This window comes from Zobellia uliginosa (assembly GCF_018860745.1).
Taxonomy (GTDB): domain Bacteria; phylum Bacteroidota; class Bacteroidia; order Flavobacteriales; family Flavobacteriaceae; genus Zobellia; species Zobellia uliginosa_B.
On sequence record NZ_JAHKPY010000002.1, the window covers coordinates 230687 to 461372 of the forward strand.

Genomic DNA, 230686 nt, shown 5'->3' on the forward strand with positions numbered 1-230686 from the left:
TATACCTGAGTTTAAACTACGTATTTATCAAGATTCTATTTTAAAACGAACCTTTATAGTGCGTGTAGGGCAGGACAAACAACGGTATTTGAAAATGGGGGACCGTATAACGGATTTAAGGACAAAAACAGGTGAAGGCATTATAATCAGACATGCCAAACATCCTGAATTTTATAATCCGGTAAATGGAAAACAGTTTTATACCACCCATCGTGATGATGGAAAACTTACCCAAATGCCGCAAATTCCTTGGATGGAAACCGAAATTAATGGCATTAGAAACGGACAAATGATTCACCCCACTACAAACCCCAAAAGTTTAGGGAAAGCATATTCTAACGGATGCATAGGTACTGCCGAGGGTGATGCTTGGGTAATTTATTACTACGCTCCTTTAGGTACGAAAGTAAGAATACGGTACGACCTCAATACTTATTTTGAGGGCTCTGTAATCTCAGTGCTAAAGGATGTGTATAATGTAGAGAAATAGATACGGTTGTTCTATCTCTTCCTAAACAAAGGCTCTAAGATTTTGGCTAAATAAGCAAAGCCAACAAGGGCCAAAATACCACCTCGGGTATAGCTGCCTTCTAAAAAATAAAACGTAGCGCCAATTAATCCAAAAAGCATAAAAAAATAGTTCGTATAGGTATTACCTTTTAATAGTAGTTCCATAGGGCTAGATTTAAGAATGTAGGTTATTAAGTAAGATATACTACTGTATGCTAGTAGGTTACGAGCTCATTACTAAGTTAATACATATCTTTTACATATGAAAATGAAAATGCTTTTCTAGCCTTGGTTTTTTTCATTTCCGGATGTTGTTCTATAGAAAATCTAGTTGTTAACAGTAGTATAATTTCGTAAAACTTGGTGTACAAACTCTAATTTTTGCAATACGTTTTTAGGCGTTACGAATGGGTATACATCTGGTTGACCCATGCTTCGGTTTAAGCTGTTTACGGCAATGGACAAGGGTACAATAGCTTCAAAAATATCCATAAAATTAGAATGGTTGTAAGCATTTACAACCTTGGTTTCCGTATTGCTGAGCAATCCAAAATTCAGTGCTGTATCCAGCATATCTACCATATGTAAATAGTGCGCCCAAGTTTCTGCCCAATCTTCCCAAGGGTGAGAACTGGCATATTTGCTTATATAGTTTCCTTTCCAACTATAACTGACCTCTTTTTTATAATGCTGTTCTAAAGCCTGACCATAGTCTGCACGATCATCTCCAAAAAGATTCCGGAATGCAGCTAGGTTATTAGGGTTTTCGTAAATAAGTCGGTCCCAATAGTAGTGTCCTACTTCGTGCCTAAAGTGTCCTATAAGCGTACGGTAAGGTTCTTCAAGCTCTTGCCGTACCTGCTCCCTGGAAATAGCATCTGCCTCTGCAAGGTTTATGGTAACAAGACCGTTGGCATGGCCTGTCATCGCAGATTGGTTATCTTTTAGTTTTTCATCTCCCGAAAGAAAATTGAATTCCAAATTATAACTGCCCGGAGTGGAACGGTAGAAAGGCAGTCTCCATCTTTTTAGGGCATATATAAGTCTATGTTTGGCACGTTCTAGATTTTTCCATTCCTTAACATAATCTTGTACGGAAAGGTTGGGAATGGTACGGTTTAGTTTACAAGCCTCACAAAAGGTACCAGTACTATTGGCTTCAATGAGCCAATTGCACACATGGTGTTGGTGGTTATTGCAATACATATAATTTCTTCCCTCTAAATGAAATATAGGAGAAGACTGTTGTGAGCTCGTGGCAAGCATTCGCGAGGAATAGGGCTCGTATCCCAACCATTGTTTACAGGCCACACAGGTGTGGTTTTCAAAGTACACCACATTAGAGCAATGCTGACAAGTAAAATTTTTCATTGAAAACAGATATTAGACTTGGGGACCGGCGTACTAATTATAGTATACAAAGGTCTGCAATAATGTCTTATAATGTATCTCAAAAACAGTATTAAATGCTCTTAAAAGATTGAATAATAACAATGCCCTTAGTATCTAGTCTACAAAAATCTTGTAATTACCGGTATTTTCATCTCGTTCGTACTCAGCATTTTCTATACTAAACTCCGTAGTAACTGTAGTATTACAACAGTCGCTTTTTCTTATTTCAAGGGTTGCAAATAAATTGAAAATAGATTCTGAACCAATTGTAAGATTGTAAGCAACACTTCCCGGTTCCGAGCCAGGATATAAATATATAAGGTTCACCCCATCTTCCTCTTCAAAGACAAATTCCACTTCTTTGCCCTGTTCTTCAAGATTTGTTATGCTTATATCGTTTTCACTATAGGTACCATTGGTAAGTAAATTTTCACCGGAAACCTTGTCTATTAGTTCTAAATAAAAGACAGGTGGGCTTGTGACACAAGCAATATCTCCACAATCATCACAAGATGCTATGGATACAAGGAGAACTAGGCTTAGAATTAATTTTTTCATTGAAATCCTTTTAGATTGATTTAGTAGCGCTTTGCACTATTTCATTTAGAATATTCGCAACTTTATTTTTGATGTAAATTCTATCGATTACTAGAATACTGACGATGAGAATTAAGCTTAGCGCTATATGTTCCATACTTCTATCGACCACTGAAATATAAAATCCCACGAGATAAAATACCAATCCAATACCGCTAGCTACAATAGCAAGGTGTTTGAGGTTGATACTACTTCTAATCTCAATCTTATCGTTTGGCAGCTTAATGAGCTTAATGGTCCCTTGCCGTAAGGTTCTCATTCCCTCTAATTCATTTTGTCCTGAATGGGTAGTGAACCCAACCGGATAAATAAAATCAACGCTATTGGTTTCCTTTTTTGTTTTAAAATTTAGCTTTTGAAGAACCCCGTTCGTAGCTGCAAGGAGTCTTTGGGAATCTATTTGAAAACTATTTAAAATAGTAGCCTCTTGCCGTTGTGTAAGTGTTAGTGGGAAGTTGCTTCTAGTTTTCATGTTCTGCTGAATAGGATTGAATACGAATCTGAAAATTACCTCACTAATATCGTAAAATATATTATACTACAATCATTTAAACATATGATATTTCTTACAGAGTTCTTGTCAAATGCTAAATCATAAGAATATATGTTAAGACGAACAAGTCAAACCTATCCTGATGGGGTATTGGGACTGCAAAAAAAATAGAAAATATGTCATTTTACGAAGACTTTTAAAATGACAATTATGCAGAATTATGACAAAATATCTTAGCGGGATAGACCAAATTGTCAGAAAAAGAATGTAATCCATTTTGGTATTTTTTTTGCTGAGGAAAAAGTGTAATCCAAAGGTTACAAATTTGAAATAATGTTTAATTTAAAATTTTGTTATTATGAGCACTTTAGTTAATGTTCCTAAAAACGGAAGTTTAGCCAAAACAAATTCAAATGTAAACTTCCCAACCTTGTCAACTTGGTTAGATGATGTCTTTGACATTGGTCTACCGTCTGTATTTACCTCTAATTTTAATACAGGAATTACCTTGCCAAAAGTAAACATCAAAGAAACGGCAGATGATTTCATTCTAGAAATGGCAGTTCCAGGCCTAAAGAAATCAGATTTTCAGATAGACTTGGACAATCAAGTGTTATCTATTTCTACAGAAACCACGGAGACGAATGAGCATAAGGAAGATACGTATACCCGTAGGGAATACGGGTACTCCTCTTTCAAAAGGTCCTTTACGTTGCCCGAAACCGTGAACGACGAAAAGGTTAATGCAAGTTATCAAGATGGTATTCTAAGCATTCTTTTACCAAAAAAAGAAGAGGCCAAACGCAAGCCTGCTAGGAATATTGAAATTTCGTAGCTACTTCACCAAATTTTAGAGAAAGATATTGAGGAGGATGCTGGTTTTACCAGTATCCTTCCCAATTATTTCATTCATTCTTTAAAATTATATGTTATGAAGAAAAAGTTTAAACCTGGAGATTGGGTAAAAATCAAAGGAAGCATTACCGCTCGCAAAATGCAAGTTCTTAAATACGTGCCCAAGAAAAATGCCATACTTGGCCTGGTTGATAATGATAGTTATGTAGAATGTGTTTGGTATAAGAATGGGGAAAGAAAATCTGAAGTGTTCCACCAAAATAAACTGATCAGAATAATGGATACTGGTGGTTTTTTCAAGACATTTTCTACAACCCCAAAATTAAGTTTAACATAAAATCTATAGTCATGAAAAAATATATTTTAGTAGGTATGGTTGGCTTGTTATGTTTGAGTTGTAACGGACAAAAGAACGAAATAAAAAAAGCCGATATAAAAGAAAGTGGGGAGAGTGCTGTAGTACAACCTAAAGGAACATGGAAGGTGGATAAGAAATTTGATGAAAACGGGAATTTAATACAGTATGATAGTATATATTCTTGGTCTTCCAATAGCAAAGTAGATAATCTTAGCGCCCTAGATAGGGATAGTTTAATGCAATCTTTTAAATCAAGATTCTTTACGGATTATTCAGGATTTAGAAATGAGGGCTTTGAAGATATTTTTTCTCGAGATTCACTTTTTAGCAAACATTTTTTTAACGATGATTTTTTTGGAAGTGATTTCGGAAAAGACTTCATGGATATAGACAAAACAAGAAAACGAATGATAGAAAGGCAAAAGCAGTTTTTGGAAAAATATAAATCTGAATTCGCTAATACGGAAGATGGAAATTAAAATATGGCTGTTCATATGAAAATGGAAGAGCGCCTAAAAAATAAAACCATTGGGATTGTATTGTCTAGTGGAGGAATTAAAGGGATGGCCCACGTAGGTATTCTCAAGGCACTAATGGAACACCAAATTTATCCGGATGTCATATCTGGAGTAAGTGCTGGTGCCATTGTTGGCGCTTTATACGCTAATGGTATTGCTCCATCAGAAATACTGGTCATTTTTAAAGAAACTCCGTTACTAAAATATAATTTCCTGACCATTAGTAAGGCCGGTTTATTTGACACGAAGGAGTACATAGCATTTTTTAGAAAATATTTCCCTGTAGATATGTTCGAGGCGCTTGAGAAAAAATTGTTCGTAGTAGCCACCGATCTTCAAAATGGCAGTTCTAAGTTTTTTAGTAGCGGAAGTCTTCTTAAAGCCGTTTTGGCCTCTGCGGCTTTACCACCCGTTTTTAATCCCGTATCCATTAATGGGCGTTTATATGCAGATGGTGGCATTATGAACAATTTTCCTATTGAACCGCTCAAAACAAGAACCGATTATATCATAGGAAGCTATACATCTTCTATGAAAGATGTGGGCATAGGAGTGCTTAAGAACCAATTGGAATTAACGCAACGCACCAAGCTTCTAATGTTGCACTCAAATGCTGTAAATAAACTACATTATGCAAATCTTATGCTTATGCCTAAAGAGCTAGATCATTTAGATGTTTTGGACCCAAAAGGAATCTATAAAGCTTATATTATAGGATATGAACATGCATCAAGAATATTGGATAGTTAATTAAGCTACGTTCCAATTTCTGAAATAGGCTTTACTCTTAAACTGATAAACCTTATTACATGCGAAATGAAATCCACATGTAACAAGATATACCTTCAGAAATATATCTATAAAATTATTCTTAAGGCAAACCATAAATGCCTATTACATAATCAGGTGTTTATCATCAGGACCGCTTAAATTATTGCAATAAAGACAACTTCTTTCCCGTTTGTAAGTTCTAATCTTTAAAATTTCAAGATGAAAAAAATCTTAGTATTGCCATTACTCGTATTATTTGTTGGATTTACTTCATGTTCGGATGATGATAGTGAAGATGAAGTTGTAGTAGAAGAAACCGGTGCTATTTTATCCTATGAAGATGTTGAGCTAAAACTAATAGATTCAGATTCTGACGAGTATGGTGTCGCTTTTTCTGTTACTACAGGGGAGACTTACAAACAATCTGAAGTTAGCGAAGAAAATATTGCTGAAATTGATTTGATATCTTTTGCTAACCAGGCTTTTATTGCTTTTAATAGCCCTGATAATGACCGGGATTTTGAAGAGATAGAGGGAGCAAAGACCACACTAATACAAATGGCCAATGTAGAAATGACGGCAGAACAATTTGATTCGATCGAGGATGATACCTTACTTAAAGACCTTACCGTTATTAATGATGATGAATCTCAACCAATCACCTATAGAGACGTAGTTCTTTTTAAAACTGCCGAAAGTAAAATAGGAGCGATTAAGATTAATCTTTTGAACGCCGATAGAATTTCAATTGATGTAAAAGTCATAAAATAGTTCTAAGTAACCCTAATACAAGAAAGGCTATCTAAATTAGATAGCCTTTTTTTTGTTCAAGATTGGCCCTTTTCTAATAAAAGCATCGTATTGGACAGCTTAATAGAAAATAGTTCCAGTATCTCTTTATGTGCTTTCTTGGAATTTAAGTACATTAATTGTAATCAAGCGTTCTTATGGTTTATAACGGTAATGACCAATAATGGTATAGTCAAAAAGGCAATCTGCTAAAACTTGACCTCCACCAATATTGTGCACGATTAAGTTTCGGTTTCCATCTTCTGATTTCTTGCCCACTACAATGCCAATATGGGTTGTGCCGCCTCCCAGATTCCAACAAACTAGATCTCCGGATGCGTAATCCTCTGGGTTGTCGGAAATTGGTTTTTCCGCACCTTGCCGTTTAAAATAGGTCATTAGGTTTGGAACCCTTCTATGGTCAATATTTTTATCCGTAGAGGTAAGGCCCCAATTTTTAGGATAGACACTGAAATTGGCCTTCATATCTTCATGAACTTCTTTCTGAAGATCAATTCCAATTTTTCGATAGGCACGTATAACAACATCTGTACAAACTCCTTTGTTACTAGGCACATCTCCATTGGGGTAATCAATAGAAAAGTAACTGGGGTCATAGATAACGTTCTGTTCTGTCAACTCCAGAGCACCATCAGATAAGTCTATTTGTGCCACCTCCGTTTGCGAAAAACCGAATGTAAAACCCAATAAGAAGACTATTAAAAGTGCTTTTTTCATTTTAAATAATGCTTACAGAACTATAGGTTCTCAGAAAAATTCGACTCTTTATCTTATAAAATTAATAGCGTTATTTTACGATTTCACCTTTTGCATTGATAATAACATCCTTTCCGTCAATCTTAGCATTTGCAGTTTTTTCGTCTGAAAAACTTGAAATAAAGTCAAATTTATAAGGTATGATCAAATTTCCATCTTTATCAATTGCCCCATAGGTACCTCCTTTTTGTGTTTTGTACGGACCGTTTGTAATTACTTCAAATCCTTTACTAACAATGGCTATTTGATTTTTGAACGACGTAACACTTTCAAATTGCGCAGGTATAACTATTTCTCCACATTCGTCTATGAAACCTATTTTACCATCTTTTTTAAAACGGGCGTAACCTTCTTGAAAACTATCAACAAAATTGCCGACTTCTAAGACCGGAATATTTAATTTTTTTCCATCCTTATCAATGTAGTAATTTCCGTTTTCACTATCTCCTACCGCCGCAATACCGCAGTCCGTAAATTCACTAGCTATTCCAAATTGGGGTTGTATTATGATTTCTTCATTTTGTTTATACCCCCAACCATTTTCGGTTTCAAAGGGTATGATTTTTTTGGATTGTGAATTACAACTTGCAAGTAGTAAAAATGCAATGAGTTGAAAAATCTTTTTCATCTTAGACGTTTTAGTTAGACACTACCCAGAATTCCATGGAATGAGCTGTATCAAATAAATTATAAGTTTTAACCAATCCTTTTTCCCACAAATCTACGTGACCGTTTAGACCAGGCATTTGCTCGTGAAATATAATTATTCCTTGTTGATTTTCAATTTCTTTTGCAAAATCCTCTCTACTAGGATTACTTGTGCCTTCCCATTTCATGGTAGGTGCTCCGTACCTATCGTTTAAATATTGACTTACATTAGGGACATTAAAAATATACTTGCCATTTTTTCCCGTTACATAATCTGAAATAGATAAACCGGCCGCTCTCGCATCAGTTTGAGTCACTCTATGAGAAACTGTATCGTTTAAGGAATAGCATAACCGTACACAACATGTATTATGAAAAGAACTATGAATCCAATTTCTTGTGGCTTCACTGGTTTCGGGGCTGTTAGTTTTACTAAAGGCTTGGTCTAATACTGATGATGGATCTGGATATGACATCCACATCGTTTGAAATTCATTGAGTTGTTCCATTATTTAATTTTATGATTAACATGTACGCTATAATCCAGATGAAATGTTCCGAGGTCAGCCAAAAAATCAAGGTATTTTCCTTGTAAGGCCCTATGGGCTTGTTCCTAATTCGTTTACTAACGGCTTTTGGGCAAAACATAAAGTTTTTCAATTACCGGCAATGTAAGTATTTAATAATTAGGAAAGTTATCTCTTCGGTATGGACAAAACAATTCTAAATCGTGTAGAACTAGGGGAGCCGCTATATGCATAGCAGTGTGCTTGGTGCTCTAAGTAATAGCGATACAAAGAAAGCTGTTTTATGGCCAGACGTATTTGCACTAGCTGATAATTATAATATTATTGAAAATGACCCTTCATCAGTAATTAAAATAGGTAATCAGAGTGTTAGCACCTATTTCAATGATTGGCCAAGTACCAAAAAATTAAATACTCTTTCTGCATCTACCAATAATCAATTCCCACTTTTTTTTATTTCTAATGTTAACCCTTTACCTCTGATACCATTAATAAGTGTAAAACCGAAATTCGTAAATATTATGAAAACTACACTGAAAATTTTATTGAGCGGCTTAATGGTAATGGCTCTAGCAATAACATCTTGTAGCAAAGATTCAGCAGATGGAGATATAGGTCCAATGGGCCCAGCAGGAGAACAAGGAGAACAAGGAATTCAAGGTGAGCCAGGTGTAGCAGGAGCAACGGGAGCGCAAGGCGAGCAAGGTCCAAAAGGAGATACAGGCGAAACAGGGGCTGCAAACGTGATGTACAGCGATTGGTTAGATCAAGATTTTAGCTACTATGATGGACCAGATTCCAAAAGCATGAAAGTTGACGAAATTAGACTTACCCAAGAATTTTTAAATAATGGCGGTTTTGTATTAGGCTATTATAGAAGCAGCTCAAATACTGTATATCAATTACCCTTGGTATTTGATCACTCTTCTTTTGCTATACGGAGAGATTTTGTTGCCATCCATTTTTCGGATAGGGGCGAAATACGTTTTGGAGCACACTCCACGGATGATACAGAACTTAGCGAGCATGAATTAACGGGCTCATCTATTGCTAGGCCGCAATACAAGTATGTAATGGTTCCTGGCGGGGTTTCACTTTCTGGGCGTTCTGAACAACCCAACTTTAAAAAAATGAGCTACGAAGAGGTTATGGATTATTTTGGACTGGCGTATTAAGTTATGGCTTTAAGTGTACCTCTAGTTTATAAGAGTTTATAAAGTATAAAAAAACCTACCATTCTTAAAGAATGGTAGGTTCTCTAAAAATAGAGTTCTTTATACTAGTTACCCTTGTTTCAGTTCCAGTAAAACCTCTTTTGCATGTTCGTTTTCAGGGTTTAATTCAATAGATTTCTTGTACATTTCAATGGCTTCTGTTTTCTTGCCGGCCGCCAATAAAGCTTCGCCATAACTATCATATACATTTGCACTATCTGGAAACAAAATAGTAGTCACTTTAAAAACTTCTATAGCCTTATCAAATTCTTCGGTTTGCATAAATGAATAGCCCAAGGTATTCAAATCATGTTCTGAACGGCTGTTTACCCTATCCTCAATAGCTAATGTTATAGCATTGTCTAGCGCCTTTTTTAATATTGTATTTTGTTGGTCTTTAGCTAACGTTTCTGAGTAAGCTTTAACGATAGTATTGATGATCAACGCAGGATTATCTTCAAAAACGGCATGACCACTGCCTTTGGCAATAATCGGAGTTACATTTTTGTTTTTTTCGGCTAGTTCGTCCTGTAGTTTTTTCCATCTAGTTGAAAGCATCTCAGGAAAATATGGAAATGAATTTTCTGGAAAAACGTTGGTAATTGGTGTACTTTCTGGGAACTGCATACCTCTTATAGAACGCATCGTTTCATTATAATTGGCATTCGCATAATAATCACCGGTACCTTTTGGAATAGTACTTATATCCACATTCATATCTCTCATGGCCAGTAATTCCTCATTCCAGAAATCAATGGGCGTGGCATCTATTAAAACAATGGACTTCACCTTTTCAGGATGTTTACGGGTGTACAGTAGATTGTAGAGTCCGCCGTAGGAGTGAGAAACTAGGATGATATCCTTGTCGTACCCCAATTTAGAAAGACCTGTTTCTAATTCTTTAATTCCGTTTTCTATTCCAAAATCCGCATCGTTTTTTAACTTCGTATTTAATTCGCTTGTTCCAATTCCTGACCGGTCATAAGTAATTAGTGTTGTTCCCGTAACGGTATGAATTTTTTCTAGAATGCCATTCCAAACAGAAGCATCATTACCTCCGCCAGCTTCAAAAAGAATGGGCGTTCCTTCTCCTTTTATAATGTTGAAATGCATTTTGTAACCACCCACATCTACTAAGGTGTCTTGGCTTTGAGCATTAATGGAGAGTGGTAATACTAAAACGAATAGGAATTTAAAGTAGAATTTTTTCATTTGTGTTCTGGTTTAAAGTTTAAAAAATTTTCAAAGTGTTCATTACTAATAAGTATTACTGGCGACTAAAATATAAAGCGCTTGATTTTTGAAAAAGAAAGTAGGCCATTTTGTGGCGAAATGACTAGATTTTGGTACTAGTGGATAAATAGTTTTTGACAGAAGAGTAGTAGGATTTAGAAACCGGCACCGAAACCGTAACGCCCTTAAAAGAAATAGCGGCCTTATTAGAGTTTCCTACTAAACATTCTACCTTATCTGGGTTTACAACAAACGATCTATGTACTTTAAGAAGAAAGGCAAAGTCATTTAGAATACTCTTTAATGTACCCCGCATTAAATGTTTGGTGTAATCTCCATCCTTTAAATAATGTATCTCTATATAATTATCTTGAGATTGTATATATAAAAGCTGTTCCAAATTTGTGCTAAACCCAGCTGCACCATTATCTTCTTTTATGCTTAAAATATTTTCCGCATCTGCTAAATATTCTTTGGAGATGGGTGCATATACTTGAATGGGAAACACTACTGTTTTCAAAAAGTGGAAAATAGAAAGAATAACAGGGTAAAAAGGTAAACCCAATACAAGAATATATTCCAATAGAAAACCAAAAGTAACATGCCCATCTTTTACAATAATATAACGGTCATAAAGAAAAATAAGAGTCACACTTACTAACGCAAGAAAAACATCAAAAAGAATAAGTTTTAAATAATTGAATTTTATGGTTTTAAACCACCTTAATAAAATTTCGTACCCCAAAATATAGACTGCCGTACAAATTAACCCAACACCAATATGCACAAGCGTTATATACGGGTGGTCTATTATACTTTTTTCAAACGGCTTAAGGCCTATGAGAATTAAGGAGACAAAGAAGCCTAGAAAGAAAGCGGAATACCAATATTTCTTGCGGTCGCCACTTAAATAAAAGCTTCGTTTATAGTTTTGTTTAAAATTATCCATTCAACATATTAAAATAAAAACCGCTTACAAATATCATATTTTGCTTTTTAACCATCAATTGAAATAAACTCCAAATCTGCACTGGCTAATTGTTCTTTTAAGCATTTTCAAATTTCGGATTTAATTCACTTGTTCCAAATCCAGATCGGTCATATGTAATTAGTGATGTTTCGGTAACGTCATGATTTTTTTCATTAGTGTTCTGATTTAAGGTTTAATTGATCTACGAGATTTAAAGTATTGATTTTTACTCCATAATCGAGTTTAAATAACCCGAGGCCTGCCTCGTAATCAATGTATACTTTTTAGTGCCTCGTGGGCTTGCCTAGAGGTAGTTTACTGCCTCACATGAATTAAGCCAAAGTATAACGTGCTTCAATTAAAAACAGTAATTAGACCTATTTATACTAAAATGTTTCCTCTTTAAGAACAACAATCAGCCTAAAAAATAGTTATCCAAAGGGAGTAGGTTTTTCAAATGTAATGCGAACCTATTGAGTTATGTATTAATGAATTAAAAACCCATTATGGCTAGAACTATGCGTAAATCTTCATACTTCAATACTACAGTATTACTGGTTTTAGCTGTTCTAGCACTGCAACTAGGCTCTTGTTCATCGGATACCGATGCATTCAGTGATCCTAACACTGCAAATACACCTCCAGATGTAACACCAGAGGCTAGTCCGGAAGATACGCCAGAAGATACGCCAGAAGATACGCCAGAAGATACTCCGGAAACACCTGTGGTAAGTATCGACCCCGAAATAACGGAGTTTAGATTTAGTTCCGCAGATAATGAAGGTCTTGTTACGGATATCATGGGCACATTGGATAAGGATAACAAAACAATTCATGTAGAACTGAATCCCTATAGCGTTGCCATCCAGGAATTAACGCCTACCATTACACTGTCCTCGGAAGCAACAGTGAGTCCGGAATCCAATACTGTTCAAGATTTTAGTAGTGAGATTACCTATACGGTAACTGCAGAAAACGGCACCATAGTAACGTATACCATAGTACCGTCTCTAAGCGGAAACATTTGCAAATCCAATCTTCAGGAATCAGGTCCTATTATAGTTAGCGCTAACAACCAACGTATAGAAAATCTATATATTAAAACTTCTAATCAGCATGGTATTGAAATAAACAATTTTTCTGGCGTAGTCATAACTAACTGTATTATTGAATATACAGGTGCCTATACCGGCATTAAATTCGCAAATGCCGATAATCTAACCATAGACAATTGTTCTATTACCTATACCAATGCCCCGTCTAGCGGTCCTTTACCGGATGCTACAAGAAATTGTATAGAAGGTATTCAATCTCAAAATCTAGTGATTACCAATGTAAAAGTTACAGATGGTTCTACGGGTATTAGCTTAAACCAGTGCGATGATTCTATATTGACCTATATTGAAGGGCATAATATGAGAGGTCCGTACCCTAGAGGGCAATTTGTACAATATGATAAATGTATAGGCGGATTACTAGAGAATTTTTCGGTGATTAACGACCGGGATATCGCATGGACGGAAGATAATATTAGTATCTACAAAAGTGCCGGACAACAAATTAAAAAAGGTCTGATTGTAGGTAACAATAGCCCTACTGGTGTAGGCGTATTATTTGAAGACCAGAATACCGAAGGTGCTCGTGGTGGCTTTGGGGGATTGGTTGAAGATGTAGATTTTCTAGAAATGGGTAATGGTGTGGTTTCCTCTGTGGAAGGTTCCAAAAACGTGACTTTTACCAGAATACGTGCCAAGCAGATTATATGTGGTGATTTAGGACAAAATAGGGGCGTACCTACTTCTAATTCATTGATATTTGCGGCATTTGGCACTGCTGAAGGTACGGGTGCTAACAAAATAATAGACTGTATTGTTTACAACTCCTGTAATCCTACCAACATTGTTTGGCCAGAGCATAATTTTGATTTGATAGACTATAGAGACGATATAGATTTTGAACCCAGAGAACCAATTGCGCTTCAGTTTACCTGTTCGTCGGATGATTAAGATTTTGCTGTTACAGGTAACCCTGCTCATTCAGCGAATATTAACCTGGAGTTGAATAACCTCTAATTATTAAAATTCTACTAGTTTACCTGGTAAGATGCTAGTTTCCAAGAAGGAATTAAAATACCTTCTATATGTCTTTGTATCTATAATACTAAAATTAGGCTTGACCAGAGGCGAGTTTATCTCATGTGCTTCATTCTTTTACTTTTCATTATGGGCGCAGATGGACTTAATCTACCTGAAGATAAGAATAGAGTTGCTAGACCAAATACAGGCTTATGGAATATAGGAGTGTATGCAAACTAAGAAAAAGAGGTTTAAACGAGTATTTCTAGAAAGCACATTTTAGTAAACAGAAATCAGTATATTGGCCAATCAATTCGCTATTTGGGTATTCGGGCGATTATTATACACAAGTTCAGAAGCCGTATACTTGTTTCAAACATTATAAATATGAGAAAAGTTACCATTCGTATTACAAATCTTACATTAGGGAATGCACATATAACAAGTTATCCTTATAGACCAAACAGACCTTCTATTTTATATAGAGTTCCTTTATATCGTGTTAGCATTGAGGGTAAAACTTCCGGAAATAATTCGGTGATTGAAGATTTTGAAGCTATACGTTTTGGAGTGCATAGAACAACTACAGAAGGACCTAGTGTCGTGGGATTAGCGGACGCTCAAAGACATACGCTAGCATGGGATTATATAAGTACAATGGACGATGATGCTTGGAGAGTCTATGATGGTTTTTTTATTCACCAAGGTCCCAGTAATCCTATTTCTGGTGGTTATGGTTCAATTGGGTGCATAGAAATTTGTGGTGGTGGTGAATGGGACCGATTTAATGATACAATTAGGAATCTGACAGGAGAGAATAGCTTAACTCAAATAGGCAATAGTCAATTATTGACTGCTGAATATGAAAGTGCCACACGCCCTCCATTAATACTTGTGTAAAGATGAAGCATATACTTAGTATTTTATTTAGTGTTCTCACATTTTGTAGTTGTAAAAGCGCTAACAACCAAAACAAATTGATTCCTGGGCAATCAACTGTGCAAAATGATAGTGTGGCGGAGACTCCCATTAAGGTGTTCAATGTACAATTTGATAGCATTCAGACAGATGCTGCAGAACAATTAGCTCTGCTTAATGAAAGCTTAAGCGGTTTATATAAAGATGCTGCCGCCATAGAGGATGAGGCATATGTAACACGAAGATTAAGCAATTACAAAGCCAAAAGATTTGCGGGAACCTTGGCCCAAGATTTTGAGAATAACGATTTTACAAAGGCAACCCAATTAAACGTTTCTTTTTTAACCCAAAACCAAGAAAATCCAAAGGAAAATATTAAGGTGGAAGAATGGTTTTTTAAAGATGAGAACACCGCTAATTCTTGTTTTCAGAGTCTACAAAATTATAGGGAACGAGAAATACATTTTAAATTCATTAGTTGGATATGGGTACAGCAAGACAATAAATTATTCCTCATATTTTCTACGGATTTTGTGGTGGATTCTAAACCTATGCAAACCATAAAACAACACTTAATTGGTATGTTGAAAAAGCAAGGAGAATATAATCTTATAGAAATGGATTGAGGTTTTCTTAGAATTCAGTGTCCCTAACTATTTCTTTAATACGCGAGGGTATACAAAGCTTATGGATTATTTTGGACTGGATTATTAGGTGGTAGCGTCAGGAATGATTTATAAAATTATTAAAGAATTTTGATAAAAACCCTCTGTTGAGCTCCAGCCAGATATTTCATGAACACTTTGAGTCACATTACTTTCAGAGAGATTATGGGTGTGCACTAGCTCACCATTATAATAGAATTCAACTGAATAGTCTACCTGATAAGGGTCTTGTAATTCCGAACTTAGTACAATAGCGTAATTAAAACGTTTAGAGTCTTCCGTAGTTTTAAAGCTATGAATAGTATCTTCAAATTGCTCTTCAATGAATCCAGAATCGTCATAGTCTATGCCTGTGTTCAGATACGTGACCGGAATGAATCTAGGGATCATATCTTCTCCGTCTCTTACGCCATACGTAATCATACGCAAAGAGTACATTTTATCGTATCCTTCATTAAAAGTTACTACTACCTCAATTTCACCAAATTCCTCCGTAATTGTTTCCGTGTCATCTTCTTTAGAGCAAGAATTAAAAAGGAATATAATTAGAAAATAGAGAGGGATGTTTTTGAATGTGAAGTTCATCTGCTGGTTTTTTGACTAAATCAAATTTATGGTATTAATTAAGAATCCGTTAACTATTTTGAGATTCATTTTTCCATAATAATTTATTAATACCGCTTCTGATCAGTTAAAATTTGGTGCGCAATCTAAGTTGTCATTGTAAGGTTAAATATACTGGTGAACAGCTTTACCTGCACTGGTCATTAACCTATTTTTATCCATTAAAAGGCCTTATTATTACTTGCAAAAACTATATGGAGCACTCGTTACAAATGAGCGCTAGCGGGGGCTATTATCCAATCTGCGTTTTTTAAAATCAGTCCGTTTAAATACCTTATTTCTTTACGAATAATATTCTTTGCATGAACTCATGGTTTCCTTTGCCGGTATTATATTTAAATGATAAAGTAGTGTCGTTTGCGTTACTTGAAGGAATGGCCAATTCTGTGCCGTTATGCGTATTAAACTCAAACTTATGGTGCTTTCCCCCGGTTGTCCATGTTCCGTTGGTATCAAGACCTATTCCAGCTCCTCCGTCAAATTGGTAGGTACCATCAAAATTTAAAGTTAGTTTAAATGCGTCTATTTGTAGTGATTTAACGTCATACTCGTGCAGCACATAATTTCCTGCAAAATCTTCCATTTGGCTTGTATTAACTCCTGGGGGTGCTATTGCATACCACACCAGGACTAGACTTAAAAATATGAACGGTGCAATACCGGTCCAGAGAGCTATTTTTTTCAGTTTTGCGGACTTCCTGGCCCATCCTATACCTAAGATGGTCAGTGCGGCAACAAGAAAAAATGCTGCAAAGCAAATTAGAAAGAGGATCAGTAAGCTTTCTAGCATAGTTCTTATTGAGTTTGCGCACCACGTTTTACGTAGTCTTTAGTTATGTTTTATAACGTACAACTGGCACTAAAAGTACAAGGTAAAGAAAAACCGCATCTAGGGCGGCGCTAAGGTACTCCCTATAGTATTTTTATGGGTTACAACGGTTTAAAAAAAAACCATAAATCTGAATCTAATATCTGGGAGCCTAGCATACGAATGGTAGATTAAATAAGGATATTTACCTACGGTTCTTTACTAGCGACTGATTTTAAATCCTATAATTTGAATTCAGTTTTGTTTTCTTTCGTATCAAAAATGTTGGGGTAATGTTCCTTTACGTTTTTAATCATAAAATCGAACGGAACATCTTCAAAATGACCATAGTCGTCAAGATATTCCATAAAAAGATTTCCATCGTCATTATATGGTTGTAAAAAGGAATTATTCTCTCCATCGAACTCTAAAGGGGCAACATTGCACATTTTGCACATAGATTTATTAAAAGCAGGAGATAGTTTTAACCATTTATCATTTAAAAAAACATTGACCATCCCGTGGGGAGTCAATTCATTTGTGCCAAATTTTTCAGTTAGTCTTTCTACTCCAATGTGATTTTTTACTTTTCCTAAATGAATTCTTGCGGGAATTCCTAATGCGCGAAGACAGGAAATCAATAGTATGGACTTTTCTATGCAATGTCCTTTCACTTTTTTAGCAATCGTACTGGCCTTATAGTTCTCTTTTGATAAACTCAAGTCATATGGGTCGTATCTCCATGAGTCGCGTACGTTTAGGTACAAACGTATAGTCTTTTCTTTATTGGATAGCGTATCTGTCTTGTACTCGGAAATCAGGTTTTGAACTTCCTCGCTGTTGTAATCAAAATAATATGTAGGAGATAAATAATCCATTTTTATATTTTAGATGTTCAGCTAAAGGCCATTATTTTGCTTTTTCTTGCTGAAAAGCTAAATCCATAGGATGGAGCTACCTCATAAATATACACAGACCATTTTGTTTTGGCGCTACGTTCTACTTTACATTTTGGCCGCAATGGTATTATTTTTCAACTTTTTATGTAAACATTCGGGTTGTGTTTCTCCATATAAAACTCAGGGTGTGGTAATTCATTAAAGCCGAATTTTTTATACAGCCATTCTGCCGTATTCGTTAATAAAATCCACCTTCTTAGACCTTGTAGATTTGGGTGTTCCATTATTTCGGAAATCAACCATTTACTTAATCCCTTACCTCTGTATTCTTCTAAAATATAAACGTCTCCTAAATACGCAATGGTGGCATAGTCAGAAATTATACGGGCAAACCCAATCTGTTCGTTTTTGTAATAAAGTCCGAAATTCAATGAATTTTCAATAGATGTTTTAAGCGTATGGATTGGTATTCCATGACTCCAGTCCGTTTCATTTGCCAGAAATTTGTGGATACTATCAATATTCAATTTCTTTTGGTCAGTTGAAATTGTATAGTCGTCTCTCTGGGTTTCTCTAATTTCCAATTCAGTTCTTTTTAATTAATGCCTACAGTTTCATATAAGAAGCGTAGCGTATAGAAAGACGTTGGTATTTCGTATAAACACAACGCCAATATTTTAAAATACGCTAAATATAGCATTTAAAACGCTGACCGGTATTTTTCACATGATAGCTTTACTAGTATGCTAAACAGATTTGCCAATTAATTAAAATTAAGTGCGCAATCTAAGTTCTTGTTGTAGGATTAAATGTATTGGTAAAAATCTGTAACTGCACTGTTCATTAACCCATTCTTATCTATTAAAAGGCCTTATAGGTATTTGTAAAAGCGGTGTAGATCACTCGTTACAAACGAGCGCTAGCGGGGGTTATGTAACGTTTTTTATTTTCCATTTAAGTGTCTATTTCGGTAGGTTTTTAGCAGGTATTTTAATCTTAAAGAATTTATGTCCAGATTATTAATAAATATTTCCTTTTCAATGTGATTTATTTTAAAAGTCAAATACTCTTTAGATATAACTGATGCAGCATAATTGGGTTTTACAATTATTTTATCGTCCTCAATTGAGTTCCAGCTAAATGTTTTTCCGTCGCAAAGGGAAATCCCTTTAGAGGATAAGGTCATTTGTATTAAGTTGTTTTGGATTGTACTAAAAACCTTGAAGATGTCTTTCATATTATACGTTACCAAACAGGCCAGTAAAAATCCAAATATTTTCAAGTCCAAAAATATTAGAATAATGGCAATAGATATCCAGAAAAGAAAAAGTACTATTTGCCAATAATAATAACTTTTAGATAGCCGAACTATCGTTTGGGATGGTGCTTTTTTATTCTCTTCAAATAACCCTGCAAGCATTAGTATTGAGTGAGTTAATTTTTTTTGTAAATGTTACACAACGGTATAATATATGAAAAGTAGGGCAGTTATAAATCACTTACTTTCGGATATATACTGAGCCATATTTTTTGTTCTATTTTTATCTTTTTTCTAAAATACATATTAAAAATATGGCGGGCTTTGCAAACATACAGAAACCTTTGATTTAGTAAAAATCGCCCTATTTTTTAATATACATTGTCAGCCACTGGCTTTATTCCGTAGACTTGCTAGCGTTGGCAGAAGACATAGTCTTTTGCAATTTTTGACGTAGCGTTGGCTGTAGCGAATATGTATATCTTTGAACGTAGGCTTTCATTCTGCTTTATTTTCTATTTTTCTTAAAATTCTCTGCTTGTGAGAAGATTTCCTCATAAACTTCATCTCTCTCAACTGGAGGATATCCAAATTCGTCTAAGAGTAGAATAAGTCCAACTTTTAAAGCTGCTTTAATATCGTCTCGTTTACTCCAATCAGGAAATTTTGCTTGACTGTCTACTAGTTCTTTAACTTTCTTAGCCAATTCAATTAACTTGTCTTCTGGATAAGAGAAATCATATTTGCTACATAATTCTAATAAGATGTCGTAAAATGCTTTTTCCTCAAAGTCGATTCCGAGCTCGTCTCCTGCGTTAAATTCATCACGTACTTGCATAATCATTTCTGTTAATGCTTCTGCTATTTCATCATAGACTTCACTTCGTAAGATATCATTCTCGCTTCTGTCATTGTATCTAGCTACTAACGAGTCCATTTTTTTAGTAAAATCAACGCCTTTTACTTTATTCACTTTCTTCATTTCCCCAATAGCTTTTGCTAATAGTTTTTGAAGAAGCTTAATTTTGGTATTTGGTAATTTTATCTTGTCTATTTTGGCTAGATAATCATCATCAAAAATGTCTTGTTGCGATTCTGTATCTTCTCCTAGTTTAAAAATTTCTTCTACACCGTCACTTTGTAATGCATCTTTTATCATATCACGCACTTTAGCATTCATTTGTGCGGTATCTGGTGCATCTCCTTTAGTCAACTTAAAAACAATAGAGCGAACTGCTAAATAGAAGTGGGTGTAGTCTCTTTCGATTTGCGTTAGTTTTTCACTTCCTGCACAAATATCATAAGCTGCTTTTAGCCTTTTGACCAAGCCCATAAAACGTGTTTCATCTTCTTTGGTAACCTGTGCAAATTCGGCAGCTTGATTTAAAGTATTTAATTGATCTAATGCAGAACCATTAAAGTAATTACTTATATCAAATTTGTGAAAGAACTTAGCTAATAAATCTAGGTGATTACGAACTATAATTAACGATGACGCTATATCTTCAAAATTATCTTGGTCGCCTTTTCCGTATTTTGCTAAAGCCATATTCATAGCCTTTTTAATACCGATATAATCCACAACTAGACCTTTATTTTTACCTGCAAATTTTCTGTTTACTCGAGAAATAGTTTGAATTAAGTTGTGTTGTTGAATAGGTTTGTAAATATAAATACTGTCCAAAAACGGAACATCAAAACCAGTTAACCACATATCTACCACTATGGCGATTTTAAAGTTTGATTTTTCATTTTTAAACTGACGGTCTAACTCTTTTCGATATTCTTTTGTACCTAAAGCTTCATACATTTCTTTAGGGTCATCTTTACCACGTGTCATTATCATTTTAACACGTTCCATTGGTTTTATCTCTCGCTTTTCTTTATCGGTTAATTCTGCTCCATCTTCAGCTTGTTTAATTTCTGCCCATTCAGGTCGTAATGCTATTAGGTTTTTATATAATTCATAGGCAATTGGTCTGCTAGGACAAACAAAAAGTGCCTTGCCTTTAACCGTAGCTCCTTCATCGACTCGGTTTTCATAATGATTTACAAAATCTACAGCTATTTTTTTGAGCACATCAGGGTCGCCCAAAATGGCATTCATATTTGCCGATTGCTTTTTACTTTCTTCTACTTGATATTCATTAGCTCCTGCTTCGGCTGCTTCTTCGTAGTATTCTTCAATTTTTTGAAGTTCGCTATTGTTTAAAATTACTTTTGCGGCTCTACCTTCATATACAATTCTTACGGTGATTTCATCTTTTACAGATTCTGTCATGGTATAAGAGTCTACTACTTTACCAAATACATCCAATGTCGCATCAATTGGTGTTCCTGTAAAGCCAACAAAAGTGGCACTGGGTAACGAATCGTGTAGATATTTAGCAAAACCATAGGTTTTCTTAACCCCTTTTTCTGTAACTTTTATTTTTTGGTCTAAATTGGTTTGACTTCTATGTGCTTCATCAGAAATACAAATAACGTTAGTACGTTCTGTTAGTAATTCTAAATCTTCGGTAAACTTGTGTATGGTGGTTAAAAACACACCTCCGGATTCGCACCCTTGCATAAGTTCTCTTAGGTGACTGCGACTTTCTACACTTACAATACCATTATCTCCAACATAGTTTTTAGCATTGGTAAATTGTGATGATAATTGGTCGTCTAAATCTGTGCGATCTGTGATGAGGACAATGGTTGGATTCTCAAAATATTCGCTTTTCATTAATAAGCGCGTTAAGAACAGCATTGTAAAACTCTTACCACAACCTGTAGCTCCAAAATAAGTTCCACCTTTTCCATCTCCGCCAGAACCGTCTTTATTTTTTTGAGCCAATTTTATATTATCATACAAAGCTCTTGCTGCATAATATTGCGGATAACGACACACAATTTTCTCGTCTTTTTTACTGCTATCAGGTAGGTAAATAAAATTGCGAATAATATCTCGTAAGCGGTTTTTGTGCAACATTCCTTGAACGAGGGTAAACATAGAATCTATACCATCTACATCTTTGGCTACACCTGCAATACGTCTCCAAGCATAGTAAAACTCATAAGGTGCAAAAAAGGAACCTGCTTTGTTATTAACACCATCACTAATAATACAAAATGTATTATAGATAAAAAGTTGTGGAATATCTCTTTTATAACGTGTAGTTAATTGTACATAAGCATTATGGATCGTAGTGTTTTCTTGAATAGCTGTTTTGAATTCAAAAACCACAATAGGTAAACCATTAATATATATAATACCATCTGGAATACGTTTATGTGTGCCTACTATTTCTAATTGATTGACAAATTTATAAATGTTCTTATCACCATAAGTTACTTCAGGTTCTGCAACTTCAATAGTTTCTATTGTTGTGCTTTGAACTTGTTTTTCTAAACCTGAAAAATCTAGTAATTGTACGTAGATATCCTTTTGACTTGGGTCTTCTCTTTTTAATATGAAGCCATCTGAAAGCATACGCATAAATCGTTTATTGCTTTCATATAAATCTGAGCTAGGTAATGTTTTTAATTGCAGTATAATACCGTCTATCTCTGTACTAGAAATGTTCTCTTTGGCATATTTAGAAGCTAAAAACGAACGTAAATCATCTTCAATAATTACTTCATCTTCTGCACGATTTAAAGTATTACCCAAATGGTGTGGATATCCTTCATTTGCCAATAGCTCTGCAAAAACATTTTCTAACTGGGCTTCTGTAAATTTTTGACTCATGCTTTTACTTTTATAGACTTTCGTAATAAGCTTTTAGTTTATTAGACATTAGTTTACGTCTTTCTTCTAAAAACTTATTGTAATCTTGGTGTGTAGCTTCGGTTATAAATGAAGGAATATCATTTGTTTTGATGTTTTCGGATAAAGCAGATTTAGCATCTAATGTGCTAATTTCATTAACACCTTTAATTATTTGGTCTTTAATTTTACCCAGGTACTCCACAGGCGGCATTTTACCCACTTTTATGTTGGTAGCTTGTTCTGTATATACAAAATTAGCTACTTGGTTATAGGCTTTCTGTGGATATCCGTTGTTTATTAAATACTGTTTTGGGAAAATGTGATGTATGTCTCCTCTTTGTTCTATTAAACTAGTTATTGTCATTGATTTCGATAAGAAAGCTACAGCATTACTATTTACTTGAGCTGCTAAATACAATGTATAGGCATTGTTATTTACACTAGAACTTTCTAAATCGTTTATTAAACCAAAATCCCAAAAGCCTTCACCTAAATGAGCTTGCTCCATTTGTAATAAATTAACGGCGTTATTGAGGGATGACCACCCCATATTATTCTATGATGTGGCAATACTACTGTTGTCAAAGCAATAACTGCGTCACGAATTGCAATAATGTCTGCTGTTTCTATATACTTTGCATCTCTATTAGGCAAGGGAATACTAGCAGATAGAAATATATTCTTTATGCCTTTTGTAGCCATAATTCAAAATCTTGTTTTTTTAGTGTTTTTATATCCTTTTTGAAATTGTCATTCAACCATTCTAAATGTTGCAACCATTTATCACGAATTCGCAAATCATCATATATCAATCGTATAGACACTTCATCGTATCCCATCAACTCTTTTTTGATTTCGGCAGATTGACAACTAGTAGATTGTGGGATACCAATAGTAGGAATGTATATTATATGTTCTCCATTCGGTAAATCCTCTGTTAAAATTTTTTCAGGTTGTACAGTTACCTTTCGATTATTCTTTTCTGCAATGTTTCTAAATTCAGTAATTAAATTATCTTGTCTAGCTGCTAAATTTCTTGCGCGTACAGATTCCACTTCAGTAAGCACACCTTCTACCATTGCTTCAATAAAGCGACCAGTACTATCTAACCTGTTATTGACAAAGTCATCTTCAGTTAATTGTATTGGGTAACTGATATAAGAAGATTTATCAATATCCTTTATTTGATGATTTGGCCACACCAGCTGGACAATTCCTATTTGTTTTGCACTTGCTTCTGCAAATTCTTCTTTACACCAATGACTTTCCAAAAAGCCAGGTGTATTTAGCAGTACAATAACATCGCAATCTGTCATACGATGCCACAATTCATCTTGAAAAGGTTCTCCCTTTTGGATTGAATGCGTATCGAGAAATACATCAAAATTATGGGCTTCTAAAGCCTCGTATAATTGAATAGCTACAGCGGTAGATTCTGCTCTACGGTAACTGATAAATACTTTTCTTGTACTTCGTAACAACTCAAAAGCTTCTAAGACAACATTAGTAATTCTATTTACTTCATTTTCTGAATATTTAATAGCATTTTGATTTTCTAAAACGCTTGGAATATCATTTTCAAAACTGTCATAGAAGATTGGAAGTATCATTGTACCATCTTTCAGAAGCCTTTGAGTAACATCTAAATCCTTAAAATCGCTATTAGTGTCTCCAAAATATAATGCAAATGCAGGTTGGTTACCCTTATATTCATCTTCAATAGAAGATGCCGGAATAACTTTAATAAACTCTTCAGGCAATTTGAGATTCCTTAATTCTTCCCTTATCTGGTCAATAATTATTTGCCTTTCAGGAACGTTTGAGCCTAATGTTATTAGTTGATATTTATATTTCATAAGGCTTCATTTTTTGGTGCTACTTGAGTCATTTTTGCTAGTAATAGACTTTGTAGTTCTTGGAGGGTTTGGGATTGTTGAGAGTTTTTATTGTTAAATAATTTAGAGATTTTATTTTCATAAGATTCTAATAAAATTTCTGAAGGAAGTATTATTCTGAAGTTTTGTAAATCACCTTTTGTTATAGCTTGTCTTGTAGAACCTGATTCACTAACGCCTACTAATTGTTTTTTTGATTCTTTTGAACATAAATTGCATAATAGATAATAATTGATTTTAGATTTTGGTCTAATTAGCATAATATGCTGATTAATTCTAGCTGGTAGAATTTCATTCGGGACTAAACAACATCTAGCCACGGACGCACCAGTAATATTAAATAATATATCGTTTGATTTAATAGTTACATTCCTAAGTTTACTGGCTTGTGCATCATCTATAAATGCTAGTTCTTCATATTTAAAATTAAAGTCATAAACATTCATACTTCTGATAAATGATATGCCTGTTTTATGATATCCATCTTTACCACCTTTTGGAGTAGACCCACTAGAGATTTTATCACATACCGAAATAAGATTCTCCACACTCCACCCAACAGGAATCTCCTTATCCAATTCTTCATTATATACCATTTCACCACCAGAAGATTTATAAGGTTTTCCATCTTCGTTTGGAAACTCAAAATCTACAAACCAATGTTTGTATAAGGCTTGTGCAGTAGCTTCTAGATTGGTGTTTATTTTTTCGTTGAGTTGTATGCGGTTGGTAACCGAGTTGTACTCGGCTACAATTTGTTGTTGTTTTTCTATGGTTGGGATGGGTAGTTCAATATCACAAACTTCATCCCAATCAAAAATTTCCCTTACGCTTCCGTGTGATTTATATCGTGCATAGCGGTCAAATTCTGGTCTTCTAAACCACATCATTAAATATTCTGAAAGTAATTTATTCTGGTCTTTTATTTCAAAAACTGAATATGCTTGCGATACAAGTGCATTTTCATATTCTTCTAACATAGCAATCCCTATTTTATCCCCACGTCTCGAAGTATCAGGTATATATACGAATTGTTTTTTTTTGACAATTTTATACTTCTTAAAATCAGTCCCAACTGTATTTGCAATTGAAGGAATAAATACTTTTTTTACACTAACACCTAACAAAGTGGTAACGGCTAACTCTTTATTTCTAATATTTACTGGCTGTATGTAATCGCCTAAACGTTTATAAATCATAGCCTAGAGATTTAAACACGTTTTGTAAATCGGTTTTAGACTGTTCTTCTTGTGCTAATAAGTCTTTCAGTTCAATTTGTAAGCCTTTCATTTTGGTGTCAAAATCAATGTTTTCGTCCCGGTTTACAAATTCTATGTATTTGCTTGGTACTAAAGAGTAGTCCTTTTTAATTACTTCGTCTTTAGTAGCAGCATAGCAGTATTCAGGTATGTTTTCATAATCTACTTCATTAGTCTGCCACGTATGAAAAGTATTAGCAATATCCTCAATTTGGGTATTTGAAAATTGTATGTATTTCTTCTCAAAAGGTTCACCTTGTTGACGCAAGTCCATAAATAATATTTGACTTTCGCGAAAGCGGTACTCACGGGTTTCCGTCCCTTTGTCTACTTTCTTTTCTGTTTTATTTTTATTTAAAATCCAAAGCGTTACAGAAATATCAGTCGTATAAAACATATTTCTGGGCAAAATCACAATAGCTTCTACCAAGTTGTTTTCAATGAGTTTTTTACGAATCTTATATTCTTCACCGCCACCAGATAATGCACCATTTGCCAATATAAAACCAGCCACACCATTGTCGGATAATTTAGATACCATATTCAAAATCCAACCGTAATTGGCATTAGATTTTGGTGGTACCTCATACCCTTGCCAGCGAGGGTCGTCTGTAAGTTCGTCTTTACCACGCCAATCTTTTTGGTTAAAAGGTGGGTTAGCCATTATAAAATCGGCTTTGAGATCTGGGTGTTGGTCTGCTCCAAAGGTATCGGCTGCTTTTTCGCCTAAGTTGGCAGATATACCACGTATGGCGAGATTCATTTTTGCCAGTTTATACGTAGTGTTAGTATATTCTTGCCCATAAACAGAAACCTCTTTTTTGTTTCCGTGGTGGTTTTCTATAAACTTAACAGACTGCACAAACATACCTCCAGAACCACAAGCAGGATCATAAATAATACCTTGGTAAGGTTCTATCATTTCTGCAATGAGGTTTACAATACTCTTAGGTGTATAGAATTCTCCTTTTCCTTTCCCTTCTTTAATAGCAAATTTGGCTAAGAAATACTCATAAACTCGCCCAACTATATCGTTCTGTTTATCGGCAATAGTATTTATCTCACTTATTTGGTCAATAAGCGATGCAAGTTTGGTTTTGTCTAATCCTAATCGTGAAAAATAATTATCTGGCAATGCACCTTTAAGCGCAGGATTGTTCTTTTCAATGTTGTGTAAGGCGGTATCTATTCTTGTAGCATTTGTTCCAACCTCATCATTCTCAACCTTTGCATATTTCTTTATGTATTCCCAACGAGATTTTTCATTTAAGAAAAAGACATTTTTCATATTGTAGAAATCTTTCATTTCTACATACTTTTCTTGTCCTTCTTCAATGAGTTCTTTTTTACGTTCTTCAAATTTATCGCTGGCAAATTTTAAGAAGATTAAACCTAGCACAACGTGTTTGTATTCGCTAGATTCTACGGAGCCTCTAAGCTTGTCACAGGCTTGCCATAGGCTTTCTTCAATCGATTTTTCTTTTACTTGTTTTGCCATTTATTTCTTTTCGTTTTTTTCGTCAGTTAAAAGTTCTTTTGCACTTACATTTAGAATTTCAGCGATTTTATATAAAATCTCTAAACTCGGTTGTCTCTTATTTTGAGCGTAAGAATGTACCATATTGTAACTCTTTCCCAATTGTTCAGCCAACCAGATTTGTTTTATTCCTTTCTGTTCTAAAACCTCTTTTATTCGATTCATTTTGAATTTTTTTAATTCAGTGAACTAATGTACTTAACAATTTTTAAATACTCACTAAATGAGTATAAAAATTATCATTCGGTTTGGGTGAGCGTAGGGTAGAGGCAAGCTCTTTTTATTTTTTGAGGCACGAAAAAAATGAAATGTGCTTGACTGTGCGGTTGGCTTTTTCGCAGCTTGTGGTTAACAATTGTATAAAGCAACTATTCACTTTATATCTCTAATCTCTAGGTAAAAACACACTGATAGCTTTACCCACAAATAAGCTTCTCCTATAGATTCACTCCCTAAATATCACACTAAAAATTAAAACACGTTTACAGAAAAGCGTAAGCTTTCGTGTAAGAAATACACTATTCGACAAGATGTAGGAATTTATCGACGTAGAACACTATTATGGTTACTTTTTTAATGGTAGTCGGTTTTTTGTCAACTCTGTCTAAAAACAGACCTAAGCCCATTTTAAAAATAAAATTGCCGCTCTAGGGCATAGTAGGCTCCAAAGCGGCAATTTAACCTCCGTACCAAAGATTTGGAGGCTTTTTTGTAAGAATAATGGGTGTTACAATTCCGTAAGGGTATAGGTAAAGGTAACGTTGGTCTGTATGTTCTTCCCTTGGGCATCTGCTATAGAAAATGCATTGGTAAAGGTAAAAGCGGTAGCATCTTCCTTAAAGGTAAGCGGTATGTTGCTTACGTTGCAAGAGCCCACCAAACTTAATACGTCTCCGATAAGTTGCCAGGTGCCGCCCAAGGCAACTTTGTTTTCGCAATCCGTTGCTCTATTGCCTTGTCTGTAGACATAGGTGCGGTTGGAGCCAAAAGAGTAATAGGCATCTTTTTGGCAGGCTTCGTATTGCGTAAAAAGGTCTGTGGAGGGGTTATCCGTTTCGTCATCCGTAAGGTCTATTTCTTGATCGGCGGTCATGGCGGTCAGAACCCAATCTCCGGGGAGTTTTTCTTCGGCTTCAGCCAAAGCACCTGTATGGTCTTCGGGGCATTCTATACCATCATCCGTAGAATTACAGGCTATAAACAATTGCGCTAAAAGTAGAGTGGTGCATGCAAAAACAAGTTTTCTTCTCATTTTAAAATATAGGATTTAGGTTCTATGGTTAGATGTAAAAAAGGCAAAAGGGTTGCGAGAGGGTAGGAGTTAAATTTCACGGAAATCGTTAAAAACACAGACCTACCAAAGACAACAGGTTTTTAGATGCATTTTTTTGTCCTCGTTGGTATAGGCTTTAACGGTTCTAAAAAAGGACTTAACTTTAGTGGGTAGTTAGTTGTAACCGCTAAACGAAGAATGGAAATATCACCTAAAACAAAACGAAATATAGGTCGCGTAATACCTTTTGGGGTCATTTGGCTACTGGTGGGTTGGTTTATTCTTTTTATACAGGAAGTTGCAAGCGGTAGTCAGAATGTAGACTCCAATGCGGTCATTAGCCTTACGTCTAAAGTTTTTGTTTTTGCCAGTATTTCCGTGGCCTTGTTAGGGCTTTTGGTTGGTTATGTAGAGATTTTTTGGTTGAACAAGGTGTTTGGTAATCGCAGTCTTGCCAAGGAAATTGCCGCTAAAGTGGGCTTCTATATCCTCTTTTTTTTGGTGGTGATGCTATTACTTTATCCTATTGCCGCCAGTATAGAGTTAGAGGTTTCACCTTTTCACGAAAGGGTCTGGGAAAAATTTGGGAATTGGGTGGTAAGCATGGATTTCTATAGTACCATGGGTTCGTTGTTGTTCAGCTTATTTCTATCATTGTTCTATTCAGAGATCAGTGAGAACCTTGGGTATGGCGTACTGACCAATTTTTTTACCGGAAAGTACCATAAACCGGTAGAGGAGAAGCGCATATTTATGTTCTTGGACATGAAGTCTTCCACAACCATAGCAGAAAACCTAGGGCATATAGCCTATTTTGAATTGCTTAAAACCTACTATGCCGATTTCTCCGATGCCATTATCAACAACTATGGTGAGGTTTACCAGTATATTGGCGATGAAATCGTTATTTCGTGGGCGTATGAAGACGGGATAAGGAACAACAATTGTTTGCGTTGTTTTTTTGATATGAAAGATAGCTTGGCCCGTAAAGCGGAGCGGTACCAGAAAGAGTTTGGGGTTACACCCACTTTTAAAGCGGGTCTGCATTACGGAAAAGTTACTACTGGAGAGATAGGGGCGCTTAAAAAAGAGATTATTTTTACGGGAGATGTACTCAATACCACGGCCCGCATACAAGGGCTTTGCAATATGTACAAAGTAGATGTATTGGTTTCAAAAGCTCTTATGGACAAACTGAACCTTCCGCCCAAGTATCATACGGAAGCATTGGGCAGTACGCCCTTACGGGGAAGAGAGGAAACCGTTGAATTGGTTACGATAAGCCGCGCAAATTAAAAGAAGACCGTTTTATTTTTTCTTAAACAGACCAATTATTTTCTTTACCGCCATAACTAAAAGAAGTACTACAAAACCAACCCCAAGGCCCACTAAAAATTCTTTTACAATATCCGGCAGCTGAGGTAAAAGGTCATGGAAGAAATGAATGTTGTGTACAAAAATACCTCCGGCAACTAAGAGGAGCGCGATAGTACCAATAACGGAAAGACTTTTTATGACCCACGGTAAGGCACCTACCAAGAATCTACCCACATAATCGGAAAAGCTATTCTCCTGTTCATTAAGGTTAATGAGTTTAAGACCAAATTCATCCATCCTAACGATCATGGCAACAATACCGTACACACCAACGGTAGCAATTAAGGCTATTAGTGAAACTACGGGTATCTGAATGGATAAAGGCTCTGCTGCCACGGCGCCCAAAGCAATGATTATAATTTCTACGGATAGGATAAAGTCCGTTACAATAGCAGCTTTTACCCGTTCTTTTTCCAAGGCCAGAATATCCGCTTCGGTCATTTCTTTGTTTAGCGTTTGGTGTTCCTCATCATGGTGGGGTACAAAAACCTCGTATATTTTTTCGGCACCTTCGTACGCTAAATAGAGTCCACCTAAGACCAATGCCACAATAATGGCAGAGGGTAGGAGGTAACTGAGCAAAAAGGCAATGGGCAGAATAATCAGTTTATTGATCATAGACCCTTTGGAGATGGCCCAAAGCACGGGAATCTCCCTTTTGGACATAAAACCAGAGGCTTTCTCCGCATTTACCGCTAAATCATCACCTAGTATACCTGCAGTTTTTTTGGCCGTAATTTTACTCATTGCCGCCACATCATCCATAAGGGTGGCAATATCATCTAATAATGCGAAAAATCCGGAGGCCATAATACAGGGTGCTTTTGGTTAGTTTTTTGTTTTACGCGCTAGAAACCAATTATATATTATTAGGATAACGGCCAGTACCAATAACAAGTGTATGAGCCCACCTAAAATTTTAAAAATCAAAAATCCTAAAATCCATCCAATAATCAATACGATAATGAGAGTATATGTGAGATATTTCATAATTAGCGTTCTTTTTAAGAAGTTCTAGCCCAAAACGGACCTTTTACAGTTGTTTTTTTTAAATCGATATGCAACTGGAACTTATATCTATGGCCTGAAGATACTAGCAGGTTTTTATTCCAATAGCTCTTATCCGTTTCATTTTTAATGGAAAGCATACGAAACAACCTAAAGGGCAAAACTTAAAAAACTGCCCAAGGAATACGGGTATGGCATCCCTTTTTGGCAGTCTTTTTCTCAAAAGAATCCTACTTGTTTATTTGGTGTAAATAAGCGCAGCGTAAGCAGGAATGGTTACTTGGCCGGTAAATCGTTTCTCGTCCGTTGGCTCCTCTACTTTTTCCATGCCTTCTACTTCCAGATCGGTGAAATCTTCATCATAGCCTTTCCATGTGCTGTTGAAACGTAGTTTCCAGTCCGCATCTTCATTTACGCCAATACCGTATTCCTCAAAATCCTTATCGCTAAAATTCAGGATGACCAGCACCGGTTCATTGTCTTCGCCATCCGTACTGCGTATGTATGCCAGAATGTTGTTCTCTTGGTTAAAATGGATAATAGCTACCTGTTGGCCGCGTAGTCCGTTGGTGCGTTCCGCCTTTCCCGTACGTAGCGCTATAAGGTCCGTAGAAAGTTTGCTAATGCCTTTAAGCTTATCCAATTTTCCCCAATCCAAAGCCTCCGTATCCTGGAAATACTCATCTTCAATAAACTCCTGACCTTGGAACAGCATAGGAATTCCGGGAGCGGTAAGGGTGAGTACGATACCTAAAATGGCGCGTTTCTTAGCAAACGGACTCTCCGCATCTCCCGGTTGTATTTCTTCGGGAACCCTGGCTTTTCCATTGGCCACCTCGTCATGGGATTCCGTATAGATTATTCTTCTAAACGCATCACCGCTATAACTATAGGTAAGGGCATTTACTATTTCCTGCAGGTCTCTATCCGTATCATTTATATGGGTAAGCACTTCCCGCACGGGATGCACAAAGTTCATATCCCATTGGGAGCCGTAGCCCAAACCACCATAATCCGTGTCATCCGTAACCATGTCGTGACCTTTTAGATCTTCGGCAATAGTAAGTACGTGTGGATATTTGGATTGTATTTGCATGTTGATATCCCGCATAAGGATATTCCCTTCGTTAATTTCGGTATCCATGCCCAAGCCGCCACCCTCAAATCTAATATATGAGGTAGCATCCATACGCAGACCATCGCATCGGTATTTTTCTATCCAGAACATGGCATTGTCCGCTATGTATTTTCTCACCTCTGGCCTGCCATAATCGGGTCGGGTATCTCCCCAAGGGGTTTCTGAGCGGTAATCGTTATAAAAATAGATACCGCCTTTATCGTTTTCGCTCCAACCATCAAACTGCCACAGGTCTACGTCAGACGGTCCAAAGTGGTTGTACACCACATCCATAATGACCGCAATACCTTGTTTATGGGCCTCTTTTACCAGTTTTGCAAAGCCGTCCGGTCCGCCATAATCCTGTTCAATAGCAAACGGATGCGCGGGATTATAGCCCCAAGAAATACCACCGGCAAACTCAGCAACGGGTAATAATTCTATACAGTTAATACCCAGTTTTTTAAGGTAAGGGAGCTTTTCAATAACATCTATAAAAGTGCCCACCTGATCTGGTTTTTTTCGGTTGAAAGTCCCCACATGCAATTCATAGATAACGAGTTCGTTCCAATTGGCGATCTTAAAATCGTCATCCTCCCAATCAAAATCCAGTTTTCTAGCCACGGAATTCCCATTGCTATTCGTAACCTCTACCGCGTACGGGTCGTTACGTTCATATTCCTTTCCGTCATTTAAAATCAGATATTTATATTCGTCACCCTCCTTACATTTTTCGGTAACACCGGCCCAATAGCCATTTTCTTCGTGCTCTAGCTCTAAATCGTCTCTTTTCCAATCGTTAAAATCGCCTATAACAAAAACTTTATCGGCATTGGGTGCCCAAACCCTAAAAGTAGTGGAAGTATCATCTGTTAAGATGGCTCCCATACCTTCGCTCTTATTTATAATAGTGTCCATAATATGTGTTTTTTTTACAGGCAAAGGAGCCTATATTCCTTATCATAAAAATACGCTTAAAGTAGTTTCGAACGTAAAATTCAGGACCTTATAAATAGCCTTAATCATCTAAAAATTAACGCTATAAAGAAATTTTATTACCAGAAGTGGTGAGCTATTTTCAAAATTGAAAAGGAGTAAATCTGCGGAAGTTATATGAAGCTGTGGGTAATATGAAGAAACGCCTTACAATTAATCCGACACGTGAGTTGCGAAATTCATATTATTAGTTGGCAGATAGCGTTTTTAGGGGCTTTATGGCTGTTTTGTATTAAAGAATTTTAATTTTTTATACCGAAATGATAAATTATACTCAATTATCTCTTTTTGTGAATTCCAAAAAGAATTGGAGGTTATCTTTGAGAATCCCTTTATCACTATATTAAGATATACGGGAACGAAGAATAGCGCGTATGGATTTTGGGCCTCTTATATATATTGATGATGATGAAGATGACCGCATGCTGTTTCAAGAAGCGATTGAAGAGCTGTTCCCTAAGTTACCTGTAGAATCGTACGAAAACGGACCTTCTTTCTTGAAACGCCTTAGTAAGGATATATCTAATTTGCCCAAGCTGATTTTTGTGGATTTGAATATGCCCGTGGTGAGTGGTATGGAATGTTTAAAGCGGATTAGGACAAACACTCATTTTGCTAAAATCCCGGTCATTATGTATTCCACATCCAGCAGTAGGGAAGATCATACCAAATGTTTGGATTTAGGGGCGGATATGTTCGTTACCAAATCCCGGTCTTACGATGAGCTAAAAAAACAGTTGACAGATATTATCAATACCCACCTTTTCTAAATTCATTTAATGCCCGCTTTCAAAACAGGAAGAAGGCTTTGATTTTTAAAAACGGATATAAAAAAAAGCCGGTCGTTAGACCGGCTTTTTGTTGCAATAATATGAGTTTATTTCTTTTCAATATTCTCCATATCCGTGTAGTTGAATTTTTGTCCACCTACAGAAAGGTCAGCCATTAATCCTTTTTTTGGCTTAGCGAATACAACAACACCGTCATTGTAACTTGCGTTGGCCGCAACACCTTTTTCTAAGGCTACAGCAGTAGCTTCGGCAGAAAATTCAAATTTATCTTGTTTAAATCTTTGTAGTGCCTCGGCAGTTTCAAAGAAAATAATTTCGGTTAAAGCTTGCCCGCCAGCTTGTAGCCCAACATCTAACTTTTTTAAATCTGCCATACCTACGGGTTTTCCGTTTTCGTAAAGCACACCGTTACCAGAGGCACCACCAACAATGAGTCCGCCTTCGCCCACATTTGGGAAAACTACGTATCCGGAAGCGTTCTCAAAGAACATATCCAGACCTTCGTTAGACTTCATTAATTTAGTTTTGGCCTTTTCGGCATCTACCATTACTCTTTGGTCATCCATGTCCTGTGCGTATGTACCTAAAGTAAAAAGGAGCATTGCTGCTATTAAAATAGATTTTGTCATTTTCATATCAATAGTATTTATATTAAACTTAATTATGACACAAAAATACAGGGCGATCGTAGAACCTATTAGCGCTAAAAAAATGAATTATGATGCAAAAAAAAGATGTTTTTGAGGTAAAATAAAACGGATTACCGTCAACCGATTTCTTTTTAAATAAAGGACTGAACAAGTACTAAACCAAAATAACGAAATCTCCGGGTAAAACTTCCGAATCACTTTTCTCTCCTAAGGATATTAAGCTCTTTTGAAGCATAATCTTAAGGTCCTCAAAAGAAGTAGGTTTTTGGATGTACTGGTTGGCACCGTCCGTCTGCAACTGATTTACTTCTCTCTGGCGGTAGGAGGTAGAGTAGACGATAACCTTAATAGCATCAAACCTGGCAAAGTTCCTTATATCCGTAAGGCATTCAAAACCGTTCATGAGCGGCATGTTCAAATCCAAGAAAATAGCATCGGGAAGTTCGGACTTGGAGAAAAGTTTGTCCATCAAGTCCACACCATTATCAAACTGTGTTATTTGGGTATCAATATCTAGTTCACTGATTGCCTCAACAAACAGTTCGCGATCATCATTATCATCGTCGGCTAAATAAAGGTTAAGAGTCATAGCAATTGTTTATTTTTTCTAATTGGTCGTCAAATAGCGTGTAAGCTTTTCAAATGATTGAATTATTTAAAAGGTAACTTCAAAAAGGTCTTTTTTATATACGAAAGGTGAAACTGGTTTGGAGCTTAAATTTCTAACTTTTTTTTCAAAAGGAACGTTAGACGAAAATATCATGTTTAATAGAAACAGTAGGCACGGATTAGACGAGATGTTAACTCAAAAGAGATTTATCTTCTGTCATTATGGCGAAATTCATTGTGAATGGCATAAAAAAATACCGTGGACAAGGAGTTGTTTGAATATCATAATGACAATTAATTAGAGTATTTCTACCAGAATCTCATTATATTAATCGTGCTCGTACACGATTGTTATCTGTGTGCGCACACATTTTAAGACTTTTTACTAGGATTTTTGGGTGCAGAAAATTACATTCGTAACTGGTATAAATCTTTTAACGAAATTGAATATCGATTCTTAATCTTAAGATAATGATTAATAGGTGGTAATTAGTATGAAAATTTGTGTAGTTTTTAATTTTCTGCAATTAAATATTTACCAGATTCGCCTACTTCTAGCAATTTATATATCAGTAAAAGAAATAATGCTATTTAAAAATATCTCATAAAGAACAACTTAGAACATTTAAAATGAAGTATTTAAACACAAGTAGACTAAAATCCTTAGGGTATAACAGTTCGCTGTTAGTATTGGCATCAAGCTTTTTTATAAGTTGCGAAGCACAAAAAAAGGATGATTTGCCATGGACGAATCTTTTTGACGGTGAGACTTTAACCGGTTGGACGCAAAAAGGAGGGGAGGCCCAATACGAAGTAAGGAATAACACCATTGTAGGAACGACGGTTAGCAATACACCAAACTCTTTTATGACATCGGATAAAATGTATAGCGATTTTATCCTGGAATTGGACTATAAGGTAGACCCGTCTATGAATTCCGGTATTCAGATTCGTAGTAATAGCTTTCCTTATTATATGAATGGCAGAATTCATGGGTATCAGGTAGAAATAGACCCATCTGATCGTGCATGGAGCGCTGGTATCTATGATGAGGCCCGCAGAGGTTGGTTGCATCCTTTACCTGATGATAATACAAAGGCGAAAGAGGCGTTCAAGCAAAACGATTGGAACCATTACCGCATAGAGGCTATTGGTGATACGCTCAAAACATGGATTAATGGTGTACCAGCTTCACATTTAATAGATACGCAAACCGACAGCGGCTTTATTGGCTTACAAGTACATTCCATAGGAAAGGACAAAACGCCGGGAACCGAAATCGTTTGGAAAAACATTAAAATCATTACAGAAGATATACCAAAATATGCTCAGAAGAGTCCTTTGCCAGCAATTAATATGGCTAATCAGTTAACGAGAAATGAAAAGGACCAAGGTTGGGAATTACTTTGGGATGGTGCTACAACAGAGGGATGGAAAGGTGCCAAGTTAGAAAACTTCCCTGATAAAGGATGGGAAATTAAAGACGGTATCCTAACTGTTTTATCTTCTGGCGGAGCCGAATCAGCTGCAGGTGGTGATATTGTTACGAAAGCAAACTACGCTGATTTTGAGCTCAAAGTCGATTTTAAATTGACCGAAGGTGCAAATAGTGGTATCAAATACTATGTAGATACAGAAATCAACAAAGGTGAAGGGTCTTCAATAGGATTGGAATATCAGATTTTAGATGATGCCAAGCACCCAGATGCTAAAAAAGGAAATCACGAGGGTAGTCGTACGGTTTCTTCGCTTTATGATTTGATCCAAGCAGATCCAAAAAAGCCAATAAAGGCAATAGGAGAGTGGAATACGGCTCACATTATATCCAAAGGAAATCATGTGGAGCATTACTTAAATGGAGCTAAAGTTTTGGAGTATGAGCGTAAAAGTGATGACTTTAGGAAATTAGTATCTGAAAGTAAATATGCTAAATGGCCAAGTTTTGGAGAGTTGGAAAAAGGTCAGATTTTATTACAAGACCATGGCGATAGAGTTAGCTTTAAAAACATTCAAATAAAAACACCAAAAGAAGAGAAATAATGACGAGTAGAAGAAATTTTTTAAAGAAAACGGCAACAGGTTCAATGGCCTTATCGTTTGGAGGCCTTATTTTACCTTCTATGTCCCACGCCAATATTCTAGGCGCGAATGATCATATAAACTGTGCTATAATTGGTGTTCGTAGTAGAGCGAAGGCACATGTAATGGCTATACATAAGCAACAAAATGCTAAGATTATCTATAGTTGTGATGTGGACGATGTTATTCTGGAGGAACATAATTTATGGTGCCAGGAAAATATTGGTTATATCCCTAAAAACGAAAAGGATTTCAGAAAAGTCCTGGAGGATAAGGATGTAGATGCGGTTTTTATTGCTACGCCAGAGCATTGGCACGCACCAATGGCTATCATGGCCTTGCAAGCAGGAAAGCATGTATATGTAGAAAAACCATGTAGCCACAACCCTTATGAGAATGATTTGTTGGTAGCAGCCCACAAAAAGTACGGTAAGAAAGTACAGATGGGTAACCAACAGCGCTCAGCGCAGTCTTCTATTATGGGTGTTAAAGACATTAGAGACGGTGTAATAGGTGAAGTATACAAAGGCGAGGCCTATTACAGTAATAACCGCGGCTCTATTGGAAAAGGTAATGAAATAGCTGCTCCTGGAACATTAGATTGGGAATTGTGGCAAGGACCTGCACCAAGGGAGAAGTATAGGGATAATGTACATCCTTATAACTGGCATTGGTTCAAAACTTGGGGCACCGGAGAAGTGCATAACAACGGTACGCATGAAATTGACCTATGCCGTTGGGCATTGGGTGTGGACCTGCCGGAAAGTGTAACTTCTTTTGGAGGTAAATATACGTATGACGATGATTGGGAATTTGTGGATAACCAACAGGTAACCTATACCTATAAAGATGATAAGTTCATAACATGGACGGGGCATAGCCGTGGAAAAATTTTACCTAAACAACCAGGGCGTGGTGCTACTATTTATGGTAGTAAAGGAATTATTATGCTGGATAGAAACTTCTATAAGTTATACGATTTAGATGGTAATCTTTTAAAAGAAGAAAAAGAAGGAGCGGCTAGTGCAACTACCAACACCATGGGACAGGGACAATTGGATGTAAACCACGTAGGGAATTTCTTCGATGCCATTAGAACGGATAAATCCCTGCATTCGGATATTCAGGATGCGAGCATCTCTACCATGCTGTGCCACTTAGGAAATATGGCACAAGATGCTGGAGAAACCTTGAAAATTGATCAAGCAACAGGTAAAATCCTTAATAATGAAAAAGCGATGGCCAACTGGAAAAGGGAATATGCCCAAGGTTGGGAACCAAAGCTATAGTGTTCAGTAACTTTTAAGTTACTGTTTAATTGATTTTTGTGTTAGTTCTGAGGTGCGTATGGTTCTAGTCATACGCACCTTTTTTATAGTCTTTATTTTAAGGTAAATTATAAAGAGAAGGAAATTTTACTGCCTAATTACTTTTTGACGATGAACTACAGAATTTTCTTGGTTTTTAATAACCAATACATAAATCCCAGAGGATAAACCAGAAGTGTTGACTTTAGATTTTTCGTTGAGATCAATAGTTTCCGTATATGTCAATTCTCCGTTTATACTATAAATTTCAACAGTACATTTGCCTTGTAGCTCGGTCGCTAAATTCACTTCTTGCAGAAAGGGAACTGGGTAAAGAATAGAAGCGTCCTCGTTCCGTTCTGAAGTTGCGGGTTCACCAAAAAGAATTTCTGCTTTAGCGAATGCCTGTTGACCAATTTCATCACCGATTAAACGTCCTGGAATGTCATCTATAGGTGGGTGAATACCTCCCCAAATTCTAGAGAGGCTGGTTTGGTCAGATGCATCTCTATAGGTAGCCCATTGCAAGACGAGGTCATCGGAAGGGCCATTTTCAAACACTAAAAAATCATTCGCTTTAATAGCAAAGGTACCCATGCCTCCTGGGAAAAATTCATCTCCCGTTAATAATGTCATGACTTCCGCAGCAGCCCTAGAAAAGGTAGAATGTCCGGAAACATAACCTGCAAAAGGAGGTGTCACAAAAGTTCCTCTTTGATAGGGCCACCAACGGGTTCCTAAAATCCATCCAACACCGGCTACATCTGTGTCTGGATCACCAATAAAATCTGGTCCGCGCCATGCCTTAATCTTAATTTCGCCTACAGATTCTCTCATAGGTCCGGCTAGGTCGTCGTCTGAATCAATAAGTTCTATCAATCCCGGAATTAACGGTATACCATGCGGGTCAAAACTAGGCAATGCCGGGTTGCTACTTTGTCCTTTGCCACACATATATCTAATGGCGGAAATGGGCCTCACATAATCATAATACCCTTTTATACCCCAAGTGGCAATAGCGGAATCGTGCATTGCCCCACCAAGTGCCAAATAAGATTTCACATCCCATTCCAGGTTATTCATAACCGCTCCTTCTCCCTTAAACTTTTTGATGACCATTGGATGGTCGCTCACATAATTTAAAATTGTAAACCAATGCCCGGGCGGAGTTTCAGAATCGGGACCATCTGCCCAGAATTCAGCAAGAACACGGGTGTAATCCGAACGTTTTACCAGTTGAGGTTCATAAGGCTGATCTGTATAAGGATTAACAGCCCAACCTTGACCTGTATCTCCACCCTCCATAAGGTCATAGAAATTTTGGAAGGCCTCAAATGTGGTAGGGTAGGTGTCTATATCTACATTTCCTAGCCCTGCAGGCGAAATATCGATTTCAGTATCATCTTCAGGGTCTAAATGAGCAGACCATGCTGCAACTAAAGTAAAGTTCCATTTATATGGGTCACTAAGCCCATCGGTCATAGAATTTTCTATTAGTGGCGGATCTTGCGTGTCAAAATACAAATGCGAGTCAAAACCGTTATTTTTAATCTGTAAGTTTGCTTCATCTAAAGCAAAAGGTACCACAGCGCCCCATTCCGGTCCTAGAAAATCCGGTATGGCAATGGGAACGGAATTACCGGCTTGATCTATAAAAAGATCAAAAGAAAGGGGTTGCCAATGATTAGGGTCTATATCCGTTATATCTTGGTATTCGGCAAGAACCAAAGCTGGGTTGGTGGGGCTGTATAGCTGATTGCCGTATTCAAAATCTTCATTAGCACCATCTTGACTACCAAATGCAATCATTTCATAGCCTAGGTAATTTCCTAATGCGGCATAGGAACCGGTACTGTAGTCTACAGTAGTTAACATGGGGTCATATCCAAAGGATAAGAAGAGTTCTTCTATATTTCTTAGCGTAGCAAAAGAGCCGGGCGAAGCAGCAAAACGGTGTGTTAGTAGCCTAAATAAGGCATAACTCATAATTTCTTGCCGGGCAGCATCAACATTATCCGGTTGTAATATACCATCAAATTTACAATCATACCCTCCATATATTTGTCCAAGAAATACCGTTTGTGCAGCCTCATCGAATAGAGCCCAAGCATCATACATTACTACAGAGCTGTGATAAAGATTACGAGCATGCACGGTTGGCCTAGCGTAATCCACGCGGATAGCATCCAAAAGTACTTCATTCCATTGTCTGGCAACGGATTGTTGCGCAGTTCCCGTATACATTAGGCACAAGAGAAATAGGGAGAGTAATTTTTTCATGGGTAGGTTGGTATGCGAAAGGCTTTTAGGTTATCTAAACAGCATATTCAATGGTATCGGCAACATTAAAATAATCTACATTTTCTTTTGTTACCATATTTATGGCAGAATTGTATTTTGGTTTAGGTGTTTTATTAAGAAGTAAATATTCTGTGAGGATTTTTAGTCCCATATAGCCTTGCTCAAAAGGGTTTTGGTCTATTGCAAAATCTATACTTCCTCTTCTAATATACTCAAGATTATCTAAATGGGTATCATAACCAATAGTACGAATATCATTTAGACCTCTATCTTCAAGAAAATTGGCAATCGTAAAAATTGCGCTAGAGGGTACGAATATGCCTTTAATCTGTTTGTCATTTTCCAATTCTTTGGAAAGTGCTTTTTCAATCATTTCCGTATCAAAGTCGTCAATGATAATTTTTTTAATTTCCTTATGGGTCAAATGATCGGAAAAATAATTTAGAAAACCCTTGATGCGTGTTTCAATGGCCATATGCCTTCCCACGTTTTTCTGGGAGGTCAATATAGCTACAGGATCTTTTGGCTTGGTTATCAAATTCATCATCTTACCACACAGGTACCCACTTTGTAGGGCGTCTTGCCCTATATATGTAAGCTTGTCAGGCGTATTCAAATCTATATTTATTAGAACACAGGGAATTTCTTTCTCTTTCAACTTTTCAACGAAAGCTAGAGAAGTATTGTAGAAAAAAGGCGCGAAAACGATTCCGTTAGGTTTTAAGGCTAAAATTTTTTCTAGCGCTTGCTCGTAGGATTTCAAATCATACTGGTCAAAGAAGAACCGATGCGTTTCCACACCATATTTTTGGATTTCCTTTGCAGCGGATTTTAAACCCAGATGCGGACCGTACCAAAATTGATTCTTAGAAACGACAGAGGGTATAAGAGTAGCAATCCTATATTTCTTTTTAAATGCTAAAGTACTTGCAAGTATATTTCTTGTAAATTCATACTTATCAAGTAATTTCTGTACTTTTTCCCTGGTCTTAGGAGATACTCCAGGACGTTTATGAATGACCCTGTCTACCGTGCCTGTGGAAACCTTTGCTTCCTCGGCAATATCTTTAATCGTTTTCAATAAATTTGTTTAAAGTAGTATTCAACTTCAATTTACACCTAGTTTAGTTTGCTGCAAGTTGAATTATTTGTACCTCAAATATAAGGATAATTCTGGTCATTTGAAATAGAAGGGATATTTTTGTGTACGCACACGAAATTAATGAGAGGAAGGTATAAAAAGCCTTCGAGTGGGAGGGATGGATAAATTTTTACCGGATAGTACGTGTATAGGTAAATTGTTTGGTTTAAGAATGTAGAATTTTCTAAATCCATTCCTTTTGTGTCAAGGTTAAATGCGATGAAATCAATCATGGAGATTATCTGTTTGTAACTTGCTGATCAACTTAAAAAATATATAACATGAAAACACAAGCATATTTAGCATTTGATGGAAATTGTCAGGAAGCATTAAGTTTTTATGCAGACTCATTGGGCGCAGAAATCAAGAATAGACAAACCTACGCGGACAAGAAAATTGATGTTCCGGCATCCTATAGGGATCGTTTACAACATGCGGAATTAAAAGGTAAGGGAGTGCATTTTATGGCCTATGACGCTGCACCGGATACACCGCTTACAGAAGGAACAAAAATTCATTTAAGCATTGATTTAAACGATAAGAACGAAGCTCAGGACTTATACGATAAACTTTCAGCGGGAGGTCGTATACACCATGAGCTGAGAGAGCGAGAGTGGAATGCACTTTTTGGGCGCTTTACAGATCGCTACGGTATAAGCTGGATGATTAATTGTGACCTTAATTAGAAGGGGGTTAATAACAATATTTACTTTTAAAAGAGGATATTTTCAATTTAGAATTTTATGGAAAAATGGTTTGAATTTTCTTGGAGTGCACTATTCGCTATAAGTATAACCGCAGTTGGTATTTATGTAGCCGTTATTGTTATGACTCGCCTTTGCGGTAAACGCAGTTTTTCAAAAATGTCTAGTTTTGACTTCGCCATGACGGTTGCAGTGGGTTCTATACTTGCAACAACCATTTTATCTAAAACCGTGAGTCTTTTAGATGGGGTAGTAGGCATTGTAGTGGTCTACCTTTTGCAAATGGGAGCAGCCTTAGCTAGAAGAAATGATGCCATCAAAAATATGATGGATAATAAGCCTTTATTATTGATGGATGGTGAAACTATTTTAGAAGAAAATCTAAAAAAGGGAAGGGTTGCAAAGTCGGATTTACGTGCTAAGCTTCGCGAGGCTAACGTAACAGAATTATCAGAAGTAAAAGCGGTGATTTTTGAAACCACTGGAGACATTTCTGTTTTGCACAAAGAACATGAACGTGATGTAGAGGATTTTTTAATGGAAGACGTTATGCGTTCCTGAGACGGTTCAAACATTACTAAAGGTTTATAAAAGGAATGCCAAGATATAGTCTGGTGTTCCTTTTGATTTTTGATAGAGTTCTTTTTTGAACAAAAAGAGTTCAGTTCAATTTTAGCTTCAGTTTATTTTTGTGATAAGATTTCAGTGGATTTTAATTTTAGAATTGAAATCAATCCTACCCAACCAAATAAACCAAGACCTTTTACCGGATTACTAGTATGAGCTACTATGGTTATAAGTATGCCAATATAAATAGGTTACGACCTGACCGGGGCAGGTAATTTTTAATAAAAACAAAGGAAAATGGATGATTTTGGATATACCTACACAATTATTTCTAAGAGTACCATGGACACTCTTTTTTCAAATATTTCGGATTTACGGATTCTAGGAGATTTATTGAACGATGTTTTTTTTGAATATATAGCTACGGAATCCCAAATGAAAAGACTTGGAGCATGCACACTAGAGAACGAGGATTATATCTGTATAGTAAAGTTGAACCTTGGAAAGAGTGTAGCTTGAACAAGATTTTTTTTTGCGTCCAAATGATTTTTTTTCGAATCAACAGGACGGGAAGTTTAATACTAATTTTAAATATGTCAAACGGTAGGCATTTAAGTTACCGCAAAATAAAAACAATATGAATAGCGATATAAAAGAAATTGAAGACAGTATAAATGATATTATACAAAAGAACGAAGATGCCATAAAAGGGTATGAAAAAGCAGCTGAAAATGCCAATGAAATAGGGCTAAAGAGCTACTTTCAGAACAAATCTATTGAGAGAAGAAATTTTCTAGTGGAATTAAAAAGGGCCGCACCAGCGTTAAAAACCAGAGATGATGTAGATGGTAGCGTAACTGGCGCTATGCACAGAGCTTGGATGGACGTTAAGACATTTTTCTCCGGTGATAATGATGAAGCTATGCTAGAAGAAGCCATACGTGGGGATAATGCAGCAATAGAAGAGTATAACGAGGTATTAGCAGACACGCATTTGCCGTTAGAAGCTGCTTCTATTATTAGAAAACAGCGCGATTGGTTAATGGACGACTTAAAGACCATTAAAACTTTGGAAGACGTTAGGTAATACTATTTTTTTAAAACAGCGAAAGCCCCTGAAAAGGGGCTTTTTTTTGTCTTAGACTTAATCTATTGGTCTATCTCTTTTCCTCTTTAAAATATCGAATTCATTACTTTTAATAACGTAACCAACACGAATCATACTTTTATATTCTTCGTAATCAATAAGGTTCTCTGCATGTCCCGCAAACCATTCTATCATAAAATACTGATTAGAAGGATGCTTAAAAGGACTGTAATGTAATCTAGTTCGTACCATGCCCTTAAAATCATTACTAAGTCCTTTTCTAACCTTAACTTCAAATATGAGTTTATCCTGAATTATATCGTGAGAAAGTTTTATTTCCCCCAAACCAACATAATCAATAAGGTCCGGATTACCGGATTTGTAACCAAAAGGAATCCAACCTCTAACATGTAACATGGTTTTTGGACTTAAAAGTCTTGAATATTGAGCACTTATGCGGTTCCAACTTCTAGAATAGATACTATCACGGCCATTAGACTCATGTTCAAACACTAATGAACCCCAACCATTAATTCTATCTTCGGAATCAAAAAAAGCTTTTTCTACACCTATGGTTGGATTAAAATTAATTTCATCAAAGGGGTATGAATCTTTGTAAATATCCCAGAAAGATTTTTGACTGTAGGTCATGAATACATAGGTGTCCCTAGGTAGTGTGTGGCGACTTATTATCTGTTTAAAGCTAATTTGGTATTTGGCATCTGCAGTAGAACTGTTTATGCCTTTATTGGTAGGAACTCCGGTAACAAAATAGTTGTCGTTATAAATCGAAAACCTAGAAATCAATTGCATGGTATCTCGTACTTCTTGTCTTGTACGTGTCTGCGCGCAAAGATCCGTTATTAAGAATTGGATGCCTATTAAAATCCATATTAAAATTTTAAGTTTCATATGATAGTTCTTTAAAGTTGGATAAAAGGAAGGCGTAAAAATAACCTTTCGCCTTGGCTATTTTTGATGTGAAACGATATAATTTTAGTACAATTAACAGTAGTGCGTAACGCCACTGTTTAAGGTAGTTAAAGCCCTACATTTTATGTTATAAAGAGGCTATAAGCTCTTCTAGGTTATCACTACGCTCTAAGCCCATTTTTTTACGCAGGCGGTGTCTTGTAGTGTGTACGGATTTTGTAGAAATACCCAAAAGGCGAGCCATATCCTTGCTACTTAAATTTAGCTTTATCAAGGCACAAATTTTCTGATCGGTTTGGCTTAAGTTAGGATAAGCACTATTTAATTTCTCATAAAAGTTTTTGTTCACATCCGTAAAGCGAAGTTTAAATTCCTCCCAATTATTGGCATTACCAACGGATATGGATTTTAAAACCCTATTGATTTCGGAAACTTTTACGTTGCCATTCTCGCCCTTTAGCTCAGTTTTCAGCTTTTTTAAGAACTCATCTTTTTCCACCAATTGAAGAGTAGAAGCAGCTAATTCTTTATTCTTGGTCTCCAAAAGTTCATTTGCTTTTTCCATTTCCAGCGCCTTGGTCTTTTCCATTAATATTTTTTCCGCCTTATGTTTGGAGCGAATATATTTAACGTACACGAAACTTATAATAACAGCGAATATGAGCGATGCAGCTAGTATTATACGCTGGAGTAGCAAAATTTTGTCTTGCTGTTCTAGTTTTTCAAGGCGCTGTTGTCTAATTACTTCTTTTTGATGTTGTTTTTCAATTACGTAATCATTTTTGATTTCAAGAAGAGAAACATTACGCTCACTCCTGCCGTCAAAAAATTGACCGTTTAATTGTTTAGCCCTAATGAGTTCATTGAACCCGGACTCATAATCCTCTACTGCTTTATAGTTTTCAGCTAGCTTTTCATGTATATAGGATTTGAAATCCATATGGCTCTGATACTTTTCTGAAATAGCAATAGCCTTCTGATAATATGATATTGCCTTTTCCGGTTGATTGAGCTGTTCATGAATCAATCCCCAATATGCATAGACAAGAACTAAATAGGAAGGTGTATTTTCCTTGAACCAAGGTTCGATTTCTTGTAAAACTTTAATGGCTTCGTCATATTTTTTTTCTTCACGAAGAACATAAGACTCTTCAAACTTTAGGTAGGATAATTTTACCTGATCCTGTTTGGGCGAATTGAATAAATAACAGCTATCTAGATATTTTTTAGCTATTTTAGGCTCGTTCAGACCTCTGTAAGTATAGCAAAATGTATAATAACTGTTAACCAAGTGGTAGGGTTTCATCTTTTTTTGCTCAACTAACTTTTTCATAATATCAAGAGAAATGCGGAGGTGTTTGATAGCCTCTTCTTTTCTTTTGCTAAAACTATACATGGCACCAATTCTACGGTGTATATGAGATCTTACTACCTCGTTGTCACTGCTATCTGCTATACTAAGTGCTTTCCATGCAGTTTCATATGATTTGGCATAGTTGGCACGATGGCCATATTCCTCCGTAAGTAAAATCAATTTATATAAAGCCTTTGTAGTTTTCCCCGATTCTAATAAAGTATCAATCATCTGCTGAAGATTGTTAATAGTACTGTCTCTATTTATTTTGGGGGATTTTTCACTTTGTATAGGGCTGCTTTTGGGAATGGAAGAATCTTGTGCACAAAGAGAAATGCCTAAGAGAAACAAAAAAACAATAAGACCGTTAGTGGGGATAAGTCTTTTTGAAAATAACATGCAGTTCAATAATTTTTAATACTATTCTGGAGCGTATGAATTGGTAAGCTAGAGTTTTAATGGTAAAGTACGATAAAAATTCACAAGGAACCTTTTTTAAATAAGGTAATGTCAATTGTAATTAATTTCTCGCATATTTCAAAATTATTAGGGACACACTATGAATGGGAATGCATAAAGATTCAAAGCTTAAAGTCTTCAGGAAAAGAAGCTTCTAAAAAATTTAGGCATCATATAGAAAGGTTTCGAATTTAAAGATTTTTACTCCAGAACCAAACTATACATAAACTTTACATTGCTATTTATCAACATATGTTGTACAATGTTATTTGCCAAAATCATAATTTTATGAAGCTACGGGCGATTTCTACTGTCCGTGTAATGTTGATGGAAAATTATAGAAAAATGAGAATAATTTATTTAGTGATTGTATTGATAACGGCCTTGAATTTGGGGCACGCACAAGAAAATATTTATGAAGCCGATTGGCAGTCTTTAAAGGCCTATAAAACTCCAGAGTGGTTTCGTGATGCCAAGTTCGGTATCTATTGCCATTGGGGACCTTATTCGGTTCCCGCTTTTGAAAATGAATGGTATTCACACTGGATGTATACTTCACCCAATAACCCTGAATACAAACAGGGTAAACGTTATTATGAGCATCATATAGAGACCTATGGCCCATTAAACGAGTTTGGTTATAAAGATTTTATACCCATGTTCAAAGCCAAAAAGTTCAATGCCGCAGAATGGGCGGATTTATTTGAAAAGGCAGGAGCAAAATTCGCAGGGCCGGTATCCGAACACGCAGATGGATTTGCTATGTGGGACAGTAAGCTTACCAGATGGAATGCTAAAAACATGGGGCCCAAGCGTGATATTATGGGAGAATTGTCTAAAGAAATTAGAAAAAGGGACATGAAATTCATAGCCACATACCACAGGCAGTGGCTTTTTGGATGGTTCCCGACTTGGGATGAATCTACAGATGCATCAGACCCGCAGTATGCAGATTTGTATGGCCCGAAATTGAAAAAAGGAGATTTTCAATATCCATTAAGTACCAAGGAGATTGATGAAGGTTCTAAGCGCTATTACCCAGTGGGTGATGAAAAATTCAATGAAGATTGGTTGGCCCGGCTAAAAGAAATCGTTGATAACTATAATCCGGACTTGGTATGGTTCGATAATAAGATGGATGTGATTGATGAAGCATACCGTAAAGAATTTCTTTCTTATTATTACAACCATGGCGTTAAAAATAATCAGGAGGTAGTAGCAACATATAAGTTTTATGATTTTAAAAAAGGAACCGCCGTTCTAGATGTGGAACGCGCCAGAATGAGTGAAATGAAGGATTTTCCTTGGCTTACAGATGATTCTATTGATTGGAAAGCCTGGAGTGATATTAGCGACCCGGATTACAAGAGTACTAACCGCATTATAGATTTTTTAGTAGATGTGGTAAGTAAAAATGGATGTTTGTTATTGAATATAACTCCAAAGGCCAATGGTGAAATACCTGAACCCGTTAAAGAGCGCTTATTAGAAATAGGAGCGTGGCTCGATCAAAATGGGGAAGCAATTTATGGAACCCGCCCTTGGGAGGTATATGGAGAAGGCCCTGCAAAGGTAACAGAAGGACATTTAAGTGAACGAGAGAATGCTGATAATACATCAGAGGACATACGATTTACGGTAAAAGATGAAACTTTATACGCCATACAGTTAGATTGGCCAAAGTCTAGTGAGACTCTAATAAAAACTTTGGGTACAAACAATAAGATGTTGCAGAGAGATATTAAATCTATAGAACTGCTCGGATACCCCTTAAAATTAAAATATTCTAGAAAAGAAGATGGCCTGCATATTACTCTTCCAAAAGAACCCGTAGGTAAACATGCTTTTGTTTTCAAAATTAGCTTCTAAAGTTAGCCTAACCGTCATATTTTAGAAATGGCTAAAGGGCGCTAACACGTTCTTAAAAAAATTACTTTTACAGATTTAGTATGGTCGGAAATTAATTCAACATATTTAAATTTTTGATCATATGTTACTTCAAAAACCATTTGTTATACTCAAGACACAATGGTGTTATAAGTCTTTTTTACAGTTTTCAGCACCATAAATACATGAATTTTATAGAGAAAAAAAGAACAAATTTCAGTTCGGATACTCTTTTTTATAAACATTGTTTTATGCAAGATTCAAGGATAAAATTTGTTGTGTTGTAAGTGTAAGTCTGCAAATTTTAACACTTATAGAGACGTATTGTTTGTAGTGTAGTAATTTCTTTAAAAGCTTAAAATGGCCAATAACCACGGTAGTTTAAAGGTGTAAAGTTGAAATTTATTTTCATTTTGTCAAGTTTTTGTCAACTGTTATTTTTAGGTATAAATTAACAATATCTCTATTTTGGACCTCAGTTATAAAGCATACATAATTTTAGTACGCTTTTATTGATTATTCTATAAATAAACTTTACTCATTTTAAACCAACTCGAATTATGAAAAGAAAAAAACACTTTCCTAAGAATCATGAACCACCAAATTATTCCTAAGGTGTTTCTCGGCAAAAATTGCTAAAAAAATTACAACGGACATTATATTAATTTCATTTTGAACAAATAACAATTTTCTAAACTCAAAACTTGAAAAATAGTCGTGCGCTTATAGGTTGATAGCTCAATAACCAAACTATAGGAATGTATGATGCCATTATTTGTCTCAGCTCAAATAGTTAAGAAAATATAACAGTATTTGATATTGAAATCAACTTTTAAAATAAGGTTTGACCTACTTTGTTTTAATGTGTCCATATTTAAATCTAACAAGAAAATAATATGAATTTCAAACACATTTTTCATTTTAAATCCCACGCTTACCGAATGGGGTTGTTCTTGGTCTTTTGTTTAAGTACAGGGGCTGCACAATCTCAAACAGTAAGCGGAACGGTATCGGCAGATGACGCGCCTTTACCGGGAGTAAGTGTTGTGGTAAAAGGAACCAACAACGGAACAGTTACAGATTTTGATGGTCTATATACCATAAATGCGGAATCTAATGCGATTTTAGTATTCAGTTATATTGGTTTTAAGGAACGGGAAATAGCGGTTAGTGGCAAGCAAACCGTTAACGTTATCATGCAAGAAGATGTATCTGCATTAGAGGAAGTAGTGGTCATAGGATATGGGGCACAAAAAAAGAAGGAATTGACGGGAGCGGTAGCTCAGGTAAAATCGGAAGAATTATTAAAAACAGCAACATCAGACATTGGTGCTGCGTTACAAGGGCAGATTGCGGGTGTAAACGTAACCTCTAGTTCTGGGGCTCCTGGAGCCGAAGCGAATGTAATGATACGTGGACTTACTTCTATAAATGGAGCTAATAGACCTCTTTATGTAGTAGATGGTATTCCCTTTGATGGTGATCCAAAATTGAGTATCAATGAAATAGAAACCATAGATGTTTTAAAAGATGGGGCTTCTGCTGCTATCTATGGTACTAGAGGTGCCGCAGGTGTAATTTTAATTACTACCAAGAAAGGTAAAGAAGGCCAGATGAAAATAGCTATTGATAGTTATTATGGTTTGCAACATATTACTTCGGCAACGCCACTACTTAATGTTGAGGACAAATTATACGTTCAGTTTTTACAGGGTGCAGCGTTGAACAATAGTAGCTATGGTAACACGTGGACAACGATTGAGCAAAGTCCACATTTCCTTACCAATAATACAGATTTGGTAAACGTTATTCAAAATGATATGGCGCCTGTTCAAAACCATAGCCTAACGCTCTCCGGAGGCAAAGATGGTCTTACCTATAACGTAACGGGTAACTATTTTGACCAAGAAGGTGTCATTATTAATTCTGGTTATGATCGTTTTAATGTTAGGGCTAATACGCAATTTGTAAAAGGAAAATGGAATATAACCACAGGTCTGTCTTTTAGAGTAGAAAATAGAGAGCATGCACCATGGGGCCTTTTGAGAGACGCTATAAAATATACTTCTTACAGTCCAAACATAGATCCAGGTTCTAGTATTTTAGACAACGCAGGGGCAGGAGGTAATGGAGCCACTAACATATCTTACTTAGGATATAGATTTTTACAAGAGGATAACCAAGAGAACAATTATTTTGATGGAAATATAAGTTTGACCTACAGTTTCACGGATAACTTAAAATTTACTTCAAGAATAGCAACGAGTTATGATAACGGAACTAGAATTACCATCAACCCTAAATTTACGGCATACAGGGATGATGGAACAGAAGTAACCTCACAACGATCAAAAGTTAGGAATTTGAGTTCTCTGGCCAAGAAGTTTACTTGGGAGAATATATTGAATTATCAGAAAAGTTTTGGTGATCACAATATCAATTTTACAGGGGTATATTCTTCTGAAAAGTATAATTATTCAGAATTTTTTGCGGAGAAAAGTGATTTGGCTTCCAATGATGTAGTTGTGCTTAACGGGGCAACTTCAGACCCAAATGTGGGTTCAGGTAACAATCAATGGACTCAAGATCGCGAGAGCACTTTAATAGGTATGTTGGCAAGACTGCAATATAATTACAAAGGAAAATACTTGTTAAGCGGAGCGGTTAGAAGAGATGGGTCTTCTCGTTTTAAAGAAGAGCCTTGGGGTGTGTTTCCTTCCGTTTCCGTAGGGTGGAATGTATCGGACGAAAACTTTTGGGACCCATTAAAGAATTCGGTTTCTTCATTTAAGTTAAGGGCAAGTAGGGGAACTACAGGTAACCAAGGTATTGCTGATTATTCGTATACACCAACTATTACATTGGATAATGATTACGTATTGGGCACGGGAACCAATCAAACCTTGCTTTTGGGAGCTAGCCAAACAGGTTTTGCCAATCCAAAAGTACGTTGGGAAACTTCGGTGTCCTTGAATGCCGGTTTTGATATGGGCTTCTTCGATAATAGGTTGACACTTTCGGGAGATATATACGAAACCAAGAAAGAAGATATGTTATTTCCTGTTTTATTACCACCAACTGCTGGGGGAGGGAATAACGCGGAAGTAGTTTTAAATGTAGGCGATATGACCAATAAGGGCGTAGAGTTTGCAATGAACTATCGCCACTCTGGTAAATTATCTTGGAATGCAGGTTTAACCTATACTAGAAATGATAACGTTATTACCAAAATGAGCGGTAGCAACAAAATTATATATTTTGATGATAGTAGTATTTCTGGGCATGATAATGACAATGATTATGTTTCAGCCTTGGCAGAAGGTTATGAAGGTGGTGCTTTCTTTCTTGTAAAGACAGATGGAACCATTAAAACAGAGGAAGAATTGGCCACGTACCAAGCTATTGTTCCAGATGCAAAAATTGGCGATTTAAAGTATGTTGATTTTGATAAAAATGGAACTATAGATATTGGAGACCGTCAGTATATGGGTAGTGGTACTCCCGATTTTGAAATGGGTTTTAACTTTTCCGCCTATTACAAAGCACTTGATTTCTCTATGCAGTGGTACGGATCCTTCGGTGCTGAGATCATTAACGGTAATAAAGCCTTGGCTTATAAGGTGGGTAACCACCAAGACTTGGTATACCAATGGACACCACAAAACAACACGTCAGACATTCCCGTAAACAGAAATGCAACCCATAACAACTTTAGGGGACAGACGGATTATTGGTTGGACGATGGCACTTTCGTAAGGTTACGTAATATTTCCTTAGGGTATACGGTTCCAAGAGATTATACAGAAAAATTGGGAATCACAAAATTTAGAATTTATGTGGCAGCTCAAAATCCACTTACCATAACCAAGTATGATGGTTATGATCCAGAAGTTGGTAACAACGGGCTTAGTACCCGTGGTATTGATCAGGGTACGTATCCGGTAAGTTCACAGATACGAACCGGACTTCAAATTGAATTTTAATGAAATTTAAAATGAAGATGAACAATTCCGATAAAAAAAATGAAAAAATGATAGTTATGAAAACAACGATAACAAAACGGCTACTTTTTATACTGGTACCTATGTTGGCAATTTTGGGCTGTTCAGATGATTTTCTGGAACAGACCAATCCAAATCAAATTTCTACAGAAACTTTTTGGAAGGATAATAAAGATTTAGAGCAAGGGCTTATTGCTACGTACAAAGGTTTTGCCAATTCCAATACAATAAATTTAGTAGGCGAACTAGCAAGAACGGATTTGGCATGGTCCAGTGGATACCAACGCCCCAATAATACAAACGAGTATTACCTACAGGTTTTTAATGATGCATCATCTGTGCCCAATAACAAGTGGAGTGCAAACTATACGGCCATTTTTAGAGCTAATCAAGTTATTGAAGCAGCAGCTGCTTTAGAAGAAACCTATACCACGGAAAAAGAGAAAGAAGATGGGCTGATTATTCTGGCGCAAGCAAGGTTCTTAAGAGGGTACATGTATTTTAATCTCTACAATTCTTATAATGGGGGGGCAGTGCCAATTTATGATTTTGTACCTATAGAAGAAAGTGAGTTTTATCAATCGGTATCACCGGCTGAAGATGTTAAGAAATTTTATTTAGAAGATTTATTGTTTGCTGCAAATAATTTACCTAAAAAATGGGAAGGTAATGATCAAGGAAGGGTAACTGCAGGTGCTGCTATTGCAGTCCTGGGACAGTCCTCCCTATATGAAGGGAACTATGAAGAAGCCTCTGTACTTTTTAAAAATTTGATAGATAATTTTGGATATTCTCTAACCCCGAACATCGGGAGTAATTTCACTACCATGGACGAGTTCAATGAAGAATCTATTCTAGAAGTAGGTTATTCTTTAGAATTTAAGAATGAATTAGGGCCTTGGGACGGTAGAGACGTTGCAAATGCAGCATACGTTAGACAATTTACCGGTGGAGACGGTAAATGGTTTGGAGCGGTAGTTGCCAACTGGTTGATCTTAAAATATAGAAATGAGCCATTAGATTTCTCGGATCCTAGAAATATGGTGATTGATGCAGAAGGAAATGAAAGTTTTAGAAAGTTCAGTTTAAGAACATCATGGTCCGTTGCATTGGTAGATGATAAGGAAATGGGGTATTATCTTAGAGATGAAACCGGGCAGGCCTCAAATTTTAATGTGCGTATGACTGCTTTTTGGAGAAAACACACCAATTGGGATATTACGCGGTCCGAAGAAGAATTATCTCCTGGTAAGGTTAGGTCAGGTGTTAACGAGCGTTTAATTCGTTTAGCTGAAATTTATCTGCAGTACGCAGAATGCCAGATAAAACTGGGTAATATAGACCAAGCCCTGGTCTATATTAATAAAGTACGAAGAAGATCCGGCGTTCAGCTCTTAGGTTTGAATGGTACGGGTGAATTCCCGACCAATGACCATGACAATAAGATGTACGATGAACAAACGTTAATGGAACATTTAATGTATACAGAGTTGCCATTGGAGCTTTCGGCAGAAGGAGATGGTAATCGTAATATTGACCTCAGAAGGTGGGGGGTAAAAGCGCAACGCTTTCAAGAGCTTGCTCAAAAAAGGTACGCTGCCGATCATTATGAACTGTTGGATGAAAAGGGAGAAAAAGTAACCAGATGGGCTTCAATAGTAAAAGAACTTCCCGCAGGAGACCCAGATATTGATGAGAATTGGAACGAATTTCAAGAAGCAGCTGCGAACTACAATCCCGCATTGCATGCCTATTGGCCTTTGCCTAATACAGAAATTATATCAAATCCGCAATTGGGTAATTAATATATAATTCTGATTAAAGCTCCAAATAAAATGCAAAAACAAGAAATTTAAAAAGCATAAAATGAAAAACGTAATAAGAATTTTAGCTGTCTTGGCCCTCCTGTTCGTAGGGTGTGACGATAATGAATACGAGGCTCCTTTTCCTTTTTCGGACGTAGGGTTTTATACGAGCAAGGGTACAGCAGATGATCTTCAGATTAATTTAGACGATTATTTGTCTTTCACGGATCTTTCTCAAGGTGAGGAGTCCCATTCATGGAAAATAGAGAGTACAGATGTCTTTCTTGAAGGACCAATTGATAGAACAGATTCTATATTAGACCGTTTTATAATTGAACCTAGAGTAACTTCTTCTTTTGAAAAAACCGTGCATGTACTTTTCCAGACCTCAGGAATGAAAAAAGTTAGGCTGTATAATACCTTTAATGAAATGGTGACTTTTAAAGGAAATCGCGCAGGAGAAGATTATGAAATGGCTGCGGTCAAAAAAGGAGACCTCTATGTCATTGACACGACCTTTACTGTTAAAGTATATCCAAAACTAGTACCTAAGATAAAGGTTAGAAATGGAGAGGTAACGGTAAACCATGAAGCAAATGATACTATTTATATTGAAGCTGGTAATACTTTGGAATTTACGGATTTATCTACTATTGGTGAGCCAACTGGGCGTTCATGGAATATAGTTAAGGCTTTAAAACCCGGTGAAGAAGTTGCTGACAATCCTATTGTAAATAGCAGTGGTGATTCTCTAGCCAATATAGCTTTTAACAAATTGGGGAGTTTTAGAGCGTCTATGAACCTTTCTCGTTCGGGACAGAACATTCCGGGAGATTTTGCCAACTATGCTATTAATGCACCAATAAGAGTTATACCATCTTCTAAACCTTTTGAACTGACAGGAGATATAAGAGAACAGGAAGATGAGACCATTCAAGTACCTTACAATGGAGAGTTTACCACCTTTGGTGGCCAAGAAGAGTTCTTTACGGTTATGGTGAACGGAGAAGCTTTTGAAATAGCTTCAGTAGGAGTAAATACTGATGATGCCACAAAGCTTGATATTAAGTTAACGGAACCGATCTACAGGCCAGATGTAATTACAGTTTCGTACGCAGGTGGAACTATAGAATCTACGGATACTAGGGAAGCCCTACCATTTACGGATGAACCTGTTATTATGAGCACGGTAAACCTGATCCCTGAGGCAATAGCAGGATTGGAAACTGGGGCAGATAGTTGGGTGCCTTTCTGGAGTAACAAGGGAGTTGCGGAATATTCTACAGAGCAAGCTGCAACGGGAGCCTATAGTTTAAAATTGCAAATTGCTGCAGGTCAAGATAATGCCGAAGCCGGTGCGCCATTTGAAAATCCGATTATTTTTGAAGCTGAGAAAACATATGTCATTTCTTATGATATGTATATTGCACCTGGTGCTGTTGATTCTGATGGAGCTACTTCAGGCCTGTTTTTATTACAAAATTGGGGTTTCCAATTTTGGAATAATTTTGCACATCCAGTTGGTGAGTGGACAACTCACACTGCAGACTATCAGAGTACCACTCCTTTATCTCAATTCTATCTCAGAATTTTGACTAATGCCGCAAAGACTACTGATATGACTGTTTACTATGACAATTTTTCCATTGTAGAGAAAGAGGTAAGACCGTAATCCCCACAGTAATGTTTGTTTAAGTTTAAGGGAGAATTGAAAGATTCTCCCTTTTTATTCAATATCCTTTTATTAATATCAAAGATTAAATATATGTACTTAAGCCACTTTAAGTTGGTCCTATGTTGTGCCTTGTTTTATAGTTGTGGTACTAATTCAAAATTTGACAATTCAACAGAATTACCTGTAGAGACTGAGCAGAACGAAGAAACGGAAGAACAGGAAAGGGAGCCAGAAAACTCACAAGAAGTGACCCAAGAAGTTGACTGGAAAGAAATTCCTGTGCCTGCAAATGCCGGAACGGACATGATTTGGGAGTTTCAAGAAATGTCCGATAATTTTGAATATCAATCTCCGGCCGATAACAAAGGAGATGATTTTTTGGAAAAATGGGATGATTTTTTTCATAACCAATGGGGCGGACCCGGTCTTACGGAATGGAAAAGAGAGCATTCTCAGGTACTAGATGGGCAATTACAAATGTGGGCCACAAGAAAACCAGGTTCGGATAAAATTAATATGGGGTGTATAACCTCAAAAAACCGTGTAATTTATCCTGTTTATATAGAAGCTAAAGCAAAGGTTATGAATTCTACTTTAGCATCAGACGTCTGGTTATTGAGTCCAGATGACACTCAGGAGATAGATATTCTGGAGGCATATGGGGCGGACTATTCAGATAGTGCTCAAAAAGAACAGTCTTATTTTGCAGAAAGAGTACACATTAGTCATCATGTTTTTATAAGGGAACCGTTTCAAGATTATCAGCCCAAAGATGCGGGTACATGGTTTCATGATGGTACGGTTTGGAACAAAGCTTTCCACACCTATGGCGTGTATTGGAAGAACCCATGGTATTTAGAATATTACATAGATGGGGTTTTAGTACGAACAGTATCTGGGAAAGATACTATTGATCCCGAATTTTTTACGAACACGACAGACCCTGGCAATAAGGATTTAGATACCCGGACGGGTCTCAGTAAAGAAATGGATATCATTATTAATACCGAAGACCAAACATGGCGGTCTACGCCCTTATCTGGTTTGCAATCTGAAACCTATACACCTACAGATAAGGAATTGGAACATATTGAAAATAATACGTTTAAGGTAGATTGGATTAGGATTTATAAACCTGTAGAAAAATAATTTAGTTTCTGTTCTTGTTTAAATCGCATTTATAAGGTTGTACAAAACACTTCTTTTATTGACCTTAAACCATGGGTGGTGCTATAAACGTTCAAACTACTGGCCTATGTTTTTTTTTGTGTATTATTTTTAAAAAATGACCGTAATCATGTGTTCTTATTTATATTTTTTATCAACCAAAAACAATCTTCAAAAGGCTTGACCTAGCGCTGATTTTTAGTTAATTTCATAGTGTGATTAGCGTCATTCTTTAAATTGATATAAAGATGGATTATATAGATTATTATAAGGTTTTGGGTATAACCAAAAGTGCTAGTGAAAAAGATATTAAAAAAGCTTACAGGAAAATGGCACGAAAGTATCATCCTGATGTGAACCCTAACGATGCTACCGCAGAAAAAAAGTTCAAGGAAATTAATGAAGCCAATGAGGTTTTAGGAGATCCCGAAAAACGCAAAAAGTATGACCAATACGGGAAAGACTGGATGCATGCCGAGCAGTTTGAAAAAGCAAAAGCGCAACAGAGGAGTTCCAGAGGAAGTACAGGGCAAGGCGCTCGTCAAGATTTTGGTGGAGGTGATTTTTCTGATTTTTTTGAATCCATGTTTGGGGGTAGTGGGGGATTTTCACAAGGCGGTTATTCCGCGGGAGGGGGAAGGCAAACTAGGTTTAGAGGCCAGGACCTAAACGCAGAACTGCGCTTAAACCTACGTGACGCTTATAAAACTCAAAAACAAACGCTAACCGTTAACGGTAAGAATATTAGACTAACCATACCGGCAGGAATCGAAAATGGACAGACCATAAAAATTCCCGGTCATGGTGGTGTTGGTCGTAACGGTGGCCCTAAAGGAGATTTGTATTTGAAATTTATCATAGATAATAATACCTCTTTTAAAAGAGATGGTAACAACTTGTATAAGGACGTAGAAGTAGATTTGTATACTGCAATTCTAGGTGGTGAAATTACCGTGGATACCTTTGACGGTAAAGCAAAACTTAAAATTAAGCCAGAAACCCAAACAGGCACCAAGGTTAAATTAAAAGGTAAAGGTTTTCCTATTTATAAAAAGGAAGGCCAGTACGGAGACCTTTATATAACTTATAACATTCAAACCCCCACCAATCTGTCGGATAAGGAGAAAGAACTATTCAAACAATTAGCATCCTTTAAAAACTAAGATTATGCAACAAGAAGAATATGTATCGGTAACGGAGTTCTGCAATGGTCATAGTATTTCTACAACGGTCATAACTCAACTGAACGAATTTGGCCTTGTTCATATTATTGAACGCAGCAACAGTTTGTACCTTCCTATGGAAGAGCTCCCTAAAACCGAAAAAATGCTCAGACTGCATACTGACCTTAATATAAATTTAGAGGGAGTAGAGGTCATTACGCGTTTATTGGAGCGTATAGAGGAAGCCAATAACGAAATGATCAAACTAAAGAATAAACTAAGTTTGTACGAGTAGATAAAAGTCATCTTTAAAATCTATATTAAAGAAAACATATCAGTTAAATTACAATAGAGATTCATTTGCAGGTTTAATGGTTTTGCGTCTTGCTGCTTGGTATTCTTTTGGAAGCTCTCCATAGACTTTTTTAAAGCATTTTGTGAAGTAGGAAGCAGTGTTAAAACCGGACATATAAAGAATTTCTTTTACGGTAAGATCCGTAGATTCCAATAACTGTTTAGCTCTTTTTAATCTAAAACGTCTAATAAACTCGCCAGTAGAAAGACCGGTAAACTCTTTAAATTTATTATAAACTGCACTACGGCTCATAGCAAGTGCAGCGGTAAGAGATTCTGCATTGAACTCCGCATCCATAATATTCATTTCCAATAACTCAATAACCCGGTTTAAAAATTCTTGGTCTGGTGAAGTAATTTTAATTTCACTGGGAGAAATCGAAACTTCCCGCTGTATATAATTTCTCAAATCTTTACGGTAGCGCATGATGTTATTCAGCTTCACTTCCAAATGTTCTAAATTGAAAGGCTTAGTGAGGTAATCGTCAACACCTATCTTAAGGCCTTGCAATTGGGTGTCATCATCTGTTTTGGCAGTTAGAAAAACAATGGGAATATGATTATACTCTACTTGCTTTTTTACTTCTCTGGCAAACGATATCCCATCCATAGTAGGCATCATTATATCACTTATTATAATATTCGGAGTATGTACTTTTAAAATATCAAGCCCTTGTTGGCCATTTTCGGCTTCCAATATTTCGTATTTTTTATAAAGTCCACTTTTAATAAAGGTCCTTAAATCAGCATTATCTTCTACCACCAAAAGAATTGGTTTCTCATTTGTTGTTATAATTTCATCTTCATCTTCTGTTTTGAAATTCACTTCTTTCAAGTGGTCTAAATTAGGATGTACCATTGCTTTGGTAGATTCAGCCCCAATAATCTTATCGTCTTTATAAAAATCGAATTTTTTGGGAATGAAGAAAATGAAATTGGCTCCTTTCTTAGTTCCCTTTTCAACTATAATCTCGCCATGATGCCGTTGTACCAAGCTTTTTGTGAGTGCAAGACCAATACCCATACCATAGGTATTTCTGTTTTCTGCACTGTCATCATTAAAAAACCGGTCAAATATTTTTTCTAGACTTGCGGAAGAAATACCGTTACCATTATCACGGACTTCGATTTTAACGAATTCTTCTTTTTGATTATTTATCTCTTTGGATATGTTGCTGATAACCACAGATATCTCACCACCATCTGGTGTAAATTTAAAGGCATTGGAAAGCAAGTTGTTCATGACTTTTTCCAAAGCATCGGGGCTGAACCAGGTAATGAGTTCATCTTCTTCACAATTCAATGAAAATTGAATAGAGCGGTTTTTGGCCAAGAAATCAAAAGATTCTTTAATTTCTTTTATGTTTTTTAGAATGTTAAAATAACCCACTTCAAGAACCATTTTTTTCTGTTCTATTTTCTGAAAATCCAGCAATTGGTTAACAAGACGTAATAGCAAAGAAGAGTTCTTTTGCATTAGCCTATATTGGTTTAGGCGCTCTTTGGGCTCAATAATATCATTGTTTTTTTCTAAAAATTGTAGTGGTGCATTTAGTAATGATAGTGGTGTTCTAAACTCATGTGAAACATTGGTGAAAAACTCCATTTTCATTTTGTTGAGTTCATCGGCCTTTTGTTTGGTAAGATGGTCCATCTTCAGCTGATGTTTCTCCTCAATTCTAATTAAGGTAAACTTGCCAAATGTATACAGTAACAAAATTGCCAAGAGCACGTATATGGCATATGCCCAAATTGTTTTCCAAAAAGGAGGGGCAATAATTATTTGCAACCTATCGGGTTGTAAGTTCCAAAATCCATCACTATTGGCGGCTTTAACTTCAAAACTATAAGTACCGGGCTCTAAATTGGTATATGTAACTAAATTTCTATTGACCGGAGCTTCTATCCAATCATCTTGAAAACCTTTTAATCTATACTGAGATTGGTTTTTGTTAGGCGACGAAAAATGTAGTGCAGAGAACCCCAAAGAAATGTTATTCTCATTGTAATTAAGGTTTATCTCCTCAGAAGTTAAAATGGTATGATCTATAATTTCTTTACCATCAATTTTTCTGTTGGGTGAAACCAGTTTATTGTTGAGCAAAAAACGATCTATATGAATCTCAGGAGGTATCGTGTTTTCTTTTATAGTTCGGGGGTAAAAAGCATTAAAACCGTTTACGCCACCAAAAATGAGTTCACCGTCAGATTTTTTCAGGGAGGTCAACTCTTCAAATTCATTACTCTGTAAACCATCTTCAACATCGTAATTTTTAAACGTTTCATTTAAAGGATTAAATTTGGAAATGCCGCTGTTGGTAGATATCCACAGATTTCCCTCATTATCTTCCTCAATACTTTTAATTACGTTGTTGGGTAATCCATCTGCCTCGGTATAGGCCTTAAAGTATTCTTTACCAGTGGTCTTATCGTCAATGAATTTATTTAGGCCACCACCCAATGTTCCTATCCAGATGGTGCCTTTTGAACTTTCAAATATAGGTAAGATGTAATTGTTGCTTATGCTGGTTGAATCATTTTCAATAACAGCATAATATTTAAACTCCGGGTGTTCATCTTGGAGTTGATCGGCAGAAAGTTTGTTCAAGCCCTTTCCTGTACCTACCCAAAGATTCCCTTTGCTATCCTCAATTATAGTGCGGATAATTTTGCTGGAAAAATTGAAGCTATCAGCAAAATTATCCAATTTTTCATATGGAGCTTCTCCGGAACGAAAGAGGCCTTTACTATATGTACCGTACCATACTTGCCCAAATCTATCCGTACACATGCTAAAAACGGTAGAGTTGGTTTTACCGCTAAATTTTATCTTAGGTTTTTTAGAAGGGGCAGTAATGTCTATTTGATATACGCCCTGCGAGCCCGAGTTGCCCAGTTCCAATATTTTTCGATCATCTATTTCAATCTCATTCATACAAAAGGCGGAGTTTACCTTTTCTATGGCCCTAAAATGGGTGAAAGTACCATCGCTTTCTTCTTTTAGCAACATGCCTAATCCGCCTCTGGTTCCAAACCAAAGCGTACCATTGCTATCCTCATAAATAGATTTAACAATATTATGGCCCAATGTTCCTGTACGTAAATCACCCACATAATGGTTAAACTGCTTACCGTTTAAGTCCAACTTATTTATTCCGGTTCCAAAGGTGCCAACCCATAAAATTCCGGTTTTATCTATGAGTAATGATCTTATATAATTAGAGCTTAAGCTTGCTTTATTTTCAAAACTGGTATCGTGGTGTTCTTTTAGAATTAAAGTATCCAGTTTTAATCGGTATTGGTCCAAACCGTTTTTTGTGCCGCTCCAAAGTCTATTTTTAGAGTCGATAGCCATTTTTAGAATAGCTTGTTCTGCTATTTTTTTAAGTTGTAAATCTTCAGGTTTTTTAGATTTAACTTTGGTATAAATACCATTGGAGGTTGCAAAAACCATTTGACCGTTGGTGTTTTGAGCAATCTCTCGTACAGTAATAGTATCTCTGTATACCTGCTTAATTTGGGGAATAGCAGCTTTGTCTTCTGCTTCGGTTTTTAAAAGACCGGAAGGGGTACCTATCCAAACGGCACCTTGCTGATCTTCAAATATGGTAGATGGTATTGTTTTTAAAGTATGATGATTCTCCGTAAAAGGAGAGTTAAAAATTATGTTTTTATAATCGCTTGCATTTCTAGCAACTTGTAAACCCTTGGTTGTACCTATCCAGAGTCTATTTTTTCTATCCACGATTATAGACCTGATAAAATCCGAAGCAAGACCACTAGTATTATTTTTACCCGTCGTTAAAACGTAAAACCTACCGGTGTTTCTTTCGTAAAAATTTATGCCGTACCCAGAGGTGCCAATCCATAGATTACCTAATGAATCTTCTGCAATAGTACTTATAAGGTTACCGCTAATGGCGTACGGATTTTTAGGAGAAGGTTTGAATTTTTTAAAATTACGACCATCATAACGGTTGAGGCCATCATCAGTACCAATCCAAATATAACCGTAACTATCCTGGTGAATAGCAAGAACGTCATTTTGGGAAAGGCCATCATTACTATCTAAATGTTGAAAATAGGTTTCCGTCTGGGCAACGGAAAATAGAGACAACAACAGCATAAATATACTTAGGCAAATCTGTTTCTCAATAGTAACCTTTGGATAGACCTTTTTAGAAATACTATCTAAAAGCAACCTGGGTTTTGATAAAGTACGTTCGGTAAGAATAACTGATATTTTTAAGTGTATATAATCCTAAACATAGTCTTAATTATTACTGTACACAATAAGAATTTGGATTACGAAAAGGTTTGAAGTAATAAGAAACAAATAAAATTAATTGTTGCCCTTATTTTTCCCAGCTTTTTCTCTTTTTGAAACAAAAGTTTTAGTCTTTTAAACATTTGTTTCAATAAGAATGTAAGTTGGGGTCATTGTAATCATAGATTTAAGGTATGTAATTTTCCTTCCAGACTTAATGTACATCCTCATTCCAGCACTTTAAAACGTAACTATATCTATACAAAAGACTTTTGTTATACAATTTTGATAGATAGTTACAGGCTATTAGGAAGATAAACCACACTTTTGAGGAATAGTGCTAATTTGTATTGATGACCAAATATTGATACACAAAGAACCAAGGAATGAAATTAACATATATATTGCCTGTTCTAGTTTTATTGATTAACGTAGCCTGCAAAGGACAACAGCAAACCAATCAAAAACCACCTAATATTGTTTGGATTGTTTCAGAGGATAACTCAAAGCATTATCTTAAATTATTTGACAAAAATGGAATTGAAACACCCAATATAGAGGCTTTGGCTGAACATGGCGTACAATTCAACCGAGTGTTTTCCAATGCACCGGTATGTAGTGTAGCTCGTTCAACTATTATTTCTGGTTGCTATGCTCCACGAACAGGAGCACAGTTTCACAGGCGTTCGGAATTAGTACCTATGCCAGACTCGTTACGTATGTTTCCTGCGTATTTGCGTGATGCTGGCTATTACACGGTTAATAATAGTAAAGAGGATTATAATTTTAAAAAAAGTGATCAGGTGTGGAACGAATCTTCCGCAAAAGGTACTTGGAAAAACCGGCAACAGGACCAACCGTTTTTCTATGTGCATAATATAGGGACCACTCATGAATCTAGACTTCATTTTCCTGAAAGTGATATTATAGATGCGCCAACTACGGCAAATGTAAATGAGTATACGGTACAACCTAATCATCCGAACACAAAACTTTTTCGCTATACCAATGCTCGGTATCGTGATAGAATCAAAGAAATGGACGGTGAGTTGGGAGAAGTTGTAAAGGCCTTAGAGGCAGATGGGCAGTTGGAAAATACATTTATTTTTTATTATGGGGATCACGGCGGAGTATTACCTGGCAGTAAGGGATATTTGTACGAAACCGGACTTCACGTTCCCATGGTTGTTAGGGTTCCGGAGAACTATAAAAATATGATCGACTTGAAGATTGGAAGCCAAACAGATCGTTTTGTGAGCTTTATAGATTTAGCACCAACCGTTCTTAATTTGGCCGGGGTACAAGTACCAAAGCAGATAGATGGTAAACCTGTTTTTGGGAATGGTGTTGATACAAAAAAAATAGATGGTGAAGACGTGGCATATGGTTATGCGGACCGTTTTGATGAAAAGTATGATATGGTACGTTCCGTTCGCAAAGGGAAGTACAAATACATAAGAAGTTATAACCCGTTCAATTTTGATGGGCTTATGAACAACTATCGTTACAAACAAGCCGCTTATAGAGAGTGGAAAGAAATGTACGAAGATGGGAAATTGAATGGAGTGGAATCTAGTTTCTTTAAATCACGTACTCCAGAAATGTTATTTGATGTAGAAAATGACCCGTACGAGACTACAAACTTAGCAGCTGATCCAAATTTCATTTCTTCCCTAGAAGAGATGCGCGATCTTTTAAACGAATGGGTTACAGGAATGCCGGATCTTTCTTTTTACCCTGAGTTTTATTTAGTGGAAAATGCTTTTGATAATCCTGTGCAGTTTGGAAGAACCCATAAAAAGAACATTCAAAACTATATAAAAACAGCTAATTTAATGTTGCAAGATCCAGCAACGGTACAGGCGGATTTAAAAAAACAGCTACGGTCTACGGACCCATGGCAGCGCTACTGGGCATTAATTGTTTGCAGTAGTTTTGGTGAAAAAATAAATGTGCTTACACCCGCTATTAAAGAAATAGCTGAAAATGACGAACAAGGTATTAACAGAGTGAGGGCGGCAGAATATTTGGGATTAATTAAAGCTGTGGACCCAACTACCGTGATGATTGAAGCCTTGTATTCTGCTAAGCATGAAACGGAAGCATTATTGATTTTAAACTCTATTGTTCTTCTAAATTCCCATGATTACGGATATAATTTTGATATAGATGAAAACAAAATCAACTCTGCATTTAGAACTGAAAAATCAGAAGTTCTTCGCCGGATTGAATTTTTGAATTCTGAACTGTAATTAATAACTCCAACTACTACATAATTATTTAGGATGGGAACAATAAATATTTCATACAAAGCAAGGATAACGCACTTTGTCATTTTCCTGTGTTGTATCATTAGTTTAAAGGGAATCGCACAGGAAGACAAAGAATATACCAGCGAAGAAGAAAGGCCAAATATTATATTTCTGCTTTCTGATGACCAAACCAGTGCGGCAACAGGCTGCTATGGTAATGACCAGGTTAAAACACCAAATATGGACCAATTGGCAAAGGATGGTGTTCTCTTTCTCAATCATTACAATACTACTTCCATCTGTATGGCCAGTAGAGCCAATATTTTAACGGGAATGTATGAATACAAGACCGGATGTAATTTTATGCATGGTGACCTTGCCGTAGAAAAATTTGAAAATTCCTATCCCATATTATTGCAAGAAGCCGGTTATTTTACTGGTTTTGCGGGTAAGGTAGGTTTTGTTCTAGATGGTCCGGAGTCAGAAAAAATTGAAGATGGATTACCGGTAGGCTATTTTGATAAATGGGGAGGGGGACCTGGACAAACCATTTATGAGACTGCAAAAAACCCGACTATAAAAGAGTACGCAAAAGAATACCCGCATAGTACCAGGGCATATGGCGCTTGGGCAGAAGATTTTATTAAAGAAGCAAAAAGTTCCGGAAAACCTTTCTGTATGTCCATCAGTTTTAAGGCACCTCATTTACCTTTTACACCAGACCCTTTCTTTGATGAGGTGTATGCTGGGCAGACGTACAAAAAGCCCGATAATTACGGGGCAGAGAATGCTGAACATTTGTCGCCTCAGGCAAAATCAGGCCGTCAGTATAATTCGTATGATTTCTGGAGGGATTCAGAAGCATCCTATCAAGAGGCGATTAGAGCATATAATCAGTTGATACACGGAGTGGATTATGCCATTGGGATGATTCGCAAATCGCTGGCAGAACAAGGTGTGGATAAAAATACCATTATCATTTTTACAAGTGATAATGGGTATAGCTGCGGAGCTCATAATTTTGGGGGCAAAGTACTGCCATATGAGGAAGCTTCTCGTTCTCCATTTATTATCTACGATCCACGCTCACCGGAAAGTCAAAGAGGAGTACAGCGTAAAGTCGTAACCGCCAATATAGATATGGCACCAACTATTCTAACCTATGCAGGCATTGATATTCCTAAAAATATGGATGGGGAAAATTTAGTGCCTTTAGCAGAGAAAGAACAGGGTATTAAGCGGGATCATATTGCATTGACGAACATGTGGGGTAATGATGAAATTCAGGCGCTAACCGTTGTTACGGAAGATTATAAATACATCTATTGGCAATATACGGATGACCGTATGCAGCCAACGGAAGAGCTATTTCATATTTCAAAAGATAAACTTGAAATGCATAATCTGGCACAAGATGGAGCATATAAAGCAGAATTAAATAAAATGCGAAAGCTTTATGACAAACGTTACAAAAGCTTGGTAAAAAATGGAATGAAAACCAATGATTATGCAAAGTATGCTGTTTTATTTGACCGAAAAGCACCAGAGAGTTTAAAGGAACAGTATCGTACACTTAATTATGAGCAATTATTAAAGCTAGAAGGTGGGAAAAGAAAAAACAAGAACATTCATAAAAATTAGAAAATGGGAATTCTAAAAAAGGTATCGTACGTGTGGATAATGAGCTGTAGTCTCTTTAGTACTGTAACAGTAGCTCAAAGTGAAGATAAACCAAACGTTATTATTATTTTGACGGATGATCAAGGGTATGGAGATGTAGCGGCTCATGGAAATAAGGTTATAAAAACACCGTCAATGGATAAAATGTACAATGAGGGAGTACATTTCACCAATTTTCATAGTGGTACTACCTGCGCTCCAAGCCGCTCAGGATTAATGACCGGTGCGGACGGTAACCGGGCAGGGGTGTGGCATACGATTAGTGGTGGAAATTTTCTCCGCGAAAAGTTTGTATTGATGCCAGAAATTTTCGAGGAAAATGGATACGCTACCGGAATGTACGGCAAATGGCATTTAGGAGACGCTTACCCATATCGCCCAGAAGATAGAGGGTTTTCGGAAACTGTGGTACATGGTGGTGGCGGTGTAGGTCAGACGCCAGATTATTGGCAGAACGATTATTTTGACGATACCTACTGGCGTAATGGTACTCCGGAAAAATTTGAGGGGTATTGTACAGATGTCTTTTTCTCTGAGGCTATGGCTTTCATGGAAAGAAAAAAAGACAATCCTTTCTTCGTTTATATTTCTTTGAACGCTCCTCATGGTCCTTTAAATGTGCCCGAGAAGTATTATGAGATGTATAAAAATGAAAGTTCCATCAATGAGGACCAAAAGGCCTATTACGGTATGATTACCAATATTGATGATAACATGGCGCTTTTGGATAAAAAGCTAGATCAGTTAGGCTTGAAAGACAATACCATCTTAATTTTTATGACGGATAATGGAACCTCTACCGGGCATAGAGAAGCTAAGGGAAAAGTACAAGGTTTTAATGCGGGTATGCGCGGACATAAAGGGTCGCAATACGAAGGAGGTCACCGCGTACCTTTCTTTATGAGATGGGAAGATGGAGACCTAACCGGAGGTCGCTCTATAGACCAACTGACCATGAATTTTGATATTCTACCAACACTTATAGATTTATGTGATTTAGGAAAAGTACCAAGCCCGGGATATGATGGTACGAGCCTTGCTCCTATATTAAAAAATGAAACAGAAAAATTACCACACCGTTATACCGTGGTAGATAATAATCGTTTACAGCAACCGGTAAAATGGCGTATGAGCGCAGTTATGGATGATGATTGGAGACTTATAGACGGTAAGGAATTATACAACATTAAAAAAGACCCGGGTCAAGAAAAGGATATTGCCAAAAAGAATATAGAAAAGGTTGCGGAAATGCGTGATGCCTATGAAAATTGGTGGGCATATATTTCTCGTGATTTTTCTCGTTTCGAGGCATACAAAGTGGGGGAGCCGTGTATTAAGGAAACCACGATTACAGTGCATGATTTACATAGTGATGATCCTTTGGCCTGGAACCAAGCTTATATAAGAGACCCTAATTCCGGTAAGAAGCCTGCTTTTGCAGAAGGGTTTTATATGATCGATGTTCTGCAAGATGGATATTATGAAGTTGAATTAAGACGATGGCCCAAAGAATCTAAGTTAGCATTTAACGCAACTCTGCCCCAATTGGGAACAAAGAAAAAATGGTACGTTCCAAGACCTGAAGGTGTAGTACTTCCGTTAAAAAGCGCCAGTATAGATATTGATGCTTTACATTTAGATAGGCCAGTAGATATGAAAAATGATAACGTTACTTTCAATGCCTATTTAGTAAAAGGCAGAAAAAGATTGGAAGCGAATTTTGTTGGAGATGATGATACTCGCTTTGGTGCCTTTTATGTGTATATGAGAAAGGTGGATGCTAAATCTGCTCAAAAAAGGATCAAGTAACTATAAGATAGCTTTGGAGCTTAAAATATAAAAGGACCAGCTGTAAAAACGGTTGGTCCTTTTTGTTTTCAGGACTTCATCTCTGTCATAAAAAAACCGGAGAGCCTTTTAGGCTCTCCGGTTACAAACTAACTCAACAAACAACTTTTCTAAGGTATAAAGGGCCTTAGTACCCATCATTTTGAATAAGCGCCTCCGTTCTATTTATTTCTGATTGCGGTATTGGTAAGTAATACTGTTTTTTGTCAAATGGTCTTGTTTCAATTGTAAATTCTTCAAAAGAAACATTTTCATCAAGATCTTTTGTCCAGCGCAAACCTTTTACGTCAAAACCAAGATTATTCTCATTTAACCAACGCCTTTCGTCAAAGAAGTTATGACCTTCAAAAGCAAGCTCTACACGTCTTTCTCTTTTTATTGCCTCCAATAGTTCGGGGCCACTAGCTGTAATAGCTGGCTGTAAGGCTCTTTCTGAAACTCTACTTACATATTTTCTTGCCGTCTCTTCATCTCCAGCTCTAAAAGAAGCCTCCGCATAATTTAAATAAATTTCCGCAAGTCTATAAATAATATAGGGTCTTCCGGGGCTAGCTTGTTTTACATCCGTACCTAAGGCCTCATTTTGAAATTTACGTATCGCATACCCGGTTGTAGAACCGTGTCTAAAATTTCCTAAGGTTTGTTGGTCTTGTGAAAAGGAATCCAAACCATCTGGTACAATTGTATTATCTACAGAAATAGAATAATCAATAGGTCTTCCTCTGAAAGTCGCCCCTTGATAATTGATGTTGGCATAAAAACGCATTTCGCGGTTCTCGTATGGGTTTGCAGCATCAAAAGAAGGACTATCGGTAGTGTTACCATCTTCCATATTATATATCATGGTGTAGTTGTGCAATGGCGTAGAAAGACTCCATCCATCAAAGCCTCTAGGTGATTGCGCGTTATCAGGTTGGGTGGTTACATCTGTACCGAATCCGAAAATTGTTCCACCAAAAGGTCTAGCGAACAAGATATCTTCATTTGCTGATAAAAACAGCTCTTGGTAAGCCTTAGCATTTGGAGTGCTTATCAAATCTCGATCCCCTACTAAATCAATCACCGCTTTAGCTGCATCCGCGGCATCCTGCCATTTGTTGGCTTTGTCATAAGTGTACAATTCCAAATTAGATGTTTGTGGAGCCATAGATGGGTCGTGCAAATCACTCGCTGCATATAATAACGTTCTTGATTTAAGGGCCAAGGCAGCTAATCTTGTAGCTCTACCAAATTCTCCACTTTCTCTAGTTAAAGGTAAAAGTGGTGCGATATCATCTATTTCGCTAACTATAAAATCTACCATCTCTTGATAACCACTACGCGGGATATTAAAGTCGTCATCTAGCGTTGCTGCAGTGGTCAACAATGGTACCCCTCCATAGAACTTTAGCAATTTTGAATACTGGTTAGCTCTTAAAAAACGCATCTCTGCCTTTAGGGCTTCAATTTGATCAGGATTATTTATTTGCGCCTCGCTACCTTCAACCAAGTCCAAAAATACATTTGCCTGTCTTACATAGGTCCAAAGGTCCTGCCACTTCTGGCCTAATTGACCTACATTAGAAGAAGTCCACCCATTAATTACGTTAAAGCGATCTTGGGCCTGTGTTGCTGCGTTAAAGTTCATTCTAGCTTCAAGGGATGCTATCTCAACATTCATGTAACGAGCCCAAAATTGGGAGCCAGCCCCAAATGACTCCGTACTGTTATAAGTTGTAAGTAATAACAGTTCAACTTGTTCTGGTGTACTCAATACCAAATCACTGGCAAAAGAGTCCCTTACATCTATATCCAAGCTTTCTTCACAACTGCTAAAGGTTATAAAGAACGCCATCAGCATTGTAATGCTTATTCTTTTTATTGCTTTATTATTTCTCATAATTCTTTTTTTAGAAACTAAAATTAACACCCAAAGTATATGTTTTTAGGGGGGTATATTGTGCTCCTCTAAAATTGTTGTACCCTGTAGCTTCAGGGTCAAGGCCCAAGTCCCAGATATCTGAGAAGAAAGTGGCTAGGTTAAATCCTCTGGCAAACAAACGAATGTCCGCAAATTTGATAACATCGCTTTTTAAAGTGTATGAAAGTTCTACTTCTTTAAGGCGTACAAAAGAGGCGTCAAAATAGTAAATGTCAGCAAAACCAGAAGTTCCGTCTATTTGACCTCCACTGATAGCATCTCCTTGCGCAAACGCTCTTGGGTAGATTGAGTTTGTATTGTTCGGTGTCCATCTTTCATTGAATACAAATTCTGGTTTTGCACCTGACTGATCAAAGAATACCAACGTTTCTGCTTCAGCTTGCCCTTGAAACAAAAAATTGAAACCAAAGGCTTTGTAATTGAAGCCCCCATATATACCGTATTGTACTTGTGGAATGTTTGAAGTTGATGTTCTGATAAAATCGTTTCCATCAACTACACCATCATCATTTACGTCTACGTAAATTGGTTCTCCCGGTACAGTGCCCTCTCTTTTAATAGCAGTGGCATCAACCTGAGCTTGGTCTTTAAAGATTCCATTGGTCGGGAAAACATTATTATAGGAGTCTATTGGTTTACCAGCTTGCTTTTGGGAATCTAGGATATTTTCTCCCTCAGGTAATGAAATCACTTCGTTACGAGCATTTGTAAAATTCATTCCCAAATTATAGGAGAAGTTATCGTTTACTTGATCATTCCAAGCCAATTCAAATTCGTAACCCCAACTTCTGGTCTCACCTATGTTTTCAGCCGGAATTTGACTATTCTGTAATCCTATAAACCCAGGAATAGCCCCTGATCTATTCACTAAAATATCTGATCTATCTTGTTCGTAGTAGTTGAAATCACCTGATAACTTATTATCGAACAATGTAAAGTTCAAACCAATGTTCCATAGCTTAGCCGTCTCCCAAGTAACATCGGTATTTGCTAGCCTAGCAAGATTATAGGTGTTGGAAAAATTTTCACCACCTTCTCCTAATACATAATAATTTGGAAATCTCGTGCCTAATGGATTATTTGTGTTATTTGTATTTGTTCCAAGATCAAATAAGGAAAGGAATTGGTTAGCGCCAATACGATCATTACCCATTTCTGACCAAGAAGCCCTAAGTTTTAAACCGTCTATCCAACTAACGTTCTCTAAGAAACTCTCTTTATCAATTGCCCACGAGACCGCAGCACTTGGAAATGTCCCATAACGATTGCCTTCGCCAAATCTACTGGATCCATCGTATCGCATTGTAAAGTCCACAAAATACTTTTTGTTAAAATCGTAGGATAGGGATCCAAAGAAATCCTGTCTTTTGAACTCGGAGCTAGTTCCTCCGGAGGATTGTCTATCATCATTGTTACCTTGAAACAATTCTCCTCTGCTAGCATCAGGAAATCCACCAACTTTTGATGCAAAGAAATTATTTGAATCATTATTCAACCTTTCCATGCCTACGAAGGTGCTTATAGAGTGATTGCCGAAAGTGTTATCATAATGTAAACGAGCATTATAAATTTGTTCATCGAATTTGCTAAAACGCTCGGTCAGGATACGTTCTGTTCCTTGCTGATTAGATCCAATTCTTGGTTCAAAAGTTCCATCATCCGATTGTGCGTAAAATGTCCAAGGAGAATACCAAGTTTTTCTATTGGTCTCTATTTTTCTAAACCCTGTAAATCCTTTTATACTTAACCCTTTTAATAACTTGCTCAGCTTCCAATCTACTGTAAAACGACCTGTAGTGGTATTTGTAAAGATATCATCAAACCCAGAGGCATTACTAGAGGTTAAAATAGGATTTCCTTCATCGCCTCCTCGTGCAGGAAGACCATTGGGATATCTTGCAATTTCATTTGGCGGTAAACCAAAAATTAGTTTATAAATATTATTGGCATCCACACCTGGCGCAGTCCTTTTACCAAAACGTGTAGCTAAATCTACTCCTAATTTGAAGCTATCCGTTAAATTTACATCAATATTAGAACGAAGTTGGTATTGCTTAAAACCTAAAGAACCTGATTTATATAAACCTTTTTGATCTATAAAATCACCACTAACGAAATACTTAGCTTTTTCGCTACCTCCAGAAACAGAAAGAGATGTTCTAGATTCAGGAGAAGTCTTTGCTAATACCTCATCGGCCCAATCAGTATTTGGAAAACCTGCAACATCCTGAGGTGTAAATAATGGGTCGGCATCTGCACCATTAACTCTTGCATTTATTTCATTCTCATAGGTTGCAAACTGGTTTACATCCATCAATTCTGGCCGTTTGGTAAAAGATGAAACGTTGTACGCATGAGAGAAATTGATTTTAGGCTTGCCGGATTCACCTCTTTTTGTAGTTACCAGGATAACTCCGTTCGCTGCTCTAGAGCCATAAATTGCGGCAGCGCCATCTTTAAGTACGGTAAGTGATGCAATATCTTGTGGTGCCAATTGAGAGAACGAATCTGAAGGAACCCCGTCAATTAAGATTAGTGGAGTATTATTTCCTAAAGTAGATTTACCTCTTATTAAAATCGTGGTAGCATCATCATCTGTATCACCACCCCCACCATTGCCTGCACCCGGTACACCGCCACGGTCACTAATAATTAGACCTGAAGCTCTACCTGCTAATGATTTGGCAACATCCTTACTTGATGATTGCTCAATTGCCTTGCTACTAATAGTACTTACTGATCCGGTTACTTCTCCTTTTTTCTTAGTAGAATACCCTAAAACAACTACTTCGTCTAATAGAGCAGCATCCTCTTCTAAGGTCACGTTAATTTCTGTTTGGCTACCTACTTGTATTTCTTTCGAGGAAAACCCAATGTAGGAGTATACAAGTGTGGTTTGATCATCATCTACTTCAATACTGTAATTACCATCAAAATCCGTGGAAGTACCATTGGTAGTCCCCTTAACCAGAATGGTTACACCTGGCAATGGACCCATTGCATCTGATACCGTACCGGTTATGGTACGTTGAACGGGATTGATAGTGAGGTCGTTTTCTAAAGTCGATTCCGTAAAAATCGAAGACGCGTGAGATTGAATCGGAATCGTTAATGCTAAGATTATCGCGAACCTTAGTACACGTAATCCATTGATGCGGTTGCCTGGGCAACGGGCATCAGTTAACCATTTAATTTTCATAAATTTGAATTAGTTAGAGTTAAACATGCCCCAGAGTCAATGGGGTATTACTTTACTTCATGCACAGCATGAATTTCTAAAAGGGGAATGTTAGCGCATTCTCCTTTTTTTGTCAGTTGTTTCGTGAGTTTAATTGTTGGGTCATAATAGGTTGATTGATGTACGATATTGATAATATTCAATTAATTTTTACAAAAGAACCACAAAAAGAGAGGGTTATATTTGCGAAATTTAACTACCGATTGCACTATTTTACCATTTTTAAGATTTTGTTGGGTAAATGACGTCAAAATTGAGTTTACGCCAGGAGGGTAGTAGCTTGTATAACGAACCTTATGTTAAGAGATCAATAAGTCAGGTAGTGGATATACAACGGTTACAGGCAAGTTAATTCCTAGCAGTAGCCTATATTGCAGTTATAGTCAAATTAACCAGTGATCAACCTAGAGTTGCCCTACTTTATGAAAGAATGGTATTGTGAAGATAGGGGAGCGGCCCCTTCATGTTATAGTAATAAGTTATAAGGTAGAGAATACAGATTGGAGCTGTTCCGTTTTAATAGGCTTTACAAAGTAATCGGAAATTGAATGTATTTTCCTAGCTCTTTCTATATCTAAGGGGTCCAAGGAAGAAGAAATCATATAAATCGTTATTTTCTTGCTCAGCTGATTTTCAATTTTCAGAAATTCTTTCATGAATTGAAAACCGTCCATAACGGGCATATCAATATCTAAAAAGATAACATCCGGTAATTCAGAGTCTATTTTAAGATTTTTTAAAATAAATTCCATTGCAACTTCTCCATCTTCAAAATCCATGGTATTGGCCGCCAAATGCATGGTTTCCATTTTTTTTACAACTGTATAACGGTAGATGTAGTCATCATCTATAATACAGATCTTTGGGGTATTCTTCATGCGTAATATTAAAAATTTATAGTAAACGTAGTACCTACATCTACTTTACTGGTGGCGTAAATTGTGCCACCCATTGCTTCTATTTGAGATTTGGTGAGGAATAATCCAACACCTTTGGCATCTGGATGCCTATGAAAAACTTTATTTAGCCCAAATAATTTATGGCCGTGCTGTTCTAAATCTATGCCTAGGCCGTTATCTCTAAATTCCAGCATTATTTTACCCTCCTGTTTAAAAGATTCAATTTCAATTTCTGGCTTTCGTTCTTTAGATTTATACTTTATGGAATTACCTATTAAATTTAAAAAAATGCTATCTAAATATATCTTGTGATATTCAATTATTGGACATTTAGAGAAATCGGTTTTAATGCTTACTCCTGATTTTAATATTTCTCCGGCTAAAACATCTTTAACGCTATTGAATATATCTTCAAACCTAATTTCTTGAATATCTTCTTCGGAATGAGGACCTTTACTTTTTAACGCTTCAATTAGTGTATTTAGTGTTAGGGAGAGGTGATTTATTACGGTTTCGAATTTTTCAAATAAACTTTCTCGTATAGCATGACTATCTGTAGTTTTATAAATCTCCAAGAGCGAGTTTAGATTGCTTACAGGAGCTCGCAGATTATGAGATGTGATGTGGGTGAAATCTGCTAATTGCCTATTTTGTTCTGTTAGTCTATGAGCTAATAATTCTAGGTTCTCTTTTGATTTTAGAATTTTACGAGCGGCTTCTTTTTGTTTTGTAATATCCCGTATACCAAGAGATACAACAAGTTCATCTTCCCATTCTACAGGACCCATAGTTATTGATATTGGTATTTTTTGTCCATTTTTACGTAGACCAACAAGTTCTTCTATAACACCGATCTGTCTTGTAGTGGCAACATTGGAGAATTTAGCAGCTTTTATGGGAGCTAATAGGTTAGGGATAAAATTTTCTACGGATTGTTTTAACAATTCTTCTGGCTCATATTGAAACAAGGTCTCGGTCTGTTTGTTTATGAGTTGAATGTACCCTTGTTCATTTACGATAATTATGGCATCCGGAGCGGATTCTAATAAGCCTCTTAGCTTTTTTTCCGCCATGGTGATTTCCGTAATATCTTGACCCGTTCCCATGAGTTCCAAGACTTCACCTTTTGAATTTGTTAGCACAACACCTGCAAGATGAATCGTGCGTATTTTGCCTTTTGTGGTAATCATACGGGTGGTGAAACTTGTGAATTTTTTATCTTTCAGTGCTAATTCTATGTTTTCACTAACCATTTGTTGATCGTCAGGATGTACGAAATTAAGAAATGAACTAAAAGAGAGATTTTCGGTTTCATCCATCTCCAGTATAGTAAATAAGCTTTTTGACCATTTAGCAATGTCATCGAAAGGATTCCATTGCCAATGGCCCATTACGGTTAATCGTTCTGCAAAATTAAGTAGTTCGTTTTTGGCAAGAAGTTCATTCTGGTACTGCTTTATTTCAGAAATATCTGTTGATACCGCAATATAACCAATGTTGTTTCCTAGTTCATTTTTTACGGCAGATACCGTACCCATAACAGATAGCGTTGATCCATCCTTACACACATAGGTCCACTCTCTCGTGTCATTTACATCTTCGTTGGTCAGGTCCTTGTAATGACTAAAACCCTCTGGATTTTTTCCGTATTGTAGTGCAAGATCCTGTCTAAAGGTGTTGACTTCATCTATTAAAAGAAAGCCAAGAGGAGTTTCTTTACCTTCCATTTCGGATGCGGTGTACCCTAAAAGTAATTCGGCACCTTTATTAAAATGATTTATAACACCATTGCTATCAGTTGAGAAAATGGCGGTTGATTCTGAATTATAAACAGCTCTTAACTGAGCGTATGCTTTGTTAAGCTGATTTCTAGAAGATTTGGCCTCACTAATATCTTGAATGATACCAAAAACCCGGGTTAGGTTTCCATCGATTATTTCAGGTTTTCCAACCACACGGACCCATTTGTAGTTATCTTTTGCTGTGATCAACTTCGCTTCAAAGTCAAAGGAAAATCCTTTATCAAGAGCATCATTTATGATCTTTGTGACCCTAGGCCTACTCTGATGCTCCTCGTAATAATTTAAAGCATCTTCTATAGTGGGTATATAGTTCTCTGAAACTTCATGTATTTTGCGAACCATTGTGCTCCAGTAGACTTTACGCGTATTAATGTTGGCTTCCCAAGTCCCTATTTTTGCCGTTTCTTTTGTTTGTGCAAATATTTCTTTTGTTCTGGCCTTTTTAAATTCTTCTTCTTTGCTAGGCGTAATATCTATAGTATGAATAAAAAGACCTCCAACTTCATTTTTGGTAATGTACCAAGGTTGAATATTTACAGAATGCCATTTTAAAGTACCATCTTTAAATTTAAAAGGTATTTCATCAAATACATTTAATTCCTTATTGATACATTCTTGGTAAAGTTGTTTTGAATCCTCAGTTATTTCTGGAAATATATCATAATGACATTGTCCTATAAGTTCCACTCCGTAAAGGCTATATTCATTAATCCAGTAGTCAGACACAGCTAAATAGCACATCTCCCTGTCGAACATGGCAATAGCGGAAGGCGCCTGTTCAATAAAAATCTTGTGGTAAGGTATCTTGCTTTTTTTTTTGGTAGTTTTTCCCAAAGCTTTTATTTAATAGGAATATACCTTCAAGTTAGTGATAATTTACGAATTAATTGTAGGTTGTCCTACGGTTTATGAGATATAATAAATTCATTTTGTTTCATGTAAAATTTTGGTACTTATGTATTGGTTGAATTCCATTCTGTTTATAATGTAAAAACAATTTTGGTTTTTGTAGATGTATCCTTTTAAAGTAATTTTACTTCAAGAATAAATGCGTTTATAATTATTTCCTGTATATGGCTACCGTTAAAGACAAATTAAAGGAACGAATAAAGGAGTTGACCTGTCTGTACGAGGTAACTTCAATTATTGCAAATTCCGACTTTGATCAATTGGAAAAATCGTTGGAGGCTATTGTTTATTCTCTTAAAAATGCATGGCAATTTGATCAAGTAACCCAAGTACATTTAAGTTTGGATGAATTTACTATTGAGACAGAAGGTTATAGGAATACTATGACTTTAATGCGTTCTGATATTAAAATTTTTAATCAGATAAGTGGTGTTATAAAAGTAGGGTATCCAGAGGATAGATATTTCTATGCCGATTTTCTGGAAGAGGAAAAAGACCTTCTTAATAATGTTACCATAGCTATTGGAAATCTTTTGGAAAGGAAACAAATACGAGAAAGTGAAGCCAAGGTAAAGCGCCAAATTGAACGTGCGGACAGGCTTCATATTCTTGGTGAAATTACCGCAGGTATAGCCCATGAACTCAATACACCCTTGGCTAATATTTTGGGATTTACAGAACTGCTAAAAGAAAGAATCAATGATACAGGGGCGTTAAGGGATCTAGATAAAATTGTGGAAAATGCGATTTTCAGCAGGGAAATCGTTAAGAAGCTAATGTTCTTCGCGTGCGAAATGCCACAAGAAATGCAACCGGTAGAACTCAACCCAATTATAAATAGTACACTAAAATTATTAACTCCATCCTTTAGAGCAAAGGAGATTAAGCTGAAGAAAAAATTTAGTGCATCAAATATTCGTTTACGGGCAGATAAAGTACAGTTTACGCAGGTGCTATTTAATTTGGTCATGAACGCTATTTATTATTCTCCGGTTAAAGGAACGGTAGGTGTTTCTATCAATGAAAAAGGTAAGAAAATTCAAATTTGTATTTCGGATGAAGGAGAAGGAATAGACCCAAAAATAGAGGATAAGATTTTTGAGCCATTTTTTACGACCAAACCTCTAGGAGAAGGCTCAGGTCTTGGCTTAAGTGTAGTACACGGTATTATTAGCAGTCATAAGGGTACTATTGAGCATAGACCCAACAAACCAAATGGTACGGTTTTCGTTCTGGATTTCCCTAAATTGTAAGTATGCTTAAAAGAGAGAACATTTTACTGGTAGATGATGATATTAATATTCTGGAGCTTTTACAGCGCCATCTTCAATCTATGGATTATCATACCTATAAGGCAGTTTCCGTAAAAGAAGCGCTCTATGTTCTTAAAGATACGTTTATAGATTTGCTTATAACTGATATTCAGATGCCTGAAGTAGACGGTTTGCAATTATTGAAATTTACTGATGAGCATTATCCTGAGATTCCAAAGTTGGTGATTACCGGCTATCCTTCGGTAGATGGGGCTTTGGAGGTGATTAAATCAGGAGCAACGGACTACTTGACAAAACCTTTTACAAAAGAAGAACTTAAGCAGTCGGTTTTAAAGGCTTTTGAGCATGGCGAAGGTCGAAAAAAAGTGAAACCGAATAAAACAAATGATAATAAGTCGGTACACAATGAAATGATAGGCGAGTCTGAAGCCTTTCAAAAAATAACCGATGTTATCGAAAGGGTAAAAAATAACAAAGCTACCGTTCTGGTAAAAGGAGAAAGTGGAACGGGAAAAGAACTTGTAGCCCGTGCCATTCATTACTCGGGTAAGTTTTCCCGATCACCTTTTATAGCTGTTAATTGTGGTGCAATTCCCGAAAATTTATTGGAGGCAGAGCTTTTTGGTTATTTAAAGGGCGCTTTTACGGGAGCTAACGAAAACCGGACTGGTTTCTTTCAAGCTGCAGAAGGCGGTACGTTGTTTTTAGATGAAATAGGAACTGCGCCACTAACCGTACAGACCAAATTATTGAGGGCCTTACAGGAAAAGGAAATCACAAAAGTAGGCGCCCGAAAAAGTGAAAAGGTAGATATACGTATAATAGCGGCTACCAATGCTAATTTACTGAAGGATATAAAAGAGAACAGGTTTAGAGAAGATCTCTATTACAGACTTACGGTGGTAGAGATAGACGTACCTCCATTACGGGAACGTAAAACGGATATTCCTCTTTTAGTAGATAAGTTTTTGTTCAAATATGGAGTAGAATATAAAGACCGACTATTAAAAATAGCACCCGATGCGTTAGCCGTTTTAAAACGATATAACTGGCCCGGTAACATTAGAGAACTGGAAAATATAGTACAGCGTGCTGTGATTATGTGCGACGGTACCATAACTCTAAAGGACTTGCCGGAAGCGTTGAAATTTAGAATAGAATTTCCCGAAGGAGATTTTAAACCATTACGGGAAATGGAAAAAGAATACGTACAACGGGTGCTAATTTATACTAAAGGCAACAAAACAAAAGCGGCAGAAATTCTTCAGATAGACCGCAAAACTTTACGTGAAAAGTTAAAATAATGAGCTGAGGAAAAAACACTCGACTGGGTAAATTTTCCCCACTTTTATTTTCTTCAATAAAAAAATACAATCTTTTTTAGATACTGAAAATCAGTAGATTATAATTATCTGCAAACTTTTTTTTTCATAAGGCATACATTTTGTCTTTAGATGAGACATCCATAATAGATGGATAATTGAAAAGTAAAGCAGATGAAGTACGGTAGTCTAGTATTGGAGAAAAAGGATTTTAGGTTAATTAAAAAATACCTGAAACAAAATCTCTTTATAGAAGATTATTCGCATAAAGATGCGCTAGATACGCTTGAGGACAATTTAAGGACGGCTTTAGTCTTCCCGCAGGAAGATATGCCCTATGATATTGTTGGTTTTAACTCAGTGGTTACTGTTTCTAGCATTTCAAATTTTGAATATACTTTTCAATTGGTTTCGCCTCTTAACAATGACCCCAAGAACGGGAAGATATCCGTTACCAGTACAATGGGTTCTTTGGTAATTGGAAGGTCCGAAGATGATATTATAATCTACGGCCCCCCGGCGGACAGTGTTTCCTTAAAAATAAGAAAGGTAACAAATCATGTAACGGAAAAAGTTCAGGTTTAAAATAATGTTCAATTTAAATATAGACTAGATGATAAAGAAATTTGCATTCGCCTTATTGTTTTCGGCAAGCTTATTACACGCACAGGATGGAGTAAAGACTAGTGTTTCCAATGTTCAAATTGGTGATGTACTTGAAATAGGAGCACCAAAAAGTGTCAATTACAAACATATAAATTTTCCAAGAGCCAATTTCATTATAAAAAGAGGTGGCTTGGCAAATTATAAAGCGCTAAAAGGAAATAGAGTAGTTGTAACCTCCATAGAGAGTAAAAAAGACGGTTCAACAGAAATAAACATAAAACCAAAGAACGGAGGTCGCTTTTTTGGAAGTCACGCCATCGTTTCTGCGGATGTAAGCAATGCACTGGCATCTGGTGAATTGCTAATGAATTAGTTTGATAGTGGTTATTAGATCTACCCGATTGTCCGCACCTGAGTTTTGTTGAATTCTCAGGAATATCGGGTAGATTTCATACTTGAAATTTCTAACGAATCATAAAATGAATGGGTATAACAGAAGTATTTGCAGTACATGTAGATACGTTGCGCATTGTGTGATTTCTACAAATAAATATGCTATTAGTTCCTGTAGTGAATATATACATCTGTTTGATGAAGGACCAATAGCCAACGCGTATTCGGTAAAAGTTAAAAAGTTACCAAAGCGCCTAACAAAAAAACGCAAGGCCGCAAAGGCTCTATTTTAAGTATAATTCTATGATTGTAAAAACTCCTGAGCATAAAAAGGCTTTAAAGCAAGGTATGCTCTCAAACGTCATGCGACAATTTGATAATGCCGCGGACATCATTGGTTTAAACTCTAATATCAGAAAGATATTAGAAGTCACCAATAATGAATTGGTCGTTCATTTTCCTGTGAGAATGGATGATGGTAAGGTTGAAATATTTACGGGCTATAGAGTACAGCATAATAATTCTCTTGGGCCATACAAAGGCGGTTTGCGCTATCACCCAACAGTAGATATAGATGCTGCAAGGGCTTTGGCCATGTGGATGACCTGGAAAACTTCATTGGCAGGTTTGCCTTATGGGGGTGCTAAAGGCGGAATACAGTTAGATACAACCAAGTATTCAGATGAGGAACTGCAACGTATTACCAGAAGGTTTACGTACGCTTTAGGTGATAATATTGGACCTGAATTGGATATTCCCGCTCCGGATGTTAACACCAATCCGCAGACCATGGCCTGGATTTTAGATACTTATATGTCTACCAAATCTCCTGCAGAGAGGTCTACCAATTTACATGTGGTAACCGGTAAGCCTATTGGCGCTGGAGGTTCGCAAGGTCGGGACAGGGCAACCGGCTATGGTGTTTTTCTAAACATAAAGTTTTGGGCAGAAAGTAAGACCATAAATTTAAAAGATAAGCGTTTCATTGTCCAAGGTTTTGGAAATGTGGGGTATTGGGCGGCTCATTTCCTTGAGAAAGAAGGGGCTTCAATGGTTGCAGTTCAAGATGCTTATGGTAGTATTATAAATGAAGACGGTATCTCAGTAGATGATTTATTGGCGTATACCAGAGCGAATAAAGGCAGTATTACGGGCTTTTCTGGAGCGGAGACTTTAAATAGTTCTGATTTCTTTGGTTTGGATTGCGATATATGCATTCCAGCAGCTTTGGGTAACGTGATTACCGCAGCAAATGCTTCTAAAGTAAAGGCTTATTTAATTGCGGAAGGTGCAAATGGACCTACAGACGTTGAGGCAGAAGAAGTTTTACTGAAAAGAGGAGTTACTATTTTGCCGGATATTCTATGTAATTCCGGAGGGGTAATAGGAAGTTATTTTGAATGGCTTCAGAATCGTAACGGAGAAATTTGGCAGTTAGAGGAGGTTCTGGAAAAGCTGGAGAAAAAGCTTAAGGAATCCTTTACAAAGGTAATGGAGACTTCAATTAATAGAGAGATTGATATGAGAACGGCTGCTTTTATCATTGCAATTCAGAGACTAGAAGAAACGTATGTACAAAGGGGAATTTTCCCATAAATACAAGTAAAATGAAATACGGTGGCTTGGTTATAGAAAAGAAAGAATATGTTTTGTTGAAGAGGTTTATGAACATTTCGGGCTATTATAAGGATAAAACTTTGCGTAAATCAGTAGAGAAGTTGGTGGGTGAATTAGAATCGGCTCAAATATATGATGAGGCAGATATGCCCGAAGATGTAATCCGGTTTAATACTACTATTAACATTACTTCTGAGAATGGGTGGACAAAGAAGTTTAAACTGGTACTTCCCACAGAGAGTGATGTAAACAGCAGTAAAATATCCATCTTAACCCCAATGGGAGCAGCGGTGATTGGTTATGCGCAAGGAGATACTTTAATTTGGGATTTTCCTGCCGGTGAGCAACGTCTGCGCATAGAACTTGTAGAACAAGAACATAAGTATATAGATATAGATAGTATCTAATTATTTAAGATAGCAAATTAGAGCTCTCTTATTGGCACTGTAAATTCATGGCAATTTTTTTACACTTTTGAAGTCCAATAGGGGAGCAAGCTATCTAAATTTTAAACACACAGGCTGAGGCAATTTTGCTTCATGACCCGTAAAGGACAAAAGTCCAGAGGTCGCATCCCTTTTAAATACAGTTATATTTCCCGTTTTTCTGTTCGCTACGAGCAGAAAATTATTATCCGGTGATAGTGAGAAGTTTCTAGGCCAATCACCCTGAACGGACTCGGTACCCAACAAATTCAATTTGCCTTCATCCGAGACGGAAAAGGTTGCAATACTATTGTGCCCTCTATTACTCGCGTACAGAAATTTACCATCATTGCTCAAGTGAATATCGGCACAGGCGTTATTACCATCGTAATCTTCCGGTAAAGTACTTTTCTTATCAATTCTGGTAAAAGTTCCCGTTTCGGTATCCACATCGGCAGAAACTACGGAACTTCCTAATTCATTTATAATATACACCCTGTTTTTTGTTAGATGAAAAATAAGATGACGAGGGCCGTCCCCAGGATCCAATTGTAAGGCTATACGCTCCTTTCCTAGCTTACCATCACTATCAATAGGGTAGGCGAGTATTTTATCGATTCCTAAATCTACCGCATATAAAAAATCACCTGCTTTACTGAATTTTACACAGTGCGCATGGGCCGATTTTTGATTTTTATGAGGTCCTGTTCCCACATGTTGTTTGGCTTCCGGTTGATCTATAATATTTCCTTTTTCATCCACAGGGTACATAACAATACCTCCGGAACCATAATTGGCAGCGGCAAGAAGGTCTTCCTTAGGACTTAACTCAATGTAGCAAGCACCATCGCCTTCACTGGAAAAATTTGAGGTTTTGATTAATTGGGTTCCGTCTTCGTTCCACTCAAATGCCGATACACTTCCCGGTTTTGTTCCGTTGGAAGAATAAACACGCTTGCCATCTTTGGAGAGGTACAAATACCCAGAATTGTCTTCTTTTACCAAATGTTCTGAACTTGATAATTCTCCGGTCTTAGGATTAAAATCTAATTGATAGATACCTTGCTCGTCACCGCTTGCATGCGTCCCGACGAGTAGTTTTAAACTTGTATTTTCAATCTCTTGTTCAGCATTGTCCATAACCGTTTTTTTAGGCTCGTTTTTACATGAAAGTAACGTTGTTACGAGAATAAAAAATACTAGATAATTTGAGAAATGTTTCATGTTAAAAATGACGTTAAATTAGTGCTGAACGTTCAGGGTCAAAGATTGTTCAAATCCTAAGAACCCGTAAGATAGTTCTAAAATATTTACATCTGTATTTTTGGGAATTTTAAACTTGGCAGTAAAAATTCCAGTGTTTATACCTGTTTCGGTAAGCGCTATATTTTCAGTTTGTTCCCCTGTTTTTAATAGAACCCAGCCTTTATCTTTAGTGTTTCTATCCACATTAAGAGCTGCTTTCAACAGGATATTCACCGTCTGACCGGGTTTTACCTCGCTAATTTCTGTTGTACTTTCAGAATCAAGAACTTTTAGACTATGACTGCCCAAAGTAGAAAAGGTTAGCGTAGCTTGCCATCCACGGTTGGAGATTCCCCAACCTTCTGTTGCGTAGGCATTTTTACCAAAAACCCGACCTTCATTTTTACCTTCAATCGTTTCTACGGTTTCGGCTATAGGAAATTGACTATCCAATGGAGAACCATCTAAAGTTCCTCTTACTTTGCCCAATTCCCCAAACCCATTCGGATGTGATTGTGGCCACCCTTTTTCAACGCCTGGCCAATAACCACCAATTTTTACTCGATCATCACTTTTATTGCTGAGATGCGTACCCACAGGGTTTACACCAAAAACAAAGTCGGTTTGTGCCCAGCCTAGCGCTCTAAGTTCCGGGTCATTTAATAGATGTGCAACGGCAAACATAGAACCACCAAGAGCAGGAGCCCCACCCAATTCCTTGGTTTTTGGGTGCGCCCATTCGGATTCGCTATGCGTACGGTATTTCCAGAAATTGTTGGTTTTTTGTTTCATGTGAAGCGCCCAGGCTTCTAGTTTTTCTTTGGTCTCTTTTGGTGCTTTTTCAGGAGCCAATAATAAAAAGAAAGATAATGCTTGTGGGGTAATATGTTCCGCATTTCTAATCCACCACATATGTCTGGGATTTTCAAAATCCCAATTCTTTATTATATCCGAAGCACCGGCTTGTGCCCATTTTAGAAATTTTTCCGGTGAACCGTCTTTTTCATGTCTTTCACATTCATACATTAAAAGATTACGAAAAACCGATTGCCCGTAGGCATTGCCCATTTCATTGAATTCCTGAAAACCTTGGTCTACCCATTTAGTACTATACGTCCAAAACCGGACCACCTTATGCCGGTCATAGGCTTCCCAATTGTCCAAGCAGGCTTTTCGGTATTTCTGATAGGTTTCTTCGTCTAGATACGGTTTTAGAAAAGAATGGTACGCAGCGCAAACTGCTGCCAGTTGATCTAAAGTATTCCAATAATCATAGGTCATTCTGGGTTGTCCTTGGTAGCCTAAAGTACCATGGCGTTTTTTTACGGGACCGTTATAATCTACATACTTGTACGCAAATTCGGCATGCCAAAGAATCAGTTCAATGAGGTCGGCTACTTTTTTATCGCCCAATTCAGATTTCCAGTTGTCAAAAAGCGCTGGGTTACTGGCATATTGTAGAATTTCAAAAATAGTCTCTAATCCGTAGGCACCACCATCCCGCGTAGGCCCTCCACCGTAGACCGCAGCCATATCATAGGTGCTTAAATCTGAAAATCCTCTGGCATCTACAAAAAAGTCATAGGCTAATTTTGAGGATGTTGTTTCTAGAAGATGATCGGCTATTAGAAAAGGAACGGAGCTTCCGTGTCCATCCGCTGTAATTATAAATTCATCGGCAATTCCGTCCGGATTAAAATCTGAAAACCAACCTTCGTTGTTCAGAATTTCTCCTTCAAAAACAATTTTTGAAGTGGCGGTGTTTGTAATTTTAAAAGAAGTACCATCTTCGGCCCCATAGCAAACAAAGCGTTTGGATTCGTTTAGGTTATAGCCTAATTGATTGACATAGGGTTCAAACTTTCTGGTTTCATTTGTTTCCTGGGCATTGCAAAACATAGAAGCCAATATTAAGGCTGCTAATACTATTTTTTTCATTCTATCTTCAGTTTGTATAACGGAGTTATTTTACTGGGTGACCGCATACTGAGTACGCAGCTCGCTAAGTTCTTTTTTCATTTCAGAAATCTTTTTTTCGGTGGCCGAAGTACCATAAATATTGTTCATTTCCGAAGGGTCGTTTTTTAAGTCATAAAACTCCCACTCTTCCCCGTTGGGAACATCCTCGCCATAAAACCGAATGAGTTTGTAGCGTTTATTTGCAACCCCTTCGTGACGACGTACCGCGTGTGCGCCAGGGTATTCATAATAGTGGTAATACATAGATTTTCGCCAATCTTCTGGCGCTTTTCCTTTTAGTAGTGGCACAACACTTTTACCTTGCATATCGTCAGGTATAGGAGCATCGGCAAGGTCAAGAAAGGTTTCTGCAAAATCTATATTCTGAACCAAATCGGTATTAACGCTTCCCGGTTTAATGTTCCCGGGCCATTTTACGATAAGCGGTGTACGGAAAGATTCTTCATACATAAAACGCTTATCGAACCAGCCGTGTTCACCCATATAAAAACCCTGATCAGAAGAATAGATTACGATGGTGTTTTCATCAAGCCCTTGTTCTTTAAGTGAAGCCATTATTTCACCAACGCTTTCATCAACGGACCAAATGCAACGTAGATAGTCTTTCATGTAAGTTTGGTATTTCCATTTTACAAGGTCTTTGCCTTCAAGATTATCGGCTTTAAACTTGGCAAAACGTTCTTTATACCGTGGGTCGTTGGCATAGCGCTCACCTTCTGCCTTTAAATCTGAATCAATTTTCATACTAGTGGCAATATCCATTTCTTGTTTGTGTGCAGCTGTAGTACGTGTGCTGTAATCATCAAAGAAATTGTCCGGTTCGGGAATCTCTACATCTTCGTATTTGTTCATATAACGCTCCGCAGGATCCCAATTACGGTGCGGCGCTTTGTGGTGAACCATCATCATAAAAGGCTTATCTTGATCGCGTTCGTTTTCTAGCCAATTCAGGGCTCGGTCCGTAATAACATCGGTTACATATTCACCTTTGTAATTGGTGTCGCCTTCTTCGGTGATGAAGTCTGGATTGTAGTATTTTCCTTGTCCCGGTAAAACTTCCCAATAATCAAAACCTTGCATTTTTCCGGGCAAATGAATTTTTCCGATCATAGCGGTTTGATATCCGTTCTGACGGAGTATTTTTTGAAACTGCTGTTGGTCATGGTCAAAAATGGTTTTCTTGGTATTGTCCAACTTTTTATGGAGATGGCTCATTTTTCCGGTCAATAAAGTAGCTCTACTAGGGGCACATATAGAATTTTCAACATAAGCTTTATCAAATCGCATTCCTTGGGCAGCCAATTTATCAATGTTTGGGGTAGGGTTTAAAGTTTGAAGTCTACCGCCATACGCACCAATGGTTTGATAGGAATGGTCATCGGAAAAAATCCAAACAATATTAGGTTTCTTTTCTTGTGCGATTGAGAGTAGTGGAAGCAGTGAAGCCACTAAAAAGAAGAATTTGTTGAGTTTCATATGGAGTTGTTTTGAGTTTAAGTGATTTGTTATAGTTTCCCGATTTCTCGGTTCTCAGTACCTTTTTCGATACCAACGTTAAGGTCGCCTAGTTCTTTTCTAGCTTTATTGACCTCAAGCATCAGTTCTTTTACTTTTTCTGGGTAATAAGCAATTACGTTGAACCTTTCGCCTGGGTCACGCATCATATCGTAAAGTTCAGGTTCTTCAACAACAGTTTTAATGCGTTTACCTCCATTACCGTTATTACCGGGTTCTGTGTTATAGCTGGCGTAAGTATGGGGTAATACAAGTTTCCAATTGCCTTTTCGTACTCCGTTTAGGTTGTTCTTCCCGTGATAATATAATATGGTGTTACGGGGCGTTTCGGAAAATTTTCCTTTCCAGAGAGATGAAATATCTACGCCATCTATCTTATGGTTGGATAATTTTCCGTTTGTAATGGCCGCGAACGTAGGAAGTAAATCTACGGCACAGGCCAATTTGTGCGTAACCGTTCCTTCTGGAGTATTGCCTGGCCACCGAATGATAAAAGGCACACGTTGTCCGCCTTCCCAACTGGTGGTTTTCCCCTCGCGTAATCCACCGGAAGACCCAGCATGATTTCCGAAATTTAGCCAAGGCCCATTATCCGTGGTAAAAATAAAGATGGTATTATCGGCAATTCCGTTTGTTTTAAGGGCCTTATCGATTTCACCAACGGACCAATCAATTTCCATCATCACATCGCCGTAAAGTCCTTGCTCGCTTTTTCCCCTAAACTTATCTGAAACGCCCAGCGGTATATGGGCCATGGTGTGCGGTACATATAGAAAAAAGGGCTCGTCTGCATTTCGATTTATAAAATCGACAGCTTTTTCAGTGTAAATCGTAGTTAGTTGGTCTTAATCCTGTAAATTCTTGATGTAGGATGTAGCTTTGTTTCCTTCAATTAAAGGTAAGTCCGGAAAGTTAGCTCTGTTCATCTTATCGGAAAGATTTTCACCGGTAACATTATCTTGTGGCCACATGTCATTAGAGTAGGGCAGGCCAACAAATTCGTCAAACCCATGTTGTAGAGGTAAGAATTCTTTTTGCCAGCCCAAATGCCATTTGCCAAAACATGCCGTTTTATAGTCTTGCTTTTTGAACATTTCTGCAATGGTAAGTTCGTCTTTGTTCAGTCCAATGTCATGTTTTGGAAAAAGTGCTCCTGAAAACCCTATTCTATTGGGGTAACAACCGGTTAAAAGACCTGCTCGCGATGCACTGCAAACGGGTTGCGCGGCATAATAATTGGTAAATCGTGTGCCTTTAGCGGACAGATGGTCAATATTTGGGGTTTCAAAACCCGTGGCACCATACGCACCAACATCCCCATAGCCTTCGTCATCAATAAAAACGAGAACTACGTTAGGTGGACGATTATTTTGATTTTGTCCAAAGCAGAGATTGCTAGGGAGTAGGGCGATTAAAACGAGTAAAATAGACGAGTATTTCATGTAAACAGTGGTTTGGTTGTCATTGAACTATAAAAAGGACTTTTTTGAACGAGCAAGAGGATAGATAGCTCCTTGATCCTCAAAAAAGTCCTTTGCTAAATGTAAGGTATTTATTAAGCTTTTACCACTGTTTAACAACCTACTCATGGACTGTTATAATTTCAAAGGGAAACTATATTATCGTCCTTCGGGATTTCTATTTTCATTAGGTTTTTGTGCAAAATAAACTTCAGGGTCATGATACACTCCTGTTTTTTTATACGATGGAATATCAACGTCAAGACTCAGGTCGCAATCAAAACGTGCCATGATGGAATATGCTTTTTTAGAACTTTTTCCAGCATTGGTAAAATGAGAAAGTCCCCAAGTAACTCCTCTTCCGTCACCGGAATCTGTAAACGCATCAGCGGCAAAAGGTGCTGCTGCCGTTGGAGCTAGGGACACAACCGAAGCAATTTCAAAATTGACACCATCTTTGGCATATTGCATGGTGTACCTTTCATTACCATCTTTTATGGCCAATGTGGCTACACCTTCCTTAAACGGGAAATAAGTGGTCTCGTGTCCGGAAGTCATAACTGGGTTTAAAGGGTGTTTTTCAAAAGGACCTAAAGGGTCTTCTGCAATTACAAGACCATGGCCCACCGCATATTTATCGCGGATATCTGGCCATTTGTTATAAGCCGCTTTATAGTACAAGTGAATTTTTCCTTTGTAGACAATAGGTTGCGGGTCATGCGTAGCATCTTGGTCCCACTCTCCTTTTTTACCAAAAGGAATTACGGCATCCTTGCCATGTGTCCAAGGACCAGCGGGAGAATCTGCATATGAAACCGAAACGGGACACCAGTCTCCTCGTAAACCACTTGGTTCATTAAAAGCTTGATAGTATAAATAGTATTTTCCTTTCCAAATTAAAATATCGGGAGTAGCTACCGAACGCCAGCCGGGATTAGGTTTTTCAGGTCTTTTAATAGCGATACCTTCTTCTTTCCATGTAGTTCCGTCTTTACTCGTAGCATACCAAATATCGCAAAGGTCCCAATCCGTAGAGGGAATTTCATCTGTAGCCTCTTTAGCACGGTTCCAACCAATAGGTGGCACTTTAGTGTCTCTTTTGGTATAGTACATGTAGTATTTGCCATCTACCAAAATGGGTCTTGAAGGGTCACGACGCGATACGGTTCCATCACCACCATTGTAGTCAAAACCTTTTAAACGTGTGTATTTAAATTGAGAAAAAAGTTCGTTGTCCTGTACTCGTGGAGCTGGATAATCAAACATACGTTCGGCCGAAGCACTCAGTGGCATATCGGGTTTTTCCGCAGGTAGTTTATGTGGAAATACTTGATGTTCCGTTGAAGCGGTTTCTTCGGAAGCGGCAGGAGTTTTTTCTGATTTAGAATCTGAACAGGCAATGAAAGACCCCGCCAGTAAAAAACTCAAAAAATAGTGTTTGTACAGAGGTTTGAGCTGCATAATATGTGGTTTAGAGTTTGAAATGAGCTTGTAGTTTGTAAGTGTTTAGTTATTTGTTTTTTCGATTTTTAAAGGGATCTGAATATTGAACGATTCGCGAACCCCATTGGCATCAAGAGTATCGGCAGCACATAGCAGTGCAACCGGTTCTCCATTTTCTCTAAAAACTTGTGGCCGTTCTAGATGTGTAAATTGTTGTTCACGGCCATTTTTCCATTCTACAATGCGCTTAGAGATTTCAAAATTTTTGGCTTTATTCCATTGAATACCATCTTCAGAATCATAATGTACCAAAGAGAATTCACGTTTTTTGCCTTCATGTTTTATACGTTTTACAATGGCTCTGAATTTACCATCTTGGTACCAGATATAAGGGTCTTCCGCAGGGAAACGTTCACCTTCGAATGTAAAGACAGGGTCAGGATATTTTTTGAAGGGACCTGTGGGCGAATCCGCAATAGCTACCATATGTACTACAGGACCACCGCCTGGTAATGGGTCCTTTTTACCAACAGCCTTATAGACCATTAATATTTTTCCATCTGGCATTTGACAAACGGATGGGTTTGAAGTCATCAGAGCGTCATAAGCATCGTCATTAGGGGAAACATCTAAAACGGGTTTGTCAAAACGTTTCCATGGTCCGTTGGGCGAATCGGCAACAGCTACGCCTATACGTTGGTTGTTACGGTGTACCCAGTTAATTTTAGGTTTGCCGGGAACACTTACAATTTTCTTATCTCCTGTATTACCCATATAATACAGATAATATTTTCCGTTGAACTTATGCACAGTTGGGTTATGGGTCGTAGAACCATCCCAAAATTCTGCACCACGGTCCGGTAAGGCAAAGTCTTTATGCTCAAATGGACCAAAGGGCGATTCTGATACCGCATGGGCGATTACGGAATAGTTTACCCATTCCCAACCAATATTTTTAGGCCATTGGGAGTAAAACATGTGGTAAAGTCCGTCTTCGCCTTTTACCATAGAACCGCCCCAAATACTTAGACTGTCATTCCTGAATATGGACTCTGGTGAAACTTTTCCGAATTCTATTTTGTAGTCGGGAACTGCTTCGTTCACAGTAATATTTGAGTTTGCCAAGTTCTCAGCTTCCGAGTTTGATTTCTTTTCCGATTTGCACGAAAAGAGAAATGAAACTGTGGCAAAGGCAAGAATTACATTTAATTTTTTCATATTTCTATTTGTCAAAATTTATCAATGAATAAACGTGTGTTGGTTTAGACCAATCGCTCTGTCCATTTTTTGTCTTTTTCATAATGCTGATAAAATGCGGAGCGTCCCCTTCATAGGCAATAACCGTCATACCTCTGGTTATAGTGGTGCTTTTATACTGAAAATAAGTTTCTCTTAACCCATATTTTACGGTATATTCCACATCATTAGATGCTCCGGAATAGCCCACAATAAGTTTGTCACCAACAACAAATGCATCCCAGATAACTGGCGGTAATACTTTACCATTAGGTTTGGCTATCCGCATTTCGGAAGGCTTGCTTTCACCTTTTTCATTCGTGGCGATAACTTTAAAGGAGTATTCTTTTCCGTTTTCTAAATTGTTCAGTTCTATGAAATTGGTTGTCGTCTCTTTTGATTTTACAATTTCCCCTTTATTATTTTGATGGGTAACATGGTAGGTATCTACATTAAAAACAGGATTAAAATGAATTCTAACGGAAGCATCACCATTTTCTATTGTTGAAATTGAGGGGCTTCCAGGAACGGACAGGGCAATACGTTTTTTCTTTCGGGTATAACCGTTAGGGGAAAGAACGCTAACATGTACACTTGTTACGTCGGTGAGATATGGTTTCCAATTCATACTGATTTTACTTTCAGTATCTCCTGGTTGTAAGGTGGGAAGTTTTACGGTATTCTTAGCTAAGGTGTCTCCTTTGGTATTGTGAAGCGACCAGACTAAACTGTGGTTTCTTAGGGTATAACTAGGGTAATTTTCCGAGTTCTTGGTCGTAATCGTAATTTGTGCGTAGCCTTTTTTAATATCCAAGTCCAATACTTCTAATTGCTCAACAGGACTATGCTCATTTTCTATTCTGTTGTATAACTTCCGCTTTTGACGCCAAGCATTTACAAGTCCCCATACTCGATTTTCCTCGGGTGATGTTGCTGCGTAACCACTTCGGTAGTCATTGAATGTCCACAGCGAAGCTCCAATTACAAAAGGGTTTTTGTTTTGTAAACTTGAGTTCCATTCTGATATTTCAGGAATATCACCGTCCAAGGAGGTGGTAGCCATTGGTTTTATACCATATTCAGAAATAAAAATAGGTTTATCGGGCCATTTGGAACGTAGGGTTTTAAACACTTCTTCCGGTTTACCTTGAAACGGATACAGGTTGTGCATAATCATATCTACCAGCGAATTCGGGTCGTTCTCGGGAGTTGCCGTATCACGCCATCCGCTGTTACTTACACAGGTTACCAGACGGTAGGGGTCAAGCTCGTTCTTGACGTAATCAATGGTCAGTTTAGCATAATCGTAGTGATCTTTTAATTCGTTGCCAACACTCCAGCCAATAATACTAGGGTGGTTCACATCGCGGTCAATCATCTCTTTAAGCCATTGTTTTGCCAACGGATAATCTGGAGCCGTAAACTCAGGGTTGGTAAGTTCTCTTACATTGACTTCCTCAAAAAGTAGAATCCCTTTTTCATCACAGCGCTCAATCAACTTTTTATTCTGCGTGCCATGCATGATTCGCATAAAATTGGCACCCGCATTTTTCATTAGGTCTACATCTTTATTGATTAAATATTGCGGTTCTGAAGAACCCCAATATCTATGGTCACTTACACGGTTAAAACCTCCTAAGCGTACAGGTTCGCCGTTTAAAATTAATTGGGAATCGGTCAATTCTACTTTTCTGATACCAAAACGGTCTTTTTTCATAGCTAAAGTTTGGCCGTTTTCGGTAACCGTTGTCGTTAAGTGATACAAGTTTGGTGTATCAAAATGCCATAACTTTACTGCACTTGCCGGCAACGTACTTGCTAATTGAATTTCTTTTGTGCTATTTGCCGGTATGGTAATCGTGTATTGTAAATCAGTAGTTTGGGGTGCTTCGTCAATTTGGGAAGCAAGCATAACCGTACGCTTCTTTGCGGATGAATTTTTGACCCGAACTTTTAACTTTAGATTAGCCGAGCCTTTTTTTAGGTCGGGTTCGGCATGTATGTACTGATAACTGATGCGTACATTATTGTTTTTTACCAAATGCACATCACGAATGATTCCGCCCCAATTCCATGTAGCACCGACTAGTGCACTATTATCGGCTTCTACAGCGATTACGTTTGGACCGTTAAAATTGAGTTCGTCGGTCACGTCAAATTCAAACGGAGTAAAGCCGCCTTGATGACTACCTATCAACTCTCCGTTCAAGAATATTTTTGCAAGGTGATATACGGCATCAAACTTGACCCTAATACGTTCTTCTGAGCTCTTTTTCCAGTTTGGAGGGAGGTTAAAGGTTTTGCGGTACCAACCTATTCCCGTGTAATTGGAATATTCGTTTAGCATTCCCCAATGTCCCGGTACACTTAGGTTTTTCCAATTGGAATCGTCAAAATCAGATTTAAATATGGTTGCTTTTTCTTCTTTGGAAGTTTCCATTTTCTCGGAAGAAACCGGGCGGAACATAACGGCATCTGCAACTACGGTATTGGGTGTTATTGCGGTCACTTCAATATAATTAGTATCGGTTTTATCAAAAGTGAATACACCTAAACTTAACCATTGATCACATCGGTTTCGTTGGTTAAAATAAGAAGAGGTGAGACCACCACCATGATTTACGTTTACTTGGGCAGTAAGATGCGAAGCGAAAGGAAACCGTACAAACGCCTCGTAAAACTCAGATTGGTGTAAAGCTGGAGTGTACCTCACATAATTGTTCTCGGACTCATCTTTTCCAAAACTACGCTGTAGGTAGTTTTTGCCATAGAAAGTAGAACCTCGGTCGCCTTCTGTCTTCAATATCCAATCTCCTTTTACCTTTACATGTTCTTTACTGGAATTGTCAATTATAATATCTTCGGGAGTTTCGGAAACAGTAATGTAATTGGAACCTTCGCCGTAAATGGTATGGAATTTCCAATCACCGCTTAATAAAAGGGCTTCTTCTCCAGCGGCAACATGTTCTGACTTTTGAGCATGACAGGACCAGAGACTTAAAATTAAAATACTGGTTAGGAGAGGTTTGAGCTGCATTTGGTCAAAATATTTTAATAATTTTTCTTAACGAAAGGATGTTTTACTTTTTCTTTTGGTTTTCTGAAAACCCACGGCTTCCATGCTTCGTAGCGTTCTTTCCATTCCTCCAAAGTACGGGTGGGGTATTTGGATGAAAGTCCACCTTTTCTAAATTCTTGGGAAACGCCTTTGTCATTAATAGACCTCCTCCAAACATAAAGTTCTTCCAACATTTTATCCTTAAGGTCTCCATAGTCAGGGTCGGAAGCAATATTGTTCAGTTCATAAGGGTCAGCTACAATATCATAAAGCTCAAACTCTGTTTTGGTAGGAGCAAAGAATTTGGCCTGATCTTCGTTAAGTTTTCCTTCCAAATTCATAACATTCATTTCTGCCAGCATAGGATACATATCTTCCTTGTAACCACTGTATTGCAAATAGGCTCGCTCAGGCATTAGGTTATGAATCAATTTATATTTATTTGAACGGATAGCCCGCATAGCATCATGGGTTCCTCCCATACGACCGCGTGCCGCGAAAATGTACTTCCTGTTTTTGGATTCCTCTTTAAATAGATTCTTTCCTTGTAAAGGATGCTCAGGTTTTGCGCCGGCTATATCTAAGATGGTAGCAGTAATATCAATGGTTTGAACCATATCTTTGTTCACTTGGTTAGGAGCAACGTGCCCGGGCCATTTTATGATAAGAGGAACCTGTAAACCTGGGTCGTACAAAAATTGCTTGCCACGAAAATGGCATCTGCCGTTGTCTCCAATTAAGAAAATCAAAGTGTTATCCGTCAAACCTTCTTTATCAAGTCGGTGTAGTATATCGCCAATTTCTCTGTCGCAAACTTGCATTTGTTCAAGGCCATTCGCCCAATCGCGTCGAGCAAAAGGTGTATCAACATAATAGGGGGGAAGCTCTATTTTTGATGGGTCTATGGGGTTTTTAGGATCACGGTTCCAAGCTCTATGTGTTCCTCCCAAGGTAATCTGAGCGAAAAAGGGTTGCCCTTTTTTACGCTCCTTCCAATCCTTACCCATAAAACCTAAGTCGCCGCTAAAATTGGCATCGGTCTTATCATAGATTGAAAGAGATGTAAAATAACCCGCTTCTTTGAGAAGCAAAGGCATAGGTTTAATGTCAAAAGGCAATGGTTTCTTTTCTTCTTTTGCCGTTCTGTGTTGTTCTGCCCCAATATAATTTTGATGATACCCCGTAAGCATTGCAGAACGGGAGGTTGAACAAACGGGAGAAGTGCAGAAAGCATTGGTATAGCGCACACCTTCTGAAGCTAGTTTGTCGGTTACGGGTGTTTCTATTCCCTTTGTTCCGAAACAACTTAAATCAGGACTCCAGTCTTCTAGCATTATCCAAATAATATTGGGGCGTTCGGAAGAATCGCTTTGCGATATCGCTGTAAAAGGCAGAAGTATAAGCGCCAGATGTAGTATTTTAATCAGTTTCATATGAGATGATGCTATATTGATATTTACTTTTTAAGTTCTTTTATGGGAGACCAATCCGTTGCATCGGATTTTATTTTGGCAAAGAAAGGTTCGTTGTGTGGCCATTCAATTTTAACGGCTCCTTTTAGGTTTGTGGTCTTTTCTTTATTGAGATTTTCTTTATTGTTTCCATATTTAAAAGTGAAAATAGAGTCTTTTTCAGAAACAGTGTATCCAACACTTATGCTTTCTTTTTTTCTTCTTAAATATTCTATGATTGGCGATTCGGTAGACCTAATTTTTGATTTTTTTGTTTCTGTTGAGTAAGCCGTTTTTACTTCTATTTCCATTGGGTTCCAAATACCAACATCTATTTGGGTAGCATTTTCATCATTTTGAAAACTGAATTTTAAATCTTCATCACCGGGTTTTATAGAAGGAAGGTCAATTTCTTCGGTTTTTACGGATTTACCATTGGCATCAAAAAGCTCATATTTTAAGGTGTAGCTATCTAAAGTAAAAGCGGGAATGTCTTGTTTGTTTCTTGGACTTAGCACAATCTCAAGCTTCTTATTGTCTATAGTGGCTTTTAGACTTTTGACCGGAGCATAAATATCTTGAATCTGCTTGTAGGCGGTCTTTTTACTTCGCCATACATTAACCACGCCCCAAGCTCTATTTTCAGAAGGAGGAGTAGCTTTATAATCGCTGCGATAATCATTATACGTCCATAAAGACGAACCCACCACGTAAGGTAATGTTCTAATTTTGTCCAGTTCGCTTATAAGTCGGTTCGTGAATTCAGCATCGGAAGTGAGTCCGATTTGGTTATCGCCTATTTCGGAAATGAAAATAGGTTTTCCAGGAAATTTTTCATGAGCTCTACCCACTTTTTCATAGGTTTCCCCATAGGAGTTCATGCATAATAAATCTAGTTTTTCGTAAGGTTCATTCCCTGGTTTAGCTAAGGGTAAATGCGATGTAAAACTGACCACCGTTTTTAGTCTTGTGGAATCTAAACTGGCCACATGATCAATCATATCGTTTACATATTCATATTGCCCCTGTGTCATGGTCATATCTTGCCAATCACCATCAGGGTCGCCTATTTCGTTGCCCACACTCCAACCCACAACACTTGCGTGGTTGAAATCGCGAGCAATCATTTCATCTAGCCATTTTTTCGTTCTTGGATTATCTGGAATTGCGTTTGGAGCACCACGACCCCAAACCGGAATTTCTTCAATAAGCATGTACCCAATACTATCACAGAATTTTAAGAGGTTTTCAGCAGAAGGTGCATGCATAATTCTTGAAAAGTTACCACCCAGTTTTTTGATATCTAAAATGTCGTTTTTTATCAACTCATCGGGTTCTGTGTTCCCGTACAGACGATGGTCATGCACTCGGTTAAAACCGTTTAATCGTACAGGCTCGTTGTTAAGATAAAGTTGTTCGCCAATGGCTTCCATTTTGCGAATACCGAACTTATCTTTTACTCTGTCAATTTCTTGGTTATCTGCTGTAACATTACTTTTCAGTTCATAAAGGTTTGGACGGTCAAAATGCCATAGTTCAACCTCTTTCAACTCTTTTGAGGATTTTAATGTCTTTGTAACGGTCTTATTTGCAGGCGCCTGTATTTTAAGTGTTTTATTATGCCACTGCTGCCCATTAGGGTTGTTGATTTTGGTATTTATTTCAAGGTTTTGCACCTCATTGGAATTGTTCTCGATTTTATACGAAATGGCAAAGTCAACTTTGTCAGAAGTAAAATCGGGCACAGCGGTAATGTGTTGCCATACAAAACGTACATTATTGTTTGCGAGTAGCGAAACATCTCTGCTGATACCGCCCCATGCCCACCAAGCGCCTCTTTTAAACGTATTGTCGGCCATGATCAAAAGAGAGTTGGGTTTATCTGTCCGTACTTGGTCTGTTATATTAAATTCAAAGGGGGTATAGCCTCCTTCGTGCTCACCTAATAATTTGCCGTTCAACCATACTTTGGATGTTTCGTAAACAGCATCGAATTTTAATCGGATTTGTTTGTCGGTCCAGTTCTCGGGAACGGTAAAATCTCTTTGGTAATAGCCTTTACCCTTAAAATGGGCATATTCATTTTCAATATCCCAATTACCAGGAACGGTAAGAGTGTCCCATTGTGTATAATCTGCTGTTAGTAGGTCTTGATCACTCTCATCGCTGGAGGCAAAAAAATGCCAGTTCCCATTCAGGGATAGAATTTTGTTTTCAGAAGACGTTTCCGAATTTTTCTCTGTACAGGCGCTTAGAAAGGCAATGGTAAAAAGTGCAATGGAAGCAAAATTTCTCATGGGTACTTTTTATTTTTTGATAAATTTTATGACGGCACCACCATGTTCCGCTAAGTGAACCGTAAGTGTTTTTTCCTTGGAGACCGTTTCCGATGATTTTTTAAAGGAAACGGCCGTGTTCCATTGGCGCAGGTTAGCTTCGTTATTGAGTCCTTCTAAATTGATGCGTTTGGCTTTGGTGTCATCCGTAAATATTTCAGCAGTATACTCACCATCGCCTAAAAAGCTACAGTCAATTTGTAGTTCGTGGGCCAGGCCACTACGTAGAACGCCCAAATACCAATTGTTGTCCGTACGTCTGGCTATGGCCGCTAATTCACCAATTTTACTTTGGGGCAAGACAAAGGTCTCATCCCAGACCGAAGGTACGGTCTTAATAAAATCCAACGCGGGTTGAATGCTCTTGGTTTTAAGTAGAAACTGAGTATTCTCCGCAATACAGTTAAAAGGGGAGTAGAAAGTAACCAATGTGGCCAATTGATGAGCCCATGTGGTTTCCCCCGGTTCTGTAAACCCTAATGGCGTGTAATCTCCGTGTCCGGTTACGTATCTTGTAAACGGCAATGCCGCATTGTGGGAAGCCGCCAAAGGACCTTCTTTCATATGGTTGACCTCCAAACCTCGTATACCTTCACGTGTAACTTCGTTCGGGTAGGTTCTGTATTCGCCGGAACTTTGTTGGCAGCCGTGAAAATTGACCATCAATTGTCTTTCTGCCGCTTTTCTTAATAAGGCTTCATCAAACGATATGATACTTTTACTCTGGCCGTTCATAAAATCCACTTTTACTCCAACGGCACCAGTTTGCTTCACGCTATCTAAAAAATGGCCCATTATGGCATAATCGTTTTTTGGGAAGTTAATTTCCTTGGAGTGTTTCCATACAAAAATACCAACACCTTTTTCCTCCGCATAGTCACAAAGTTTGGTAACCGACTCCCATTTGTTTGCCCATCTTTCCCAGCCTTCATCTACCATGGAATAGGCAAAATTTAATGCTTGGGCATCATCTACCATATCACGCTCTTCTTTATAGTTCACATATTTCCCGGACCACCAGTGCCAAACGGATTTTCCGGGAATTATCCAGTCTGTATTTTTAAAAATTTCAGGATCAGGAGCAGGGTTTAACGATGCCACCATGGTGTTGTTCGCTAAATCATTAAGGTTATCTGCCAAAAGAATACAGCGCCATGGGGTGGTAACTTTTCCGTTGATAGCGAAACCATTATCGCCTTCCTCAAAATTAGCTTTGAACGTGTTGTTACCAATGGCTTCTAGTCGCATACCGCTGTAGTTATAGAGAGCAGCTTCTGCTAGCAAGGCATAACCACCTTGTGGAAGCTCACAAGTTAGTGTTAACCCTTGTATAGGTCCCATTTTAGAAACGGTAGGCATTTCAGAAATATCGGCGGAGAGCCATTCGCCGGCGTGCGATTTTAATTTCCAGTCGCTATCGCGTTCAAAATACCAGACTTTGGTTTCGCTGGGCAATTTAAAACTACTTTCTTCACCCTTTACATTTTGAGTACCACTACCAGATACAATATACCGGTAGGCTATACCTTCATTAGAAAGCTGAAATTCTAAATTCCATTGGCTTCCATCTGCTTCTGAAATTATGTACGTGTATTGATTTCCTGTATAGGAAGCTTCGCTCTTAATTCCGTTTAACGGATATTCTGTTTTTATTTTTTTTTGTTCTTCAAGTATTATTTCTGCATTTTTCCCCAGTTGCCTTTCATCAATAAAAATACCTAATAGGGAAGTATCAAGAACAATCTTTTGGTCTTTATGAACCTGAAAAGCAAGTTGTCCGTTGGTTGCCGTAAATAGGGAAACGGTTGTATTGCCCCTTGTCATTGAGGTAGTCGTTTCTTTCTGAGAATTATTATTTCTACAGGCCGAAATCAACATAACGAGACCAATGACAAGGCTAAACTGGAATTTTACTTTTTTCATACTACTGATGTTTTTTATGCGAAAATGGAAATTTTAAAAACCGAAACAGGTATATGTTCTTCATTTTGAATAAATTCGAAAAGAAGTTTTTCTGTGGAAATGGATTCTTCCAATTCAATAGTATTTATGGCTTGGTAATTTCCTGTTACTTCCTTAAGAATAGAACCTGAAGCATCTTTTATGCGGTAATCGGATACTACAAAAGGAATGACCTCCTCGGGGTGGCCCATCAATGTAGTTTCTAAGGCATGGTCATAATCGCAGTCAAAAAAGAGCTTAATGGTTTTAATAGCTACTTTTTCATTCCAGTTCAGCGAAATGCTAGGAGATTTGTCCTCTATATTCGCTACCCAAGCATTGGTGTTTCCATTTGAAGTAGGACGTACTTCGCTATTTTTTAGATTATCGGTCTTAAAAACTGATAGTGATTTTGATAGTTTAAGAGCTATGTTTTTTCCTTCCGGGCGACGTTGAGGCGTCCAAAATTCAAAACTATCTACATTAATTTCAGCAGGTGGGTCTTGTCTCCCGTAGTTAGAAACAGCTTTGTTTATTTTGTTCTCTACAGTCATTAAACCGGTAACACGATCATTTGAAAGACGAACCTTAATATTTTCATTTTTCATAAGACAGAAAAATGAATAATGGTCTAGGATTTGCGTTTTAGTAGTTGAAAAAGTGACGGTCTGTTTCCCTTTTTTAAGCTCAACTTCTTGTTTGTCAATAATAATATCAGGAGTGAAATGCTTACATGCCGAACTGCTTTTAAGTTGTAGTTCCAAAACGGTTTCCTCTACAGCCTCAACTTCAATTTCAAGGGTTATATTTTCGTTGGCTTTTAAAGGTAGCATCTGTGCAAGACCAAAGGTTAAGGTCTGCCAATCATCCGCGGCAGCGAAACCATTGAATTCCAAAGTGGAACTAGCATGAATAGTTGCGTTAGTTATTAAGTCCGCAGTATCTTCCAACGAAAGTCTAGGAATACTCTGCCCATCTCTATTCAGTGCCAATTGCAATTTTTCTATCTTATCTTTAGATGCAATATCTCTGGGAAGTAATCCTTCTTCTTTACATAGAACCGCCGCTTTGCCTACCGCCTGCGCACCATGGGCACACGTAAGCATAACACGAGAGGAACCAAAGGCAACGTGACTGGCACTGATGATTCTACCTGCTAAAAAAAGATTATCTATGTTCTTGGAATAATAGCAACGATAGGGGATAGAATATACTCCCTTGCCGTGCCATTGTGTGCAGGAGTTATGTTCACTGTAGATACCATCTGCAGGGTGAAGGTCCATTGCCCAGCCGCCAAATGAAATCGCATCGTAATAATCGCGTTGTTCTACAATATCTTTTTGGGTCAGCATAAAATCGCCCTCAAACCGACGACTTTCTCGCTTTCCGGGAATTGTACCTACCCATTCTAGCGTAAGATTATCCGCTTCCGGATATTTTCCGCTGTTCTTTACGTAATCCCAAATGCCATAAACAACTTTCCAAAGCTCAAATTTAATGTCTTCGGACTGATGAACGGTGTCAAGCCGACCGCCATGCTCAACCCACCATAATTTACAACCATGGTCTCCGAGTTGATAATTTTTTATTCGAGGAAGGTTTTCTGCATTTTTTATAGCAAAAGAAGGTGCTGTATATGATATTGGTTTGCCTACATCTTTGGTGTAAAAATAAAGAGAATGCCCTAAAAGGTTCCCATAATCTTTAATATTAGGAGCAAAACCTTCATCAAACTCTTCCTTAGTTTCAGCACCCATTCTAAAAGAGGCGCCCGCCATAAAAGCAACAATACCATCTCCGGAGGCATCACAAAATAATGGCGATGAAGCGATATATGTAGTGGAGTTCTGACTACAAAAAGCGGTCACATTTTTCACTTTTTCATCACTGCCTTTTTCAACCTCATACACTGCTGTATTCAACAGTAAGGTAATATTTTTCTCTTCATATACTTTCTCAAGCAAAACCGTATCAAAAATTAACGGGTTTCCTTCTTTATTACGTTTTAGGTTTTCTAATAGGATCTCATTGATTAATCCACCTTCACGGCTCCAACGGTTGTTGTTTCCCATGTGGGAAGTGGCACCTAAGCTCCATAAACGAACCTCGGAAGACGCATTGCCGCCAAGTACAGGTCGGTCTTGTATAAGAACAACTTTTAGGTTTGAGCGGGCCGCCGTAATTGCAGCACAGACGCCTGATAGACCACCACCTACAACCACCAAGTCTGCTTCTAGGGGTACGGTCTTTGTTTTTCTGGTTTGGGAACTATATGCTTCTAAAATCATAAAATGCGATTTGTACTTTAGTAATTAGATTTGGATTTTATATGCCTCAATTGGATTGTGCCATTTGGTCAGGGTCTTTTTTAGTGGCTTTAAAAATGATATAACTACCTAAAAGCATTACTAAAAATCCCATGCTACCCACTAATATGGCACCAGTTTCGGCTATGAACGACAGTATTAAAATCATTAGGCCGGTGAGCGCTACGCCTATACCTATGACCCGAGTACCTTTTTTGTTTCCAGAAGCAGCATCATCTTCCGCTTCCGATGTTTTTTGAGTAACTTTAAGTTGGTAATTGTCATATTCTACCATTGTGGTATTTTGTGTACGGGCATATATTTCAAATGCCGCTAGTAGAACGATGGGAATACCCATTCCAAATCCCATTTCCTGAGCCCTGTCAAATGAAAAATTTAGAAGGGCAGGGGCCAAGAATTTGAAAAAAGCATTAATTGTTAAGGTGATAACCGTAACCATCAGAGCGCTTTTACCTGTTTGATGTCTACTGAATAAAGCCCACATAGGAGGTAGGAACATAGCACCTCCAGTTATGGCCGCTAGACTCATAACTACTTCTACGATACCGCCCATATAAGGAACCAATAATGCTATTATAATGGTAAGAACGCCAAGAAATATGGTGGCCATTCTACCTACCTTTACAAGTCTATCTCCGTCTGCATTAGGTCTAAAGTGCTTATAAACGTCATTTGCCAAAACTCCTGCAGAAATGTTCAGGGTAGTATTTACCGAGCTGGAAGTAGCGAAAATCATTCCGCCCAACATTAGGCCCAACATTCCTACCGGCAACACTTCTTTGCACATTAGGAGGTAGGCGCCTTCATCTGCCAAGCCGCCCAATTCCGGATTAAGAACTCTATAGATCATTGGCGGCAACATCCAAACTAAAGGACTTACCAAATAGAGTCCGCCAAAAAGCCATCCTACTTTTTTTGCATCTTTCGGCGTGCCTACACTAGTATAACGTTGTACATAGGCCCAGTTCCCTGCAATGAAGAAAAGGTTGTACAATCCAAAGGCAATCATAAAGCCCCAAGTGTATTCCTCGTTCACCAAAGCGAAAAAGTTTTCGGGTGCTTGTGAAATGAAATTATTCATCCCTCCAATTTTATCCAGTGAAAGCGGAACGACGATTAAAACAGCAGCTGTTAGGACAACGAATTGGAGTACATCCGTAACAATTACTGCCCATAGTCCGCCAACAGCGGTGTATATTAATATTAAAATACCTAAGACGATAATGCTCGTGTTAATAGGGAAACCAGTTGATACTTCCACAATTTTAGCCACTGGGTACAAAAAGGCGCCCGTGGTAAAAATGGATATCAGCAGAAATAAGTAGGTGTATATTTTTTGAGTGCTGTAACCTAAACGATCCGTAATAAATTCTGCTGCAGTCAGAGCTTTTGTTTGTTGCCATTTAGGTGCAATGAAAAAACCGATTAGAACACCGGCTATGCACATGGTCGTTTGTATGGTAATGGCAACCCAACCACTTGAATAGGCAATGGAGCCCCAGACTACGAATGTTCCTGCAGAAAAGAAACTCATAAAGAGGGAGAGACCACTCATCCACCAAGGTAGGGCACCGCCTGCGGCAAAGAATGATTTCATGTTTTTACCCGACTTTGAGAAGCTTAACCCACATACAAAGACAAGTAAAGTGAAAATTAAAATAACCGCTATATCTATTGTGCCCATTCTTACTGTTAAATTTACTATTAATGAGTCAGCTAATTAAGAAATAGGAGGCAAACTTGTACCTCCTATTACATAAAACTAACAAAAACTAACTCACTTTTTAATAACCCGGGTTTTGGGTAACAACTTTTTCTGTGGCATCAATTTCCGCCTGTGGTATAGGCCATAAGTAATGCTTGCCTGCATCAAAAGTTCTTTCTTCCAATTCTCTATAATCTAGGTTGCCTAACTCCACCCTTGGTTGTGTTGGTGCTCCGGTATAATCTATATGACCGTCATCATCAATATTAGGTACAAAACCTAAATCTCCTATTTTGCTGAATCCGTTTGCGGGGCCGCCCAAAAGAGTGGTGTTCAATACTTTTTCGGCAATTCTCCATCGCTTAATATCAAACAATCTTAAACCTTCATCTGCAAACTCTACTTTACGTTCCCTTCTAACAATTTTTCTAAGCTCTGCCTGATTGGTAGTGGATACAGCAGGAAAAGGAACGGCACTATTGGCATAAGCTCTTTCACGCACGGAATTAAGAGCGTTTAAAACGCTGCCGTCTATGGAACCAGCTTCAATTTTAGCTTCTGCATAGTTTAAAAGTACTTCGGCATACCGAATTAAATAAATGGTCTGTTCTGATTGTAATGGGCTAGGTCCACCGGATAAGGAGCCCAATAACCTTGGTGCATCCGAGAATTTTTTCCAGAAATAACCACTAAAAGCGGTAAAACGGTTAGCTCCACCGGTGACATATTCCGTACCGTCATAAGGATCAACTATGGTACGTCCCGCTGGATTGGCCGAATTTGGATTGAATACACGCTCTACTTTAACACCGTCTTCTATTCGCCATGTAGCAATACTATCACTATGCTGTTGAATAATATGGCCCGTCCAAACTCTGTTGGGCAAGGCAATTGTTGCCGCCAATCTTGGATCGCGATTCTCGAACGGATTAATAGGGTTGTATTCCGGATCTTCGTCAATAGGTAATCCGTTTATGGTTTCATAACTGTCTACCGTTTGTTGCGCAGGTACCAATTGGCACCATCCACCAAACCTACTACCTTGTCTTTGAGACAGGCCGTGGGTTTTTGTTCCGTTAATATAGGAAAGGTCAAATAAGACTTCGGAAGAACCTACACCGGCATCTGTAAATAGCCCCTCGTAATCCGGGTACAATGAAGGAGTATCGGGCGAGTTCATTACTTTAAGGGCGGCACTTTCCGCCAATTCGTAGTCTTCATTATAAAGAGCAATACGCGAGATTAGTGCGTTTGCGGCGTTTGCCGATGCACGACCTCTCTCAGTTGCCGGTTGGGTAGGCGGGAGTATGGCAGCAGCCTCCTGTAAATCGGATATAATGCTTGCTACAATTTCAGCCTTTGGGGTCCTGGCAACTATTTCCAGTTCTTCTAGCGAGGTTACCTCGGTTCTAAAGGGAACATCTCCATAAAGTTCCGTTAGATAACTATAGAAAAGAGAACGTAGAAAAAGGGCTTCTGCCTTAATTTGCTCAAAACGATTAGGGTCTGATGCGTCTGCCGCCTTGTCCATATTGGTCAATAGGTTGTTGGCGCGTTGCACTCCTGTATAGAAATTATTCCAAAAACCATTTACAAGACTTTCAGTAGAGGTAAGCCCCCCCGTTGTTGCCACAATAGTTCCCCCCACATTACCGCGATTAAATGCGTAGTCTGTAGTGTGATCTAATAATTGAGGGAAAGGAACCGCGTTCACATAATTTATTTGTTCGTATATACCTGTCAAGGCTACCTCTAGCTGCGCTTCTGTTCTAAAGAAGGTAGCATCGGTAGGACTTCCGGGATCTTCTAGATTAAGGACATTGTCTTCGCATGACCCAAAAACAAGTAGGCCGATACTTAAGATGATTATGTATTTTATATTTTTCATTTTATAGAAATTATACGATTAGAAAGTTACGTTAAGCCCCATGGTAAATACCTTGGTTACAGGGTAAAATGACCCAGTTGAGAATTGCGGGGTTAATGGGTCTATGCCATCTGGCATATTATCCCAAGTTGCCAAGTTCTGACCTGATAGGTAGATTCTAGCATTAGCGATATTGAATTTATCTGTAAAATCTCGCGGTAGTTTATAACCTAAAGTCACATTTCTTAACCTCACATAAGAGGCATCGTGCATCCAGGTTTCGTTGACTCTCCAGTTTGAGTGAGAACTACCTGGGGTTAAACGAGGATATTCTGCATTTGTATTATCAGGAGTCCAGTAATCACCTTGCCATTCTTGGATTTTACCGGCATTGTAAAACGCCCAACCTGCATCACCTTCCAACACTACATCACGTCCTCCAGCTCCTAATAAAGAAATAGAAAGGTCTAGGCCTTTATAGGCTGAAAAAAGTTCGAGACCCCAGTTTTCAGTAGTAATGTTGCTACCTATAATGGTACGGTCATCATTGGTGATGGCACCATCAGGAATACCATCCGGCCCAGAAATATCTGCATATTTAATATCACCGGCCTGAATAGCTCCAAAACCTGGACTTGGTAATGCGCTGTTCAGATTTCCGTCTGTGTCAAAATCACTCTCTTGATACAATCCTTCTACCTTTAGACCATATATAGCACCTATTTCCTCACCAACTTTGTTTATCGTGTTTCCAGGAGGTAATTGGTCCAAACCACCTAAATCTTTGATTTCATTATCAAAACCGGAATAGTTAAGGTTGATGCCATATCTAAAATCCTCACCGATCATATCGTTCCATCCAATTGAAATGTCATAACCTGTATTCCAAACTTCACCGGCATTTTGAACTGGAGCATCAAGGCCTACAGAAGTAGGTATGGTAACACCTAATAAAATATCTTTGGTCTTACGTACATAGTATTCACCGGTAAACGAAAGTCTACTGTTTAAAAATTTTGCATCGACACCAATATTCTGGGTCTCACCCGTTTCCCATTGTAATTGTGAATTCGCCAGTACCGTCTGTGCACCACCTACAACGGGCGTACCACCAATTACAGCATTGGCGTTACCCAGACCAAATAGTGACGTATAAGGGAAATTAACCTCCTGTGCCACCGCAGAGCCATCAGCTCCTTGTACAGTGTCTCCATTGTTATCAGTTTGATTTGCCGAAAAGATAAATTGATTCCCTAATTGACCCCAAGAAGCCCTAAACTTAAGGAAGTTCAACGTTTCGCTATCTTTTAAGAAGTTTTCTTCCGATACTACCCATCCCAAAGAGAATGAAGGAAATGTTGCCGAACGATAACCTTTCGCAAAACGAGAGGATGCATCCTTTCTAACATTGGCCTCTAAAAGATACTTGTCTTTGTAAGAATAATTGAATCTACCAAAAAGCGACTCTAATCCGTTAAGTGTAGAGCTACCGCTGTTCAATTGTGTATCCGGTAAACCATTATCCAGGCCGCGGAATTCATCCAGAACAAACCCTCTTCTGCTAGCCGTCCAGATTTCTGAATTGAATTTTAAAAATTCGTAACCTCCTAAGACAGATACGTTGTGGTCTCCAAATTCTTTTCCCCAATTGGCTACGGCATTAAAGTTATCTTGAAAAGTTGTAAAAGTCTCCTTAAATAAAGAACTCTCGCCAACTCCACCTCCAACTGTAGTTATGGCAGGCCCACCAGAACCTTCGTAATAGGTATAACCTGCTCTAAAGTCGTCTCTGTCCCTATCAAAAAATTGTGGGGCATAGGTAGCCGAAACGGAAAAATTGTTGAAAGGGCGGTAAGTTACCTTTGCCAAGGCCCTGAAATAATTGGATATGGTTTCATCCTTAGCACTAGAATTTGCAAGTGCAATTGGGTTACTGCCTCCAAAACCGGAACCATAGGTTCCATCATCGTTAAATGCGATAAATAGTGGCTGTAATCGGTATGCAGACCGCGTAAGGTTTTGTAGTCTAGCTGGCTGGCTCTTTACTTCTCTTCTAAAATTCAGGTCAAAGGCAACATCCAATTTTTTGCTAAGCGCATAATCTATGTTGAACCTACCATTGTATCGCTGAAAATCAAAATTTGCTATGTTACCTTCTTGGTCCGTAAAAGAGATAGAACTAGCGGTCTTCAGTTTTTCTGAACCACCACGAATGGACAAGCTGTGGTACTGTTGTATTGCAGCAGAACTAAAAAGAAGGTCTACCCAATCCGTATCGGGTAGGGCTTCAGTACCCACACCATTACCAGAACGGTATTGGTTTAAGGTTTCTTCCGAGAATGCACCTGGCTCAGCGCTATTAAAGGCTTCCATATATCCCAAAGCGTCCATGAACTTTAAGTTTTGCGCTACGCTTTGTATACCTACGTAGGTATTATAAGTTGTTGATATTTCACCTTCTTTACCTCTTTTGGTTGTAATGAGAATTACACCGTTAGCGGCACGAGACCCGTAAATTGCCGAAGCCGAAGCATCCTTAAGAACAGATATGGATTCAATATCACTAGGGTCCAATCCGTTAATGTCATCTGGAATACCATCTACTAAAATAAGGGGATTATTTTTAGCTCCATTTCCTAGTGTACCTACACCACGAATACGGATTGCGGCACCATCTGCACCGGGTTGACCACTAGATTGCGTAGCCGTAAGACCGGGCACAAGTCCGGCTAGGGCCTGTGATGCTTGGGCAACGGGCTGTTTTGCAATTTCATCTGCCTTTACGGTTTCGACAGAACCTGTTAAGTTTACAGCCTTTTGAGTTCCGTAACCTACCACGACCACTTCGTCCAGCAGAGATGCTTCTTCAGACATGGTAGCGTTGATTGTAGTTTGATTATTTACTGATTTTTCAATGGTTCCGTAACCAATTGAACTGAATACCAGAGTGGCATCTTCAGCTACTTCAATGGAAAAATTGCCATCAAAGTCGGCTACAATTCCATTTGTTGTTCCTTTTTCTACAATGTTGACCCCGGGTATGGGAACACCTTGTTCATCGTTTACGGTACCCGAAACCGTAATTTGGGCCGATATTTGGCTAAATCCAAATACCGTAAAGAGAAAGCATACAATTGCTTGTTTCATAAGAGTAGTTTTAGTTGAAAATTGAGAGTTATACAACACTAACCAATACAAAGTCTAGTCTGGTCTAGTCTGTTTAACAAATAAATAACATTATTCTAAATCTGCCAAATATTTAATTGTTAAATGTTTAAAATTGTACACGAATAATTTACATAATCACACATTTAGCGTCATATGTAAGTGCTTTCTTTATAAATACTACTGACTATGAGCTAATTATAAATGAGTTTAATGGTTGTCAAATCCTTTTGAGGGGTAGTGGAGAGGTGATTTTTTCACTTTTCTTAACCTGATTTCTAAAAAGTTGTTGGTAAATCCGGTATTTTTAGTTTTATTAGTTTTGCACGAATACTTTCCCTCTTAGAAAAGAAAATGGTAAAACTTAGTATCGAAAAAAATTCAAAGAAGCCCAAATACCTTCTGCTGGCAGACAGTATTACGTCTCAAATTGAACAAAAGCAACTGGTTCTAAATCAGCGTCTACCTTCTGTAAACAAACTTTCGGCACATTTTAATTTTAGTCGAGAAACCGTATTTAAAGCACTCAACCACCTTAGTGAGAAGGGTATTGTTAGAGCTGTGGACAAAATAGGTTACTTTGTAAACGACCTTTCCGTCGAAACGGAATTCAAGGTGTTTTTTATGTTGGATAAGTTTACCCCTTTTAAAGAGGACTTGTATAACTCGTTAATTGCTCGGTTAGGTGATAAGGTAAAGGTTCGCCTTTATTTTCATCATCAGAACGAAGAGATATTTGCTCCGCTAATTTTGGACAACCTCAAAAACTACACACATTTTGTTATCACTACTTATATAAAGGATTCTAAAACGGTAAAGAAGGTGCTGAACAAGGTTCCACCTGAAAAATTGATAATTTTAGATAAATACGAGCCGAATATTGATGGGGACTGTGGCATGGTTTTTCAAGATTTTGAAAATGACATTTTCAATTTGCTGTCAGAGAATCTGGATAGGGTAAAAAAGTATAACAAATTGATGCTATTGAATCCATTAAATGCGCCTCACGGAGATTTTGTTCAGAAAGGCTTTGAGCGATTTTGTACTGAATTTTCTTTTGAAAGCGATGTTCAAAATGGCTTTTCTACGGATTATTTTGAGAAAGGTTGTCTCTACATCACTATTGATGCTTATGATAGAGATATGGTAGAGATTATAAAAATGTGTCGCAAAGTGGGTTGGAAATTAGGTAATGAAATCGGTCTTATTAGCTATAACGATACGAGTACGAAGGAAATTTTAGATGGAGGAATCTCCGTTATCAGTACCGATTTTAAGAAAATGGGAGAAGAAGCCGCTAAAATGATTTTAGAAGGACGAAGAGAGCGGAAAGGAAATGAGAGCCAACTGATTCTTAGAAGCTCTTTCTAGAAATAGAATTTACCCTAAACTCACATAAACTTTTTTTCGCTGAACGGCATAATACCAGAACAGTAAAGAAAAACCAATGGTAAGGACTGTACCGCCTATGTAGGCAATGTTGTTCTCTAGTTCAAAGCCTTCTGGTGCAATAAGTATATATGTAGTACATACCATGGTCATAAATATGGCCGGAATTAGGGTTATCCAATACAATTTGTTTTCATAAATAAGATATGCGGTGATCGTCCATAGAACTACTGTTGCTAGGGTTTGATTACTCCAGGCGAAATACCTCCAAATTATTCCAAAATCAATTTGAGTGAGAACAAAGGCGATTATAAATAGGGGAATACTGATGTAAAGCCTGTTTTTAATCTGTTTCTGGTCGGTTTTGATAATATCCGATAAAATTAATCGTGCCGAACGAAATGCGGTATCTCCTGATGTAATTGGGGCAGCAACAATTCCCAATAATGCTAAAACACCTCCTATTTTACCGAGCATGTTCAACGATATTTCATTCGCAGCCCATGCTGCGTTATTCCCATTGGCCAACATGGCATCGTTAAGACCTCCCACATTACCAAAAAACGTCATGGCTGCAGCGGCCCATATTAGAGCTACAACACCTTCGGTAATCATGGTTCCAAAGAAAATTTTTCGCCCTAACTTTTCATTTTGCATACATCGGGCCATTAAAGGAGATTGCGTAGCATGAAAACCTGAAATAGCACCACAGGCAATCGTCACGAAAAGAATTGGAAAGAGTGGTGTAGCTTCAGGGTCAGACGTCATATTTACTAAATTAGCCGGCACCAATTCCGGAATATGATAGTCTCCAAAAAAGAGGGCAATGACCAACCCAAGGGCCATTAAAAGCATGGCAACCCCAAAAATAGGATACAGTTTTCCTATCATTTTGTCTATTGGGAGTAGGGTGGATAGCATGTAATATGCTAGAATTATACCTACCCAAATCCAAAGATTCCACATATTTCCGGTCATGCCATCTATAATTTTTGCCGGTCCCATTAGAAAAACGGTCCCCACAAAAATTAGTAATATCACCGTGAAAAAACGCATAATATGTTTCATCTGAGGCCCCAGATAGATACCCACTATTTCGCTAATACTCAATCCGTCATGTCTAACGGAGAGCATACCGGAAAAATAATCGTGAACGGCTCCGGCAAAGATACTTCCCAAGACAATCCACAGAAAAGCGGCAGGTCCGAACATGGCTCCCGCAATGGCACCAAAAATGGGTCCTAGTCCCGCAATATTCAAAAATTGAATAAGAAATATACGCCAAGCCGGTAGGGGCATAAAATCAATATCATCCCGTAAACGAATTGCAGGGGTTTCCTTTTCCGTGTCGATTCCGAAAATACGTTCTACCACTTTGCCATAGGTATAATAACCAAGTATGAGTACAAGAACAGAAATAATGAAGGAAATCATAAGGTGTAGATTTTAAACGGCAGATTAGCTATTATCCTCTAAAAATTGAACTACAAGATAAGAATTCTTCTCTTTGCTAGAGTCGGCAAAGCCACGTAGATTCTTGAGAATTTCGGAGGAAATTTGCGATTTATTTTCTAAGTGTGATAAAAAATCTCGTATCTGATTTTTAGTGAGCATACTTAACTGTCCGGAAATGGAGGTAATCGTAGCTTCCGATGCAGTATTTATGTGTTGCAATAACAAGCTTCGAGTGTTGATGTCGATATAGGGTAAAGCATCCCAAAAGGGTTGCATCTTATTCGGTTCTTTTGAAAAGGATTCCGCTAAATTTTTAATGATAAACGAACGTACCAGTGGAATACCCGACTTAAAAAGCGTTGATATTCTTGAAAAATTGGTGTCATATTGATTTTTGGTCAGGTTTTCAAGAGCGTACATTTGATAGTTAATGTTCTCATTGTTCAACATGCGAACCAACATTCCTTCAGTTTGTTGTGCAACGGTAAATGCTTTTATTTGGTCTTTAATATCACCATGCACCAGGTGCCAGGCTACATAACAGGAGTAAAGGGCACCGGAAACAACGGATTCTTTTACCTCTTTTATAGTGGCACCGGACAAAGCATCTACACCTTCTATTGTTGAAGGCTTCGGTTTTGTGACCAGCTCATCTATAGCCCTTCTTTTTAAAATGGAATTGTGGTCTTTCAGCAGTTCATGCAGCTTCCAGTAGTCCGAGAACAAAAAATCGTCATGGTCATGTTTGGTCAACGGCTCTTCGCTAGATCGGTCAAAACCTGCGTAGTCGCCCAAAAGCGTCCAATACAAAGTAATATGCATCAGTCTACAATCGCCATCGGCACAAACTGGCGTAATAATATTTGAGGAATACAGCACCGGTGCATCCGAATTATCTCGGAAAATATTTACTTTTTGAGCACCTACGGAATCCACAACAATTTCCATTGGGGTTTCTGATCTATTTAGAATAGTGCCTTGTTTCCAATTCAACACAAAAAACTCAGGACTTTTATCTAATACTGTTTTTTCCGAACTATTAGGAAAAGCAACAGCCGACCCAAACTGAGCTTCACAAAGATGGGTTAGAAGTAAAAAGATGCTAAATGCAAGTCTTCTCATTTTTTTGACGTAGGAATCTTTTCGTATTTCTGTTCTTCTATTAAATCTAGATATTCCTGTAAATAACCTGTGTAAATTTCACGTGGCATAACCTCGTATTTTTTACAAAGGGAAGCCGCATAACCAACGGCAGCACCCATTTGCCCGGTAGTAAGCATAACACGTGGCCCACCGAGCCCTGCGTGGGAGCAGCTGAAATTACGACCGGCCATAAAAAGGTTGCTAATGTTTTTAGAATACAGGCTTCTGTACGGAATGTAATATTGCGGCCCTCTATAAAATAAGGCTTCCGAAATGAAATCTGGATTTTTCTCGTCCTCTAAAACCGTTTGATAATGCACATCTACCGCTCTTTTTTCAATAACGACGCCATCAGGAAATTCTTTTCCGACTTTAGCATCGTTGAAAGTGAAAATATGGTCTCCTACCAATCTTCTGGATTCGCGTTTTCCTACCAAGTACGAAACCCACTCCAATTTTCGGTTTTTGTTTACCTCGTCTTTTTTGGCATTGGAAAATGAACCATAAATAGCACGTAGCATGTGGTCGCGTATTTCTTCGGCATCATCAATTTGGCTCAGGTCGTTTCTACTGAACTCCCATTGCCATTCGCCATTAACTTCTGCATAATCCTTTGATACCGGCATGGCCCAAGGTACTTCTGGAAAACTCTGCGGACTATCCGTGTCTTTAGATCCCCAAAGAACGGAAGAACCCATAACGGCATTATCCGCTTCTTTTGGACTCCATAATTCACCGTGCTCTTCCCAATACTCGCCGTAGGTATCTACACTTTCACGACCATATGAAAATTCGGCGCCAGCCCAAAAACCTATCCAACCATCACCCGTAGAGTCTACAAAATAGGGTGCTGTAAACCGTTTTCTTTCCCCTGTAAACGTTTGTCTGGCATCTACATATTTTACACTATTTTCTTCCGAAATAGCATCATAAGCACGCCAGTTTAGGAATAAATCTATATTATCATAGCTCTTAACGTTTTCGTCCCTTTTTTGTTGGTCCAATTTAGATTCTGCCGAACCGTTAGGATAGTGCTTGGTGTCTATTTTTTTAAGGATACGCTCAAAATTGCCATAAATACCTTCGGTATGAACACGTATTTCTTCACTGGCGTTACCCCCTAAAACTGGGCGATCATGAATCAATGCCACCTTTAAACCTTGTTCTGCACCGGCTATTGCTGCAGCGCAGCCTGCCAATCCTCCGCCTACAACCACTAAATCATAGGTTTTTAATTCCTCTGGTGCATTTGGTTCCGCAGCTAGTTCTTGACGCCAAGACGCTAACTTTTTTGGAGATGATGGAGGTGTTGTTTTTTTGGTAGAAAAATAAATAGCATCACAGCGGCCGTTAAAACCTGTAAGGTCAACTAACTCTATATGTGTTTCGTTTTTCTTATTGATTTTTGTTTCGCCTGCATATTGCCAGCCCCAACCGGAACGTGTGCCCAATACCGTATCTAGTACGGCCTCGTTCACTTTTAACTGAAATTTTCCAGGAGCTTCCCATTCACCCGGAACCCAGTTCATAGTGCGCACCCAAATATGGTATGTACCGGATTTATTGAAATTAACTTTTGTTGAAGCATTTTTTACCGGTTTTCCCATGCCATGTGCATTCAGATAAGAAGAACCCATTTGCTCAACGAATTGTGGGTCTACAAGCCAGCCACCTGGATTATCAAAGCTTTCGGCTTCAACGAGTACGTCTTGAGCGAACAAAGAAATTGAACTAACGAGGAGCAGGGTAACAATCAGTAACTTTTTCATAAGTGGCATAAAATAGAAATAGTGAAAATAAAACTAGTATGGTCTAGTATGGTTTCGGTAAATATATAAAATTATTTTTAATCTAATAATCTAGCATGAAATAAGTGATGTTAATATTAATTGCAGGGTAAATATGAAGATTTGATATAAAGGTGATTTTCAATTTATATAATAAAGCTAGAATAAATAGATATAAAAAATCCCCGAAGTCATGCCCCGGGGATTTCTTAATGGATGAAATTAGATTATCTAATGCCACTCACTTAGCACAAAACTGTTAAGCCAAACTGCTTTTTGGTCTGTTCCTTTAAAAATGAATTGAACGTTGTTTTTTCCATCGGATTCAAAATATATCTCGGTGGGTTGAAACGGCGAAGTTTGCATGGTCTCGCCTTCGGTAACGGTAATGTTCGATAGGGTAGAGGTTCCATTGGCATCTGAAATGGTCACATCCAGCTCTTTGGTATACGGAATTTTGTAAATTCTATAAGTAGCCATTTTTTCTTGGTTGGGGTCCATACTATCTGTATTGGTTCTTGGTGCATGATGAACCGTATTCAGTTTATATTTTCCTTTTTTCAAACCAGAAAGTTTTAAGGTCAGCCCCTCTTTTGAAACCCCTAAAACACCTTCGCCATGGGCAAAACCATATTTACCTATGACGTTTATTTCGCCCAACCAGCGTGTAGAGCTGGCATCGCCATTACTTTGAACAGTAGCGGAAAAACCACCAAGTTCTTCAAATTGTTTGGTAGAGGCAGCATTATCTTTTCCATTCCACGGAATCCAATCAAACTGCACCAATTGTTCTTCTCCGCCTAAATCTACCCGAATGCTCTCAAAATCATAAATAGGTTCGGCAGTAGAAGCAATCATGTCAAAATTGGCTTTTTCGGTAGTAACTGTTTCAGTTGCTGATTTAAGTCCCTTTGCCTTTGCTGTGATGGTTATCTGCCCAGGAGAGTTTCCTGCACGAATCAAAACAGGAGCTACTCCATATTCCGTTTGCATAGGGTTTGAGCCAATACCTTCCTTGTCTCCAATTATTTCGGCATCGCCCTTTACCGAGAATTCTACAGCTATATCTGCATCACCAAGCAAGATGCCATTTTTGTCCACTATTTTGGCATATGCCACCAGAATATCAGAACCATCGGCAACGAACTTACGTCCTTCCATATCTGGCTCTAGGATGATTCTATAAGCTTCTTCCGGAGTTTTTGTAGTTTTGGAAACCACAATTTTACCATCTAACAATCCGTTGGCGGTCAATGTTCCTTTTTCATATTTTGAAATGGAAAATACAAATGGTGCGTGTTTTAAATATTTGTACTTATCCGCTCGCGAAGGATGTTCCTCGGCAATTGTTTTACCGTTTACTTTAAGCTGTACTTTTTCCGAATTACTAAAAATCACCACTTCTTTTGTGTCTTCATTCCAATCGGATGCAATATGTAAGTAGGGGTAATCCGTTAGTTCGGCAGGATACCAAGCCAAATTTTCCTCAGGTCTTGGATAGCGAAAAGCCGTCATAAAACCACCTCGACTTCTATCTTTTGGCGTGTCGGTAGGATGAAAAGTATAATAGGCATGTGCGGTCCATGATATTAGACCCAATTTCATGGGACTGTTCATATATTCATTAATAGCCTCAGGACCACGACGCCCTTCCATTGCCAACATGGGTTCATCACCACTCCAATAATAAGGACCGTATACCATTTGGCCATAAATATCTGTTAAACCAGAAGTTTGCCAACCCGTCCAACGGCTACTTTGCGAAGCGGTATATCTAAAAGGGTCTTCTTGTTTGATTACATTATGAGCCCTTGGAACATAACCCCTGTGATTGATACCAGCTCCCCAGACAAAAACGGAAGTGTGGTTTCTATGGTTTCTGACCATAGTTCTTGCTGCTTTTTCGAAATTATCGAACCAAGCCTCATTTCCGATAGACATCCATGTTGGGGCTTCTTCATATACCAGCATTCCTAATTCATCACAGGCTTCCAACAACGAATTGTCATGCGGATAATGTGCCGTACGAATGACGTTCATACCCAATTTTTTTAATTGAAGAATATCTTTGTAATGCAGTGAATTGGGCATGGCATCCCCAATAAAACCATAGTGCTGGTGTAAATTGGTCCCAATGAGCTTTAGAGGTTTTCCGTTGAGAACAATACCGTCATGATTGTTCATTTCAATCTTACGGAATCCGGTTTTTACCTCTATCTGATCTACTACTTTATCGGCTTCTAAAACCAACGTATTTACACGGTATAGGTTAGGTTCATCTATAGACCAAAGCTTCAAGTTGTCTTCAATACTTCCTATTGCATTAAATTGGACATCTGCACCGGAAGCAATGGTTTTTGTCTGCTCCAATTTTAAAACCACCAAACCTTTTTCATCAACAACCCTATTTATAACGGTAGTTATTCTAGGTTGATTATTTTCGTTCCGAACTGTAGTTTTAATATTAATCGTTGCATTCATATTCACCGGATCTACGGTGGGGGTGGTAATGTATTGGCCTGCGTTTTCAGCTTCCCAATTAAAGGTGATATGTAACGGATTGGTTTCTACTAAATACACATCGCGATACAGACCGGCGAACTTAATATAGTCCATAGGGCCTGGGTCCGGCGGCACGTCTTCGCGCTTGCGGTTATCGGCTAAAACGGTAACTAAATTTTTTGCACCTCGATTTACAAAATCTGTAATATCAAAATGAAAAGGAGTGTACCCACCAACGGCATGCTGACCAATGTGTTTGCCATTTACCCATACATCCGTTACTTGGTGAACGCCTTCAAATTCAAGAAACACTTTGCTTTGGGAGTTGTCCGAAACCTCAATTTGTTTTCGGTACCACCCAACTTTTCGCATAAAAGTATCTTGGTACTTATCATCTTGAACCCCGTTGAGGTCCATAGTAGTAAGTTCCAATCCGTGAGGCACGTTAACTGTTTCCCACTTGGAATCATCCGTATCCAATTTAAAAAAATCGGCATCTGAATCACCCAAATGGAATTTCCATCCTTGGTTGATATTTAGTTTGGAACGATCTGTTTTTTCAAAGCCTTCTGGTAAAGTTTTTTGTTGTGCATGAGCTGCTAGATGAAATAGCAGTATAAAAAGCATTGTTTTTACTATTTGTAAAGTACGCATTAACTATAATTTTATTAAATTTATTTTTCGTTTTCCAGTTCTTCAATCGTCCAATAATCTTCACGGTCTTTTATACTTCTTCTCACATTACCAACCTTCCAAGCAGGAACGCCACTTTCGTTGTTTAGGTGCATTCGTATGTAGGTGACGACGCTAGCAATGTATTCATCGTCCTGTTGTTTCATGCCCGCCATAACACCAGAGTACTCTTTGCCGTCAACAGGTCCCGTAAGTCCATTCAGAAGAATTTTTACAGGAATATCCCATTTCTTGGCAGTTACCCGCGGAGATCCAACTAGTGATGGCGCCATACCTTCAATACCATCACCGTTTTTACCATGACAGGCTGCACATAAATTTTTAAAATTTGTATACCCATCTATAATTCTTTTACGGGTATAGGTATTTTGTAGCACGTGTTTTTTCTTGATTTGCTCAATTTCCAAAGGTGTTTCTTTTAGACTCTCTTCACCTATAACCGCAATAGCGTCGTTTGATGGGTTTGAAGAAATGATTTTGGAAATGGTTTCGTTTCCGGCTTTGTTTTTTGTAGACCTTAGCGATAACACCAGTTGTTGCAACACTTCTGGATTTGTATCGTTTTTCAACGCCTGTACAGCTTCAATAACTTCTGTATCACCTGATTTTAGATATGGTTCGGCTACCCGAAGCGCTGCCATACGTACCCGGGCATCATCATCTCGCAGTGCTGACAGAATAAGAGATTTGTCAATGGCATCAAGACCATCTAAAGCCCAAATAGCATGTAGCCTACCCAAAGCATAATCCGTATCGCCTAACATAGAACCTAGGAAAGGTTCGCCACCAGTTACTATTTTTTTTAAATCTGATACAATGGATTTGTCTTGTCTAAGTACCAAGAGCTTTTGAGCGGTAAGACGGTACCAACCGTTAGGGTGATGCAGATAATCCAATAATTGGGCCTTTGATTTGTTCAAGAGATTTTCCTGCTTGGCGGGAGCAATTTCATTATGCACTATTCTGTAAATTCTACCTTTACCAATATTCTTGTCAAAACCTTTTCGTTCTACCACAGGACGTAGAAAACTACCCTTTCTGACCCAGTTGCCCTCTTGAATGATTCCGCGGTACATGTCCACAACATACAGACAGCCGTCAGGTCCGGTTTGAGTGTCAACTGGTCTAAAGTTGGTATCTGTGGATGCCAGAAACTCTGTTTCACCATACGGATTGGAAAGTACTTTTTTTCCGTTCACTAGGTTCACTTTTGCTCTACGAATCAAGCGCCCTACAGGTTCAGGGATAAAAAGGTCACCATACATGGGTAATTTATCGCCTAAAAAAATAGACTGTCCACAACTTGCTGTAAAATGATTGAGCGTACCGTCTTCACGAAGTCTACGCAGGCCGCCCTGAACATCTGGCGTGCCAATTATAGGCCATACTTTTTCAAAACCTTCTTCCCATTTGCCTTCCATTTCTAGATTTCCATAATAGGGATGTTGTTGATAGCCCAATGCAGGGGTTTCGCCACCGGCACTGGAATAATACAGTTGACCAACTTCATCTTGTGTCATTCCCCATTGTCCTGAAGGTGCATCCATTAAGGTATCAACCTCCATTTCACCCTTTGTAAATCTATAGCGCAAAGAGCCATTGGATTGATAAAGGTAATTATCCAGCCCCCAAATCATTGTGGCGGATTGGTGTTCTAGGTTTGCATTATCACGTTTATTATTTTCTAGGATGAGCTTCTTTTCATCGGCAACATTGTCGCCATCCGTATCCCTGTAGGTGTAAAGACTGCGGTTGTATGTCTCGCCAATAATCACCCTGTCGTCTAACGGAAGTAGAATTCTCGGCAGAATTAAGCTGTCCACAAAAACGGTGCTTTTGTCCATTTTTCCATCACCATCAGTATCTTCAAGAACGGAAACCCTACTCCAAGGTTCATTTTCATCGGTTCCGTCAATATCTTGCATGTATGTCAGCATTTCAGCAACGTAAAGTTTGCCGTCAGGACCCCAAGCAATTGTTACGGGTTCATTGATCATGGGTTCACTGGCTACCAACTCCATGTGATAACCCTCGGGAAGATGCATGGTTTTCATACTCTCTTCTGGAGACATAAAAACAACTGGTGGGTCCTTTACGAGTGTTGGTTTGGTATAAATAACATCTGCATAGACCGGTTTTTCTTTTTTACAACTGCCAAGGGTGAATAGTACAAGGGCAGAAGTAAAGAAAAGACTTTTTTGTATAGTAGAACGATTTGTTAAATGGTAAAATAATTGGTTCATATTCGGTTTTTTGGCGTTTGTTTGTTGTTCGTTTTTGGTTAAAACGGTGATGTTAGTTTGCAAGAGTGATTGTCCGTAAAAATAATCATAGCACCTTATCGAAATTGTTACAAATGATCATATGCCTATATCATATGTGCTTTTTGATGATTTTTAATTCATCTGATGAGTGGAATTTCCGATTTCTACTTCGGCAATAATGGCATTTATACCGTTCCATTTTAAAATTTCAATTTTGATATATCGGGCTTTGGAGGCCTTAAAATCAATGCTTCTATATTTTGAATTCGTTGGCCATGAATCCGTAGATACCAGCAGGAATTCTTTATTATCATTGCTGATGTAGGTCTTACACTCTAAAATATTTCCTTCCGAAAGGGCCGTTTCCGGAGCTGGTTTGCTCTTGTGGTTGGGCACTAAGATGACGATGTCTATATTTTTGGGACGGCCCAAATCAAAAGTAAGGGTCTGAATTGAAGAAGCATCGGAAACCCAGTGTTCAAAATCGGTTTTGTATTGGGTAGCATCTATTATATGGGAAGCCTTGCCACTGGATGCAGTCGCCGTTACAATAGGCGCCGAGAAAATGAGATGTTTTTTTGATGGGAGGTCTATTCTGGATTCATTGGGAGACCATTTTTTACCAATGTCGCTTAAAAGCGAGATAAACGCAGGATCTAAAAGACCCTCTCTGTTGGGCATGCAATTGAGCATAAAATTACAATACCTGCTTTCTAGCGTTTCCAATTTTGAAACTAGCTTTTCGGCACTTTCTTCTTTCAACATACCGTTTGGGGTTTCAGGACCCCAGAACCATCCGTTTCCTTTAAAGCTGTAATGCCCTAATGCCGAAGCCATTTGGTTGTCCTCATCGGGAAAAGCTCCAAAGGGACCTTCAAAATAAGGAATATCCAATTGATAAGGGGCCTGTAAATGCGTATGGTCCGTCAATAAACAATCGGGCTGTATCTTTCTAATCAATTCACGAATTTCAGTGAAGGGTACTTCATGATGGCCCATCCGCCAAAACCAGCCGTCTACAACTAAATAATCTATTTTACCATAGTTGGTCAGCAGTTCGGTAATCTGGGTTTTTATAAAGTCCATTTCTGGAGGTCCGATTTTATCTTTATCGATACCATGTGTGCTGTCCCAAATGGAATAATAGAGGCCTACTTTCAGTCCTTTTTTCCTGAAAGACTCAACATATTGCTTTACGATGTCCTTTTTGTATGGAGTAGAAGCAACATCATAATCGGTAACCTCACTATCCCATAAACAAAAGCCCTCGTGGTGTTTTGTGGTCAGTAGGCCAAATTTCATTTTAGCGGAAACGGCAGCATCTGCCCACTGGTCCGTATTCAGGTTCTTTGGGTTGAAAGTAGAAATATCATAGTTTTTTTCGCCCCAACTTGCCCCGTAAGACATGATGTTGTAACATATGAACATACCAAAGCGCATATTAACAAAATCTTGCAATAGTTCGCCATATTGTTTTGATGTTGTTTCAGGTGTTTGGGCGCTGACTTGCAAACAACAGAGCAGTGCTAATAAAGTGGTGCGAATTATTCTCATGAACAACTTTATTTAAGTGTTATTTTGAAAACGTTGGCCGATTCGTCAAGCACCACGCCCTTTAATTTTAAAAGAAGTCCGTTTGCATTATGGTCAAATTGAACAGGTTTACCCGTACCCAAATGAACGATTTTTTGAATATCACCTTTACGAAGTTTAAAACTTGAGTTCAAGGATTTAATCAAAAGGTCACCATCAGGTTTACCCAAGCAAGAGGCATAAAGATTATTTCCGTTTACAGTAAACCGGATGTCTTCTTTTGTGTATTGTACCTGTGCAAAATGATTGTTGTGATGGTAGGTATAATTGCCTTCGTCAATATCAGTAGGGCCTTCACCATAAATAAACCAAGGAGCGGTATTATAAACAGCTTCGCCGTTCTTTTCCAACCAATTACCCATCTGCGTTAGATTCTTGATTACTTCGGCTGGAAAAGTACCATCTGACTTTGGAGGGATATTTAGTAAAAGGACTCCATTTTTACTAATAACATCCATTAACATATCTACCAATTCATTGGTAGAACGCAAAGGAATGTCTTCTCTATAAAACCAACCATGGGTTGGAAAATCTGGCGGTACGGTCATATCCATATCGGTCATCCAAACGTCATAAGCGGTTTCGGTAAGAATACCATTTTCTAAATCTCGCATGCCTACGGAAGGCGGAATATCATTGGATTTATAAACAAATTCAACTTCTTTTTTTCGCTCTAAAGACTTATTGAAAAAGTAAGAAATAAACTCCCTTTGGTACTTATTTTCAAATACGGGAGATGGTAAAGTTCCTTCACCAATAAACTTGCTTTTGCGAGTCACTTTTTTATTGTGAGAGCCTTTGGTACCGCCAAAACTGGCATCCACCCAAAAAATATCGGGATCATACTTATTTACTCCCTCTTTAGCAAAATCAATCCATTCATCACCTTCAATAGAATGATAGGAAACCAGGGTTTTCATATTTCGTTTGCGGACGGCTTTAAAAACTTCGCCTACGATATCTATTTTAGGTCCAACTTTAGCCGTGTTGTAATCTGATATGTCACTGTCCCAGTGTTTTAAATCACTACCATGCCAACCGATGACCCCACCAAATTTGGCTCCCGCAGTTTCGAACAGTTTTGCCCATTCATCCGCATTAAAATTTTCGCCTTTGAATTGTTTGAGCAATTGTTCATCCGTCCAATCTTCTTTTCCTTTTTCATAACTGATGGTCTGAATGCCCCAGTGGCAGTATATTCCAAATTTAGCGTCAACCAGCCATTCTGGGGTGTGGTGGTTTCTTAAGGAGTTCCAAGCTGGTTCATAATTCTTTTCCTGAGCTTGTAAACAAGAGGGCGGAGATAACAAAATGGCCATTAAAATGAAGACTGTTTTTTTCATAATCGTTGTTTTATTTTGGTAAGTGGTTCTGATACGTATAAGATTATTTTAAGCTAGGTAAGAGCTTGTTTATTAGTTTTTAAAAAAGAGTCGTCCCTCCATTGTTGAGCAAGTCCAAGTAAGTTTTTTGCATTTCTTGAATACGTTCTGCTTGCCCGGGCTCATTAATTAAGTTTTTGTTTTTCTTCTCTTGAATGTTATCCTTCAAATTATATAATTCAATTGCCTTTAGTCCTTCTAGGTTTTTCTTGCTATTCACAATCATGATCAGTTTAAAATTACCTTCGCGAATGGCATGAAAAGGACCCTGAACATCTTGAGACCTGTGCATGAGGTATTTGTGTAATGGTTCTGTGGATTGTTGTTGAAAGATGGGAAGAAGATTAGCGGAATCTAACACTTTACTATCATCAATCGGAACGTTTACAATTGCCGATAAGGTGGCAACCATATCTTGACCTATAATGGGCACATGGGATTCTGAATTTTCGGTAATTTTTCCGGGCCAAACCGCTACGAAAGGAACACGGTGACCTCCTTCATAAATTGATGCTTTTTTACCTGCGAACCCATTACTGGAATCATGCCCTGCGTCTTTTAACGCTTTGTCATGATTAAGGCCTCCATTATCAGAAGTAAATACAAAAAGGGTATTTTTATACGCCCCGGTTTTTTTAAGAGCTTTTATCATCATACCCACTTGGGCATCTAGTTCGGCAATCATATCCCCATGATTTCCAGGAGTAGAACCTTTTATTTTTTTTCCGTCTAAACTTTCAGATGGACTATGGGGCACATGAACAGCCTGGCTGCAGTAGTACATAAAAAATGGATTTTTAGCACTGTTTTTGCCTTGCTGTTCAATATAGTTTACAGCTTTGTTTGCTAAAATTGGCCCAGCTAAGGAAGGGTTCCAATTAGAATCGCCTATACCATCTCTTCCGCGATTTCTGTTTCCTTCGTCATATTCGGTTTGTTCAAAAGGAATATGAACTAATTCCGAATCAGTTTTAAGTTTCATCCACTTCCCATTTTCATAATAGACATAAGGTTTGTTTTGAATGCCTTGCGGAAGCTCTATAGAATAATCAAATCCGAATTTTTGAGCACCTCCTTCGGTTTTTGAATAATCCTCGGGAGCACCGTTCCAAACGCCTCCTAATCCCCATTTTCCGAAGAACGCGGTGGTGTATCCGCCTGTTTTAGCAATTCGGGATAGCGTTGTAAAGTCGTCGGTAATACCGTCATTTCTCAACGGAGACCAAACGCCCCAAGGGCTATTTGTGTTTCTATAGGCGTAGTTGCCCGTCATCATAGAATATCTGGTAGGTGCGCATAAAGAAGAAGGGGAGTGGGCGTCCGAAAAGCGCATGCCATTGGCTATAAGCGCATCTATATTAGGTGTGGGCACCAAAGGCTCTTTTCCCGTTCTCTGTTTGTGATAAAAACCAATATCGCCAACACCAATATCATCGGCCATTAGGATTACAATATTAGGCTGGTCTTGAGCGGTTAGATTGATACTGAAGCCGGTAATTAGAACTAGGAAATAAATGTTTTTTAAAATTGATATTGATTTCATTTTTTGTTGTTTTAGCGTTCTATTCTTTGAGTTATTGGTTGAGACTGTTTTGTTATTTATTCGTGCCTAAATAATCTTTGGTAGTTGGCGTCCAAACACGGTTATACGCTTTGGTTTCTCTGTGGTCATAAAAGTTGGCCTCGCTCTCAATATCTAGAGATTTAGCAAGTGTATTAAGGGTTTCGGGGTCTGTTTTAGGCCAAATACCTGTTTCTACACGTTGTTTTACAGTTTCAATGGCAGCAAGCCATTCGGACAAGCTAAAACTACAATGTCCCCATCTGTTGACATAAGCGAGACGAAAAAAATCTGAGTATCCTTTAGCCAATACAAGTTCTTTGTATCCTTGGGCCATTGTTGGATATACTAAGCCGTCTCCGCTTGTGTTTATGCGTAGCAACGGAACTTTTGGCTCTCCCAAATGGGTACGGCCAGGTGCGCTCCACCATTTTACGGCATTAGGGTCGGCCTTAACACGCTCAAACGAATTGATTTTTTTTAATTCCTTTTTAAGGTCAATTTTCGCTTCTTTATATAATTTTTGAACAGCTGCTTTATACAATGCGTCGCCATTTGAGAATGAAACTTGATAGTCTACGCCAGTATTCCATCGTAGTTGACCGGGAGCAGATTGCTCTAGCATACTGGTGCCAAAAGTTTGTTTTGAAGGAAGTAGTTTCAAGAGACTTTGATACATACTTTCTTGCAAGTCATTTGCATTGTTGGCATCTGGTTCTGGAATCGGTGCTTTTCCCGGACCACCCCAAGCGGGCCATTGCCCAATGGTTATGGCAAGAGCAATGCGAGCACGACCTTCAGGTGTTTGCTGTGCATTTTTTATAGCCTTCTCCCAATCTGAAGCAATTTTAGATATTTCTGGATCTGTAAGCGGAAGGTTTACAATAGGAAGCTCCGGTGCAATAAGTGCTTTTAATACGAACAATCCATCTAGATGGGTGTTGGCCATCCATGGACTGGTAGAGGCGCAACCTGCAATGGCGCCATCTATCCGGTCTGGATGCATTTCTGCCATGGCTAAAGTGACGGTTCCTCCTCCGGAGCACCCCAATTGTATAGTCTGTTTTGGCTTTCCAAATACCGACTCAAAAATATCCAAAACTGATATGAGGTCGTGAATTTCATGAGCGGGATCGTAATTGTTTAATCGGCCGGGTCTACGGGCCGTTCCTGATAAGGCATATCCGTTTTTTAATAAGAACAAGTTTCTAGGGGAGTCGGCAGATTGTCGATAATCTAAGTCATTTAAAAGGGTGCCGTTCCAGTTTTTTGGGACCCTAATTAAGTATTTTGTTCCCCTGATGGGAATACTATCTTTTACCTCGGTATAATCGCCTTGAGAATTGGTTTGAATAGGCGCATTGGACAAGTCTGGCATGTGCCAATTTTGAGAAGCTTGAGAAGGCTTTTCTTGGGCGTGGGTGATTTTTGGCATTAGAAGCATTTCCATCAGAATAATAACTAATGCAACTAGATATTTAATATTTGGAAATATTTTAGCTTGTGTAATAATTAGCGGTTGAATTTCATCCTCATACCCGAATTGATGTGTTCTTTGTTTTTTCATACTATATTTTTTGAGGTTCTTTTATTGTCTCTCCTCAATCGGTTTTAAATATTCTGTTTCTAAACCTTCAAAATAATAAGGGTAGTTGTCCCAAGGGGATTCTCCACGCATTCTGGGGTCGTTTGTTTTCTTTAAATAGGCGAACAAATCTGCTTTCAGTTCGCTACAAAGAGTAGCATAAGTCACATCTGAAGCAAGGTTTTGTAATTGATAGGGGTCTTCTTTTACATTGTAGAGTTCTACTTCAGGTCGTTTTTTGAAAGAGAGGTCTGAATAAAATTTTACTGATTCCTCATCTTTATTAGCAATTAAATACTCCCGGCTAGGCCCCGCATCAAAATCACCATAATAGCCTTGATGTACGGATTTATAATCAGGATTTCCGGCGGGCCATCTGTCCGATTCAAAATTTATCATATATAGCCAATCTCCTTTGCGAATGGTACGTATAGGGTAGGGCATTCCCCCGGGGCGACAATAGGCATGGCGTTCTAAAGCAGTGAATACGCGGTCTCTAGTTGGGTCTACTTGGCCACTTTTGTTTGCTAGTAAAATATCTAAAAAACTATTCCCGGTTATGTCTTTGGGAATATCAATACCAACGGCATCCAGTAGGGTGGGTGCAAAATCAGTGAAACTTATAAAATCATCTACAGTAGCTCCTCCTTTAATTTGATTGCCCCAATAGATGGCCAAAGGCATATGAGTTCCATAATCGTAACAAGTGGCCTTTGCTCTAGGGAAAGGCATTCCGTTATCCGCAGTTACAATAATAATGGTGTTCTCTAATTCGCCCGCATCTTCCAACGCTTTGATCATGCGCCCCAAATGTGAATCGAACCACTCAATTTCTTTATAATAATCAGCAATGTCATTACGCACCAAGTCATTATCTGGTAGAAAACCGGGAACTTCTATTTTTGAAATGTCCTTGCCAGCCCTTGCACCACTTCCTGCGTCATAAGCACGGTGAGCTTCGTGCGATCCAAACCAAAAAAAGAAAGGTTTGTTTTCTTCTTTTTGAGAAAGAAAGACATTGAAGTTTTCTGCATAATCTTTATTAGACATGTTTTTTGGAGCATCCATTTTAATGTCATTAAATTCTGGGGCTAATGGAAGTGTCTGGTAGGGCTCTTTTTTATTGGCGGGCATATATCCTTTGCCAGAATGCCCTGTACTGTATCCGTTTTGAGATAATAGGGTTGAAAAGGTGGTATATTTTTTAGGCAATCCACCAAACAATAATCCACCTTCTTCTAGTTCCCAAATATTACGCCCGGTTAATATTGCCGCACGTGATGGAGCACAGGAAGAAACGTTGGTATAGGCGTTGTTGAATACAACGCCATTTTTGGCTACACGGTCAATATTAGGGGTGTACAATTCTGCGGTTCCTTGATAAGACGTATGTTTAAAGGATTGGTCATCAGCAATACAAAAAAGAATATTTGGCTTTTTATCCGATTGGGTTTGAAAGCCGAAAACAGGATGTAATAGTGTAATGAAAAACAAAAGTAAACTCGCATTTAATATTGGAATTCGCTTTTTATATGTTGAGTTCATAAGATGTGTTTTAAAATTGGTATTGGCCTTCATTTTTTCATGTATAGGTTATTTCTTTGACCGTGACACTTTTACCCGTTTTGCCCATTCATGCCATCTATCTATCATAGTGTTGAGTTTTTTAGGATAATTAGTGGCTAAATCATTCAATTCTATAGGGTCTTCTTTTAAATTGTACAGTTCCCATTTTTTGCCGTCTTTATCCTTGGACCAAGCTATTTTCCAATCCCCTTTTCTATAAGCTTTATTTGTACCATGTTCTACGAACCATTCATCTCTATTTAAACTCTTATCATGTAGTACAGGCATTAGACTTAGCCCTTCCAAGGGTTTGATTTTATTTCCGTTAAAATTCAAAGGATACTTAGATTGACTAACATCTATAAGGGTTGGCATTACATCTATAATACTGGCAACATCCTTTTTTATATTATTCTTCTTTTTTAAACCTGCTGGCCAATGCATAATAAATGGGGTTGCAACGCCTCCTTCATGACCTGACTTTTTATACTTCCGATAAGGGGTATTACTTAAGTTTGCCCATGAAGGACCATAGCTTTGGTAGGTTGTAGCAGGTCCTGGCATATGATTCGGAATATTTCCAGGAGTTACTTTTTTTCCTTCTAATGTTACTGATATTTCTCGTCCAGTCACCCAATTTTCAACCCCTTCCAAGGTCTCGGCACAACCGCCATTGTCAGATAAAAATAGAATTAGTGTGTTGTCTAATTTTCCCTCTTGTTCAAGTTTATCAATAATTCTTCCTATGCCTTGGTCCATATTATCAATTTGGGCGGCATAGGTTTTCATACGCTGCAATTCCCACTCTTTGTTTTCAACATTTTTCCAAGCAGAAGCGCGTGGGTCACGTGGACTCAACTTTGTGTTTTTCGGTACAATGCCGGTTTTTTTCATTCGCTCCAATCGTTCTTTTCGTAGCACATCCCATCCTTGGTCAAAAACGCCATCGTATTTTTTAATGTCTTTTTGTAAAGCATGTAAAGGCCAATGTGGTGCTGTGTAGGCCACATAAAAGAAGAAGGGTGAATGCGGTTTTTCCTTAAGATGTCTATCTATGAAAGTAACTGTAGAATCAGAAATAGCATCCGTGTAATAAAAACCGTCTTCTGGTTTGAGTTCTATGGGGTCGTTATTATCACTAAGGGTATATGGGTCAAAATAACTACCAACTCCTTTAATGGTTCCAAAAAAGGTATCAAAACCCCTCTGTTTTGGCCAGTTATGTGCATCATCGTTAGTATTGGAGTCCGCAACATGCCATTTTCCGGTCATATAGGTTGCGTATCCATTGGATTGTAATACTTCTCCAATAGTTACCGCATTCTCACTTAAATCTCCATGTCCGTAACCCACCATGCCACCAACTCCTGCTTGATGCGGATAAAGTCCGGTTAATAGTGCAGCCCTTGTTGGACAACACCGGGCATTGTTATAAAACTGGTTAAAACGCACACCGTTTTTGGCGAGTCGGTCTAAATTGGGTGTTTGTATTTCACCCCCGTAACAGCCAATATCGGAAAAACCCATATCGTCCGCCATAATTACTATGATGTTAGGTTTATCATTTTGAGTTTGTTGCGCAGATAAATAGGAGTTGATACTACATATTAGGGCAAAATTGAAGAATAGATTTGTTCTCATTTATTTCTTGAATTTATTGTAGTTATAGCGTTCCTGTGCTAAATATTTACCTTCTGAAGAAATGGGCCAGTGGTCTGTGCGGAAACAAGCCACCGGTAAATCATTCTGGTCATATAGATTGGCATCAGGCATATCTGCCCAAGCGTAGCGGACGGCCAATGGTTCTGTAATTTTATCCGAACGGACTTCAATTTTATCCTTTCCAATAATCTTAGCTTCTGCCCAAACAAATTTTTGATCTTCTCCTGCAATTGAAAACCCTTTCACTTTGTTAGTGTTGAAGGTGTACAGGCCTTTATCTATATGGTCAAAGGATATAATTATTTTATCACCTTTAATTTCCATTGACTTGTACTGAGGGGTCCGTCCTTCTAAGTCATAATCATAGGTTTGATCCAAGGCTAATCTGGCCAATCGGTTACCAATGGTTTGTTTATTGCGGTAATGAATATTATTTCTTTCCCCTAAATCCATGGAAACTACTTCACCAGTATGGGGTAGCAAAAGCGTCTTGGATTGTCCTTCGCGCAATTGTGCCCAAGAACTGGTTGTGGGTTCTTTATCCTCTTCCTTCATACTGGCTATCTGAATCCAATAAAAAGGAAAATCGCCTTGCTTCCAAAGATCTCTCCATGAATTGATGAGAATAGGAAATAGCTCGCTATACTGATTTCCGCGTCCCAGATTACTTTCGCCTTGGCACCATATGGCTCCTTTTATTCCATAACCAATTATTGGGTTTATAACACCATTAAAACCATTTGAAGGTCTGTTCTGTGCCGTGCGGATATCTCTGGGAGGACGCATTCTTTGACCAGGTTTTCCCGCAGCTTCCCAAGCATTGTATTCTTTGGTATAGTCGATAATCATCTGATCTGTAAAAACGCTAATTCTCCAGTCCCAATCTTTCAAAAATTCGGGGTGTTCGTAGTTTTCTTCTATGGCTTCTCGCGGAATCCAAGTTGCTAATGATGAAGCGCCCCATGATGCATTGATTAGACCAATAGGTACATCTAATGCCTTATGCAACTTGCGACCAAAGAAATATCCTGCTGCTGAAAATTTTGGGATGGTTTTTGGGGAGCAGGCTACCCAAGTAGTATCTTTTATTTCCGATTGTTTCTCAGGTGAACCAACTAAAGGAATACTGAACAGTCTTATTTCTGGATAATCTGCCGCTAGTAATTCTAATTCAGCATCGTTAGAGTTTTCTACGCTCCATTGCATATTAGATTGACCGGTGCAAATCCAAACCTCACCAATTAAAATATCTTCAAAAGTAATTTTGTTTTTACCTTGGACTGTCAAAGAATACGGTCCTCCTGCTTTTAGAGCATCTAGTTTTACACGCCAATCTCCATTTTTATTGGTGACTGTTTGGTATGAATTTCCTGCAATAGATACTGTGATTTTTTCACCAACCGCTGCCGTTCCCCAAATTGGGTTTTGTTGGTTGCGTTGCAGGACCATATGGCTACCAAAAATATGAGCAACTTTAACTTGTGCTTGCAGTAGGCAGGTACTTAGATGAAAAATACAGATTAAGAGGATACTTCTGCTCATGTTTAGTTTTGTTATTTTTTACCGAGAATAGCTAATTTTAAATGTATTAATATTAGTGACGGAAAATGTTCAATATATAGCGCCACTTTATTTTATACATATATGGATCAGTAGAATAGCCCTAGCTTTAGTGTTACTTTTTTAGGTTTTCTAATTCCATATCGTTGGTCTTTATCATAGCAATAAGCTCCCGTGCTTTTCTTGGATTTGAATTGATTAAATTATTTTCATCTTGCCGTCATTTTTAATCCAACGTCTTAATTTTAATCGACTTAAATTCTACTCCTTGACCTTCTGCTTGAAGACCAATAAAGCCACTTGATATTGCTGTGCCATCAACTAGCATAGCTGTATCGGAACCTATTATAGCAAGACCTCCAATTATAGGATTGGAGTATTGCAAAACAGTATCTCCTTCCACTATATGCGTTATATTAGATTGCTTATCTACAATTAGCTCGCCCTTCACCCATTGATTCCATTTGTACGTTTTGGAGCTAGACTGTGTTACATGCTGCGTAAGTAATTCACCATCTTTATGAATGTGCGTTCCCGGGCTGCAAGAATTTCCCGTATGCCTTGTTTCCCCCTCTGTTTCTTCGGCTAAAAATTGAAACTCTACGGCTACAGGCCATTTCTGGTCTTTTAAAATGATTTTTGGGTCTTGCGAATGAAACATAATACCACTGTTACGGTAGGCATGTATAGGAGCCTCGTCCATCCATTGTTCTGTAAAACGATATTCGAATTTAAGATGGTATGCTGAAAATGGTTTATGATAAAACAAATGTCCAAAGCGTTCCCCAAATTCAGTATAGCCATCATAATTTACTTGGATTACACTGTCGACCACTCGAAAGGTATTTGCATAATTATCTCCTAATTCATGATGGTTAAACTTAACGACCCATCCGTCCAAATTTTCTCCATTGAAAAGAACTTGCCAATTTTCCTTATCCGTTTTTTGGTTTTTGAGCTGTTGGCATTGGCAAAAAGTAAGCACTATAGCAAAGCAAAAAATCATTTTATTTAATCTCATGAATTTATTTTTTTTCATTAATTTTTGATTATTTCATATCAACCTACTTAGACTCTTCAGTGCTTTTCCTTTCCAGCAGGTATCACTCGCGCAAACTAAATGAGTGTATTATTTTTTTGAAATACCCATTTCTAAATCAGTATCAAAATGCTGCATTCGTTTTAAAAGTTTTTTTGCTTTTTTAGTATTCAAATCAATTACATTTTTAGACTCGGATTTATCATCTTTTAAATTGAATAATTTAATTTTAAGGTCTGCCTCAGAAAGTTTATGCCAAGAGGTTTTTCTATACCCCTTAATTAAATACTTCCAATCTCCAATACGAATACCGTCAATTTTTGTTGAATTAGAACCATAGAAAATCATTTCTTTTCTAGGTGATTTTTTGGTTTTTCCGCTGAAAAAATGTGACATATCGTAACCATCAAACACTCTATTTTTAGGTAAAGGAATACCCGCATAATTAGCTATGGTGGGGAAAATATCAAGTGATGAAACTATCTCATCGCTAACCGTACCAGCTTTTATATTATCTGGAGCCCAGATAATTGCCGGAACACGTTGTCCGCCTTCATACGTATCGAATTTTCTTCCCTTGAGTGGTTTAGCAGAACCGTGACGGTTTGGTCCGTTATCAGAAGTGAAAATCACCATTGTATTTTCATCTAAACCATTCTCTTTTAGTGTTTTTAAAATTTCACCCACACTCCAGTCAATTTCTTGAAGGGCATCATAATATGGGGTAGTTCCACTACTTCCTTTGAACTTGTCACCAACAAAAACTGGCACGTGCGGAAATGAATGAGCGAAGTATAGAAAGAACGGTTTTTCTTTATTCTGCTCGATAAAAGAAACGGCTTCTTTGGTATACCGTTCGGTAAGTGTTGTTTGATTGGTAGGGTATTCAATAATCTCATTTCCCCGCATTAATGGAGGTTTGTTTTTAAGGTCTTCTTCGGGCACCTTAGTTAGGTTTTTTTCTACTCTACTGATATCCGAAGCCATATGTTCATACGTGTAGTTATCGTTTAATACAACATCTTTTGAAATGTCAATACCTGGAGCAATAGACATGTTATTGCTGTACGGAATACCGTAATACGAATCAAAGCCTTGATTTAAGGGTAAATACTTTTTATCATGCCCCAAATGCCACTTGCCTACCAATGCGGTTTTATAGTTCTTTTCTTTTAAAAGCTCTGCAATGGTTACTTCATCCGGAGGAAGTCCGCCTTCATTCGGTTTAGGGAACAATACACCCGGCACGCCTGCACGTTTGGGCATTCTTCCCGTTAATAAAGCAGCTCTGGAAGGAGAGCAGACAGATGAAGCCACATAAAAACTAGTGAGCTTTAGACCCTCTTTGGCCATACGGTCAATATTTGTGGTCTGTAAATTACTCGAACCAAAACAGCTCAAATCTTCATACCCTTGGTCATCTGTGAAGATGATAATGACATTTTTAGACTGAGCTTCTATCTGTGCTGAAGAAAATAAGAACAGAAAAAAGAAAACTATTTTAAATGTATTCATGCTATTTTTTGGTTTAAGGCCATCTCTTTTTTGAAATGTGTGTAATGCTTAATCTTTGTTTGATGAAAGTTTTGAAAAGGCTATAATCAACTTACCCTCCTTTGTTTTTCCAAGTAGTTTTCCTGCAAAATTGAGAGCTGTAATGCCATTTCCGGCACCATCAAATTCAACAATTAGGTCTTTTCCTTTTTTCTTGGTTTTAGAAATTTTAGAACCTCTTCCAAAATCAACTTCCTCAGAAGCACCAAATCTCAAAGAAGCAAGGTCAATATCTTTTTGCGCGTCAAAACCTGCTTCTGAAAGTATTAGAATTTTAATTTTTTTAGTGGTCGAGCCTATCTTCTTTTTATTTAGTAGCTGAATGCGTTTATGAACAGTTAGTGGAAGGATACTATTTTTTGAGCTGTGCTTATCTCGCGCTAAATCGTCTGCTTTTGGTACATCTATAACAGCCAATGAAAGATGTGTAGCTCTTCCATACTGGTCCTGTAATACATGGGGCCGCTCTAATTTGTACCAATGGGTTCTAGAACCATCTTCATAGGAAGTATTGTCTGGTGTGTAAGCCGTACCGGGGTTGAATTTCCAATGGATGCCATCAGGTGAACGTAGGTAAATTGCACGATAGTCCCAGAATGCGTTAATCATCATATGATACTGTACTTCATCCTTCCAAAGAACCGGGTCTTCGTAATTGGAGTTTCTATATTTTTCTGGAATAATTTGGTTGTATCTAATCTGATCGGTTAGAACGGTATACGGCCCCAGAGGATCGGCTGTTTCACTGCGCATCATCTCTCCGGCCTTTGTCACAAATAGAAATCGACCATCTTCTAACTGAACTCCTGATAGGTTACGATAATACCGATATGATAGTTTTTCATCTTCATTTGTGCTTTTCCAATCTACCGTCATAATCCCTAGACGCTTCCATGGGCCGTTCATGGTTTTAGAGGTGAACAAGGTAGCTTCCCAGTCTACGAGGGAGTAGAGCATATATGTACCGTCGTTCAATAAAATTATATCGGGATTATGGCCCAGCCCATTGTGAAAGTCATATGCTGTTTCTTCTTTCACTTTATAGGGTCCCGTTGGAGCTTCAGAGACCACATGCGCTACTGTTGAATTGGGCCACTCCCAATGACCTTTGGTTGCGTTTGCTGGCCACCTAGTTACCAACATATGGTATTTGTTGTCCATATCTTTAACGGGTCTTCCCCCCCAATAGCTCCATTCTGGGTCTTCAATTCCGTTATCTGCATCACGCGGTAAAACAGCATCCGTACCCCATAGGTCTGACCTAAGTTTATTATGAATGGGCATCGGCTGAATAAGGTCGCTAAATGAAGTACCCGAGACTGCTTTTACCTTTGCTTTTATCATTTTTGAGCCCCTACTCTTATTGCCGGAATAATCGTGAGCGAAAACTATATATGAATTAGTTACGTCCTTTTTTGGTGTAAAGTCTATATATTCAGTGTCATTTATGTCATGTGCTATTTGTCTTAGATTCTTGCCTTCTGCATCACCTCTATAGATTGAATAGTTGGCCACGTCAATATCAACACTTTTGTTCCACTCCAACTTAATTTCAGTATGAAGGGCTTCAATTTTTAGGGCGGTTGGAGGAGCAGGTGATGCATTATCAATTTTCTTGAGATGTACTTTGTTAGAGCCTGTAGACTCAGAAGTATCAAGGCGAGTAACTACGTAATTATAAGCAATACCGTTGATGAGGTTAGTGTCGGTAAAACTAAAATTTTGGGTAGTCGTGAGTTTTTGATACGCTCCATTTTTTCCCTTACTTCGGTGGACTGAAAATTTAGTGTCTGAATTCGCTTTATCATCTTTCCAATCCAATTGAATACCTTCATCAACGGTTTTTCCTGACAGCGTAGGACCTCTTTTCTTGGGAGTTTGCAGGTTCAGGTTTACATAATCTAGATAAACCTTAACGTCTTCACTTGAGTAAAATGAAACCCGTACACTTGGGGCGCCTGCTAGGGCATCTTCTTTTGTTACGGTATAATTTCCTGAGAAGTGTTCAATCGTTTTGTCTGAGCCAATGAGCTTTACTTTTTCGACTAAAAGTCGCTCTTGTTCACCAAAGAAGAGATGCAATGAAACCGTACCGTTGCTGATATATTCTAGATCGGCACCCATACTCCAATGTAATACATCACCGTCCTTTAAGTTGCGGTAATTCGAGTTGGTGTTTAGTGGTTTCGAATGGATATAAGCATAGTCAAAAGAACTAAAGTACTTTCCTTGAACCAAGCCCATGGAATGTCCTTCTTTTTGAGGTTGGTTAGAGGGCGTCCAGAAAGGAGACTGTAACCCAAGACGCCAAGAACCGGCATTTATCAAATTAAAATCACCATCATTTACATTAGGGTAGGGGGCGTTATCCCCAAGAAGAACGGTTTGGGCCGATACACCCAGATTCCAAAAAATAAAGAAAATAATAGAACATAACTTAAATGTAATTGCTAGATTTTCTTTTTTTAGATGGTAATTTAGATGTATCATTTTCTGAGTGACTACAGTATTGTTATATGACTTAATAGAGAAATTTTAAAGGCGCTCGATTTTTAAAACATAAGCGAAATCGCATGGTTTTTCTTTTGGAAATTGAACAACGAGACCTTCGGGTTTTTGTTCCCATCTGACACGATCTTTACTTCCCAACATTGAAATACTTTGAATGTCTCCAGGATAGAGCTTTCCCTTACTGCCTAATGTTCTAATGGTAATTTGTTCCCCTGGCCATTCCATACAGATGGCGTACAAGTTTTTTCCGTTTTGGGTAAACCGAATATCTTCCGAAGTGTATTTTGGTATCAATTCCCCATGGTTTTTTCCCTGTCCGTGATGGCCGGGATTGGTTACTTCCGTGGGGCCTTCTCCGTAAAATATCCATGGCATGGTGTTATAAATGGCTTCTCCATTAATTTTTAGCCATTGCCCCATGGCATAAAGTTCCTTTTTAGTTTCATCGGCAAAGCTACCATCGGCCTTTGGAGGCACATTTAAAAGCATTCTACCATTTTTGCTGGTCATGTCAATGAGCATATCAATCAATGTACCGGCCTCTTTTACCTTGTTGGCAGGATTATAGAACCAAGGACTGGGCCATACAAAGTGACGTTGCATATTGATATCTGCCATCCATGGGTCATATTGCATTCCCTGCAGGTTCCCATCTTCTATATCGCGAATTCCTATTCCTGGTGGAATATCATGGGTTTTATAAAAGACTTCTACTTCTTTGCCTAATTCAAGTCCCTTGTTGAAATAATCACTGATTAATTTTTGTTGATAGCTTTCCGGTACACTGATTAATTCGTTATCCCCGGCCGGTAAAAGTCGGCCTCGATCTGTGTACTTTTTTAATTCGCCTTTTACGGTTCCCCCAAAGCCGGTATCGAACCAGATCATATCCGGTTCGTACGTATCTATAGCTTCAGAAATGCGGTCAAACCAAGCTTTGAAAATAACCTCCGCCAATCGGCCTTCATTGGCATTAGCGTACTTTGAATTGTCTTCATAGGGGTTGAGGTAAGTTGAGTCTTCTTTGGATAGTTGGCCCCACATACGGCTCCAAAAATCACCGGTGTGAAAAGATGAGATTATGGGCATATTTCGCTTGCGAAGTTCTTTGGCAAGGCTGCCATAGATATCTTCTTTTGGACCTTTGTTTACGGAGTTCCAATCAGTAATATCACTATCCCAATTTACAATTCCGCTTCCGTGCCATGCTACGGGTCCACCAAATTGAGCACCTGAAGCTTGCATTAAGTCCACCCATTTCTCAGCATCAAAATTTTCGCCTTTCCATTCTTCAATCGCTTCCAGAACGGTCATTTCTTTATTTTTTGAAGCTACTTGAACGGTTTGAGGTCCCCAATGAAAATAAATACCGAATTTCATTCCGTATACCCAATCTGGAGTATTGTGTTTTTGTAAAGATGTCCAATCTGCCTCGTACGGTGTAACTGTGGTTTGAGCAAAACTCAAGGCAGTAATTAAGCACAGTGCAATACTGGTATATAGTTTCATGTAGATGGGTTTGGTTTGATTTTTCATTTTTTTGGTGTTAAATTTCGAACAATAAGAATGGCATCGGCCTCATAACGCCATGGGCGGTAATCCCAAAAACCAAGTTCTTTCATTTCGTATTTTACTTCAGGGGTAAACTCTCCTGTAAGGGTATTGAACCACTGCTGGGTTGCATTTTCGTAATCGAATTCTCTTGAAACCTGGACTTTAGCCGAGGTATAATGATTTTCTTTTGGAGTGTACATCATAATGATGCCATCTTTTTTATTGGTGAGATTATAACCACTGGCATTATATCTAGGGGTAGCTTCAAAATTCTCGAAAGGAGCCGTGTCAAAGAGTTTACGCATATGGGTAAAGTACTCAAAATGAGGTTTTTGAAAATCTTCTGGCTGCTCAAACGGATTATGAATAAGGGCGTTCCAAGAAGCACCTTGCCAGTAATAGGTGGTGTAGCCGCCAGCAAAAAGACACATGTAATTTCTGCGTAAACAAACTTCCGCATTGGCGTAGGCTCCTGGGAAAACTACATAAGGAGATTCTTCATAACCGCCATGTTCAATATTAAAAATAGGCTTGTTGGGAAAGTCGTTTCGGGCATTCAGCATGTTTTGATACAAGGTATGTTGCCAGTTTTGCATTGAAATAAAATCGACTTCATCCGCATGGTTTCTACAGAATCCGTAATCATGAACGGAAACCAATCGGTCATAGGAATCTAGGTTTCTTGTGCGTTCAATACGTTCGGAAATATAGGCTGCCGTGGCCCGTGTTTTGTGAAGTGCTTCTTTTGAAACATCCCAAACTATATTCGGAAATGCTTGATATCGTTTAATTACATAATCGTAATATCTATTATCCGCTTCCGATTCCATTTCTGGCCAAGACACTAGTTTGTTCCAAACGTAAATCATGAGGTGACTGACGATTTCTTGATCATGCATTTCTGAAATCACCTTATCAAAATGCTTAAAAAATTCTATGTTTAGGGAACTGTAATCCGGTTTGGAGTTCGAGCCTAAAAACGGAAAAATATCTTCACGACCGCCATATTCATGTTCAGGATGTTCCGCCAGACGCTTGTCTTTTGGCCAAGAAACGTCATAGGAATAGACATTCATGACAACTTGGTTGAAACGGTATTCATTTAAGAGCGATAATAGATGTTTTGTTTTTTCAATATCACTTTGTCCATAATCAAGAGCGAATAACCAATCGCATTCAAAAGCTAAATTGAAATAATGCGAACCGTCTTCATAAAATAAATGCTGTGGATTGTTTTCATTGAGAATAATTCCCCCGTGACGGTCTGTTTTTTGATTTTTAGTGATCGTAATCTTTCCCCTTTTTCCATCCAGAGCTTTTAACTCTGATGAGATAACAAACGATTGTTCTCCCGTATTAGCGCTAGAATAGCGTAAGACCCAAGTATCATTTCCATTATAGAAAAGAGGAATTTGTTGCGCTTCTGTACCGTCGGTAACTTCAGCAGTGGCAGCAATTTCAAAAGGAGCCTTTACTTTTTTATTTATGGAAAAGATTAAATCAATAACTTCCCATTGCTGACATTCTATGACTGTCCCAGCTTTTGGATTTTCAAATGTTTTGGACTGTGAACTACTTATAAATGGAAGCAAAACAGCAAAGCAGAATGTATAAAGCGTTTTTAAGTGTGTTTTCATTATGTTCTCGTTTTAACAATTATTCTGCCCAACCCTCTGTTGCTCCGTTTAGGTAGGCTACAAACCAACCACTGCCCCAAGCGGCGCACCAGAGTACATCTTTGTTGTAGGGGTCTGGTTTAATGTCTACTATCTTATCTGGTTGGCCTAAACCTTTATTGATTTTTTTCCAGCTGTCTCCTCCATTTTGACTCAAGTAAATACCTGGATTCATGAAGTCGCTGGACATGCTCACTTGTTGACCTGCAGCACTGATTACGATTACTTCTGAATCAACGGGAGAAGTTTCTGCTTGCCAGACAAAAGGAGCTTTAAAAATTTGTTGCCAAGTTGTACCCTTGTCTGTACTGCGCCAAACTCCGCCTTCTTCATAAGTACCACCACGTTGCCCAGTAGAAATTAGTATATCCTTGGTGTTGCGGTCAATAAATACATTGTTAACCGATTTTATAACAGAAGGGATATTGACTTTTTTCCAATTACTACCCTTATCCTTGGATATATAGAGCCCGCCATTTTTGTCGTTCGATGCGGAATAAAGGGTTTCGGGCTGATCGGGATGCATCGCGATACGACGCACACTCGCATTTTTATGAAAACCGGTATTGCTCAATTTCCAAGAGAGGCCGCTATCAAAAGAGTGATAGAAACCATAACCCCCTTTGGTAAGTTTTTCCGGTTTCCCTCCACCTATTTCCGAAATTTTTCTTGAGGTTGAACAGAAATACATGTTATTAGGATTTTTAGGGTCGATTAGAAGGGAGTTCTGAGGTGCCAGACCTTGCCATGAGTTATTGTCCGTTTCAAAAATGGTGGCGATATTCGCCCAAGTTTTTCCGCCATCGGTAGTTTTGCGCAATTTACCACGGTGTTCTTGTCTCCATGATAATATAAAAATAGTGTTGGGGTCATTTGGGTGAACTGCTACAGTAGAGATTGAATGGGCGCCGTGATTGCCGCTATGATCATGAACTTGACCTTCTATTTGTTCCACAGCAACAGCTTGCTTGTCTGGCCACTCGTCTAAATCCGTAGTTTGCCATAATCCATGTTCGCCACTACAGAGTATGCGTCTATCTTTAATACCCGTTTCTAAAAGCATAAACCTACCAGGAAGATTACTATCACCTCTACCAATCCATTTGTTACTGCCTTTAGAAGTTTCAAAATCATCTACTTGCTTCCATGTCTTGCCTTTATCAGTTGTTTTTAGGGTTTGCTGATCTATACCGATGTAAACATTTCCTTTGGAATCAATAGACATCATCCGGTTGCCGGAAGAACCTGAAGTACCATCCATATAGGTCTGTAGGTGGGCAAATTCGATATTGGTTCCTGTAGGATTGTTCCTTTTTTTCCAATATTCTAAATCATTATTACCTATCCAATAAGGGCCATATCTGGCACATGTAATCCATGTTTTTCCACCATTTAAGCTTCGCCATACATCACCTGGACCAAAAGTGAAATCGTGTTTACGGTTGTAGGTTACATAGATTTCGTCCTTGTTCAAAGGGTTAATTACCAATCTATTGAAAACCGGAAGCGTTTTTGTGGGCAAGGCGGTGAATTTTTTCTTTGACTCTGATTTTGATATGCCGAACCAGTATCCCATGGTTTTATGGAAACGGTCAACTTCGGCATTGGAGTGGAGGGCGGTCATGTCAAAATAGAGATTACCGGTAATGTTACTCCAGCTTTTACCGCCATCGGTACTTTTAAATACGCCCCCTTTGGATGTTACCGTATTCTCTTTTTCTTCATAAACCGTTTGGTCTACCAAATACAGGACAAACTCATTGGTTTTTTGATTGTAGTATGAGGTCAGGTCACGGGGAAGGTTATTAGGGAGATCATTACCTCCTTTTGTCCATGAAAGTCCGCCATCGTAACTAAGCATCAATCCATAATTGGTTACCATTACAATATCCAAGTTGTTATTGGGATTTACAATGATTTTACCTACATCTGTTTTTTCGGGAAGGCCTTTGGTGATTTTATTCCAAGTCTTTCCCTTGTCCATAGATTTATAGATAGAACCGTAAGCTGCATATTTAAAAAAGATGCCGTTGGGATTCGCCGCGGATCTATGGTTGCTCTTTACGTTCCAAAAATCGCCTGCACCTGCATACCAGATACTGTCTTTGGTTGGGTCTACGGAAAGTTCACTTAAACGTGTACCTTGTTGTTCATAATACCAACCTTTTTCAAATGATTTAGGGTCGTTAGGGTCAATGTTTACGTCTTTATGGCTTCCGCCTAGTTCTATCGTTTTTTTCCAGCTTCGGCCTCGGTCAACAGTTTCAAAAACCCAACCGTTCCAATCGATTGCCATACCGTAATCGGGGTTTTGAAGAGAGAATTCAATATCCAAAACTCGTTTCATATCGTGGCCCAATCCATCAGGGTCTTTTAGAGATTGCCATGATTTTCCGTTGTCCCAGGAGCCATAGCTCACATGCATATCTGGACTCATGAACATTACAGTTTCGTCAGTAGGGTGATTCCAGAATTCTTCGCAATAACCAGACATTCCCGGACCAAAGTTTTTCCATTCAATGGAAGGGTCGGATTTAATTTTCTTCGTTTTAATTTCTTGAAAAAAGTCTGATTTTCCTTGGGCCTGTAGATTATGCCCCAAGAAAATAGTTAGGAGAAATAGTATTATTTTTTTCATAGCTCAGTGTTCTAAGTTGTGCCTATTTATGATGTTGTTATTTTTTAATCCATTCCAATTTATCTATACTAACCCCTCTGTACGGCCACTCTACACTAGAGATATACCATTGGTCATCTTCGCCTTGAAAAATCTCTGGGGCATGAGCATTTAAAACCGCAATTTCTTTTTCTTGGTCCGCGCCAAAATCATTCAGGTCATTGGAGTTGTAGACATAGGCTCTATGGGTATAAGCACCTTGTATATCTTTGCCATCCCAGCCACCTTCCCATGCGCAAACAAAAAGGTAAAAGGTATTGTTGTGGAATAGTAGGGTGGGCGATTCAGGATCAAACTTGTTAGTCTTAAGAATGATTTTAGGTTCGCTCCAGTTAACCAAATCTTTAGAGGTTACCATTCGAACACTTTTTATAGAACAATACGTCAGATAATATGTGCCTTTGTATAGTAGTAAATTAGGGTCACGGGCACCATCTGGGTCAGAGAAGAGTTCTCCTTTTGGTTCCCAATCATATAGATTATCGGAAACAGCCAAGCGCATTGGGCTATGGCCGTAAACCATCTGAAAGAGTCCGTCTTTTCTAACAATATAAGGTGCGTGGTTCGCGGCTATTTCTCCCGGACGGTCTTTTGGAGTTAATATTTTGGGGAGATCGTTATAGTGGTGCTCCTTTACAGTTTCTTTAAAATCTGTTGCTTCTGATACGGCATGAAAAGAACCATGCTCGCCCTCGTGTATGCCTTTATTGAGCGGTTTTGTTTCTACCAATGGGTGGGTTATCCCAAAGATATGCCACTTGCCATCATCGCCCTTTACAAAAGTATGGTCGTTCGGTACCCATTCATCATACCATTTACCTTCTTTTAGGTTAGGCGTGTCAGGGGCGAAAAAATAATCGCCATCAGGTTTATAGATTCGTATATATTCATTGGCTTGTTGTGGTACTAATACACTCTCTTGAGCTATAAGTCCGGTTTGAAGGAGTAAAAAGAATACAGTTAAAAATTGAAAGGTTCTTGTTTTCATTTGGTATAGTGTTGCTGGTGAGTTTGTAAGTATCGGTAAATCCTTTGGTACTAAAGTTCGTTTAAGTCTATGTTCAATACGTGTTTGGAAATACGGTTTAAGTCAGCTTTATCCCCTTCAAAATGATAGGTTTTGTGCAAGTGTTGAATAGCTTCTTGCGGTTTTAATTCTCGGGTACTTGAAGATGACTCTAGTTCATAAAATGGACCGAGTTGATTACCGTTTTCTAATGGGCCATCATTATAAGAATTTACAACATCACCTTCATAGGGATGCTCTTGTTCGGCCCAAACGGAATTTACATAAGTGGTATCTCCTTTAAAACTATACTTTACAATCGTTAGGATATTCTTTTTGGAATCATAACTACCAATGTAAGGAATGATGTTCTGTGGCGGAAGGCCTAGCTTAAACCTATAAGCACCATTACCTTTGTAAAGTACATGTTTGTCCGTTATGTTCAAACGCTCTGGGGGTACTGTACCAAAGTACGAACTGTTCAGAGCCAATTTGTTTTTGTAAGGCAGTATAACGGTAGTGTTTTCGGAAGGGATAAACATTCCCAAAATCCAAATAGATAATAGTCCGGTTTCTTTAGACCATGCTTGTGTTCCCGTATTTACGATTTCATTTGTCGATTGATAGCCTACAAAGTCAATTTGTTTTAAGTCGATATTCAGGTCTTTTTCTATTTCTTTTTGGCTGAAAACAGAGACCTTTCTATTTACCTCAATATCAAATTTGAAATCTTGGTAGTTTACCAAATTCATTTTTTTTTGAAAAGTGACAGTGCTTTCGTTTTTTGCTATAACATCAAAAGACTCCGTATCTAGTTCTTTGGGTGTGAACCAATTTTCAAAAGAAAATTCGGTTCCTTTTTTAAAGAATATGGAGTACTGACCACCTTCCGGGCCAATCCAAAAGCGTTCTTCCCCACCAAACGGGTTAATATGTTCTTCAAACTTTCCAGAGGCCAATAAATCATAATGCATCCACCCGTAACTATTGCCTTTTAGACCATTAGAGGTACTGGTCATTACTCTTCCTTGTAAAGAGGGGGATACTAAAAGCTGGCTTTTTCCATGATTTTCTGTTAAGGTGATTACTTCTTGGTGTTCTTTTAGAAAACTCAAATCTTCCCCAAAAGTGTTTTGAGCTTGAAGATTTGCAGCAAAAGCAAATAAAAGTCCGGTAAAGCATACTAATTTTTGGTAGTTGGTCATTGCATTTACAGTTTTTAGTTACCGTTTAGTTTTTTAGTTTCGTTCATTGCACGCTCACGCTGTTTGGCATTCAGACCATGCTCTAATAAATACTCGAACTTAGGAGTGTTATGGTGGCGTTTCATTTGCTGGTCATTAACATCTAGGCTAAGGTCACAATCAAAACGTATTAAGACTACATGGTTTTTTTTCCAGTCGCGAGTAGGGTTGGCAAAATGTGAAATTCCCCAAGTAATACCACGGCCGTCTTTGGTATCTGTAAAAGCATCGGCAACGAAAGGTCCTCCGGCATCTGGCATCATTTCTACCATAGAAGCGATTTCAAAATTCACCCAATCTTCGGCATATTGTATGGTATTGGCCTCATTACCATCTCTAATGGCAAAAGCAGCAACCCCTTTTTTGAAAGGAAATAAAGTAGTCTCATGACCTGAATTCATTATAGGGTTCAAAGGATGTTTTGTAAACGGACCTAACGGATCATCTGCAATGGCAAGACCGTGCATACGTACATTGTTCTTACCGTTAACTTTACCAAAATCTGATTTGTAGTATAGGTATATCTTACCGTTGTGCACTATAGGGTAGGGGTCATGAATTGAAAACTGGTCCCAAGAACCAGGTGCGCCGTTAGGTATTACTTTTTTCTTAAAAGGTGTCCAGGGACCGTTTGGAGAATCGGCATAAGAAACTGCGACCGGACAATTGTCTCCGCCACTTTTTCCGGGTGCTTCGGAAAAGGCTTGGTAGTACAAATAGTATTTCCCTTTCCACTTCAAAATATCGGTAGTTGTAACCGAACGCCAACCTACTTGTGGTTTTGGAGGCCTAGGAACCGCAACACCTTGCTCTTCCCAAGTAAATCCGTCTTTTGATGTCGCGTAGAAAATATCGGCTAAATCCCAATCTGCAGAGGGAATAGTGTCATTAGATTCTTCAACCCTTGGAATGCCTACTGGAGCTACAGGGGTTTCACGGTGGGTGTACCATATATAATATTGGCCATTTTCAAAAATTACTTTGGAAGGGTCACGGCGAGAAATAGTACCGTCATTACCGTTGTAATCAAAGCCTTTAAGCTCTGTATATTTAAACTGGGTGTACAACTCATTGCTTTCCTGACGAGGGCCTAAATAATTATCATAATTACGGTTTAATGCGGCACTTAAGGGTCTATCCGGTTTTTCTTCAGGGAGTTCAAAAGGGAAAGCTTTCTCCTGACTGTAGGAAGTAAGAAAGCTGCTCAGGGTCAATAGTGTAAAAATAATTCGTTTCATAAGGTTGTTCTTTCGTTCAAAGGGGTGTTCAATATGCCCCTGTAATATTGTGCTGGTTGTTACTCCGTATTTATAGTTTAATGGGTTTGTTGGGTTTTGGGTGTTGTGTAACATACCAACCGCTACCTCGGGTAGAGGTATAAAATTTACCGGGATTATAGTTGTCTATGGCAATATCATTAATACGGTCACTCTGCCCGTTTCCTTTATTGATTTTAGTCCAAGTTGTGCCACCGTCTTGTGAAAGATAAGTGCCGGCATTTTTTGAGTCTATGGAGACGTTACTCAAAGTGGATACAAGAATTGTATTGGGGTTGTAATACGCCGTTTCAATACGGTTAGTCCAAGGGTAATCAAAAATACGTTTCCAGGTACGTAGGTTATCATCGCTCACCCAAACCCCTCCGTCATTTGTTTTTCCTCTTTTGGTTCCGGCGGTAATATAGGCTTTTCCGTCTCTGGAAAAATGAATGTCATTTATACCTTGATTGCCAGATATGTTCTCGGAAGATGTAACCTTTACCCAGGAAGTACCATTATTAACGGATTTAAAAAGACCTCCGTTTTTATTCTGTATGGTGGTGTAAAGGGTGTTGGGGTCTTGAGGGTCGAAAGCTATTTTGGTGGCATCTCGTGAATCGGGCAGACCTGTATTGGCTTCTTGCCAGGTTTTGCCGCCATCATGGCTTTTATGAACCCCAAATCCGGTTACGGAATTGCCCACCCATTCCATATCAATAGAATTTTTAGGAACCACAAAATACATATTATCCGGATTTTTAGGGTCTATGATAAGATGATTTTGATGTACGCTCTGGTCTCCACTATGCGCCTTTATCTCCCATTTAGGAATGGCAATACCGTGTTCTTTCCATGTTTTTCCATTATCAACGGATTTTAATAATTTACCTTTTGCAGCCTGTCTAAAGAACAGAGCATAATGAACCAAGGTATCTTTTGGATGTATGGCATACCAACTGAGTGATGTTTCATGGTCTAGAAAATTATGGGATTCTGCACCTTGAGCTCCGGGACGAACCTGAGACCCTTCTTCGTTAGTTATCCACAAACTGTTTTCTCCGGACATACAGAATACCTTGTTCTTTATGTTAGGGTGTTGGTAAAAACCATGACCCGGTAGATTGCTATTTCCGGCACCTACATAACTTTCTGTACCGGGAGTGGTATACTCATCATCAATATCTACCCAAGTTTCGCCTTTATCATAACTCATAAGCGATATTTTTGCCATTTGGGTATGAAGTGCGCTACCATCTGCATTCCACCTTACAAAATTGGAGCCTTTTCGTTCGTAGAAATCTCTATCTACCCAATCTTTTAAATAGCGAAGTGATATGTTGGTTTCCATAGGATTGCCTCTTTCTTCCCAATACTTATAATCTTTGGAACCCGTTTTCCATGCTTTTCCATTTCGCAAGGCGATATGCCAATTTTTGCCACCGTCTTTACTACGCCATATTTGACCGGGTTTAAAATTGTTCCGCGACGCGTTAGAGTATTCATTGTTGAGGTAAATATTATCTGGATCATTAGGGTCTACCGCAATAGTATTGAAGCGAATGGTAATAGCAGAAGGCATTTCATGGAACTTTTTCCTGAAATCATTGTCTTTCATATCAAAAACATAGGAAGCACAGTGTATGTAGCTCTTTTTGATATCAGCGTTTTTCTGAAACTGTCTCATGTCTAAAGGCAAATTGCCTTTTAATTTCTCCCAACTTTCGCCACGATCCGTACTTTTGAAAATACCACCTTTATCATCTGTCAGTGTATTGCCCACTGCTTTCCACATAGGATTGCTGATAACGTAGAGCGTAAGAACATCTGTTTTTTTGTTGTAATGATGCGTCATAGCGCGCATTACATCGTAATCAAATCCTTTTGTTTTTTGGGACCAATTTTTCCCTCCATTCGTGCTTTTGTAAAAACCATAATTTGTACTGGCGTAGATGGTATTAGAATCTTTTGGGTCTACAATTAATGTTTCAAATTGGGTTTTTGGATGCAGTCCTTTGTTTAGTAGTACCCAGTTTTCACCCTTGTCCGTACTTTTCCAAAGTTTGTTTAAACTAGGTTCATGTTCTTTAGAGCCGTGGGGTTTGCTATTGGGAAACAACATTCTGCCTAAATGCCTCATTTCGCCCCCGCCGGCATACCAAATATTATCGTCTTTGGGGTCTACGGTAACACAAGAGACGTATTTGCCGTTAAAAATAGGGTGGTTTAGATTTTGCCAAGATTCCCCACGGTCATGAGTGATAAATATACCTTTGTTTTTGTCGTCACTAGAAAATCCGAAATCTGGATTTTGACGAGAAAAATCAATACTAAAAAGTTGCATGGGCCCACGTTCCCCTTGCTTATACCCCGAAGCATCTTCGTCTAACATGGTATTATACGTTTTGCCTTTGTTAAAAGAGACGTACGAATTTCCCATATTGGGGCTTATATAAAGGGCATTGGGGTCTGTAGGATGCCAAAAAGCGCATTTATTGTTTCCGCTCATTCCAGGGCCAAATTGTTGCCAAACTACGGTAGAATCAGAAGCTACTTTTTCAGTCTTTAGGCGTTTGAAAAAAGCTTTGTTTTCTTGTGCTGTTTGCCCGCTTGCAGCCATTACCATTAGAAAAAAGACTAAAGGAACTATATTATGAACGATGCTTTTTGGGCTCATACTTTTGTTTCTGGTTAAAAAAAATTTAAAACTTGTTATTCGGTAAAATTGATGTACAGCGTACTCTCATCTAAGGTACTTTTGTTGTCACCATTTGTAGGGCGAATTACAGCTGATACTTTGTATGGTGTATTCACGGATAAATCAATTTCGGTTTTAATAACAGATGTGATGTTGGCGTATCCCGCGTAAGCGATAAACTTTGAATCGGCTATTTTTTCACCTTCATTATCAAATAATTTTAAGTGTATTTCTCGGTCTTGATTTGCTTTATAAGCGAGAGGGACTTGGATTGCATTGGATTTTTTCTGTGAAATCACCGCACTTTGGAATACAACATTTTCGGTGTAAAGTTTTGGTGTGGTATTTTCTTCGGGATTTTTATCATTGGCATCTACTAACTTATAGGCTCTGACCCAATCGTAGTACACTGTATTTCTGCTTGGGTCGTTTAATTCTTCGGTAGTAGGAATTTCTATCCACGGAAAAGGATAGGTTTCACTCACCAATCGCATGAACATAGGTTGGTCAAAAGGCTTATCTTTTACTTTGTCATAAAACTTTTGGTGTTTGGGTGCCCGGTTGTTATAGTAGTAGCTGGCCGTATTTTCGTTTTGCCACCAACCTCCATATATATTAAAATCTTCGGAGGTAAGTTTACTGTCTTCAAATTTTACTTGTGGGGCTCGGTAATCATGTTTTTCGCCATCGCAGTCCGTATACCAGAAATGAGAATTGGAGTGCATTCCACTGGCAAAGTAACTTCCATTAAAATTCCCTTCACGCCCAATAGATTCATGAATATCCCACTCTAAACCGTATTTGTCACAATCGTTCGGTCCTTTAAAATTGTTGCTGCTCGAGAACCAAAATGTTGTGGACATGGTTGTAGCGGCAGCTTTAACCCGACATTCGTAATAACCAAATTGAGTCGATTTTTTCGAAACCACGGCGGCCCCTCCAACGTTAAAAGTTATATCTCTACCGTAGGCATGAACTATGGTATCCTTCTCAAGTTTTTTACTTGTCATTTTCAGAAAACCATCACCCACGGAAACCTGTGATGCCATAAAAAGTCCCGGTGGACGTCCAATCCAAGTGGGGTGGTGGTCGTACCATTTGGTAGTGTCCAGTTCTGTACCGTTAAATTCATCTGAAAAATCAGGGTTCAAAACCCAACGCTTACCCATAGGCGGTTTTGGGGGTCCTTGGTGAGTTTCTTCATTGGTATTAGGTATTTCTTGAGCAAATAGGCTACCGCTTACAAATGCAAAAAATATAATGGCGTGTTTAAAAATCATCTTATTTCGTTTAGGTTATTATTTTTTGGAGAGCAAAAGTTAGATGCTCACGCTTATTTTCTTGTTATTTTTCTTTTGCGCTTCAACTTCATAAAAGCGCTGAAGTTTTTCTCCTTCCCCAACTTCAATGGTGTAAGCACCTTGTTGGAGTACCTTAGGTTTATATTCAGCACCTTTTATTCGGAGAGAGGTTATTACTTCACCTGTATAAAAGTCCTTTACGGTGACTACTTGATTGGGTTTTGAAATCTTTAAACCGGGTAATTCATAACCATTTTTAATCTTAAAATTATCCGTTTGTTTAAAAGTGATCGGCCAATCGCTATACGGTTTTGCTTCGTCTGCGAACATATCCGTATTTCTTGGCCAGCATTCGTAAGTGATTTCCCTTTTAGGTTTGTTAAAACGAATAATGCCATAGCCTGAAGCTCTTCCGTTCAATAGATTTTCTGTGGGAGTATTGTCTTCATGGGTAGGGTTGGCAATGGCATGAACTGTAATTTTATTTTTAAATCCGTCCAAATATTCACCTGTATAATCCGCTGAACCGGGTTTTCTGTTTTTTCCGGGTTTTTCAGGTTTCCAATAACGTAACCAAAAGTTAGATGAAGCAGGTACTGCAAATGAATAGCCGGCATTGTTCCAATCTTCAATTCCATGATGAACTACGGAACCTAGATGTTGGTCTCCCGCAATCATACAGGAAAAACTTTTTCTAATGATACCGAGTGCTTTGTTTCTTCCCGATTGCGGCCAGCCGTTGGAATCTACACTATAGCGTTGTCTTTTTTGGAGGGTAGGGGAATGGGTGGAAACACTGGCAAAAATGGTTTGGGAGAGTACCGCTTTCATTTCCGCATTTTCCCAATCTGTGGTCCAATCTTCTAGAAAGTCCAGTTGGCGTTCACCAAGTAAAGTGGCCTCGGGCACGTTCATTTCGCGTGTATCTGTAAAACCTCTTTTCTTCAATACGCGGTCCGGCCCCGATTTAAATTTTCTGTCTTCTATGATTGCAAAACTGATTCCGCCCCATTTTAAATCGGTATAATAGACACCTATGCCCTGTTCAATAGGAGTAGGGTCATAGGGGTCCGGTAGGTGGCTGGTCTGAGCTCGCTCTACTTCCTGTATATACGAAACAGGCATGTAATACCCGCCCTTTGTACCGTCTCTGTTTTCGGATTTTATTCCGCCATCGCCCCAAAAATTACCTTGACCTATATCGTGGTCATCGGGAATGGTAATAGTTGGCGTATTCCTGATGATATCTCCAAAAACCTCCCCGAATTTTAACCAATAGCTGTAATGCTGACTATGGTCATACACTTGGTCTCCCGCAAAGAAAAGCACATCCGGTTTTAATTTGTTTAAATTATTTATGATGTCGTCTGCTGGGCCTTGACCGCCATGCCTTTTGTAAATGGACCAACAGGAAAAGGCGGCCATAATTACTTCTTCCTTATTTACGGGATTTTGTTGAATGGTGCCTGTGTAAAACGACTTTTTATTATATGCCACCCGGTATTCTTTGTTTAGGGTGTCGTCCCAGTCATCTATCCGGAAAAGAGCTGTGTAGCCAGGATAGTTAATCCGTGACTCTTGAACGGTCTTCCATTCATTATTCTCTTTAATCTGTAGCTCTGCGGAAAATGGTTCATAATCTTTTATAGGATAGAACTGAGCGGTAAGTTTTAAGGTATTCTCATGAACGGTATATAAGGCAAAGCATATTTTGTCTTTCGGAGACGGAGTTTTTGAGGTAGATTTTAATATCTTTTTCTGTGCCTGTACACTAATTGTTAAACATATAGCAAAGCTTAAAATAAATGATTTTAAAATGGTTTTCATCTTTCAATAGTTTAGTCTCAACCGCTTATTTTATTTTTTTAAGTGGGTTAATTTTTCCTATACCATTTGTAGGAGCATCATGTTGGGTTTCATGAAGATTAAAAGTAGGAATAGTTTTTAATAGCTTATCGCGTTCTTTTCTATGTGCTACAGAAACTTGGCTCCAATCCTTTATTTTAGGAAAGCTAATAAGGTCATCAGGAGTTTCGCTCACATCATACCAAACATTGTTTCCATCTTTAAGGACGAGGTTTCCTCCAACAATTTGGGTTTCTTTATGATAGCCGTAAACCCACTCCCGATGTGTTGTTTGATACGTAGTCAAAAAAGGGATTAAACTTTTACCATTGATTTCATAGCTATCAGGTATTTCTACATGGGCAACATCAGCAATGGTAGGAAGCATATCCGACATATTTGCGAGCACATCTTGCATTCCTTTTTTGGTTAGGTTCATACCGGGAGCATAGATTATAAGTGGAACATGGGTTCCTTTCTGAGAAACGGGACTTGATTTTCCGTAACCACTAGTACCATTGTCCGCACAGAAAATGAAAATAGTGTTGTTCTCAATACCTAGCTCTTTAAGTTTGTTCATGTACTGCCAAACCTGATAATCTAGATAATTAACGTGGTTATGAATACCACTTTCTGTTACAGTTTCGTGTGTGTCATATACGCCATTATCTCCCGTAACATTAGGTGTAACACGAGTATATTTATTACCGTCCCAACTAATTTTTGGAGTGCCTGGCCATTTGTTTCCGGAGTCTGGGTTGAGAAAGTCCCAAGCATCATGGCCCAAATGACTGGTATGGTATACAAAGAAAGGTTCTTTTTCTTTTTGTTTCCTTTCCATAAACTCAAAGATGTAATCCAATTCTACATCAGGACCAAAAGTGTTTAGCCCAAAATCTTTCTCGGCTTCCTTTGTATTTGGCCACCAAACCAATTTTTTGTTGGTTCCAGGGTAGTTCATGAGCTGTACATGTGGTTTCCAGTACCAACCAGATTGCACGTAACTTTTTTTATGAATTTCCTTATTCGTATCTGCATTAAAGATTTTCTTTTGTCCATCTACTTTTCGGGTTTCAAGTCTAAAATCTGTGGTGTGGATAGCTGTATTGTAAGAGCCTTCACCAGGAGTAAAACATCCTTCATCAAACTGGAATCCTTCAATCTCCATTTGTGTTTTTCCTGCCCAAAATGTAGCATAGCCACCTGCTTTGGCCACATTGGCGATGGAATGAGGTGAACTGTCATATAAGTTCCAAACGCCTTTGCCATTGGGAGCTTTACCTTTGTCTTTATTATGCCACCATTTGTGTAAATGCGCATACCTGCCGGTCATCATCATAGCCCTACTTGGTCCGCAAACCGTAGCTGCCCAGGCGGTTTTAATATAACAACCTTCTTCAGCAAGTTCGTTCAATATAGGTGTTTCTGCACGGTATTGCATATCTGAGGTATCACCTCCTTTTGGAGGGCTCCAAACCGAAGAGCCGTAAATGGGCAGTTCACGGGCACTAATATCATCGGCATATAAAAGAATGATATTAGGTTTTTCTTGGGCTATTCCTAATGAGGTTGTCATCAGGCTTCCTAGTAAAACCCATAAGACTTTATGATTTGAAATTTTCATGTTCTAGTTTGAATTCGTTTTAAAGTAGTCTGGATTCAATAAAATTCCCAAAATCCGTATTTTTCACCTTCAATATTTTTTTTAGTATCACCCAATTCCTTGGCTTTCTCTTTCATTTCCTTTTGCATGGTTTTCACCTGTTCTGCATATTTTGGAAAAAAGGAAAGGTCATATACCTCCCAAGGGTCATTTTTAATATTGAACAGTTGGGTAACCCGTGAGCCTCTTGTGGTTTCACCATCCTTTTTAGTATAATCCTTGGCACGTACATATTCAATTAATTTATAATCACCTTTTCTGTAGGCTCTTTGAAATTGTTTGTACGCGTGATAGGTGTAATCGCGAACACCAGTTTTTTCTTTGTTGATGACGGGAAGCAAGCTTGTTCCCGTTACCGAACTTGGTGCGTCAACCCCAATAAAATCTAAAATGGTTGGGAAAATGTCAAAATTGTAGGCCAGTGCATCCCGCTTACTACCTTTGTCTTTGATAAGATTTCCAGAAAAAACGAAGGGAATATGGACTCCGTCTTCATCATAAATATTCTGTTTTCCCATTAAGCCGTGGTTTCCAACAGCCAGACCACTATCACCAGCAAAAACAATTAACGTATTTTCATAGGCACCGCTTTCTTTCAATGACGCAATGACTTTACCTATTTGGTCATCTAGATGCGTAATAATCGCATAGTAATCGGAAAGTTGTTCTTTCGCTACATCGGGTGTTCTGGGCCACACGGCCAATTCTTCGTCTCTTAAAAACATATGCCCATTATCAAAAGGGTGTTGTGCAAGATAGGAAGGGGGGAGGATGATATCCTCAATTGGGTACATGTCTTTGTATTTCTGTGGTGCCTGTCTTGGATCATGAGGCGCGTGAAATGCCAAATACATGAAGAAGGGATCCTTCTTTTTATAATTCATAATAAACTCGGAAGCACTTTCTGCATAGATTTCAGAGGTATGTGGACCGTTTTTTTCTGTGCCAGTAGGACCTCTTTTATCCTCTTTGGTTACCGGTCTACGGACCACTTTTCCATCGGTATCATACACTAGTAGGTATCCTTCTTCTTTTTTGTAATCACCGTCTTTTTTCCAGTCCCAAGAAGGCATACGAAAGTGATCGACCAAGTAAATACCTCTGGACATTATACGATCTCCTGAATCAAAAGAGCGGGCTAAGGCAGCATTATCTTGATGCCATTTCCCAACAATGTGGGCGTTGTACCCGTTTCCTTGCAAGGCTTCGCCAATAGTTTTATGTTCAGGAGGAATCGTTTGACCCTGTCCCTGTAATTCAAATACATTTCTACCGGTTAACAACATAGCTCTACTGGGAACGCAGGTAGCACCGGAAAAAGCACCCATTAGATAACCGTTGGAAAATGAAACTCCATCGGCAATCAAGGCATCCATATTTGGTGTTTTTACTTGCATGTTACCCAAAGAATGTACACCTGAAAAGCGATGGTCATCCGTATAGATTACGAGTATATTGGGCTGGTCCTTCTTTTTCGCTTTACGTTTTTGAGCGCTAACAGGAAGTACCAATAGCGTACTAAAAACAACTAAAATGCAAAGTGAAAATCGATTTTTGTAATTCATAAGGTTACTCAGATTGAATTGTATTTGTGTCAACAAAAACTTGGGCTTCTCTTTCATCCACACTGTTTAAGGAAAACACGATATTATTTGTTTGAAGGCTATCTATATGCCTACCATACACCCCATAGACAGGAAGCACATTAAAAAAGCTGAACTCAGGATATCTGGTAATATCTTCTCCAACCTTGGCCATTGAATGTTCTGCCGTGCCTCCGCCTGGTAGTTCCAGCTCAATATTTTCTAAAGTTATTTTACCAACTTTATGGTCTGGAGTTCCCGTAATTAATATTCCAGATGGTGGTTTTACCCTTGAGCTATCCAAAACCCGGGCATTACCTGTAACATTTTTGATAACTACATTGGTAATAGAGCCAACCTCTTGTTTTTCGGCATCGCGGTAGGTGCGTAGGCGTTCTCCAAGACGAATGAAAATAGGCATATCTACTCTGTCCATTTGGATGCCGTCTATAGTCACATCGTGAATGTTGGCACCATCAACACTTAAGATTTTTATTCCGCCACCTTTGGTATCATAAATTCGGCAGTTTTTAATATCTATGTTGTACATATCTCCCATAGACTCGGTTCCGAACTTGATCGAACCCCAATCGCTTCTGAGCTTGCAATCGCTAACTTGTACGTTATAGGTAGGTTTTGGGCTCGTAGTTTTAATGCAAATAGCATCATCGCCCGTGTTAATGTCGCAATTTTTAATAACAGCGTCGTAACTGGAATCTAAATCAATGCCATCGTTATTCTTATGGGCGTGGCTGTAAATGGAAACGTTGTCAACCAAAATAGCATTGGATTGAAAGAAATGGCAAGTCCATGCAGCTGGTTGGCGTAAATGAACATCTTGTACTCTAATTTGAGAAGAATTTACAAACCGTAAAAGAAAAGGCCTATTTGAGCCAAAACCTTCGGTTTCTGTAATGTTCAGCTCCTTAATTTTCGCCTTTATATTTTTGGATAGAAAAGCTTCTCCGTTTCCATCAATAGTTCCCTTACCGGTTACGGCAATATTTGTGGCATTTTTTGCGCCAATAAGGCAATTGCCACGTTGTTGCCCAGTAGCATCTTCAAACGTATCTATACTCTGGTAATCCAACGGATTTGAACTTCCGATCAATTTTGCATCTTTAGCTATATGTAGGGTTACGTTGTCTTTTAGGAGAAGTGTACCTGAAATGTAATCGCCGTCTTTAATAGTAACAGTGCCACCACCAGCAAGATTACAGGCATCAATAGCTTGTTGAATGCTTTTGGTATTTATTGTCTTACCATCGCCTATGGCACCATGATCGACAACGTTGTAACTGTCTGACTTTGAATTACAGCTTACCAATAGAATAAAGGTAATTAGGAGGCTTGTATAATGTAGTTTGATTCTCATTTTAGTTGCTCTGGATTTGGTTCTTTGAGATGATTTTTTTGTTTAGGAAAATTCTATTGATTTCGCTATTTGTAACGTTTTTTAGAACAATTGGGGCTCTTTTGTCTTCATTTATAGTCTTAATGCTGAAATTTTCAACAACCAATCCATCTATATGCCGAGCATAAAGTCCAGAAGCGGGTAGGGTACCCACTAAACTGAATTCTGGCCACCAGCCATTAAGTACTTCTTGGGTGTATTCTTTGATGTTCGTTTTTTGCGCATCTGCAGCAGTACCTCCACCAGAAACTACAAATTGAACATCCTTAATAGTGATATCTTCAATTTGATGCTCTGGAAAACCGGTTAAAAAGAAAGCAGAGTTTTTATCAAGCTTGGAATTGTCTACCACAATATTGCTAAAGCCAAAGTTGTGCATGCTCTTAAGTGGCTCAAATTGACCCTCAGGCGTATCTACCGATGCAATTTGTTGGGCGAAAGTCATGAAAATTGGGCGTGGTACGTTTTCCATTACCAAATTACTGAAGACCATATTTTTCATTTCGCCTCCTTCGCATTGTTGAATCTTAAGTCCCGAATCCTGTATGTCCTTAAAAGTACAGTTCGTAACGGTAACCGATTCTATATTTCCGCGAGATAGGAGTCCTATGCGCATTCCGCCCCATTTGGTGCTAAAATGGCAATTGCTGACTGTGATATTCTTGCAAGGTTTGTCCGGTCTTGAAGCTTGCAGGCAAATACTATCATCACTATTATCAAAATTACTATTGTTCACGCGCACGTTTGTACATCCATCAAAATCCAGCCCGTCTCCGTTATTGTTTACGCGACTTATGATGTTGATTCCGCTCACCGAAATATTATCACAGTAGAGCCAAGCAGAGGTCCATGCCGCAGGATTGATTAAGGTAATATCATTTAAATGGATGTCTTTTACGTTTACAAACCGAATCATCATAGGTCTGCCTCCTTTTTTCTTAGTGAAGTTTTCTTTGTGCCCGTTCCCGTCAATAGTTCCATACCCTTCAATGGCGATGGAACGTGCGTCTTTGGCAAAAATCAAGCAACGGTCCATGTGAGGTTCGTTCTTGTACATATTCTTATGGGTGTCCGTGGCATAATCCTCATAATTAGGACTCCCAAGAAGCGTTGCTCCATTTTCAACGTGTAGGGTGACAAAATCCTTAAGGTAGATAGTGCCGATTACAACGGTTTTTCCTGAGGGAATAATCACCTTTCCTCCGCCGTTTTTTGTACAGGCATCAATGGCTTTCTGAACCGCTTTGGTGTCTATGGTGGTGCCATCGGCCTTTGCCCCGTAATCTAACACGTTAAAGTCTGTGGCATATGACTGTAAATGAAAAAGTAAGCCGATTATAAAAGGGATTAGGATTTTGATTTTCATTTAAGTTTTTATTTTGAACTAATGGTTATTGTATTAGTTTTTAATCCGTTAGAAGTAGCGGAAATTTTGATGTTTCCGGCAGCCTCGGTAGATTTCACTACGAGTAAACATTTTCCGTTAAATGCTTTGATCTTAGTATCTTGAAACGACTCTAAAGAAGCTGGGTTTCCATTACCTACAGCGGCAAGACTTCCTGCTCCTTCTATGGTGAATTGTACTTGGTTATCAGCATTAGGAATAAGGTTTCCATCCGCATCTGTTATATCAACTTCAATAAAAGAAAGGTCTTTTCCGTCTGCGGTTATTTCCGTACGGTCTGCTGTTAAGCGTATTTTTGATGCTTTTTTAGCTGTTTTAATTATTTTTTCAGTAACAGCTTTTCCGTCTTTATAACCAATTACTTTTAAGCTTCCCGGTTGGTAAGGAACATTCCAACTCAACCTGTATTTTGAAGTATACATTCCTTTTTCAAATCCACGAAATTCCGCTGGGATATCTGTAGTATCAACTCCTTTTACTTTTTTGCCCAATGACTTTCCGTTCACGATCAATTCTACTTCATCGCAATTCGTATAGGCATAAACTGGAATTTCTTCACCTTCTTTTCCTTCCCAGTTCCAATGTGGCAGTAAGTGAACCATAGGCTCTGTAGTCCATTGACTTTGGTAGAGGTAGTATCTGTCTTTTGGAAAGCCACATAAATCTACTGGAGCAAAATAAGAGGCGTGTACAGGCCAGTCAGCATTCCAATATCCATCCGTAGAATTATCGCGACCACCGTAAGGGGTGGGTTCACCAAGATAATCGAAGCCCGTCCACATGAATTCACCTAAAAATGTAGGATTTTCTGCCTGCACATCAAACTCAACATCTGGAGGATATGCCCATGGTGGGCCAACAGTAACATCATAACTAGAAACTTCCAAGGTTTCTTTCTTGTGATCATGTGTAATAGGTAGGGCATAGGTACCTCGGCTACTAGTCTGAGATGAGGTTTCAGAACCGTAAACAATCATATCAGGGTTTTCTCTAATCACTTCCCCGTAATCAAAAGGCTTATAGTTTAAACCTACAATATCTATCTGATAGGCTAATTTGTTTTTGAATGCTCCCGGGTAATTATTGAAACCTGCGGTAGTTGGTCTGGTATGATCTTCATCATGGCAGATGTCATTCAGCATTTTGGCCACTTTCCAACCGTCTTTTTCGCGTTGCTCTATAATTTCGTTTCCGATACTCCACATGACTACGGAAGGATGGTTACGGTCTCTTTTTATCATATCCCTTAAATCGCGCTCATGCCATTCATCAAAAAACTTGTTATACCCGTTTATGACCTTTGGTATTTTCCATTCATCAAAAGCTTCGTCCAATACTACAATACCTAATTTATCACAGATTTGAAGCATTTCGGGCGATGGTGGGTTATGACTTGTACGCAAGGCATTCACGCCCATACTTTGCATAATCTCCATTTGGCGTTCGGTAGCCCTGTAATTTACAGCACCTCCTAAAGGTCCTAGGTCATGGTGCATACATACACCCTTGAATTCAACTGGTTCTTCATTCAATAGAAATCCTTCTTTGGCATCAAAAGAAATACTACGAATACCCAGTGTGCTTTTAAACTCATCTATAACTATATTCCCTTTTTTCACTTGCGTGACAACGTCATATAAATATGGATTCTCAACTCCCCATCGTTTGGGATTGTTAACTATTATTTCATCTATAATAACTTTCTCCGAAGATTTCTCTAGTCCTATTTTCTGACTGCTGGAGGCTATTACGTTATTGAGTCCGTCAATTATTTTGGTTTCTAGCGTTACCGAAGCTTTCTTTTTATCCGCATTCTTTACCGTAGTCTCAATTTTTACGGTAGCCTTTTCATCGGATACTTCTGGCGTAGTAATATAGGTTCCCCAAAGCGGAATGTGGACGGGGTTATTTACTTTTAAATAGGTGTTTCTATAGATGCCCGCACCAGAGTACCATCTGGAAGCTAAATCTTCCGGAGCAACCCTAACTGCAATTACGTTATCTTCTCCAAATTTGATGTATGGCGTTAAATCCAGCTCAAAACCTATGTAACCAAAGGGGCGTTCGCCAATATACTCTCCATTTATGTACACACGACTATTATTCATTACACCATCAAATAAAACAGCTATTTGCTGAGCTGCATATTTCTTATCTATGGTAAAATGCTTACGGTACCAAGCAGTTCCATGAACCGGTAAACCACCTGTGCGAGCATTGTATTTTTTATCAAAAGGACCTTCAATGGCCCAATCGTGCGGTAAATTCAGTTTGCGCCAAGCTGCATCTTTAAAAGTGGATTTTTCAGCTCCAGAAGGGTCGCCCTTTTGAAAGAGCCAACCGCTATTAAAGGATACATCACCATGTGTAGCTTCAGAATTCAGTTGTGCAAAAGAAAAACTGAATTGTAGTAAAAGGATAAATAGAAAGCTTTTTTTCAACATCATATTTGTGTTAATAATTGTAGAGGTGAAAGTCTAAAATAATTTTCAAGCAAAAGACCACGAACGGTTGAAAGAATAGAACAGATGGTTTTTTTAGAGAAGCTTGAATAAGTGAATCTAAAATTTAGGGCGTCACAGAGTAAACATTGAGATTTATGAGAGATTAAGGTTTGTCAATGTATTGTCTAGTTTTTAGGTTTGTCATAAACCAATAGCAGCATGTAGGTTGCTTGAAAAAGCACGAGTAAATGTTCATTTGTTATAACCTTTAGCACATTCGTGGCTCGCAGATGGGGCATAAAATTAGAATTTAGCAACTTCTAATAGGGCGAAATAAAATCGTATCGTCAATAACAACCACACTATGAATTTTAAACATTTAGCGGCACTCTCAGTCGCCATTATCTGTATAGCTTCTTGCGGCAGTTCAGATAAGAAAAATCAAAAAGTTACAGCACAATCAAGTGCTGCCGATACGACTAAGGTCTTTCAGCCTAATTGGGAATCCATCAAAAAAAACTATAAAGACCCTAAATGGTTTACTGATGATAAGTTCGGAATATTTATTCACTGGGGCGCCTATTCGGTTCCTGCTTTTGGTTCGGAATGGTATCCTCGCCAGATGTATATGGATACCGCAACCTTTTCAGCTACTTTAAAGAAGGGAAAGAAAGGGCCAAACGCAACATATACTCACCACAAAAAGACTTGGGGAGACCAAAAGGAATTTGGATACAAAGATTTTATACCCATGTTCAAGGCTGAAAAATTTGATGCTAAGGAATGGATCGACCTATTTAAAAAATCTGGAGCTAAATATGTAGTTCCTGTAGCGGATCACCATGATGGTTTTGCGATGTACAAGTCAAATACCACACGTTGGAATTCATTTGATATGGGTCCAAAAAGAGATGTATTGGGCGAACTTTTTAAGGAAGGTAGAGAACAAGGTTTAAAAATGGGGGCTTCTTCGCATTTTGCCTTTAACTGGTCTTTTTATAATAAGAAAGATAAGTTTGATACGGTAGATCCGGAGTATGCCGATTTATATTCTAGCAAAGGAAAGGATTTAACGCAGCCTGTTTCGGAGGAATTTAAAGAGCGATGGTGGAAAAGAACAATTGATTTAGTGGACACCTACCAACCAGATATTCTTTATTTTGATTTTTATGTTGATATTGAAGATTTTGCAGACTTAAGACCTAAACTGGCCGCTTACTACTATAATAAGGGCCGCGAGTGGGGTAAAGAAGTTTTGATCAATGATAAGAATTTTGGTCATGAGGCATTTCCTGAAGGAACTGTGATATATGATCTTGAAAGAGGAAAACTTCCAGGTATTAGAAAATTGCCTTGGCAAACGGATACTTCTATAGGTAAGAATTCTTGGTCTCATGTTACCAACTGGGATTCTAAAACTGCCAATCAACTGATTGATGATTTAGTAGATATCGTCTCTAAAAACGGAAATTTACTACTTAACGTAGGCCCAAAAGCCGATGGAACTATTCCTGATGACCAAAAAGAGATTCTATTGCAAATAGGAGATTGGCTTGCTACAAATGGAGATGCCATCTACGATACAAGATATTGGAAAACTTTTGGAGAAGGCCCTACAGAGGTTAAAAAGGGACATCATTCCGAAGGGAAAAACAAGGAGTTTACCGGACAAGATATCAGGTTTACCCAAAAAGGGGATAAGCTCTACGCCATTATGTTGGCTTGGCCAAAGAATGGTAACATTGATATAGAGTCTTTAGGAAGCGCCAATGCATTTGCGGAAGGTGTAGACATCAAAGCAGTGAAATTATTGGGTAGTGATGCTAAAATTGATTTTGAGCAAACTAAAGAAGCACTATCGATTAAGAAATTAGGTAAAAAATCGGGTGAGTATGCCCATGTATTAGAGATATCTATTTAAGATTAAGCTCTACTTTAAGATTGTTTTTTTGTGTTAGTTTAAGTGCATCAATCGTTCATAGTTGGTGCACTTTTTTTATGTTCACACCGTAGATTAGGGTATGGTCGGCGACTTTCTTCCTTGCATTCTAAGCAAAGAAACAGCCCTGTTTATATGAATATGAACAGGGCTGTTTTAGTAGGTGTACTCAGTAAAGGTATTTTATTTCTTTGCTCTGTAGTTTTTGAGTACGCTGCTAATATCTAGAGTGTCTTCCATATCTTTTTGGAGTTTCATCAACTCTGCGAACATAGTATCTACTTTTTCCTGGTATTCTGGGTTTGCAGCTAAATCGTTCATTTCTTTTGGATCTGCTTTCAGATCATAAAGTAAAACCACATCCATTTTTGGATATAGAATCAACTTATAACCATCTTTACGAATCATACGTTGTAAGTCTATATAACCGTTGTAGATAGCATCATAGTGGCTTTCTTTCCTATCACCGTTTACAAGGTCTAAGACGCTATTAAAGAATACATATTCAGGTTTCTTAACACCGGCTAATTCTAAACTTGTGGCCATGGCATCCTGCAAATAGATATCCGTATCAATTTTTTTGTCTTTAGGGATTTTTGGTCCCACAATCATCCAAGGAGCCCGTATACTATGGTCAAATTGACTTTGTTTCCCAATTAAGCCATGTTTCCCGACCGCTAAACCGTGATCAGCCGTGAAGATGATATAGGTATTATCCATTTTGCCTGTTTTTTCCAATCCCTCTATAATTTTTCCAATCTGGAAATCTAAGTGAGTTATAAGGGCATAGTATTCTTTGGTATGTACTTTAACGGCAAATTCTGTTCTAGGAAAGGGCGCCAGTGCCTCATCTCTAAGACTAGGTCCGTTGCCCATGCCATCTTTGTAAGGGTAGAGGGGAAGGAAGCTTTCAGGAATGGTTATATCATCTAAAGAATACATATCTACAAACTCTTTTGGCGCCTGTCTTGGATCATGTGGAGCATTAAAAGCCAGGTACATAAAGAAAGGATTTTTACTTGTTTTGGTTTGGTCTATAAACCCAAGGGCATCGTCTCTTAAAACTTCGCTCCAGTGTTTGCCACCTTGCCAAAATCCACCGTGCTTCATATTGGTTGGCGTCCACGTAGTGTCATTTTCGTTCTGCGGCCTGTTGTAGCCAATAGGCATAATATCGGCAGGTTTAAGTCCGTTTTCTTTCAATGTTGAGAATTTAGAGCCAGTTAGCTCTTTTGCCCATGCATCACCAGGCATTCCAGGTCGCGTATGAACCACGTTTTGAAAAACATTCTGGGCCTTGGCATCAACATGCCATTTTCCGGTCATATACGTGTCGTATCCGGCACCTTCCATGAGTTTACCCCAAGTTTTGTCAAACTCTTTACCGTTATTCCAGTTTTCACGAAACTCATTTACCTCCCATAATTTTCTACCAGAAATAATCATGGCCCGGGATGCTGCACAAATAGCACCGTTCCATCCACCCATATTAAAGGCATGCGTAAAAGTGGTTCCATTATGGACTAATTTGTCCAAGTTTGGGGTCTTGATTTCTTTATTTCCCAATGCGTTTATAGCATTATACGTCATATCATCGGCAAAAATGAAAACTACATTGGGTTTTGAAGGTGGTACTTCTTTCTTTTCGGCTTTGCAAGAGAATAGCAATACCGAGATAAGGGCAAGCGTTAAATTTTTCAAAGGATTAATTTTTGGAGTTATATTGTTTGTGATGAATAATGTCATTGTAAATATACTAAATCATGACTTAAAGTGTATTTTGGATACTTATTAGCCATGTGGACATAACAAAATGGTGTATTATCAGAATAGTGTTCATTGAACCTTTTCAACATTTTTTAGGTGTCAGCAGATTCTTTCTTCTTGCTAATTTGTTTTACGTATTCGCTAGGTACCATCCCAAATTGTTTTTTAAAGCATTTAGAGAAGTAAGAAGCCGTGCTAAACCCTGTTTTGTACATGATTTCTTTTACGGAATAATTACTTTTATTAAAGAACTGCACTGCTCGTTTTAGACGAATACTCCTAATAAATTCACTTGAGGACAGACCTGTAAGTTCTTTAAATTTTAGGTAAAGTGTACTTCGGCTAAGCCCCATTTCTTTTACGAGCATTTCTACATTAAAATCGGTGTTCATCATATGTTTCTCAACGATTTCTATAGCTTGGCTCAGGAATTTTTCGTCCATCGAGGTCACAGCAATTTCGCTGGGCTGAACTGTTATTTTTCGATTGAAACGTTTTCTTAGGTGCTCTCTTCGCTTAATTATATTTGAAAGCTTGAGTTTTAAAAGTTCAAAATCAAAAGGCTTTCGTAAATATTCATCAACACCCAATTCAAGGCTTTTTAACTCAATTTCTTGAGAAGATTTTGCAGTTAGAATTATTATGGGAATATGGCTTGTTTCTGGCTGACTCTTTAAGTTGCGGGAAAACTCAATACCATCCATTATAGGCATTACTATATCACAAATAACAATGTTGGGTATAACCTTTTTAGCTATTTCTAGTCCTTTCTTACCGTTTTCAGCTTGGTAAATGGTATAAATGTTCCCTAAAATTTTACTTATGAATGTACGAATATCTGGATTATCATCTACCACTAATAGAACAGGTAGTTTAGGTCTTGTTTTGGACATGCCTTCATCAATGAGGTCGTCATTTAGACCAATAGCAAAAGACTCTGTTTCAGAAGAACGCACTAGAAAATCATTATCTGAAACATCCTTACAACTAATTTCATCTATATTGGTGTATGCTTCTTTGTCTTGTGGTAAGCGCACTATGAACTTGGTACCCTTGTCCGGTTTACTAAAAACTTGAATACGCCCCTGGTGGAGCTCTACCAGGTTTTTGGTAAACGAAAGCCCAATACCAATGCCTTCAGGGTTAATTTTATGGTTCTTTTCGCCTTCTTTAGCCGAATTGAAACGTTCAAATATTTTAGACATTTTTGCTTTTGGCATGCCAATTCCCGAATCTTTTACTTTAATGACTACTTCGCTCTTTCCGTCAACAATATCTTCTGATATTTTTACTTTGATTTGACCTCCGGCTTCGGTGAATTTGAAAGCGTTGGAAAGCAGGTTGTTCATTATTTTTTCTAAGGCTTCATGGTCAAACCAAGTGATTATAGAGACCGTAGAGGAATCTACTTCAAAATTAATTGACTGTTTGTGCGCCATAAATTGGAAGGGTTCAGCAACTTCACGTATAAACGCTGTTATATCGCTATTTCTCATAACGAGCCTCATCTTTCCTTGGGTAATCTTTCTGAAATCTAACAGCTGGGTCACTAAGCGCAATAAATAATTGGTATTTTTTTGCATTAGCCCTAATTGCTCTTTAAGCGATTTCTGATCAAGAGTAGATACATTTTTTTGGACATATTCTAGAGGTCCTTTTATGAGTGTTAAAGGTGTCCTGAATTCATGTGAAATATTGGTAAAAAACTCCAATTTCATACGCTGTAATTCTTCAGACCTTTCACGTTCAACAGATTCCAGTTCCAATTGGTGCTTTTCCGAAGTTCTAATAAAAGTATACCTCCAGAACAACCATAGTAGCCCTAAAAACAACAAACCATAGCAAACGTATGCAACATAGGTAAGGTACCATGGCGGAATAATATGTATGCTCAAGGTAGTAGGTTTCGAATTCCATATGCCATCATTATTGCTTGCCTTTACTTTAAAAACATAGTCACCGGGTTTTAAATTGGTATAAGTGGCATATCTTTTCTTGGAGGTTGTCTCTGTCCAATCGGTATCAAAACCTTCTAGTTTGTAGGCATATTGATTTTTAGCAGGTGCAGCGTAGTGTAGTGCCGCAAATTCAAAAGAAAAGTTAGTGTTACCGTACTTTAATTCAATTTTCTTGCTTTTGCTGATGTTCTTTTCTAAAACAACTTTGCCATTTATTTCCTCACCTATTTCAACGGATTTATTAGAAATTAGCAAATCCGTGATTACAGTTTTAGCCGGATATTTGTTTTCTTGAATTTCATCTGGATAAAAAGCATTGAAACCATTAATACCTCCAAACAACATTTCTCCATCCGCTCTTTTTAGACAAGCAAGCTCTTGGAATTCATTGTTTTGTAGGCCGTCACTTGAATTGTAGTTTTTGAATATTTCCTTTTCTGGGTCAAAACTGGAAAGCCCTTTGTTAGTTGATAACCAAAGGTTTTGATTGCCATCCTCAAGAATACCTTTTATAACATTGTTAGGTAAGCCATTTAATGTGGAGTAGTGCTCAAAAGTTGCTGGATTTTCATCTGTGCCAGGTATGTATTTATTTAAGCCACCACCAAATGTTCCTGCCCATATGACCCCGGATAGGCTTTCGTACAATGAAAGAACGTAATTGTGACTAATGGATTTTGGATTAGTAGGGTCATGTTTGAATACCTTGAATTTTGGCCTTTTCTTATACTTTTCTTTGGAGGTAAGTACACAAAGTCCGTCACCGGTAGCTAACCATATGTTTCCATTGTGGTCTTCCAGTATGTTTCTGATAATATTACTGGAAACGGAATTAGTTTTTCCGGGGTAATGACCAAAAGATTGTTTTATAAAATGACCTACAGTATCGGTTTTTATCCAGCGGTGTATACCGGTATTATAGGTGCCTACCCACAAATTTTCATTTGAGTCCGACAAAAGGCTGAAAACGCCATTGTTTAAATCTGTTTTTGTTAAGTTGGCCTCTGTAATCTTATTTGGATTGGAGATATCTAAAAAGTAGAGTCCGGGAAACCCTTCGGTACCAATCATTAAAATTGGTTTTTCTCCAATCTTAGTTTCTTCTATGGCAAAAATCTTTGAAAGCGAATTAAAATGTTCAAAGTGTTTGTATGAGCCATTGTCATTGTCTTTTGTGAGCATATTTAGTCCACCACCTTCGGTGCCGACCCATAATGTACTATTACTGTCCTCATAAATAGACCTAATTTTGTCATAGCTCAAACTATTTGGGTCAGAAGTATTTCTAACGTTTTTAAACTGTTTTCTTTTTGGGTCAAAAATATTTATACCACCCCCGTTTGTCCCTATCCAGATGATACCCGTATCGTCCATAAACAAAGACCTTACAATATTTTTACTTAAACTTGAAGGGTCTTTTGAATCATACTGGAACTGCCTTAAAAATACCGGTGGTTTGTTATCCGTAAAATTTTCAAAGTAGAAAAGACCACGGTCTGATCCTGCCCAAATATGATTGTCCTTATCAAGAAGAATATTGCCAAATGTACCTTTATGAAACTGTTCGAAACCTGTTTGTGACCCTAAAGTTTGATAATAAAGCCCTCTACTAGTGGCAATAAAAAGACGCCCTGTTGCATCTTCGGCAATACTTCTAATAGTTGTTTTGGGCAAGCCTATTTCTTTGGTAACATTGGCAAAAAAGTCTTTGCCCTTACCATCTTTCCTTAGTTTATAAAGTCCGCCTTTACCTCCCACATAAAGTCCGCCTTTTTTATCTTCATATATAGAACTTATAAAAGAACCGTCATATTTAGGAATAGGAGAACTAATTTCAGAGTTGAAATGTTCAAATTCAATTCCCTCAGATATAGTATTAAGATCTAATCTGTCAAGACCATTTTTATTTCCTACCCATAGCCTTTTCTTACTATCGATAAATACCTTGGTAATATGATTACTTGAAATGGTTGTTGGATCGTCTTTATCGTGTACGTATTGGGTGAATTTACCTGTAGTTACATTAAAGAAGTTTAGTCCGTTTCCGGTGGTTCCAATCCACAGATTGCCTTCATCATCTGCTGCAATGTCAAAAATAAGGTTGCTACTTATACTGTCAGGCTCATTATCATCAAGATTGTATACCGTGAATTCATAACCGTCATATTTGTTGATTCCATCATGGGTTCCAAACCACATGAACCCTAATTTGTCCTGATAAATAGTATTTACATCACTTTGTGATAGACCATCTTTTGTGGAGATATGTTGAAACGAAATTTGATTTTGCCCAAATACATTGGTTAAAATACCCAAGCATAGGAGAGAAGACAAATAAAATGATTTTATTTTTTTTGGTACTACGATCATTTAGTAAAATGAATTAGTGATTGCGATTTGGTTTGGGGGTTACATTTATTCTATATAAAGCGTATACTGAAATAGTCTAGCTCATTTAAGATAACAATGTAAGATAAAACTAAGATTTGAAGCAGAGTAAATGGTTTTGATAATAAAACATATGATTAATAAGGTATGTTTTTGAATTGATAAAGCCCTGTTAAAGGGAGGTTACTATAAACTCTCGGTTCTTGTACTTTTTAAATTACGAATAGCCCTTCTTTTTACAATGTCATTTTATGGGTCATACGGCCTGTATGCCTTTGCTAACATAATATTAACGTTTGTATAGCTTAGATTTTCTATCAGATTGCATGTACGCCTCACTACCAGGTATTGGATTATGTCTTTTTTTATTGAAATGTCTCCTTCTTAAAAACTTGTTGGTTAACCATATACGGCACATCCAGTTTTCCTCATTAATCATTTGGCCTAAGGATCAAATCATATGTCATTACCTGATTGAAATAAAAAACGAACATTTGTTTAACTAAACTTTAACAACGAGAATGTATGAAAAACAAACTGCTATTAATCAGAAAATCTAGGCTGAAGCTCATGACGCTCATGTTGGGGCTGTGCTTTGGTTTTGCTAGTGCGCAGGAGCTTTCCGTTACGGGAACGGTCTCTGCGGACGGCGCGCCATTACCAGGAGTAAGCGTGGTAGTGAAAGGAACACAAACGGGTGCTGTTACGGATTTTGACGGTCTGTATACCATCAAAGCCAAGTCTACAGATGTACTTATCTTTAGTTACATTGGTTTTGCAACCAAAGAAATTGCCATTAAAGGTAAAACAAGTTTAAATATTAGTTTGGAGGAAGATGCCTCTGAACTAGATGAGGTTATTGTAGTAGGGTATGGTACCCAGCGCAAAAAGGAACTTACAGGCGCCGTAGTACAGGTGAAATCTGAAGAATTGGCCAAGACCACCACGTCAGATATTGGTACTGCATTGCAGGGCCAGATTGCGGGTGTAAATATTACCGCCAGTTCTGGGCAACCAGGCGAGGAGGCTAACATTCTTATTCGTGGTTTCAGTTCCCTATTAGACGGGCAAAATGGCCCACTTTATGTGGTTGATGGTATTCCTTATAATAGTGACCCACAATTAAGCATCAGTGAAATTGAATCTATAGATGTATTGAAAGATGCGGCTTCTGCTTCAATTTATGGTACACGTGGTGCTGGCGGTGTAATCCTAATTACTACCAAACAGGGTAAAGTTGGGAAGATGGATATTCGTGTAAACTCTGAGTATGGGGTGCAGGATATTACATCGGGAACGCCGCTTATGTCTTCGTACCAACTTACGTATATGGATATGCTACGTGGAGCGCAGTCCAGCGGTAAAGTGCAAGGTGGTGTAAATGCGGAAATTCACAGAAATAGATCTTGGTTCACTAATGATACGGCACTAGAAGATTTAATTCTGAATGATTTGGCACCTATTCAAAACCATTCTATTAATGTATCAGGTGGTAAAGATGGGTTGACGTATAACTTCAACGCCAGTTTTTATGATCAGTCAGGTATTATGATCAATTCGGATTATAGTCGATTTAATATTAGGTCCAACACACAGTTTACAAAAGGAAATTGGAAAATAGCAACAGGACTAACTTTTAAAAGAGATGAGAAAACACTGCCAAATTACGGAGTTTTCAATAAAATATTGGAATACAAGCCTTTTCAACCAGATATAGAATTAGGACAAACGGAGCTTACAGATGTTACCGAAGATGATGTTGACGAGCCAGGTGGAATAGGACCTATTAGAGCCCTTGGTGGAGTGGCTAGAAACTTAAACACTAAAGAAGTAAGGGACGGAACCAGTAATGGCGCTAATATTCAGATTGATTTTGATGCAACACCATCCTTAAAATTTACGGCTAGGGGAGGTGCCAACTTTTCCCATGACAAAGGAGTGCGTATCATTCCAAGACTAGATGTATATAATACTGCTGGAGATTTGATACCACCAAACCCATGGGATATTTCTTTAATACAAACGGCTGTTACGGACAATAACAAATTAACTTTCGAAGGAATGATGAACTACCATAAAAAGTTTGGTAAACATGACCTAAACCTGTTATTGGTAAATTCCTTAGAGCAGACTGAAAATGAATATTTCAGAGCAGAGAAGAGAGATAATGCAGATGCGGCGGTTACGGTTTTTGATGGCTATACCACAGGTGATTTGATTACATCGGATGGAAGGGATTATACAAGAACACTTATCGGTTATCTAGGAAGAATTCAGTATAACTACGATGGGAAGTATATTTTTAGTGGGAGCATAAGAAGAGATGGTTCATCTCAATTTAGCCCACAAAACAGATGGGGTTGGTTTCCTAGTGCCTCTTTAGGTTGGAATGTTTCCGATGAAGCTTTTTGGGAGCCAATTAAAGAAACCGTCAATTCATTCAAGATAAGAGTGGGTTACGGTACTACAGGTAATGATAGATTTGCTTCTTATAGTAACCAGGCAGTTGTTGATCTAGGGCAAGATTATGTATTTGGAAGTGCCGATGTAGACCCCAGTTTAAACTCTACCACAGAAACACCTGCCTTGGGAACTACCCAAGAAAGGTATGCCAATGAAAATGTAAAATGGGAAACTTCCAAAGAGCGAAACCTAGGGGTTGATCTGGCCTTCTTTAACGGCAAGCTTACTTTCTCTAATGATGTGTACGTAAGTGAAAAGAAAGATTTGTTGTTCGGAGTTGTAAACCCTCCTTCAACAGGTGTTTTTGGATCAAACAGAAGTAGTATCCTAAATATTGGTGATATGAGAAATACCGGTCATGAAATGGCTCTTAAATTCAATCACTACGGTAAAAAAGGATTCAATTGGAACATGGGTTTAACCTATGCAAAAAACGTGAACTTGGTAACCAAAACAAGTCCTAATAATCCTGTTATATTCTTGGATAACAGTTATATCTCGCAAAGAGGTCCTAGAGAATTGGTAAGTGTTATACGCGAAGGTTATGAGGCGGCTGCCTTTTTCTTGCGTGAGACGGATGGAATTATCAAAACAGAAGAGGAACTTGAAGCTTACAAAGAAATTGATCCTGCAGCTTCTTTGGGACAATTAAGATATGTAGACCAACTTACCGTAGATACAGATGATGATGGTATTCCAGATGCCGGTGATGGTAAGATAGATCAGGATGATAAAGTATACAAGGGTAGTGGTTCAGAAGACTTTAATATGGGCTTCAATTTTGGAGCCAATTATAAAGGAGTGGATTTTTCTATGAACTGGTACGGTTCTCAAGGAGCAGAAGTAATGAACGGTAGTAAGGCGTATGCCTACCAATCGGGTACCCATGCAGATATTTATTACTCATGGACGGTTGTTAATCCACTATCGGATATTCCATATTATGATGGTTCTCCCAATACTAATTCGTATAGAGATGCTTCGGATTATTTCCTGGAAGATGGTTCTTTTATTAGACTCAGGAATATTAGCCTAGGGTATTCGTTACCGTCAAAACTTACGGATAAAATGAAGATAGGAAAGCTTAGGATTTATGTTCAAGCTCAAAATTTAATAACCATTACCAACTATTCAGGTTTTGACCCAGAGGTAGGTAACAATGGGTTTAGTAGTAGAGGTATTGACCAAGGTACATATCCTGTAACATCACAATATAAAGTGGGCCTACAATTACAATTCTAACACAACGAAAGATGAAAAAAACACATAAAATAAAAATGAGAACAGCGAATAGCCTCTGTAGGAGAGCTATGGCGTTGTGCATGCTAGTATTAGTTTCTCAGGCATGTAGCGATGATTTTTTGGATCAGACAAATCCAAATTCCTTGACCACTAAAAGTTTCTGGAAGAATAATTCACAACTTAATCAAGGGTTGAACTCGGTCTATAGCGCATTAAAAAATAATGATGTATTGGGTATTCAAAATGAATCTGTACGTACAGATTTAGCGGTACCAAGTGGTTACAGACAGGCAACTAGACCAGATGAGATGTATTTTCAGGATTTTACAGCAAATACCAAGTACGTAGAGAACAAATGGAATGCACTTTACTTAGGTGTGTTTAGAGCCAACCAGGTCATAGAAAATTATGAGCGCTTGGCTGTAGATTATACCACAGAGGTAGCTGCGGAAGAAGGGTCACGGGTGTATGCACAAGCAAGAGCTTTAAGAGGGTATTTCTATTATGTATTGAACACAAGTTTCAATAGTGGTAATATTCCATTGGTAAGTTCGGTTCCAAAAGATTTTGAAGAATTTCAAAAGGCATTGTCTTCTTCGGAAGCCGTGCAAGCTTTTTACCGTGATGATTTACAATATGGTATAGACAATTTGCCAAGTACATATGCAGATTGGGAGTCTTATGGCAGCAATAATTTAGGACGTATTACTGCGGGCGCATGTGAAGCATTAATGGGAAAAAGTTTCTTGGCAGAGAATGATTTTCAAAATGCCGAAGGTTACTTTAAAAATGTAATAGAGAATTATAATTATGCATTAGCAGAAGATATTGCAACTACGGTAACGGGAATAGCGGAGTTTAACTCGGAATCTATTTTTGAAATTAATTATACCACCAATGTTAATCTTGAAACTACAGGTGAAGAGTCCTTGGCTCAAAACATCACCTATATTGTTTTTAACGCTAATATTCAACCAAGTTCATGGTTGGCAATGAAGTACCGAGCAGATAAGATTGATCCTGCAGACCCTGCAAATATTAATGTGGGAGCAGATGTATATAATGAAAACGGAGAAATTATAGGTACTGAAGACCGTATGCGTTTGTACAGCAAAAGAATGGGGGATTGTATGGGGCAAGTAGATGACCCGGATTCGCCAATGTATGGAGCAATAAACGGTGAGTACGGTAATGCAACGGGGGTTGCTCCTTTTGCTAGGAACCGTGTTAATATGTTCAAGAAATTCTTGCATTGGAACACTATAGGTGGTGGTGCAGGAGAAGATAGGTCTACACTGATGAATAACCGTTCTGGAATAAACATTCCGGTCATTCGTTTGGCGGATGTGTACTTAATGTATGCGGAATGTATGCTAGAATCGGGAAATCTACCCGAAGGATTAAAGTATATCAACAGGGTTAGAAAGCGTTCACACTTAGTTTTACTAGGAAAGGCTTCCGAAGCTGGGGCGGAGTTCAATAACTTGGAGACTACTTACATGGATGACATAGATTTTGATTCTTCCAACGGGCAACAGCCAGTTACTGTACAGAACTTGATGGAGCATTTACGTTTTACGGAAAGACCTTTGGAATTATCCTTAGAAGGAGACCGTGCTACAGATTTAAGACGTTGGGGAAAGTTTAAAGAGCAACTGGAACATTTAGCTTCAATAAAATACGATTACTGGCATTATGAGAAAAACCTTAATGGTAAACATGGTACTAGATACAAGTGCTTTTTAACTGTTTCGGGAGAAGAGCCTACCACTTATGAGGGTAAAAAAGTCTTTAATCAACCTCCAGAAGTTCAAGATGCAGTTGTGGGAGCTCAGAAGTTCAATGAAAGCTTGCACGCTTATTTGCCCATGCCTCAAAGTGAAATTGATTCTAACCTTAATTGGGACGAGTTTGTTCAATAAATCAAACCTAAATAAAAGAAAATGAGAGATATAAAATATAGTATTAGGTTTCTTTTTTTACTGCTGATAATAGTTGGCTGTGAAGATGATGACGAGTACGTAGCACCAAATACCTTTGTAGATGCCGCATTCACTACAACATGGGGTACAGCGGTTGATAAGGATATAGATATAAACAATTATGGGTCTTTTATGGACCTGTCCAATGGAACCACTAAACATGAGTGGACCATACCGGAAGGAACATTTTTTCTAAAGGGACCTCTACCTACTAAAGCAGATAGTTTTGAGTCGAGCATAATTGAAGGTGCGGGTATGGTATCAGATGAACGAACGGTACATGTACTGTTTACCAAAGGCGATTCACTTACTCCCATAAAACTGCATAATGAATATGAGGAGTATACGGAGTTTGTTTTACCTACTGGGTGGGATGTTGAAACTAACTCATCAATCTTTGACACCTTAAGAACCGTACAAAAAGGTGCGGCTTGGGTTTTAGATTATACTATTATGGTTGATGTCTACGATACTATTGTGGCAGATATGGAGATTAGGACTTTAGGAGGGAATAAAATCGACTTTAAAACTCAGGAAGTAATCGATGTAAAGTTTGGTGATGAACTGATTTTTGAAGATTTAAGTCGGTCCAATAATACCTCTAGACCAACCACTACGGTATGGACAATTCATACGATTGAAGAAAATGAAGAGGATGAGGAAAACATCATAAATGTTAACGAGGAAAAAACGATTGATACGCTTAATTTCAATAAGCGAATTGGGAAGTTTGAAGGTCGTCTGATTTCCAAGAGGGATAGAACCGAAACTGTTCAAGCAGACGAAGAGAGGTATGATATTCCCGTAGTATTTAATGTTACCGCTTTGGACGAAGCCTTGGAACAATCGGGAGATGTGTTTGAATTGGCGGACAATACCATTGAAGTTCCTTTAAGCTCAAAATTGATAGCGCTAACGGAAGATGTATCTGCCAACTTTATGGTAGAGGTTAATGGTGTGGCTAGGTCAGTTGCATCAGTAGCTCAAAACCCTGATAATTTGGATGTACTTGTACTAACGTTGGATACCCAATTGGAAGGTACTGATGCGACCAATACGGTTACTGTATCTTATGATGGTGGCAGTTCTACATTACAGTCCGTAGATGAACGTGTACTTGAAGCTTTTAGCAGCGTGCCTGTTGAGGTATATGTACCCATTTTGGTCAATAGGGTAGGGACAATTCAAAAAGTAACGGAAGACGATGCTATTTTGGTGTCTTTTGATCAAGAGTTGGATCCTGCATCCATAACGGCTTCTGCGGATGCTACAATGGGCTTTTCGGCCATGGTAAACGGTGTTGCTGCAATAGTGAGTTCGGTTGAAGCTGATGCTGCTGATGCGTCTACCTTAAGAATAATGCTTGGAGAAGAACTATACAGAGATGATGAGATTACGATTTCATATGCGGGTCCAGGTGATATTGTTTCTGTTGGTGCCGGCGAGCTTGTAGATTTTGGTCCAGATGCCGTTGTGGCAAATGAAGATAATATTTTAGGTGAGGTTGGTATGTTCGAAAATGCAATAGATACAGATTGGATGAATACCGGTTCTAATGGAACCGGAGCTGCTGAAATTGTTGCTGCACCAACACCTGATGTAGTTTCAGGAGTAGCGCCTTCTGGAAATGTTTTGCGTTTGTCGGCTCCCGATGGAAATAAACCCAACACGGTAACCAGCGGAACTTTTGCCTTTGAAGCTGGGGTGGTTTATAGGGTAAAGTTTAAAAGGTATTTGGGCAGCACCACAAATACCGCGTTCGCAAAACATTATTTTGGCGATCAGCAAGTTAATGATCAATGGAACGATGTAGATGATGAGTTGGGTACATGGCAATTGGTAGAATTTACCTTTACTGCCGCTGCAAGCTCAAACGGAACGGTACGTATTCAACCTGTACCAGCAGGAATAAGTGATGTTTATTATGACGATTATACCATTCAAGTAGATGATAATCGCCCTTAATTAAGAGTGTTAGTAGTGTTTTGATTGTTTAGTAAAGCCGCCTCAAACTGGTAAATTGAGGCGGTTTTTTATGTAAATAGAATTGTTATCGAGAAATTTTGTCCTTAATAAATGTGTCTGGTATAGTGTACAGTTCAACCTTTAAAAGAATAGCACGGCTAATAAATGGATAAAAAAAGGAATTTGCGCAGGTATGCACGCAGTATGCGACCCAAAATTGAATAAGCTAAACTAACTATGGGGCTAACATTTATAACATTAGCTATTATATTTATTTTAGTTTTTGGTTTTTTCCACTATTGAACAATCAATGCTCATTCAGTTACCCCAAAATGAAAAATAGTAGTTTCATCGTACTTTTCACCAGGAAGCAATAGCGTAGAAGGGAAGTTCTCATGATTGGGCGTATCCGGGAAATGTTGAGTTTCCAAACAAAATGCCATATGGTTGGCATATTTTATATTGTTTTTCCCTGTTAAGGCATCTCCTATGGCATTGCCGGAATAAAATTGAACCCCTGGTTGCGTAGTTGAAATAGTCAGTGTACGACCTGATTTAGGTTCTACTACCTCTATTACTTCTTTTAATTCCCCAACCGGTTTATTAAAAATGTAATTGTAATGATACCCGTTAAAGTTCAGCTTGTGAATGTTATTGCCTATTGGAGTGGGGGTGGTTAAATCCCAATCTGTGCCTTTTACAGTGCTTAATTTCCCTGTAGGAATAATTTCTTCGTCGATTTCAGTGTATTTGTCAGCATCTATTTTTAGGATATGGTCGTAGATTTTGTCTTTCATGCCATTAAGGTTAAAATAGCTGTGCTGGGTCATATTCACATGCGTAGCTTTATCCGTTGTAGCTTCATAATGCACTTGAATAGCATTGTCATCAGTCAGAGTATACGTGACGTAACTCTCTAAATTACCAGGATATCCCATGGTATTATCTGCTGAGATATGTTGCAATCTAATAGAAGGCCCCAGTTTGTTAGCTACAATTTTTGAATCCCAGACCACACGGTCAAATTCGTTACCACCGTGTAGACAGTGTACATCGCTATTTTTTGAGAGTTCGTAGGTAGTTCCATCAATCGTAAATTTACCGTTTCTAATACGGTTAGCAACCCTTCCTATGGTGGCTCCAAAGCAAGGGTGCTCCGCAGTGTACTGTTCTAAAGTGTCAAAACCGAGCACTACATCCTCAAATACACCATTTTTGTCAGGTACCATAATAGAGGTAATAGTACCTCCAAAATTGGTGAGTTTTACTACCATGCCATTCGCATTTACCAAAGTGTATAAAATTACGTTTTCATCATTTGCGGTCCCCCAGTCTTTACTGGTTACACCTGCATGCTTTTGAGCATTTATTTGTGCAAATGCACAAAAACAAATCAGTAAAAAAGAACCTTCTATTCCTTTAATCCCTTTCATGATTTTATGATTTTTTAAACTGATGGTAATTTGTTATAATGAGTTATTATTTCGGTTCTATTATAACACCGCGCTCTCCTTCGCTATCCGAAGTATACCTAAGAACTTTAGGAAATCCGGTACCTCTAGCATTGGTGATTTCTGTTTTCCAGACTTTTCTCAACTCTTCTAATTTACTCTTGTTAGAAGCATCAGAAGCTAAATTAGTGGTTTCTTTTGGGTCTTTTTTCAGGTTGAACAATTCTTCATAAACCGCTGGTTCACCGTTTAAAGGTCCGTCTGCATAATCACGATATACGGCAATGTCCGGATCGTGAACCTTATAAAGCATTGCACTGGTATTTATACCCATGGCTTTAGCTGTCGCTATCTTTTTTAAGGCCGAAAAATTCTCGTTCTTATAATACCGAATGTATTTCCATTCGTGGTCTTGAACAGACTCGCATCTAGGATTACCAAACTGGGTAGACCATAAATTCTCGGTATATAGAAAAGGGCGAACTTCTTCTTCCTCTCCGGCTAAAAGGTGCGTTAGGTTTTTACCTTGGTACGTATCTGGAATAGCCACGCCTGCCATAGTCATCATGGTGGGTGCAATATCTATACTTTGTACCAAAGCATCAGAAGTTTTCCCCCTTTTTGATTTCTTTGTGTTTGGATCAAAGATTATCATAGGTACATGCGTAGTTTCTTCGTAACACAAAGCCTTTCCACCAAGACCGAACTGGCCCATGAAAAGTCCGTGGTCAGAAGTAAAAACAATAACCGTATTTTTATCTAATTTTTGGTCCTTCAAAGTTTGTCTAAGCTCTCCTAGAAGACGGTCTATTCCTGTCATAGCTTCCATTTGCCTTATGTAACGCTCTCTAAAACCTTCTGGGGTATCTACATAATCATAACCCACCTGTCGGTCTTCCGCGTGATGTATATCGGCAGGTAATTTTGGTGTTTTTATATCTTTTCTTGCGATATAATTTTCTGGTAACGGAATATTCTGGTCGCGATAAAGCGTTTTGTAAATCTCATCGTCAGAATCACGCATTTGCATAGAACCTGTTCCCGCTCCGTGAGGAAGGTTAAAACACACGGAAAGCATAAAAGGCTTATCCGTAGGTCTATTGTCTATGAATTTTATGGCCCCACCTAATTTCTGCTCATTGGATAAAAAATCTTGAATTCCTTCACCAACCACTTCTACTTGGGTGTCGTTTTTAGCATCTTTAAAAATACTGTGACGGTCTTTTGGATAGAAGCCCAGATGACCATGGCCTGCGTACCAGTAATCAAAGCTCTTTTCCATGAGTCCGCTATCATAACCACCCTCTCCAACAGGAACATGGTTTTTCCCTACCCAACCGGTGTAATACCCATTTTCACGCATAACCATAGGATAGGTGTTGTTCCAACCTTCATTGGACATACTGGTGCCGGAATTAAAGTTTATACCGTGTTTTCTCTCAAACTGACTCGTTAAAATACTAGCTCTACTTGGTGTGCAAATAGCGGTAGTTATATGGGCATTGGTGAACAAAACCCCATCACTAGCCAATTTATCCAGGTTTGGCGTTTTTACAATGGTATTGCCCGTACAGCCCATGAGGCCGTACTGCTGGTCATCCGTTAATATAAAGATGAAATTTGGCTGCTCTTGTGCCCAACCGGATACGGTTGCTGCGGCGTAAATGCAGAGCATAATGACCAAATTTTTCACCAATTTTAATTGAAAGTCCTGTTTCATATTATATTTCCTAAATTATAAATATCTTTTTATTTTCCTGTTGGACCTTGGGCTTTTTTGCGCATGCCCTGTAAAGCTTTTTCTTCTTTAAGAACATTTTCACGGTGCGGGTCTAACCAACCAGGAACTAGGTTTTTAGCATCCCAAGCCGTGTATGCTTTTTCTAGTTCAGCAATTTTTTCAGGATGCTTATCTGCTATATCTGTTCGTTCCCAAGGGTCGCTTTTTAGATTGAAAAGCAACGTTTTGTTCTTGTATGAACTCTTATAAAGTTTGTAATCACCTATTCTAACGGCATATTCAAATCCGCCAACGGAACGCCAGAACAATTTTTCATGTGGTGTTTCTGTTTTTCCATCTAAAATATAGGGTAGGAGAGTGGTGCCGTCTAATTGTGTTTCTTTCGTAACATCACCGCCAGCGGCTTCTAGAAAAGTTGGGAAAAGGTCCAATGAGCTAATAGGTTTCTCATAATGTTGACCCGCTTTTAATTTCTCTGGCCAAGTGATGAAAAAAGGAACTTTTATTCCACCTTCAAACAACATGCCTTTGTGCCCTCTGTACGGTCGGTTGTCAGCATGTTCCGTACGTCCTCCGTTATCGCTTAAAAATACTAAAATTGTGTTTTCTTTCATACCATTTGCAACTAGTGTAGAGTCTATTCTCCCAACGTTTGCATCAACAGCATTTACCATGGCGGCATAGATACTGCGCCCACCATATTCAATATGTTTTGTATTTTCTAAATATTGTTGGGTAGCATGGTCAGGAGCGTGTGGTGCGTTGTATGCCAAGTACATGAAAAATGGTTTATCATCTTTCTTGGTAATAAAATCGATGGCCTCATTTGTGAAATCATCGGTTAAATACCGTAATTCATTTTGAGGAACCGGTTTACCATTTCTAACAATGGTTTTAATAGGACCATCGGGTACGCCCCAATAGTTCATTCCACCACCGGCAAAACCGAACCAATGGTCAAAACCTTGTTGAGTAGGGTGAAGGCTAGAATGATCGCCCAAGTGCCATTTTCCAATAGCGCTCGTGCGATATCCCCGTTCTTTTAAGGCTTCAGGAATCATTTTTTCAGAAAGTGGAGTGCCAACCGTATCATCATTTTCCGCCTTGTATGGCATATTACAATCGTGACCAAAACGAGCCTGGTAACGACCGGTTAAAAGTCCCGCACGTGAAGGACTGCAGTACGGATGTGAAACATACCCGTTATCGAAAATCACCCCTTGGGAGGCTAATTTGTCCAAATTTGGGGTGGGAATATCCGTTGCTCCGTTAAAGCCAACATCTGCCCAACCTTGGTCATCCGTTAGGACAACGATAATATTTGGCTTTTTTTCTTGTGCTACACTGGGTAGCGCTGTTAGTAAACCTAAGGCAAGAGTGAATAAAAGTTTAGTGTTCTTCATTATATAAGTTCTAATTATTTTAAAGTGATTTTGTAAACCAGAGCGGCTTCAGCTTCAGCAGGCATTTTTCTTGGAGAAGTAACCGTAAGACCTTCTTCTGTTTTCTCCCATTTTATTTTTTGTCTACTTCCTAAAACAGAAACAGATTTAACGTTCATATCCTTGGCTTTGTTGGCAAAAGCTGTTAGTACCGTTTGTTTGTTTTCGCCTGGCCAACCTAATTGTATAGCGTACACCGTTTTGTTGTTTTTGGTATACCGAATATCTTTTGAATTCAAGTCGTATAAGCCTGCTTTTATAGCGCCGTAAGCATTCCATTCATCCTCTGGGTTACGCTTCATTTCCGTTGGTCCTTGACCATATGCTACAAAAGGACGTGTATTATAAATTGCTTCGCCATATAATTTTAACCAAGCGCCGATCCCTTCCATAGCTATAGCTTGTTCTTCTGGAATAATACCTTCTGCCATGGGAGCTGCAGCTAAAATCATTACGCCGTTTTTACTCACTACTTCGGCCAAAATCCGAATGGCTTTTTTAGGGTCTAAAGCAGTACGTTTATCTTTGTTATAACCCCAAGAACTACCCAACTGAAAATCGGTTACCCAGACTTCTGGGGCGATATCTATAACCGTAGCTCTTTCTAAATTTACAACAGCTAAATCCGTTGGAAAAAATGACCCTTTGGTGTTAACCACCACTTCTTTATTCTGCTCTTTTGCTTTGTTGAAATAGTTGGCCAGAAATTGTTTGCGGTAATCCTCTTGAATATACCCTTGGGCAAAATCCATCCAAATATAATCCGGAGCATAAGAGTTTATTACTTCATTCAATTTTCCTAGCCATATGTCGCATTCTTCTTTATATGTAGTATTTCCGTAGAGAATGCGGTACTCTTCTTCCTGGGGGACTTCAGGGTTTTCATAAGTAACCGAATGCGTGCTTACCGGACGAAGAAAACTGTTCTCTTTTTTTGGATAAAAATGCATGTGAAAACCATGGTGAAAAGTGGTCATGAATTTCAAATTGCGCTTTTTTACTTCGTCACCAATTTGTTTTACTACATCAATTTTAGGGCCTTTATCAAAGGAGTTCCACGGATTTACGTCACTTTCCCAAAGCGAAAATCCGTCATGGTGTTCAGCAATGGTTCCAATGAATTTAGCACCCATGTTCTCGAACATATCAACCCAACGCTCCGCAGAAAATTTTTCAGCTTTCCATTGCGGGATAAAATCGTGATAATCTACATCTCTTCCGTAAGTTTTGGTATGGTAGTCATAGACATCTTTGCCCCAACTTTTTTGTCGGTCACTTTCATACATAAAACGCCCGTACCATTCATTTCCATTAGCAGGAACATTGTATACGCCCCAGTGGAAATATACGCCTAACTTGGCATCTGCAAACCATTCAGGGGTTGCATTATGTTGTTTGAGGTTTTCCCATTCTGGCTCAAATTTTTCTTGAGCGGAGGTTACAGCCATAAGGCCTAATACTAAAAGAAGGGTAATCTTGTTTTTCATTTATATAGAGTGTGCTTATTTTAATTCTTGTATTTTGATGTTCCTGTAGGTGATTTCAGAGCCTTCTGCTTGTAGTGCAATGTTTCCTTTTTCTAATGGAGTACCATCTGCATTTAGGAAGTCTTTCAGTTCGTTTACCAGTTGGCCGTTTTCAAAGAACTTGGCACTTTTTGAGCCTCTTACTTCTACGCGAACTTTGTTCCAGCCATCAACTTCATGATTAGCATATTTGTCTCCTTCTATATAGTCTTTTTCACCACTGGAATCCAATAATTCTGTAGAGCCGTCTTTCTGAAACCAAGTAACCTTTGGACCTTTTATGACCCATAAGTCCCCCGTATCGCCTTCTTGAATTTGGCATTCCAAACAAGTGGGCCAGATTACCTTTTTACCCTGCACATGAAAAACAATTCCGGCATCACGCTTGGCCTCATTTCTGGGAGCGAATTTTCGTTTTCCCCATTTGTATTCCAGTTCTAGATTAAAATGACTGTACGCTTTGGTAGTTGTAATCATACCAAAAGGTGCTTTCTTCCCTTTCCAGGCATATAGGACCTCAATTTTATTCGATTTAATTTCAAATAACTTTTGCCCTTCAGGAAGGTTGTTGGGGGTAAAAGTATAGGTCTTATCTAATTCTCCTTTAGGAAAAGGATTTTCCCATTTTGGAGAAGTTTTTTTTGCAGCGGATTTTTGAGAAGAAAAAAGAAAAAACGCTCCAAAATATAATAGTAAGGTTACAATTGGAGTAGTTCTCATTTTCATTTGGTCTGTTGTTCTAATTGAGGAGGTAAATTCTAAATTTTAAACTTATACCAACACAACAGACATTCTTTAAACTACCACAAATGTTTTATATGAATAGATTTAGACAAATAAACTTAGTGTTATTGCCCAAATAGGAAGGATTACCTAAAAACAAAGTGTTTTAGTCGTAAATGCGAATAACTTCTCCGTTGCCTTTTCCGTTCACACTTCGTACGTACCCGTTTACCACTTTTTTCATGGGAATAGGGTTATGTCCCGGAAAATAATCTTTGTATTTTTCATACGCATCTTCTACCATGCCAGAAGAAACTACATTAACCCGGATACCATTTTCTGTCTCCAGAGCTACAGCTTTTACAAAACTATGAATACCACCATTAACCATTGCGGCACTGGTAGTCATAGCTACAGGGTCATCTGCAAGAATACCGGTAGATAGTGTAATGGAGCCCTTTGGATTAAGTGCCTTTTGACCTATTCGAACAAGATTTACTTGCCCCATGAGTTTATTGTTCAAGCCAATATGGAAATCTGCTTCCGTGAGCTCATTAAAATTGGCCCATTTAGCTTCACCGGCAATACAAATAATAGCATCTAGTTTACCGGTCTGCTCAAACATTTTAGATATAGAGGAGCTGTCTACTATATCCACAATAAAATCTCCATTGGTTCTACCAGCAATAAGTACTTCATTATCTTCAGAAAAGTGAGCGCTTACTTTTTTCCCGATAGTACCGTGTCCGCCAATAATTAAGATTCTCATAGCCCTTTTGTTTAAAGTAGTTGTGTTTAATAGATTGAAAAATTTTATAGTTTAGGGAAATGTTGAACCGGACCGTTGCCTTTGCCCAAAATTTTGTCTTTGCCTTGTTCTATGGCCATATTTAAATAGGAGCAGGCTTTTGTTACAGCTTCTTCTAAGCAACACCCCAAACTTAGTTGAGCCGCAATGGCTGAGGACAAAGTGCAGCCAGTACCATGGGTATTTTTTGTTTCTATCTTTTTATTATGAATGGAAATGCTTTTCTGGGTATCATATAAAAATAGCGTATCCTTCATTCGCTCGGAATCTTCTAAATGTCCTCCTTTTAATAAAACAGAGGTTTTGAATGTATTCCCTATTTCTCTTGCGGCCTCATCAAGCTTCTGCGAATCTATTTTTCTATCGATTAAAATCTCAGCTTCAGGAATATTAGGCGTAATAAGATAGGCATCGCTTAAAAAATGTTTCAAATTCCCTAGTGCAGTCTTATTTAAAAGTCTATCTCCAGAGGTAGCAACCATTACAGGATCTAGAACTATATTCTTAATAGGGTATTCCCTAAGGGTGTTCTGTACCAATTCTATAACATCTGCAGAGTGGAGCATTCCTATTTTAATAGCGCCAAAGTCAATATCCTCAAGAACCGCAATTAATTGTTTGCGTATATGGGTAACAGGAATGGGGTGAATATCAAAAACACCCTGCGTGTTTTGAGCAGTAGTAGCTGTAATGACAGATGCGGCAAAGGCGCCATTGGCACTAATACTTTTAATATCGGCCTGGATACCGGCACAACCTCCAGAATCGCTTCCGGCAATGGTAAGAACACTAGGATATCTTGTAATCATAACTACAAAGAATACAATTGTGGGAATATAAGAGAATCAAAAGTATAGAATTATTTTAAAAGGAGGTGGGGAGACATGGCTATTATCGCATTAAAAATTCTTACATTTTATTAAAAACTTCATTTATTGCCCAGCCTGACTTTTACACTTGCTCACGGACTTTTGTACTGTTAAATAATGTTGTGATTTAAGGACTAAAAGTTAGTGTTATAAAGCCAGTTACTACAACGTTATAGTTATTTCTCTTTATTCGTTAAAAATACATGCTCTTGAAAGTACTGATTTTATTGGTATAATCGATAAAGTGCTTAATTCTTCCGTTATTTTATATACAAAAAAGGTGCTTTCACATACAATAATCACTTAGCTCACAACAAATACTGTTTTTTTTTCCCTGCTAACGATATATTTGATAACATTAACTATTTATATGTAGTCTTTTACCTACTTTTAAGGTAAACCTGCATTTTTAACACTAACCACCGCACTATGAATTTTTCCATTAAAACCAGTGTTCTTGCATTGATCGCTATTTTATTTTATGCTATCAATTCAAATGCACAAATCGATAGTAACCGATACACGGTTCTATTGACACCTCAAAATTTGGCTACCTGTGGAGGAGTCAACAATTCTCTTGAAGAAGTCCTTATTAGAGGTCAGAATGCTACTTGTCATGACTTCAGTATTACTTTTGACCTTCCGCCCGGTGTGGAATATGTCTCAGGAACTGCAAGTATAACTTCGCAAACAGATTCATTTGGTGCTCCAATTACTTCAAATCAATACTCAATAGGGGAGGGTGGTACACCTTCTGACCCTATATTTACCATTTTGCGGCCTAGTGATGCAAATTGGGATGTTGGTGATGAAGTAGTCTTTACTTTTGAACGTAGTGCAAATTGTGATGCGGTGGCGCATTCTAACTCTGGTGGGTTATTCAAAGATGCACATACTATTAATTTTCAAGATGCCGGTGGAGCCAACTCAGATTCAGATACGGAAGTAACCGTATCGTCTTATCCGTTATTGGCCGCTTCTTTAAATATATCTGCTATACCAACTGTTGATGCAAACGTTGGCGAATCGTATACTAGGGATATTACCTTGGCACAGGGTGGTAATGGTTGTACGGAAACGTTTACCTATTATGTAGATTTAGGAGAGGATGTTGATGATATTTACACACTATCTTATAATGGTACACTTTTAACTCCTGTTAACACAACGGGTCAGGTATTAACTTATAATATAGATTTAAACGTAGCTCCTTTTGCAGGGACTGTTGGCAATAATGATAATTGCTTTGATAATGGCGAAGTAATTGTTTTTCAAGAAGCCTTTAGGGTAGATGACTGTTTAGATACCGCTATAGTACATAATACCTATTGGGGTTGTAATGCTGGAGAAACGTGCCAAGCGGCCGAGCCACAAACGGGTTCTTTAAATTTTGGTGCCAATGTACCAGATATAGCTATATCAAAAGTTGGTACGACTACACCAGATTTATGTGGTGCAGTTACCTATACGATTAGAATAGAAAATACGAACACCGCTGTAGGTTCAATGGCTTTGGACTTAGGTGTTAATATTGGTAACGGTGCTAATGCTACACCAGTTGGAACTGCTTCTAACAATCCACTTTGGGATTTTGATTATTTTGATACTAGAAGCGTTTCCAATTTCAGGTTTGCATCGGGTATATCTTTTACTCCAGAAGATAGACCGAGTACAGTATATACTGCAAGAGGGTCTGGTAATACCGTATCTATTCCGCCAAACTTTTTTGCTTCTGATCCAGATGGAGCTGGAGGTTTTGATGATTTGGATAACGATGGTTGGTATGATGATTTACCACCAGGAGAAGCTACAGAGTTTTCTTTTGACTTTGAGGTATCGCCAAGAGACAATTGTGGTGTAGCTAGATTTGATTATATGGGTTGGGAGCATACCTATATAGATACCTATTTCAAAGATCAATGTAAGAGCGATCGTATTCCAGAACGTATCGATATTGGATATTTCAATATTATTAGGGATTATACAGATGTTACGGAGGTGGAAGCACCAACGGATATTGTAAATAATGAAGATTTTATAGTGAGCGTTGCCCCTGCATTTTATGCAGGCGGAGCAAGTTTGCCCACCATAGACGGTACGGCTATGTTTTCCAATGATGCCTCATCGGTTTGGAGCGTAACACTTACCGTACCAACAGGTATGGCGCTGCAAACACCTTTACCAGCAGGTTTTACACAAAGTGGTAATGAAGTAACCTATACTACAACAGACTTAAAAGCTGGAGCAAATAAAGAATGGGTAGATTTTCCATTAACATTTACTTGTGGTCCAAATGGTAATCAAGCTATTCCTTATAAGACAAACTATACGGCAACTAGTGGTGCCGGTGAGTGTTGGTCACAAGATATTCACTGTGGTACGGTAAATATATACACGCATTGCCCAGGTGGTTGTGTAGGTCCTGCAATTGAAGGTTTTAAAGCAAGAAGACTTACTGCAGGTTGGACAGATGATACTATGACCACTAAAGTTGTTTTAGATGATAATACAGATGGTATCAAGAAATATTTAGCAGGTGATCAAATGAAGATTACCACTACTGCTTCTATAAATAGTATTTCGTTAGATAACCTTTATTTTGATTTAACTTATGATACAGCTAGTTTAGCTGCTGGTGGTTCGGATATCATTACATTGGTAGATACTAAAATTACTATTAATGATAATAGTGCTGGCACTTCAAATTCTGGTGTAATTAACGCAGCACCGGTTTTAACTACCAATGGCTCTACAGAGCATATGTTAAGTTTTGATTTGAGCGATGAAAAAGATTTAATTAGCGCAGCATACTTATTTGAAGGAGACGCTACAAATAGAGATATTGTTGAAGTTGAATTGACTTTTGAGTTTAGTAAAGATTTTCAAGATATAGCTTACTTTGAATTAACCAATTTGAGAGGTGAATTCTTTGCCTTTACGGATTACCCTGCCAATACACCACCCAATAGAGTAGGGTGCGACACTTGGGGAGATCGAGCCTATTATTCTAGGCCTAGAATTTACGGGTCTAATTTAGCTCATGCTACTAATGGCTGTACACCGTCTAACGGAACGATATATTTTAGACATAATATGGCTCCAGATGATATGCATGGTGATGAATATAGACCGCTTACCAATTGGACATCTACAGTAGTAGATATTCCGGAAGGGGCTAGATTTACAGGAAATGTAACTTCAATACAGTTTCAAGGGGCTTATTCAACTACTACTGGCGAGTTCATTGCTACAGAAAGTGGTGATCAAATAATCATTACTCCTGGTCCTAATTTTAGAAATAGAGATCAAGGAGGTTCAATTATACCTAGATTTTATGTAGAATTTATGGGTACTTGTGAGTCACCTGCGTCAGCGCAATATGACTTTACCGTTAATTATGATGATTTTGCATATGCCACGCCAGTACCGTCAAGCTTTACATATAGGAATACGTTTAGTTATACACAACCTACTTTTATAGTGCAATCACCATTGCCAACGATAAACGGAGATGCCTATACAGTAGATTTTGATACGAATATCAGTAACACTAGCCCAGAAGATGTTAATTATAACTGGTTACAGGTTACTTCACCAGTAGGTATAAACATCACAAGCGCATTCAGTGTATCCGGTGGTGTAGAAACACCTGTTAATTTTTATCAATCCGGAGATAAAACATGGATCGAGGCCGGTTCTGTCGCTGCAGGTACTACTAAATCTATGCGCTTCAAAGCAGATTTTGATGAGTGTGAAAATTTGACCGTACTTGTGGAACACGGATGGGATTGTTCAGGTTACCCAGGCTATCCAGATGCAAGTATAGATACTTCGGATTTTCTAGGAGTGGGTGCCACTTGTTATCAGAATTCTACTTCTATTACATTAGAGCCTAAAGGATCTCAAGTACAGGTAGCTATTACTGATCAACCTAGTGCACCACAAGATTTATGTACACCATTTAATATTGAAGTTGATGTTATTAGTGCCCAATTGGGAGATCTGATAAATCCTTCATTACAGTTCGCTATTCCTGGTGGAGATGGTGGTATTACCATAGTAAGTACTAATGTTACTTATCCTAAAGGTTCTACGATTTCGGGTGATACTCAGCCGGTAACCGTAACCATAGAAAATGGTTTAGCTAAAGTAAATTTATTGGAACATACTAACATAGCTGCTCTAAATGGTATTGCCGGTAATCCTGCAACTAATACAATAGATGAAAGAACAGCACATGTTAATCTTGAAATTCAATTGCAGTGCGATTTTATATCCAATTCTGAATTTACCTTTAAGGTTTACGGAGAAGAGCCGTGTGGTAATATTGCCGCGGGTAATGGGTCTAGGGTCGTATCTAATCCAGTACAGGCCGTTGGAGCTGTAGCGCCTTACAATGCTTTAAGTACTATAAACCTACCTGGTTTTGGTGCACCTGTTCAAGGTTGTGGTGTTACGGATAATATTAATGTAGTTACTACAATTACTGGGGGTACCACAGGAGGTTCTGATTTTGGTAAGGTAACTTTAAGATCAGGTATAGAATATGTACCTTCTTCTTTTGCCAGTGCAGACGGAGCCACATTCAATAGTATAGCAACAGTGGGAGACCACGAAGAGCTGATATTAAACTATCCGGCCGGTGTTACTGCTGGGTCCACTATAACCTTTGACTTTGATTTTATAACTACCAACGAGGGTATTTGTGATGATGAGGCAGAAGTTCAGATAGTAAACTATGTAGAGGTTTCTGGCGTAACTTGTTCCTTAGCTAGTTGTGCAGATTTCCAAGTAGCTACAGGTTCATCTTATGAGATAATGCCTTTGGAAAAACCAATTTTGGTTGGAACGGCAAACGATAGTTTCTTTTCTGTAGATACCAGTAATAATTATGAATACCACTTATCTCTAGATATCGAAAATACTGCGCTTGTAGATGCAGATGCTGGTTATGCCTATAGTGTATACTGTGCAGATGTAGATGGAGAAATTGATGGTGCAGCTATCTCAACAGGTACAATAGCTGATGCAATTCCTAATTCGTCTACAATTATAGACGAAATTGTATTCACTACTGTTGGTGCCGCTTGTTCAGGTACGAACTTTATAGTAGAGTTTTTACCTTCTAGTACAAACTGTCAGTGCGAGGCTATTCTAATACCAGTTTCTGTAGCTTCAGGAGCGCCATTGGATTTAGATGATGATAATGATGGTATTCCTGATGTTATTGAAGTTTATAATGGTGATGCAGATGGTGACGGAACTTTAGACTATGAAGATCCGGATTTCTGTGCCGCTACCTTTGATGGGGTTAACGGATGGGATTGTGCAACAATGGGCTTACCTGATCCAGATGATGATTTAGACGGTGATGGTACTCCAAATTATTATGATGCTGATTTCCCTACTTGTGGAGGATTAAATGCTAACGGAGTATGTATCAACTTTGATACAGATGGTGATGGTGTTCCAAATCAATTAGACCTAGATTCTGACAATGACGGTATTACTGATATTGTTGAGACAGGTTCTGGTAATATGGATGCAGATGGCGATGGCGTTATAGATATTCTTACGGATATAGATAATGATGGTCTTGCAGATGTAGTTGACAATAATACTACGGACGGACCAGAAGGTAGTGCGCCTTGTACACCACAAAATGGTTGTGTACAAATAAACTCGACTTCAAATGTTTTTGATACGGATGGAGATGGCACCACGGATGATAGTGGAGATTTTGATGGCGACGGATTGATCAATGCTTATGATTTAGATAGTGACAATGACGGTATTTTAGATACGGTTGAAGCACAAACTACAAGTGGCTTTATTGCTCCAGGAGCTATCGATCCATTAACAGGTATACCTGCAGTTGGTTCGGATACAGATGGTATCGACCCAATTGATACTGATGGTGACGGTAATCCAGATTACTTGGATTTAGATGCCGATAACGATGGTATTACAGATACTTTAGAAGCCGGTGGCGAAGATGCTGATGGCGATGGTGCAGTAGATGGTTTTGTAGATGCTGATGGTAACGGTGTTGCCGATAGCGTAGATACGACTCCTTTGCCAGATGAAGATTCTGATAACGACGGCATTTTAGACCGATTGGATTTAGATTCTGATAACGACGGAATTACAGATACTACCGAAGCTGGTGGTATGGATGGTGACGGTGATGGTATCATTGACACGTTCATGACCGATACGGATAATGACGGACTTGCCGATAGTGTAGATCCGGTTGGTCCTGCTAGTCCTGGAACACCAATTCCAAATCCAGATACGGATAACGATGGCTTAGATGATAGATTGGATCTAGATTCAGAGAACGATGGTATTCCTGATGTTCTTGAAGCTGGTGGTTCTGACCCGGATAACGATGGTAGAATCGGTACTGGTACAATTGCAGATGATGACGGTGACGGACTTTCAGATATCGTCGATCCAAATGATAATACCACAGGTACGCTAGACGATGGCCCAGGTACACCTTTACCAATTGATAATTTTGACGGAGATAGCGTGCCTAATCACTTAGACATAGATTCAGATAATGATGGTATTACAGATACTACAGAAGCTGGTGGTCTTGATGTTAATGGTGATGGTATTGTAGATGGTTTTGATGATACCGCTACAACAGACGGTTGGGATGATGCTACAGCTGCTTCTCCGCTTCCAATTCCTAACTCAGATACCACAGGTGGTCCAGATTACTTAGATATAGATGCAGATGATGATGGAATTCCAGATAATGTAGAAGCACAAACAACTGCTGGGTATATTCCGCCTGCAGATGCTGAAGCTGCTAACGGATTAGATACAAATTACCCTGTTGGATTAACTCCAGAAGATACAGATGGTGATTTAATTCCAGATTACTTGGATGCAGATTCTGATGCCGATGGTGTTAGTGATGTAGAGGAAGCAGGTCAAGGAATAATAACAGATCCTTTAGCAGATGCTGATGGAGATGGCTTAAATGACGCTTTTGATGATACTACAACTGTTTATGATGCAAACAATGATCTAGATACTGGTGCAATTGCAACAGATAATTTAGATGATTTAGATCCTGCTGAGGTTGATTTTAGATCCATATTAGATTCTGATAATGATGGTATTATGGATACGGTTGATCTTGATGATGATAATGACGGAATCTTAGATACCGATGAAACAGGAGATACAGATGGTGATGGTATTCCAGATAGTATTGACTTAGATTCTGATAATGATGGTATTCCAGATTCAATAGAAGCTGGTGGCACTGATGATGATGGTGACGGTCATATAGACTACCCAACCCCTGGTGACCCAACGTCTATGACAGATACGAATAATGACGGACTTGCAGATGAAATTGCAGCGACTCCTTTACCAGATGAAGATTCTGATGGTGACGGTATCGAAGATAGAATAGATTTAGATTCTGATAACGATGGTATTCCGGATGTAACAGAAGCTGGTGGTCCAGATGCGGACAATGACGGTGTTATAGATACTTTCGCTACGGATACAGACCGTGATGGCTTGGCAGATAGTGTTGATCCTGAAGATGCAACTACTCCAGGTACCCCTTTAGAAAGTCCTGATACCGATGGTGACGGATTTGATGATAGAATAGATACAGACTCTGATAATGATGGTATTCCAGATGTAACGGAAGCAGGTGGTTCTGACCCGGATAACGATGGTGTTATCGGAACAGGAACTATTGCTGATACAGATGGTGACGGACTTTCAGATATCGTAGATACAGATGATAATACAACGCCTACGGCTATAGATGGTCCTGGTACAGCTTTACCAATAGATAATTTTGATGGTGATGCTAATCCTAACCACTTAGATATAGATGCCGATAATGATGGTATTCTAGATGTAGTTGAAAATGGTACGGGTGCTTTAGATACCAATAATGATGGTGCTATTGACAGTACTGATGATGTATTCTTAGATGCAAATGATAATGGTCAAGCCGATGCTACAGAAGGTACGGCCCCATTAAATACAGATACTACAGGTGGTGCAAACTATATTGATATAGATGCAGATGATGATGGTATTCCAGATAATGTAGAAGCACAAACAACTGCTGCTTATGTTGAGCCAGATGATGCTTTTGACGCTGAAGGTTTAGATACCCAATATCCAAATGGTATTACACCAGAAGATACGGACGGTGATTTAATTCCTGATTACTTGGATCCTGATTCTGACGATGATGGTACGCCAGATATTATTGAAGCCGGACAAGGAACTATGACTGATCCTTTAGCCGATGCTGATAATGACGGATTGAACGATGCCTTTGATGATACACCGGGTACAGATGTAAACAATGATTTAGATACAGGTGCAATCACTACGGATAACGAAGATGATCTAGATACTGCTGAGGTTGATTTCAGATCTATATTAGACCGTGACCAAGATGGCATTATGGATATCGTTGATTTGGATGATGACAATGATGGTATCTCGGATTTAGATGAGTCGAACGGGGTTGACCCAAGTACCGATGATGATAATGACGGTATCGTAAATTATTTAGATGATGACCCAGCTGACCCATTGGTTGGTGATGTGAACGGAACTGTAGAGCCGGCATTCGATTTTGACGGTGACGGTGTTCCAAACCATTTTGATATCGATGCGGATAATGACGGAATCTTTGATGTATACGAAGCTGGTAATGATGCTTTAGATACGAATAATGACGGTGTTATCGATAGTGTTGATGCTGGTTTTCTAGATGCCAATAATGATGGTCAAGCAGATAGTTCAGAAGGTACTATTCCTTTAACTACAGATACAACGGGCAATGCAGATTTCTTGGATATTGATGCAGATGATGATGGTATTCCAGATAATGTAGAAGCACAACCAACAGATGGGTATATCGAACCAGCAGATGCTTTCAGCAGAGATGGCGTAGATACAAATTACCCTAATGGTCTCAGACCGGAAGATACGGATGGTGATTTAGTTCCTGATTATATAGATTTAGATTCTGACGGTGATGGTACTACAGATGTAGTGGAAGCTGGTCAAGGTGCAATTACAAATCCTTTAGCTGATGCTGATGGAGATGGGTTGAACGATGCCTTTGATGATACTCCGGGTAACGATGTGAACAATGATTTGGACACAGGTGCGATTACAACGGATAACGAAGATGATTTAGATACTGCTGAGGTTGATTTTAGATCTATACTAGATCGCGACCAAGATGGTATTATGGATATTGTTGATTTGGATGATGATAATGATGGTATTCCAGATGTAGAAGAGTGTAGCGGTATGGGAAGTGTATCATTGATTCCTGATGGTGACTTTGGAGTAGCGGATATTGCTGCCGATACCTATTATAACGGTGCTGGAAATGGCGCTGGTAATCCGGATAATTATAATACGTATACCAAACCAATGCCTGCCAGTATTATGACAACATATACTAATGGTGAGCCAAGACCTGCAGATGGTAGCTATGCATTGGTCACGAACTCAATGGGTCTTTCGTATGTTGCAGGTGAGCCTATTCCTAACTTCTGGTTAGATATAGAAGACTACACCACAGATGCTCCGGGAGAATTAGGATATTTTGCATTGTTCAATGCAGATGGTACGGCAGGTCGTTTCTACGAACAAACTATAACAGGTTTAACGGTAGGAGAAACTTATGAGTTTAAAACGGCTATTATCAACTTATTCAACCCTGGATATGCAGATAACGGTACGGAAGTATTCTTAGGTAACACGCCTATAGCACCAAACGTTAAAATGTTAGTGCTTAACGGTGGAGGAACTGTAGCAGAGTATGATTCGGGAGATATTCCTAACGATGGAGAGTGGAAAGAAGTTTCTTTAATCTTCACGGCAACGGATACTAGTATGACTTTCGCTATTGATAATAATACTGGTGGAGGTGTCGGAAACGATTTTGGTATAGATGGTATTTCTTTGACGCAATCATGCGATTTTGATGGTGATGGTATACCAAACCCATTCGATCTTGATTCTGATAATGATGGTATTCTTGATATTGTAGAAGCAGGAGGAACCGATACGGATAATGACGGTCGTGTTGATGGCTTTACAGATGCTAATGATGATGGTCTGGATGATGATACAGCAGCAGATCCACTACCGATACCAAATACAGATACGGCAGGTAATCCTAACTTCTTGGATATAGATGCTGATGACGATGGTATTCCAGATAATGTAGAAGCACAACCTACTGATGCGTATACTGTACCAGCAGATGCTTTTGATTTCAATGGCGTAGATACGAATTATCCAACAGGTTTAATTCCTGAAGATACAGACGGAGATTTAACTCCGGATTATTTAGACTTGGATTCTGAGGATGATGGTATATCGGATATGCTGGAAGCTGGTCAAGGTACGTTAACAGATCCTTTAGCAGATGCTGATGGAGACGGACTTAACGATGCTTATGATGATACACCAGGTAATGATGTAAACAATGATTTGGATACGGGTGCCGATGGTACGGATAACGAAGATGATACAGATATTACTGAAGTGGATTTCAGATCGGTATTGGATCATGACCAAGATGGTATTCCAGATACGGTAGATTTGGATGACGATAACGATGGTATCTCAGATTTAGATGAGGCCAACGGAATCGATCCAAGTGCGGATGATGACAATGATGGTGTTCCAAACCATTCCGATGACGATCCAAACGATCCATTGGTTGGTGATGTAAACGGAACAACGGAACCAGCATTCGATTTTGACGGTGACGGAATCCCTAACCACTTTGATATTGATGCCGATAATGATGGTATCGTAGATGTAGTGGAAGCTGGTAACGGAGATCTTGATACAAACAATGACGGTGTTATTGATAGTAATGATGACGGATTTGCCGATGCGACCGGTAACGGTCAAGCAGATAGTTCAGAAGGAACAGTTCCACCAAATACAGATGGTTCAGGTGAAGCTAACTTCTTGGATATAGATGCAGATGATGATGGTATTCCAGATAATGTAGAAGCACAACCTACTGATGCGTATACCGTACCAGCAGATGCTTTTGACTTAACAGGGTTGGATACCAATTATCCAGGTGGAATTGAGCCAGAAGATACGGATATGGATGGTATTCCCGATTATATCGATACAGACTCAGATGCAGATGGTATTTCAGATATGTTGGAAGCTGGTCAAGGTACTCTTGTAGATCCTTTAGCCGATGCTGATGCAGATGGTCTTAACGATGCTTTTGATGATACCCCTGGTATTATTGTAAACAACGACTTAGTTACAGGAGCAATCGCTACGGATAACGAAGATGATGCAGATGTTACTGAAGTTGACTTTAGGTCAATGCTAGATACTGACCAAGATGGTATTCCAGATACGGTAGATCTTGATGATGATAATGATGGTATCTCAGATTTAGATGAGGCTAACGGAATCGACCCAAGTGCGGATGATGATAACGATGGTGTTCCAAACCATTCCGATGATGATCCAAACGATCCATCAATTGGCGATGTAAACGGAACAACTGAACCAGCGTTCGATTTTGACGGTGACGGAATTCCGAATCACTTTGATATTGATGCTGATAATGATGGTATCGTAGATGTAGTGGAAGCTGGTAACGGAGATCTTGATACGAACAATGACGGTGTTATTGATAGTAATGATGACGGATTTGCCGATACAACCGGAAACGGTCAAGCAGATAGTTCGGAAGGAACAGTTCCTCCAAATACAGATGGTTCAGGTGAAGCTAACTTCTTGGATATAGATGCTGATGATGATGGTATTCCAGATAATGTAGAAGCACAACCTACTGATGCGTATACCGTACCAGCAGATGCTTTTGACGCAACCGGATTGGATACGAATTATCCGGGTGGTATAGACCCAGCAGATACGGATATGGATGGTATTCCTGATTATATCGATACCGACTCAGATGCAGATGGTGTTGAAGATGCCTTAGAAGCAGGTCAAGGTACAATGACTGATCCATTGGCCGATGCTGACGGAGATGGTCTTAACGATGCCTATGATGATACACCAGGTCTAGATGTAAACAATGATTTGGATACAGGTGCCATCGCAACGGATAACGAAGATGATGCCGATTTAACTCAGGTAGATTTTAGAGATATCCTAGACTATGATAAAGATGGTATTCCTGATACAATAGATCTTGATGACGATAATGATGGTATAGCTGATTTAGTGGAGACCAACGGAATCGACCCAAGTGCAGATGATGACAATGATGGTGTTCCTAACCATTTAGATGATGACCCTAACGATCCATTAGTTGGGGATGTAAACGGAACAACGGAACCAGCGTTCGATTTTGACGGTGACGGAATTCCTAATCACTTTGATATCGATTCGGATAATGATGGTATTACAGATGTAGTGGAAGCCGGTAACGGTGCACTTGATACAAATGCAGATGGCGTTATTGATGCCGATGATACTGGTTTTGCCGACGCAAATACAGATGGTCAAGCTGATAGTTCAGAAGGAACGGTTCCTCCGAATACAGATGAAACTGGTGAAGCTAACTACTTGGATATTGATGCGGATGACGATGGTATTCCAGATAACGTAGAAGCACAGCCTACCTTAGCGTATGTTGTTCCTGCCGATGCTTTTGATGAACAAGGGTTGGATACCAACTACCCAGGTGGACTGGTTCCAGAAGATACCGACGGAGACGGAACTCCAGATTACTTAGACCTTGATTCTGAAGATGACGGTGTTCTAGATATTGATGAAGCGGGCCAAGGTACCTTTACAGGTGTTGATTCTGATGCTGATGGATTGGATGACGGCTTTGACGATACACCAGGTCTAGATGTAAATAATGATTTGGATACAGGTGCCGATGGTACGGATAATGATGACGATGATACTACACCAGAAGTAAACTTTAGAGAAATAGGTGATAGCGATGGCGATGGTGTACTGGATACGCAAGAAGAAGCAGACGGGACGGATAAGAATGACCCATGTGATTACGTAATTGAGAATGTTACTTTAGCTTTCTCAGGTGATTACTTAGTTGCTGATTGTGATGGAGATGGTGTAATCAATGGTCAGGAGATCGACGATGATACCAATCCAGAAGATCCTTGTGATTATATTGAGCGTAGCATAACCTTGGAACAAGGTGGAGATTACTTAATTTCTGATTGTGATGAAGATGGTCTGACCACTTCTCAAGAAGAGGCTATAGGAACCGATCCGGATGTTGCGGATACGGATGGAGATACAATTCTAGACGGACAGGAAATTGAAGACGGAACGGACCCTCTTAATCCTTGTGATTCCTTGAACGGTGTACCTACGTTAGAAGCTGGTTGTGATCCAGAATTAGTAGAGACAGGTATTTCTGTTATCAACGAAGTCATTACTCCAGATGGAGACGGTACAAACGATGAGTTCTTAATAGATAATATTGAGTCTTACCCTAATAACACGGTTCAGATTTATAACCGATGGGGAATCATAGTTTATGAAATGAACGGTTACGATAATGTTACGAACACCTTTAGAGGAGTTTCTAACGGAAGAGTTACTATTCAAACAGATTCGAAACTACCGGTTGGTGTATACTTCTATGTGATCAAATATGAGAACAAAGGAGATAACCTAAACAAGGCAGGCTACTTATACATCAACAGATAAATTTCCCTCAAAAAACCAAATAACCATGAAAAAAGTAATAATAACATTTCTGTCCCTGTTTGCCGGCCTTGTCTCGGTATATGCCCAGCAGGACGCTCAGTATACGCAGTACATGTACAACACGATATCGGTGAATCCAGCGTATGCGGGTTCCCGTGGGGTGTTCAGTATAGCGGCGCTGCACCGTTCGCAGTGGGTGGGCCTAGACGGCGCCCCTACGACGCAGACGCTCAATTTCCACACGCCGGTATCCAATAGGATAGGTCTAGGCCTTTCCATCGTCAATGACGAAATCGGTAACGGCACGAACCAGGACACCTACGTTGATGCGGCCTTCTCGTACACGGTAAAGACCTCTGACGAAGGTAAGCTTTCGTTCGGGCTAAAGGCCGGAGGCCATTTGCTTAACGTGGATTTCACGAAGTTGAGGAACTACGGAGCGGAGAGCAACCTGCCGAACATAGACAACAAGTTCTCGCCGAACATCGGAGCGGGGGTGTACTACCACACGGACCATTTCTATGCGGGGCTATCGGTACCCAACTTCCTCCAGACGGAGCATTTTGACAATTCGAACACGAACGCGAGTTCGTTCCTTGCCGAGGAGCGTATGAACTTCTACTTCATCACGGGGTATGTCTTCGATGTGAACGATAGGTTGAAGTTCAAGCCTGCGGGTCTTGTCAAGGCAGTAAGGGGAGCACCTTTGCAGATAGACCTGAGCGCGAATTTCCTTTTGAACGACAAATTCTCATTGGGAGCGGCCTACAGATGGGACGCCGCGGTGAGCGCACTTTTCGGTTTTCAGATAACGGACCAGTTCATGGTAGGCCTTGCCTACGATAGGGAGACCACCGATCTGGGAGCGACGAGGTTCAACGACGGGTCTTTCGAGATTTTCCTCAGGTACGAGTTCCTGAACAGGTACAAACGCGTAATTACCCCAAGATTCTTCTAATAGACAAACGGACAAGACATGAAAAAAACAAGATATATATTCTGTGGTCTGGCATTGATGGCCATGGTATCACAAGCGCAGGAAAAAAAGATAAAAAAAGCAGATACGAAGTTCACGAACTATTCCTATGCCTCCGCAATACAGTCCTATGAGGACCTTGTAGAGGACGGCTATACGGAAGAGGAAATTTTCAAGAATTTGGGCAACGCTAACTACCTTAACGCGAACTACGGGGAGGCTTCCAATTGGTACGGCCAATTGTTTCAATTGGGGATAACGGATATAGACCCGGAATACATGTACCGTTATGCACAAACGTTGAAGTCCTTGGAAAAGTACGATGCATCGGATGTTTGGATGAACAAGTTCAAGTCTGCGATGTCCAACGACCAACGTGCGCTAGCATTTGGAAACAATGAGGATTACCTGGAGAAGATAGAAGAGCGTTCGGGGAGGTACGAACTGAAGAACCTGGGGCTGAACTCCAAGGTATCGGATTTTGCGCCTTCTTTCTACGGAAAGGATTTGGTCTTTTCAACGGCACGTGACAGCGGGCTGATATCGAAGAACATCCATAGATGGAACAACGGTGCTTTTTTAAACTTGTACAAGGCCACCGGCGACGACCAGGGGAACTTCACGGCGTTGGACAAACTGGACAGGAAACTGAACAAGAAAACCCATGAATCCTCTACGGCCTTCACTAAGGACGGGCAGACCATGTATTTTACGCGCAACAATTCCGTGAACGGTAAATTCTCAAGGGACGAGGAAGGGATAAGCAGACTGAAGATATTCAGGGCCGACCTTATAGGGGAAGAGTGGGGCAATATTGTGGAACTACCCTTTAACGGAGACAGTTATTCGGTAGCACACCCTACCTTGAACAACGACGAGACAAAACTGTATTTCGCCTCTGATATGCCGGGAACGGCCGGGGAGTCGGATATTTTTTCTGTAGAGATAAACGATGACGGTACGTTCGGTGCACCACAGAACCTTGGTCCACAGATCAATACAGAGGCCAGGGAGACCTTTCCTTTTGTAACAGAATCGGACATTTTATATTTCTCCTCGGACGGGCATCCCGGCCTTGGCGGTCTTGACGTGTTCGGAACGGACCTGAACGACGATAGCGGCAAGGTGCTTAACGTGGGAAGACCCTTGAACGGTGAGGAGGACGACTTCTCGTATATCGTGAACGAAGGGACCAGAAAGGGTTTTTTCGCCTCGAACCGAAAAGGGGGGCAAGGGAACGACGATATCTATAGTTTTTTGGAAAAGGAACCTTTGGACTTTACCTGCCATACTAATATAACAGGAGTGGTCAAGGATGAGGAGACAGGAGCTTTACTGGCAAATGCAAACATCAAGGTATATGACACCAAGAAGAATCTAGTGGCCAGCTCCGAAACGGATGCCAACGGTGCATTTGCCTTGGAAGGAGATTGTGCGGATGGCAAGTACAAGGTGGTAGCATCAAAAACGGATTATGATGAGGGTAACAAGATATTCGCTACAGTGAACGCCAAAGATGCTACAGGCATAGAAGTGGTTCTGGCACAGACGGACAAATCAGCCCCTATCGGGACGGACCTTGCGAAGTACCTGAACATCGAACCGATTTATTTCGATTTCGACAAGCATTTCATCAGGGAGGATGCCCGTGTTAGTCTTAACAAGGTAATAGCCTATCTTAACGAGTATCCTAAGGTGAAGATTCAGGTAGGTTCGCATACGGATTCTCGTGCGAACGATGCGTACAATATGCGATTGTCCGCCAACAGGGCAAAGGCTACCGCGGAATATTTAGTGGAACAGGGCGTCGCCAAGAGCCGTATTTCCTTTGAAGGATTCGGTGAAACGCAATTGACGAACGATTGTAGCAACGGGGTACCGTGTACCAAAGAGCAGCATCAATTGAACAGGCGTTCGGAGTTTATCGTCGTGAAATAGGGCGGAACGAAAGGAAAAGGAAACAGACCATTAACTACATAGTGAAAAAGGGAAGGAGCAAGTCTCCTTCTCTTTTTTTTGTGCGATAAATTGGGCTTTAGGTTTTTAAATATTTCCCACATTTAAGAAGAGGGTGAAAAAAAATAGGCTACCCTCTTAAACTTAAATAATCACTGAAAAAGAAAAATAGTATTGTTCCAAAACCTTTTGTTTTAAAGGGTTAATCGACAAAATACACTATCATAATTAATTTTGATATACAAAAAATGCACTTTCCCATACATTTTGCATATGCCTCACAACAATAACTACTTATAATTTTTATCTGATAGTATATTTAAGAACATTAACTATATTTATGTAGTATTAGGACTACAAAAAATATAATTTAATAATTAGTAGGACCATCAGATAATCAACAATAAAAGAGTATACATTGAATACGCATCAATTAGGAAAGGTAGACTTTAATAACATTTCTACAGTTCAATTTGAAAAAGGTGCCAGCTTTTTAGAATTGTTAATAGGTATAAAATTACTTTTTAGAAATTCTTTTTACCATTTAAAGTCACTTATGGTTCATTTAGCTATACAAAACAAGGTATACGTCTTATTTGAACGGTTTTGCAAGTATGAAATAACGTTTTTTACCTATAGATTTTTTTGATAAAAGTGGGGAATATGACCAACATTTATTGCTTAAAAACACTGAGTCAATACATCAGTAGCTAAAACCACCTGTTTTCCGTGTGCAGATTACGCCTTTAATAGAATCCGATGAAGATAAAGCCCTCAAACTTAAAAAATAGAATACTATCCGTGGTGGTATTTCTATTTGTCACACTCAGTTCTTACGCTCAATTAAGTGATTTGCATTATATGCCGCCACTTACCGAGACAAACCAAAATTATATTATTGATCAATACGTATACCTATCTACTCCAGAAACGATACCATTTGATGTTAATATTTACGTAGGTACCTCTATTACTCCACTTGCAACGGTTTCCGTTTCAAACACAGTACCTTACACGTATATATTACCGACAAAAGAGAATGGAATAACATTACTGCCTAATGCTGAAGTTGGTTTAGTAAGTAGTACGGCAGGTTTACGTTTAGAGGCGCCTGGTGGTCAAAAATTTTATGCAAACTATAGAGGAAATAGTAACTCACAAGGTGTTTCTTTGACATCAAAAGGTAGAGCGGCATTGGGAACGCATTTCAAATGGGGCGGAATTCCTTTTCTACATGATCGACATATTTTTAATGCGGCCTTAGGGATTATGGCTACAGAAGATAATACGACAGTTACAGTTTCAGACTATGATCCTGATTGTGTTTTTCGACTAGGAAATGATAATACAGGCTTAACCGATGACACGATTACTATTACTTTAAATAAAGGAGAATCTTATGTATTGGAAGTTGAAGGAAATAATGGTGACGCCAATAGGTATGGGTGGTTAGGTGCAGATATTATATCAGATAAGGATATAGCAATTAGTGTTGGTCATATTTTACTTGGTGTTCTTCCTAACGTTAATATTCAAGATGGAGGAACAGATCAACCAGTGCCTATTGATATTATTGGTCGTGAATATGTTTTTATTAGAGGTGGTGGTACAGATGCTTTAGAATTTCCTATAATAATAGGAACAGCTAGTGGTACAGATATTTTTGTTAATGGGGCAACAACTCCCATTGCAACTATAAATGACGGGGAATATTTTTTAGTTCCTGGGTCAAATTATTCTGGCGGTACAGCGGGTAACAATATGACCGTTACTACATCAAAAAATGTGTATGCCTACCAATGTTTGGCTGGTAGTAATTCTGGAGCAACAATTGGAATGAATTTTATAGCTCCTGTAAATTGTTTGCTTCCAGATAATGTGAATAATATTAGTACCATTGAAGATTTAGCTGGTAAAACGATATCTGGTGGGTTAACCATTTTGGCATCAAATAGTACACCTGATGCTAATATTGTTGTAACTGCTGATGGTGTTCCGGTAACACTGCCTGCTGCTATACCAGCTACGGGATTACCTTGGAAAAGTTTTTATATCCCTGGTTTAACCGGTAATATTTATGTACAATCTTCAGGAGCAATTGCTGTTGGAGTTGTCGGTTTTAGTGGTGCACTAGGAACTGGCGGATACTTTTCCGGTTTTGATACAGTACCCGTAGTAGATTACTCCATTTCAGGTTCGGGATGTTTAGGAAGTACTATTACGCTTACAGAAAATTTTGATACTTACCAATGGTTTAACGATGGAGTTGCCATACCTGGAGCTAATAGCGGAAGTTACACTCCTACTGAAATTGGTGAACATTATGTAAATGTATCTAAAAGTGGATGTGATTATAATTCTAATGTAATTCAGGTATTTTACTGTAATCCAGACATTTTCATCAGCAAATCTTCAGACAAGACAACAATATCAGAAGGAGAAACGGTAACTTTTACAATTACTGTAGAAAGCCTTGGATTAGATGATACAACTGGTTTAGTTATTACTGATGAATTACCAACAGGTTTAACATTAATTAGTGCAACTCCAAGCAAAGGTAATTGGTCTGCTCCAAATTGGAATGTAGGTGATATGGTCAAAGGTGAAAAGCAATCATTAGTTATTGTCGCTTCTGCCGATGATATAGATGCTCCGTTCCCGACAAAAAGTATTACCAATACAATTTCTAACACACAAGATCAAACAGATTCCAATTCATCTACGGATGACACAAGTGAAATAATTACTATAGAAAATTTGGATGATGACAATGATGGCATTCCGGATACTTCTGATCTTTGTGAAGGATTTGATGATAGTGTCGATATTGATAATGATGGTGTGCCGGATGGTTGCGATTTGGATGATGACAATGATGGTATTTTAGATTCGGATGAATGTGCTGCTCCACCTGCATCGGTTATTGGTACACAAGACACTTCAATTAGCTGGATCGATTTTCAATGGAATAGAATAATTGGGAGTACCTACTGGTCGGGTAGAAGTGGTAGCGATAATGAATGGGGCTTGATAGGTACCTTCGATCTGGGGAACTTAAATGCGAATTTGGCAGGTGTTATGGTTACCATAACTTCGGTTTCAAATGAACCGGATGATGCCAGACTTTACATGGGTGCATCTTCAGGAAGTTTATTGGGTGGTCATGCAGGCTTTATCTTAGAATTTTCAGAACCAGTTGATATTAGGCGAGAAGCACTTGCAGGTGTTGCATTTAGTACAGGTGAAATAGAAACATACCTTTCTAATAGTCAAATAGATTATATAAATGCTGATACTCCGGCTAATGTTTTGGTAACAACTGATGATGGTTCTGGTTATGCAAGTTTAGAAGCAAATGGTAGTGGAGGCTCAAGTCCAATAGTGGCTGAGAGTTATGGAACTACCTATTTTTATATGGATTGGGATGATAATATCGTTCCTAGTACGCAACAATTTAGAATGGAAATTGGTGAATTTCCAAGAATATCCACTACAGATACTGATGGTGATGGTATTGTAGATTGCAAAGATTTAGATAGTGACAATGATGGTTGCCCAGATGCTTTAGAAGGCGATGCCAGCTATGATTATGATGATTTAGATGGCGATCTTAGATTAACGGTAGCTATAGGTGCCAATGGTATACCTAGTGGTACTGCTCAAGGTAGAGGTACTTCATTAGATAAGTTGGCAAGATCAAGTGCGTGTTCAGAATGTCTTCCAAATCATCCGTTGTTTACAGATGCTGATGCAGATGGTGTTGGTGATGCTTGTGACGAAGATGATGATAACGACGGTATTTTAGATGTAGATGAGTCCAACAGTGGTTGTGGTGTTTCCTCAACCAATATTCATTTTACAGATGCATCTTACAACGAAATTGCCGCGAATAGTAATGATGGTGATTTGGTAGCGTATATCAAAGATTTTGATAGTAACGTATCTGCCGTGGTAACCACAACGATCCAATCAGGAAGTTTTGCTGCCAACACTCCCAATTATACAGATGGCGGTATACAAGTGGATATGCAATCGCGTAATTCAAATTCTGCCGTTTCGGGAACTTCAACGGAGATTGTGTTTTCTGAACTTATATTGTCTTCGGAATTCAATGTAAGAAGTTTGGCCAGAAATGCTTCGGGATCTTATAATGAAAGTCAGAATATCAGATTTTTCAATAATGGAGTTCAAGTACAGTTCAATGCAGATATTTATGCAACCACTGGTACTGTTGGTACTGGCGCATCTTATGATCCTGTAACTGGTGATGCCATTGCCGCAATTATCGGCGGAGGAGCCCAAGAAGCCAACTTTAGATTTAATATCGATAGACCGATAGACAAAATTGTAATCACCCAGATGGATGCGGCTAATGCAGATAATATTGGGTGGAGAGTTAATATTTTATGTCCTTATAATTTAGATACTGATAATGATGGTATTTATGATCATTTAGATTTGGACAGTGATAATGATGGTTGTCCAGATGCTCTAGACGGTGCGGCAAGCTATGATTATGATGATATTGACGGTAGTTTTAGATTAACCGCAACTGCAGATGCCGCGGGAATTCCTGGTGGAGCTTCTCAGGGTATCGGTACATCCATAGATAATTTACAACAATCAGATGCATGTTCTGAATGTTCATCAAATCATCCATTATATAATGATGCGGATGGCGATGGTATAGGTGATGCGTGTGACGAAGATAATGATAATGATGGTATAGCGAATGACTTAGAATGTACACCGGCAAAAGGTTCGGTTTTAACGGGGGATGATACGCTATTGCTAACAGGAGAATATAATAATGGTAATGGGGTAAGTCAACAGTTTACTATTACATCTACTGAATATAATATTTTAGACAAAACCGGTGCTGCCGATAATGGTTTACAAGTAAGATGGAATCAAGGTACGGATCCAACCGTTGAAATGATACTTACTTTACAAGAGCCTGTAAATGCAGTACAAAATGCAATTCGTGTTTCTTCTTTTGAGCCTAACAGTGCTGTTGGTGGCATTCAAAATGCAGATAAAACGGTAACCATTACATGGCCAGGTGGTGGCACCGCTGTGCTTTCTGATCCTCTTGGAGAAACAGATTTAGGTAATGGTGCAGTTATAACTTCTGGTACTCCTTTTCAAGTAGCGCCAGATGCAGCGGGACTTTCTAGATTGGTGCCAGATTCGCAATGGTCTTTATTGATCGATACCAGTACTGGAATAACTTTCCCGATGGATATAGGTTATTTTGCTGATGGTACTATAAATTCTAGTGCAAACCACGTAAATGAAGGTTTTGCCTTTAGATCGGTTTTAGATTGTGATAATGATAATGATGGGGTAGCAAATTCCCTTGATTTAGATAGTGATAATGACGGAATTTATGATGTTTTAGAATCAGGAGGTACAGATGCAGATGCCAATGGTATTGCAGATGGTGCCATTAGTACGGATGGTATTCCTGATACAGCAGGTACAGGTACAATTCCAACGGAAACAACAGCGGGTACTCCAGATTTTCTTAATGTAGATAGTGATGGTGATACTTGTTCAGATGCGAACGAAGCATACGAAAGTAATACTGCCGATAACGGTGATGGTTCAGAATATAATGATGCAGATACTGCAACGGTAAGTGATGGTTCAGGAAAGATATTAGCTAACGGATTAGTGGCTGCAGCAGCCTATACTACAGGTGCTGTAAGTGCGGTAATTACTGAAGATTTAGATTTAGACGGAGATGGTTTAGTCGGTATTTGTGATTTAGACGATGATGGTGATGGTGATCCGGATGTAACGGATACTGATCCTTTAAATCCTTGTGTATATAGTACAAATCAAGTCGTAGCGAATGTAGAAGCAAGTTGGAATGATTTGGATTGTGATGGTGATGGCGAAACCAACGGATTTGAAGTAACCAATGGTACAGATCCTTCAGACCCTTGTGAGGTTACCGTACCAACGGTTCGTGCTCCAAGCGACGAGAATTATGCAGTTTGGGCTGCCGAAGATTGTGATGGAGATAATGTTGATAATGGTACGGAAGTTACTAATGGTACCGATCCATTTAATACAGATACAGATGGCGATGGTGTTCAAGATGACGTTGACAGCGATGCGCTAGACCCTTGTGATCCAGTACAAGCTGCAGGTTATACTGGTTATGATGCTAGCAATGCTATTTGGGCAGCGGCGGATTGTGATGGCGACGGCGTTTTAAATGGTACGGAAGCGACCAATGGTACCGATCCTTATAGCACGGATACCGATGGTGATGGTGTACCGGATAATACAGATACAAATGCGCTAGACCCTTGTGACCCAGTACAAGCTGCCGGTTACACAGGTTATGATGCCAGCAATGCTATTTGGGCAGCGGCAGATTGTGATGGTGATGGAGTTTTAAATGGTACAGAAGTGACCAATGGTACCGATCCTTATAATACCGATACCGATGGCGACGGTGTTCCGGATAATACAGATACTGATCCATTAGACCCTTGTGATCCAGTACAAGTAGCAGGGTATACAGGTTATGATGCCAGCAATACTATTTGGGCAGCGGCAGATTGTGACAGTGATGGCGTTTTGAATAGTACGGAAAACACAAATGGTACTGACCCGTATAGTTCAGATACGGATGGTGACGGAGTTCCGGATAATACAGATACAGATCCTTTAGCCCCTTGTGATCCGGTTCAAGCAGCAGGGTATACCGGTTATGACGTCGGTAATGCTATTTGGGCAGCGGCAGATTGTGACGGTGACGGAGTTATAAATGGTACGGAAGCTACGAATGGTACGGATCCTTATAATACGGATACGGATGGTGATGGTGTTCCGGATAATACGGATTCCGATGCAATAGACCCTTGTGATCCAGTACAAGCTCCTGGTTATACGGGTTATGATGCCAGTAATGCTATTTGGGCAGCTGCAGATTGTGATGGCGACGGAGTAATCAATAGTACAGAAGCGACCAACGGAACAGACCCTTATAGTTCAGATACAGATGGCGATGGAGTTCCCGATAATATAGATGCAGACCCATTAGATCCTTGTGACCCAGTACAAGCTGCCGGTTACACAGGTTATGATGCCAGCAATGCTATTTGGGCAGCGGCAGATTGTGATGGTGACAATGTTACCAATGGTACAGAAGATACTTTTGGTACTGATCCATATAATATAGATACAGATGGTGACGGAGTTCAGGATGATGTAGACAATGATCCGTTAGATCCTTGTGACCCGGCACAAGCTCCAGGTTATTCAAGTTATGATGCCAGCAATGCTATTTGGGCAGCGGCAGATTGTGATAATGACGGCGTAACTAATGGTACAGAAGTGACTAATAGTACGGACCCATATAGTACTGATACAGATGGTGACGGAGTTCCAGATGATATTGACTCAGACCCGTTAGACCCTTGTGATCCAGTTCAAGCAGCTGGTTACATAGGTTACGATGCTACAAACCCAATTTGGGCGGCAGCAGATTGTGATGGTGATTCTATTATAAATGGTACGGAAGTTACCAATGGCACAGATCCTTATAATCCAGATTCTGATGGTGATGGTATTGATGACGGTCAAGAAGATACGGACGGTACAGATCCATTAAATGATTGTGATTCTATAGGTGGTATTCCTTTACCAACAAGTGATTGTGATGGTGACGGTGTGCAAAATTCATTAGATGCATGTGAAGGTTTTGATGATGCTATAAATGCCGATGGTGATGCTCTTCCAGATGCCTGTGATGACGATGACGATAATGATGGTATTCCAGATGCTGTTGAAGGAACTGGTGATTTTGATGGTGATGGCATTTCGGATAGTTTAGATTTAGACAGTGATAACGATGGTATTCCAGATCTTGTTGAAACAGGTAATGGAAGTCTAGATACCAATGGTAATGGATATATAGATAGCTCTGAAAGTGGAGTAGGTACTAACGGTATTCCAGATATTTTAGAAGATGGAGGTGTTGATGGTGCAGGCGTAACAGCAGCTCCTGTAAATTCTGATGGTACTGCTGGTCCAGATTATTTAGATATCGATTCTGATAATGATGGTATCAGAGATTTAGTGGAAGGGCAAACAGATGCTGCCTTAGTTCAATTAACAGGTAATGATGCTGATAATGATGGTATAGATGATGCTTTTGATATAGATAGTGGCGGAAGCTTAACAACTATACCGGAAGATACAGATTTAGATGGTCGTCCAGACTACTTGGATTTAGATAGTGATGCCGATGGGATCATTGATAATATAGAATGGCAATCAACGTCTGGTCACCTTTTTCCATCTTCAGATTCTGATGGAAATGGTTTAGCTGATAATTATGAAGTTGCCCCTGCAGGTTCAGGAGTATCAATTAATGAACCTGAAAATTCAGATGGTCAAGATATGCCAGATTTTAGAGATACAGATGCTGATAATGATGGTTTGGATGATACTACAGAAGTGTATGATTATAATGATGACTTAACTGCAGATGTTGTGCCTTCTGGAACAGATGCTGATAATGACGGACTTGATGATGCTTACGATTTAAGTATTTCGGGACCAAACGGTATCGCAGATGCAAACGGAGCAACGAATAATGGTCAAGATGTTACAACTTTCTTAAATACTCAAGATCCCTTTACAAGTGAGGTCGATTTTAGAGATGCAAATGTGCATTTAGACCCAATTGATACAGATGGTGATGGGGTTGACAATCTTGTTGATATTGATAATGACAATGATGGCATTTTAGATTACGTAGAGTCTTTAGGTTTCCAACCAACAGATACGCAAGGAGATGCATGTGGTATACCGGCAGGTTCATTTATTGGCGGCACCTATATACCTGCTACAGGTTCTGGTGCAGGTACTCTAAATGCAGAATATAGATTCTCAACAGTAGTTACATCATCTTTAGGTGTTTTAGATGCCATTGTTACAATTACTGATATTGATAATGCAACCTTAACTTCTATAGATGCATTTCCGGCAGGAAGTAGTAATGAGGCTTGGCAGCCTACCTTTGACGTTGGCGATGGTACTAGTGCTGCTGGTGAAGAGGGTAGTATATCATTTAATATACGTTTGGTAGCTACTGGTACTGATTTTCAAGTCAATCTAATTCGTTTTGGTGGTGTCATTTATGATATTGATGGTGCAAATACGAAAGAGAGTGTTACACTTACACGACCAGGTCTATATGCTGTAGATAGTAATTCATTACTTACGGTATCAGAAAATCTAGCTACGGGTACGGCAACGTTCGAAGGTCCTGCCGAAACTTGGCCGGGAGTTGATTTTGGTCCTAGGTTAGCAGCATACTTTAATTATTATGAAACTACAAACCTTAACTTAACCTTTACCGGTCAGTTACAGACAGGTTTTGCTACACAAGATTATTTAGGATCTATTTTATTCCAAACTTGTGATATCAATGGATTATTCACTCCTACGAATACAACTTCAGGAAATAGTCTTACAGGAACGGCATCTGGTGGTGGTTCTTCACCAAAGTATACGATATACCAAGGCATAGATAGTGACAATGATGGTATTGAAGATCATTTGGATATTGATTCTGATAATGATGGTATTCCAGATAATGTAGAGGCGCAACTTACTTCATCATACATTCCTAGAGGAACGGTTGATAGCGATACCGATGGGTTGGGAAATCCATATGAAGGTACAGGTAACGAAGGTTTAACGGCTATTGATACAGACCTTGATGGAATTCCGGATTATTTAGATTTAGATTCAGATGAAGATGGTTTAAACGATAGGGTTGAAGCTGGTTTCACTTTGGCATCAAACAATTTAGATAATGATGGTGATGGTCTTTTAAATGATTATGATGATGTTAACACACCAGATGCTCTTTATGATACCAATGATGATCAAGACAATGGAGCTTCGGATTTACCCAACATAGCAAAAACAACAACGCCAGAAGTCGATTACCGTGAAGTTGGTATTGATGATAATGATTTAGACGGAATTGCAGATTCTATTGATTTAGATGATGATAATGATGGTATTTTAGATACGGATGAAACATCCGGAACTGATCCTAGTGCCGATGATGATTCAGATGGAATACTAAATTATAGAGATACGGATTTAGGTGCTGATGTCAACGCTGATGGTATTGTGGATATTTTCGATGCCGACGGCGATGGTGTTCCGAATCACTTTGATTTAGATGCCGATAATGATGGTATTTATGATGTGGTAGAATCTGGTAGTGACCAAGCGTTTACAGCTGGTGTAGTAGATGGTGCGGTAGGTACAGATGGTATTCCCAATACAGTACAGGCAAGTGGTCAGCAAAATAGTGGAACTATAAATTATACGGTTTCCGATTCTGAAGCTACACCTGATGGAATCTTTGATTTCTTAGAGTTGGATGCTGATGGCGATGCATGTAATGATGTTATTGAAGCTGGATTCACAGATTCTAACGGAGACGGAATCTTGGGTGATGGTGCTACCGTTGTTGATGCAAATGGTATCGTTACCGGTACCGGTACTACTGTTGTAGACGGATATACAACTCCTAATAATGAAGATAGTGCAACGGATACTGAATTCGATTTTCAACAACCAGGTGTGGTACCAACTATAGCCGCTGCGGCAGAACAACCTCAAGATGTAATAACAAATGGAAGCGCTCCAGAGACATTTACGGCAACTGCTACAGGTACGGATTTACTGTATCAATGGCAAGTAGATGACCAATTGGGTGGTGGCTTTGTTGATATAGATGATGCCAACGCAACCGATATTTATTCTGGTAGTAGTACGGAGACACTTACATTAACAGGTGTAACACCAACAGAAGACGGTTATGAATATAGAGCGATAATTACAGAGACTAGTTTTGTATGTTCTCCTTTAACTTCAGCTAGTGCTTTGCTTACGGTAGATGTTACTCCGCCTGCTATTCCTACTGTTGATAGTCAAATTACAAATGATACAACTCCTGTGCTTACAGGAACTGCAGAAGCGAATTCTACGGTAACGGTAGTAGTTGATGGTGCAACATATACAACTATTGCAGATGCTTCAGGCAACTGGACAATTAATACGGAAACGGCAACTCCGGATAGTGGAATATTTACACCAAATGTAAATGGTACTAATGAAGTGGAGGTAACGAGTACAGATGCTGCTGGAAATAGTACAGATGATGTTACAACTTTAGAGTTGACCATTGATACTACAAACCCTGCGATACCTACTGTAGAGAGTCAAGTTACAAATGATACGACACCCGTTCTTACAGGAACTGCAGAAGCGAATTCTACGGTAACAGTAGAGGTTGGTGGTGCAATATTTACAACTGTGGCAGATGCTTCGGGCAACTGGACTTTAGATACTGAAACCGTTGTTCCGGATAGTGGAACTTTTGCCCCAAATGTAAACGGTACAAATGAAGTTGTGGTAACGAGTACAGATGCAGCAGGTAATAGTACAGTTGATGTTACAACTTTAGAGTTGACCATAGATACCACGGCTCCAATAGCTCCAACAGTAGAAATTACTGAAGACACCAATAATGATGCTTTAATTAGTGATTCTGAACTTACTGGACCTATTAATGCAGTAGTAACGCTACCTGCAGATGCTGTTGCTGGTGATACGGTAACTATTACAGATGGTAATGGAAATTCACAAGACGTAGTGCTTACTGCAACTGATATTAGTAATGGGGATATAACCGTTATAATCGCCAACCCTGGTGAAAATGGAACTATAGTAGTAACAGCGAATATTACAGATGTTGCCGGTAATACAAGTGCAGATAGTGCTACAGATACTGCAGTACTTGATACAACTGCTCCATTGGCACCAACAGTGGTTATTATAGAAGATGTTAACGATGACGGATTAATAAATGAAGATGAACTTGTAGGTGATATCGATGCAAGAGTAACGCTACCTGCTGATGCAGTTGCGGGCGATACCGTTACCGTTACCGATGGTAATGGCAATTCACAAGATGTGATTTTGAGCGCAACTGATATTACAAACGGATTTGTTGATGTAATAATCGCAAACCCTGGTGATACAGCTACAATTGTGGTAACTGCGAACCTTACAGATGTTGCCGGTAATGTTGGTCCTGATAGTGCTACAGATACGGCAGTACTTGATCTTACAGATCCATTAGCTCCTACAATAGAAATTACCGAAGATGTAAATGATGATGAATTAATCAATGGAGATGAATTAGTAGGTGATTTAGATGCTGTGGTAACACTTCCTGCTGGTGCAGTTGCAGGTGATACGGTTACGGTAACCGATGGCAATGGAAATTCTCTTGATATAATACTTACGGCAACAGATGTTGTAACGGGTACTATAGATGTGGTGATTGTCAACCCCGGTGAAAACGGTACTATTGTTTTAACTGCTAACCTAACGGATATTGCGGGTAATGTTGGTCCTGATAGTGCTACTGATACTGCAGTACTTGATACAACCGCTCCATTAGCGCCGACAGTGGTTATTACTGAAGATGTTAACGATGACGGATTAATAAATGAAGATGAACTTGTAGGTGATATTGATGCCCGTATAACGCTACCTGCCGATGCAGTTGCAGGCGATACCGTGACCATTACGGATGGTAATGGAAACTCCCAAGATGTAGTGCTTACGGCAGCAAATATATCTGATGGATATGTAGATGTTGTTATTGCCAATCCCGGTGATATGGGTACTATTGTGGTAACTGCTAATATAACAGATATTGCGGGTAATGTTGGTCCTGATAGTGCCACGGATACTGCAGCACTAGATCTTACCGATCCTGGTGCGCCTACGGTAATTATTGCAGATGATAGTAATGATGATGAGTTAATTAACGAAGATGAATTAAATGGTGATATTCAAGCCGTAGTATCACTGCCAAGTAATATTGCTGCAGGTGATACGGTGACCATAACAGATGGTAATGGAAACTCTCAAGATGTAATACTTACGGCAGCTGAAGCTACCAATGGATTTATTATTGTTGTAATTCCTAATCCGGGAGATGGTAGTACAATTAATGTCACTGCCAACGTAACAGACGTAGCCGGTAATGTGGGTCCTGATAGTAATACAGATAATGCATTATTTGATCTTACCGATCCTAGTGCACCAACGGTAGAGATTACCGAAGACACAAACAATGACGGTATCATTAGTGAAACTGAATTAACGGGCGATATAGATGCTCGTGTTACTTTAGTGGGACCAACTTTTGAAGGAGACATGGTTACGGTTACCGATGGTAATAGTAACTCACAAGATGTGGTATTGACCGCAGCAGATGTAGCTAACGGTTTTATTGATGTTATAATCGCTAATCCTGGTGATGGAAACACTATAGTTGTAACCGCTAACCTTACGGATGTTGCAGGTAATGTGGGACCTGATAGTGCTACAGATACGGCATTGATGGATATTTCGGCTCCAAGTGCGCCACTAGTGGAAATTGCTGAAGATGTAAACAATGACGGTTTAATCGGTGCAAGTGAATTGTCTGGGGATATCGATGCGGTAATTATACTACCTGTTGATGCGGAGGCTGGTGATACGGTAACCATTACAGATGGTAATGGAAACTCGCAAGATGTGATTCTGACTGCGACAGATATAGCAACTGGTTCTATAGAAGTTGTCATTGTCAATCCTGGTGAAGCAGGTACCATAGTATTGGGAGCATTTATTACAGATGTTGCCGGTAATGTTGGTGATGATAGTGTTACTGATACAGCTGTACTTGATACAACTGCTCCAACTGCTCCAACGGTAGAAATAACTGAAGACACCAACAATGATGGTTTGATCAGTGAAGATGAATTAACGAGTGATATTGATGCTGTAGTTACACTTCCTGCGGATGCAGTTGAAGGAGACACAGTAACGATTACTGACGGAAATGGAAATTCACAAGATGTAGTTTTGACTGCAACTGACATCACAAACGGATTTATCGATGTAATAATCGCTAATCCTGGAGATGCAGGAACTATAGTTATAACAGCAAATATTACGGATGTAGCCGGTAATGTGGGTCCTGATAGTGCTACGGATACTGCGGTATTGGACCTAACAGATCCATTGGCTCCTACAGTAGAAATTACAGAAGATACTAATAATGATGGTTTGATAAGTGAAGATGAATTAACGGGTGATATTGATGCTCGTGTTTCACTTCCTGCTGATGCTGTAGCGGGTGACACAGTAACGATTACTGACGGAAATGGAAATGCACAAGATGTAGTTTTGACTGCAACTGACATCACAAACGGATTTATCGATGTAGTAATCGCTAATCCTGGAGATGCAGGCACTATAGATGTAACTGCAAATATTACGGATGTTGCAGGTAACGGTGGTCCTGATAGTGCTACGGATACTGCGGTATTGGACCTTACAGATCCATTAGCTCCGACAGTAGAAATTACAGAAGATACTAATAATGATGGTTTGATCAGTGAAGATGAACTAGTCGGTGACATAGATGCTCGTGTTTCACTTCCAGCGGATGCAGTAGTTGGAGATACGGTTACAATAACAGATGGCAATGGTAACTCACAAGATGTTGTGTTGAACGCGGCTGATATTACAAACGGATTTATCGATGTAGTAATTGCTAATCCTGGAGATATGGGTACAATAGATGTAATTGCAAATATTACAGATGTTGCCGGCAACGTGGGTCCTGATAGTGCTACTGATTCTGCTGTACTTGACCTTACAGATCCTACGGTCGATAGTTATTCAACTATAGATATTACTCCGGTATTAACGGGACAAGGTAATGCGAACGAAACGTTAGTGATTGAGTTGGATACGGATGGAGATAACATTCCTGATGTTACCTATACGGTTACTACCGATACCAATGGCGATTGGAATTTAGATACGGAAACGGCAACACCCGATTCTGGTAGCTTCCCAATTCTTGTAGATCAAGATGTAATTAATATTACAGCTACAGATCCTTCTGGAAATTCAGGAACAGGAGCGGTAACCGTTTCAGTCGATACGGATAATGACGGTATTAATGATAACGAAGAAGTTTCGTTAGGTACTGATCCGAATAATCCTGATACCGATGGTGACGGAATCAATGACGGACAGGAAGTCAATGTAGATAATACAGATCCATTAGATGATTGTAGTTCTGTAAATGGATATCCATTAGCAGATAGCGATTGTGACGAAGACGGGTTAACAACTGATGAAGAAGTAGCCTTAGGTACGGATATCGATAATCCGGATAGTGATAATGATGGACTTTTAGACGGAGAGGAAGTTATTTTAGATACGAATCCTAATGATTCTGATTCTGATGATGATGGTATTTTAGATGGTCAAGAAGTATTGGACGACACTAATCCATTAGACGATTGTGACCATGTAGGTGGTACGGCGTTGCCAGATAGCGATTGTGATAGCGATGGATTAACGACTGCTCAGGAAGATGCGATCGGAACCGATTCCTATGATACCGATACCGATGGCGATACCATACCTGATGGGCAAGAAATAATAGATGGGACGGATCCATTGAATCCTTGTGACTCGTTAAACGGAGTTCCAACTCTTGATGCAGGTTGTAATCCTGAGGTTGTAGATTCCGGTATTGCAGTGTCTAATGAGATTATCACTCCAGATGGAGACGGTACAAATGATTCTTTCTTGATTGAGAATATAGAGTCCTATCCGAACAATACAGTACAGATCTATAACCGTTGGGGTGTAGTCGTTTACGAAATGTCAGGATATGACAATACTACAAATTTATTCAATGGTACTTCCGAAGGTAGAACTACAATCAGTAAAGAGTCAGAACTACCTGTGGGCGTGTATTTCTATGTGATTAAATATGAGAACAAAGGGATAAACTTAACTAAATCAGGTTACCTGTATATTAATAGATAAAACAAGTTCCCAAAAACCGAATAATCATGAAAAAGTTTTTTGCTTTACTCTTGTTGATCTTTGCTGGCAGTACTTTGCTACATGCCCAGCAGGACGCTCAGTATACGCAGTACATGTACAACACGATATCGGTGAATCCAGCGTATGCGGGTTCCCGCGGGGTGTTCAGTATAGCGGCGCTGCACCGTTCTCAGTGGGTGGGCCTAGACGGCGCCCCTACGACGCAGACGCTCAATTTCCACACGCCGGTATCCAATAGGATAGGTCTAGGCCTTTCCATCGTCAATGACGAAATCGGTAACGGCACGAACCAGGACACCTACGTTGATGCGGCCTTCTCGTACACGGTAAAAACGTCTGACGAAGGTAAGCTTTCGTTCGGGCTAAAGGCCGGAGGCCATTTGCTTAACGTGGATTTCACGAAGTTGAGGAACTACGGTGCGGAGAGCAACCTGCCGAACATAGACAACAAGTTCTCGCCGAACATCGGAGCGGGGGTGTACTACCACACGGACCATTTCTATGCGGGGCTATCGGTACCCAACTTCCTCCAGACGGAGCATTTTGACAATTCGAACACGAACGCGAGTTCGTTTCTTGCCGAGGAGCGTATGAACTTCTACTTCATCACGGGGTATGTCTTCGATGTGAACGACCGTTTGAAGTTCAAGCCTGCTGGGCTTGTAAAGGTGGTCAAGGGAGCACCTTTGCAGATAGACCTGAGCGCGAACTTCCTTTTGAACGACAAGTTCTCCTTGGGAGCGGCCTACAGATGGGACGCCGCGGTGAGCGCACTGTTCGGTTTCCAGATAACGGACCAGTTCATGGTAGGCCTTGCCTACGATAGGGAGACCACGGACCTGGGAGCGACGAGGTTCAACGACGGGTCTTTCGAGATTTTCCTCAGGTTCGAGTTCCTAAACAGGTACAAACGCGTAATCACCCCAAGATTCTTCTAATAGACAAGCAGTCAAGACATGAAAAAATAAAATATATTTTCTGTGGCTGGCCGAAATGAATATGGTCTCATAGGCTAAAAGGCACAAATGGCCCTCTATCGGCATGGATCTCGCTAATTATCTGAACATCAAATCTATTTATTTTTACAAGTACTTTATCTGGGAGGATGCCCGTAGCAGTATCCAGAAGGTACTAGTGTTTACCAAAAAACAAACTTCTTGAGTTTTTTTAGTTCTATAACAGTTTCGTTCTTTACATTTGCAAAGTAAGCTTTAGGGGTGTTCCAATAAATTAGGAACTGAGACATACCCTTTGAACCTGATGCGGTTAGTACCGTCGAAGGGAAAAGTTGAATAACACCTCGAAATGGGTGTTTACAGCCTTTTCATTAGAATACTCTATTTTTTCTATAGGAGTGTTTTCTTTTCAAAGACCTTTTCTAGACTTCTATTCTTACAGCATAAAATCTATACTGTATGATAACTATTCACATGAACCAAAAGCGGTTAGAGGTCAACTCTAATACCACCATTTATCAATTTTTAAAACAAATTGATTCTTCTGTAAATGGTGTTGCGGTAGCTATAAACGAACAAATTGTATCCAAAAATAATTGGCAAACTCAAGAGTTAAAAGACCAAGATCAAGTATTGGTCATTCAGGCAGCTCAAGGTGGGTAATTGAAATACAATTTTAGCGCAAAGCAAAAAATCAATTGAATTTAGAAAACTATATAAACGAGTCAAAAGCAACTAGCTTGAAACTCCTAGTCAGAAAAAAATGAAAAGTAAAGACACTGCCCCAAAACAAAACCATATTACCAGACAGCCCTTTCCGAATTCAAAAAAAATCTATGTAAGCGGTAAGATTTATCCGGAGATTAATGTCGCTATGCGAGAAATAGCATTGAGCGATACCAAGGATTCTTTAACAGGAAAGTTAAAACCAAACGAATCTATCACGGTTTACGATACTTCAGGACCATATACCGATCCAGAAAAGAAAATTGACGTACATAGCGGAATCGAAAGAATAAAGGAGCAGTGGATTGTAGGGCGAGGAGATGTTGAGCAGCTAGACAGTTTTTCTTCGGAGTATTGTAACGAGCGTTTAAACGATAACAGTCTAGATCATATGCGTTTTTCACTCTTAAAAAAGCCGTTGCGTGCTAAGAAGGGGAAGAATGTAACACAACTACATTATGCCAAACAGGGTATAATTACCCCTGAAATGGAATACATTGCCATTCGTGAAAATCAGCGAATAGATGAAATGACGGAGATTACCAAGCAGCATAAAGGCGAGCATTTTGGTGCAGCAATTCCAGATAAAATTACACCGGAATTTGTGAGGGAAGAAGTGGCTCGTGGACGTGCAGTAATTCCATCAAACATCAACCACCCAGAAGCGGAACCCATGATTTTGGGTCGTAATTTCTTAGTGAAAATTAATGCCAATATTGGCAACTCGGCTACTACGTCCTCAATAGAGCAGGAAGTAGAAAAGGCAGTTTGGGCTTGTCGTTGGGGAGCAGATAATATAATGGACCTTTCAACTGGTCAAAATATTCACGAAACACGAGAATGGATTATTCGTAATTCACCGGTTCCCGTGGGTACCGTACCTATCTACCAAGCATTGGAAAAGGTTAATGGTGTTGCAGAAGACCTTACGTGGGAGATTTTTAGGGATACTTTAATTGAACAAGCAGAACAAGGTGTAGACTATTTCACTATTCATGCAGGCGTTTTGTTACGTTACGTGCCCATGACGGCGAAACGCGTTACGGGTATTGTTTCCCGCGGCGGGTCTATCATGGCAAAGTGGTGTTTGGCGCATCATAAGGAAAGCTTTTTGTATACTCATTTTGAAGATATTTGCGAGATTCTAAAGCAGTACGATGTTGCTTTTTCATTAGGAGATGGTCTACGACCAGGTTCGGTTGCGGATGCCAATGACGAAGCTCAGTTTGCTGAATTGGAAACTTTAGGTGAATTGACAAAGATTGCTAGGAAGCATGAAGTACAATGTTTTATAGAAGGTCCAGGTCACGTGCCCATGCACATGATTAAAGAGAATATGGAAAGACAAATTGAGGTTTGTGACGAAGCTCCATTTTACACTTTAGGCCCTTTAACTACCGATATTGCGCCAGGGTATGATCATATTACTTCAGGTATTGGTGCGGCTATGATTGGTTGGTTTGGTTGTGCTATGTTGTGTTATGTGACGCCTAAAGAACATTTAGGTTTGCCAAATAAGGATGATGTGCGTACAGGTGTGGTTACCTATAAATTAGCTGCCCATGCCGCGGATTTGGCAAAAGGACATCCAGGTGCACAGCATAGGGATAATGCATTGAGCAAAGCCCGATTCGAGTTCCGCTGGGAGGATCAGTTTAACTTGGGGCTAGACCCGGAATTAGCGCGCGAATATCATGATGAGACTTTACCAGCGGATGGTGCTAAAATTGCTCATTTTTGTTCTATGTGCGGACCTAAATTCTGTTCAATGAAAATATCTCAGGAAGTTCGTGATTTTGCGGCTGCTAATGATATTGTAGATAATGAAGTCATTCAAAAAGGGTTGGATGAAAAATCGCAAGAATTCAAGGATAAAGGATCAGAAGTATATTTGTAGTCCATAGTTTTATAGTATGATTATATTGATATCACCTGAAGAAGATACATCAAATGAAATAGACATACTTAATCGTTTGTTTAAGGAAGGGTTGGAATATTATCATTTAAGAAAACCTAATAAAGATCAGCAACAATATTGCGACTATTTGCATTTAATAGAAGAGAAGTATCACAATAAGATAGTGGTGCATCATCATCATAAACTGGTAAATACCTTTAACTTAAAAGGTATTCATTTTCAGGAACAGAAAAGGCGGGATAATATTGACAATCCAGGTCAGTATTTTTGTAACCTTAGTATGTATGGAAAAACCATTAGCTCTTCTTTTCATGAACCAGAAGAGTTAGAAGCTTGCGATTTTGAATTCGATTACCACTTATTGAGTCCGGTATTTTCATCCATTTCAAAGAAAGGATATGAGGGTAGGGGATTTAATGTAAACCATATTGATAAAAAAATTATTGGTATGGGTGGGGTAACCAAAAACAACTTGTCCGAAATTCAAAAATTAGGGTTTCAAGGCGTAGGAGTTTTAGGAGGAATCTGGAACAGTAAGACGCCTATTGAAAATTTTAAGGTGATGCAAGAATTTTATAGAAATAAGAGAAGATGAATATACCGAAACTACATTACATATCTCAAGGAAAGACACCTGAAGAACATCTGGAAAACATTCAGAAAGCCTGTACTTCGGGTGCTGAACTCGTGCAATTACGACTAAAGAACGTAAAGAAAAGTGTGGTGCTTAAAACTGCTGAAAAGGCACGTGAAATAACGGCTCATTTTCAAACACGGTTGATAATCAATGATCACTATCAAATCGCAAAAGAAGTAAAGGCTGACGGAGTGCATCTGGGTAAAACCGATGCTGACCCAGTTGTTGCTCGAAAACATCTTGGTGATTACTATATAATCGGAGGTACGGCAAATACACTAGATGATTGCTTGGCTTTGGTGAAAAAGGGTGTTAATTATATTGGTTTGGGGCCTTTCCGTTTTACGACAACAAAGGAAAATTTGAGTCCTATTATCCCACTTATCGGTTATCAAAGTATTGTAGAAGAATTGAAAAGTGATATGCCCATTATCGCCATTGGTGGAATTACCTTAGATGATGTACCGGAAATTTTAAAAACCGGAGTTTATGGAATTGCAGCATCAGGTGAAATCACTAAAGATTTTAATAAAATAAACACTTTTCATAAACTTTTAAAAGCACCTTCTACGAACGAACAGCTGTGGAATAGAGAAACAAATTTTTAGATATGGCAGATGCACTTCAAATAGCGGATAAGACTTTCAATTCAAGACTATTTACGGGTACGGGCAAGTTTTCGAGTTCCCAAAAAATGCGGGAAGCTATCTTGGCTTCGGAAAGTGAATTGGTTACCGTTGCGCTTAAAAGAGTAGAGGTAGAGAACAAGTCAGATGATATGCTACAAAGCTTAAATGCGGAACATATTAATCTTTTGCCAAATACTTCGGGAGTACGAACAGCTAAGGAAGCTATTTTTGCGGCACAATTGGCACGTGAGGCTTTAGAAACCAATTGGATGAAATTAGAAATTCATCCTGACCCAAGATATCTATTGCCAGACCCTATTGAAACCCTAAAAGCTGCCGAAGAATTGGTGAAACTAGGTTTTGTAGTGATGCCTTATATTCATGCAGACCCGGTATTGTGCAAACGTTTGGAAGATGTGGGTGTACAATGTGTAATGCCTTTGGGTGCGCCTATAGGGAGTAATAAAGGTTTAAAAACAGATGATTTTCTTAAGATAATTATTGAACAAAGTAATGTGCCAGTTATTGTAGATGCCGGTATTGGTGCGCCGTCTCATTCCGCTTATGCCATGGAATTGGGTGCGGATGCAGTTTTGGTGAACACGGCCATAGCAGTTTCCCAAAGTCCGGTTGAAATGGGAATAGCGTTTAAAATGGCGGTAGAGGCAGGTCGGATGGCCTACCGAGCTAAACTGGCACCAATGAAAGAAGTGGCAGAAGCAAGTAGTCCGTTGACTTCATTTTTAAACTAGCTCAGATTTATGTCCTTTAGAGAAACATTTGAAACATACGATTGGAATACGCTAGAGCGGGAAATTTATGCCGTGACGGAGGCTGATGTCGCATCGGTTTTAAAAAAGGACCTTATTTCTTTGGATGATTTTAAAACATTGATTTCTCCCGCAGCAAAACCTTTCTTAGAAGAAATGGCGCAACGCAGCCATGAGCTGACCAAGAAGCGTTTTGGGAATACCATACAGATGTATCTGCCCATGTATCTGTCCAACGAATGTCAGAACATTTGTACCTATTGCGGATTTAGTATGACCAACAAAATTCCTCGGAAAACCTTGAGCGATACGGAGATTTTAAAAGAAGTTGCGCATATAAAGGAATTGGGTTATGACCATATTTTATTGGTTACCGGTGAAGCTAATAGAAAAGTGGGCGTCGCTTATATAAAACATGCCATTGAGTTGATAAAAACGCATTTTTCTAATATCAGTATGGAGGTGCAGCCCATGGACCAAGAAGAATATGAAGAGTTGATGGAGGCTGGATTGTATGCTGTTTTGGTATATCAAGAAACGTATCATGAAGCTACTTACAAAGTCCACCATCCCAAAGGTAAAAAGTCGAATTTTCATTACCGATTAGATACCCCAGACCGATTAGGAAAAGCCGAAATTCATAAAATAGGTTTAGGTGCTTTGTTCGGTTTGGAGGACTGGCGGGTTGATAGTTTTTATACGGCCTTGCACTTAAAATATATGGAGAAGACCTACTGGAAAACGAAATACAGTATTTCATTTCCGCGATTGAGACCGCATCAAGGTGATGTACAGCCCAAAGTAGAAATGACAGATTCTGATTTAGTTCAACTAATTTGTGCATACCGGCTTTTAGATGAAGATGTAGAACTTTCCATGTCTACAAGGGAAAGTGAAACTTTCCGGAACAATATTATAAAACTGGGAATTACATCTATCAGTGCGGAATCTAAAACCAATCCGGGTGGTTATACAGCGGAACCGGAATCTTTAGAACAGTTTGAGATTTCTGATGAACGCTCTACAGCGGAAATTAAAGAAATGATAAAGAAACAAGGGTATGAACCTGTTTTTAAAGATTGGGAAATTTTTGCTTGATTTTGAGTACTATCGACTTAAAGAGTACCAAATATTTTGGTAAATCGTTCCGGTAAATTATCGATTATGTATACCTGCTCTTCTGTAAAAGGGTGTGTAAAATCCAGTGAATAGGCGTGTAAGTAGAGTCCTTTTCCCGTTAAGATAAGACCTTCTTTACCATACATCTGGTCTCCTAGAATAGGGTTGCCAATAGAAGCCAAATGTTTTCGTAACTGATGACGCCGTCCCGTTTTTGGGTCAAGTTTTACCAAGTTTAAAAAACCATACTTTTCCGAAGTCACTGATTGAATAACTTCAAAAAAACTTTCTGAAGGTTTCCCATCAATTGGAGCATTGATTTTTCCGTGCGGGGGCATTTCTCCAATAGTAACTGCATAGTAGACTTTCTGAATTTTTTTATTCTCAAAAAGTTGATTGAGATTACGAATGGCACTTCCTGTTTTTCCCGTTAACAATACACCTGTTGTGGCATAGTCCAACCTGTGTACAGGTTGTGGTTTGGTTACGTCAGTTAAAGCACTTGGTTGTAAGTTTTGAGGTAAAGCATGAGCTATGGTTTTAAAACCATTACCACTTACTAGAATCCCGGCAGGTTTGTGGAGTATAGCAAGATGTTCGTCCTCATACAGAACCTGCAATGGAAATACTAACTTTTTACTGGAACTTATTTCTTTCGGAATAGCTAATGTAATGGTTTCACCGCCGCGTATATAGGTAGCTGTCGTTGCAATTATATTGTCTACTTCCACATATTTTTTTTTGATAACTTTCTTTAATGCCGATTTGGTGGGAACGGACATAAAAATTCCAACTCCATACTCTTGAAGTCGGATTGGAGATGAAAGTGGCGGAACGATATGGCTTTTGATAGCCATTTTTTAACAGGATAAGTGAAATGTAAAGCTACTTAATTTTAGTAAGCATTCTTTCTTTAAGGAAATAAATCTACTCTTGTCTAATATATGGTTGACCAATCAAGCTCGTGTAAATCGGAATAACCCCACTCACCAAATCGTCCAAAGGGGAGAACTCCATTTTCTTTGAGTTTATCAATACTTTTAAGAGTGCTAGGTTCTGTTACAAGTTCTAAAGGATAACTCATGGGTACAAAGAGTTCTTGAGCAAATTCTAGTTCCTTTATGCTAGGAACCAATTCTTGAACTCTTTTCCTTATTTTTTCAATGGGTATTTGACCCTGTTTATCACTTCTTAATTGGGCGAGTAAAAAGTCATTTTTTATAGAGAAAATACGAAGAATATCAGAATTGAAATCGCAATCGTAGACTACTTGATTTTCGTCAAAACCGTCTTTATACTTAAAAAAATAAAAGTATGCGCTAGCGTAGTCGGTATTATGGTTATGCTTTAATCCGCAAAGGTCTAGCAAATAATGAAATGGTATAGTAGAAACCAATTTTTCATATTTAATAATACAGTCATTGGTATGCACCTCTTTTTTTTCAATATCTATTTTCTGAAGATTAGCAAAATTCAATACTTCAGGATTTAACTTGTTAATAGCATATTTAAAAATTGATTTTCCGTTTACATAACCTATTCTGGTATTACCGCTTTTGGATATGTAGTGTCTTTTAATTTTATCCTGAACTTGACTGAAAGGTTTCGAAAGCATAGAATCGCCCCATTGTTTCAGTCCAAGGCATAATCTCTGGTCAATACCTTGATTAGAGAGCATGAAAGATGCTAGTGAGCCCTGTTCTATAGTGTGGTCTTTATAATTAAAATTAGTCAGTTCGGAAAAACTAACCGAAATAGGCTTTTGTTTTGGTACATCATCGAATAAATCTGAATTGTAAAGCTCAGATTCTTCAACAGGAAAAATGGGTAGTGGGCTAAAACGGGTGCCTTCGTGTTCTATTGAAAAGATTGGTGTAGAATTCTCATTCCTAAGTATCAGAATATCTTCGTGATTGTTTGTTTTAAGTAATTTGTGATAGGCAATTAAAGAAGCATAACCATATCCTAATAAACAATTTTTAACGTGCACCGTTTTGGTATTCATGCAAAATGACTTTTTAATCGTTTAAAGCTTAATTTTTCGCTTCAAATATCAAGGTATTTATTTTATGTGCCCAATCTTTTGTAGTTAGGGCGAAGATAGTGTCATTAATTAAAATTGAAACGTTCAAATTAAAATAATCGATTAAAGTCCAAATGTATCGACCGAATTATGTTTTGTAAGAGTTTTAGATTTTAATTAGTATATGTTTTACACTTTAAATTTGCTCCTTATATTTGATGATTACAAAATCTGATGTAGTAAAATACTTATTATTATTATGAGGTATAAAACAATAGCTTTAATATAGTTTTAGAAAGTTAAGCAGTTCTAGCTAGCGGGAGTTTTATATCTATGCGCTTTGAGAAAAATAGCAGCTAAAAATTCGTATCAAATAGCTATGGCGAACACTTGGACAAATAAGATTAATGAAGTTACGAATCAGTTTTATTAAATCAGCAATTTATCTTCTAGCCGTGATTTTCTTTTGATCGTATTTTCTTTTAACCTTTATAAAATGGTAACGGACATCATCGTAAAATAAGCTACTTAGCAGAATAACAGCTGCTACTAGTAAAGTATTGAGTTTAAGATTTGCTCTGGAATAAAGAAATCCGCCTATTAATCCTCCACTAAAAAAGAATAGAATAATATAAATACGAAGTTTAATGGTGGACTTTAATTTTGCTCGGTTCGGGTGCAATCTTGGAAAAAATAGTTGGGATAATTCTATACCCAGATCGGTAAATAGTCCAGTTAAGTGGGTAGTTCTGACAACTGCATTAGATATTTTCGTAACATATGAGTTTTGAAGTCCCATGGCAAAAAGTAATGAACAAGCAATTATATCAGGATATTCAATAGCAATTAAATTACTTGTTAAGGCTATTGAGACTAAAATGACGCATTCTATTATCGTGGGAATAACAAATACGTTCAGTTTTTTATTAGCTTTAAATTTTTCTATCAGAAAGCTTGAAAGAAACGAACCGAAAAGAAAAGAAAAGAGATAGAGAAAATAAATAGTTCCTTTCCAGAACTTAAAATTTGCAACGTCATAAATGAACAGCGCAAAATGGCCTGTGACATTGGTAGTCAATTGTGTAATTGATAAAAATCCTGTTACATTAACGATGCCCGCTACTAAAGACAATACTGTAGCAATTTGCAGATTGTGCGTTAATGTCCTGCTTTTGCCTTGATGTCTGAACATTCACTCTTCATTTATCTAATTGCATAATACAAAGTTCTAACTTTTTTTAAGTCAAACACTTATTTTGATCTGTTATTTGCCAACCAAATCGTAAAGTCAGGACTGTCAATAGGCAGGGATAGTATATCTTAACGTACAATAATAAGCAGAAAGATTTCTTTTCTTAGTAGCAAAGGCGGTACGTATCTATCTGTTGATAATCATAATTTAAATGTAATGAAATTAGAAAAATCGGTAAGAGCAACCGGTTATACGAATTAATTAGACATTATTTTTCGAAAATACAATAGTCGATAAGCTCCAGCAAACATGTTGATTTACGAAATATAGAATCAGTTATTTTAGCATATTTGATAAGAGAGACTTTTTTTTAGATCATCTTAAAATCCAACAATAATTCTCCTTCAATTGAAGCTTGTAGATGGTCGCCTTTGAAGGTTTGTCCTGCTCCTGATGCGGGTGTGCCGGTAAATATCATATCTCCAGGATTTAGGGTCATAAAAGTGGATACAAAGCTAATTATCTCGCCAAAATTATAAATAATGAAATTGGTATTTCCTACCTGTTTTTGCTCTCCGTTTATTACCAAATCAAAATTGATATTGTTTAAGTCCGGAAAATCGGAAATAGGTTTAAAACTAGAAATCGGGGAGGCTCCATCAAATCCTTTGGCAAGTGCCCATGGTTGTTTTTTCTCTCTGCTTGCGGTAAGAACATCTTTTGCCGTGTAGTCAATACCAATGGCCATTTCGGAGATATATGAGTTTGCGTCTTCTAAGGCAATATCTTTTCCTTGTTTTCCGATTTTAACAACCAATTCTACTTCGTAAAAGAGCTGGTTTGTTATTGACGGAAAAACAATGTCTTTATTATCTGTAACTAAAGATGAATCTGGTTTTGTGAATATTAATTGCGTATCATTCTTTAGTCCGCTTATTTCAGATTTTTTGTTTACATAATTCTTTCCGATGCCTATAACTTTCATATTATTTAATTTTCCAGTGTTTGATTGATTATTAAAGCGCTAAAAATAGAGTTTTACGGGGTTTAGGTACTGTTTTAATTTAATTATTTATTCTTAAGGAATTTTTTCATAGACCTTTTTACCTCCAACAAAAGTTTGTAACACCATTACATCTTTAATTTTTTTTGGATCAAGAGTAGTCAAATCTTCACTTAGAACAACAAAATCTGCTAGTTTACCTTTTGCCAGAGTTCCTTTAATATTTTCGTCAAAAGAGCTGTATGCAGCATCTTTTGTGTAGGCTTTTAGTGCCTGCGATGCTGTAATCTTTTCCTTCGGAACCCATCCTTCAGGGTATTTTCCATCTAAGGTTTGTCGTGTAGTTGCAGCGTAGATACCAAGAATAGGAGAGGCAGGAGCTACGGGCCAGTCACTGCTAAAAACTACAGTTGCATTGGCATCTAACAGTGATTTAAAAGCATAAGTAGTCTTAATACGTTCCAGACCGATTAGTACCTCGGCCCATCTACCATCATCAATGGAATGGTAAGGTTGCATGCTGGCAATTACATTTAGTTTAGAAAACCTGTTTATATCTGTTGGACTCAAATGCTGGGCATGTTCAATTCTTAATCGTCTGTCTTTTTCGCCGTTCTTATGGATAATTTTTTCATAGCTATTTAACAAGGAGTTATTTGCCCTATCACCAATGGCATGAACAGTAATCTGAAAACCTTTTTCATCGGCCTCCATAATCCAATTGTTTAAGCTATCCTGATTAACAATTAAAAGGCCTTTACTATCTTTTGCATCTGAATAAGGTTCAATGAATGCAGCGGTATGCGAGCCTAAAGAACCATCAACAAAACCCTTGAGCAACCCATTTTTCAACCATTTTGACTTACTGGTATTTTTGGCCACGGATTTCCATTTTTTAAGAGGGTCAGCGGTGTAAACTCTAATTTTTAATTGATTATTGGTATACATATCATCCATTACCTCAAAACCTCCTAGACTATCTACATCATGAATGGTGGTAACTCCTTGTGAAAGTAAATACTCCTGGGCTTGGTTAATGGCATTTTCTTTTTCTTCTTTAGATAGGGAAGGTATTTTATTTAAAACCAGATACATGGCTTCGCTTTTTAAAATACCTGTTGGTTCTCCATTGGGGTCTTTAACTATTTCTCCATTTCCTACATTTGGTGTGTTTCTATCAATACCGGCAATTTTTAATGCTGCGGAATTAGCCAAAATCATATGACCGTCCATTCTATAGATAGCAACAGGATTTTCATGGGTGAACTTATCAATCCACTTTTTAGTGGGCAGTTCGCCACCCCATAGGGTATGGTCCCAATTTCCTTCTACAATCCATTGGTCTGGTTTTATTTTTTTTGTGAACGAAGCTATTCTGTCAATAAATTCTTTTTTTGTTTTGGCATCTCTCAATTGCACGCTTAAAAGGCTGTTGCCACCCATTAATAAATGTACATGAGTATCAATAAAT

Annotated in this window: 143 protein-coding genes, 1 pseudogene and 1 riboswitch (2 of these 145 cut by a window edge); of the genes and pseudogenes, 50 read left to right on the forward strand and 94 right to left on the reverse strand. The window is 38.5% G+C overall.

Features of this window, described 5'->3' with window-relative positions; genetic code table 11:
• Window positions 1–490, forward strand: the 3' end of a protein-coding gene (locus KO521_RS01715; protein ID WP_215938179.1) for a L,D-transpeptidase. It extends 497 nt beyond the left edge of the window; the window shows 490 of its 987 coding nt (coding positions 498–987); its start codon lies off the left edge, out of view; its stop codon occupies window positions 488–490.
• 11 nt (window positions 491–501) lie between these two features.
• Here the strand turns inward: KO521_RS01715 and KO521_RS01720 are convergent, their stop codons facing one another.
• From KO521_RS01720 to KO521_RS01735, 4 genes are all read right to left on the reverse strand, one after another.
• Complete coding sequence (locus KO521_RS01720; protein ID WP_215938180.1) at window positions 502–675, reverse strand: hypothetical protein; 174 nt, start codon at window positions 673–675, stop codon at window positions 502–504.
• A gap of 162 nt (window positions 676–837) precedes the next feature.
• Complete coding sequence (locus KO521_RS01725) at window positions 838–1881, reverse strand: zinc-binding metallopeptidase family protein (protein ID WP_215938181.1); 1044 nt, start codon at window positions 1879–1881, stop codon at window positions 838–840.
• 135 nt (window positions 1882–2016) lie between these two features.
• Window positions 2017–2460, reverse strand: coding sequence for a hypothetical protein (locus tag KO521_RS01730; RefSeq protein ID WP_215938182.1), 444 nt, complete (start codon window positions 2458–2460; stop codon window positions 2017–2019).
• A 10-nt stretch (window positions 2461–2470) separates the two neighbouring features.
• On the reverse strand, window positions 2471–2971 hold the full coding sequence (locus KO521_RS01735; protein WP_215938183.1) for a hypothetical protein: 501 nt from the start codon (window positions 2969–2971) through the stop codon (window positions 2471–2473).
• A gap of 379 nt (window positions 2972–3350) precedes the next feature.
• Between KO521_RS01735 and KO521_RS01740 the strand changes: the two genes are divergently transcribed.
• The 5 genes from KO521_RS01740 to KO521_RS01760 all read left to right on the forward strand — a co-directional run bounded on the left by KO521_RS01740 (window position 3351) and on the right by KO521_RS01760 (window position 6265).
• Window positions 3351–3827: an Hsp20/alpha crystallin family protein gene (locus KO521_RS01740; RefSeq protein ID WP_215938184.1), complete on the forward strand. Its 477-nt coding sequence runs from the start codon at window positions 3351–3353 to the stop codon at window positions 3825–3827.
• A gap of 96 nt (window positions 3828–3923) precedes the next feature.
• Window positions 3924–4184, forward strand: a complete 261-nt coding sequence (locus KO521_RS01745; RefSeq protein WP_215938185.1) for a hypothetical protein — start codon at window positions 3924–3926, stop codon at window positions 4182–4184.
• A gap of 11 nt (window positions 4185–4195) precedes the next feature.
• Window positions 4196–4684, forward strand: a complete 489-nt coding sequence (locus tag KO521_RS01750) for a hypothetical protein (protein WP_215938186.1) — start codon at window positions 4196–4198, stop codon at window positions 4682–4684.
• A 3-nt stretch (window positions 4685–4687) separates the two neighbouring features.
• Window positions 4688–5473, forward strand: a complete 786-nt coding sequence (locus KO521_RS01755) for a patatin-like phospholipase family protein (protein ID WP_252729813.1) — start codon at window positions 4688–4690, stop codon at window positions 5471–5473.
• A gap of 240 nt (window positions 5474–5713) precedes the next feature.
• Window positions 5714–6265 carry a hypothetical protein gene (locus tag KO521_RS01760; RefSeq protein ID WP_215938187.1) on the forward strand — a complete coding sequence of 184 codons (552 nt, stop codon included), beginning with the start codon at window positions 5714–5716 and terminating at the stop codon, window positions 6263–6265.
• 174 nt (window positions 6266–6439) lie between these two features.
• On the opposite strand, the gene KO521_RS01765 is transcribed toward KO521_RS01760, so the two are convergent.
• From KO521_RS01765 to KO521_RS01775, 3 genes are all read right to left on the reverse strand, one after another.
• Window positions 6440–7021, reverse strand: a complete 582-nt coding sequence (locus KO521_RS01765) for a DUF1287 domain-containing protein (protein ID WP_215938188.1) — start codon at window positions 7019–7021, stop codon at window positions 6440–6442.
• A 70-nt stretch (window positions 7022–7091) separates the two neighbouring features.
• Window positions 7092–7688 (reverse strand): WG repeat-containing protein, encoded by a 597-nt coding sequence (locus tag KO521_RS01770; protein WP_215938189.1) that lies wholly within the window; start codon window positions 7686–7688, stop codon window positions 7092–7094.
• 10 nt (window positions 7689–7698) lie between these two features.
• The gene (locus tag KO521_RS01775; RefSeq protein WP_215938190.1) at window positions 7699–8217 is read right to left on the reverse strand and encodes a T6SS effector amidase Tae4 family protein; all 519 of its coding nucleotides are present in this window, start codon (window positions 8215–8217) and stop codon (window positions 7699–7701) included.
• A gap of 245 nt (window positions 8218–8462) precedes the next feature.
• On the opposite strand from KO521_RS01775, the gene KO521_RS20520 reads away from it, so the two are divergent.
• Window positions 8463–9410, forward strand: a complete 948-nt coding sequence (locus KO521_RS20520; RefSeq protein WP_215938191.1) for a collagen-like protein — start codon at window positions 8463–8465, stop codon at window positions 9408–9410.
• 108 nt (window positions 9411–9518) lie between these two features.
• On the opposite strand, the gene KO521_RS01785 is transcribed toward KO521_RS20520, so the two are convergent.
• Together KO521_RS01785 and KO521_RS01790 are read right to left on the reverse strand one after the other, a co-directional pair.
• Complete coding sequence (locus KO521_RS01785; protein ID WP_215938192.1) at window positions 9519–10661, reverse strand: alpha/beta fold hydrolase; 1143 nt, start codon at window positions 10659–10661, stop codon at window positions 9519–9521.
• Between the two features lie 124 nt (window positions 10662–10785).
• The gene (locus tag KO521_RS01790; protein ID WP_215938193.1) at window positions 10786–11631 is read right to left on the reverse strand and encodes a LytTR family DNA-binding domain-containing protein; all 846 of its coding nucleotides are present in this window, start codon (window positions 11629–11631) and stop codon (window positions 10786–10788) included.
• A 527-nt stretch (window positions 11632–12158) separates the two neighbouring features.
• On the opposite strand from KO521_RS01790, the gene KO521_RS01795 reads away from it, so the two are divergent.
• The 3 genes from KO521_RS01795 (at window position 12159) to KO521_RS01805 (ending at window position 15271) form a co-directional block, all read left to right on the forward strand.
• Complete coding sequence (locus tag KO521_RS01795) at window positions 12159–13658, forward strand: right-handed parallel beta-helix repeat-containing protein (protein WP_215938194.1); 1500 nt, start codon at window positions 12159–12161, stop codon at window positions 13656–13658.
• Between the two features lie 456 nt (window positions 13659–14114).
• Complete coding sequence (locus KO521_RS01800) at window positions 14115–14627, forward strand: hypothetical protein (protein ID WP_215938195.1); 513 nt, start codon at window positions 14115–14117, stop codon at window positions 14625–14627.
• 2 nt (window positions 14628–14629) lie between these two features.
• Window positions 14630–15271, forward strand: coding sequence for a hypothetical protein (locus KO521_RS01805; protein ID WP_215938196.1), 642 nt, complete (start codon window positions 14630–14632; stop codon window positions 15269–15271).
• Between the two features lie 108 nt (window positions 15272–15379).
• Here KO521_RS01805 and KO521_RS01810 read toward each other — a convergent pair whose 3' ends face one another.
• The 13 genes from KO521_RS01810 to KO521_RS01870 all read right to left on the reverse strand — a co-directional run bounded on the left by KO521_RS01810 (window position 15380) and on the right by KO521_RS01870 (window position 28596).
• Window positions 15380–15895, reverse strand: coding sequence for a hypothetical protein (locus tag KO521_RS01810; RefSeq protein WP_215938197.1), 516 nt, complete (start codon window positions 15893–15895; stop codon window positions 15380–15382).
• 313 nt (window positions 15896–16208) lie between these two features.
• A complete protein-coding gene (locus tag KO521_RS01815; RefSeq protein WP_215938198.1) occupies window positions 16209–16724 on the reverse strand; it encodes a hypothetical protein in 516 nt (171 codons plus the stop codon).
• A 260-nt stretch (window positions 16725–16984) separates the two neighbouring features.
• Complete coding sequence (locus tag KO521_RS01820) at window positions 16985–17620, reverse strand: transglutaminase-like domain-containing protein (protein WP_215938199.1); 636 nt, start codon at window positions 17618–17620, stop codon at window positions 16985–16987.
• A gap of 155 nt (window positions 17621–17775) precedes the next feature.
• Complete coding sequence (locus KO521_RS01825) at window positions 17776–18225, reverse strand: GNAT family N-acetyltransferase (protein WP_215938200.1); 450 nt, start codon at window positions 18223–18225, stop codon at window positions 17776–17778.
• A gap of 359 nt (window positions 18226–18584) precedes the next feature.
• The gene (locus KO521_RS01830) at window positions 18585–19061 is read right to left on the reverse strand and encodes a hypothetical protein (protein ID WP_215938201.1); all 477 of its coding nucleotides are present in this window, start codon (window positions 19059–19061) and stop codon (window positions 18585–18587) included.
• Window positions 19062–19407: 346 nt separating this feature from the next.
• Window positions 19408–22632, reverse strand: a complete 3225-nt coding sequence (locus KO521_RS01835) for a type I restriction endonuclease subunit R (RefSeq protein ID WP_215938202.1) — start codon at window positions 22630–22632, stop codon at window positions 19408–19410.
• 10 nt (window positions 22633–22642) lie between these two features.
• The gene (locus KO521_RS01840) at window positions 22643–23161 is read right to left on the reverse strand and encodes a hypothetical protein (RefSeq protein ID WP_215938203.1); all 519 of its coding nucleotides are present in this window, start codon (window positions 23159–23161) and stop codon (window positions 22643–22645) included.
• Complete coding sequence (locus KO521_RS20525; RefSeq protein ID WP_289846346.1) at window positions 23143–23355, reverse strand: hypothetical protein; 213 nt, start codon at window positions 23353–23355, stop codon at window positions 23143–23145. Before KO521_RS20525 ends, KO521_RS01840 begins: the two co-directional genes overlap by 19 nt.
• Complete coding sequence (locus tag KO521_RS01850) at window positions 23337–24509, reverse strand: toll/interleukin-1 receptor domain-containing protein (protein ID WP_215938204.1); 1173 nt, start codon at window positions 24507–24509, stop codon at window positions 23337–23339. Before KO521_RS01850 ends, KO521_RS20525 begins: the two co-directional genes overlap by 19 nt.
• Window positions 24506–25747 carry a restriction endonuclease subunit S gene (locus tag KO521_RS01855; protein ID WP_215938205.1) on the reverse strand — a complete coding sequence of 414 codons (1242 nt, stop codon included), beginning with the start codon at window positions 25745–25747 and terminating at the stop codon, window positions 24506–24508. Before KO521_RS01855 ends, KO521_RS01850 begins: the two co-directional genes overlap by 4 nt.
• Window positions 25737–27305 (reverse strand): type I restriction-modification system subunit M, encoded by a 1569-nt coding sequence (locus tag KO521_RS01860; RefSeq protein WP_215938206.1) that lies wholly within the window; start codon window positions 27303–27305, stop codon window positions 25737–25739. The genes KO521_RS01855 and KO521_RS01860 overlap by 11 nt, the downstream gene beginning before the upstream one ends.
• Window positions 27306–27509: a helix-turn-helix domain-containing protein gene (locus KO521_RS01865; RefSeq protein WP_215938207.1), complete on the reverse strand. Its 204-nt coding sequence runs from the start codon at window positions 27507–27509 to the stop codon at window positions 27306–27308. It abuts the gene before it with no gap.
• A gap of 562 nt (window positions 27510–28071) precedes the next feature.
• Window positions 28072–28596 (reverse strand): DUF5004 domain-containing protein, encoded by a 525-nt coding sequence (locus KO521_RS01870; RefSeq protein ID WP_215938208.1) that lies wholly within the window; start codon window positions 28594–28596, stop codon window positions 28072–28074.
• A gap of 219 nt (window positions 28597–28815) precedes the next feature.
• On the opposite strand from KO521_RS01870, the gene KO521_RS01875 reads away from it, so the two are divergent.
• Window positions 28816–29913 (forward strand): adenylate/guanylate cyclase domain-containing protein, encoded by a 1098-nt coding sequence (locus KO521_RS01875; protein ID WP_215938209.1) that lies wholly within the window; start codon window positions 28816–28818, stop codon window positions 29911–29913.
• A 12-nt stretch (window positions 29914–29925) separates the two neighbouring features.
• On the opposite strand, the gene KO521_RS01880 is transcribed toward KO521_RS01875, so the two are convergent.
• From KO521_RS01880 to KO521_RS01890, 3 genes are all read right to left on the reverse strand, one after another.
• The gene (locus KO521_RS01880; RefSeq protein WP_215938210.1) at window positions 29926–30804 is read right to left on the reverse strand and encodes a DUF808 domain-containing protein; all 879 of its coding nucleotides are present in this window, start codon (window positions 30802–30804) and stop codon (window positions 29926–29928) included.
• An 18-nt stretch (window positions 30805–30822) separates the two neighbouring features.
• Entirely contained in the window at window positions 30823–30984 is a 162-nt protein-coding gene (locus tag KO521_RS01885; protein ID WP_215938211.1) for a lmo0937 family membrane protein, read from the reverse strand.
• 256 nt (window positions 30985–31240) lie between these two features.
• Entirely contained in the window at window positions 31241–33037 is a 1797-nt protein-coding gene (locus KO521_RS01890; protein WP_215938212.1) for an alpha-amylase family glycosyl hydrolase, read from the reverse strand.
• Between the two features lie 452 nt (window positions 33038–33489).
• On the opposite strand from KO521_RS01890, the gene KO521_RS01895 reads away from it, so the two are divergent.
• A complete protein-coding gene (locus KO521_RS01895) occupies window positions 33490–33885 on the forward strand; it encodes a response regulator (RefSeq protein ID WP_215938213.1) in 396 nt (131 codons plus the stop codon).
• 107 nt (window positions 33886–33992) lie between these two features.
• Here the strand turns inward: KO521_RS01895 and KO521_RS01900 are convergent, their stop codons facing one another.
• Together KO521_RS01900 and KO521_RS01905 are read right to left on the reverse strand one after the other, a co-directional pair.
• A complete protein-coding gene (locus KO521_RS01900) occupies window positions 33993–34541 on the reverse strand; it encodes a YSC84-related protein (protein ID WP_215938214.1) in 549 nt (182 codons plus the stop codon).
• A gap of 169 nt (window positions 34542–34710) precedes the next feature.
• On the reverse strand, window positions 34711–35145 hold the full coding sequence (locus tag KO521_RS01905) for a response regulator (RefSeq protein ID WP_215938215.1): 435 nt from the start codon (window positions 35143–35145) through the stop codon (window positions 34711–34713).
• 650 nt (window positions 35146–35795) lie between these two features.
• Here KO521_RS01905 and KO521_RS01910 point away from each other — a divergent pair.
• Complete coding sequence (locus tag KO521_RS01910) at window positions 35796–37205, forward strand: 3-keto-disaccharide hydrolase (RefSeq protein WP_215938216.1); 1410 nt, start codon at window positions 35796–35798, stop codon at window positions 37203–37205.
• Complete coding sequence (locus KO521_RS01915; RefSeq protein WP_215938217.1) at window positions 37205–38533, forward strand: Gfo/Idh/MocA family protein; 1329 nt, start codon at window positions 37205–37207, stop codon at window positions 38531–38533. Before KO521_RS01910 ends, KO521_RS01915 begins: the two co-directional genes overlap by 1 nt.
• A 126-nt stretch (window positions 38534–38659) precedes the next feature.
• On the opposite strand, the gene KO521_RS01920 is transcribed toward KO521_RS01915, so the two are convergent.
• Together KO521_RS01920 and KO521_RS01925 are read right to left on the reverse strand one after the other, a co-directional pair.
• Window positions 38660–40831, reverse strand: a complete 2172-nt coding sequence (locus KO521_RS01920; protein WP_215938218.1) for a vanadium-dependent haloperoxidase — start codon at window positions 40829–40831, stop codon at window positions 38660–38662.
• Window positions 40832–40865: 34 nt separating this feature from the next.
• Window positions 40866–41933: a LacI family DNA-binding transcriptional regulator gene (locus KO521_RS01925; protein ID WP_215938219.1), complete on the reverse strand. Its 1068-nt coding sequence runs from the start codon at window positions 41931–41933 to the stop codon at window positions 40866–40868.
• A 341-nt stretch (window positions 41934–42274) separates the two neighbouring features.
• Here KO521_RS01925 and KO521_RS01930 point away from each other — a divergent pair, with 341 nt between their 5' ends.
• The 4 genes from KO521_RS01930 to KO521_RS01945 all read left to right on the forward strand — a co-directional run bounded on the left by KO521_RS01930 (window position 42275) and on the right by KO521_RS01945 (window position 44351).
• Window positions 42275–42679: a VOC family protein gene (locus tag KO521_RS01930; protein WP_215938220.1), complete on the forward strand. Its 405-nt coding sequence runs from the start codon at window positions 42275–42277 to the stop codon at window positions 42677–42679.
• Window positions 42680–42736: 57 nt separating this feature from the next.
• Window positions 42737–43258 carry a DUF421 domain-containing protein gene (locus KO521_RS01935; RefSeq protein ID WP_215938221.1) on the forward strand — a complete coding sequence of 174 codons (522 nt, stop codon included), beginning with the start codon at window positions 42737–42739 and terminating at the stop codon, window positions 43256–43258.
• A gap of 303 nt (window positions 43259–43561) precedes the next feature.
• Window positions 43562–43783, forward strand: coding sequence for a hypothetical protein (locus KO521_RS01940; RefSeq protein WP_215938222.1), 222 nt, complete (start codon window positions 43562–43564; stop codon window positions 43781–43783).
• A 118-nt stretch (window positions 43784–43901) separates the two neighbouring features.
• Window positions 43902–44351 carry a ferritin-like domain-containing protein gene (locus KO521_RS01945; protein WP_215938223.1) on the forward strand — a complete coding sequence of 150 codons (450 nt, stop codon included), beginning with the start codon at window positions 43902–43904 and terminating at the stop codon, window positions 44349–44351.
• Window positions 44352–44408: 57 nt separating this feature from the next.
• Here KO521_RS01945 and KO521_RS01950 read toward each other — a convergent pair whose 3' ends face one another.
• Together KO521_RS01950 and KO521_RS01955 are read right to left on the reverse strand one after the other, a co-directional pair.
• A complete protein-coding gene (locus KO521_RS01950) occupies window positions 44409–45263 on the reverse strand; it encodes a phospholipase A (RefSeq protein ID WP_215938224.1) in 855 nt (284 codons plus the stop codon).
• Between the two features lie 148 nt (window positions 45264–45411).
• Window positions 45412–47037, reverse strand: coding sequence for a tetratricopeptide repeat protein (locus tag KO521_RS01955; protein WP_215938225.1), 1626 nt, complete (start codon window positions 47035–47037; stop codon window positions 45412–45414).
• Window positions 47038–47385: 348 nt separating this feature from the next.
• Between KO521_RS01955 and KO521_RS01960 the strand changes: the two genes are divergently transcribed.
• From KO521_RS01960 to KO521_RS01990, 7 genes are all read left to right on the forward strand, one after another.
• Window positions 47386–48966 carry an alpha-L-fucosidase gene (locus tag KO521_RS01960; RefSeq protein ID WP_252729814.1) on the forward strand — a complete coding sequence of 527 codons (1581 nt, stop codon included), beginning with the start codon at window positions 47386–47388 and terminating at the stop codon, window positions 48964–48966.
• A 914-nt stretch (window positions 48967–49880) separates the two neighbouring features.
• Window positions 49881–52967: a SusC/RagA family TonB-linked outer membrane protein gene (locus KO521_RS01965; protein ID WP_215938226.1), complete on the forward strand. Its 3087-nt coding sequence runs from the start codon at window positions 49881–49883 to the stop codon at window positions 52965–52967.
• 56 nt (window positions 52968–53023) lie between these two features.
• On the forward strand, window positions 53024–54790 hold the full coding sequence (locus tag KO521_RS01970; protein WP_215938227.1) for a RagB/SusD family nutrient uptake outer membrane protein: 1767 nt from the start codon (window positions 53024–53026) through the stop codon (window positions 54788–54790).
• Between the two features lie 61 nt (window positions 54791–54851).
• Entirely contained in the window at window positions 54852–56462 is a 1611-nt protein-coding gene (locus KO521_RS01975) for a hypothetical protein (protein ID WP_215938228.1), read from the forward strand.
• A 93-nt stretch (window positions 56463–56555) separates the two neighbouring features.
• Window positions 56556–57614, forward strand: coding sequence for a family 16 glycosylhydrolase (locus tag KO521_RS01980; RefSeq protein WP_215938229.1), 1059 nt, complete (start codon window positions 56556–56558; stop codon window positions 57612–57614).
• Window positions 57615–57880: 266 nt separating this feature from the next.
• On the forward strand, window positions 57881–58795 hold the full coding sequence (locus KO521_RS01985) for a DnaJ C-terminal domain-containing protein (protein WP_215938230.1): 915 nt from the start codon (window positions 57881–57883) through the stop codon (window positions 58793–58795).
• A 4-nt stretch (window positions 58796–58799) separates the two neighbouring features.
• Window positions 58800–59090 carry a chaperone modulator CbpM gene (locus tag KO521_RS01990; RefSeq protein ID WP_215938231.1) on the forward strand — a complete coding sequence of 97 codons (291 nt, stop codon included), beginning with the start codon at window positions 58800–58802 and terminating at the stop codon, window positions 59088–59090.
• A 48-nt stretch (window positions 59091–59138) separates the two neighbouring features.
• On the opposite strand, the gene KO521_RS01995 is transcribed toward KO521_RS01990, so the two are convergent.
• The gene (locus KO521_RS01995) at window positions 59139–63350 is read right to left on the reverse strand and encodes a hybrid sensor histidine kinase/response regulator transcription factor (protein WP_215938232.1); all 4212 of its coding nucleotides are present in this window, start codon (window positions 63348–63350) and stop codon (window positions 59139–59141) included.
• A 452-nt stretch (window positions 63351–63802) separates the two neighbouring features.
• On the opposite strand from KO521_RS01995, the gene KO521_RS02000 reads away from it, so the two are divergent.
• From KO521_RS02000 to KO521_RS02010, 3 genes are read left to right on the forward strand one after another with little or no spacing between them, the layout of a single operon-like run.
• On the forward strand, window positions 63803–65668 hold the full coding sequence (locus KO521_RS02000; protein ID WP_215938233.1) for a sulfatase family protein: 1866 nt from the start codon (window positions 63803–63805) through the stop codon (window positions 65666–65668).
• 33 nt (window positions 65669–65701) lie between these two features.
• Window positions 65702–67309, forward strand: coding sequence for a sulfatase family protein (locus KO521_RS02005; RefSeq protein WP_215938234.1), 1608 nt, complete (start codon window positions 65702–65704; stop codon window positions 67307–67309).
• A 3-nt stretch (window positions 67310–67312) separates the two neighbouring features.
• A complete protein-coding gene (locus KO521_RS02010; protein WP_215938235.1) occupies window positions 67313–69157 on the forward strand; it encodes an arylsulfatase in 1845 nt (614 codons plus the stop codon).
• A 166-nt stretch (window positions 69158–69323) separates the two neighbouring features.
• Here the strand turns inward: KO521_RS02010 and KO521_RS02015 are convergent, their stop codons facing one another.
• From KO521_RS02015 to KO521_RS02030, 4 genes are all read right to left on the reverse strand, one after another.
• On the reverse strand, window positions 69324–71075 hold the full coding sequence (locus KO521_RS02015) for a RagB/SusD family nutrient uptake outer membrane protein (protein WP_252729815.1): 1752 nt from the start codon (window positions 71073–71075) through the stop codon (window positions 69324–69326).
• Window positions 71076–71085: 10 nt separating this feature from the next.
• Window positions 71086–74316 (reverse strand): SusC/RagA family TonB-linked outer membrane protein, encoded by a 3231-nt coding sequence (locus KO521_RS02020; protein WP_215938236.1) that lies wholly within the window; start codon window positions 74314–74316, stop codon window positions 71086–71088.
• Between the two features lie 518 nt (window positions 74317–74834).
• A complete protein-coding gene (locus tag KO521_RS02025) occupies window positions 74835–75233 on the reverse strand; it encodes a response regulator (RefSeq protein WP_215938237.1) in 399 nt (132 codons plus the stop codon).
• Between the two features lie 8 nt (window positions 75234–75241).
• Window positions 75242–77890 (reverse strand): PAS domain-containing sensor histidine kinase, encoded by a 2649-nt coding sequence (locus KO521_RS02030; protein ID WP_215938238.1) that lies wholly within the window; start codon window positions 77888–77890, stop codon window positions 75242–75244.
• Window positions 77891–78129: 239 nt separating this feature from the next.
• On the opposite strand from KO521_RS02030, the gene KO521_RS02035 reads away from it, so the two are divergent.
• From KO521_RS02035 to KO521_RS02060, 6 genes are all read left to right on the forward strand, one after another.
• Entirely contained in the window at window positions 78130–79218 is a 1089-nt protein-coding gene (locus tag KO521_RS02035) for a sensor histidine kinase (protein WP_215938239.1), read from the forward strand.
• A gap of 2 nt (window positions 79219–79220) precedes the next feature.
• The gene (locus KO521_RS02040) at window positions 79221–80543 is read left to right on the forward strand and encodes a sigma-54-dependent transcriptional regulator (protein ID WP_215938240.1); all 1323 of its coding nucleotides are present in this window, start codon (window positions 79221–79223) and stop codon (window positions 80541–80543) included.
• Window positions 80544–80735: 192 nt separating this feature from the next.
• On the forward strand, window positions 80736–81146 hold the full coding sequence (locus tag KO521_RS02045) for a GreA/GreB family elongation factor (RefSeq protein ID WP_215938241.1): 411 nt from the start codon (window positions 80736–80738) through the stop codon (window positions 81144–81146).
• 28 nt (window positions 81147–81174) lie between these two features.
• Entirely contained in the window at window positions 81175–81540 is a 366-nt protein-coding gene (locus KO521_RS02050; RefSeq protein ID WP_215938242.1) for a hypothetical protein, read from the forward strand.
• A gap of 323 nt (window positions 81541–81863) precedes the next feature.
• Window positions 81864–83156, forward strand: coding sequence for a Glu/Leu/Phe/Val family dehydrogenase (locus KO521_RS02055; RefSeq protein WP_215938243.1), 1293 nt, complete (start codon window positions 81864–81866; stop codon window positions 83154–83156).
• Between the two features lie 11 nt (window positions 83157–83167).
• Window positions 83168–83584 (forward strand): GreA/GreB family elongation factor, encoded by a 417-nt coding sequence (locus KO521_RS02060; protein WP_215938244.1) that lies wholly within the window; start codon window positions 83168–83170, stop codon window positions 83582–83584.
• A 90-nt stretch (window positions 83585–83674) separates the two neighbouring features.
• On the opposite strand, the gene KO521_RS02065 is transcribed toward KO521_RS02060, so the two are convergent.
• From KO521_RS02065 to KO521_RS02135, 15 genes and pseudogenes are all read right to left on the reverse strand, one after another.
• Window positions 83675–84742: a lactonase family protein gene (locus tag KO521_RS02065; RefSeq protein WP_215938245.1), complete on the reverse strand. Its 1068-nt coding sequence runs from the start codon at window positions 84740–84742 to the stop codon at window positions 83675–83677.
• A 102-nt stretch (window positions 84743–84844) separates the two neighbouring features.
• Window positions 84845–86785, reverse strand: coding sequence for a cellulase N-terminal Ig-like domain-containing protein (locus KO521_RS20660; protein WP_215938246.1), 1941 nt, complete (start codon window positions 86783–86785; stop codon window positions 84845–84847).
• A gap of 30 nt (window positions 86786–86815) precedes the next feature.
• Window positions 86816–88303 (reverse strand): sulfatase family protein, encoded by a 1488-nt coding sequence (locus KO521_RS02075; protein WP_215938247.1) that lies wholly within the window; start codon window positions 88301–88303, stop codon window positions 86816–86818.
• Window positions 88304–88332: 29 nt separating this feature from the next.
• The gene (locus tag KO521_RS20595) at window positions 88333–88746 is read right to left on the reverse strand and encodes a hypothetical protein (RefSeq protein ID WP_354668190.1); all 414 of its coding nucleotides are present in this window, start codon (window positions 88744–88746) and stop codon (window positions 88333–88335) included.
• A gap of 6 nt (window positions 88747–88752) precedes the next feature.
• A pseudogene (locus KO521_RS20390) lies at window positions 88753–89784 on the reverse strand (sulfatase family protein); the annotation flags it as partial.
• A gap of 177 nt (window positions 89785–89961) precedes the next feature.
• Entirely contained in the window at window positions 89962–91263 is a 1302-nt protein-coding gene (locus KO521_RS02090; protein ID WP_215938250.1) for a glycoside hydrolase family 117 protein, read from the reverse strand.
• A gap of 45 nt (window positions 91264–91308) precedes the next feature.
• Window positions 91309–92463, reverse strand: a complete 1155-nt coding sequence (locus KO521_RS02095) for a glycoside hydrolase family protein (RefSeq protein WP_252729816.1) — start codon at window positions 92461–92463, stop codon at window positions 91309–91311.
• A gap of 4 nt (window positions 92464–92467) precedes the next feature.
• Entirely contained in the window at window positions 92468–95518 is a 3051-nt protein-coding gene (locus tag KO521_RS02100) for a glycoside hydrolase family 2 TIM barrel-domain containing protein (protein ID WP_215938251.1), read from the reverse strand.
• Window positions 95519–95532: 14 nt separating this feature from the next.
• Entirely contained in the window at window positions 95533–96972 is a 1440-nt protein-coding gene (locus KO521_RS02105; protein WP_215938252.1) for a sulfatase family protein, read from the reverse strand.
• A 23-nt stretch (window positions 96973–96995) separates the two neighbouring features.
• Entirely contained in the window at window positions 96996–99287 is a 2292-nt protein-coding gene (locus KO521_RS02110) for a glycoside hydrolase family 2 protein (protein ID WP_215938253.1), read from the reverse strand.
• 9 nt (window positions 99288–99296) lie between these two features.
• On the reverse strand, window positions 99297–101249 hold the full coding sequence (locus tag KO521_RS02115; RefSeq protein ID WP_215938254.1) for a glycoside hydrolase family 97 protein: 1953 nt from the start codon (window positions 101247–101249) through the stop codon (window positions 99297–99299).
• Window positions 101250–101263: 14 nt separating this feature from the next.
• A complete protein-coding gene (locus KO521_RS02120) occupies window positions 101264–103555 on the reverse strand; it encodes an FAD-dependent oxidoreductase (RefSeq protein ID WP_215938255.1) in 2292 nt (763 codons plus the stop codon).
• 46 nt (window positions 103556–103601) lie between these two features.
• Window positions 103602–105191 carry a sodium:solute symporter family protein gene (locus tag KO521_RS02125; protein WP_252729817.1) on the reverse strand — a complete coding sequence of 530 codons (1590 nt, stop codon included), beginning with the start codon at window positions 105189–105191 and terminating at the stop codon, window positions 103602–103604.
• 187 nt (window positions 105192–105378) lie between these two features.
• Window positions 105379–107187 (reverse strand): RagB/SusD family nutrient uptake outer membrane protein, encoded by a 1809-nt coding sequence (locus KO521_RS02130; protein WP_215938257.1) that lies wholly within the window; start codon window positions 107185–107187, stop codon window positions 105379–105381.
• 18 nt (window positions 107188–107205) lie between these two features.
• Window positions 107206–110313: a SusC/RagA family TonB-linked outer membrane protein gene (locus KO521_RS02135; RefSeq protein WP_215938258.1), complete on the reverse strand. Its 3108-nt coding sequence runs from the start codon at window positions 110311–110313 to the stop codon at window positions 107206–107208.
• A 372-nt stretch (window positions 110314–110685) separates the two neighbouring features.
• Here KO521_RS02135 and KO521_RS02140 point away from each other — a divergent pair, with 372 nt between their 5' ends.
• Entirely contained in the window at window positions 110686–111702 is a 1017-nt protein-coding gene (locus KO521_RS02140; protein WP_215938259.1) for a GntR family transcriptional regulator, read from the forward strand.
• A 9-nt stretch (window positions 111703–111711) separates the two neighbouring features.
• On the opposite strand, the gene KO521_RS02145 is transcribed toward KO521_RS02140, so the two are convergent.
• The 29 genes from KO521_RS02145 to galB all read right to left on the reverse strand — a co-directional run bounded on the left by KO521_RS02145 (window position 111712) and on the right by galB (window position 161346).
• A complete protein-coding gene (locus KO521_RS02145; protein WP_215938260.1) occupies window positions 111712–113154 on the reverse strand; it encodes a carbon starvation CstA family protein in 1443 nt (480 codons plus the stop codon).
• A 24-nt stretch (window positions 113155–113178) separates the two neighbouring features.
• The gene (locus KO521_RS02150) at window positions 113179–114297 is read right to left on the reverse strand and encodes a hypothetical protein (RefSeq protein WP_215938261.1); all 1119 of its coding nucleotides are present in this window, start codon (window positions 114295–114297) and stop codon (window positions 113179–113181) included.
• On the reverse strand, window positions 114294–116087 hold the full coding sequence (locus KO521_RS02155) for an FAD-dependent oxidoreductase (protein ID WP_215938262.1): 1794 nt from the start codon (window positions 116085–116087) through the stop codon (window positions 114294–114296). The genes KO521_RS02150 and KO521_RS02155 overlap by 4 nt, the downstream gene beginning before the upstream one ends.
• Before the next feature lie 249 nt (window positions 116088–116336).
• Entirely contained in the window at window positions 116337–119261 is a 2925-nt protein-coding gene (locus KO521_RS02160; protein ID WP_252729818.1) for a glycoside hydrolase family 2 protein, read from the reverse strand.
• Window positions 119262–119281: 20 nt separating this feature from the next.
• Entirely contained in the window at window positions 119282–121543 is a 2262-nt protein-coding gene (locus KO521_RS02165) for a DUF7133 domain-containing protein (protein ID WP_215938263.1), read from the reverse strand.
• A gap of 153 nt (window positions 121544–121696) precedes the next feature.
• Complete coding sequence (locus KO521_RS02170; protein WP_215938264.1) at window positions 121697–123118, reverse strand: alpha-L-fucosidase; 1422 nt, start codon at window positions 123116–123118, stop codon at window positions 121697–121699.
• 8 nt (window positions 123119–123126) lie between these two features.
• Window positions 123127–124500: an alpha-L-fucosidase gene (locus KO521_RS02175; RefSeq protein ID WP_215938265.1), complete on the reverse strand. Its 1374-nt coding sequence runs from the start codon at window positions 124498–124500 to the stop codon at window positions 123127–123129.
• Window positions 124501–124579: 79 nt separating this feature from the next.
• Complete coding sequence (locus KO521_RS02180) at window positions 124580–126082, reverse strand: sulfatase family protein (RefSeq protein WP_215938266.1); 1503 nt, start codon at window positions 126080–126082, stop codon at window positions 124580–124582.
• 52 nt (window positions 126083–126134) lie between these two features.
• The gene (locus KO521_RS02185; protein ID WP_215938267.1) at window positions 126135–127667 is read right to left on the reverse strand and encodes an alpha/beta hydrolase; all 1533 of its coding nucleotides are present in this window, start codon (window positions 127665–127667) and stop codon (window positions 126135–126137) included.
• A gap of 21 nt (window positions 127668–127688) precedes the next feature.
• Window positions 127689–129230, reverse strand: a complete 1542-nt coding sequence (locus KO521_RS02190; RefSeq protein ID WP_215938268.1) for a sulfatase family protein — start codon at window positions 129228–129230, stop codon at window positions 127689–127691.
• A 48-nt stretch (window positions 129231–129278) separates the two neighbouring features.
• Window positions 129279–130892: an arylsulfatase gene (locus KO521_RS02195; RefSeq protein WP_215938269.1), complete on the reverse strand. Its 1614-nt coding sequence runs from the start codon at window positions 130890–130892 to the stop codon at window positions 129279–129281.
• Window positions 130893–132455, reverse strand: a complete 1563-nt coding sequence (locus tag KO521_RS02200; RefSeq protein ID WP_215938270.1) for a sialate O-acetylesterase — start codon at window positions 132453–132455, stop codon at window positions 130893–130895.
• A 244-nt stretch (window positions 132456–132699) separates the two neighbouring features.
• The gene (locus KO521_RS02205; protein ID WP_252729819.1) at window positions 132700–133494 is read right to left on the reverse strand and encodes a 3-keto-disaccharide hydrolase; all 795 of its coding nucleotides are present in this window, start codon (window positions 133492–133494) and stop codon (window positions 132700–132702) included.
• Between the two features lie 108 nt (window positions 133495–133602).
• Complete coding sequence (locus KO521_RS02210) at window positions 133603–135027, reverse strand: sulfatase family protein (RefSeq protein ID WP_215938271.1); 1425 nt, start codon at window positions 135025–135027, stop codon at window positions 133603–133605.
• Window positions 135028–135075: 48 nt separating this feature from the next.
• A complete protein-coding gene (locus tag KO521_RS02215) occupies window positions 135076–137556 on the reverse strand; it encodes a hypothetical protein (protein ID WP_215938272.1) in 2481 nt (826 codons plus the stop codon).
• A gap of 45 nt (window positions 137557–137601) precedes the next feature.
• Entirely contained in the window at window positions 137602–139086 is a 1485-nt protein-coding gene (locus tag KO521_RS02220; RefSeq protein WP_215938273.1) for an alpha-L-fucosidase, read from the reverse strand.
• A gap of 23 nt (window positions 139087–139109) precedes the next feature.
• The gene (locus KO521_RS02225; RefSeq protein ID WP_215938274.1) at window positions 139110–140768 is read right to left on the reverse strand and encodes an apiosidase-like domain-containing protein; all 1659 of its coding nucleotides are present in this window, start codon (window positions 140766–140768) and stop codon (window positions 139110–139112) included.
• 19 nt (window positions 140769–140787) lie between these two features.
• Complete coding sequence (locus tag KO521_RS02230) at window positions 140788–143445, reverse strand: VPS10 domain-containing protein (RefSeq protein ID WP_215938275.1); 2658 nt, start codon at window positions 143443–143445, stop codon at window positions 140788–140790.
• A 37-nt stretch (window positions 143446–143482) separates the two neighbouring features.
• Window positions 143483–144472 (reverse strand): family 43 glycosylhydrolase, encoded by a 990-nt coding sequence (locus KO521_RS02235; RefSeq protein WP_215938276.1) that lies wholly within the window; start codon window positions 144470–144472, stop codon window positions 143483–143485.
• A gap of 50 nt (window positions 144473–144522) precedes the next feature.
• Window positions 144523–145695, reverse strand: a complete 1173-nt coding sequence (locus KO521_RS02240) for a DUF6786 family protein (RefSeq protein ID WP_215938277.1) — start codon at window positions 145693–145695, stop codon at window positions 144523–144525.
• A gap of 14 nt (window positions 145696–145709) precedes the next feature.
• A complete protein-coding gene (locus tag KO521_RS02245; protein WP_215938278.1) occupies window positions 145710–146972 on the reverse strand; it encodes a glycoside hydrolase family 117 protein in 1263 nt (420 codons plus the stop codon).
• A gap of 70 nt (window positions 146973–147042) precedes the next feature.
• On the reverse strand, window positions 147043–149667 hold the full coding sequence (locus KO521_RS02250) for a VPS10 domain-containing protein (protein ID WP_215938279.1): 2625 nt from the start codon (window positions 149665–149667) through the stop codon (window positions 147043–147045).
• Window positions 149668–149702: 35 nt separating this feature from the next.
• Window positions 149703–150968, reverse strand: coding sequence for a family 16 glycosylhydrolase (locus tag KO521_RS02255; RefSeq protein ID WP_215938280.1), 1266 nt, complete (start codon window positions 150966–150968; stop codon window positions 149703–149705).
• A 39-nt stretch (window positions 150969–151007) separates the two neighbouring features.
• Entirely contained in the window at window positions 151008–152816 is a 1809-nt protein-coding gene (locus tag KO521_RS02260; protein WP_215938281.1) for an alkaline phosphatase D family protein, read from the reverse strand.
• Window positions 152817–152841: 25 nt separating this feature from the next.
• On the reverse strand, window positions 152842–154458 hold the full coding sequence (locus KO521_RS02265) for a sulfatase-like hydrolase/transferase (protein WP_252729820.1): 1617 nt from the start codon (window positions 154456–154458) through the stop codon (window positions 152842–152844).
• Between the two features lie 35 nt (window positions 154459–154493).
• Window positions 154494–156062 carry a sulfatase-like hydrolase/transferase gene (locus tag KO521_RS02270; RefSeq protein WP_215938282.1) on the reverse strand — a complete coding sequence of 523 codons (1569 nt, stop codon included), beginning with the start codon at window positions 156060–156062 and terminating at the stop codon, window positions 154494–154496.
• A gap of 4 nt (window positions 156063–156066) precedes the next feature.
• Window positions 156067–157455 (reverse strand): glycoside hydrolase family 28 protein, encoded by a 1389-nt coding sequence (locus tag KO521_RS02275; protein ID WP_215938283.1) that lies wholly within the window; start codon window positions 157453–157455, stop codon window positions 156067–156069.
• A 1-nt stretch (window position 157456) separates the two neighbouring features.
• Window positions 157457–158860, reverse strand: a complete 1404-nt coding sequence (locus tag KO521_RS02280) for a glycoside hydrolase family 28 protein (protein WP_215938284.1) — start codon at window positions 158858–158860, stop codon at window positions 157457–157459.
• An 8-nt stretch (window positions 158861–158868) separates the two neighbouring features.
• Complete coding sequence (galB, locus tag KO521_RS02285) at window positions 158869–161346, reverse strand: beta-galactosidase GalB (RefSeq protein WP_252729821.1); 2478 nt, start codon at window positions 161344–161346, stop codon at window positions 158869–158871.
• Between the two features lie 361 nt (window positions 161347–161707).
• Here galB and KO521_RS02290 point away from each other — a divergent pair, with 361 nt between their 5' ends.
• Window positions 161708–163264 carry an alpha-L-fucosidase gene (locus KO521_RS02290; RefSeq protein ID WP_215938285.1) on the forward strand — a complete coding sequence of 519 codons (1557 nt, stop codon included), beginning with the start codon at window positions 161708–161710 and terminating at the stop codon, window positions 163262–163264.
• 201 nt (window positions 163265–163465) lie between these two features.
• On the opposite strand, the gene KO521_RS02295 is transcribed toward KO521_RS02290, so the two are convergent.
• Together KO521_RS02295 and KO521_RS02300 are read right to left on the reverse strand one after the other, a co-directional pair.
• Window positions 163466–164983 (reverse strand): sulfatase-like hydrolase/transferase, encoded by a 1518-nt coding sequence (locus KO521_RS02295; protein WP_252729822.1) that lies wholly within the window; start codon window positions 164981–164983, stop codon window positions 163466–163468.
• 158 nt (window positions 164984–165141) lie between these two features.
• Window positions 165142–169341 (reverse strand): two-component regulator propeller domain-containing protein, encoded by a 4200-nt coding sequence (locus KO521_RS02300; RefSeq protein WP_252729823.1) that lies wholly within the window; start codon window positions 169339–169341, stop codon window positions 165142–165144.
• A 579-nt stretch (window positions 169342–169920) separates the two neighbouring features.
• Here KO521_RS02300 and KO521_RS02305 point away from each other — a divergent pair.
• The 3 genes from KO521_RS02305 to KO521_RS02315 are packed head-to-tail and all read left to right on the forward strand — an operon-like array spanning window position 169921 to window position 177047.
• Window positions 169921–173100: a SusC/RagA family TonB-linked outer membrane protein gene (locus KO521_RS02305; protein ID WP_215938288.1), complete on the forward strand. Its 3180-nt coding sequence runs from the start codon at window positions 169921–169923 to the stop codon at window positions 173098–173100.
• 11 nt (window positions 173101–173111) lie between these two features.
• On the forward strand, window positions 173112–175022 hold the full coding sequence (locus KO521_RS02310) for a RagB/SusD family nutrient uptake outer membrane protein (protein WP_215938289.1): 1911 nt from the start codon (window positions 173112–173114) through the stop codon (window positions 175020–175022).
• Between the two features lie 21 nt (window positions 175023–175043).
• Window positions 175044–177047, forward strand: coding sequence for a hypothetical protein (locus KO521_RS02315; protein WP_215938290.1), 2004 nt, complete (start codon window positions 175044–175046; stop codon window positions 177045–177047).
• 314 nt (window positions 177048–177361) lie between these two features.
• On the opposite strand, the gene KO521_RS02320 is transcribed toward KO521_RS02315, so the two are convergent.
• The 7 genes from KO521_RS02320 to thiD all read right to left on the reverse strand — a co-directional run bounded on the left by KO521_RS02320 (window position 177362) and on the right by thiD (window position 185547).
• Complete coding sequence (locus KO521_RS02320) at window positions 177362–178480, reverse strand: aldose epimerase family protein (RefSeq protein ID WP_215938291.1); 1119 nt, start codon at window positions 178478–178480, stop codon at window positions 177362–177364.
• A gap of 46 nt (window positions 178481–178526) precedes the next feature.
• Entirely contained in the window at window positions 178527–180173 is a 1647-nt protein-coding gene (locus tag KO521_RS02325) for a sulfatase-like hydrolase/transferase (RefSeq protein ID WP_215938292.1), read from the reverse strand.
• Window positions 180174–180247: 74 nt separating this feature from the next.
• Complete coding sequence (locus tag KO521_RS02330) at window positions 180248–181642, reverse strand: sulfatase-like hydrolase/transferase (protein ID WP_215938293.1); 1395 nt, start codon at window positions 181640–181642, stop codon at window positions 180248–180250.
• 14 nt (window positions 181643–181656) lie between these two features.
• Window positions 181657–183168: an alpha-L-fucosidase gene (locus KO521_RS02335; RefSeq protein ID WP_215938294.1), complete on the reverse strand. Its 1512-nt coding sequence runs from the start codon at window positions 183166–183168 to the stop codon at window positions 181657–181659.
• A gap of 15 nt (window positions 183169–183183) precedes the next feature.
• Window positions 183184–183933, reverse strand: a complete 750-nt coding sequence (locus KO521_RS02340; RefSeq protein WP_215938295.1) for a 3-keto-disaccharide hydrolase — start codon at window positions 183931–183933, stop codon at window positions 183184–183186.
• Between the two features lie 163 nt (window positions 183934–184096).
• Window positions 184097–184699, reverse strand: a complete 603-nt coding sequence (locus KO521_RS02345) for a short chain dehydrogenase (RefSeq protein ID WP_215938296.1) — start codon at window positions 184697–184699, stop codon at window positions 184097–184099.
• Window positions 184700–184743: 44 nt separating this feature from the next.
• Window positions 184744–185547 carry a bifunctional hydroxymethylpyrimidine kinase/phosphomethylpyrimidine kinase gene (gene thiD / locus KO521_RS02350; RefSeq protein WP_215938297.1) on the reverse strand — a complete coding sequence of 268 codons (804 nt, stop codon included), beginning with the start codon at window positions 185545–185547 and terminating at the stop codon, window positions 184744–184746.
• 489 nt (window positions 185548–186036) lie between these two features.
• Between thiD and KO521_RS02355 the strand changes: the two genes are divergently transcribed.
• The 11 genes from KO521_RS02355 to thiH all read left to right on the forward strand — a co-directional run bounded on the left by KO521_RS02355 (window position 186037) and on the right by thiH (window position 224976).
• Entirely contained in the window at window positions 186037–199326 is a 13290-nt protein-coding gene (locus tag KO521_RS02355; protein WP_215938298.1) for a gliding motility-associated C-terminal domain-containing protein, read from the forward strand.
• Between the two features lie 25 nt (window positions 199327–199351).
• Complete coding sequence (locus KO521_RS02360) at window positions 199352–200284, forward strand: PorP/SprF family type IX secretion system membrane protein (RefSeq protein WP_215938299.1); 933 nt, start codon at window positions 199352–199354, stop codon at window positions 200282–200284.
• A gap of 18 nt (window positions 200285–200302) precedes the next feature.
• Window positions 200303–202240 (forward strand): OmpA family protein, encoded by a 1938-nt coding sequence (locus KO521_RS02365; RefSeq protein ID WP_215938300.1) that lies wholly within the window; start codon window positions 200303–200305, stop codon window positions 202238–202240.
• 777 nt (window positions 202241–203017) lie between these two features.
• Window positions 203018–218221, forward strand: a complete 15204-nt coding sequence (locus KO521_RS02370; protein WP_215938301.1) for an Ig-like domain-containing protein — start codon at window positions 203018–203020, stop codon at window positions 218219–218221.
• A gap of 26 nt (window positions 218222–218247) precedes the next feature.
• Entirely contained in the window at window positions 218248–219180 is a 933-nt protein-coding gene (locus tag KO521_RS02375) for a PorP/SprF family type IX secretion system membrane protein (RefSeq protein WP_215938302.1), read from the forward strand.
• Window positions 219181–219445: 265 nt separating this feature from the next.
• Window positions 219446–219543, forward strand: a riboswitch (TPP riboswitch).
• A 114-nt stretch (window positions 219544–219657) separates the two neighbouring features.
• Window positions 219658–219861 (forward strand): sulfur carrier protein ThiS, encoded by a 204-nt coding sequence (gene thiS / locus KO521_RS02380; protein WP_215938303.1) that lies wholly within the window; start codon window positions 219658–219660, stop codon window positions 219859–219861.
• A 100-nt stretch (window positions 219862–219961) separates the two neighbouring features.
• On the forward strand, window positions 219962–221821 hold the full coding sequence (gene thiC / locus KO521_RS02385; RefSeq protein ID WP_215938304.1) for a phosphomethylpyrimidine synthase ThiC: 1860 nt from the start codon (window positions 219962–219964) through the stop codon (window positions 221819–221821).
• A gap of 16 nt (window positions 221822–221837) precedes the next feature.
• Window positions 221838–222437, forward strand: coding sequence for a thiamine phosphate synthase (locus KO521_RS02390; protein WP_215938305.1), 600 nt, complete (start codon window positions 221838–221840; stop codon window positions 222435–222437).
• A complete protein-coding gene (thiE, locus tag KO521_RS02395; RefSeq protein ID WP_215938306.1) occupies window positions 222434–223087 on the forward strand; it encodes a thiamine phosphate synthase in 654 nt (217 codons plus the stop codon). Before KO521_RS02390 ends, thiE begins: the two co-directional genes overlap by 4 nt.
• Window positions 223088–223089: 2 nt before the next feature.
• A complete protein-coding gene (locus KO521_RS02400; protein WP_215938307.1) occupies window positions 223090–223860 on the forward strand; it encodes a thiazole synthase in 771 nt (256 codons plus the stop codon).
• 9 nt (window positions 223861–223869) lie between these two features.
• Entirely contained in the window at window positions 223870–224976 is a 1107-nt protein-coding gene (gene thiH / locus KO521_RS02405; protein ID WP_215938308.1) for a 2-iminoacetate synthase ThiH, read from the forward strand.
• A 17-nt stretch (window positions 224977–224993) separates the two neighbouring features.
• On the opposite strand, the gene KO521_RS02410 is transcribed toward thiH, so the two are convergent.
• The 5 genes from KO521_RS02410 to KO521_RS02430 all read right to left on the reverse strand — a co-directional run.
• Window positions 224994–225854, reverse strand: coding sequence for an RluA family pseudouridine synthase (locus tag KO521_RS02410; RefSeq protein ID WP_215938309.1), 861 nt, complete (start codon window positions 225852–225854; stop codon window positions 224994–224996).
• 80 nt (window positions 225855–225934) lie between these two features.
• Complete coding sequence (locus KO521_RS02415; protein ID WP_215938310.1) at window positions 225935–227002, reverse strand: hypothetical protein; 1068 nt, start codon at window positions 227000–227002, stop codon at window positions 225935–225937.
• 460 nt (window positions 227003–227462) lie between these two features.
• Window positions 227463–228212 carry a YoaK family protein gene (locus KO521_RS02420; protein WP_215938311.1) on the reverse strand — a complete coding sequence of 250 codons (750 nt, stop codon included), beginning with the start codon at window positions 228210–228212 and terminating at the stop codon, window positions 227463–227465.
• Between the two features lie 370 nt (window positions 228213–228582).
• Entirely contained in the window at window positions 228583–229197 is a 615-nt protein-coding gene (locus KO521_RS02425) for a fumarylacetoacetate hydrolase family protein (RefSeq protein ID WP_215938312.1), read from the reverse strand.
• 93 nt (window positions 229198–229290) lie between these two features.
• A protein-coding gene (locus tag KO521_RS02430; protein ID WP_215938313.1) for an amidohydrolase crosses the window boundary here: on the reverse strand, window positions 229291–230686 show its 3' portion. It continues 245 nt past the right edge of the window; only the last 1396 of its 1641 coding nucleotides appear in the window; its start codon lies beyond the right edge, outside the window; the stop codon is at window positions 229291–229293.

Excerpts from the sequence above, each read along its gene's own strand:
- KO521_RS02165 (WP_215938263.1), bottom strand. The coding sequence starts at position 121,543 with ATGAACCAATTATTTTACCATTTAACAAATCGTTCTACTATACAAAAA.
- KO521_RS02005 (WP_215938234.1), top strand. The coding sequence starts at position 65,702 with ATGGGAACAATAAATATTTCATACAAAGCAAGGATAACGCACTTTGTC.
- KO521_RS01905 (WP_215938215.1), bottom strand. The coding sequence starts at position 35,145 with ATGACTCTTAACCTTTATTTAGCCGACGATGATAATGATGATCGCGAA.
- KO521_RS02130 (WP_215938257.1), bottom strand. The coding sequence starts at position 107,187 with ATGAAAAATATAAAATACATAATCATCTTAAGTATCGGCCTACTTGTT.
- KO521_RS01855 (WP_215938205.1), bottom strand. The coding sequence starts at position 25,747 with ATGATTTATAAACGTTTAGGCGATTACATACAGCCAGTAAATATTAGA.
- KO521_RS02270 (WP_215938282.1), bottom strand. The coding sequence starts at position 156,062 with ATGAATTACAAAAATCGATTTTCACTTTGCATTTTAGTTGTTTTTAGT.
- KO521_RS01760 (WP_215938187.1), top strand. The coding sequence starts at position 5,714 with ATGAAAAAAATCTTAGTATTGCCATTACTCGTATTATTTGTTGGATTT.
- KO521_RS01895 (WP_215938213.1), top strand. The coding sequence starts at position 33,490 with ATGGATTTTGGGCCTCTTATATATATTGATGATGATGAAGATGACCGC.
- KO521_RS02370 (WP_215938301.1), top strand. The coding sequence starts at position 203,018 with ATGAAGATAAAGCCCTCAAACTTAAAAAATAGAATACTATCCGTGGTG.
- KO521_RS01890 (WP_215938212.1), bottom strand. The coding sequence starts at position 33,037 with ATGGACACTATTATAAATAAGAGCGAAGGTATGGGAGCCATCTTAACA.
- KO521_RS02105 (WP_215938252.1), bottom strand. The coding sequence starts at position 96,972 with ATGAAACTGATTAAAATACTACATCTGGCGCTTATACTTCTGCCTTTT.
- KO521_RS01755 (WP_252729813.1), top strand. The coding sequence starts at position 4,688 with ATGGCTGTTCATATGAAAATGGAAGAGCGCCTAAAAAATAAAACCATT.
- KO521_RS01885 (WP_215938211.1), bottom strand. The coding sequence starts at position 30,984 with ATGAAATATCTCACATATACTCTCATTATCGTATTGATTATTGGATGG.
- KO521_RS02410 (WP_215938309.1), bottom strand. The coding sequence starts at position 225,854 with ATGGCTATCAAAAGCCATATCGTTCCGCCACTTTCATCTCCAATCCGA.
- KO521_RS02150 (WP_215938261.1), bottom strand. The coding sequence starts at position 114,297 with ATGAGAAGACTTGCATTTAGCATCTTTTTACTTCTAACCCATCTTTGT.
- KO521_RS02225 (WP_215938274.1), bottom strand. The coding sequence starts at position 140,768 with ATGAAAACACACTTAAAAACGCTTTATACATTCTGCTTTGCTGTTTTG.
- KO521_RS02180 (WP_215938266.1), bottom strand. The coding sequence starts at position 126,082 with ATGAAATCAATATCAATTTTAAAAAACATTTATTTCCTAGTTCTAATT.
- KO521_RS01880 (WP_215938210.1), bottom strand. The coding sequence starts at position 30,804 with ATGGCCTCCGGATTTTTCGCATTATTAGATGATATTGCCACCCTTATG.
- KO521_RS02210 (WP_215938271.1), bottom strand. The coding sequence starts at position 135,027 with ATGAATACATTTAAAATAGTTTTCTTTTTTCTGTTCTTATTTTCTTCA.
- KO521_RS02425 (WP_215938312.1), bottom strand. The coding sequence starts at position 229,197 with ATGAAAGTTATAGGCATCGGAAAGAATTATGTAAACAAAAAATCTGAA.
- KO521_RS02160 (WP_252729818.1), bottom strand. The coding sequence starts at position 119,261 with ATGCGTACTTTACAAATAGTAAAAACAATGCTTTTTATACTGCTATTT.
- KO521_RS02355 (WP_215938298.1), top strand. The coding sequence starts at position 186,037 with ATGAATTTTTCCATTAAAACCAGTGTTCTTGCATTGATCGCTATTTTA.
- KO521_RS01935 (WP_215938221.1), top strand. The coding sequence starts at position 42,737 with ATGGAAAAATGGTTTGAATTTTCTTGGAGTGCACTATTCGCTATAAGT.
- KO521_RS02320 (WP_215938291.1), bottom strand. The coding sequence starts at position 178,480 with ATGAAAGGGATTAAAGGAATAGAAGGTTCTTTTTTACTGATTTGTTTT.
- KO521_RS01795 (WP_215938194.1), top strand. The coding sequence starts at position 12,159 with ATGGCTAGAACTATGCGTAAATCTTCATACTTCAATACTACAGTATTA.
- KO521_RS02120 (WP_215938255.1), bottom strand. The coding sequence starts at position 103,555 with ATGATTTTAGAAGCATATAGTTCCCAAACCAGAAAAACAAAGACCGTA.
- KO521_RS02020 (WP_215938236.1), bottom strand. The coding sequence starts at position 74,316 with ATGAAAATTAAATGGTTAACTGATGCCCGTTGCCCAGGCAACCGCATC.
- KO521_RS01740 (WP_215938184.1), top strand. The coding sequence starts at position 3,351 with ATGAGCACTTTAGTTAATGTTCCTAAAAACGGAAGTTTAGCCAAAACA.
- KO521_RS01920 (WP_215938218.1), bottom strand. The coding sequence starts at position 40,831 with ATGAAAAAATTACTCTCCCTATTTCTCTTGTGCCTAATGTATACGGGA.
- KO521_RS02155 (WP_215938262.1), bottom strand. The coding sequence starts at position 116,087 with ATGAAAAAGTTACTGATTGTTACCCTGCTCCTCGTTAGTTCAATTTCT.
- KO521_RS02025 (WP_215938237.1), bottom strand. The coding sequence starts at position 75,233 with ATGAAGAATACCCCAAAGATCTGTATTATAGATGATGACTACATCTAC.
- KO521_RS02275 (WP_215938283.1), bottom strand. The coding sequence starts at position 157,455 with ATGAGAATCAAACTACATTATACAAGCCTCCTAATTACCTTTATTCTA.
- KO521_RS01850 (WP_215938204.1), bottom strand. The coding sequence starts at position 24,509 with ATGAAATATAAATATCAACTAATAACATTAGGCTCAAACGTTCCTGAA.
- KO521_RS02360 (WP_215938299.1), top strand. The coding sequence starts at position 199,352 with ATGAAAAAAGTAATAATAACATTTCTGTCCCTGTTTGCCGGCCTTGTC.
- KO521_RS01950 (WP_215938224.1), bottom strand. The coding sequence starts at position 45,263 with ATGAAACTTAAAATTTTAATATGGATTTTAATAGGCATCCAATTCTTA.
- KO521_RS02205 (WP_252729819.1), bottom strand. The coding sequence starts at position 133,494 with ATGAGATTAAATAAAATGATTTTTTGCTTTGCTATAGTGCTTACTTTT.
- KO521_RS02110 (WP_215938253.1), bottom strand. The coding sequence starts at position 99,287 with ATGAGAAATTTTGCTTCCATTGCACTTTTTACCATTGCCTTTCTAAGC.
- KO521_RS02340 (WP_215938295.1), bottom strand. The coding sequence starts at position 183,933 with ATGAAAATGAGAACTACTCCAATTGTAACCTTACTATTATATTTTGGA.
- KO521_RS02280 (WP_215938284.1), bottom strand. The coding sequence starts at position 158,860 with ATGAAAATCAAAATCCTAATCCCTTTTATAATCGGCTTACTTTTTCAT.
- KO521_RS01730 (WP_215938182.1), bottom strand. The coding sequence starts at position 2,460 with ATGAAAAAATTAATTCTAAGCCTAGTTCTCCTTGTATCCATAGCATCT.
- KO521_RS01990 (WP_215938231.1), top strand. The coding sequence starts at position 58,800 with ATGCAACAAGAAGAATATGTATCGGTAACGGAGTTCTGCAATGGTCAT.
- KO521_RS01830 (WP_215938201.1), bottom strand. The coding sequence starts at position 19,061 with ATGCTTGCAGGGTTATTTGAAGAGAATAAAAAAGCACCATCCCAAACG.
- KO521_RS01835 (WP_215938202.1), bottom strand. The coding sequence starts at position 22,632 with ATGAGTCAAAAATTTACAGAAGCCCAGTTAGAAAATGTTTTTGCAGAG.
- KO521_RS02060 (WP_215938244.1), top strand. The coding sequence starts at position 83,168 with ATGAAATACGGTGGCTTGGTTATAGAAAAGAAAGAATATGTTTTGTTG.
- KO521_RS02290 (WP_215938285.1), top strand. The coding sequence starts at position 161,708 with ATGAATTTTAAACATTTAGCGGCACTCTCAGTCGCCATTATCTGTATA.
- KO521_RS02305 (WP_215938288.1), top strand. The coding sequence starts at position 169,921 with ATGAAAAACAAACTGCTATTAATCAGAAAATCTAGGCTGAAGCTCATG.
- KO521_RS02400 (WP_215938307.1), top strand. The coding sequence starts at position 223,090 with ATGGCAGATGCACTTCAAATAGCGGATAAGACTTTCAATTCAAGACTA.
- thiS (WP_215938303.1), top strand. The coding sequence starts at position 219,658 with ATGATAACTATTCACATGAACCAAAAGCGGTTAGAGGTCAACTCTAAT.
- KO521_RS02100 (WP_215938251.1), bottom strand. The coding sequence starts at position 95,518 with ATGCAGCTCAAACCTCTCCTAACCAGTATTTTAATTTTAAGTCTCTGG.
- KO521_RS20525 (WP_289846346.1), bottom strand. The coding sequence starts at position 23,355 with ATGGCTACAAAAGGCATAAAGAATATATTTCTATCTGCTAGTATTCCC.
- KO521_RS20520 (WP_215938191.1), top strand. The coding sequence starts at position 8,463 with ATGCATAGCAGTGTGCTTGGTGCTCTAAGTAATAGCGATACAAAGAAA.
- KO521_RS02215 (WP_215938272.1), bottom strand. The coding sequence starts at position 137,556 with ATGATACATCTAAATTACCATCTAAAAAAAGAAAATCTAGCAATTACA.
- KO521_RS01965 (WP_215938226.1), top strand. The coding sequence starts at position 49,881 with ATGAATTTCAAACACATTTTTCATTTTAAATCCCACGCTTACCGAATG.
- KO521_RS01865 (WP_215938207.1), bottom strand. The coding sequence starts at position 27,509 with ATGAATCGAATAAAAGAGGTTTTAGAACAGAAAGGAATAAAACAAATC.
- KO521_RS01820 (WP_215938199.1), bottom strand. The coding sequence starts at position 17,620 with ATGGATTATTTATCTCCTACATATTATTTTGATTACAACAGCGAGGAA.
- KO521_RS01785 (WP_215938192.1), bottom strand. The coding sequence starts at position 10,661 with ATGAAAAAATTCTACTTTAAATTCCTATTCGTTTTAGTATTACCACTC.
- KO521_RS01735 (WP_215938183.1), bottom strand. The coding sequence starts at position 2,971 with ATGAAAACTAGAAGCAACTTCCCACTAACACTTACACAACGGCAAGAG.
- KO521_RS02335 (WP_215938294.1), bottom strand. The coding sequence starts at position 183,168 with ATGAAAAACAAGATTACCCTTCTTTTAGTATTAGGCCTTATGGCTGTA.
- KO521_RS01980 (WP_215938229.1), top strand. The coding sequence starts at position 56,556 with ATGTACTTAAGCCACTTTAAGTTGGTCCTATGTTGTGCCTTGTTTTAT.
- KO521_RS02235 (WP_215938276.1), bottom strand. The coding sequence starts at position 144,472 with ATGAAAACAAGAACCTTTCAATTTTTAACTGTATTCTTTTTACTCCTT.
- KO521_RS02065 (WP_215938245.1), bottom strand. The coding sequence starts at position 84,742 with ATGGACAATGCTGAACAAGAGATTGAAAATACAAGTTTAAAACTACTC.
- KO521_RS01800 (WP_215938195.1), top strand. The coding sequence starts at position 14,115 with ATGAGAAAAGTTACCATTCGTATTACAAATCTTACATTAGGGAATGCA.
- KO521_RS01810 (WP_215938197.1), bottom strand. The coding sequence starts at position 15,895 with ATGAACTTCACATTCAAAAACATCCCTCTCTATTTTCTAATTATATTC.
- KO521_RS02045 (WP_215938241.1), top strand. The coding sequence starts at position 80,736 with ATGAAGTACGGTAGTCTAGTATTGGAGAAAAAGGATTTTAGGTTAATT.
- KO521_RS01930 (WP_215938220.1), top strand. The coding sequence starts at position 42,275 with ATGAAAACACAAGCATATTTAGCATTTGATGGAAATTGTCAGGAAGCA.
- KO521_RS01875 (WP_215938209.1), top strand. The coding sequence starts at position 28,816 with ATGGAAATATCACCTAAAACAAAACGAAATATAGGTCGCGTAATACCT.
- KO521_RS02135 (WP_215938258.1), bottom strand. The coding sequence starts at position 110,313 with ATGAAACAAGCAATTGTATGCTTTCTCTTTACGGTATTTGGATTTAGC.
- KO521_RS02330 (WP_215938293.1), bottom strand. The coding sequence starts at position 181,642 with ATGAAGAACACTAAACTTTTATTCACTCTTGCCTTAGGTTTACTAACA.
- KO521_RS01840 (WP_215938203.1), bottom strand. The coding sequence starts at position 23,161 with ATGGAGCAAGCTCATTTAGGTGAAGGCTTTTGGGATTTTGGTTTAATA.
- KO521_RS01860 (WP_215938206.1), bottom strand. The coding sequence starts at position 27,305 with ATGGCAAAACAAGTAAAAGAAAAATCGATTGAAGAAAGCCTATGGCAA.
- KO521_RS01975 (WP_215938228.1), top strand. The coding sequence starts at position 54,852 with ATGAAAAACGTAATAAGAATTTTAGCTGTCTTGGCCCTCCTGTTCGTA.
- KO521_RS01750 (WP_215938186.1), top strand. The coding sequence starts at position 4,196 with ATGAAAAAATATATTTTAGTAGGTATGGTTGGCTTGTTATGTTTGAGT.
- KO521_RS02220 (WP_215938273.1), bottom strand. The coding sequence starts at position 139,086 with ATGAAACTATATACCAGTATTGCACTGTGCTTAATTACTGCCTTGAGT.
- thiH (WP_215938308.1), top strand. The coding sequence starts at position 223,870 with ATGTCCTTTAGAGAAACATTTGAAACATACGATTGGAATACGCTAGAG.
- KO521_RS02260 (WP_215938281.1), bottom strand. The coding sequence starts at position 152,816 with ATGAAAACCATTTTAAAATCATTTATTTTAAGCTTTGCTATATGTTTA.
- KO521_RS01805 (WP_215938196.1), top strand. The coding sequence starts at position 14,630 with ATGAAGCATATACTTAGTATTTTATTTAGTGTTCTCACATTTTGTAGT.
- KO521_RS02175 (WP_215938265.1), bottom strand. The coding sequence starts at position 124,500 with ATGAAAAAAACAGTCTTCATTTTAATGGCCATTTTGTTATCTCCGCCC.
- KO521_RS02115 (WP_215938254.1), bottom strand. The coding sequence starts at position 101,249 with ATGAAAAAAGTAAAATTCCAGTTTAGCCTTGTCATTGGTCTCGTTATG.
- KO521_RS02250 (WP_215938279.1), bottom strand. The coding sequence starts at position 149,667 with ATGAGCCCAAAAAGCATCGTTCATAATATAGTTCCTTTAGTCTTTTTT.
- KO521_RS20660 (WP_215938246.1), bottom strand. The coding sequence starts at position 86,785 with ATGAAAAAAATAGTATTAGCAGCCTTAATATTGGCTTCTATGTTTTGC.
- KO521_RS02195 (WP_215938269.1), bottom strand. The coding sequence starts at position 130,892 with ATGAGAACAAATCTATTCTTCAATTTTGCCCTAATATGTAGTATCAAC.
- KO521_RS01910 (WP_215938216.1), top strand. The coding sequence starts at position 35,796 with ATGAAGTATTTAAACACAAGTAGACTAAAATCCTTAGGGTATAACAGT.
- thiD (WP_215938297.1), bottom strand. The coding sequence starts at position 185,547 with ATGATTACAAGATATCCTAGTGTTCTTACCATTGCCGGAAGCGATTCT.
- KO521_RS02040 (WP_215938240.1), top strand. The coding sequence starts at position 79,221 with ATGCTTAAAAGAGAGAACATTTTACTGGTAGATGATGATATTAATATT.
- KO521_RS01720 (WP_215938180.1), bottom strand. The coding sequence starts at position 675 with ATGGAACTACTATTAAAAGGTAATACCTATACGAACTATTTTTTTATG.
- KO521_RS02375 (WP_215938302.1), top strand. The coding sequence starts at position 218,248 with ATGAAAAAGTTTTTTGCTTTACTCTTGTTGATCTTTGCTGGCAGTACT.
- KO521_RS01940 (WP_215938222.1), top strand. The coding sequence starts at position 43,562 with ATGGATGATTTTGGATATACCTACACAATTATTTCTAAGAGTACCATG.
- KO521_RS01770 (WP_215938189.1), bottom strand. The coding sequence starts at position 7,688 with ATGAAAAAGATTTTTCAACTCATTGCATTTTTACTACTTGCAAGTTGT.
- KO521_RS01775 (WP_215938190.1), bottom strand. The coding sequence starts at position 8,217 with ATGGAACAACTCAATGAATTTCAAACGATGTGGATGTCATATCCAGAT.
- KO521_RS01915 (WP_215938217.1), top strand. The coding sequence starts at position 37,205 with ATGACGAGTAGAAGAAATTTTTTAAAGAAAACGGCAACAGGTTCAATG.
- KO521_RS02015 (WP_252729815.1), bottom strand. The coding sequence starts at position 71,075 with ATGAGAAATAATAAAGCAATAAAAAGAATAAGCATTACAATGCTGATG.
- KO521_RS02200 (WP_215938270.1), bottom strand. The coding sequence starts at position 132,455 with ATGAGCAGAAGTATCCTCTTAATCTGTATTTTTCATCTAAGTACCTGC.
- KO521_RS01765 (WP_215938188.1), bottom strand. The coding sequence starts at position 7,021 with ATGAAAAAAGCACTTTTAATAGTCTTCTTATTGGGTTTTACATTCGGT.
- KO521_RS02240 (WP_215938277.1), bottom strand. The coding sequence starts at position 145,695 with ATGACCAACTACCAAAAATTAGTATGCTTTACCGGACTTTTATTTGCT.
- KO521_RS02245 (WP_215938278.1), bottom strand. The coding sequence starts at position 146,972 with ATGAAACGAATTATTTTTACACTATTGACCCTGAGCAGCTTTCTTACT.
- KO521_RS02230 (WP_215938275.1), bottom strand. The coding sequence starts at position 143,445 with ATGAAAAAAATAATACTATTTCTCCTAACTATTTTCTTGGGGCATAAT.
- KO521_RS02365 (WP_215938300.1), top strand. The coding sequence starts at position 200,303 with ATGAAAAAAACAAGATATATATTCTGTGGTCTGGCATTGATGGCCATG.
- KO521_RS01945 (WP_215938223.1), top strand. The coding sequence starts at position 43,902 with ATGAATAGCGATATAAAAGAAATTGAAGACAGTATAAATGATATTATA.
- KO521_RS02415 (WP_215938310.1), bottom strand. The coding sequence starts at position 227,002 with ATGAATACCAAAACGGTGCACGTTAAAAATTGTTTATTAGGATATGGT.
- KO521_RS01790 (WP_215938193.1), bottom strand. The coding sequence starts at position 11,631 with ATGGATAATTTTAAACAAAACTATAAACGAAGCTTTTATTTAAGTGGC.
- KO521_RS01815 (WP_215938198.1), bottom strand. The coding sequence starts at position 16,724 with ATGCTAGAAAGCTTACTGATCCTCTTTCTAATTTGCTTTGCAGCATTT.
- KO521_RS02000 (WP_215938233.1), top strand. The coding sequence starts at position 63,803 with ATGAAATTAACATATATATTGCCTGTTCTAGTTTTATTGATTAACGTA.
- thiC (WP_215938304.1), top strand. The coding sequence starts at position 219,962 with ATGAAAAGTAAAGACACTGCCCCAAAACAAAACCATATTACCAGACAG.
- KO521_RS02255 (WP_215938280.1), bottom strand. The coding sequence starts at position 150,968 with ATGATTTTTAAACACGCCATTATATTTTTTGCATTTGTAAGCGGTAGC.
- KO521_RS02055 (WP_215938243.1), top strand. The coding sequence starts at position 81,864 with ATGATTGTAAAAACTCCTGAGCATAAAAAGGCTTTAAAGCAAGGTATG.
- KO521_RS02140 (WP_215938259.1), top strand. The coding sequence starts at position 110,686 with ATGGTAAAACTTAGTATCGAAAAAAATTCAAAGAAGCCCAAATACCTT.
- KO521_RS02075 (WP_215938247.1), bottom strand. The coding sequence starts at position 88,303 with ATGAAACTCAACAAATTCTTCTTTTTAGTGGCTTCACTGCTTCCACTA.
- KO521_RS02420 (WP_215938311.1), bottom strand. The coding sequence starts at position 228,212 with ATGTTCAGACATCAAGGCAAAAGCAGGACATTAACGCACAATCTGCAA.
- KO521_RS02190 (WP_215938268.1), bottom strand. The coding sequence starts at position 129,230 with ATGAACTCAACATATAAAAAGCGAATTCCAATATTAAATGCGAGTTTA.
- KO521_RS02010 (WP_215938235.1), top strand. The coding sequence starts at position 67,313 with ATGGGAATTCTAAAAAAGGTATCGTACGTGTGGATAATGAGCTGTAGT.
- KO521_RS02345 (WP_215938296.1), bottom strand. The coding sequence starts at position 184,699 with ATGAGAATCTTAATTATTGGCGGACACGGTACTATCGGGAAAAAAGTA.
- KO521_RS02170 (WP_215938264.1), bottom strand. The coding sequence starts at position 123,118 with ATGAGAATAATTCGCACCACTTTATTAGCACTGCTCTGTTGTTTGCAA.
- KO521_RS01900 (WP_215938214.1), bottom strand. The coding sequence starts at position 34,541 with ATGAAAATGACAAAATCTATTTTAATAGCAGCAATGCTCCTTTTTACT.
- KO521_RS02125 (WP_252729817.1), bottom strand. The coding sequence starts at position 105,191 with ATGAAATCATTCTTTGCCGCAGGCGGTGCCCTACCTTGGTGGATGAGT.
- KO521_RS02090 (WP_215938250.1), bottom strand. The coding sequence starts at position 91,263 with ATGCAGCTCAAACCTCTGTACAAACACTATTTTTTGAGTTTTTTACTG.
- KO521_RS02050 (WP_215938242.1), top strand. The coding sequence starts at position 81,175 with ATGATAAAGAAATTTGCATTCGCCTTATTGTTTTCGGCAAGCTTATTA.
- KO521_RS01960 (WP_252729814.1), top strand. The coding sequence starts at position 47,386 with ATGAAGCTACGGGCGATTTCTACTGTCCGTGTAATGTTGATGGAAAAT.
- KO521_RS01745 (WP_215938185.1), top strand. The coding sequence starts at position 3,924 with ATGAAGAAAAAGTTTAAACCTGGAGATTGGGTAAAAATCAAAGGAAGC.
- KO521_RS02390 (WP_215938305.1), top strand. The coding sequence starts at position 221,838 with ATGATTATATTGATATCACCTGAAGAAGATACATCAAATGAAATAGAC.
- KO521_RS02185 (WP_215938267.1), bottom strand. The coding sequence starts at position 127,667 with ATGAAAAAACAAAGAACACATCAATTCGGGTATGAGGATGAAATTCAA.
- KO521_RS01985 (WP_215938230.1), top strand. The coding sequence starts at position 57,881 with ATGGATTATATAGATTATTATAAGGTTTTGGGTATAACCAAAAGTGCT.
- KO521_RS02145 (WP_215938260.1), bottom strand. The coding sequence starts at position 113,154 with ATGATTTCCTTCATTATTTCTGTTCTTGTACTCATACTTGGTTATTAT.
- KO521_RS01725 (WP_215938181.1), bottom strand. The coding sequence starts at position 1,881 with ATGAAAAATTTTACTTGTCAGCATTGCTCTAATGTGGTGTACTTTGAA.
- KO521_RS02325 (WP_215938292.1), bottom strand. The coding sequence starts at position 180,173 with ATGCTCTGCATTTACGCCGCAGCAACCGTATCCGGTTGGGCACAAGAG.
- KO521_RS02095 (WP_252729816.1), bottom strand. The coding sequence starts at position 92,463 with ATGAAAAAATTAAATGTAATTCTTGCCTTTGCCACAGTTTCATTTCTC.
- galB (WP_252729821.1), bottom strand. The coding sequence starts at position 161,346 with ATGATGTTGAAAAAAAGCTTTCTATTTATCCTTTTACTACAATTCAGT.
- KO521_RS02265 (WP_252729820.1), bottom strand. The coding sequence starts at position 154,458 with ATGAAAATTTCAAATCATAAAGTCTTATGGGTTTTACTAGGAAGCCTG.
- thiE (WP_215938306.1), top strand. The coding sequence starts at position 222,434 with ATGAATATACCGAAACTACATTACATATCTCAAGGAAAGACACCTGAA.
- KO521_RS02035 (WP_215938239.1), top strand. The coding sequence starts at position 78,130 with ATGGCTACCGTTAAAGACAAATTAAAGGAACGAATAAAGGAGTTGACC.
- KO521_RS01870 (WP_215938208.1), bottom strand. The coding sequence starts at position 28,596 with ATGAGAAGAAAACTTGTTTTTGCATGCACCACTCTACTTTTAGCGCAA.
- KO521_RS01955 (WP_215938225.1), bottom strand. The coding sequence starts at position 47,037 with ATGTTATTTTCAAAAAGACTTATCCCCACTAACGGTCTTATTGTTTTT.
- KO521_RS01970 (WP_215938227.1), top strand. The coding sequence starts at position 53,024 with ATGAAAACAACGATAACAAAACGGCTACTTTTTATACTGGTACCTATG.
- KO521_RS02315 (WP_215938290.1), top strand. The coding sequence starts at position 175,044 with ATGAGAGATATAAAATATAGTATTAGGTTTCTTTTTTTACTGCTGATA.
- KO521_RS02310 (WP_215938289.1), top strand. The coding sequence starts at position 173,112 with ATGAAAAAAACACATAAAATAAAAATGAGAACAGCGAATAGCCTCTGT.